The sequence below is a fragment of the Methyloprofundus sedimenti genome, assembly GCF_002072955.1.
Lineage (GTDB): Bacteria > Pseudomonadota > Gammaproteobacteria > Methylococcales > Methylomonadaceae > Methyloprofundus > Methyloprofundus sedimenti.
Genome location: NZ_LPUF01000002.1, coordinates 1 through 230686, shown reverse-complemented (window position 1 = coordinate 230686; position 230686 = coordinate 1). Strand labels below are relative to the sequence as shown.

At 40.9% G+C, this 230686-nt stretch carries 218 protein-coding genes, 3 tRNA genes and 6 pseudogenes (1 of these 227 cut by a window edge); 156 read left to right on the top strand and 71 right to left on the bottom strand.

The genetic code is table 11. The features are described from left to right. The 11 genes from aceF to AU255_RS13945 all read left to right on the top strand — a co-directional run. A protein-coding gene (gene aceF, locus AU255_RS13995) for a dihydrolipoyllysine-residue acetyltransferase (RefSeq protein WP_233144696.1) crosses the window boundary here: on the top strand, positions 1–1016 show its 3' portion. It extends 280 nt beyond the left edge of the window; only the last 1016 of its 1296 coding nucleotides appear in the window; its start codon lies beyond the left edge, outside the window; the stop codon is at positions 1014–1016. A gap of 12 nt (positions 1017–1028) precedes the next feature. Then, positions 1029–2450, top strand: coding sequence for a dihydrolipoyl dehydrogenase (lpdA, locus tag AU255_RS13990; protein WP_080523554.1), 1422 nt, complete (start codon positions 1029–1031; stop codon positions 2448–2450). Between the two features lie 153 nt (positions 2451–2603). Continuing rightward, on the top strand, positions 2604–3596 hold the full coding sequence (gene mltB / locus AU255_RS13985) for a lytic murein transglycosylase B (RefSeq protein WP_080523553.1): 993 nt from the start codon (positions 2604–2606) through the stop codon (positions 3594–3596). Further along, complete coding sequence (locus tag AU255_RS13980; protein ID WP_080523552.1) at positions 3589–4374, top strand: septal ring lytic transglycosylase RlpA family protein; 786 nt, start codon at positions 3589–3591, stop codon at positions 4372–4374. Before mltB ends, AU255_RS13980 begins: the two co-directional genes overlap by 8 nt. A 92-nt stretch (positions 4375–4466) precedes the next feature. Further along, positions 4467–5639, top strand: coding sequence for a D-alanyl-D-alanine carboxypeptidase family protein (locus AU255_RS13975; protein WP_080523551.1), 1173 nt, complete (start codon positions 4467–4469; stop codon positions 5637–5639). A 4-nt stretch (positions 5640–5643) separates the two neighbouring features. Beyond that, on the top strand, positions 5644–6756 hold the full coding sequence (locus AU255_RS13970) for a DUF493 family protein (protein ID WP_080523550.1): 1113 nt from the start codon (positions 5644–5646) through the stop codon (positions 6754–6756). Between the two features lie 406 nt (positions 6757–7162). Next, positions 7163–7768, top strand: a complete 606-nt coding sequence (gene lipB, locus AU255_RS13965) for a lipoyl(octanoyl) transferase LipB (RefSeq protein WP_080523549.1) — start codon at positions 7163–7165, stop codon at positions 7766–7768. Between the two features lie 150 nt (positions 7769–7918). Next, positions 7919–8671: a glycerophosphodiester phosphodiesterase gene (locus AU255_RS13960; protein WP_080523548.1), complete on the top strand. Its 753-nt coding sequence runs from the start codon at positions 7919–7921 to the stop codon at positions 8669–8671. Next, entirely contained in the window at positions 8671–10239 is a 1569-nt protein-coding gene (locus AU255_RS13955) for a glycerol-3-phosphate dehydrogenase/oxidase (protein WP_080523547.1), read from the top strand. The genes AU255_RS13960 and AU255_RS13955 overlap by 1 nt, the downstream gene beginning before the upstream one ends. Continuing rightward, complete coding sequence (locus tag AU255_RS13950) at positions 10224–11621, top strand: FGGY family carbohydrate kinase (protein WP_080523546.1); 1398 nt, start codon at positions 10224–10226, stop codon at positions 11619–11621. Before AU255_RS13955 ends, AU255_RS13950 begins: the two co-directional genes overlap by 16 nt. Positions 11622–11680: 59 nt before the next feature. Beyond that, positions 11681–11899 (top strand): AAA-type ATPase lid domain-containing protein, encoded by a 219-nt coding sequence (locus AU255_RS13945; RefSeq protein WP_456299072.1) that lies wholly within the window; start codon positions 11681–11683, stop codon positions 11897–11899. On the opposite strand, the gene AU255_RS13940 is transcribed toward AU255_RS13945, so the two are convergent. Then, positions 11889–12932, bottom strand: coding sequence for an IS701 family transposase (locus tag AU255_RS13940; protein WP_080523234.1), 1044 nt, complete (start codon positions 12930–12932; stop codon positions 11889–11891). The genes AU255_RS13945 and AU255_RS13940 overlap by 11 nt on opposite strands. Positions 12933–12994: 62 nt before the next feature. Between AU255_RS13940 and AU255_RS20130 the strand changes: the two genes are divergently transcribed. From AU255_RS20130 to AU255_RS13920, 4 genes are all read left to right on the top strand, one after another. Further along, complete coding sequence (locus AU255_RS20130) at positions 12995–13156, top strand: hypothetical protein (RefSeq protein ID WP_158083131.1); 162 nt, start codon at positions 12995–12997, stop codon at positions 13154–13156. Positions 13157–13544: 388 nt separating this feature from the next. Beyond that, on the top strand, positions 13545–14795 hold the full coding sequence (locus AU255_RS13930) for an ISL3 family transposase (protein ID WP_080522378.1): 1251 nt from the start codon (positions 13545–13547) through the stop codon (positions 14793–14795). Positions 14796–15887: 1092 nt separating this feature from the next. After that, on the top strand, positions 15888–16622 hold the full coding sequence (locus AU255_RS13925) for a transposase family protein (protein ID WP_080523543.1): 735 nt from the start codon (positions 15888–15890) through the stop codon (positions 16620–16622). Beyond that, positions 16547–17140 (top strand): transposase, encoded by a 594-nt coding sequence (locus AU255_RS13920; protein WP_198942652.1) that lies wholly within the window; start codon positions 16547–16549, stop codon positions 17138–17140. The genes AU255_RS13925 and AU255_RS13920 overlap by 76 nt, the downstream gene beginning before the upstream one ends. 15 nt (positions 17141–17155) lie before the next feature. Here the strand turns inward: AU255_RS13920 and AU255_RS13915 are convergent, their stop codons facing one another. Next, positions 17156–18139 carry a P-loop domain-containing protein gene (locus AU255_RS13915; protein ID WP_080523541.1) on the bottom strand — a complete coding sequence of 328 codons (984 nt, stop codon included), beginning with the start codon at positions 18137–18139 and terminating at the stop codon, positions 17156–17158. A 374-nt stretch (positions 18140–18513) separates the two neighbouring features. Between AU255_RS13915 and AU255_RS13910 the strand changes: the two genes are divergently transcribed. From AU255_RS13910 to AU255_RS13900, 3 genes are all read left to right on the top strand, one after another. Beyond that, positions 18514–20169: an FAD-binding oxidoreductase gene (locus tag AU255_RS13910; protein WP_080523540.1), complete on the top strand. Its 1656-nt coding sequence runs from the start codon at positions 18514–18516 to the stop codon at positions 20167–20169. 22 nt (positions 20170–20191) lie between these two features. Next, entirely contained in the window at positions 20192–21217 is a 1026-nt protein-coding gene (locus tag AU255_RS13905) for a pyridoxamine 5'-phosphate oxidase family protein (RefSeq protein WP_080523539.1), read from the top strand. Between the two features lie 100 nt (positions 21218–21317). Further along, the gene (locus AU255_RS13900) at positions 21318–21620 is read left to right on the top strand and encodes a hypothetical protein (protein WP_143735973.1); all 303 of its coding nucleotides are present in this window, start codon (positions 21318–21320) and stop codon (positions 21618–21620) included. Between the two features lie 240 nt (positions 21621–21860). Here AU255_RS13900 and AU255_RS13895 read toward each other — a convergent pair whose 3' ends face one another. Continuing rightward, positions 21861–22478, bottom strand: a complete 618-nt coding sequence (locus tag AU255_RS13895; protein ID WP_080523537.1) for a glutathione S-transferase family protein — start codon at positions 22476–22478, stop codon at positions 21861–21863. Positions 22479–22593: 115 nt separating this feature from the next. On the opposite strand from AU255_RS13895, the gene AU255_RS13890 reads away from it, so the two are divergent. Together AU255_RS13890 and AU255_RS21130 are read left to right on the top strand one after the other, a co-directional pair. Further along, a complete protein-coding gene (locus tag AU255_RS13890) occupies positions 22594–23202 on the top strand; it encodes a TetR/AcrR family transcriptional regulator (RefSeq protein WP_080523536.1) in 609 nt (202 codons plus the stop codon). A 10-nt stretch (positions 23203–23212) separates the two neighbouring features. Then, positions 23213–25033: a sigma 54-interacting transcriptional regulator gene (locus AU255_RS21130; RefSeq protein ID WP_080523535.1), complete on the top strand. Its 1821-nt coding sequence runs from the start codon at positions 23213–23215 to the stop codon at positions 25031–25033. Between the two features lie 128 nt (positions 25034–25161). Here the strand turns inward: AU255_RS21130 and AU255_RS13880 are convergent, their stop codons facing one another. Beyond that, on the bottom strand, positions 25162–25554 hold the full coding sequence (locus AU255_RS13880) for an anthrone oxygenase family protein (protein WP_080523534.1): 393 nt from the start codon (positions 25552–25554) through the stop codon (positions 25162–25164). 90 nt (positions 25555–25644) lie between these two features. Further along, positions 25645–26358 (bottom strand): NAD(P)-dependent oxidoreductase, encoded by a 714-nt coding sequence (locus AU255_RS13875; protein WP_080523533.1) that lies wholly within the window; start codon positions 26356–26358, stop codon positions 25645–25647. Between the two features lie 70 nt (positions 26359–26428). Here AU255_RS13875 and AU255_RS13870 point away from each other — a divergent pair, with 70 nt between their 5' ends. From AU255_RS13870 to AU255_RS13840, 8 genes are all read left to right on the top strand, one after another. Further along, positions 26429–27028 (top strand): TetR/AcrR family transcriptional regulator, encoded by a 600-nt coding sequence (locus AU255_RS13870; protein WP_080523532.1) that lies wholly within the window; start codon positions 26429–26431, stop codon positions 27026–27028. 179 nt (positions 27029–27207) lie between these two features. Next, positions 27208–28239 (top strand): transposase, encoded by a 1032-nt coding sequence (locus tag AU255_RS20445; RefSeq protein WP_198942535.1) that lies wholly within the window; start codon positions 27208–27210, stop codon positions 28237–28239. A gap of 34 nt (positions 28240–28273) precedes the next feature. Continuing rightward, a complete protein-coding gene (locus AU255_RS20440; protein WP_198942642.1) occupies positions 28274–28729 on the top strand; it encodes an IS66 family transposase in 456 nt (151 codons plus the stop codon). Between the two features lie 178 nt (positions 28730–28907). Further along, positions 28908–29192: a hypothetical protein gene (locus tag AU255_RS13860; protein ID WP_080523531.1), complete on the top strand. Its 285-nt coding sequence runs from the start codon at positions 28908–28910 to the stop codon at positions 29190–29192. Continuing rightward, positions 29189–29626, top strand: a complete 438-nt coding sequence (locus tag AU255_RS13855; RefSeq protein WP_080523530.1) for a nuclear transport factor 2 family protein — start codon at positions 29189–29191, stop codon at positions 29624–29626. Before AU255_RS13860 ends, AU255_RS13855 begins: the two co-directional genes overlap by 4 nt. Further along, positions 29623–29883: a glutaredoxin family protein gene (locus AU255_RS13850; protein ID WP_080523529.1), complete on the top strand. Its 261-nt coding sequence runs from the start codon at positions 29623–29625 to the stop codon at positions 29881–29883. The genes AU255_RS13855 and AU255_RS13850 overlap by 4 nt, the downstream gene beginning before the upstream one ends. A gap of 32 nt (positions 29884–29915) precedes the next feature. Continuing rightward, the gene (locus tag AU255_RS13845; protein WP_080523528.1) at positions 29916–30539 is read left to right on the top strand and encodes a glutathione S-transferase family protein; all 624 of its coding nucleotides are present in this window, start codon (positions 29916–29918) and stop codon (positions 30537–30539) included. A 103-nt stretch (positions 30540–30642) separates the two neighbouring features. Next, on the top strand, positions 30643–32718 hold the full coding sequence (locus tag AU255_RS13840; RefSeq protein ID WP_080523527.1) for an FAD-binding oxidoreductase: 2076 nt from the start codon (positions 30643–30645) through the stop codon (positions 32716–32718). Positions 32719–32822: 104 nt separating this feature from the next. Here AU255_RS13840 and AU255_RS13835 read toward each other — a convergent pair whose 3' ends face one another. Next, positions 32823–33731, bottom strand: a complete 909-nt coding sequence (locus AU255_RS13835; protein WP_080523526.1) for a LysR family transcriptional regulator — start codon at positions 33729–33731, stop codon at positions 32823–32825. 125 nt (positions 33732–33856) lie between these two features. Between AU255_RS13835 and AU255_RS13830 the strand changes: the two genes are divergently transcribed. From AU255_RS13830 to AU255_RS13820, 3 genes are read left to right on the top strand one after another with little or no spacing between them, the layout of a single operon-like run. Next, positions 33857–34252 (top strand): DoxX family protein, encoded by a 396-nt coding sequence (locus AU255_RS13830; protein WP_080523525.1) that lies wholly within the window; start codon positions 33857–33859, stop codon positions 34250–34252. Between the two features lie 38 nt (positions 34253–34290). Next, positions 34291–34818, top strand: a complete 528-nt coding sequence (locus AU255_RS13825; RefSeq protein ID WP_080523524.1) for an NADPH-dependent FMN reductase — start codon at positions 34291–34293, stop codon at positions 34816–34818. A 45-nt stretch (positions 34819–34863) separates the two neighbouring features. Further along, a complete protein-coding gene (locus AU255_RS13820) occupies positions 34864–35709 on the top strand; it encodes a pirin family protein (RefSeq protein ID WP_080523523.1) in 846 nt (281 codons plus the stop codon). A 178-nt stretch (positions 35710–35887) separates the two neighbouring features. Here AU255_RS13820 and AU255_RS13815 read toward each other — a convergent pair whose 3' ends face one another. The 8 genes from AU255_RS13815 to dsbD form a co-directional block, all read right to left on the bottom strand. Beyond that, a complete protein-coding gene (locus AU255_RS13815; protein WP_080523522.1) occupies positions 35888–37084 on the bottom strand; it encodes a class I SAM-dependent rRNA methyltransferase in 1197 nt (398 codons plus the stop codon). Positions 37085–37223: 139 nt separating this feature from the next. After that, positions 37224–37973 (bottom strand): DUF3426 domain-containing protein, encoded by a 750-nt coding sequence (locus AU255_RS13810; protein WP_080523521.1) that lies wholly within the window; start codon positions 37971–37973, stop codon positions 37224–37226. 4 nt (positions 37974–37977) lie between these two features. Then, positions 37978–38856, bottom strand: coding sequence for a 50S ribosomal protein L11 methyltransferase (prmA, locus tag AU255_RS13805; RefSeq protein ID WP_080523520.1), 879 nt, complete (start codon positions 38854–38856; stop codon positions 37978–37980). A gap of 208 nt (positions 38857–39064) precedes the next feature. After that, positions 39065–40408 carry an acetyl-CoA carboxylase biotin carboxylase subunit gene (gene accC, locus AU255_RS13800; RefSeq protein WP_080523519.1) on the bottom strand — a complete coding sequence of 448 codons (1344 nt, stop codon included), beginning with the start codon at positions 40406–40408 and terminating at the stop codon, positions 39065–39067. Between the two features lie 16 nt (positions 40409–40424). Beyond that, a complete protein-coding gene (gene accB, locus AU255_RS13795) occupies positions 40425–40865 on the bottom strand; it encodes an acetyl-CoA carboxylase biotin carboxyl carrier protein (RefSeq protein WP_080523518.1) in 441 nt (146 codons plus the stop codon). Between the two features lie 3 nt (positions 40866–40868). Further along, a complete protein-coding gene (gene aroQ, locus AU255_RS13790; RefSeq protein ID WP_080523517.1) occupies positions 40869–41315 on the bottom strand; it encodes a type II 3-dehydroquinate dehydratase in 447 nt (148 codons plus the stop codon). Positions 41316–41457: 142 nt separating this feature from the next. Then, the gene (locus tag AU255_RS13785; protein WP_080523516.1) at positions 41458–41985 is read right to left on the bottom strand and encodes a TlpA family protein disulfide reductase; all 528 of its coding nucleotides are present in this window, start codon (positions 41983–41985) and stop codon (positions 41458–41460) included. Positions 41986–41996: 11 nt separating this feature from the next. Further along, entirely contained in the window at positions 41997–44234 is a 2238-nt protein-coding gene (gene dsbD, locus AU255_RS13780; RefSeq protein WP_080523515.1) for a protein-disulfide reductase DsbD, read from the bottom strand. 478 nt (positions 44235–44712) lie between these two features. On the opposite strand from dsbD, the gene AU255_RS13775 reads away from it, so the two are divergent. From AU255_RS13775 to AU255_RS13770, 3 genes are all read left to right on the top strand, one after another. Beyond that, on the top strand, positions 44713–45153 hold the full coding sequence (locus tag AU255_RS13775; RefSeq protein ID WP_080523514.1) for an FxsA family protein: 441 nt from the start codon (positions 44713–44715) through the stop codon (positions 45151–45153). A gap of 219 nt (positions 45154–45372) precedes the next feature. Continuing rightward, complete coding sequence (locus tag AU255_RS20435) at positions 45373–45510, top strand: hypothetical protein (RefSeq protein ID WP_198942641.1); 138 nt, start codon at positions 45373–45375, stop codon at positions 45508–45510. Positions 45511–45571: 61 nt separating this feature from the next. Beyond that, complete coding sequence (locus AU255_RS13770) at positions 45572–45937, top strand: DUF4870 family protein (protein ID WP_080523513.1); 366 nt, start codon at positions 45572–45574, stop codon at positions 45935–45937. A 221-nt stretch (positions 45938–46158) separates the two neighbouring features. Here AU255_RS13770 and AU255_RS13765 read toward each other — a convergent pair whose 3' ends face one another. Next, a complete protein-coding gene (locus tag AU255_RS13765) occupies positions 46159–47022 on the bottom strand; it encodes a hypothetical protein (protein ID WP_080523512.1) in 864 nt (287 codons plus the stop codon). Between the two features lie 289 nt (positions 47023–47311). After that, positions 47312–47434, bottom strand: a pseudogene (locus AU255_RS21555) (IS701 family transposase); the annotation flags it as partial. Positions 47435–47515: 81 nt separating this feature from the next. On the opposite strand from AU255_RS21555, the gene AU255_RS13760 reads away from it, so the two are divergent. Beyond that, the gene (locus AU255_RS13760) at positions 47516–48487 is read left to right on the top strand and encodes an IS1595 family transposase (protein ID WP_080522024.1); all 972 of its coding nucleotides are present in this window, start codon (positions 47516–47518) and stop codon (positions 48485–48487) included. Here AU255_RS13760 and AU255_RS13755 read toward each other — a convergent pair. Beyond that, positions 48484–49419: pseudogene (locus AU255_RS13755) on the bottom strand (IS701 family transposase); the annotation flags it as partial. The gene AU255_RS13760 and the pseudogene AU255_RS13755 overlap by 4 nt on opposite strands. A gap of 467 nt (positions 49420–49886) precedes the next feature. On the opposite strand from AU255_RS13755, the gene AU255_RS13750 reads away from it, so the two are divergent. The 14 genes from AU255_RS13750 (at position 49887) to AU255_RS20850 (ending at position 58967) form a co-directional block, all read left to right on the top strand. Continuing rightward, positions 49887–50474: a helix-turn-helix transcriptional regulator gene (locus AU255_RS13750; protein WP_158083128.1), complete on the top strand. Its 588-nt coding sequence runs from the start codon at positions 49887–49889 to the stop codon at positions 50472–50474. A 135-nt stretch (positions 50475–50609) separates the two neighbouring features. Continuing rightward, a complete protein-coding gene (locus tag AU255_RS13745; RefSeq protein WP_456299071.1) occupies positions 50610–50906 on the top strand; it encodes a WYL domain-containing protein in 297 nt (98 codons plus the stop codon). Positions 50907–50960: 54 nt separating this feature from the next. Beyond that, a complete protein-coding gene (locus tag AU255_RS13740) occupies positions 50961–51164 on the top strand; it encodes a hypothetical protein (RefSeq protein WP_080523508.1) in 204 nt (67 codons plus the stop codon). After that, positions 51165–51485, top strand: coding sequence for a hypothetical protein (locus AU255_RS13735; protein WP_080523507.1), 321 nt, complete (start codon positions 51165–51167; stop codon positions 51483–51485). 416 nt (positions 51486–51901) lie between these two features. Next, on the top strand, positions 51902–52444 hold the full coding sequence (cas6e, locus tag AU255_RS13730) for a type I-E CRISPR-associated protein Cas6/Cse3/CasE (protein WP_080523506.1): 543 nt from the start codon (positions 51902–51904) through the stop codon (positions 52442–52444). 11 nt (positions 52445–52455) lie between these two features. After that, positions 52456–52623 carry a hypothetical protein gene (locus tag AU255_RS20865; protein WP_233144680.1) on the top strand — a complete coding sequence of 56 codons (168 nt, stop codon included), beginning with the start codon at positions 52456–52458 and terminating at the stop codon, positions 52621–52623. A gap of 41 nt (positions 52624–52664) precedes the next feature. Then, entirely contained in the window at positions 52665–52874 is a 210-nt protein-coding gene (locus AU255_RS20430; RefSeq protein WP_198942640.1) for a hypothetical protein, read from the top strand. 21 nt (positions 52875–52895) lie between these two features. After that, positions 52896–53924 (top strand): type I-E CRISPR-associated protein Cas7/Cse4/CasC, encoded by a 1029-nt coding sequence (gene cas7e / locus AU255_RS13720; RefSeq protein ID WP_080523505.1) that lies wholly within the window; start codon positions 52896–52898, stop codon positions 53922–53924. A 9-nt stretch (positions 53925–53933) separates the two neighbouring features. Next, positions 53934–54557: a type I-E CRISPR-associated protein Cas5/CasD gene (gene cas5e / locus AU255_RS13715; protein WP_080523504.1), complete on the top strand. Its 624-nt coding sequence runs from the start codon at positions 53934–53936 to the stop codon at positions 54555–54557. Further along, complete coding sequence (locus AU255_RS13710; RefSeq protein ID WP_080523503.1) at positions 54554–56044, top strand: type I-E CRISPR-associated protein Cse1/CasA; 1491 nt, start codon at positions 54554–54556, stop codon at positions 56042–56044. The genes cas5e and AU255_RS13710 overlap by 4 nt, the downstream gene beginning before the upstream one ends. Before the next feature lie 351 nt (positions 56045–56395). After that, positions 56396–57976 carry an IS66 family transposase gene (locus AU255_RS13705; protein WP_080523700.1) on the top strand — a complete coding sequence of 527 codons (1581 nt, stop codon included), beginning with the start codon at positions 56396–56398 and terminating at the stop codon, positions 57974–57976. A 362-nt stretch (positions 57977–58338) separates the two neighbouring features. Next, on the top strand, positions 58339–58524 hold the full coding sequence (locus AU255_RS20860; protein WP_233144679.1) for a CRISPR-associated endonuclease Cas1: 186 nt from the start codon (positions 58339–58341) through the stop codon (positions 58522–58524). Positions 58525–58536: 12 nt separating this feature from the next. Then, a complete protein-coding gene (locus AU255_RS20855; RefSeq protein ID WP_233144678.1) occupies positions 58537–58809 on the top strand; it encodes a CRISPR-associated endonuclease Cas1 in 273 nt (90 codons plus the stop codon). Then, on the top strand, positions 58806–58967 hold the full coding sequence (locus tag AU255_RS20850; RefSeq protein ID WP_233144677.1) for a hypothetical protein: 162 nt from the start codon (positions 58806–58808) through the stop codon (positions 58965–58967). The genes AU255_RS20855 and AU255_RS20850 overlap by 4 nt, the downstream gene beginning before the upstream one ends. 264 nt (positions 58968–59231) lie before the next feature. Here AU255_RS20850 and AU255_RS13695 read toward each other — a convergent pair whose 3' ends face one another. Further along, a complete protein-coding gene (locus tag AU255_RS13695) occupies positions 59232–59996 on the bottom strand; it encodes a UDP-2,3-diacylglucosamine diphosphatase (RefSeq protein ID WP_080523699.1) in 765 nt (254 codons plus the stop codon). Positions 59997–60021: 25 nt separating this feature from the next. Continuing rightward, complete coding sequence (locus AU255_RS13690; RefSeq protein ID WP_080523502.1) at positions 60022–60720, bottom strand: TVP38/TMEM64 family protein; 699 nt, start codon at positions 60718–60720, stop codon at positions 60022–60024. Between the two features lie 559 nt (positions 60721–61279). On the opposite strand from AU255_RS13690, the gene tgt reads away from it, so the two are divergent. From tgt to AU255_RS13560, 25 genes are all read left to right on the top strand, one after another. Beyond that, complete coding sequence (gene tgt, locus AU255_RS13685) at positions 61280–62389, top strand: tRNA guanosine(34) transglycosylase Tgt (protein WP_080523501.1); 1110 nt, start codon at positions 61280–61282, stop codon at positions 62387–62389. Positions 62390–62677: 288 nt separating this feature from the next. Beyond that, complete coding sequence (yajC, locus tag AU255_RS13680) at positions 62678–63028, top strand: preprotein translocase subunit YajC (protein ID WP_080523500.1); 351 nt, start codon at positions 62678–62680, stop codon at positions 63026–63028. A gap of 135 nt (positions 63029–63163) precedes the next feature. After that, positions 63164–65017, top strand: coding sequence for a protein translocase subunit SecD (secD, locus tag AU255_RS13675; protein WP_080523499.1), 1854 nt, complete (start codon positions 63164–63166; stop codon positions 65015–65017). A 14-nt stretch (positions 65018–65031) separates the two neighbouring features. After that, positions 65032–65955 (top strand): protein translocase subunit SecF, encoded by a 924-nt coding sequence (gene secF, locus AU255_RS13670; protein WP_080523498.1) that lies wholly within the window; start codon positions 65032–65034, stop codon positions 65953–65955. A gap of 260 nt (positions 65956–66215) precedes the next feature. Next, positions 66216–66647, top strand: a complete 432-nt coding sequence (gene ndk / locus AU255_RS13665) for a nucleoside-diphosphate kinase (RefSeq protein WP_080523497.1) — start codon at positions 66216–66218, stop codon at positions 66645–66647. Continuing rightward, the gene (rlmN, locus tag AU255_RS13660; RefSeq protein WP_080523496.1) at positions 66619–67734 is read left to right on the top strand and encodes a 23S rRNA (adenine(2503)-C(2))-methyltransferase RlmN; all 1116 of its coding nucleotides are present in this window, start codon (positions 66619–66621) and stop codon (positions 67732–67734) included. Before ndk ends, rlmN begins: the two co-directional genes overlap by 29 nt. Further along, positions 67724–68503, top strand: a complete 780-nt coding sequence (pilW, locus tag AU255_RS13655; protein WP_080523495.1) for a type IV pilus biogenesis/stability protein PilW — start codon at positions 67724–67726, stop codon at positions 68501–68503. The genes rlmN and pilW overlap by 11 nt, the downstream gene beginning before the upstream one ends. An 18-nt stretch (positions 68504–68521) precedes the next feature. After that, positions 68522–69787, top strand: a complete 1266-nt coding sequence (hisS, locus tag AU255_RS13650; RefSeq protein ID WP_080523494.1) for a histidine--tRNA ligase — start codon at positions 68522–68524, stop codon at positions 69785–69787. Positions 69788–69817: 30 nt separating this feature from the next. Further along, positions 69818–70465, top strand: coding sequence for a YfgM family protein (locus AU255_RS13645; RefSeq protein ID WP_080523493.1), 648 nt, complete (start codon positions 69818–69820; stop codon positions 70463–70465). Positions 70466–70530: 65 nt separating this feature from the next. After that, positions 70531–71712 carry an outer membrane protein assembly factor BamB gene (gene bamB, locus AU255_RS13640; RefSeq protein ID WP_080523492.1) on the top strand — a complete coding sequence of 394 codons (1182 nt, stop codon included), beginning with the start codon at positions 70531–70533 and terminating at the stop codon, positions 71710–71712. Positions 71713–71825: 113 nt separating this feature from the next. Continuing rightward, a complete protein-coding gene (gene der / locus AU255_RS13635; protein ID WP_080523491.1) occupies positions 71826–73256 on the top strand; it encodes a ribosome biogenesis GTPase Der in 1431 nt (476 codons plus the stop codon). 68 nt (positions 73257–73324) lie between these two features. Then, the gene (gene tpx, locus AU255_RS13630; protein ID WP_080523490.1) at positions 73325–73840 is read left to right on the top strand and encodes a thiol peroxidase; all 516 of its coding nucleotides are present in this window, start codon (positions 73325–73327) and stop codon (positions 73838–73840) included. Between the two features lie 20 nt (positions 73841–73860). After that, the gene (gene tsaB / locus AU255_RS13625; RefSeq protein WP_080523489.1) at positions 73861–74583 is read left to right on the top strand and encodes a tRNA (adenosine(37)-N6)-threonylcarbamoyltransferase complex dimerization subunit type 1 TsaB; all 723 of its coding nucleotides are present in this window, start codon (positions 73861–73863) and stop codon (positions 74581–74583) included. Positions 74584–74643: 60 nt separating this feature from the next. After that, positions 74644–75267, top strand: coding sequence for an L-threonylcarbamoyladenylate synthase (locus AU255_RS13620; RefSeq protein WP_080523488.1), 624 nt, complete (start codon positions 74644–74646; stop codon positions 75265–75267). Position 75268: 1 nt separating this feature from the next. After that, positions 75269–75919, top strand: a complete 651-nt coding sequence (locus AU255_RS13615) for a site-2 protease family protein (protein ID WP_080523487.1) — start codon at positions 75269–75271, stop codon at positions 75917–75919. Between the two features lie 7 nt (positions 75920–75926). Further along, positions 75927–76730, top strand: a complete 804-nt coding sequence (locus AU255_RS13610; RefSeq protein ID WP_233144675.1) for a segregation and condensation protein A — start codon at positions 75927–75929, stop codon at positions 76728–76730. 19 nt (positions 76731–76749) lie between these two features. Beyond that, positions 76750–77553, top strand: a complete 804-nt coding sequence (gene scpB / locus AU255_RS21220) for an SMC-Scp complex subunit ScpB (RefSeq protein WP_332889060.1) — start codon at positions 76750–76752, stop codon at positions 77551–77553. Further along, entirely contained in the window at positions 77553–77861 is a 309-nt protein-coding gene (locus AU255_RS13595) for a DUF3301 domain-containing protein (protein WP_080523483.1), read from the top strand. Before scpB ends, AU255_RS13595 begins: the two co-directional genes overlap by 1 nt. A gap of 148 nt (positions 77862–78009) precedes the next feature. Continuing rightward, complete coding sequence (locus AU255_RS13590) at positions 78010–79632, top strand: NAD(P)/FAD-dependent oxidoreductase (protein ID WP_080523482.1); 1623 nt, start codon at positions 78010–78012, stop codon at positions 79630–79632. Between the two features lie 195 nt (positions 79633–79827). Further along, positions 79828–80256, top strand: a complete 429-nt coding sequence (gene rplM, locus AU255_RS13585; protein ID WP_080523481.1) for a 50S ribosomal protein L13 — start codon at positions 79828–79830, stop codon at positions 80254–80256. A 20-nt stretch (positions 80257–80276) separates the two neighbouring features. After that, positions 80277–80669 carry a 30S ribosomal protein S9 gene (rpsI, locus tag AU255_RS13580; RefSeq protein ID WP_080523480.1) on the top strand — a complete coding sequence of 131 codons (393 nt, stop codon included), beginning with the start codon at positions 80277–80279 and terminating at the stop codon, positions 80667–80669. A gap of 225 nt (positions 80670–80894) precedes the next feature. Beyond that, complete coding sequence (gene dnaB / locus AU255_RS13575) at positions 80895–82289, top strand: replicative DNA helicase (protein ID WP_080523479.1); 1395 nt, start codon at positions 80895–80897, stop codon at positions 82287–82289. After that, positions 82286–83371: an alanine racemase gene (gene alr / locus AU255_RS13570; RefSeq protein ID WP_332889059.1), complete on the top strand. Its 1086-nt coding sequence runs from the start codon at positions 82286–82288 to the stop codon at positions 83369–83371. The genes dnaB and alr overlap by 4 nt, the downstream gene beginning before the upstream one ends. Before the next feature lie 260 nt (positions 83372–83631). Continuing rightward, a complete protein-coding gene (locus AU255_RS13565) occupies positions 83632–84702 on the top strand; it encodes a DMT family transporter (protein WP_080523478.1) in 1071 nt (356 codons plus the stop codon). Positions 84703–85040: 338 nt separating this feature from the next. Beyond that, positions 85041–86516, top strand: coding sequence for a M48 family metalloprotease (locus tag AU255_RS13560; protein WP_080523477.1), 1476 nt, complete (start codon positions 85041–85043; stop codon positions 86514–86516). Positions 86517–86558: 42 nt separating this feature from the next. Here AU255_RS13560 and AU255_RS13555 read toward each other — a convergent pair whose 3' ends face one another. The 4 genes from AU255_RS13555 to AU255_RS13540 all read right to left on the bottom strand — a co-directional run bounded on the left by AU255_RS13555 (position 86559) and on the right by AU255_RS13540 (position 91123). After that, positions 86559–87212: a hypothetical protein gene (locus tag AU255_RS13555; protein WP_080523476.1), complete on the bottom strand. Its 654-nt coding sequence runs from the start codon at positions 87210–87212 to the stop codon at positions 86559–86561. Between the two features lie 99 nt (positions 87213–87311). After that, positions 87312–88544: a glycolate oxidase subunit GlcF gene (gene glcF / locus AU255_RS13550; RefSeq protein WP_080523475.1), complete on the bottom strand. Its 1233-nt coding sequence runs from the start codon at positions 88542–88544 to the stop codon at positions 87312–87314. A 27-nt stretch (positions 88545–88571) separates the two neighbouring features. Beyond that, entirely contained in the window at positions 88572–89645 is a 1074-nt protein-coding gene (gene glcE, locus AU255_RS13545) for a glycolate oxidase subunit GlcE (protein ID WP_080523474.1), read from the bottom strand. Then, positions 89645–91123, bottom strand: a complete 1479-nt coding sequence (locus AU255_RS13540) for an FAD-linked oxidase C-terminal domain-containing protein (RefSeq protein ID WP_080523473.1) — start codon at positions 91121–91123, stop codon at positions 89645–89647. The genes glcE and AU255_RS13540 overlap by 1 nt, the downstream gene beginning before the upstream one ends. Positions 91124–91545: 422 nt before the next feature. Between AU255_RS13540 and AU255_RS13535 the strand changes: the two genes are divergently transcribed. After that, complete coding sequence (locus tag AU255_RS13535) at positions 91546–91749, top strand: cold-shock protein (RefSeq protein WP_080523472.1); 204 nt, start codon at positions 91546–91548, stop codon at positions 91747–91749. A gap of 104 nt (positions 91750–91853) precedes the next feature. After that, a complete protein-coding gene (locus AU255_RS13530; protein WP_080523471.1) occupies positions 91854–92114 on the top strand; it encodes an RNA recognition motif domain-containing protein in 261 nt (86 codons plus the stop codon). A 186-nt stretch (positions 92115–92300) separates the two neighbouring features. On the opposite strand, the gene AU255_RS13525 is transcribed toward AU255_RS13530, so the two are convergent. Continuing rightward, the gene (locus tag AU255_RS13525) at positions 92301–93065 is read right to left on the bottom strand and encodes an inositol monophosphatase family protein (RefSeq protein ID WP_080523470.1); all 765 of its coding nucleotides are present in this window, start codon (positions 93063–93065) and stop codon (positions 92301–92303) included. 377 nt (positions 93066–93442) lie between these two features. Between AU255_RS13525 and gap the strand changes: the two genes are divergently transcribed. The 3 genes from gap to AU255_RS13510 all read left to right on the top strand — a co-directional run bounded on the left by gap (position 93443) and on the right by AU255_RS13510 (position 96727). Beyond that, entirely contained in the window at positions 93443–94456 is a 1014-nt protein-coding gene (gap, locus tag AU255_RS13520; RefSeq protein ID WP_080523469.1) for a type I glyceraldehyde-3-phosphate dehydrogenase, read from the top strand. A 174-nt stretch (positions 94457–94630) separates the two neighbouring features. Further along, the gene (gene pyk, locus AU255_RS13515) at positions 94631–96079 is read left to right on the top strand and encodes a pyruvate kinase (RefSeq protein WP_198942639.1); all 1449 of its coding nucleotides are present in this window, start codon (positions 94631–94633) and stop codon (positions 96077–96079) included. 201 nt (positions 96080–96280) lie between these two features. Further along, complete coding sequence (locus AU255_RS13510; protein WP_080523468.1) at positions 96281–96727, top strand: hypothetical protein; 447 nt, start codon at positions 96281–96283, stop codon at positions 96725–96727. A gap of 119 nt (positions 96728–96846) precedes the next feature. Here the strand turns inward: AU255_RS13510 and AU255_RS13505 are convergent, their stop codons facing one another. Then, complete coding sequence (locus tag AU255_RS13505) at positions 96847–97842, bottom strand: IS30 family transposase (RefSeq protein ID WP_143735847.1); 996 nt, start codon at positions 97840–97842, stop codon at positions 96847–96849. A 164-nt stretch (positions 97843–98006) separates the two neighbouring features. Then, positions 98007–99053 (bottom strand): response regulator, encoded by a 1047-nt coding sequence (locus AU255_RS13500; RefSeq protein ID WP_080523467.1) that lies wholly within the window; start codon positions 99051–99053, stop codon positions 98007–98009. A 258-nt stretch (positions 99054–99311) separates the two neighbouring features. On the opposite strand from AU255_RS13500, the gene AU255_RS13495 reads away from it, so the two are divergent. The 4 genes from AU255_RS13495 to AU255_RS13480 all read left to right on the top strand — a co-directional run bounded on the left by AU255_RS13495 (position 99312) and on the right by AU255_RS13480 (position 102087). Beyond that, positions 99312–99704 (top strand): retropepsin-like aspartic protease family protein, encoded by a 393-nt coding sequence (locus AU255_RS13495; protein WP_080523466.1) that lies wholly within the window; start codon positions 99312–99314, stop codon positions 99702–99704. A 172-nt stretch (positions 99705–99876) separates the two neighbouring features. Continuing rightward, positions 99877–100212 (top strand): hypothetical protein, encoded by a 336-nt coding sequence (locus AU255_RS13490; RefSeq protein ID WP_080523465.1) that lies wholly within the window; start codon positions 99877–99879, stop codon positions 100210–100212. An 86-nt stretch (positions 100213–100298) separates the two neighbouring features. Then, positions 100299–100904, top strand: a complete 606-nt coding sequence (locus tag AU255_RS13485; protein ID WP_143735971.1) for a type II secretion system F family protein — start codon at positions 100299–100301, stop codon at positions 100902–100904. Between the two features lie 118 nt (positions 100905–101022). Further along, positions 101023–102087 (top strand): calcium/sodium antiporter, encoded by a 1065-nt coding sequence (locus AU255_RS13480; RefSeq protein WP_080523463.1) that lies wholly within the window; start codon positions 101023–101025, stop codon positions 102085–102087. A gap of 259 nt (positions 102088–102346) precedes the next feature. On the opposite strand, the gene AU255_RS13475 is transcribed toward AU255_RS13480, so the two are convergent. Both AU255_RS13475 and AU255_RS13470 read right to left on the bottom strand, forming a co-directional pair. Then, positions 102347–103267, bottom strand: coding sequence for an ABC transporter ATP-binding protein (locus tag AU255_RS13475; protein ID WP_080523462.1), 921 nt, complete (start codon positions 103265–103267; stop codon positions 102347–102349). Next, a complete protein-coding gene (locus AU255_RS13470; protein ID WP_080523461.1) occupies positions 103264–104085 on the bottom strand; it encodes an ABC transporter permease subunit in 822 nt (273 codons plus the stop codon). Before AU255_RS13470 ends, AU255_RS13475 begins: the two co-directional genes overlap by 4 nt. A gap of 392 nt (positions 104086–104477) precedes the next feature. Between AU255_RS13470 and AU255_RS13465 the strand changes: the two genes are divergently transcribed. The 4 genes from AU255_RS13465 (at position 104478) to AU255_RS13450 (ending at position 110116) form a co-directional block, all read left to right on the top strand. Further along, on the top strand, positions 104478–106226 hold the full coding sequence (locus tag AU255_RS13465) for a carbamoyltransferase family protein (protein WP_080523460.1): 1749 nt from the start codon (positions 104478–104480) through the stop codon (positions 106224–106226). After that, the gene (locus AU255_RS13460) at positions 106219–108381 is read left to right on the top strand and encodes an iron-containing redox enzyme family protein (RefSeq protein WP_080523459.1); all 2163 of its coding nucleotides are present in this window, start codon (positions 106219–106221) and stop codon (positions 108379–108381) included. Before AU255_RS13465 ends, AU255_RS13460 begins: the two co-directional genes overlap by 8 nt. A gap of 106 nt (positions 108382–108487) precedes the next feature. Continuing rightward, the gene (locus AU255_RS13455) at positions 108488–109534 is read left to right on the top strand and encodes a fatty acid desaturase (RefSeq protein WP_080523458.1); all 1047 of its coding nucleotides are present in this window, start codon (positions 108488–108490) and stop codon (positions 109532–109534) included. Positions 109535–109543: 9 nt separating this feature from the next. Beyond that, a complete protein-coding gene (locus AU255_RS13450; RefSeq protein WP_080523457.1) occupies positions 109544–110116 on the top strand; it encodes a CDP-alcohol phosphatidyltransferase family protein in 573 nt (190 codons plus the stop codon). A 77-nt stretch (positions 110117–110193) separates the two neighbouring features. Here the strand turns inward: AU255_RS13450 and AU255_RS13445 are convergent, their stop codons facing one another. Then, complete coding sequence (locus tag AU255_RS13445; protein ID WP_143735970.1) at positions 110194–110769, bottom strand: hypothetical protein; 576 nt, start codon at positions 110767–110769, stop codon at positions 110194–110196. Positions 110770–110979: 210 nt separating this feature from the next. Here AU255_RS13445 and dapC point away from each other — a divergent pair, with 210 nt between their 5' ends. The 9 genes from dapC to AU255_RS13400 all read left to right on the top strand — a co-directional run bounded on the left by dapC (position 110980) and on the right by AU255_RS13400 (position 119635). Continuing rightward, entirely contained in the window at positions 110980–112170 is a 1191-nt protein-coding gene (gene dapC, locus AU255_RS13440; protein WP_080523455.1) for a succinyldiaminopimelate transaminase, read from the top strand. 7 nt (positions 112171–112177) lie between these two features. Continuing rightward, positions 112178–112996: a 2,3,4,5-tetrahydropyridine-2,6-dicarboxylate N-succinyltransferase gene (dapD, locus tag AU255_RS13435; RefSeq protein WP_080523454.1), complete on the top strand. Its 819-nt coding sequence runs from the start codon at positions 112178–112180 to the stop codon at positions 112994–112996. Between the two features lie 156 nt (positions 112997–113152). Continuing rightward, positions 113153–113395 carry a hypothetical protein gene (locus AU255_RS13430; RefSeq protein ID WP_080523453.1) on the top strand — a complete coding sequence of 81 codons (243 nt, stop codon included), beginning with the start codon at positions 113153–113155 and terminating at the stop codon, positions 113393–113395. Between the two features lie 19 nt (positions 113396–113414). After that, positions 113415–114830 (top strand): diguanylate cyclase, encoded by a 1416-nt coding sequence (locus AU255_RS13425; protein ID WP_080523452.1) that lies wholly within the window; start codon positions 113415–113417, stop codon positions 114828–114830. 12 nt (positions 114831–114842) lie between these two features. Then, on the top strand, positions 114843–115184 hold the full coding sequence (locus tag AU255_RS13420) for an ArsC family reductase (protein WP_080523451.1): 342 nt from the start codon (positions 114843–114845) through the stop codon (positions 115182–115184). Then, the gene (gene dapE, locus AU255_RS13415) at positions 115181–116314 is read left to right on the top strand and encodes a succinyl-diaminopimelate desuccinylase (protein ID WP_080523450.1); all 1134 of its coding nucleotides are present in this window, start codon (positions 115181–115183) and stop codon (positions 116312–116314) included. Before AU255_RS13420 ends, dapE begins: the two co-directional genes overlap by 4 nt. Before the next feature lie 118 nt (positions 116315–116432). Beyond that, positions 116433–117935: a DUF481 domain-containing protein gene (locus AU255_RS13410; protein ID WP_080523449.1), complete on the top strand. Its 1503-nt coding sequence runs from the start codon at positions 116433–116435 to the stop codon at positions 117933–117935. A 97-nt stretch (positions 117936–118032) separates the two neighbouring features. Then, positions 118033–119028: an IS30 family transposase gene (locus AU255_RS13405; RefSeq protein WP_143735847.1), complete on the top strand. Its 996-nt coding sequence runs from the start codon at positions 118033–118035 to the stop codon at positions 119026–119028. A 46-nt stretch (positions 119029–119074) separates the two neighbouring features. Continuing rightward, complete coding sequence (locus AU255_RS13400) at positions 119075–119635, top strand: hypothetical protein (RefSeq protein ID WP_080523448.1); 561 nt, start codon at positions 119075–119077, stop codon at positions 119633–119635. A gap of 63 nt (positions 119636–119698) precedes the next feature. Here the strand turns inward: AU255_RS13400 and AU255_RS13395 are convergent, their stop codons facing one another. From AU255_RS13395 to moaA, 3 genes are read right to left on the bottom strand one after another with little or no spacing between them, the layout of a single operon-like run. After that, positions 119699–120535: an AlbA family DNA-binding domain-containing protein gene (locus AU255_RS13395; protein WP_080523447.1), complete on the bottom strand. Its 837-nt coding sequence runs from the start codon at positions 120533–120535 to the stop codon at positions 119699–119701. Continuing rightward, positions 120532–120912, bottom strand: coding sequence for a rhodanese-like domain-containing protein (locus tag AU255_RS13390; protein WP_158083127.1), 381 nt, complete (start codon positions 120910–120912; stop codon positions 120532–120534). The genes AU255_RS13395 and AU255_RS13390 overlap by 4 nt, the downstream gene beginning before the upstream one ends. Continuing rightward, positions 120839–121921 (bottom strand): GTP 3',8-cyclase MoaA, encoded by a 1083-nt coding sequence (moaA, locus tag AU255_RS13385; protein WP_080523445.1) that lies wholly within the window; start codon positions 121919–121921, stop codon positions 120839–120841. Before moaA ends, AU255_RS13390 begins: the two co-directional genes overlap by 74 nt. Before the next feature lie 85 nt (positions 121922–122006). Between moaA and AU255_RS13380 the strand changes: the two genes are divergently transcribed. The 12 genes and pseudogenes from AU255_RS13380 to AU255_RS13325 all read left to right on the top strand — a co-directional run bounded on the left by AU255_RS13380 (position 122007) and on the right by AU255_RS13325 (position 134273). Then, entirely contained in the window at positions 122007–122969 is a 963-nt protein-coding gene (locus tag AU255_RS13380; protein ID WP_080523444.1) for an ABC transporter substrate-binding protein, read from the top strand. 593 nt (positions 122970–123562) lie between these two features. Beyond that, positions 123563–125014: an OprO/OprP family phosphate-selective porin gene (locus AU255_RS13375; RefSeq protein ID WP_158083126.1), complete on the top strand. Its 1452-nt coding sequence runs from the start codon at positions 123563–123565 to the stop codon at positions 125012–125014. Between the two features lie 601 nt (positions 125015–125615). Next, a complete protein-coding gene (recA, locus tag AU255_RS13370; protein WP_080523442.1) occupies positions 125616–126653 on the top strand; it encodes a recombinase RecA in 1038 nt (345 codons plus the stop codon). 19 nt (positions 126654–126672) lie between these two features. Further along, positions 126673–127134, top strand: coding sequence for a regulatory protein RecX (locus tag AU255_RS13365; protein ID WP_080523441.1), 462 nt, complete (start codon positions 126673–126675; stop codon positions 127132–127134). 163 nt (positions 127135–127297) lie between these two features. After that, a complete protein-coding gene (alaS, locus tag AU255_RS13360; RefSeq protein WP_080523440.1) occupies positions 127298–129913 on the top strand; it encodes an alanine--tRNA ligase in 2616 nt (871 codons plus the stop codon). A 2-nt stretch (positions 129914–129915) separates the two neighbouring features. Further along, positions 129916–131151 (top strand): aspartate kinase, encoded by a 1236-nt coding sequence (locus tag AU255_RS13355; RefSeq protein ID WP_080523439.1) that lies wholly within the window; start codon positions 129916–129918, stop codon positions 131149–131151. A 121-nt stretch (positions 131152–131272) separates the two neighbouring features. Next, a pseudogene (gene csrA, locus AU255_RS13350) lies at positions 131273–131440 on the top strand (carbon storage regulator CsrA); the annotation flags it as partial. Positions 131441–131544: 104 nt separating this feature from the next. Then, a tRNA-Ser gene (locus AU255_RS13345) sits at positions 131545–131636 on the top strand. A 77-nt stretch (positions 131637–131713) separates the two neighbouring features. Next, positions 131714–131790 (top strand) — tRNA-Arg (locus tag AU255_RS13340). A gap of 18 nt (positions 131791–131808) precedes the next feature. Continuing rightward, a tRNA-Asn gene (locus AU255_RS13335) sits at positions 131809–131884 on the top strand. A 264-nt stretch (positions 131885–132148) separates the two neighbouring features. Then, positions 132149–133960, top strand: a complete 1812-nt coding sequence (locus AU255_RS13330; RefSeq protein ID WP_080523438.1) for a class I SAM-dependent DNA methyltransferase — start codon at positions 132149–132151, stop codon at positions 133958–133960. Beyond that, positions 133950–134273, top strand: coding sequence for a hypothetical protein (locus tag AU255_RS13325; protein ID WP_143735969.1), 324 nt, complete (start codon positions 133950–133952; stop codon positions 134271–134273). The genes AU255_RS13330 and AU255_RS13325 overlap by 11 nt, the downstream gene beginning before the upstream one ends. On the opposite strand, the gene AU255_RS13320 is transcribed toward AU255_RS13325, so the two are convergent. Next, positions 134262–135257, bottom strand: coding sequence for an IS30 family transposase (locus tag AU255_RS13320; RefSeq protein WP_143735968.1), 996 nt, complete (start codon positions 135255–135257; stop codon positions 134262–134264). The two genes, AU255_RS13325 and AU255_RS13320, sit on opposite strands and share 12 nt — an antisense overlap. A 177-nt stretch (positions 135258–135434) precedes the next feature. On the opposite strand from AU255_RS13320, the gene AU255_RS13315 reads away from it, so the two are divergent. From AU255_RS13315 to AU255_RS20125, 4 genes are all read left to right on the top strand, one after another. Beyond that, positions 135435–136418, top strand: a complete 984-nt coding sequence (locus tag AU255_RS13315) for a restriction endonuclease subunit S (protein WP_332889057.1) — start codon at positions 135435–135437, stop codon at positions 136416–136418. 989 nt (positions 136419–137407) lie between these two features. After that, positions 137408–137938 carry an REP-associated tyrosine transposase gene (locus AU255_RS13310; protein ID WP_080523435.1) on the top strand — a complete coding sequence of 177 codons (531 nt, stop codon included), beginning with the start codon at positions 137408–137410 and terminating at the stop codon, positions 137936–137938. Positions 137939–138111: 173 nt separating this feature from the next. Further along, positions 138112–141258, top strand: a complete 3147-nt coding sequence (locus tag AU255_RS13305) for a type I restriction endonuclease subunit R (RefSeq protein ID WP_080523434.1) — start codon at positions 138112–138114, stop codon at positions 141256–141258. Positions 141259–141424: 166 nt separating this feature from the next. Then, positions 141425–141568: a hypothetical protein gene (locus AU255_RS20125; RefSeq protein WP_158083125.1), complete on the top strand. Its 144-nt coding sequence runs from the start codon at positions 141425–141427 to the stop codon at positions 141566–141568. A 44-nt stretch (positions 141569–141612) separates the two neighbouring features. Here the strand turns inward: AU255_RS20125 and AU255_RS13300 are convergent, their stop codons facing one another. The 5 genes and pseudogenes from AU255_RS13300 to AU255_RS13280 form a co-directional block, all read right to left on the bottom strand. Continuing rightward, positions 141613–143352 (bottom strand): glycosyltransferase family 2 protein, encoded by a 1740-nt coding sequence (locus AU255_RS13300; protein WP_080523433.1) that lies wholly within the window; start codon positions 143350–143352, stop codon positions 141613–141615. Next, positions 143352–145142, bottom strand: coding sequence for a glycosyltransferase family 4 protein (locus AU255_RS13295; protein ID WP_080523432.1), 1791 nt, complete (start codon positions 145140–145142; stop codon positions 143352–143354). The genes AU255_RS13300 and AU255_RS13295 overlap by 1 nt, the downstream gene beginning before the upstream one ends. A gap of 492 nt (positions 145143–145634) precedes the next feature. Then, complete coding sequence (locus AU255_RS13290) at positions 145635–147338, bottom strand: glycosyltransferase family 2 protein (protein WP_080523431.1); 1704 nt, start codon at positions 147336–147338, stop codon at positions 145635–145637. Continuing rightward, positions 147331–148812, bottom strand: coding sequence for a glycosyltransferase family 2 protein (locus tag AU255_RS13285; RefSeq protein ID WP_158083124.1), 1482 nt, complete (start codon positions 148810–148812; stop codon positions 147331–147333). The genes AU255_RS13290 and AU255_RS13285 overlap by 8 nt, the downstream gene beginning before the upstream one ends. 231 nt (positions 148813–149043) lie before the next feature. Then, positions 149044–149208 (bottom strand): annotated as a pseudogene (locus AU255_RS13280) (IS3 family transposase); the annotation flags it as partial. A 331-nt stretch (positions 149209–149539) separates the two neighbouring features. On the opposite strand from AU255_RS13280, the gene AU255_RS13275 reads away from it, so the two are divergent. The 16 genes and pseudogenes from AU255_RS13275 to AU255_RS13195 all read left to right on the top strand — a co-directional run bounded on the left by AU255_RS13275 (position 149540) and on the right by AU255_RS13195 (position 163066). Next, positions 149540–150586, top strand: a complete 1047-nt coding sequence (locus AU255_RS13275; RefSeq protein ID WP_080523429.1) for a methyltransferase domain-containing protein — start codon at positions 149540–149542, stop codon at positions 150584–150586. 5 nt (positions 150587–150591) lie between these two features. Beyond that, the gene (locus AU255_RS13270; protein WP_080523428.1) at positions 150592–151269 is read left to right on the top strand and encodes a TIGR04283 family arsenosugar biosynthesis glycosyltransferase; all 678 of its coding nucleotides are present in this window, start codon (positions 150592–150594) and stop codon (positions 151267–151269) included. Continuing rightward, a complete protein-coding gene (locus AU255_RS13265; protein ID WP_080523427.1) occupies positions 151269–151952 on the top strand; it encodes a TIGR04282 family arsenosugar biosynthesis glycosyltransferase in 684 nt (227 codons plus the stop codon). The genes AU255_RS13270 and AU255_RS13265 overlap by 1 nt, the downstream gene beginning before the upstream one ends. 20 nt (positions 151953–151972) lie before the next feature. Next, a complete protein-coding gene (gene arsS, locus AU255_RS13260) occupies positions 151973–152929 on the top strand; it encodes an arsenosugar biosynthesis radical SAM (seleno)protein ArsS (RefSeq protein WP_080523426.1) in 957 nt (318 codons plus the stop codon). 289 nt (positions 152930–153218) lie between these two features. Beyond that, a complete protein-coding gene (locus tag AU255_RS13255; RefSeq protein ID WP_080523425.1) occupies positions 153219–153632 on the top strand; it encodes a MerR family transcriptional regulator in 414 nt (137 codons plus the stop codon). 231 nt (positions 153633–153863) lie between these two features. Continuing rightward, a pseudogene (locus AU255_RS21440) lies at positions 153864–154555 on the top strand (mercuric transporter MerT family protein). A gap of 14 nt (positions 154556–154569) precedes the next feature. Beyond that, entirely contained in the window at positions 154570–155028 is a 459-nt protein-coding gene (locus AU255_RS13240; RefSeq protein WP_143735967.1) for a putative iron-sulfur cluster-binding metallochaperone, read from the top strand. 760 nt (positions 155029–155788) lie between these two features. Further along, positions 155789–156043 carry a Tn7-like element transposition protein TnsE gene (locus AU255_RS13235; RefSeq protein ID WP_080523424.1) on the top strand — a complete coding sequence of 85 codons (255 nt, stop codon included), beginning with the start codon at positions 155789–155791 and terminating at the stop codon, positions 156041–156043. Positions 156044–156400: 357 nt separating this feature from the next. Beyond that, positions 156401–157528, top strand: coding sequence for an FAD-dependent oxidoreductase (locus tag AU255_RS13230; RefSeq protein ID WP_080523423.1), 1128 nt, complete (start codon positions 156401–156403; stop codon positions 157526–157528). Next, positions 157521–158504 carry a glycosyltransferase family protein gene (locus AU255_RS13225; RefSeq protein WP_080523422.1) on the top strand — a complete coding sequence of 328 codons (984 nt, stop codon included), beginning with the start codon at positions 157521–157523 and terminating at the stop codon, positions 158502–158504. The genes AU255_RS13230 and AU255_RS13225 overlap by 8 nt, the downstream gene beginning before the upstream one ends. A gap of 12 nt (positions 158505–158516) precedes the next feature. Next, positions 158517–159308, top strand: a complete 792-nt coding sequence (locus tag AU255_RS13220) for a glycosyltransferase family 2 protein (protein ID WP_080523421.1) — start codon at positions 158517–158519, stop codon at positions 159306–159308. Continuing rightward, a complete protein-coding gene (locus AU255_RS13215) occupies positions 159298–160608 on the top strand; it encodes a hypothetical protein (RefSeq protein ID WP_080523420.1) in 1311 nt (436 codons plus the stop codon). Before AU255_RS13220 ends, AU255_RS13215 begins: the two co-directional genes overlap by 11 nt. 5 nt (positions 160609–160613) lie before the next feature. Beyond that, positions 160614–160982: an EamA family transporter gene (locus AU255_RS13210; RefSeq protein WP_233144672.1), complete on the top strand. Its 369-nt coding sequence runs from the start codon at positions 160614–160616 to the stop codon at positions 160980–160982. Between the two features lie 8 nt (positions 160983–160990). Next, on the top strand, positions 160991–161767 hold the full coding sequence (locus AU255_RS13205) for an NAD-dependent epimerase/dehydratase family protein (RefSeq protein WP_080523418.1): 777 nt from the start codon (positions 160991–160993) through the stop codon (positions 161765–161767). Further along, positions 161767–162567: a sugar phosphate isomerase/epimerase family protein gene (locus tag AU255_RS13200; RefSeq protein WP_080523417.1), complete on the top strand. Its 801-nt coding sequence runs from the start codon at positions 161767–161769 to the stop codon at positions 162565–162567. Before AU255_RS13205 ends, AU255_RS13200 begins: the two co-directional genes overlap by 1 nt. Further along, on the top strand, positions 162560–163066 hold the full coding sequence (locus tag AU255_RS13195) for an ElyC/SanA/YdcF family protein (RefSeq protein ID WP_080523416.1): 507 nt from the start codon (positions 162560–162562) through the stop codon (positions 163064–163066). The genes AU255_RS13200 and AU255_RS13195 overlap by 8 nt, the downstream gene beginning before the upstream one ends. A 219-nt stretch (positions 163067–163285) precedes the next feature. Here the strand turns inward: AU255_RS13195 and AU255_RS13190 are convergent, their stop codons facing one another. The 3 genes from AU255_RS13190 to pstC are packed head-to-tail and all read right to left on the bottom strand — an operon-like array spanning position 163286 to position 165637. After that, positions 163286–164170, bottom strand: a complete 885-nt coding sequence (locus AU255_RS13190; protein ID WP_080523415.1) for a phosphate ABC transporter ATP-binding protein — start codon at positions 164168–164170, stop codon at positions 163286–163288. Continuing rightward, positions 164167–165003, bottom strand: a complete 837-nt coding sequence (pstA, locus tag AU255_RS13185) for a phosphate ABC transporter permease PstA (RefSeq protein ID WP_080523414.1) — start codon at positions 165001–165003, stop codon at positions 164167–164169. Before pstA ends, AU255_RS13190 begins: the two co-directional genes overlap by 4 nt. Continuing rightward, positions 164996–165637 carry a phosphate ABC transporter permease subunit PstC gene (gene pstC / locus AU255_RS13180; protein ID WP_269844814.1) on the bottom strand — a complete coding sequence of 214 codons (642 nt, stop codon included), beginning with the start codon at positions 165635–165637 and terminating at the stop codon, positions 164996–164998. Before pstC ends, pstA begins: the two co-directional genes overlap by 8 nt. 75 nt (positions 165638–165712) lie before the next feature. Here pstC and AU255_RS13175 point away from each other — a divergent pair, with 75 nt between their 5' ends. Together AU255_RS13175 and AU255_RS13170 are read left to right on the top strand one after the other, a co-directional pair. Continuing rightward, the gene (locus tag AU255_RS13175) at positions 165713–166084 is read left to right on the top strand and encodes a helix-turn-helix domain-containing protein (protein ID WP_158083035.1); all 372 of its coding nucleotides are present in this window, start codon (positions 165713–165715) and stop codon (positions 166082–166084) included. Then, a complete protein-coding gene (locus AU255_RS13170) occupies positions 166047–166664 on the top strand; it encodes an IS630 family transposase (protein ID WP_332889063.1) in 618 nt (205 codons plus the stop codon). The genes AU255_RS13175 and AU255_RS13170 overlap by 38 nt, the downstream gene beginning before the upstream one ends. A 209-nt stretch (positions 166665–166873) precedes the next feature. On the opposite strand, the gene AU255_RS13165 is transcribed toward AU255_RS13170, so the two are convergent. Continuing rightward, positions 166874–167716 carry a phosphate ABC transporter substrate-binding protein gene (locus AU255_RS13165; RefSeq protein WP_233144670.1) on the bottom strand — a complete coding sequence of 281 codons (843 nt, stop codon included), beginning with the start codon at positions 167714–167716 and terminating at the stop codon, positions 166874–166876. Positions 167717–168764: 1048 nt separating this feature from the next. On the opposite strand from AU255_RS13165, the gene AU255_RS13155 reads away from it, so the two are divergent. The 3 genes from AU255_RS13155 (at position 168765) to AU255_RS20425 (ending at position 171133) form a co-directional block, all read left to right on the top strand. Further along, entirely contained in the window at positions 168765–169682 is a 918-nt protein-coding gene (locus AU255_RS13155; protein WP_080523410.1) for a malate dehydrogenase, read from the top strand. Between the two features lie 499 nt (positions 169683–170181). Further along, positions 170182–170640, top strand: a complete 459-nt coding sequence (locus AU255_RS13150; protein ID WP_080523409.1) for a hypothetical protein — start codon at positions 170182–170184, stop codon at positions 170638–170640. A 127-nt stretch (positions 170641–170767) separates the two neighbouring features. Continuing rightward, positions 170768–171133: a Thivi_2564 family membrane protein gene (locus AU255_RS20425; protein ID WP_198942637.1), complete on the top strand. Its 366-nt coding sequence runs from the start codon at positions 170768–170770 to the stop codon at positions 171131–171133. A 12-nt stretch (positions 171134–171145) separates the two neighbouring features. Here the strand turns inward: AU255_RS20425 and AU255_RS13140 are convergent, their stop codons facing one another. Continuing rightward, on the bottom strand, positions 171146–172045 hold the full coding sequence (locus AU255_RS13140; protein ID WP_080523408.1) for a MerR family transcriptional regulator: 900 nt from the start codon (positions 172043–172045) through the stop codon (positions 171146–171148). Positions 172046–172176: 131 nt separating this feature from the next. On the opposite strand from AU255_RS13140, the gene AU255_RS13135 reads away from it, so the two are divergent. From AU255_RS13135 to AU255_RS13100, 8 genes are all read left to right on the top strand, one after another. After that, positions 172177–173607, top strand: a complete 1431-nt coding sequence (locus tag AU255_RS13135) for a sigma-70 family RNA polymerase sigma factor (RefSeq protein WP_080523407.1) — start codon at positions 172177–172179, stop codon at positions 173605–173607. A 408-nt stretch (positions 173608–174015) separates the two neighbouring features. Continuing rightward, the gene (gene hflC / locus AU255_RS13130) at positions 174016–174474 is read left to right on the top strand and encodes a protease modulator HflC (protein ID WP_332889055.1); all 459 of its coding nucleotides are present in this window, start codon (positions 174016–174018) and stop codon (positions 174472–174474) included. A 10-nt stretch (positions 174475–174484) separates the two neighbouring features. After that, positions 174485–176368, top strand: a complete 1884-nt coding sequence (gene ftsH, locus AU255_RS13125; RefSeq protein WP_080523406.1) for an ATP-dependent zinc metalloprotease FtsH — start codon at positions 174485–174487, stop codon at positions 176366–176368. Between the two features lie 115 nt (positions 176369–176483). Continuing rightward, entirely contained in the window at positions 176484–176894 is a 411-nt protein-coding gene (locus AU255_RS13120) for a hypothetical protein (RefSeq protein WP_143735966.1), read from the top strand. A 44-nt stretch (positions 176895–176938) separates the two neighbouring features. Next, a complete protein-coding gene (locus AU255_RS13115) occupies positions 176939–177859 on the top strand; it encodes a hypothetical protein (RefSeq protein ID WP_233144669.1) in 921 nt (306 codons plus the stop codon). 49 nt (positions 177860–177908) lie between these two features. Continuing rightward, positions 177909–178439: a lipocalin family protein gene (locus AU255_RS13110; RefSeq protein ID WP_080523404.1), complete on the top strand. Its 531-nt coding sequence runs from the start codon at positions 177909–177911 to the stop codon at positions 178437–178439. Further along, positions 178436–178924 (top strand): SRPBCC family protein, encoded by a 489-nt coding sequence (locus AU255_RS13105; RefSeq protein WP_080523403.1) that lies wholly within the window; start codon positions 178436–178438, stop codon positions 178922–178924. Before AU255_RS13110 ends, AU255_RS13105 begins: the two co-directional genes overlap by 4 nt. 23 nt (positions 178925–178947) lie before the next feature. Next, positions 178948–179406 carry a DUF1499 domain-containing protein gene (locus AU255_RS13100; protein WP_080523402.1) on the top strand — a complete coding sequence of 153 codons (459 nt, stop codon included), beginning with the start codon at positions 178948–178950 and terminating at the stop codon, positions 179404–179406. Positions 179407–179992: 586 nt separating this feature from the next. On the opposite strand, the gene AU255_RS13095 is transcribed toward AU255_RS13100, so the two are convergent. Continuing rightward, complete coding sequence (locus AU255_RS13095) at positions 179993–180871, bottom strand: phosphate-starvation-inducible PsiE family protein (protein WP_080523401.1); 879 nt, start codon at positions 180869–180871, stop codon at positions 179993–179995. A 227-nt stretch (positions 180872–181098) separates the two neighbouring features. Between AU255_RS13095 and AU255_RS13090 the strand changes: the two genes are divergently transcribed. Continuing rightward, positions 181099–181785: a response regulator transcription factor gene (locus tag AU255_RS13090; RefSeq protein ID WP_080523400.1), complete on the top strand. Its 687-nt coding sequence runs from the start codon at positions 181099–181101 to the stop codon at positions 181783–181785. Positions 181786–181849: 64 nt separating this feature from the next. Here AU255_RS13090 and AU255_RS13085 read toward each other — a convergent pair whose 3' ends face one another. From AU255_RS13085 to glgB, 4 genes are all read right to left on the bottom strand, one after another. Continuing rightward, positions 181850–182650, bottom strand: a complete 801-nt coding sequence (locus AU255_RS13085; RefSeq protein ID WP_143735965.1) for an NAD(P)H-binding protein — start codon at positions 182648–182650, stop codon at positions 181850–181852. Between the two features lie 17 nt (positions 182651–182667). Next, positions 182668–182877 (bottom strand): hypothetical protein, encoded by a 210-nt coding sequence (locus AU255_RS19835; RefSeq protein WP_143735964.1) that lies wholly within the window; start codon positions 182875–182877, stop codon positions 182668–182670. 722 nt (positions 182878–183599) lie between these two features. Further along, on the bottom strand, positions 183600–185033 hold the full coding sequence (gene glgA / locus AU255_RS13075) for a glycogen synthase GlgA (protein WP_080523398.1): 1434 nt from the start codon (positions 185031–185033) through the stop codon (positions 183600–183602). Positions 185034–185035: 2 nt separating this feature from the next. Next, positions 185036–187213: a 1,4-alpha-glucan branching protein GlgB gene (gene glgB / locus AU255_RS13070; RefSeq protein WP_080523397.1), complete on the bottom strand. Its 2178-nt coding sequence runs from the start codon at positions 187211–187213 to the stop codon at positions 185036–185038. 95 nt (positions 187214–187308) lie between these two features. Here glgB and glgC point away from each other — a divergent pair, with 95 nt between their 5' ends. The 5 genes from glgC to ruvB all read left to right on the top strand — a co-directional run bounded on the left by glgC (position 187309) and on the right by ruvB (position 193774). Then, positions 187309–188589 (top strand): glucose-1-phosphate adenylyltransferase, encoded by a 1281-nt coding sequence (gene glgC / locus AU255_RS13065; protein ID WP_080523396.1) that lies wholly within the window; start codon positions 187309–187311, stop codon positions 188587–188589. Then, on the top strand, positions 188579–190267 hold the full coding sequence (locus AU255_RS13060) for a glycoside hydrolase family 57 protein (RefSeq protein ID WP_080523395.1): 1689 nt from the start codon (positions 188579–188581) through the stop codon (positions 190265–190267). The genes glgC and AU255_RS13060 overlap by 11 nt, the downstream gene beginning before the upstream one ends. Before the next feature lie 5 nt (positions 190268–190272). Continuing rightward, entirely contained in the window at positions 190273–191757 is a 1485-nt protein-coding gene (malQ, locus tag AU255_RS13055; protein ID WP_080523394.1) for a 4-alpha-glucanotransferase, read from the top strand. An 81-nt stretch (positions 191758–191838) separates the two neighbouring features. Continuing rightward, on the top strand, positions 191839–192729 hold the full coding sequence (gene cysM, locus AU255_RS13050; RefSeq protein WP_080523393.1) for a cysteine synthase CysM: 891 nt from the start codon (positions 191839–191841) through the stop codon (positions 192727–192729). Between the two features lie 7 nt (positions 192730–192736). After that, on the top strand, positions 192737–193774 hold the full coding sequence (ruvB, locus tag AU255_RS13045; protein ID WP_198942649.1) for a Holliday junction branch migration DNA helicase RuvB: 1038 nt from the start codon (positions 192737–192739) through the stop codon (positions 193772–193774). Positions 193775–194048: 274 nt separating this feature from the next. Here the strand turns inward: ruvB and AU255_RS13040 are convergent, their stop codons facing one another. The 7 genes from AU255_RS13040 to AU255_RS13010 all read right to left on the bottom strand — a co-directional run bounded on the left by AU255_RS13040 (position 194049) and on the right by AU255_RS13010 (position 201139). Then, positions 194049–194462, bottom strand: coding sequence for a single-stranded DNA-binding protein (locus AU255_RS13040; protein WP_080523391.1), 414 nt, complete (start codon positions 194460–194462; stop codon positions 194049–194051). A 161-nt stretch (positions 194463–194623) separates the two neighbouring features. After that, positions 194624–195718 carry a threonine synthase gene (gene thrC / locus AU255_RS13035; RefSeq protein ID WP_080523690.1) on the bottom strand — a complete coding sequence of 365 codons (1095 nt, stop codon included), beginning with the start codon at positions 195716–195718 and terminating at the stop codon, positions 194624–194626. A gap of 5 nt (positions 195719–195723) precedes the next feature. Next, positions 195724–197034 carry a homoserine dehydrogenase gene (locus tag AU255_RS13030; RefSeq protein ID WP_080523390.1) on the bottom strand — a complete coding sequence of 437 codons (1311 nt, stop codon included), beginning with the start codon at positions 197032–197034 and terminating at the stop codon, positions 195724–195726. Positions 197035–197156: 122 nt separating this feature from the next. Continuing rightward, positions 197157–198341, bottom strand: a complete 1185-nt coding sequence (alaC, locus tag AU255_RS13025) for an alanine transaminase (RefSeq protein ID WP_080523389.1) — start codon at positions 198339–198341, stop codon at positions 197157–197159. Positions 198342–198565: 224 nt separating this feature from the next. Further along, positions 198566–199975 (bottom strand): PhoH family protein, encoded by a 1410-nt coding sequence (locus tag AU255_RS13020; protein ID WP_080523388.1) that lies wholly within the window; start codon positions 199973–199975, stop codon positions 198566–198568. Between the two features lie 3 nt (positions 199976–199978). Then, positions 199979–200452, bottom strand: coding sequence for a peroxiredoxin (locus AU255_RS13015; RefSeq protein ID WP_080523387.1), 474 nt, complete (start codon positions 200450–200452; stop codon positions 199979–199981). 249 nt (positions 200453–200701) lie between these two features. Further along, positions 200702–201139 carry a YcgN family cysteine cluster protein gene (locus tag AU255_RS13010; RefSeq protein WP_198942648.1) on the bottom strand — a complete coding sequence of 146 codons (438 nt, stop codon included), beginning with the start codon at positions 201137–201139 and terminating at the stop codon, positions 200702–200704. Between the two features lie 749 nt (positions 201140–201888). On the opposite strand from AU255_RS13010, the gene leuB reads away from it, so the two are divergent. Further along, entirely contained in the window at positions 201889–202998 is a 1110-nt protein-coding gene (gene leuB, locus AU255_RS13005) for a 3-isopropylmalate dehydrogenase (RefSeq protein WP_080523385.1), read from the top strand. A gap of 112 nt (positions 202999–203110) precedes the next feature. On the opposite strand, the gene AU255_RS13000 is transcribed toward leuB, so the two are convergent. The 15 genes and pseudogenes from AU255_RS13000 to AU255_RS12930 form a co-directional block, all read right to left on the bottom strand. Next, on the bottom strand, positions 203111–204661 hold the full coding sequence (locus tag AU255_RS13000) for an alpha-isopropylmalate synthase regulatory domain-containing protein (protein ID WP_080523384.1): 1551 nt from the start codon (positions 204659–204661) through the stop codon (positions 203111–203113). A 435-nt stretch (positions 204662–205096) separates the two neighbouring features. After that, a complete protein-coding gene (gene leuD / locus AU255_RS12995; RefSeq protein ID WP_080523383.1) occupies positions 205097–205708 on the bottom strand; it encodes a 3-isopropylmalate dehydratase small subunit in 612 nt (203 codons plus the stop codon). 19 nt (positions 205709–205727) lie between these two features. Next, positions 205728–207125 (bottom strand): 3-isopropylmalate dehydratase large subunit, encoded by a 1398-nt coding sequence (gene leuC, locus AU255_RS12990; protein WP_080523382.1) that lies wholly within the window; start codon positions 207123–207125, stop codon positions 205728–205730. Positions 207126–207504: 379 nt separating this feature from the next. Further along, a complete protein-coding gene (locus tag AU255_RS12985; RefSeq protein ID WP_080523381.1) occupies positions 207505–208593 on the bottom strand; it encodes an esterase/lipase family protein in 1089 nt (362 codons plus the stop codon). A gap of 313 nt (positions 208594–208906) precedes the next feature. After that, positions 208907–209260 carry a YkgJ family cysteine cluster protein gene (locus AU255_RS12980; RefSeq protein WP_080523380.1) on the bottom strand — a complete coding sequence of 118 codons (354 nt, stop codon included), beginning with the start codon at positions 209258–209260 and terminating at the stop codon, positions 208907–208909. A gap of 267 nt (positions 209261–209527) precedes the next feature. After that, positions 209528–210670: a cytochrome P450 gene (locus AU255_RS12975; RefSeq protein WP_080523379.1), complete on the bottom strand. Its 1143-nt coding sequence runs from the start codon at positions 210668–210670 to the stop codon at positions 209528–209530. 374 nt (positions 210671–211044) lie between these two features. Continuing rightward, a pseudogene (locus AU255_RS20845) lies at positions 211045–211347 on the bottom strand (ISNCY family transposase); the annotation flags it as partial. A 9-nt stretch (positions 211348–211356) separates the two neighbouring features. Beyond that, complete coding sequence (locus AU255_RS12965) at positions 211357–211983, bottom strand: HNH endonuclease (RefSeq protein WP_080523378.1); 627 nt, start codon at positions 211981–211983, stop codon at positions 211357–211359. Positions 211984–212038: 55 nt separating this feature from the next. After that, positions 212039–212635 (bottom strand): hypothetical protein, encoded by a 597-nt coding sequence (locus tag AU255_RS12960; RefSeq protein WP_080523377.1) that lies wholly within the window; start codon positions 212633–212635, stop codon positions 212039–212041. A gap of 551 nt (positions 212636–213186) precedes the next feature. Then, complete coding sequence (locus AU255_RS12955) at positions 213187–214158, bottom strand: IS1595 family transposase (protein ID WP_080522391.1); 972 nt, start codon at positions 214156–214158, stop codon at positions 213187–213189. Between the two features lie 278 nt (positions 214159–214436). Further along, entirely contained in the window at positions 214437–214781 is a 345-nt protein-coding gene (locus tag AU255_RS12950) for a hypothetical protein (protein ID WP_198942636.1), read from the bottom strand. A gap of 53 nt (positions 214782–214834) precedes the next feature. Then, the gene (locus AU255_RS12945; protein WP_080523376.1) at positions 214835–215569 is read right to left on the bottom strand and encodes an ABC transporter ATP-binding protein; all 735 of its coding nucleotides are present in this window, start codon (positions 215567–215569) and stop codon (positions 214835–214837) included. Next, the gene (locus AU255_RS12940) at positions 215566–216318 is read right to left on the bottom strand and encodes an ABC transporter permease (protein WP_080523375.1); all 753 of its coding nucleotides are present in this window, start codon (positions 216316–216318) and stop codon (positions 215566–215568) included. The genes AU255_RS12945 and AU255_RS12940 overlap by 4 nt, the downstream gene beginning before the upstream one ends. 2 nt (positions 216319–216320) lie before the next feature. Then, positions 216321–217034, bottom strand: a complete 714-nt coding sequence (gene murU / locus AU255_RS12935) for an N-acetylmuramate alpha-1-phosphate uridylyltransferase MurU (RefSeq protein WP_080523374.1) — start codon at positions 217032–217034, stop codon at positions 216321–216323. Beyond that, positions 217031–218038, bottom strand: coding sequence for an aminoglycoside phosphotransferase family protein (locus tag AU255_RS12930; RefSeq protein ID WP_080523373.1), 1008 nt, complete (start codon positions 218036–218038; stop codon positions 217031–217033). Before AU255_RS12930 ends, murU begins: the two co-directional genes overlap by 4 nt. Before the next feature lie 116 nt (positions 218039–218154). Between AU255_RS12930 and AU255_RS12925 the strand changes: the two genes are divergently transcribed. The 4 genes from AU255_RS12925 to rnd all read left to right on the top strand — a co-directional run bounded on the left by AU255_RS12925 (position 218155) and on the right by rnd (position 223685). Continuing rightward, the gene (locus tag AU255_RS12925) at positions 218155–220560 is read left to right on the top strand and encodes an LPS-assembly protein LptD (protein WP_158083123.1); all 2406 of its coding nucleotides are present in this window, start codon (positions 218155–218157) and stop codon (positions 220558–220560) included. A gap of 1 nt (position 220561) precedes the next feature. Beyond that, positions 220562–221863, top strand: coding sequence for a peptidylprolyl isomerase (locus AU255_RS12920; RefSeq protein WP_332889054.1), 1302 nt, complete (start codon positions 220562–220564; stop codon positions 221861–221863). Continuing rightward, on the top strand, positions 221856–222440 hold the full coding sequence (locus AU255_RS12915; protein WP_080523371.1) for a DbpA RNA binding domain-containing protein: 585 nt from the start codon (positions 221856–221858) through the stop codon (positions 222438–222440). Before AU255_RS12920 ends, AU255_RS12915 begins: the two co-directional genes overlap by 8 nt. 90 nt (positions 222441–222530) lie before the next feature. Beyond that, on the top strand, positions 222531–223685 hold the full coding sequence (gene rnd / locus AU255_RS12910) for a ribonuclease D (protein WP_080523688.1): 1155 nt from the start codon (positions 222531–222533) through the stop codon (positions 223683–223685). Between the two features lie 39 nt (positions 223686–223724). On the opposite strand, the gene AU255_RS12905 is transcribed toward rnd, so the two are convergent. After that, complete coding sequence (locus AU255_RS12905; protein WP_143735961.1) at positions 223725–224324, bottom strand: SRPBCC family protein; 600 nt, start codon at positions 224322–224324, stop codon at positions 223725–223727. A gap of 141 nt (positions 224325–224465) precedes the next feature. Between AU255_RS12905 and AU255_RS12900 the strand changes: the two genes are divergently transcribed. The 4 genes from AU255_RS12900 to AU255_RS12880 all read left to right on the top strand — a co-directional run. Then, positions 224466–224780, top strand: coding sequence for a cupin domain-containing protein (locus AU255_RS12900; protein WP_080523369.1), 315 nt, complete (start codon positions 224466–224468; stop codon positions 224778–224780). Between the two features lie 245 nt (positions 224781–225025). Next, entirely contained in the window at positions 225026–226339 is a 1314-nt protein-coding gene (gene rimO, locus AU255_RS12890) for a 30S ribosomal protein S12 methylthiotransferase RimO (protein WP_080523367.1), read from the top strand. Positions 226340–226698: 359 nt separating this feature from the next. After that, positions 226699–228996 carry a Tex family protein gene (locus AU255_RS12885; protein ID WP_080523366.1) on the top strand — a complete coding sequence of 766 codons (2298 nt, stop codon included), beginning with the start codon at positions 226699–226701 and terminating at the stop codon, positions 228994–228996. Positions 228997–229964: 968 nt separating this feature from the next. After that, the coding region (locus AU255_RS12880) for a reverse transcriptase domain-containing protein (RefSeq protein ID WP_269844809.1) at positions 229965–230686 on the top strand (722 nt) is incomplete at its 3' end.

Here is a 230686-nt window from a genome sequence, read left to right as displayed (position 1 = left end):
CTGCCCCTGAGCAAATTAACCAGGCACCAAAGCCAACAGCTTCGGTGACGCAAAACAAGGTTGTTTCTAGTCCCGCTCCAGGCACTATAAGTGCGTCAGTAGACAGACCCTCAGGAAAATCGGCTCATGCAACTCCTGGAGTACGCTTATTTGCACGTGAATTAGGTGTGGATATCCGCCAGATTACTCAAGGCACTGGACGCAAAGGGCGTATCTTAAAAGAAGACGTTAAAAGTTTTATTAAACAAGTGATGACCTCTGGTGTACCCGTTCAGGGTGGGGCTGGTATTCCGCCAATTCCGGCAGTAGATTTCAGTCAGTTTGGTGAAATTGAAGAACAACAACTGAGTAAAATTCAACGCTTGACTGGGCAAAACATGAGTCGTGTGTGGTTGAATTTACCGCTAGTGACTTATCATGATGACGCCGATATTACCGAAATGGAGGCATTCCGCAAAGCGTTGAATGCAGATAAAAGCACTGAAATTAAAGTTACGGGTTTAATATTTATTGTTAAAGCTTTGGTTGCCGCAATGCAACACTACCCTAAAATCAATAGCTCTTTATCGCCTGACGGTCAGTCCTTATTTCTGAAAAAATATTTTAATGTTGGTATTGCAGTAGATACACCTAATGGACTGGTGGTGCCTGTGCTAAAAGATGTTGATAAAAAAGGCATTGCAGAATTAACTCGGGAATTATCCGAACTCAGTGAAAAAGCCCGTAATGGTAAATTGCTCCCCGCTGATATGAGAGGCGGTAGTATAACTATTTCCAGTTTAGGGGGGATTGGTGGAAAGTCGTTTACGCCGATCGTCAATGCCCCTGAAGTTGCTATATTAGGGGTTACTCGTTCAGCCATGCAGCCTGTATGGAATGGAACTGAATTTGTACCCAGGTTGATGTTGCCGCTGGACCTGACTTATGATCATCGGGTTATTGATGGTGCAGAAGGGGCGCGGTTTATGTCTACATTAATTAAATACTTAGGCGATATTCGCCGCTTGTTACTATAGGGAGATAAGAATATGTCAGATATTATACATGCGGAAGTCCTTGTTTTGGGCGGAGGACCTGGCGGTTATACAGCGGCTTTTCGCGCGGCTGATTTAGGTAAGCAAGTTGTTTTAGTGGAGAAATACCCTGTTTTGGGTGGCGTCTGTTTAAATGTTGGCTGTATTCCATCCAAGGCTTTATTGCATGTTGCGCAAATTGTTCATGAAGCTGAACATTTTGAGCAACATGGACTGACTTTCAGCAAACCTGAATTTGATTTAGACAAAATCAGAAGCTGGAAAGAAGGCATTACTAGCACTTTAAATGGTGGTTTAGCGCGTTTAGCCAAGCAGCGTAAAGTGACTGTGGTTCAAGGTTTAGGGAAATTCACTTCAGCCAATGCATTGGAAGTAACAAGTGATGCAGGTGCTCAGCAAATCACTTTTGATAATGCCATTATTGCTGCGGGTTCTACGGCAACAAAGATACCACCTTTTCCAAATGATGATCCACGTTTAATGGATTCAACCGATGCCTTAAATATTGCTGATGTACCGAAGAAATTGTTAGTGGTTGGCGGTGGTATTATTGGGCTGGAAATGGCGACGGTTTATCATGCTATGGGTTCTGAAATCAGTGTGGTGGAATTGATGGATCAGATTATTCCTGGTTGTGATAAAGATTTAGTCACACCCTTGCATAGACATATTAAAAAGCAATACAAAAATATCTGGTTAAAAACAAAAGTAGAAAGCATAGTCGCGCAAGATGATGGTTTATTAGTGACTTTTGGTGGTGATAAAGCACCTGAGCCGGAATTATTTGATAAAGTATTAGTGGCTGTTGGGCGTAAACCGAATGGTGCGCTAATTGATGCAGATAAAGCAGGTGTTCATGTTAATGAGTGGGGGTTTATTCCGGTCGATAAACAACAGAAAACCAATGTGCCGCATATCTATGCGATTGGCGATATCGTCGGTCAACCGATGTTAGCGCATAAAGCTGTTTACGAAGGTAAAATTGCCGCAGAAGTGACCGCAGGGCATAAATCCGCTTTTGATGCGTTAACAATTCCTTCTGTTGCTTATACTGATCCTGAAGTTGCATGGATGGGATTAACTGAAAATCAGGCAAAAGAGCAGGGCATAGCCTATGATAAAGGCGCTTTCCCTTGGGCAGCTAGTGGCCGATCTTTAAGTTTAAGCCGCAATGAAGGTTTGACTAAAATACTGTGTGATCCTGAGACGGGTCGTATCCTGGGTGCTGGTATGGTTGGACCTAATGCCGGGGAACTGGTTGCCGAAGCGGTATTGGCGTTAGAAATGGGCGCTGATGCAGAGGATGTGGGCTTAAGCATACATGCGCATCCTACACTCTCTGAAACCTTTGCATTCGCAGCTGAAATGATCACCGGAACGATTACAGATTTGTATGTCAAAAAAGATAAAAAATAATTTGGTACTGAATGACACCTATTGATACAGGCCTTTTATTGTAGCAAAGTTGTTTGCCCGTGAATGTGAGCTCACATTCACGGCTAAAGAGCGCTCCTGCATTGAAACTTCAGGCATCCTTTCCATCTTCTTACCCCTTATAAAGCCCTCTTTATGCAAAAGTTATTGCCGGTTACACTGTTTTTTTTATCACTGTTCACAAGCCCCTTTGTACAGGCTGAAATTAAAGATCAGGCTGCAGTTGATAAATTTATTAACAAAATGGTTGAACAGCATCAATTTGATCGCGTTGAATTAGTGACATTATTTCAGTCTGTAGAAATAAAGCCCAAGATTATTGCAGCGATGACTCGCCCTGCCGAAGGGATGCCGTGGTATAAATATCGTAAAATTTTTATGCGTGACTCACGTATTCAGGGCGGAGTTGAATTCTGGCAGGCTAACAAGGACAGCTTAACCATTATGCAACAGCGTTATGGTATTCCTGAAGAAATTATTGTTGCAATTATCGGTGTCGAAACTTTGTACGGAGAACGTACAGGAGGACATAGGGTTATTGATGCCTTAGCGACCTTAGGCTTTGATTATCCAAAGCGTAGTACTTTTTTTCTAAGTGAGTTAGAACAATTTTTATTGTTATGTCGTGAAGAGCATATGAATCCTTTAGAACCGGTTGGTTCTTATGCAGGTGCGATGGGAATGCCACAATTTATGCCGAGCAGTTATCGTAATTTTGCAGCTGACTTTGAAGGTGATGCGAAACGTGATATATGGCATAATCCGGCTGATGCCATTGCCAGTGTGGCGAATTATTTTGCCCGGCATCACTGGAAAGCAGGTAACGATATTGCGTTTCCCGTTACTGCGACAGGTGATCAGTATCAGCAGGCACTGACCAGGGGTTTAAAACCTGATATAAATGCTGCACAACTAAAAGCTTTGCAGGTTCACTTGCCTGAACAAATAAACGATGATGAATTGCTTAAGTTATTAAGTTTTGAGCAAGAAAATGGGCAAGACTTATGGGTAGGATTAGAAAATTTTTATGTTATTACTCGTTATAATCATAGTCCTTTGTATGCATTGGCTGTATTTCAATTAAGCCAGGCGATAAAACAGCAATACGTTATCGCAACTAATGAATAAAGTTTTTTTAATTTTATTGGCTGCATGGCTGAGCGCTTGCTCTGTCCCCCAAAAGTCTAACCCCCTTGTTATTGATGGTCGTCCTGAAGATATTTCCATGGACGTCTCTGCTATCCCAGATGCTATTCCACGCTATGAACCCTGGTCGGCTTCGGTCAACCCTGAATCTTATGTTGTTTTGGGTGAAACCTATCATGTGCAGCCAAGCAATAAAGGCTATAGACAGCAAGGAATAGCCTCCTGGTACGGCACTAAATTTCACCAGAAAAACACGGCAACCGGGGAAGTTTATGACATGTGGGCAATGACTGCTGCGCATAAAACATTGCCCATTCCAAGTTATGTACAAGTAACAAACCTGGATAACCAGCGTAGTGTGATTGTTCGGCTTAATGATCGAGGCCCTTTTCATGACCACAGAATTATTGATTTATCTTTTGCGGCAGCAGCTAAATTAGGGCTGGCGAAGGCCGGCACTGGCTTTGTCGATGTGGTCGCCATTCAGCCCGGAGATAATAAAGTCGATATTGATGCGGCATTAGCAAAAAAGATATATTATCAGATTGGCGCTTTTGCAACGCAGGAAAATGCGGTTTTATTACAAGAACAAATAACTGCAGCAGCTTTGTCAAAAAGTAGAATTATGCCGAGTGAAACACTAGAAAGTAAACTTTTTAAAGTGCAGATTGGCCCTATATCTTCTGTGACAGAGGCGGATGATATCAGTGCAAAATTAACAGAAATAGGCATTAAGAATGGCCATTATATTTCTGAATAAAATATAAACCTAATACGTGATGACGAGTCTCTAAGAGACCGCTTGTTATCACATGTTATAATTTTTTAACTTACAATTCAGATTCTTTGTTTATGTTCCCAAAAATACAGTATGACTTTGTGCAAAAACTACAGTTGTTTTTGTTTATTTTCCTATTATTTCCCTTTACGTATAGTCATGCGGAAAGTGAAATAAAAACCCCTGCACCACCCACTTTGGAAGCAAGTAGTTATTTCTTGCAGGATTTTGATAGTGGACGAATTTTAGCTGAAAAAAATGCTGATGAAGTAATGCCACCTGCAAGCCTGACTAAAATCATGACGGTGTATATTGCTTTTCGAGAATTAAAAAATAATCGTTTGCATCTTGATGACCTGGTTACTATCAGTGAAAAAGCCTGGCGCACACCTGGCTCCAAAATGTTTATTGAAGTTAATAAACAAGTCAAAGTAGAAGATTTATTAAAAGGCATTATCATTCAATCGGGTAATGATGCCAGTGTTGCCATGGCCGAACATATTGCGGGTGACGAACATACCTTTGCTGAATTAATGAACCAGCAAGCGCAACGTTTGGGCATGCAGAATACCCATTTCATGAACTCTACAGGTTTGCCGGTTCCCAATGAACATTACACAACAGCACGAGATTTAGCAACATTAACGCGAGCTGTTATTAAGGAATTTCCAGACTATTATCGCTGGGATTCTGAAAAGGAATTTACTTATAACAAAATTACCCAGAAAAATCGCAATACTTTATTATGGCGTGATGAGTCTGTTGATGGCGTAAAAACCGGGCATACCCAAGAAGCAGGTTATTGTTTGATTGCTTCAGCAAAACGAGAAGAAATGCGCTTAATTTCTGTCGTTTTAGGTACAAAAAGTACACGTGCTCGTGCCAATGAAAGTCAGGCTTTGTTAAATTATGGCTTCCGCTTTTTTGAAACCCATAAATTATATGATGCGAATACTGAGCTAACTACAGCCAGGATCTGGAAAGGAGCGAATGATACAGTAAGTTTAGGAGTGCCTGACGATTTATACGTGACCATCTCCAGGCGTCATTATAAAGAAATGAAAGCAGTCACCAGTGTCGATGTAAAAATTATGGCACCTGTTCAACAAGGTGAACAGCTTGGCGTGGTTAACGTTACTTTACTCGATAAAACCGTTAAATCTATGCCACTGGTTGCCTTAAATGCAGTAGAAAAGGGCAGTTTTTTACAGCGCACCTATGACTCAGCCTTACTGTTAATTAAATAAGGCCATGCAAGATAAAATAGTCTATTTAAATGGCGAATATTTACCCTTGTCAGAAGCAAAGGTCTCTGTATTAGACCGGGGTTTTTTATTTGGTGATGGAATATATGAAGTGATTCCTGCTTATTTAGGCAAGCTATTTTGTCTGGAAGCGCATTTACAGCGGTTAAACAATAGTTTAAATGAAATACGTCTTGCTGTGCCTTTGAATGCCGAGCAATGGCTGGAGATATTAGAACCGTTATTAGTCGAGGGTGATGCGCAATATATTTATTTGCAGATAACGCGTGGTGTTGCAGATAAAAGAGATCATGCCTTTCCTGAGCGTTGTGAGCCAACTATTTTTGCCATGTGTTCCGCTATTGCGCCTTTTGCCCGGGAAGAGGGCGTGAAGGCAATTACTCTGGATGATATGCGCTGGCAGTTATGCAATATAAAAGCAACGACGCTATTGGCAAATATATTATTACGCCAGCAAGCGGTAGACCAATCCTGTGCCGAAGCGATACTGATAAAAGACGGCTATGCAACAGAAGGTGCGGCGAGTAATGTTTTTGTAGTCATTGATGATGTGCTGATTACGCCAGCAAATAGCAATGAAATATTGTCAGGGATTACCCGCGATGTCATTATTGATTTAGCTAATGCAAATGGGATAAGTGTGCGTGAAGATGTTATTTCAGAAGCAGACTTGCACAGGGCGAGTGAAATCTGGTTGACGAGTTCTACGCGAGAAATCTTACCGGTTATCACTTTGGACAACAAGCAGGTGGGTGATGGGCAAGTGGGCCCCATGTGGCAGCTTATGCAGAAATTATTTCAAGAGTATAAACAAGCCATCTCGACTGAAACAAAAGCCGAGCATGACTCGCCCTTTGAATTTCCTTGCCTGTTTCCGATAAAAGCTATGGGAAAAAATATCCCCGATCTGGATGCAATTGTAGTCGCAATTGTCCGCCGTCATGTTGATGATTTAAGTGAAAATGCTGTCAAAACACGACCCAGTAAAGGCGGTAATTTTGTCTCCATTACCGTGGAAGTCAAAGCACAAAGCAAGGCACAGCTGGATGCTATTTATATGGATCTGACTGCTTGCCCTGATATTTTAATGTCGCTATAAAACTGGCTTGGGTTAATATCTGCATGCTGCAAAAAAATCTATATCGAAGAAGATATAGACCTGGGTGAGTCAGGTATGAAAATCGAATTATACCGCCAGGATACAAAAAAACCTTTATTGGACCCATGCCGCAGTCAGCCCGGCACAGATTTAACAGAACAAATGGCTGCTTATCTGTAAACTTTCTTGAGCACCGATAATATCTCAGGGAGAAATTTAGATGGTAAATCGTCTGGTTGTGTTGTTGCTAATAGTAAACAATAGAATGGAGCAGGGGGAGGGTGTAATGGTACAGGCATTTTTACAGCAACTCTTATAAAGCTAAAGTTTGATTTGCCGCTGCGGCAAAGTAATTTAGTGACATAAGCGAGTGAGCTGGATAATTTTATACAAAAAGTAGCTGATTATGAGTATTAAATTACACCATAAAGGACAACAGGATTATCAAAGCTGCTGGCAGGAAATGCAGGATTATACTTTGGCAAGGGATGAAAACAGTGCCGATGAAATCTGGATAGTCGAACATCCTCCGGTTTTTACTCAGGGATTAAACGGTAAACCAGAGCATTTATTACTAGCTTCGGATATCCCCGTGGTCAATAGCGATAGAGGCGGACAAATTACCTATCATGCACCAGGCCAATTAGTCGTTTACACCCTGATAGATATTAAACGCAGAGGATTAGGTGTACGCGACCTGGTAACTATTATTGAACAGGCGATGATATCAGCGCTGGCACAATATGGTTTAAAGGCAGTCGCAAAAGCTGAAGCCCCGGGCGTTTATATACAGGACAAGAAAATCGGTTCAGTAGGTTTGCGCATTAAAAAGGGCTGCAGTTACCATGGATTGAGCTTAAATAATAATATGGATTTAAGTCCTTTTAGCCATATTAATCCCTGTGGTTATAAAGGCTTGCAGGTTACTCAACTAGCCGATCTCGGGGTAAATATCAGAACCAATGAACTGGCGATACCGGTGGTAAATTCCATTATCAATGCACTTGCTTAGTTGATACCCTTTTTCCATGCGTAAACACATTGAATAACTGAAACTATCAGTTTCTAAGTTGCAAGGAAAGCAATCAATATAGGCAGAAAGCCTATCCTCAACTCTTTTATGTTAATATCAGCGCTTATACAAGAATAAGTGGATACCTGCATGATTCCCGACTCCTCAACCCCTTGCTATATCTATGCGCATCGTGGCGCTAGATCTGAAGCAGCAGATAATACCCGGCAAGCATTCGAAAAGGCCCTGGTATACCCAATTGATGGCATAGAGGCCGATGTGCAGTTAACAAAAGATGAAGTGTGTGTACTCTGGCATGACCGGTTTCTTGATAAACTCGGTTATTCCGGGAAACGAATCGATGATTTTACGTTTGCAGAACTAAAACAGTTCAATTTTGCAACTTATTGTGACGGTGCCGAACCGGAAGGCGTTTTGAGCTTACAGGATTTTGTTGATCAATATAGACGGCACTGTAAATTACAGATTGAAATAAAAAATCGCGACTGGGAAGATATGCGAAGGCATCAGATTAAAGTGCAGCAATGCCTGGAAATTTTAGGCTCAACCAGAAATCTGGATGTGTTTATCTCCTCATTCAACCTGAACTCCCTGCAATATGCCCATCAGCTAGGGACCCAGATAGCGCTGGTTTATGCAGTCAATGAAAGTGACGATATTGCATATATTAAAACCACTTTTAGCGACAACAAATTTCTTGCTGGAATTTGCCAGCCTATCGCTACTCTGAATGAAGACTTGGTCAACTTTCTGCGTGGTCACAATAAATTGATTGTGACCTATACTTGCAATACCCGACTCGAAATTCAAAAAGCGTTAGATCTGGAGGTAGATATCTTGATTACCGATGACCCTGTAACAGCATTACAAATGAGAGGCTAATGCAAAGGCCGAACGCGCCATCTGAAAATCAGCAGTTTGATTTGCTGGTATGTGGCGGCGGTATTTATGGTGCCTGGACTGCCTATGATGCAGCACTGAGAGGACTTAAAGTCATATTGGTTGAGGAGAATGACTGGGCTAGCGGTACATCGTCTGCTTCGAGTAAGCTAATACATGGCGGTTTACGTTATCTGGAAACGCTGGATTTTGCGGTGGTTAAAAAATCGCTACAGGAACGACAACGGCTTATTGATGCAGCCCCTTATCGCGTCTGGCCACTGCGTTTTGGTGTGCCGGTTAATCAGCATAGTCGAATTGGCTCCTGGCGTTTGCAAGTGGGGCTCACTATTTATGATCTTCTAGCGGGGATATTTCACTCCCAGCAAAAACACCGTCGTTTCAGTGCCGGTCAATTTCTAAAGCGATTCCCTGGTCTGGATGAAACCGGCCTCAAATGTGGATACACTTATCTGGATGCTCAAACTGATGATGCCCGTCTGGTACTGGAAATTATTGATGGAGCCATGTCTGCAGGAGCAATATGCTTAAATTACTGTCAGGCGAGTGAGTTATTAGAACACAATGGCGTTATTAATGGCGCTGTTTTAAACGATGAGATAAGTGGGCAAAACACTACGATCAGAACATCCGCGGTCGTTAAAACGACCGGGCAATGGATATTTCCAGAAAAGCATTGGTGCCGATTGTCTAAAGGAGTGCATTTAGTTTTACCGAAAATTCTGGATAATGAAGCATTGCTTTTAACTGCCAGAAGTGATGGCAGAGTTTTTTTTATCATACCCTGGTATGGCTTGACCTTGCTGGGTACTACCGATACGGATTTTAATGCTGATATCAACAATGTCACTGTTGAGCAGGAAGATATAGATTATTTATTAAGCGAAGTAAATATTGCGTTAAAGACACAATGGACAGAGCAAGATATCCAGGGGCGTTTTGCAGGTCTGAGAGTTTTGCAACAAAGTACTAAAAATTCACCGTCTGAAGTTACCCGGGAGTGGGAATTAAAAACCGATCGTAACGCTTTGTTTTATTCCATTGGTGGAAAGATAACCTCAGCACGCGCAGATGCATCACAAATCGTCGATGCAGTTTGCCGACATCTGGGAAATAATAGTCGCTGTAAAACGGCTAATATTTCTTTGCCCTGGATGCCTGAAGGGAATTACCCGCAGTGGTTAGAACAAATGACTGATAAAGCGATGCAGTCAGGCATTGATAGCGAAAGTGCTATTTGCTTAGTACGCAGACATGGCAAGCATGTTGCTGAAATATTACAAACTATAGAGCGTGATCAACAATGGGCCCGACGCATTACTGCAACAGTGCCGCTGATAGTCGCTGATTTAATGTTTTGCCTTGAGCATGAAATGGTCTTTCATCTGGAAGATTTATTGCGCAGGCGAATGCCCTTATTGATTTTATATCGCATGACCCATGCTGAACTAAAGCAGTTTGCCGGTTATTGTGCAGAAGCATTGCATTGGGAATCGGACAGGGTGGAAGAAGAAGTTCAGCTGTGTGCAGACAAATGGCTGCAACAGTAAATACTATCGTTCTTGATCTTGGCACGACAGCCATAAAAGCCGCAACTGTCACTGATAATCATCAACTGGGAAATATTTTTTCACTGCCCGCTCCGCCTATAGCTATTGATCAGGGCCTGTATACCAGCGATGCAATGGCTTACCTGGCAACTGTAGAACAGTTACTGGAAAAGTGCCTGCAATTCTCCAGGACTCAGCCAGATCTAGGCCTGTGTTATCAGCGTTCATCTTTTCTGTTTTGGGATAGCCACACAGGACTTCCCGTAACGCCACTGATTTCATGGCAGGATAACCGCGGAGCAGCCAGTTGCAAAGACTTACAGACACATAATTCGCAGATTAGAGCGCTAACAGGATTACCTTTAACAGGCTATTATTTGGCACCGAAAGCAAGAACCATGCTGCAACAGCAGCCTGAATTATTACGTGGACTGGTCAATAAGCAGTTACGCATGGGTACTCTAGACAGCTTTTTAATCTGGCACTGGACGACAGGAAAATACTATTTGACTGATGCTTCGATGGCTGCCAGAACCTTGCTAATGGATATTAATACCGGGCTTTGGTCAAAGACATTAAGTGAAATTTTTACTATTCCATTACAGGTATTAGCTGAGATTTATCCTTCTAATGGTTTTAATTTGCCGTTAAATAATGGCGCTGTTTTACGCGCGAGTGTTGCAGATCAGTCTGCTGCACTGCTGGCCAGCATCAGAAATGATGGATCTGAAGTATTAGTCAATCTTGGCACCGGTGGTTTTGTAATCCGCTATCAACCTGAATATTCGCATACAGATAGCAGCAATTATCTTAATACCCTGGTTTATCAGGATAGTGATAAAGAGCTATATATGGCTGTAGAAGGTACGCTTAACTCTATTACAGTAGCACTTAGTTCTTACCCTTATGCAGATTGCAAAATAGCAGACCTGGCTGAAATTACAGATATATATTGCCTCGCTGAGCCGAGTGGCATAGGCGCACCGTTTTTTCGTGCAGATATAGGTCTGGAATTTTCCCAGGCTACCGATCAATTAACCCGGCAGCAGATTGCAGCTTTGTTACTGGAAGCTATTATTTTTCGGATAACGTTAATTTTAGAAGACTACCAGCGACAGGCTGAAATTAGCCGCGTCTATTTGTCAGGCGGCCTATCTGTTTCACCCTGTATACAGCAAGGTATTGCCTTGTGTAGCCCGGCACCTATTTTTAAACTATTGCAACAACATTCCGGATTGATCGGTGTGCTTATTCTGACTGACAATCTGGTTCCTGCCTGTGGCAGACAATCAGCACCGGTTTTAATGGCTGATAAACATTGTCCATTGATTGAAAAATATCAACGCTGGAAACACTGGTTTAGCAAAAGATTAAATGACTGATAAGGCGATGCCTTTTTTGCTTGGAAGTCTGCATCAAATAGTTCAGGCAAGTTAGTCATATTCCGCAAGCGGTCATGGATAATTTACTCAGTTATAGCAGGCCGGGCAATGTGCGTGAGCTGGAAAATGTCATTGAGCGGGCGGTGATTTTATCACCTGAACCGGTCTTACAAATCCCCGCATTACAAAGCCCTGAGCAACCTGGTTTAGACACGGAGCAGAGTTTATTATCACTAGCGGGCATGGAAAAAGCGCATATTATAGAAGTTACGCATTGACGACAGGTTGAAATTCTGGGTTTAAATGGCTTATATTTGGCATAAACGTCTCAATAAATGAAGCCATGATATCTTTGAATAAATTTCTTTGCACGCTATAGCAATTACTAATGACCTCTGCGAAGCTCAATTTTTGTAATTGAACAAACCCACAAATTGCAGCAAAAAGGTGATTTTTAATGGCTCCTTTGCTGCGAACCTGAAATCGCTCAATGTTACATACTTGCTTAATTGCACGATGATATTGCTCAATTTGCCAATGCCGATCATGTTGTTCGGTAAAATCCCTACTGCCAAAGGACTTGGTTTGCTCGTCATTAGGTAGTGCACTTATATAATGGCGAAGTTGGTCTTTCAACTTTGTCCGAAATAATTTCACGTACCCAAAATTTTTGAGCCAAACGACCAAGCCTTCCTCTGGAACTTCTAGTTGCTTAACTTGAACCCATGTTCCTTCTTCAACAGAAACCAAGCGGTTACTTTCCAGCGCAAAGAGCAATCCTATCTGATGATTTCTAATCCGTTTAAGATTTTTTACGCAACTGTACCAACTATCTCCTGTTACAAAGCCTGGCTCAAGCCCCCAAGATAATACCTCTGCAAGCATATCCAGAAAGTAGTCATTTTTTGTTTTCCCTTCGGCTTTATCTACCACTCGAAAATTGACAGGTTGGTGTTTTCCTTGAGTATCCGTGTAGTACAAAGTAACAAGGTTAATCCCTTTGACCGCTCGGTGATGCTTGCCTGACCAAAAATGACTGACAAAAGCCATGTACTGACTATGAGGCTTATCCAGTACGCTATCGTCAACACTTAAGGTTCCGCCCTTTAAATTCAAAGTAGGACTGGCTTCGTTATATAAATCGCGCCCGGTATACGATTCACGATTCAGAAATCGGTTGACGCTATCATGTGAAATTGACATAACTTCTCCTAGCCGGCAACAGCTAGCCTGTTTAGGCTCACTTAACAAAAATCCTATGTACATCGGTAAAGTACAACGAGCAGTTGATGGGCGGGTTATTTCTCTTATCAAGGTCTAGATTTATAGTGGATTCGGCATTTTTCTGTATTATAGTTTAACATTGACTGTCAATGCGTAACTTCTATATTATAAAAGTACTGGAAAGCGTGCAATGGCAAATTTCAGGTGAAAATGCCGCCGCTACGATTTTAGAAATGCACCCTAATACCTTGCGTTCGCGCATGAATAAACTGGGGATTAGACGGGCTATAACGGCTTTTAAGCTTACGTGATAAACGCATCACCAAAGAGGGCGTTATCATTATTAAGGCTCAAAAATACCGCCCTCAGGAAAAAAACAGAGAAGATGTGTTTGAACGCCTGAGGGAAATGAATAAGCAAGTCACCGTTGTGCAAAAAGCAAGGCGACCAACTAAGCCAACGAGAGGCTCTCAGAAAAGACGCATGGATGACAAGACTAAACGGAGCAAAACAAAAGTCTTCGCGGTAAGGTGTTCGATTAATGTTGATAGATTGATAGCAAACAATGAAGAAAACAGATAAAAAAGTGGCTCTTCCCGACTTCGCGGGGTAGTCACTATATGTAGTATATTGCTATTTGATTATTTAGGTGCAGGCTGGGTATGATAGCCATCTTTTTAGACGGCAAACTTTAAATAAATGAACCCGATATTGTTACAAATTCCTTTGGATTTACCCGATGTGCAAATAGAGGCATTTGATACTGAGTCTAAAAAAGGAATTATTATTAAAGTCCAAAGTACATGCAAAGGCACAACTTGTCGGCAATGCCATCAGCCTATCGATAAGTTTTATGGCTATGGCAAAGAAATTACGTTACGCCATTTACCGATCTTTGAACAGTCCGTCTGGATTAAGATCAAACCGAAGCGTTACCAATGCCCTTATTGTGATCAAGGCCCGACAACCACTCAGCGCTGTAGTTGGTATGATCAAAAAAGCCCACATACTAAAGCCTATGAACAGTGGATATTGCGCGACCTAATCAATAGCACAATAACCGACATCAGTATCAAACGTGGCATTAATGAAGCGGCTGTTGAAGGCATTATTAATCGTTATATTCGTCAAGAAGTGGATTGGGAGACAATAAAAAGCCTGCCATTACTTGGACTTGATGAGATTGCGTTAAAAAAAGGACATAAAGATTTTGTTGTTATCATTTCAGGGATCAATGAAGGCGGAGAAAAATGCATTTTGGCCGTATTGCCAAATCGCAAAAAGGAAACAGTAAAAATATTTCTACAAAGCATTCCCGTGGAAATTAAAAGAACAATACAACGTGCCTGCGTTGATATGTATGACGGCTACAGTAATGCAGTGTATGAGGAACTTCATGGCGTTGAGGTTGTGGTTGATCGATTCCATGTGACCAAAAGCTATCGAGCCTGTGCAGACAACGCAAGAATAAAAGAGATGAAAACACTGAAAAAGACGCTTTCTAGTGAGGATTATGCCCAACTGAAAGGCGTGATGTGGTTATTCCGAAAATCACTCTGGGACTTGAATGAAGAGCAACAAATTAAATTAATACAACTCTTTAATTATGCGCCAGAGCTTAAGCAAATTTATATTTATCGGGAAGCATTGACGGGTATTTTTAACCGACCTTTAAGTAAAAGTCAGGCAGAAGCTGAGCTAAATTCATGGGTCGAGCAGGTTAGAAATCTGAAGTTGGACTGTTTCAACTCATTTATAGTGACCTTACAAAACTGGCAGCATGAAATCACTAATTATTTTCTTCGCCGTGAAACCAGTGGTTTTGTAGAAGGACTGAATAACAAAATTAAGGTGATCAAAAGACGTTGCTATGGCATTTATGATATAGGGCGTTTATTTCAGCATATTTGGCTTGATGTCGAAGGCCGACGTTTATTCGGATATGCTTAACACTATATGTTGTGGTCACCCCGCGAAGTCGGGAAGAGCCGTAATCTTCTATTTGTTCATCGGTAAAATAAATCACAGGGCCTGGTTTTTCAGCGTCTTCGTTCCATGCCCACGCAGATGTTTTCTTACCTTTCTTTTGGAAATTAACTCGATGCATATTGTTCGAACTAACATCCCGTTTACTTTTCTTTCTCGGAGGAAATGATGACATTACTTTTCCCTAATTACTATAATAATTTAGGTTATAAAATTAGCACAAAACAAAGAGTTATGCAAAACAATGCATCTAATCGGAATAACTGAGGTCAGAGTAAAATTAAATTCTTGTATTGAAGTCAAATGTGAATTAGGCTGGTTAATTTAATGTTATTCCGTCTAAATAATAATTCATCGGCAGGCAGCTATGGGTCGGTAACAGCCTGTTAATAATTGGGGGAAGCAACTGATTCTTGGACTTTCCCCTCTTTACCTAAATTCGAAAGTTCAGTAACGGAAATCGCTGAAATCTTCGAGATTTAAAAATCTTTACCAAAAAAGCAATGTTACGTTTAGGCAAGCCAATGCCACTATTATCTAACGATTTTATTTGGTGACATATAAACCTATCAAGTTCATATCCAATGGCTTAGCAGAGGCGTCAGGAAGCGCCTCTTTTATTTTTGAAATTGATGCGCTTCGTACCTTAGCATCCTAAGGATCTGACTTTTCAGTATCAAAGGAAACATGCCGTTTAATATCTTTAAATCTAATATTTATTTGTTCCAGTTCACTTTTAATTAAAGCAACAATAAACTGATCTTTGTTATGTTGACGCGCTTGCTTTAGGTCAACCTTCGTATCAAAAACACACAGAACCGATAAACTATCTGGGAACTGATTGTAATTAACCCTGTGCGTGAGCCATTGAAATCCTTGGACTTCAACTTTTGCAGCTTCACAGGCTTTGGTTAATGCCTGGCAAATTTGTTTATCTACTTTTTTGGCTCTTCCCGACTTCGCGGGGTAGTCACTATATGTAGTATATTGCTATTTGATTATTTAGGTGCAGGCTGGGTATGATAGCCATCTTTTTAGACGGCAAACTTTAAATAAATGAACCCGATATTGTTACAAATTCCTTTGGATTTACCCGATGTGCAAATAGAGGCATTTGATACTGAGTCTAAAAAAGGAATTATTATTAAAGTCCAAAGTACATGCAAAGGCACAACTTGTCGGCAATGCCATCAGCCTATCGATAAGTTTTATGGCTATGGCAAAGAAATTACGTTACGCCATTTACCGATCTTTGAACAGTCCGTCTGGATTAAGATCAAACCGAAGCGTTACCAATGCCCTTATTGTGATCAAGGCCCGACAACCACTCAGCGCTGTAGTTGGTATGATCAAAAAAGCCCACATACTAAAGCCTATGAACAGTGGATATTGCGCGACCTAATCAATAGCACAATAACCGACATCAGTATCAAACGTGGCATTAATGAAGCGGCTGTTGAAGGCATTATTAATCGTTATATTCGTCAAGAAGTGGATTGGGAGACAATAAAAAGCCTGCGATTACTTGGACTTGATGAGATTGCGTTAAAAAAAGGACATAAAGATTTTGTTGTTATCATTTCAGGGATCAATGAAGGCGGAGAAAAATGCATTTTGGCCGTATTGCCAAATCGCAAAAAGGAAACAGTAAAAAAATATTTCTACAAAGCATTCCCGTGGAAATTAAAAGAACAATACAACGTGCCTGCGTTGATATGTATGACGGCTACAGTAATGCAGTGTATGAGGAACTTCATGGCGTTGAGGTTGTGGTTGATCGATTCCATGTGACCAAAAGCTATCGAGCCTGTGCAGACAACGCAAGAATAAAAGAGATGAAAACACTGAAAAAGACGCTTTCTAGTGAGGATTATGCCCAACTGAAAGGCGTGATGTGGTTATTCCGAAAATCACTCTGGGACTTGAATGAAGAGCAACAAATTAAATTAATACAGCTCTTTAATTATGCGCCAGAGCTTAAGCAAATTTATATTTATCGGGAAGCATTGACGGGTATTTTTAACCGACCTTTAAGTAAAAGTCAGGCAGAAGCTGAGCTAAATTCATGGGTCGAGCAGGTTAGAAATCTGAAGTTGGACTGTTTCAACTCATTTATAGTGACCTTACAAAACTGGCAGCATGAAATCACTAATTATTTTCTTCGCCGTGAAACCAGTGGTTTTGTAGAGGGACTGAATAACAAAATTAAGGTGATCAAAAGACGTTGCTATGGCATTTATGATATAGGGCGTTTATTTCAGCATATTTGGCTTGATGTCGAAGGCCGACGTTTATTCGGATATGCTTAACACTATATGTTGTGGTCACCCCGCGAAATCGGGAAGAGCCAAACAATAAACTGGATGACAGTCGCTAGTACGGTCAATAAGAAGATTTTTATTAAACAGACTGTCCAAAATAGTATCGGTATTCCGGTTACCCGTTAGGGCCATTGCCATCGACCCTGTAAAACAAGTAAAAACCGCTGTTTTAGTCAGAAACTGCAAGGTGGTATCATCCATCTCTTCTAAAATTTCCGACATCAAAAAATTGAAAATATCCTGTTGTTCCAGTAAAGCAGGCAACTCTTCCGATATTTTGGTTTGTTTGTTTTGCTCTGAGAGCAAGACGAGCGCAGCAGCCCAACCAGCTGCTTTCAATTGTAAAAGTGAGGCGATTTGTACGTCGATGCCGGGGTTTAGCCAATTGATAAAAGCAGTACTTTCGCTCTCGGTAAAACGCAGGGAATCACTACCCACATCCAGTAAATCCTTATTCAAAGATAAGCGGCTGAATAAGCTCTTGGGCCGATTACGACTCAGACAAATGATCTGCAATCCTTCCGGTAGCTCATGCAAAGCAATCTGCAACACCTGAAAAAAATCCGGCTCGTTTTCAATTTCCTGACAATTATCAAAAACAAGGGCGGTTTCTTTATCCAGAACGCTAAATAATTGACGAAAAAACACGCCGGCAAAGGCTTTGATATCATTTGCATATTCAGCAGTAAACTCCGGTAATTTAAACCTTTTTTCCGGGTAGTTACGCTGTGCGGACAAAGACAGGAAATAAAACAGGTCGGCACTGGCGTTATTGCCGTTATCCATGCGATACCATAAAAACCTGGCTTTTTGTTGTTGTAGCCAACTGCCTACCAGAACGGTTTTGCCGGACCCTGCTGGACCGTTTACCCAGACCAAGGGCTGATGTGTGTTTTCTGTCAGCAAGTCAAACAGCCGTTGCCGTTTAAATACAGAAGGATAAAGCGGTGGTATGATTTTGCCTGGGAAACGTACTTTAGGCATCATTCTTGTTCACTCTATGTTTTTTTTGCAATCGGTAACCTATTTGTAATCTTACCTCTGTTATGCTCGTTTCAGAAGGCTTAAGTGGTAAAAGGTTAAATAAGATGGGCGATTACTACAGACCGAACTGAAAGCACGTGCCAACAGCTTGTGGGCTCTTAACGTTTCCTGATTATCCACAAGCTTCAGTTATCTTTAAGAAATGCGTATAAATTTAATGTAGAGGAATAGGTGCCATGTATATCCCTTATTCCCTTGGCTCCATAGCGGCCTACAAAGAATGTTAGCTATAGGTTGAAGGTTATAGTAATCAAGTAATGTTTTGTATCCCACATTAGGTTGGTCGGCCAATGTCAGTCGGTTAAAAGGAGGGAATAATGATAAAAAGACATTCTAATTCGCCATCATCAGGTAGCACGTTCAGCCGTTTGTTTGATAGTGCACAAACAAGCCCAAATGCCAGCGAAAAAAAAGTTTTTTTCAAACATCTTAATGAAGCATCGCATACCACCCGCGCATCATCAGGCATAAGCAGGCTCTTTATGGAGTCGGACATTTGCACTCAAACGCCCGGTAAAATGCTGGTCTTTGATCGTCAAAAAAAAATCCACACGGTAGCACTAAAACCAGACACAGAACTCATTTTAGGCCGCCATGCTCTGGCCGATGTGCTATTGGACAGCTATCATGTCAGTGACTTTCATGCCAAAGTAATTTGTGCCGAAGACCGTATTTATATAGAGGACTTAGGCAGTAAAAAAGGGACGATTTTGCAGGGACAACGTTTACCGGCTCATAAAGCCACTGAACTAGCGCATAGTTTAGTGGCAATGGTTGCGGGGTTTGAGCTTAGATTTGAATTTAATTCCTCCCCGAAACTCACCTCGGTTCGTACCTTAACACCATCCGAAAGACAGGATGAGCCTGTCGCAGATATCTATGCAGCACAATTGCTTAAAAATCACGAGCAGATTAAACCCTGGCCAGCTACTATCAGCGAACTAACTGTTGTCGGTATCATCGATGAAAATCATGACACCAAAACTCTGCGTCTTGCCTCTGCCAAGCCAGTACTATTCCATTTTCAGCCGGGTCAGTTTATCAATCTTACCCTAACGATTAACGGTAATTTGGTAAAGCGCAGCTACAGTATCGCGTCCAGTCCTTCCCAGCCTCATGTCATGGAAATGACTGTTAAACGCGTTCCCGACGGATTGGTTTCGAACTGGCTCATTGATCAAGTAAAAACAGGTGATATCTTAAATGTTAAAGGTCCGTACGGAAAATTCAGTTGTTTTAATTACCCAGCACCGAAAATCCTGTTGCTTGCGGCCGGCAGCGGTATAGTGCCAATTATGTCAATACTGCGTTGGATAACGGATATCGGCATTGATATTGACATAAAATTGTTACTGTCTTTCAGAACACCAGCTGACATTATTTACCGCAAAGAATTGGAATTAATTGCTGCACACTACCCCAATGTCGTAATCAGAATTACGATAACCTCCGACACCATCACACGTAAGCAATGGCCGGGCGATTTTGGCCGTATTAAGAAGACATTACTCAGCAATTTTGTACCTGATGTTATCGAACGAGAAGTGTTTCTATGCGGCCCTGATGCTTTTATGGAAAAAGTCAAAAAAATGCTGGCTCGTCTAAAACTGCCCAAAAACCGACTACATTGTGAAAGTTTTTCCACTATTTCACCGGCAATTTACGAGATTAAGCGCGCAGACGCTGCTTTTTTACTACAAAACCGCAGTGGACAATATCAGGTAACGTTTATCAAATCCGGTCTGGAAGCGGTTACCGATGGCGCAGAAAGCTTGTTAGAGCTTGCGTCCATTTATAGCATACAGATAGATAATGAATGTCTGAACGGTAGCTGCGGCGAATGTATGGTCAAGTGCCTTTTAGGTAGTATTACCGAACTTGAGCAGTCTGAAATTTCCGAACACGATAAACAGGCAGGCTGGGTCTATAGTTGCTGTGCTTATCCCAAATCCAATGTTGTCCTTGATATTTAATTAGCTTGTAAGGGAGCGCGCTATGTTTTCGTTATTCAAATCCAAGAAAAAAACACAACCCACATCGGCTCGTGTGACCATATTACCGGGTTCGGAAGGTGAACATCAGCTGCAAAAACAGTTTTCCACGCGCGAGCGGGCACTTAAATTTTACGATCGGCAGGTGTTGGATTATCTGTCACCGGTGATGCGAGAGTTTATTGGACGACAGGAAAATATGTTTATCGCAACAGCTGATAAACACGGTGAATGTGATTGCTCCGCTCGCTTTGGCAATCCAGGCTTTGTTCGCGTATTGAATAACAATTATCTGATTTACCCGGAATACCGCGGTAATGGCGTTATGGCCAGTATGGGTAATATCCTTGAAAACCCACGCATCGGCATGATTTTTGTGGATTTTTTTGAAAGCACTGTTGGCTTGCACGTTAACGGTAAAGCCAGAATTATTGAACATGAAAAATTACTGGATTACGGCTCCGAGCTGCCTCGCGACGTAATTGATGAAATACACATCGAAGGCAAACGGCGTCCCGAGCGCTGGATAATGGTTGAAGTGGAAGAAGCGTACATTCATTGTTCAAAACGTATTCCACTCATGAAAAAACTGGATAAAAAAATCGACTGGGGTACGGATAGCGCCATTGCCAAGCGCAGTGATTTTTTTGATCTGGAAAATATCTCCTTATATGACCGAATCGGTGGCGATGCCGCGATAGATGTAGTGCTGGACAAATTCTATCGAAAAATTCTGATGAATGACCGCATCAAACATTTTTTTGATGATATCAATATAACTGTGCAACTGGGTGAGCAAAAGAATTTTCTGAAAATGGTATTTGGCGGCTTTCCTGAAGGACAATATTCGACAGCAGAGTTATGGGCTTCATATCAGCGCCTCGTCGCTAACGGATTAAATGACAAGCACTTTGACTGCGTAATGACGCACCTTAAAGATACCTTACAAGAACTGGAAGTTCCAGAAAACGAAATTCAAACCATGATGAAAATGCTGGAAACAACGCGCGATGACTTTTTAAAGCGTTAATATCCAAAGTTTTCTAATTAACGAAGACCCATAACCGCAGTTATATAGAGTGTAATGGTCAAGTTTTTTTGGTAAGTATTCTTTTGCTCAGATCCTTAGGTTGCGTTACGTTAGTTTTAATGAGTGTCGAATTCATCGACCTGGAAAAAATAATGAAAAAACTAATTTTTCAACTCAGCCTATATTGATGCTGGTTGGCTGTGCGCAGCAAAACGCCTTTAACACGCCTTTACTTAACGATTCTTCTGATTTGGATTGCGTCCAGCAAAAAATGGTGGCACCTCCTTATAAACCTGATAAGGCGTTTGTTGCTTCAAGCTGGAATGGCGGCGCTAGTGGTTGTGCCACACTCGAAATCTCGGGAATGGAAGCGCTCCTGATCGAAGGAATCATAAGTGTGTAGGTAAAGTAAACCTGTCCGTATTTGACCGAGCGCCACAACCGTTCGAGGAAGACATTATCCCGCCAAGCGTCTCGTACGGCCATTCTTAAACTGGCAACCTGCAGCATCGACAAAAGACTTGGCGGTGAATGGGCTGTCTTGGTCGATAAATCCTATAAACTTAGGTAATTCATGGTCTTTTCCATACGAAACTTCCACTTCTAAGTCGCGTTATATAGTTGTGCGGGTTTACTGTATGGCTTAGCTATTGCACGGAACTGCGATACCGCGCTGCACAGCAGGTCTTTGTTTAAGTTGCTGTAGCCAGCGTGTTAAATGAACATATTCAGTTAATGTTTTTTCTTGGGAGATAACGGCGGGTAGGGCAGTAATATCAGCAATGCTGTAACTTGATCCTGCTAAAAATTCCTGTTCAGCAAGTTGCTGATCAAAAAAATAGTATAGCTCATGAATACGTTGACTTAGTTGTTTTGCTGCTTGGGGTTGTCGAGAATGGATAAGTCGCTGCAAATAAAAGGCACTGAATAGCGTTGAGCCTAAATCAATAGCATGAAAATTCATCCATTCATACACCCTGGCTCTTTCCTGTAGGGACTTTGGCAACAAGAGCTGCGTTTTTTCCGCTAAATAGTGCAGGATCGCAGTGGATTGAGTGAGCACGAATGCATTGCCTGATTCTGTATCGTGGTCCACCAGTACTGGAATTCTAGCGCTGGGGTTCAGGCTTAAAAAACTGTCTTTTCGCTGTTCGCCTTTGCTCAAATCAATTTGGTGCACGGTATAAGCCAGGCCGATTTCTTCCAGCATAATCGAAACACGTTGACCATTAAAGGTGCTCGCAGTGTATAGATCTATCATAACTATTATCCTCGTTATTGAAAATTACAAACCAACCAGTCTGTTTTTGAAAAACAATAGCACAGACCAACTAGTCTGTCTATAATGGTGCTATAGAAATTTACGGAAAAACATTATGAACACAGAACGCAAGCCGGAAAATGCGCGTGTAAAAATTATCAATGCGGCTTTTCAGGAAATGCACAAGCATGGCTATCAAGGCATGCGTGTTGATCAGGTATTAAAGGAAGCCGGTTTAAAAAAAGGCGCTATGTATCATTATTTCCCTAGTAAAAAAGAACTCGCTTATGCGGTGCTGGAAGAATACATAATGAAAAAGGGGGCAAAATTATGGATAGAGCCGTTAGCTCATTTTTCTGATCCGTTAAAAGGATTACATACCTTATTTATCGAGGGTGAAAACGCGTGGGATGATAAATTATTTACTCTGGGCTGCCCACTCAATAATCTGGCGCAAGAAATGTCGCCGATAGACGAGGGCTTTAGAGAACGCATTGTTAAAATTTTTCAATTTTGGAAAGAAGCCATATCGGAAGCTTTAAAAAAGGGTCAAAAAGCAGGAATTGTTGATAAGTCTATTAATACCGATGACAGTGCATTGTTTATTTTGATGAGCATAGAAGGCGCATGGGGATTGACTAAAAGCCATCAAAATAAAGAAGTGTATTACAGTTGTGGTCGGGAGCTGGAGCGTTACTTGAATACCTTAAAGGTTAAACTATAGAGTATTGTTTATGAGTGATACTACACAAATTTTACGGCGTTACGAACTGATTTTAACCTCGGCAGGTGAGGGTATCTACGGTTTAGATGTAGAAGGCCGGGCAACATTTGTTAACCCGGCTGCGCTGGCAATGACCGGTTGGGTAAAAGAAGAGGTATTGGGCGAGTTGATTCATGTACAGCATCATCATAGCCGAGCCAATGGTGAGCATTATCCAAGGCATGAATGCCCGATTTATGCCGCTTTACAAGACGGTGAAGTGCACCATATTACTGACGAAGTATTCTGGCATAAAGACGGCACCTGTTTTCCCGTGCATTACACCAGTACCCCGATTTGGGAGCATGGAGAAATTATCGGTGCAGTGGTGGTTTTTCAGGATGTCAGTGGTATTAAACAAGCGGAAGCAGAGCTGGCCTTATTACAGCGTCGCAGTGCTCTGGTACTGGCTGCCGCTGGAGAAGGGATTTGTGGTTTTGATTGTCAAGGCAATGTGACGTTTAGTAACCCTGTCGCTACGAAAATGTTAGCCTGGCCACTAAAGTCTGGGCAAGCACAAACTATTCATGACCTTTTTGGACGTGATCAACCTAATTCCGAAGAATACTGTCCTATCCATAATATTATGGCAGGTAAGGCTTTGTTTAAAGCCAGTGATAAAGTATTCTGGCGCGCGGATGGTACTCATTTTCCTGCTGACTTTATTTGTACGCCTATTATTGATGATGGCGTAGTGCAAGGAATCGTCATGGTATTCAGCGATATTAGCCAGCGTAAACTTAATGAACAAAAGCTGAATCAGGCCTTAATTGAAATCAAACAGTTAAAAAATCGCTTACAGGCTGAGAATACCTATCTGCAAGAGCAAATAAATTACAATCATCAATTTACCGATATACTCGGTCAAAGTGACAGCCTGAAAACAGCATTACATCAGGTAGAACAAGTTGCACCCACTGAAACAACGGTTTTAATTCTAGGGGAAACGGGGACGGGAAAAGAATTATTTGCACGGGCTTTACATGATCTGAGTCACAGAAATCAGCGTCCTTTAGTTAAAGTCAATTGTGCGGCACTCCCTGCAAATTTGATAGAAAGTGAATTATTTGGCCATGAAAAAGGCAGTTTTACAGGCGCAACGGCAAGGCGAACAGGACGTTTTGAACTGGCGCATGAAGGCACGATCTTTTTAGATGAAATCGGTGAAATTCCGTTAGAGCTTCAGGCAAAATTATTACGAGTCTTGCAAGAAGGGGAAATCGAACGTTTAGGCGATTCTAAAACACTTAAGATTAATGTGCGCGTGATTGCAGCGACGCACAGAGATTTAAAGAAAATGGTGGCTGAAGGCACGTTTCGTGAAGATCTTTATTATCGACTAAGCGTATTTCCGTTAAGCATTCCCGCTTTACGTGAGCGTAAAAAGGATATTAGCTTATTAGCACACGCCTTTGTAACGAAATACGCACAAAAAATGAGCAAGCAAGTTAATCATATTCCGCAAACGGTTATGGATAATTTACTCAGCTATAGCTGGCCGGGCAATGTGCGTGAGCTGGAAAATGTCATTGAGCGGGCGGTGATTTTATCACCTGAACCGTTTTTACAAATCCACGAATTACAAAGCCCTGAGCAATCTGGTTTAGACACAGAGCAGACTTTATTATCGCTAGCGAATATGGAAAAAGCACATATTATTAAAGTGCTGGAAAGCGTGCAATGGAAAATTTCAGGTGAAAATGCCGCTGCTGCGATCTTAGAAATGCACCCTAATACCTTGCGTTCGCGTATGAATAAATTGGGGATTAGGCGGGCGACAACGGCTTTTTAAATAATTTAGGATGTGCTAAGGCACGAGGAGAAGCGCATCAGTTCTGTTTAAGCGACGCGCTTCCATCCTATGTGTCGTATATGAGTAATTCTGGTCATAATAATAAAGTGCGTACCTGAATATCGGATTCAGTTTGCATAGCTTGCGCTAATAATCAAAATGCAAGCAATCAAACACGCGACAGTACGAACGTGGTTCCAGTGTGTCGAGCGAACAAGATACATGCGCCATTCATTAGTCGCACTATCAGCATCTGGATCGATTTGCGCGAGGGCATTGTTGAGAGGTACGTTGGCAGCAGCAGTCACACCAAAACAACCTGCTAGATACACAATACCGCCCATAAGGTAAAAAACCGAATCCGGCTCTGACCATTGCCAAACAGCATAAACACCAAGCCCCAATGAAGCCAGTGGAATTCCGAAGAATAAAAATGAGAACGACCAGCAAAATAGGTCAATGTTAATACGTTGCATCGCTTTAATACCTTCAGCGGGCGCAATATTGCCGAGTGCCGTCATAACGAATGATGAGAACGCAAAAATACCCCTGCCATAACAGCTGCGGCAAAGGCGATACTAAATCTTATTAAATCTAGCATCAAACACCTCCTAACCAGAGATAGCAACAGACTGTCCAATGTAACCAGATTCTTCACGGGCGGCAAGCGCAAGAAATTTGGCAACAGACTTGCGCGCGACTTTCATCAACCGCGTCTGACCTTTTGCTGACAGAAAAGGAAATACGCCTGAATCTTCGTCAGTTAAATGCACCGGCTGGGCTATAGTCCAGTCAAGACCGCTGTTACGCACCTCTTTTTCCTGTGCCTCAGTATCATCAATTTGCGGTTTAAGTATCAGGTCGAAAAATAATTGATCGACAAAGCCAAGCAAACCACGTGTCTCACCTACGCCAAATGAACTTTGTACAATAAGCCGCTGCACGCCATGTTTCCGCATTGCGGTGATGACATTGCGCGTCCCCATTGAGCGAACATCGTTAGTAGTGCGGGCGCTGCCAAAAAATCGTACGCGCAACGGGTTTTCATTGATACCCAAGGTGACGATAATAACCTGTTGCCCTTGTATAGCTCGATCAAGTTCAACGGAATCGGTGACATTGCCATTAATGGTAACCAGTAGGCCTGAGGTATCTACGAGTTGATTTGCACTGCGCGAATAGGCAGTTACACGATGACCTTCGCTCAAAAGTTTTTCCACGGTCGCACGCCCAGAGCCACCCGTCGCTCCAACCACAAGTATATTAAGTGATTTATGACTATTACTACCTTGCTGATATTCGTTGATGTTTACTTGAGTTTTCATAACTATGCCCTCTATTAGGTTTACACGGTGTCAATTGACACTGTGTAAACAATAAGATAAGCTTTACACTATGTCAAGTAAAAATTTAGAAACAAGATTACGAATTCTGGAAGTCACATTACAGATGCTCGAAGAAAATCGCGGGCAGGGTGTGCGTATGGCAGATATAGCCAAGTGTGCCAATGTCTCTCGTCAAGCTATTTATCTGCATTTTGCATCGCGTGCTGAGCTTTTAAACGCAACGACGAAATTTCTGGATGAAAGATTGGATCTGGATCGTCGCCTTGCCCCATCCCGTGCTGCAAGCTCGGGTCAGGATCGCCTGGCGCTTTACGTGGAATTTTGGGGGAACTACATCCCTGAAATCTATGGCGTCGCCAAAGCCTTGCTCCTGGTGTTGGACTCAGATGACGCTGCGGCAGCGGCATGGCAAGAGCGCATGGCAGCCATGCGGCATGGTTGCCGAGCAGCTATTGATATGTTGCATTCTGAGCACAGGCTTGCTTCAGAATGGACACCAGAGAGTGCCACGGATGTTCTATGTACGATGCTCTCAGTAGCGAACTGGGAGAATTTCACCTCAGTATGCGGTTGGTCAAATCAGCAATATGTTGAAAGGATGAAAGCGATTGCAGAAAGAAGTCTGTTGAAGAATGAAAGCGCACCTTAACAGGCTTGTAATACATTAGCAGGTTTAAGCGTATAGCTAATTTTCTAGGTTACTAAATATCGTTACATAACGATATTTAGTAATAAATACTATAAGAACAAAGTCATGTTTTTTCTGATATTTTGAAACTTCTCATTATCCACGGGAAAATATTAAAAAGTTGCTTTACAATATATTCTATGAACTCGCCTAAACCTGAATTACCAGAGATAAACAAAGAAGATCGCACACCGCTAGTCGATGTGTTATTGGAAATGCTTGCCTGGCAACAAAAGCAGATTGATGAGTTAGCACAAGAGATACTCAAGCTTAAAGGCGAAACCACAAAGCCTAAAATCAAACCGAGTACAATGGATAAGGAGGGTGCCCCAGGAAGTGATGACTCCTCATCAAAAAGGAAAAAAGGCCCAAGGCGCAGTAAAAAAGGCAACCTCAAAATAGATGAAACCCAAATTATTCAGCCGGATGAAATCCCGGAGGGTTCACGCTTTAAAGGGTATCAGGATCGTGTTATTCAGGATATTACCTTTCAAACTCATAACATTCGTTATCGTTTAGCAGAATATATAACGCCAGAGGGTCTTACGATTTTAGGTCAGCTTCCTGAAGACATTCAGGGAGGTAGTTTTGGTAAAAGCCTTATTGCCTTTATTCTCTATCAATACCATCACCAACATGTCACACAGCCATTACTACTGGAACAAATTCGTGATTTAGGCGTCGATATTTCGAGCGGTAAGCTCAGTTATATACTAACAGAAGATCTGGACGATTTTCATGCCGAAAAAGATGAATTACTGAAGACGGGATTATCCGTTTCTAAATATATTCATACAGATGATACTGGCGCACGGCATAAAGGGCAAAATGGCTATTGCACACATATTGGCAATGATTTTTTTGCCTGGTTCAGTAGTACAGAAAGTAAAAGCAGAATCAATTTTTTAAACTGTCTATCACAAGGCAAAACAACGCTTTATACATTGAACACAGGTGCCATTGAATACATGGCACAAAATAAGCTGTCTGTTGTAATATTGGCGACACTGGAAAATATCAGTGTCTGCATTAACACGGCACCTGACGGGTGCGAATGGCTGGATCAGCAAGGCATCGTTAAACCTCGGCACAGAAAAATAGTCACGGAAGGTGCTTTGATGGGAGGGCTGCTAGACCAAGGCATTTCCTCTGACTTTTTCAATTATCAGTGATGATGCAGGGCAGTTTAACGTCTTTGATCATGCCTTGTGCTGGATCCATGCCGAACGAGTAATTAATCGCCTGATTCCTTTAAATGACAGCCATACCAAGGCAGTAGATGACGCACGCGACCAGCTTTGGTCGATTTACCATGACCTGAAAGCTTATAAACTTAATCCTGTTACCGAACAGGCGAGCAGTATCAGGCAGCGCTTTCAAATCCTATGCAGTACCAAAACCTGTTACGAAACGCTTAACCAGGCCCTCGGGCGAATGGGGAAAAATCAACATGAACTCCTCCGTGTACTCGACAAACCCTACCTCCCACTTCATAACAATTTAAGCGAACGGGATATAAGGGATTACGTCAAGAAACGAAAAATCAGCGGGAGTACACGAAGTGATGCAGGGCGGAAAGCCCGTGATACTTTTGCCAGTCTCAAGAAGACCTGCCGAAAGCACGGCATGTCATTTTGGGGTTATTTAAAAGTCGCTTACTGAAGTTAGAAGGGATTCCTCCGTTATCGGAAGTCATTCGTGCGGCCGCTGCCAGTGGATAATGAGAAGTTACGATATTTTTTTGTATCTATATGATTTAAAAGTCATTAAGATATTTTACCCATTTTGGCACAGATCCTGCCATAGTTAGGTTGTTACTTAACCTACCAGGATTAATATTATGTCAGAGTTTACGACACACACCTTAGCAACGTCTCCTCAAGACTTACGATTTTTCTTGCGTAATGCTGAGCAAAAATTAGGCTGTATTTCTAAGCTATTTGCTGTCAGGGCAGTGTTTCCCACCATATTAGAAGCTTATCAATACCTAAGCGTATTCATTGAACAGTTCAGCTTCACCACAAGCGAAAAACAATTTGTGCTGCTAAGTATTAGTCGGCAGCATCATTGTAAATTGGCAGCACACGGTACTCTAGCTAAAAGGCAAAAAGAGGTATTAGTATGAATGCAGAATCTGAAATCCGAGTGCCAGTGCCGCCTTTTACCTTAGCCACTGCCACTGAAAAAGTACAACTGGCTGAAAATGGCTGGAACAGTAAAGATCCGGAAAAAGTCGCCAGTGCTTATACGTTAGATTCTGAGTGGCGAAATCGCGCGGAAATATTTTCCGGACGCGACAAAATCATCGAATTTTTAACGCGTAAATGGCAGAAAGAACTGGATTATAAATTAAAAAAACAACTGTGGTGTTTTACTGATAACCGTATTGCGGTCACTTTTCGCTACGAATGGCATGACGATTCAGGGCAGTGGTATCGGTCTTACGGTAATGAACTATGGGAGTTCGCTGCAGACGGTTTAATGCAACGGCGTATTGCCAGTATTAATGACCAGCCGATCAAGGTATCTGAACGTGAATTTAAAGGAGATAAACAATGAGTACTGTCACCGTATTGACCAGTGCAACCTGTAGCTATTGTGTTGCCGCTAAAAGTTTATTGCTCAAACATCGTGTTGATTATCAGGAAGTTGATTTAGTCAAAGGGGGAGAGCAAGCACAAACATTATTAGCACAAAGTGGTCAAAGAACCGTGCCGCAAATATTTATTGATGAAAAACCTATAGGAGGTTTTACCGAATTGGTACAGCTATTGAACAATAAAGAATTTGATATAAATCAATTACCCATACTTTAATTTTACATTTAACCCTTATTACAGGAACTATCATGTCTACTATAAAATTATACCGCCATCCTTTATCTGGCCATTGTCATCGCGTTGAACTTTTACTCTCGATTTTAGGATTAGATGCCGAGTTAATCGATGTTGATTTAATGCAAGGTGCGCAGAAACAAGTGGAGTTTTTAAAGAAAAATGCGTTTGGTCAAGTGCCTGTTTTAGAAGATGGCAATGTGACGCTTGCCGACTCTAATGCTATTTTGGTGTATCTCGCTAGTCAGTATGATCAAGAGCATAGCTGGCTACCTATTGAACCGGCTAAAGCGGCAGAAGTGCAGCGCTTTTTATCGGTTGCAGCTGGCCCTGTGGCTAATGGTCCGGCAACAGCACGTTTGATTAATTTATTTGGTGCTCAATTGGATCATCTAAAAGCCATTGAAACGGCTAATAATCTGTTTGATGTCTTAGATGCTCATTTAGCGAAGCAGGATTGGCTGGTAGGGGATGTGCCAACCATCGCCGATTTAGCCAATTATGCCTATATTGCCCATGCACCTGAAGGGGATGTATCGCTGAAAGATTACCCTAATATTAAATTATGGCTAAAACGTATTGAACATTATCCTGGGTTTGTTCCTATGCAAGCCTCTAAAGTGGGTTTAGCGGCATAATACAACTTCTTACTCTGGTGCAGACTGAGGTACGGAGCATTGCTTTTGACAGATGCTCCGTACCTCAGCAGATCCTATATGACTTCGTAAAAGGAGGATGATCATGACTGTTCATGTTGCAAATGAAACTGTATCACCTTTTCATCAAGGTGAGCAGCAGGTGCAACAACGCCTGGGTGTGCGTGATAAAATGGAGCGTTTTGGTCGACAAGTGATTCGTAATTATATGCCTGAGCAACACCGGGATTTCTATGCTCAATTACCGTTTATTTTTGTCGCTCATGCCGATCACGAAGGCTGGCCGTGGGCGTCTGTTTTGTTTAATCAGGCAGGGTTTATTCGAGCAATAGATGATAAGCATTTACAGCTTAATGCCATGCCTGTCGCAGGTGATTCATTAAATGATGCGCTGACTATTGGTGATCGATGGGGCTTGTTAGGAATAGAGTTAAGCACACGGCGCAGGAATCGTTTGGCAGCTCATATTAATAAAGTATCAAATGAAGGTATAGAATTAAGCATAGATCAGGCCTTTGGGAATTGTCCGCAATACATTCAGCAGCGAGAGCTTTATTTAGTTGATCCCGCATTGATGCCAGATGAAGAGCTTATTCAATTAACAGCATTTGATCAGCAAGCACTGGAGCTTATCGGTACGAGTGACACCTTTTTTGTTGCCAGTTATGTCGCAAATGGCAGTGGTGCTGTCAGTGAAGGTGCAGATGTCTCACATCGCGGCGGTAAACCCGGATTTATTCGTATTGATGATGATAAAACCTTAACGGTCCCTGATTATACGGGCAATTTTCATTTTAACACCTTGGGTAATTTTGTCGAAAATCCGCGCGCAGGCCTGTTATTTATCGATTTTAGCAAGGGTCATATATTAACCTTAACAGGTAAGGTTGAAATTTTGTGGAACTCTCCTGATACAGCGTTTTTTGCAGGGGCTGAAAGGCTATGGACGTTTACCCTGGATCATGGGCGCTGGCTGAAAAATGGTTTGCCACTACGCTGGGACTTGCAAGATTACTCTCCTAACACCCGTTTAACGGGAAGTTGGTCTGAGGCGGCAGCGGCTAAACAATCAGAGCGTTTAAAAAATACCTGGCAGCCTTATCAAGTGGTTGATATTGTGCAGGAAAGTAGCTTGATTAGCTCTTTTTATTTGCAAGCTCCGGAAGATCAAAAACCGAGTTTTGAAGCGGGACAGTTTTTAACATTGAAAGCTCATATTGAGGGCAAGGCGCACATTAGAACTTACACTGTTTCCAGCGCACCCAAAGATGATTTTCTGCGTATCAGTATTAAACAAGAGTTAGCTCAAACTGATCAGCCGGCTGGGGTATTTTCAAACTTTATGCATGAGCAAATCAAGCGGGGGGATATGCTTCAGGTAAAGCCGCCAACCGGTGCTTTTAAGTTTGCCATTCCACCAGAAAGAAGCGTTTTATTAATTTCAGCGGGCGTAGGCATTACGCCGATGATTGCGATGGCAAGACATGCTTTACAAGAGGGTTTCAGAACACGATCCATGCCAAATATACTGATGCTTTGCTGTGTGCGTAATAATGAGCAGCGTGCTTTTTATACTGAATTAAAGGCAATTGCAGAACAGTCTTCGGGGCATATTCGTGTTGTTTGGATTTTAAGTCAGCCTGAAGAGCATTTAAGCCCAGGGGCTGACTATGATTATAAAGGGCGACTTTCCAAACACTTATTACAAGGCGTGTTGGTAGATAATGATTGCGATGCCTATCTATGTGGGCCGAATGATTTTATGCAAAGCCAATACAATAGCTTGCGTGAATTGGGTGTAGAAAATAAACATATTTTTGCCGAAGCCTTTGGACCTGCTGCATTATTACGTGATGAAGGCATAGTAACCACTGTACCTGTAGAGGAAGAAGCGCTTATTCATTTCACTGAATCCAGGTTAGAGCAGGCATGGTCAAAAGGCGATGGCACTTTATTGGAATTTGCCGAAGCCCATGGATTAACCCCTGAATATGGGTGCCGTAGCGGTCAGTGTGGTTTGTGTAAAGTAACATTAAGTAAAGGGCAGGTAGGTTATCAGCAGGAGGTCACGGTCGATTTAGCCGCAGATGAAATCTTGTTGTGCTGTGCTATGCCTGCCGCAGGCACAACAGAGCCCGTTCAATTAGATATTCAATTATAAGGAGCTTTGAGATTATGGAAAGTAAGCAACAATTAGGGGCAACATCTCAAATCGATTATTCGATAATGATTTAGCTAAATTGGGCAATAATCCTTACTATAAAATCAGAGATTTTCATCCCAATAGGGATTTTCACCAAAGCGCACCACTAAAAAATCAATCAACATGCGGGTTCTTTGCGATAAATAGCGTGTTTGCGGGTAAACTACATAAGCATTGAGTAGTGGCGTAGTGTATTGCGATAAGATCGGTAGCAGTTCACCTTTAGCAATGGCCTGCCATAAGATAAATGTCGGAATCATAACAATGCCATGGCCTGCAATTGCCATATCCTTTAAAAATTCTCCGTTATTAGCAATGATTTTGGCTTTAACATTAATTGAGTACTGTTTGTCTTGCGTGTCTTTCAGTTGCCAGGTGGAAGAGCTGGATAAACTATAATAAAGCAGGGCATGTTGCTTTAGATCATCGGCAGTTTTTGGTGTGTTGTGTTTTTTTAAATAAGCGGGGCTCGCGCAGATCAGGGTTTTGATGGGGGATATTTTTCTGGCTATCAAACTTGAATCCTTTAAGTCTGCAATGCGCACCGCTAAATCTATGCCTTCTTCGATTAAATTTATGTGCTGATCTGAAAAATTGATATTAATGCTAAGTTTTGGATGAAGTTTTATAAAATCATCAATTGCGGGCGCTAAATGCGCTAGTCCAAATGATAAAGGCACCGCTAAATTTATTGTACCTTCCAGGGCTGAATTAGACTCGTTCGTTAAGACATTAAGTTCAGCAACATCATCAATTATTTTTCTGGATCGCTGATAAAATCCCTTGCCGGCTTCAGTTAGGCTGGATATGCGCGTGGTTCGATTTATTAAGCGTACCCCCAGGCGAGATTCCAGATCGACCAGTCTACGACTAACCGCTGATTTAGCTATGCCGAGTTGTTCGGCGGCTTTGCTAATGCTGCCTGCATCGACCACTCGGATAAAAACCTGCATATCTTCGAATTGTCCCACTGATAGTTCTCCTAATGTGAATAATGATTTGCAATTATTGGTATTTATTCTTTTTAAGTCAACACGTAAACTTGATTCAGCTTTTCAGGAATGACTTAACCATAATCTACGTTAGGAGAAATAAAATGAATTCTTTACAGGTATTTTCAGCACCTTTAGGCCGTACTTTATTGACACTTATTTTCTTTATCTCAGGACTCAATAAGGTCTTTTCTTATGCCGGTACGCAAAGCTATATGGAAGCATTTAATGTCTCAGGCAGTTTATTGCCTTTAGTTATTGTTATTGAGGTGTTAGCAGGTTTAGCTGTCATTGTTGGCTATAAAACTAGATTAGCAGCATTTATATTAGCGGCTTTTTGTCTTGTCTCAGCGTTTATCTTTCATGCTAATTTTGCCGATCAAATGCAATCGATACTGTTTATGAAAAATCTCGGTTTAGCCGGTGGATTGTTGCTGTTAGTGAGCAATGGAGCGGGCGCTTATGCTTTGGATAATAGACTTAAAAGTGAATCAATGTAAAAGTAGAAGTTTAATAAATTAATCATTAAGGAAATTATATGAAAATCTTAGCCTTTGCCGCCAGTAATAGTAAACAGTCCCTTAACAAGGAATTAGCCCGATATGCTGCGGGATTACTGGATGATGCTTCTGTTGAAGTATTGGATTTAAATGACTATGAACTGCCATTATTCAGTGTTGATAGAGAAGCACAAATCGGCCAACCTGAGCCTGCCAAAGCATTTTTAGCAAAAATTGCTGAGAGTGATGCATTGATTATTTCATTTGCTGAGCATAACGGTACTTACTCTGCTGCTTATAAAAATTTATTTGACTGGTGTTCGCGTATCAATAAAAAAGTATATCAACAAAAGGATATGATTTTATTAGCAACTTCGCCGGGTCCTGGCGGTGCGGCTCGCGTATTAGAAATAGCAAAAACGTCAGCACCGCATTTTGATGGTGTCGTTAAAGCGAGTCTATCCATGCCAAATTTTCATGACAATTTTGATGTGGAATCAGGGCGCATAAAAAACAATGAAATTAAAGAGCAGTTAATTCATGCAGTGCAAGCTTTGCTAGCCTAAGCGCCGAGTACAAAGCTTGTTTAAGACTATTCAAAGGTGATTATCATGAGTACTAATATTCGAGAATTACAAACCTTAACGTCAGGTATCGCTACCAGCGATGGTGATGGTGTAAAAATGACGCGCATTATCGGCTCGCCAGAGCTGAATATGCTGGATCCTTTTTTATTATTTGATGCCTTTGAATCGGAGCAGGCGAATGATTATATTGGCGGGTTTCCTGATCACCCACATCGTGGCTTTGAAACTGTCACCTATTTATTAGCAGGGCGGATGCGCCATAAAGACAGCGCAGGCCATGAAGGGGTGATCGAAACAGGAGGGGTGCAATGGATGACTGCAGGCAAGGGCATTATTCATTCTGAAATGCCGGAACAAGAAGATGGGTTATTGCAGGGTTTTCAACTATGGATCAATCTACCGGCTAAACAAAAAATGCAAGCCCCTGCTTATCAAGAATTTACTGCTGCTCAAATTGCCGTAGAGCGATTAGCCAATGGCACTGAAATACGTGTGATTGCAGGCACTACAAATCAGGGCACTACAGGACCAGTGATTAATCATTGGGTTAACCCTCTTTATATGGATGTAACTTTACCTGAAAATCAGCTATTTGAGCAAACCGTCAACAGAGAAGATAATGTTTTTATTTATATTATTGATGGTGAATTAACGGTAGGTGAATCCATGCGTGCAATCAGCCGTCGAAAAATGGGTGTGTTACGGGAAGGTGAGCAGGTAAGAGCTAAAGCAAATAAAACCACGCGATTTCTATTATTGGCCGCACAGCCATTAAATGAACCGGTAGCACGCGGTGGCCCGTTTGTGATGAATACCAAAGCTGAAGTATTACAAGCCTTTGATGATTTTAAAAACAATACTTTTTTGTGAGTTTACAAGAGCAAATCAATTGAAAGCAAGTGGCAAGAATTGGATATTAGGCAGAATAAACCCAGGTGGGTTTCTACGTGCAGATTAAAGTGCCCCGGATTTCGTGCTCAACTGCGGTTTCCAGGATTATTTGATTATCAAGAAAAAGGCGACTCAGCACAAGTCGCCTTTTTTGTGTTTACAGGCTTTCAGAAACCGTGCAAAAAAAGGTTTTTAAATATTCTGTTTCAGGTATTGCGGGGTGAACCGGGTGATCAGGTGATTGGCCTCCGGTTGCGACAAAGCTTAGATTTCTATCAATATGGCGGGATGAAGAACGCAAAATCTCGTGTAAATTAGCTTTGCTCAAATGGTAAGAGCAAGAAGCAGAGACTAAAATACCGTCTTTTTCCAAAACTTGCAGGGCTAGGTGGTTGAGCCTGCGATACGCTTCATAACCTGATTTAAAATCCTTCTTACGTTTGATTAAAGCAGGCGGGTCCAATATAACAATATCAAAACGCTTTTTGTCCAGCCTAGCCTGTTTTAGATAGTCAAAGACATCACTTTGAATAAACTGCATAGTGTCGCTCACTTGATTTAAGTGTGCATTTTGTTCTGCTAAAGCGATTGCGCTGGCTGACGCATCGACACATGTTACCTGCCGCGCATGGTTTAATGCAGCAGGTATTCCCCAGCCTCCGGCATAGGAAAATAAATCCAGGACAGTCCTGTCTTTAGCTAATTTGGCTAATTCAGCACGGCTGCTACGGTGATCATAAAACCAGCCGGTTTTCTGGCCTTCTAAAATATCAATTTTGAACTGAGCGTTATTTTCTTCAATAATTAACTGCTCGGGTAATTTTCCGTAAGCACAGATGGATTCGGTTGATAAGCCTTCTAATTCTCTTTGCGGGTTGTCATTTTTAAGCAAAATGGCACTTGGTTTTAGTAATTCTACTAAAACGTCTAAAAGAGGTTCTTTTTGACGTTCTATGCCTGCAGTTGTTATTTGTACCGATAAAACATCAGCAAAGCGATCGATAACCAGGCCGGGCAAGCCATCACTTTCGCCAAAAATAAGCCGGTAATATGGCTTGCTATAAAAGCGTTCGCGTAAAGCCAGAGCTCGGGCGATACGAGTTGTAAACATTTTTGAACCTAACTTCGCCGCTGGTTTTCTGGATAATAATCGGGCGCAAACAAGCGTGCCTGGATTTATATAGGCGCTACCCATGATCTGACCATCACTGGCGACAACTTGAACTGTGTCGCCAGGGTTAAATTGATTCAAAGGGCTGCGTTCGGTGTCAACTTCATTACTGAACACCCACAGGTGCCCTTTGCGTAAGCGTTTATCTTCGTTTTTCTTGAGAAATAGTTCTGGGTGAGCCATAGGGGTGTTTTTTATGCAATAAGGATATTAATAAAATATTATAACCAACTAAACAATGCAGGTTGGAATTAGTTTCAGAAGTGCGGTGGGCTTTAGCCTTATACATAACGACTAAAATGCAGGACAAAGGTTACGGCCTTTATTTTAATTCTATACTATAGCCGCCAATTTCCTGATCAGGTACGGTAATAAAGAAATCAATATTAGCATTCGCTGAGCTTTCAATGATCTCTGGCGTATTTTCATTGCTTAAATATTCCTCGGGGGTGAATATTCTTCGTGCGAATAGGCCGCCGTGTAAGTTATGCAAAGAGACTAGGATATCTGGCAAACGCTGAGCAAAATCAGCATGGTTAATAAAGCTAATTTGTACCTGGTAGTTACCGGGACTAACGAGTTTTAATTTACTACCTATGGTGCTAAATTCGGCCAAATTACGATAAACAGGCAGGGGGTAATTGAGTTTTGTGCTAAAAATATTTATCCAGGGCCTTATTTGTGGGTTTTGACTCAGAGAGTAGCCTTTAAAGTAATAAACTTGAAAAGCTAATAAAAAAAGTCCCAAAATAACCCCGGCTAGCCATCGTTGCGAATGATACGCAGGCTTTTTTTGTTGCCAGGAATATGTCTCAATAACGGGATCGTCTATCGCTTCAGGTTCTTCAATGGCTTGTGAACGAGCTTTAATTAATGTTGAAATTTCTGGTATTTGTACTTCCGATACGAGCGCTTCCTGCTTTTGAGATTGAGACGCTTGGCTGTTGAGTATTGTACGTGCATTAAATTGTAGTTTACATGCGCTACAAGTAACGTTGTTGCGTTTTTTTTTAAGCTGTTTAAGGCTAATTTGTTGAGAATGGTTACAATTTGGGCAAAGAATGTTGTACATCAGTTTATATTTTTAAGCCATCCAGGCGGCACCAATCATCCTGGATAGTAGCGGTATTCATATTGAATTTCTCCTGATAGCAAGTGCTAACAGAATCAGCCTGTTCTTTGAGTATGCCAGATAAAACCAGCTGTCCTTGAGTTTGCACTAAACTACCAATATTCTCAGATAGTTCAATTAGTGGCTTAGCTAGAATATTTGCTAATACTAAATCAGCTTCAAAATGAGTGAATTCTTCGGGTAAGTAAGTTTTTATTTTTGATGCGACCTGATTTTTCTGTGCATTATCCTGTGTCGCAGTAAGCGCCTGTGGATCTATATCAATTGCGTGTGCTTCTTTAGCGCCGAGTAATACAGCAGCAACTGCAAGAATGCCAGAACCACAACCAAAATCGATGACCGTTTTTCCTGTAACATCGTGATTTGCCAGCCACTCTAAACAGAGTGCAGTTGTTGGATGAGTGCCCGAGCCAAAGGCGAGACCTGGGTCCAGTATCAAACTTACAGTGCCAGGCTTAGACTGCTCCTGGCCTGAAGGGTATATCCATAGGCGTTCGCCAAATTGTATAGGCTGGAAGTGCTCCATCCATGCGCGTTCCCAGATTTGATCTTGCAAGATTTCTGCATACCAGTCGTGCATGATATTTTCTGGAAACTGCTGGAAAAGCAGAGTCTTGATAATTTCAGGAGACGCATCAAGTTCAAATAGAGCGATGGTTTGTGTTTGCTCCCAAATCTTGGTTTCGCCTATACCAGGTTCATAAACAGGTTTGGCTGCGGCGCTCATAAATGTCACTGAAACAGCGCCTAGTTCGCTAAGAAAATTGGAAATATCAGCAGCTGAGGTGTCGTTGCTCACCACGGAAATTTGATGCCAGGCCATAATAAAAGGATTGGGGTTAGATGGGAGGTGGGTTTTAACCTATACGGTGCGTTGATTAGTGTAGGCTAAAAACTGATCTGTTGATTCAAATTAATTGCTGAGCTTAGTGCAGTGTTGAGTTAGGTTTTTATTGCTGCGCAAAAAAGCCTAACCCAACCTGCCTGCCGAAATAGTTCAAAAAGCAAACTAAGATCCGCACTATATCGTGTTAACTCATACCTAGTTTCTTTTCTAAATAATGGATATTCTGACTGCCAAGCGCAAAAGCACTGTCCGCCATGATGTCTATTTGCAAGGGAATATTGGTTTTAATGCCATCTATGACCATTTCACTTAACGCTGTTTTCATGCGTGCAATAGCGCTGTTTCTATCTTCTCCATGCGCAATCAATTTACCTATCATCGAATCATAAAACGGGGGTACTTTATAGCCGTTATAGATATGAGTCTCACAGCGAATTCCCGGGCCGCCCGGCATATGGAAAACATCAATGGTACCCGGGCAAGGCATAAAGGTTGCCGGGTCTTCAGCATTTAAGCGGCACTCAATCGCATGACCTCGTATAACGACATCATCCTGAGTATAAGAAAGGGGCTCTCCGGCAGCAATGCGTATTTGCTCTTTGACTATATCAATACCCGTAACCATTTCTGTTACAGGGTGCTCAACCTGTATACGGGTATTCATTTCAATAAAGAAAAACTCACCTTTTTCGTATAAAAATTCAAAGGTTCCCGCACCTAAATAGCCCATATCCACACAGGCTTGCGCACAGCGTTCGCCAATAAACTTTCGTTGTTCCTCGGTAATACCAGGTGCTGGCGCTTCTTCAACTACTTTTTGATGGCGACGTTGCATAGAGCAATCGCGCTCACCTAAATGGATTGCATTGCCATGTGCATCAGAAAGAACCTGAATTTCAATATGACGCGGGTCTTCAAGGAATTTTTCCATGTAGACCGTGGCATTGCCAAAAAATTGACCGGCTTCTGATTTGGTTAAGGCGATTGAGCTGATTAATGCACCTTCGGTATGCACTGTACGCATACCACGGCCACCACCACCGCCAGCTGCTTTAATGATAATCGGATAGCCAATTTCCTGTGCCATCTTCAAATTGGTTGCATTATCATCACCTAATGGTTCGCCATTGCCTGGTACGCAGGGGATTCCAGACGCGATCATCGCTTTTTTTGCCTGGATTTTATCGCCCATGATACGAATGGTTTCCGCTTCAGGGCCGACAAAGATAAAACCGCTTTGTTTGACTTTTTCAGAAAATTCAGCACTTTCTGCTAAAAATCCATAACCGGGGTGAATCGCTTCTGCATCTGTTACTTCTGCTGCGCTAATAATGGCAGGGATATTCAGATAACTATCTATAGAGGCAGCGGGGCCAATACAAATAGCTTCATCAGCCAGGCGAACATGTTTTAAATCACGATCCGGACTGGAATAAACAGCCACGGTTTTAATATCTAACTCGCGACAGGCGCGTAAAATACGCAGAGCAATTTCACCACGATTAGCAATAACAAGTTTATCGAACATATTTTTTTCCTCGTTATTATTCTATGATGAATAGTGCTTGATCATATTCGACCGCTTGTGCATCTTCGATTAATATTTGCTTGATAACGCCACTCTTATCCGACTCAATTTGGTTAAGAATTTTCATTGCTTCAATAATGCAAAGTGTATCGCCTGCTTTAACGGACTTGCCTAATTCTACAAAAGGTGCCGAGCCTGGAGACGCTGAACGATAGAATGTACCTACCATGGGTGATTTAACGACATGACCTGAGGGTTCAACCGTTGCAGATTCAGCTATCGCCGGAGCTGCTGCAGCAGCTACTGAAGCAGGTGGGGCAGTTGCATATGCAACAGGTGCGGAACGTGATGAGTAACGATTAATACGCACAGACTCTTCGCCTTCCGTAATTTCAATTTCAGCGATGTCAGATTCTTCAATAATTTCGATCAGTTTTTTAATTTTTCTAATATCCACGATTTATTTTCTCTCGAGTAGTATCTGATGGGCAGCCTGTAAGGCTAGTTCGTATCCAGTTGCACCAAGTCCACAAATAACGCCCTCTGCAATATCAGAGAAATAGGAGTGTTTGCGAAACGACTCGCGCGCGTGAACATTGGACAGATGGACTTCTATAAAAGGAATTTTTGTTGCTAATAAAGCATCGCGAATTGCGACGCTGGTATGGGTAAATGCAGCAGGATTAATTATAATAAAATCAACTTGCTCAGCAAAAGCCTGGTGAATAAGTTCAACAATCTCGTGTTCTGCATTGTTTTGATAAAAATTTAAACTATGGCCAGATTGAGTAGCGAGTGTTTCAGTACTTTTTTGAATGTCAGCCAGAGTTTTATTGCCATAATGACCTGGCTCCCGAACACCAAGCAAGTTGAGATTAGGGCCATTAAGAATTGTGATTTTTGCCATTCTGTTACGCTGTGTTTTTATTATTTTACGTAAGAAAGTGTTAATTTTCCCTAATTTGAATGGTTTTGTCCAGATATATGTTTTTTAGCAACAGTTCGCGACAAAACTCGCTGTTTTTTTACTACTTAACTGTGTAATGAGGTTACTGGTTCGCACTTAATAATGGCTCAATCAGCTCTCGTAAGCGTTGCTTGGATAGCTCGCCAGGGTGATGAAAAATAACTTGTTTCTGCTGGTTTACTATAGCGGTAAAGGGAATGGCGTTTACAGTATTACCTAGTTTTTGAGATAGCCCCCCCCCGTCTGACTCGGCAATCAGGACAGGATAATTTATATCAGTAAAGCTTAAGTAGTCTTCAACTAAACCGGGTTCATCAATTGCTATGCCAATAAATTGAACATTCTGGCTCGAATATTCTGCTTGTAGCTGAATAAGTTCAGGAATTTCTTTCAGGCAAGGAGGACACCAGGTAGCCCAGAAATTAATAATTAAAATTTTTCCATGCCACTCTGAAATAGAGTGAATAGTGCCAGCAAGATCGGGCAGGGAAAACTCAGCCAATGCAAAAGCTTGCTGAGTCTGGGAAGGTTTCTGGCTAGTATGCCAGGCAAACAATGAGCTAACCAGCAAGAGGACAAAAAATATTAAAGCAATAAATTGTTTAGGCATGTGTATGAGTATTATTTAAGCTGTGACAAATTTTGCAAAAAGCTTTCCGCCTTTTGATAACCAATCACTCGCGCATCGAATTGTTCTTGCTGATTAAGATTGAAAAACAAAATTGCGGGGGGGCCGATTAAATTAAAGGCTTTCAATAAAGCTTTATCCTGTTCGTTATTTTCAGTTACATCAGCCTGCAAGATAACAAAACCAGACAGTGCCTGCTTGACTTCAGGTTTGCTTAAAGTATAGGCTTCCATCTCTTTACAGCTAATACACCAGTCAGCATAAAAATCCAGCATCACCCATTTTCCCTGAGCGCTTGCGGCCTGCAACTCCTGGTTTAATTCTGCTAAAGAATTTATTCTTTTAAACGCTAACGGCGCTTCCTGTTGTTGACCAGACGAACTTGATGAGAGGCCCTTTAACGGTTGCAAAGGATTACTACTGCCTGCACTTAAGCCGATTAAAATCAGTAAACCATAAGCAAATAAAATAACACCTAACCCCTTCCATAGCTTATGCCATCCGCTATCTACTTCCTGTAAAGGATCTAATACACGCAGGTAAATAGCTGGAATAATGCACAGCATTGCCCACAATAACATGATGATTTCAGATGCTATTACACGCTCTAACATCCACACGGCGACAGCCAGCATAATAACCCCAAATACTGATTTACTGGTATTAAGCCAGTGTCCCGCCTTGGGTAATAAGCTACCCGCCGAAGTACCAATAATCAGTAGTGGAATACCCATGCCGAAGCCCATAACAAATAAAGCAGAGCCGCCCAGAATGAGATCTCCTGTCTGACCAATATACATCAGTGCGGCTGCCAGCGGTGCAGCCACACAAGGGCCGACAATCAGCGAAGAAAAGACACCCATTAAAGCCGCACCGATAAAAGATCCATCACGGTGCTTGTTACTGGCATTGTGCAAACGAGATTGTAAGGATTTTGGCAGTTCCAGATGATAAAAATCAAACATCGACAAGGATAAAATGATAAAAATACCACTGAACAGATAAATCACCCAGGGTGCCTGAAAAGTAGCCTGGAGATTACTGCCAAATAAAGCCGCAAGCACCCCAAAAACAGTATAGGTAATTGCTGAAGCAAGGACAAAACTAAAAGACAGGAAAAAAGCCTTGCGGTTAGTAATATCCTTGCCTTGGCCGACAATAATTCCCGATAAAATGGGAATCATCGGAAACACACAGGGAGTAAAGGCTAATAATAAACCAAAGCCTAAAAAGCTTAATAAGGTCAGGAAGAAAGAATCCTGTTGTAAAGATTCAACGATAAGGTCTTGCTCAGAAGCGGGTTTATTATTAACTGTACCAGAAGGCATAGAGATTGCCGCAGTTGAAACAGCAGGTAAGAGTAAATTAACTGTCTGCTCCATCGGCGGATAACAAACCCCGCGCTCCGCACAGCCTTGAAACTTGGCAATAAGCGTTATTTCGTGTGCGTCGGGATTGCTGCGGGCAAGGGACACATTAACACTTAAAGTATCATGCAAAATTTCTACATTACCAAAAGCTTCATCATATTTAGCTTTTCCGTGAGGAATCTCATAACTTAGTATCTGCGTATCAGTGGCTCCTGATAACTGTAGTGCAAATTTTTCCCGATACAGATAGTAGCCATCAGCTATGCGCCATTGTAGATTTAATGTTTGACCATCTTTGACTGTGGCTAAAAATTGAAAAGCTTCATCAGCAGGCAATAATTTATCAGAAAATAGCTGAAGGCCTAGATTCAGCCCCTTACTTAACTGATCTAAGGGATTAAATGAACCGCTACCCTGTGGTGTATCTATAGCAGGCAAATGAACATCTATAATGGTACTTTGCGGTGGATAACAAAGCCCCAAATCTGAACAGCCCTGGTGTTTGATTAATACAGAAAACGGTACAGCAGTAGCAGGGCGTTTTAGTGTTAAAAGACTTTCTATAGAATGGCGATAAATTTCCATATCACCAAAATTTGGATCTTTTTTCATTTCACCGGCTGGTAAATCAGCTTGCTCAATAATTATCGAATTGGTTTTTGAGGCAAAGGAAATTTTCTTGCGATACAAATAATATCCATCGGCAATTAACCAGGAAATCTTTACGTTGCCGTCCTCTGTTGCTGTAGCGGAGACTTTAAACGCTTGATCAGGCGGCAATAACTGATCTGGATCAATGGCATAGGCCCAGTGGCTAACAAGAATAAAAAAGCAGGCAAAAGTAAATTTCAAATAGTGCATTATGTTATCTAGAGAATGAGTCAGGCAATCCGTTTACGCCAGGAAAAAACAAAGATTTTTGGTCTATCATTGTGGCTGGTGCTCTGAAAAAAACGTTCGGTATCTGTCTGTTGCAGGCAAGAGAGCATAAAGTAAAGTGTATATGTGCTTGCTGTTTTTTGCCTAAGATAAACCGAGATTTAAATAGTCATGATATTACCACAGGACGATAGTATATTTTCAATGATTTGTAGCGCAAACCTCTGCTTTTTGAAAGTCAGACCAGATATTTTAGATAAATTGATGTGATACTGAAATAGCACAAAAAAACAAATTTACCGGGGAAAGGTTACTAATATTAAAGGTGACAAATACAGCTGGCTGAATACAATGGCAGACTGATTATTTGATTTTTTTTAAAAAGTCCTTATTGTAGAGAGTCTAAGACAAAAATTAATAAAGTCAGTTCTATTAACCGGATAAACAAAGAGGTCACATAATGAACCCCATCCAACTCGTCTTTTTAGCCTTTTTAATTGTCCCCTTTATAGAGATTTATCTGTTATTACAAATTGGAGGCATAGTTGGCGTATTTCCTACTATTATCCTGGTTGTGAGTACTGCAATAATCGGCGCAGGCCTGTTAAGACATCAAGGCATAGCAACCTGGCAGCGTTTTCAGGAAAACATACAACGCGGAGAAGTTCCTGCTTATGAAATGGTTGAAGGTCCTATTTTGCTGGTAGGAGGCGCATTATTATTAACACCGGGTTTTTTTACCGATGTTATTGGTTTTGCTTGCTTGATTCCTTCCGTGCGCAGAAGAATTGCGCAATACATCATTGAAAAACGTTTAATACAGGCGGGTGTAGTTCCGGGGCAACAAAAATCCAAAGCAGAACCAGGCGTAATAGAAGGGGAATTTAAGCGAGACGACTAAAGCGAATGCTGGATTGCCTGTAGAGCGACTTCAATCTGCCTGATAGAGTATTTAGTTTAGCTAAAGAGTAATGAAAAGCTGGGTATTAGCGTATATATGGAGTTATTCCGCAGGTCAATTACCCAGGCATATAACAAAGAAAGAGATCCAAACCAGAGGGAAGGTGATGAGCAAGGCTACTGAGCGAGGTAAAGGGTTAAAAACTGCGTTAAACAAGAAATGAAACGTCATTTAATAACAACTATTTTACTGGTTATTTCCTTGGTATTTTATGCTTTGGGTTATTCTGGTGCGGGTTGGCTTACTTTTTTAGCAGGCGCAGTATTTGAGCTTTGGTTTTGGATACGGTTTTTATAAAAAATTAACTGAATTTTTTCGGCTAGTCTAATTAATTGACAACTCAAAAGGTAGGTGTTTGATGAATAATTTAGCAACTGAACAAAAAGATCCTGATCAATTACGGGAATTAAAAAGATTAACGACTACGGTTTATTTATGTCAGGCACTCAGCTTGATATTTGCAGCTTTGCCTTTATTGGTGGGTGTAGCAATTAATTTTTATAAGCGGAATGAAGTGCAGGGCACATGGCTCGAATCTCACTTCAACTGGCAAATAAAAACCTGTTGGGTAGCTATAGCAGGGATTGCAGTATCAGGGCTTACTTTTGCAATGGGAATAGGCATTTTTACCTTGTTTATGACTATCTTCTGGATGGTTTACAGGATCACTATCGGCTGGAATGCATTGACTGCAAGCAAGCCTATTAATAACAAGATAAATTGACTCTATTTTTAGTTTTTAATAATTAGGATCAGGTACTTAATTAAATAGCACCTTTCTTATGTAAGGGAAGATGGGCATTTAATTTGTATTGACCTCAGTTAATGTAATGGCAGTTAATGGTATTATCATTACTCACTGACCTATTCCTCGTTGTTATTTCTATCGTGGCGGATAAAATTCCAACAGAATACGTCAGCCTAACTTTTTGTCAAACGCCAGATCTAATCATATCTCGAAGAGCAGACTGGTTCGACTATGCACGCACCATTGGTTTCCTTGATACCGAATTGCTGACAACCGTTAGCATTCTCTATGAGCTGTGGAAACGACGTTTCACGTACCATACGATCCAGCTTCTGCTCGAATCCGCACTTAATGGCAATTTTCTCTAGTGGCCCATCGAATAGGTCATTAAATACGAGGCAGGGAGCTTCTGGTGCGCAATCGCTTTGTGCATCGCCCTTTTGAGTAATAGATAACCCATAACTCGAAAGAGGAATGTTTGTGGTTCCGTTCGAATTAGTGAGATTATTTACGCAAGTAACAATAGTATCCTGGTCTTCATCTCGGTCTGCAGGCGTCCCGATCATACACTGATATTCCCAATCGGTCAGGATCATGCCCTTGTCAATGCCAAGACTTCGGGCGATTTTATTGGCCCGATCCAGCCCCAATGGTTCGTTAAGCTGGCTAAGACGTCTTGCTATACCCGGAGCCAATCGCTCCCATTTAGAGTTCGCCTGACAAGCTGTCGGATAGGAACAACTTTTGCTTCGAGGGAAAGGCTTATCGCCGAAGAAGCGTGCAAATGCGGCATAGGAGCACCCTTGTGGGTTTTTCTCAAGGCAGTCGGAAAACACTAAAGGAATGGGCGTCCTGTATGCTGGCATGTTAGCTGCCAAGTTAGGATTCGAGATGTACAGGAGTGAGAAATTTACTAAATAAATGCCCGGGGTTACGGCAACTCCGTATGGTCCAACCGGTGGTAAGTCCCGACTATTCTGGTCTGCGCCAACTAAGCTCGGAAATGCGCTGAAAATTACTAAGACAGCAAATACGCAAAATGATACGGGTCGTTTTTTCATCTTTTTCCCTTTATTTCTATTATTTTGATATTGTTATAGAGTATATAAATCAGATGGTCAAGAAATACGGGAAGCATTTTACGAGTAATAACTGTAATAACTGGGGGCAGGGTAAACTTAAAAAATCAATCTGGCTGGTCGAGTAGACGGAGTCTCTCGATAAGCTTGCCTATGATTCGATAATGCTTTTATTGTACACTTCGCTGCAAGCGGCTACTGTGTGATTTTTAACGATTGCTGACACTCATCAGCCTCGATTCGAGTCTATGTTGAGTTACGTTTTTAGAAGTTACGCATTGACGACAGGTTGAAATTCTGGGTTTAAATGGCTTATATTTGGCATAAACGTCTCAATAAATGAAGCCATGATATCTTTGAATAAATTTCTTTGCACGCTATAGCAATTACTAAGGCTATGTCACCGTAAAGTATGGAATTTCATATAACAAGAGCGTATAAGTAAATAAAGCCCATGTAAATTAAGGAGATAGTTATGAAAGCCCCAGAGTTTTTAGAGTTCATTTCCGAAATAAATCAACTTGACCACCATCAACGCACTGTTCTAACGAAAGCACTGGATCAACTAGAGGACGAACCTAAGGTTTTTGATTTAATTGAAACAATATTTGATAGCAAAGGTAAATGCCCTCATTGCTCCCATACCGAAAGCCACAGGCATGGTATAAAAGATGGCCTTCAGCGCTACCGCTGTAAAGCCTGCAAAAAGACATTTAATGCTTTGACAGGAACGCCTCTTGCTCATCTACGCCTCAAGTCAAAGTGGCTTGATTACTTAGGAGCTATCGCAGAATCATTGACTGTCCGGCAGGCAGCTAAAGAAATTAATGTGCATCGAACTACAACCTTTCGATGGCGGCACCGTTTTTTAAGCTGGATTCAGCAGGATCGTCCCAGTGCTCTTCATGGCATTACAGAAGCTGATGAAACCTACTTACTTGAGTCACATAAAGGAGAACGCCATCTCAATCGTCAACCAAGGAAACGAGGGGGCTGTGCGACTAAGCGAGGGATTTCTGATGAGCAAATGTGCATTTTAATTGCTCGTGATCGCTCAAAACAAACCGTAGATTTTGTGACAGGTAATGGCCCAATAAGCAAAATTGTTCTTGATACGCATTTAAAGCCAATACTAGACCAGGATGCCCTCCTTGTGAGTGATGGCAATCCAACTTATGGTGCATTTTGTAAAGCTGAAAAAGTATCTCATGAAATCGTTAACATGAGTCAAGGGCAGCGGGTGACTAAAGGGGCCTATCATATACAAAATGTCAATGCATACCACCACCGTTTTAAATCATGGCTAGACCGCTTTCATGGTGTAGCCACCAAGTATTTACCTAATTATTTGGCTTGGTGCAGAATTATGGATCGGAACCACAATCTAACCCCTGAGCAATTGTTACATTCTGCTCTGGGTGATTTTCAATACTTAACGGTGACATAGCCATTACTAATGACCTCTGCGAAGCTCAATTTTTGTAATTGAACAAACCCACAAATTGCAGCAAAAAGGTGATTTTTAATGGCTCCTTTGCTGCGAACCTGAAATTGCTCAATGTTACATACTTGCTTAATTGCACGATGATATTGCTCAATTTGCCAATGTCGATCATGTTGTTCGGTAAAATCCCTACTGCCAAAGGACTTGGTTTGCTCGTCATTAGGTAGTGCACTTATATAATGGCGAAGTTGGTCTTTCAACTTTGTCCGAAATAATTTCACGTACCCAAAATTTTTGAGCCAAACGACCAAGCCTTCCTCTGGAACTTCTAGTTGCTTAACTTGAACCCATGTTCCTTCTTCAACAGAAACCAAGCGGTTACTTTCCAGCGCAAAGAGCAATCCTATCTGATGATTTCTAATCCGTTTAAGATTTTTTACGCAACTGTACCAACTATCTCCTGTTACAAAGCCTGGCTCAAGCCCCCAAGATAATACCTCTGCAAGCATATCCAGAAAGTAGTCATTTTTTGTTTTCCCTTCGGCTTTATCTACCACTCGAAAATTGACAGGTTGGTGTTTTCCTTGAGTATCCGTGTAGTACAAAGTAACAAGGTTAATCCCTTTGACCGCTCGGTGATGCTTGCCTGACCAAAAATGACTGACAAAAGCCATGTACTGACTATGAGGCTTATCCAGTACGCTATCGTCAACACTTAAGGTTCCGCCCTTTAAATTCAAAGTAGGACTGGCTTCGTTATATAAATCGCGCCCGGTATACGATTCACGATTCAGAAATCGGTTGACGCTATCATGTGAAATTGACATAACTTCTCCTAGCCGGCAACAGCTAGCCTGTTTAGGCTCACTTAACAAAAATCCTATGTACATCGGTAAAGTACAACGAGCAGTTGATGGGCGGGTTATTTCTCTTATCAAGGTCTAGATTTATAGTGGATTCGGCATTTTTCTGTATTATAGTTTAACATTGACTGTCAATGCGTAACTTCTAGTTTTTATTGCTTTGCAACAAAAATCTACCTGATTACCCACAACTCTCAGCTATATTCGTCATTCCTGCATGCTTTTAGCAGGATTCTCGTGGGGAAAGCAAAGATTCCCGATAAAAGACTTCGGGAATGACGAGACTATTAACATACTGATATTTAAAGATCTTTTAATATGACTGTGAGTTGTACGTAATCAGGAAAATCTAATCCGACCTACAATGTAATACATTTATTATAAATACAATACTCTGTTAACTTAATGGTAGTGGTGCAGAGCATGGGAACGAGAAAAAGTAGTTCTAATGTAGCGCATGAGAAAACATCGACTCACTATAAAATCCGCAACCGTCACCGCGCGAAGTAAAGATAAACAAATCGTTAGATTTTGTTACAGTGTTAAAAAAACATAATTTATTTAAGGAAAACAATGGATCGTTTGACAGAATATATCGTTTACATAGAATATTTAGTAACCACCGTACTCCAGTCTCAGTTAAACAAATCATGGCGCATCTGGAATGTTCTAAATCCAGCGCTGACAGAGACATACAAGTATTACGAGATTACCTTAATGCTCCCGTTGAGTATAACCGCGAAGCGAACGGCTATTTTTATAACCAGCAAACAGCTGTGAAATCCTATGAGTTACCTGGTTTATGGTTTAGTTCAGAAGAATTACATGGGCTGTTGATTTGTCAGCAAATACTGCAAAATATCAGCCCTGGAATTTTCAGTGATCTGATTGAAAGTTTGCATCAACGGATTAATAAGATGCTCAGTCGGGAAAATAGCCCGCAACCCGATATCTCCGAAAAAATACAGGTCACGACTGTCGGCAGGCGCTTACAGGATGACAGATATTTTAAAAAGATAACCAGCGCTCTATTCAGTAATAAACAAATACGCATCCAATATCGATCCAGAAAGCAAGGCCGGGAAAACAGCGAACGGATACTCTCAGGACAAAAACTCATATATTAACGAGATATCAGGTATTTTGTCGCACACTGCCATTTTCGCAATGATCTGCGAATATTTTTTGTATATAATATCCACTCAGTAACGATACTAGATAAAACAGCCTTAACAATTTCCCAAAATTTTTTGCAGGACTTTTTGCATTCCTCATACGGCATATTTACCGGAAAAGCTGAACATACAGCACTACTGGAGTTTAGCAAAGCCCGTGCAAATTGGGTAGTTGATGAACTTTGGCATGCTGAGCAACAAGGTGAATGGCTGAGTAACGACAACTATCAACTGAGTTTTCCCTTTAGTGACAGCCGGGAGTTAATCATGAATATTCTCAAACATGGCGCAGAAGTCATGGTGATAGCACTGGAGTTTTTAAAAGCAGCGGTTAAGGAAGAAATCAATAAAATGCAAAAAAATTATCACTGCCTCACCGAATGAGGTAGTGGCTGTGGATAATATAATTGAATCAAGATTCATTGCAAGGAGTGATAAATGACAGAGCCTTTATATTACCGATACTGGAGCAAGGGAAAAGTTGATAATGAGGGAGGTGGCGTATATTTGGTTACAAAAGTCGGCAGTACTTTAAATCAAATTTCTTATCAAACTAAATTAAGCAAACAGCAATCTAAATCTGCTGTATTATTTTGTATACGTAAAGGAAGATTATTGTTTGCAACACAAGTGATAGAGTAATTGCTGGATATAGACATCTTTGATGTTCTGGTGTGTCAAATCGCATTGATTGAATTTTTAATGCAACGCATGGGGCGTTTATGGCGGCATGATCGGACAGATGAAAACGCTAAACTATTTCTACGTGCGAATGTGATTAAAGCGCCGTTATTTATTACCTTATGCCCTGATTTACTCCAAGTAGAGGCGAATTTTTCAACCGCTTATGCTGGTAACGGTTATATGCATAAAAATATTCAGGTTTTATACCGAACAAAAAATATTTACAGGCGCATCCACAACTTGTTTTTCCAGATTGTTATCGAGATGCAAATAGTCTGATTCATTATGACAAATCCTATATCAAGGAACTTACAATACTGACGTAAATTGTTGAAAAATTTAATAATGAACAGGAGGGCGGCAATTATTCAGCAAAAATGATCAGCAACCGAGATTCACGACTACTGAATGATGTTGACCCACGTTCAGCCTTACTAACCAGAGAAGGTGAGCAACCTCTGGCCGTTGTAGTGTCTAAATCCAAAGAAGATTTATGACATGAAAGAGAATATGCCGAACAACAAGACAGAGAGAAAAATACCGTGTCTTTATCTGGAAAGCTGGCAAAATGAAAAATGATGATTATTTTTGCCCAAATGCGGTTATTGGTTCAGATATTTTTTACTGTGAAGTAGGCATATTTGATGAGCGGTTACAAAAAAATGTAACAACGATTGAATAAAGGAGTTGAATGAATGTATATCTCACAGGTGGTTTTAAAATCCACTGACAGTTATGAGCAGCATCAAGCGATTTGGAGTTTATTTCCCAATACACCTGAACGAAAACGTGATCATTTGTATCGAATTGAAAGCCAAAACAAGGAGAAAATTGTCGCTCTGTTGCAATCATCCACTGAACCTAAAAGTAGTGACAAGGTAGAAGTTCTAAAAAGTAAAGTCTTTCAGTTGAATTTGGTAAATGGTGATTATTGTAGATTTAAACTTGTCGCACATCCTACCAAACGATTAAGTAAAGCTAGAAATGTGATTGAAATTCAAGATCAGGCAGAACAAATTCAGTGGTTGCAGCGTAAATTAACGGGGGCAAATGTTACAGTGACCTCAATGGACTCTGCATTAGTGGATAGCCGAAAAATTTATAAATCCCGCTTTGTAACCTTTGAAGGCATATTACAAATAACCGATGCCGATAAAATTCATAATGCGGTTGTGATGGGGGTAGGTCGTAAAAAACATGCAGGCGCTGGATTATTATCGCTTGCCAGAACACAATAAAAGGAAAAATAATGTATCAAAGAATTTATGAAGCCTACTGTCGGTTGGGAAAAGGGGATCAAGCTGAATTAAATCGCTGTAATTTGAAAAACATAGCCAATGCCCCCGCTTATTTTCGTGTGCTAAAAATGACGGTTTACCCGATAACCAACAAACGTTGTGTATATTGTTTTTGCTAGTGGATGTAGATATAGCCAATGATGAAGAATAACCGCGTTCAGTGGCTAAGGCATTGATTTATGCAGGTGTTAAAGAAAAGCATATTAAACAGATTAGTCGTAGTGGCGAAAGTGGTATCGAATACCTTAAGCGTCAATTGATATGCAGTAAACAGCTTAATTCAGACAGCATTGGCAAACTTGCACAATACTGGAGCGATAAGTCCAGACGCAATTTATTAAAAGATTTCATTTTATCCCAACAAGATTAATTCATTTCAAGAAATAGGCGCATGACTACATTTATTAATATCCATACACTGATTTCTCACCCCTCTTCAATGATGAACCGTGATGATTACGGGTTACAAAAAACCGCTATTTTTGGTGGCAGAACCCGTAGCCGTATTTCTAGCCAATGTTTAAAAAGAGCGATAAGACAAAGTTACATCTATCGCAAGGTGGTTGACGAAGTTTCAATTCGTACTAATAAATTCGATGAACTATTTGCATTATGTATAAAAGAATTACCTGATGCTGATGCAAAATTAATTGAAGACGTGTTGTTAAATCTTGGCTCTAAAGTTAAAAAAGAAAAAAATAAGGAAACGGGTGAAACCAGGCGTGAATTTGATGCAGTTCAGCCTTATGCGCTCGGCGCGATTAAGGAAGCTATTAATATGGTGTTGGCTGGGACTGAGCTGAAAGCATTAAAAAGTATCCCCCAATTACCCACTATTGACGTTGCCTTATCGGGTCGAATGGATGCGAGTTGTCCAGCGCGTAATGTAGAAGCCGCTATGAGTGTTGCTCACAGTTTGACCACTCACAGTGTTGATATTGAAGTGGACTGGTTTACCGCTTGTGATGATTTAGCAGAGCAAGGTTCAGGACATATTGGTACAACAGAATTTAGCTCTGGTGTGTTTTACCGTTATGCTTCTATTAATCTGGATTTGCTTGCAGAAAACACTCAAAAATCCAAACAAGAATTAAATGACATCATTAATACCGTTGTGCGCTGTTTTGCACAAGTTTCACCTTCTGCTAAGCAAAAAACATTTGCTGCCCATAATCATGCGGATTTTGTCATGGTTACTAAGTCTGATCAGCCTTTATCCTTAGCAAATGCCTTTAGACGTGCGATTAAAAATAACAGTGATGTCATGGAAGAGTCAATTAACAGTCTAATTTCTCATTATGAAAAATTAGTTTTAGGCTATGAACTAGAATCCAAAGCAATCGCCTTTGATATGACTGATTCAGCCAAAAGTGAACAGATCTATTTGGTCAGCAAGCTTAGCGACATCAACTTTAATTAAGGTCAAGTTATGAAAACCTTAATTCTAAGAACAGAAGGTCTGTCAGCCTATGGCTTGCAAACCTTTGATGTGCATAGGAGAGTTAATCACTTTCCGACACGATCAGCAGTACTCGGTTTGTTAGGCGCTGCTATAGGGATTACTCGCGATCAGCATGAGCAATTGTATCGTTTATCTAACCAGCTAAAGGTTGCTGTGCAAGTGCATAATACCGGGCAAAAAATAGTGGATTATCACACGGTACAGAATTTTCGCAGTCCAATGGGGAAAATCCAAAAAGGCACGAAACCCACTTATAGGGAATACTGGTGTGATAGTGAACATTCCTTTGCGATAACTGCGGATGACGAAACCATTAAGTTATTACAAACAAAAATTAAATCACCTGTCTTTACTCTATTTCAAGGTCGTAAATCTTGTCCTTTAACACGTCCATTATTTGAAACGATTATAAACAATGATAATCCTGCCAATGCATTAAAAGCATTGGCAAAAAAAGGTCATATTTTTAGTGATGTTTCTGGTGAAAACCAAATTGCAACGCTTCAAGTACGCGATTTAATCACCAGCATACCCAGAAAAAATGCCATGCGTATGGTTTATGTTTGTGCCAGCAGTAGATATGATAAATGAACTTGTTAACCGATGATTTTATTTCCACCACTATAGGGAAAATTTCTTTAAAGACGCTTTTAACTTCTGATACAGATTATCAACTGCAATATGCTTTTGATGAAATTCAGTTGGCAATTTTGCAGTTATTAGGCTCATTAAGCACAGTTGTAATAAAGCCGGCTTTAAATGAATTAAAAAGCTATTTGAAGCATGGTTTAACGGCAGAGCAATATGATCTCGCATTATGCAACGTTGATTTACATTGGTTTGATGAAAAGTGTTTTATGCGTTCAACTATGCCAAACGAAAGTAAGATATATTCTGCTCCCATTACAAAACTTGTCTCAGGCATTGAATGTGGAGGGTCTGAGGATGCATCAGGTTTGTTTTCAGAAGTGTCTCAGGCAAATATAGTCTGTCCAGATTGTATTCATGTATTAAATTATAATTTACATATGAATATTAAGGGAGAGTGTTTTTCAAAATTTGGAGCAACTGGAATTCGAGGTGGCGGTTCATTGTCAACGCTGATTTCAGGAGAAAATTTAAAAACGACTGTATTATCCAATACGGTTGCAATAGATTTTTTCGAATCATTAAGAGCAATAACTGAACCAAATAATAAGTTAATGTGGCAGGATCCTATGCTAGGGGATATTTATTATGCCCACCAAATAGGCCTGGAACGTGGCTTATTTGCGTTGGCATATCATATTGATTTTTCCGAAATAGATGAAAATTGTATTTGTGATGTTTGTGGCCATCAATCGAATAAATCAATAAATGAATTTCGTTATTTAAGATATACGGGAAGTTATGGCTCAAAAAAAGAGGGGCGTGATGGAGGAGCGCAATGGTGGCCACACCCTTTTACGCCAACTACGCAAAATGATAAAGGAGTATTTCCTGTCTGTGCGAGGGATCAAAATTGGCAAAGTTGGCAAGACTTTTCCTCTTATGTTTTAGGCAGGAAAACAGAATCAAGCGTAACAACACCTGCGTTTATTGTAAGTCAGTTTCGAAAGCTTGCTCCTAGAAAAAAAGTTAATTTATTAATTGGTGGAAATATAGCTTCAAAAGGTTCAATAAAAGGTCGTATTTATGATTTATATTCAATGCCTGAGCATTGGGATAAAGACAAGTTAGAACGCATAGAAAAAGTAATTGACACTGGGCTAGAAATAAAAGATCGCCTATCTCGAGCACTCAATAAAATATTTGCTAAAAAAGCGGTAGGATACAATACAAACTTTATAGTAGGTATAAAAAATACTGCAATGCAGCAATATATATCTAATGCCCAGCAAATCGTACAGCAGCTTTTATTAGACATAGATCGTAAAGAAGCCCGAATTTTACGAAAAGAAGCGTTAGATCAGCTACAAGCAGAAGCAAAAAATATTTATCAAGCGTTAATGCATAAATACCAGAGTGATTTGCCGTTATTTAAGGCGTTGGTGAAAGGTGAAAAAATATTACTAGAAATGAGTAAATTAAAAACTTGATAGTATTGTGTGGCATAGTATAAGAGAAAAAATGTGCCCTGAAGAAATAAAAAATGAAATCAGCTAGTTAGAACTATCTGAAAAGCTATTACTTGTTGAAGATATTTGCGACTCGATAGCGATTAGTCATGCTGACATTACCAATGTCTATTGCAATTTGTTAGTGTGTTATAGTCGTCCGACAAACAGTCAGACAAGAGGTGCAAAATGAGAATCACAGCACGAATAGATGATAGTTACGAACAGAAACTTCAGGCTATTCAGCAAGCAACTCACTTGAATACAACGGATATTATGAAACTTCTCATTATCCACGGGAAAATATTAAAAAGTTGCTTTACAATATATTCTATGAACTCGCCTAAACCTGAATTACCAGAGATAAACAAAGAAGATCGCACACCGCTAGTCGATGTGTTATTGGAAATGCTTGCCTGGCAACAAAAGCAGATTGATGAGTTAGCACAAGAGATACTCAAGCTTAAAGGCGAAACCACAAAGCCTAAAATCAAACCGAGTACAATGGATAAGGAGGGTGCCCCAGGAAGTGATGACTCCTCATCAAAAAGGAAAAAAGGCCCAAGGCGCAGTAAAAAAGGCAACCTCAAAATAGATGAAACCCAAATTATTCAGCCGGATGAAATCCCAGAGGGTTCACGCTTTAAAGGGTATCAGGATCGTGTTATTCAGGATATTACCTTTCAAACTCATAACATTCGTTATCGTTTAGCAGAATATATAACGCCAGAGGGTCTTACGATTTTAGGTCAGCTTCCCGAAGACATTCAGGGAGGTAGTTTTGGTAAAAGCCTTATTGCCTTTATTCTCTATCAATACCATCACCAACATGTCACACAGCCATTACTACTGGAACAAATTCGTGATTTAGGCGTCGATATTTCGAGCGGTAAGCTCAGTTATATACTAACAGAAGATCTGGACGATTTTCATGCCGAAAAAGATGAATTACTGAAGACGGGATTATCCGTTTCTAAATATATTCATACAGATGATACTGGCGCACGGCATAAAGGGCAAAATGGCTATTGCACACATATTGGCAATGATTTTTTTGCCTGGTTCAGTAGTACAGAAAGTAAAAGCAGAATCAATTTTTTAAACTGTCTATCACAAGGCAAAACAACGCTTTATACATTGAACACAGGTGCCATTGAATACATGGCACAAAATAAGCTGTCTGTTGTAATCTTGGCGACACTGGAAAATATCAGTGTCTGCATTAACACGGCACCTGACTGGTGCGAATGGCTGGATCAGCAAGGCATCGTTAAACCTCGGCACAGAAAAATAGTCACGGAAGGTGCTTTGATGGGAGGGCTGCTAGACCAAGGCATTTCCTCTGACTTTTCAATTATCAGTGATGATGCGGGGCAGTTTAACGTCTTTGATCATGCCTTGTGCTGGATCCATGCCGAACGAGTGATTAATCGCCTGATTCCTTTAAATGACAGCCATACCAAGGCAGTCGATGACGCACGCGACCAGCTTTGGTCGATTTACCATGACCTGAAAGCTTATAAACTTAATCCTGTTACCGAACAGGCGAGCAGTATCAGGCAGCGCTTTCAAGTCCTATGCAGTACCAAAACCGGTTACGAAACGCTTAACCAGGCTCTCGGGCGAATGGGGAAAAATCAACATGAACTCCTCCGTGTACTCGACAAACCCTACCTCCCACTTCATAACAATTTAAGCGAACGGGATATAAGGGATTACGTCAAGAAACGAAAAATCAGCGGGAGTACACGAAGTGATGCAGGGCGGAAAGCCCGTGATACTTTTGCCAGTCTCAAGAAGACCTGCCGAAAGCACGGCATGTCATTTTGGGGTTATTTAAAAAGTCGCTTACTGAAGTTAGAAGGGATTCCTCCGTTATCGGAAGTCATTCGTGCGGCCGCTGCCAGTGGATAATGAGAAGTTACGATATTATCAAGTAAGCGATTGATTTTATTTATGATAAAACGGAAAAAACAAGGTTAACCGGCAGGGGGGAAACCAAAAATTACTTCAAATGCTGGCTGGAACAGCAGAGAGCCCTGAAGATTTATCGGTAAACTATAAGGAGTATTTATATCAAGGGTTGAAAGAAAAACATGGTATTGACTGGAACAAGCTTTTGGTACGCATTTTTTAATGCAAAAGATAAATATTTACTACAGGCCGTTCATGTTATGCAAAATTTAGATGAGGGGCTGGCGTTCGAGTATATGCTTTGGGTCAACCGGGCGAGGCGTGTTCTGATCGTTTACTGTATCAGGCCAAGTTGGCCTTGGATGAATACACATTTAAAAGTTGTGCGTAAAATGTATGAAATACGTATTGGAGAAAAGCCGCCCGAAAGACGTAGTATCGAACAATTGCACGGCATTGAAGGCTCAAGAGTCAAGAAAGCTTATCAAATATTGACTAAACAATCTAGTGTAACCTGGAGCGGCAGTAACTATGACCGTAACAATTAGGGCAGTGCCGATATGCCAAATCAGTGCATCAGCTCAGCAACGACCTGTTTGTATGGTATTAGCGAAGCCGCAATATTGGCAGCAGTTTATGCGCCTGCTATTGGTTTTATTTATACAGGTAAACCGCTCTCTTTTGTCTATGATATTGCCGATCTGTTTAAATTTGATGATATTATTCCGCATGCTTTTAAACTTACCGCTAAAAATTATCGTGATCCAGAGCGAGAAGTGCGCTTAATGTGTCGCGATATTTTCCGGCAATCGAAAATTCTTAAAAAATCATGACCACCATAGAAGACGTGTTAGCTACTGGGGAATTGGAAACTCCGACGGCGGCCGAAGAAGGCATTTCTCCAGCCATACCTATCCTGAGAGTATTGACGATATGGGTCAGTGTAGTTGATAATGCGTCACTGCGCCTAAGCAGTTGCATTGCTGTTTGAGTATTCCCTACATCGGTGGGGATGAACCGTAGATCAATAACATTTTAATAAACGACAGTAAGTGTTCCCTACACCGGTGGGGATGAACCGTAGACCAATAATATTTTAATAAACGACAGTAAGTGTTCCCCACACCCGTGGGGATGAACCGCGTGCCGTATTACGTAGCACGAAACACGTAACGTGTTCCCCACACCCGCGAGGATAAAACACATTCTTAGTTGCCTATTGCATGCAATAAAAAGTTCTAAGCTATTATTAGTCTTAGTCTATAACATCTTCGTGATTCACTTCCGTCCAGTGTATGAGCTCCAAGCGTCCGTCGAAGTGTTCGACGATAGCGGTACAGCTTTCTACGAAGTCACCGGTATTGATATATAAAAATTGATCAATTTCCTTCATTTCAGCATGATGGATATGTCCGCAAATCACACCATCTACATTCTCTTTTTTTAAGGTATGGACGATGTTTTCTTCATAATCTGAGATGAACTGGACGGCATTTTTAACTTTATACTTAATATAGGCGGCCAGAGAGAAATGTGAGTTAACACCAAAATATCGCCTGACTGCTTTTATTACGCGGTTTAACTCTACAAGAATATCGTAGCCATCGCTGCCTAACTTTGCGATCCATTGATGGTGTTGTGCTATGGTGTCGTATTCATCACCGTGGACTATCAGAAAACGTTTGTTACCAGCTGTGGTATGAATATCAGAATTTTTTACTATGATGTCGCCAAAGATATAGCTGTCATAGTCTCTGACATTTTCATCATGATTGCCGGGAATGTAAATGATATGTGTCCCGCGTCGTGCCTTACGCAGGATTTTCTGGATCACGGTATTATGTTCTCTTGGCCAGTACATTTTCTTGGATAGTGCCCAAAAATCGATAATGTCGCCGACTAAATATAATTTTTCACTGTCATTATATTTTAAGAAGTCCAGTAATACATCCGCCTGGCATTGCGTAGAGCCTATATGTAAATCTGAAATCCAGATGGTGCGGTAGGAATTATTTTTCATTTCATTAACAATAAATTGATGATGTTTAGAAATCACTGCGGGTGATGATATTAAATTTTTTGTTTAAAACGGGGAATAAGACTATCAGGGCAACTAATAAAAAGGCAATAAATGTCGCTGGACTCAGTAGTTGTGAAACCGAGTTAATTTCTTCCAGTTTACTTCCGGCATTGGTATAAACCAGTGATGCAGGTGTGACGCCAAGTGCTGTACTGAAAAAATATGTTTTGAATGAAATTCGGGACATACCTGCCAGTATGTTAATTAAGGCATAGGGGATCAGCATGATTAATCTTAGAGTCAACAGGTAATAGAAGCCATTTGTTTCTAGTTCGTCTTCTATGATTTTCAGTCGCTCATAGTAGCTTTTTTCGAAAGTTTCCTTAAAAGCATATCTGCTCAGTCCAAATCCTGCCAGACAGGCCATAATCGTGGCAACTATATTAAATAAGGCACCCAGGTAAAAGCCGAAAAAAAAGCCACCTAATAGCTTCACCATCGCTGCCAGGGGGACGGGTGAGTTTATGAAAATGATGCAGGCTATAAAAAACAGCAGTACTGAAAAGTAGTAATGTTGATCAATAAACTGGCTAATCATCATTTTATTGGCGTTGATATGGTCAACAGACAGGTAGTCGACAGACCAGATCGCTAGCATTATAAAAATCAAAAAGGTAATAAGTGCATACTTAATATATCTGCTTTGTGATAGTTTTTGAGGCATTTATTTTCTATTCATAAGGTTAAAACCTTCGCCTTTAGGCGAACAGATTTATCTCTCATAGTCATTGTGAGAAGGAGAGGCTTTTGTAGGATGGGCAAAGGGCTTTTTCGTGCCCATCTTTTGCGGTATTAGTGATAGGCACGGAATAAAGCCCCTTTGCCCATGCTACGGTTGCTTAAGTTTAAGTAGTTAGCTTGCAAAGAAAGTGTGAACATAGACAACAGGGCTATTTCCCCTGTACCACGATTTTCAGTCGTCAAATTCTCTAAGCCACCCGTCTTTTATCGGATGGTTGTTTATCAGATTTAAATTCTGACGGCTAATTAATAGCATTTGATTGTGAATATTGTGTGAAAAATATTAAAATAAGTCGAAAATATTGGCGCATTTCATATTTAGGACATATCCAGAGGGCTTAAGTGAACAGCATTGCCCGTCCAGATTGATAGTACTTCAGTGGGGCATTCTGGTCTGTAGCATACTAAGGTACGCGCTACAAACGTCTAATCCTTAACTCTCAATTCTGAGAACTCAATTCAATTACTATAATTATTTACCCATGCAATTTGATTTACTAAACAACGATGGTCAAGCGCGTCGAGGGCGCTTGACTTTTGACCGAGGCGTGGTCGAGACGCCTATTTTTATGCCAGTTGGTACCTATGGTTCGGTTAAGTCTCTGACCCCGCATGAGCTCACTGATATTGGTGCGCAAATTATACTGGGCAATACCTTTCATTTAATGCTGCGACCCACCACCGATGTTATTAAGGCGCATGGGGATTTGCATGATTTTATGAACTGGCAGGGGCCTATTCTTACAGACTCAGGTGGGTTTCAGGTGTTTAGTCTGGGTGAGTTGCGCAAAATAACTGAAGCAGGCGTTACCTTTAAGTCGCCTATTGATGGAAGCAAGATTTTTATGGGGCCTGAAGAATCAATGCAAGTTCAGCGTGAGTTAGGCTCGGATATTGTCATGATTTTTGATGAATGTACGCCCTATCCCGCGACTGTACAGGAAGCAGCTGATTCAATGCGTTTATCTTTACGTTGGGCCGAGCGCAGTAAAAAGGCGCATGCTGATAATCCGTCTGCATTATTCGGTATCGTTCAGGGGGGCATGTACGAGCATTTGCGCCATGAGTCTATCGCGGGTCTGGTTGATATTGGTTTTGATGGTTATGCGATTGGCGGGCTTTCTGTGGGGGAGCCCAAAGATGAAATGATGGCTACTCTGGATGTCGTGCATCCCCAATTGCCTGTAGATAAACCAAGATATTTAATGGGCGTTGGTACGCCTGAGGATTTAATCGAAGCGGTCAGGCGGGGTATTGATATGTTTGATTGTGTGATGCCTACACGCAATGCACGTAACGGTCACATTTTTACGACGACGGGTGTGATTAAAATTCGTAATAGCCAATATCAATTTGATACCAGGCCTTTAGATGAAAACTGTGCCTGTTACACCTGCCAGAATTTCTCACGTTCATATCTGCGGCATTTAGATAAATGTCACGAGATATTGGGTGCGCGATTAAATACCATTCATAATCTGTATTATTATTTAAACTTAATGCAGGAAGTGCGCGAAGCCATAGAAAATAAAGTATTTACACAATATGTAAGTTTATTTTATACACAACGGGGCAAGGTTGTTCCCGAATAGCTATGGGGATCGTTAGATATTTTGGGTCCTAAATTTTTCAGGAAGAGAGGGGCGGGCGCTGATTTTTTTGCGATATAACTTCGTGCGTCACCATTGCGAAGGCAATATTGAGTTCATTTTTTGTCAGTAGCAAGGTGCAAAAACGCATGCGTAGCCGGCCACGAGACAGTTTCTGCAACGCAGACTCTTATCAAAAGCCGGTCGATAGCAATCCATAATGGTCGCTGTGCGAAGTATATGTCATAATAAAGGGCTTTTTTACTAAATAATTGATGACACGGGGAAGACATGAGTTTTTTAATTTCTGATGCTGTTGCTGAAGCAGCTCCGGCAGTAGCACAACAACCTGGTTGGGAAGGGATGATGTTTCCCATAGGTATTTTAGTGTTTTTTTATTTTTTATTTTTAAGACCTCAGCACAAGCGTACCAAAGAACATAAAAAAATGCTTGAGCAGATGCAGCCTGGTGCGGAAGTAGTAACTGGTGGCGGGGTATTGGGCAAGGTTGTCAGTCTGGATGAAAATTTTGTACAAGTTGAAATCGCGACTGATGTCGTTATACAAGTACAGCGTCATCAGATTGGTAGCTTAATGCCTAAAGGAACTTATAAAGTTCAGATGAAAAAAGCTAAATCTTAAGCCGCTGAAAGCGTTTAGGAGCAAACATATTCAGATGGGCACATGGCAAGAGTTAGCTGTTTTTAACTCCTGAGTGTGCTCATTCTTCGTTGGCGCAGACAGCGCTAAACATTGATTTATCTTGTTGGACTTATCATGCAAAACCATTTCCCTTTATGGAAAAACCTACTGATTCTCGCCGTTCTGGTCTTGGGGATAGTGTATTCATTACCCAATCTTTATGGTGATGATCCATCCGTACAAATATCAGTGAGCGATGCCACTGACATAACAGAATTACAGCTGACCCAAATCGAAGGCACACTGATTGATGCCGATATCACTGCAAAAGCGGTGGAAGTAGAAGGCAGTAAAGTGTTAGCACGCTTTAATAATACTAATGACCAGATGCGTGCTGCAGATTTGTGGCGTAATAGCCTTGGTAACCGTTATATTGTAGCTTTGAATTTGGCACCGGCAACACCTGAATGGTTACGTGCATTAGGTGCCAAACCTATGTATTTGGGACTGGACTTGCGTGGTGGGGTGCATTTTCTTTTGGAAGTCGATATGGGCGCTGCAATAAAACAAGCTGAGGAACGTTATAATAATGATGTTCGTCTGGCGTTGCGTACGGCTAAAATTCGCTATAAATCGGTAACTTTCGACAATGGCGCGATTAAAGTTGTATTGCGTGATGAGCACGACAAACTAGCCGCCATCGCGATGGTGGATGATGAATTTCGTAAATTGAATTTGAAAGTAGACGAAACTCAGTCAGTGATTTATTTAAGTATTTCAGAGCAGGAAATAAAAGAAATCAAGAAATTTGCCCTGGCGCAAAATATTACAACCTTACGTAATCGTGTTAATGAGCTAGGTGTTTCCGAGCCTGTGATTCAGCAGCAAGGTGATAACCGCATTGTTGTGCAACTACCTGGTGTTCAGGATACGGCGCAAGCGAAAGAAATTCTTGGTACAACAGCAACGCTGGAATATCGCAAGGTGGATACTGAACATGATGTGCAAAGAGCAGTAAACGGGCGCATACCAGCAGGCTCCAGCCTTTACTATGAGCGCGATAGCAAGGCACCTGTGTTATTAAAGCGACGGGTGATTATTACTGGAGATGAGATTGTTGATGCTTCATCAGGTCTGGATCAAAATGGTTCTCCATCTGTTAATATTACCTTAAACGGTATCGGCGCCAAGAAAATGGGTAAATTCACTAAGGATAATATAGGCCAGCCTATGGCTGTCGTCTTTATTGAACAGAAAAGTACGACGATCATGGTGAATGGCAAAAAAGTACGACGCAAAGAAAAAATTGAAGAAGTTATCAGTGTTGCAACGGTTCGCGATGCCTTTAGCAAGCGTTTTCAAACGACCGGTTTAGATAGCCCTCAAGAAGCGCGTAAGCTTTCTTTATTGCTAAGGGCAGGTGCATTGGCTGCTCCTGTGGATATCGTTGAAGAGCGTACTGTAGGTCCAAGCCTGGGACAGGATAATATTAATAAAGGTATGTTGTCTGTGCTGGTGGGTTTTGTATTGGTGCTAGTTTTTATGGCGGTTTATTATAAAATTTTTGGTCTTATTGCTAATCTGGCCTTGACCTTTAATCTGGTGGTTATTGTTGCAGTGCTATCCATGTTACAGGCCACGTTAACTTTGCCGGGTATTGCCGGGATTGTTTTGACCGTAGGTATGGCGGTTGATGCGAATGTGTTAATTTTTGAACGTATTAAAGAAGAGCTGCGCAATAGGAACTCTCCTCAAACGAGTATTTATCTTGGATACGAAAAGGCCTTTGCAACGATTTTTGATGCTAATATCACCACTTTATTAGTGGCTCTGGTGTTATTTGGTTTTGGTACCGGCTCGATTAAAGGTTTTGCAATTACTCTGGCTATAGGGATTTTAACTTCCATGTTTACTGCTATTTTAGGCTCTCGTATGATGATTAACTGGATATACGGTTCTCGTCAACGTATTGATAAGCTATCTATTTAGGAAGGAGAAATACTATGAATAAACAAATTGATTTTTTAGGTAAACGTCGTTTTGCCGCTATTTTTTCCGGTTTATTATTGATAGCGTCCATTGTTTCTTTAGCTAGTCAAGGTTTAAAGCTAGGTATTGATTTCACTGGCGGCACCTTGGTAGAAATCGGCTATAAACACTCAGTCGATCTGAAGAATATGCGCGCGAGTCTCGAAACAGCCGGTTTTGATGATGCAACTGTGCAACACTTTGGTTCGACACAAGAGATTTTGATTCGCCTAAAACCGAGGGAAGGCTTAAGTAGTGCCCAGCTTAGTACTGAAGTTGCTGCTGCGGCAAGTAAAGCAATGGCGGAGACGGGTGATATACGCAGAGTTGAGTTTGTCGGTCCTCAAGTCGGTGAAGAATTGACTGAAGATGGCGGTTTAGCTTTGTTGTACTCCATGTTTGGTATCTTGATTTATGTTGCCTGGCGCTTTGAATATAAATTTGCTTTAGGTTCTGTCGCAGCATTAGTTCATGATGTCTTGATTACTCTGGGTTTTTTCTCAATATTACAGCTGGAATTTGATTTAACTGTTTTAGCAGCTGTTCTGGCGGTGATTGGTTACTCGCTAAACGATACCATCGTTGTTTATGATCGTATTCGTGAGAATTTTATAATGCTGCGTACAGGTACAGCAGAAGACATTATGAATGCCTCGTTGAATCAGACTTTAAGTCGTACCATTATGACCTCTTTTACAACACTTTTAGTGTTAATTGCATTGGCATTATTAGGTGGTGAAATTATTCATAATTTTGCGATTGCTTTAACTGTTGGTGTGGTCATAGGAACTTATTCCTCTATTTTTGTCGCAAGTCCTTTAGTGCTGGCATTAGGTGTCAGTAAAGAAGATTTGATGCAGCCTGAGATTGAAGGCGACGATATAGACGCCATGCCATAGAGAGGGCAATAGCGTATGTATTGAGTTTTGAAGACGTGAGAATACACAGCTAAGGAATGAGTATTTATTAACTTCGACATTTGATAAGGAGTGCAATAGCTATTGCTGTGTATGACGAAAAAAGCTAAAGCTTTTTCACTCCTGTTCAAGTTATTAACGTCTTATTCCTAAGATCTTTAACAAAAAACAATTTCGATAAGATTCCTAAAAGAAATCTTGCACTATTTTTAATTTATTATTTAACCTGGAGTTTGAAACAAATGGCAGTAGAACGTACTTTTTCTATCGTAAAACCTGATGCAGTAGCCGCTAACAATATCGGTGAAATTTATAGTCGTTTTGAAAACAATGGTCTACGCATTGTTGCAGCAAAAATGATGCAATTAACTAAAGAAAAAGCAGAAGGCTTTTATGCTGAGCATAGCGAGCGTGGTTTTTTCAATGATTTAATCTCTTTCATGACATCTGGTCCAGTAATGGTTCAGGTTTTGGAAGGCGAAGGCGCAGTTATGAAAAACCGTGATTTAATGGGTGCAACTAATCCTAAAGACGCGGCTCCAGGTACAATCCGCGCTGATTTCGCAACTAGCATTGATGAAAATGCAGCGCATGGTTCAGATTCAGCTGAATCTGCAGCACGTGAAATTGCTTATTTCTTTTCAGATGCAGAAATTTGTGACCGTATCCGTTAATAAAGAAAAAATAAATCTACTCAATTTTGACAGAAAGGGCTTACAGGCCTTTTTTGCCGAAATTGGCGAGAAGCCGTTTCGCGCCACCCAGTTGATAAAATGGATTTATCAGGAAAGGGAGTATGATTTTGATCAAATGACTAATTTAAGTAAGTCCTTGCGGGCTTATTTAAAAGAGCATTGTTGTATCATTGCGCCAGATATTATTTTTGAACAAGTCGCCAGTGACGGTACCCGTAAATGGGTTGTGGAAATGGGCGGTGGCAATAAAGTTGAAGCGGTTTATATTCCTGAAGAAAATCGTGCAACACTGTGTGTATCATCACAAGTAGGCTGTGTGTTAGCCTGTACTTTTTGTTCTACTGCGCAACAGGGTTTTAATCGTAACCTGAGTACTGCTGAAATCATTGGTCAACTAATGGCTGCGAATGAACGCGTTGGAGAGCAGGGGCGAGTCACCAACGTTGTAATGATGGGTATGGGCGAGCCTTTATTGAATTTTGACAGTGTTGTGTCTGCGATGAATTTAATGACTGAGGACTTTGCCTTCGGTTTGTCTAAGCGTCGAGTGACCCTCAGCACTTCGGGTGTGGTTCCGGCAATGTACCGTTTAACTGAAGTCTGCGATGTTAGTATGGCCGTCTCATTACATGCACCGACTGATGCAGTACGTGATATTTTAGTGCCGATTAACCAGAAATACCCTTTAAAAGAATTGATGGCAGCATGTCAAAAATACATAGCAACATCGCCTAGAGGTTTTATTACCTTTGAATATGTCATGTTAGATGGCGTGAACGATTCGCTGGCTGATGCGCGGGCACTGGTGAAGCTACTGAAAAACGTACCTTCAAAAATGAATTTAATCCCCTTTAATCCATTCCCGAATACTAAATACACATGTTCTTCAAAAGAGGTTATTGATCGTTTTAGAGATGTATTGTATAAAGCCGGGATTGTGACCACTGTGCGCAAGACGCGCGGTGAAGATATTGATGCTGCCTGCGGGCAGTTAGTCGGTAAAGTTAATGATAAAAGTCGTAGGGCTGAGAGATTGATACGCTTGGAGGCTCAGCATGCAAAATAAACAAGTCTGGCTACTAGTGCTGATGGGATTGATAACAGCATGTTCTTCAACTGATGAAAAGGAAAAAGTGGCCTATGTTGAACAAGAGCCTGTTCTTCTGGATCGCTCGACTAAAGATCGTGCTAAAACATTAACCGAGCTGGGTTTGGCGTATTATCAATTAGAGAAATATCAGTATGCACAGGACAATCTGGAGCGTTCGCTAAAGCTGGATAATACTAATGCGACGACCTATCAGATTTTCGCCTTAATTAAACAGCGTAGTAAGGACCCCGAGAAAGCACAGTATTATTTTGATAAGGCATTAAAGCTGGCACCTGATGATTTCGATATACTCACTGCCTATGCTGTTTTTCTATATGAACAAGGTCGTCATGATGAAGCTCTGCCTTTGTTAAACCGGATCGTCAATGCACCGTTCTATAAGAAAAAATGGGTCGCCTATAGCTATCTGGGATTATATGATTTACAGAATGGTCAGCAAAGACAGGCTGAGATAAAGTTTTATAAAGCGTTACTGGCTGATCCGGAGTATTCTCTGGCTTTATTTGAGATGGCTAAAATTCGCTATGCAAAAGGTGACATGATGTCTGCCAGAGCCTATATTGAACGCTACTTTAGTGTAGCGGGAAATACTTTGGATGGCTTAGAGGTGGGTATTAAAATAGAAACGGCATTACAGACATATGATCTGGTTGAGCAGTATCAACTGGAATTAAAGCGCAGCTTCCCTTATTCAGATGCGGCAGCAAACATAAGAAGCTTTTAATCGGATAAAGATTTATTTATGGTAAAGAATATTCAGGCAATTCGTGGTATGCACGATGTGCTCCCTGAGCAGACTGTCCGCTGGCAGTTTGTTGAGCGGCATGTAAGAGATGTTTTAGGTACCTACGGTTACCAAGAAATACGCTTGCCTATCGTCGAAAAAACAGAATTATTCAAACGTTCGATTGGTGAGGTAACCGATATAGTCGAAAAGGAAATGTATACTTTCGATGATAGAAATGGCGATTCGTTAACCTTGAGGCCTGAAGGCACAGCAGGCTGTTTACGGGCTTGTCTGGAACATGGCTTATTACATAATCAGGTGCATAGACTCTGGTATTATGGCCAGATGTTTCGTTATGAGCGTCCGCAGAAAGGACGTTATCGTCAATTTATACAGTTAGGTGTCGAGACCTACGGTATGGCCGATGCGGATATAGATGCTGAATTAATCTTACTCAGCCATCGACTATGGCAGCGACTAGGTATCAGTGATACGGTAGAGTTGCAATTAAATTCGCTGGGTACTATTGCCGAGAGAGCTGTATATCGTGAGCAGCTGGTCGAATATTTTAGTGCCAACGCTGAGCAACTGGATGAAGATAGTCAGCGTCGTTTGCTGAGTAATCCGCTACGTATTCTGGATACCAAAAATCCTGATATGCAGGCATTGGTTGAAGCTGCACCGAAACTGATGGAGTTTTTAGGTGCGGAGAGCAAAGCGCATTTTAGCAAACTCACAGATACCCTCGATGCGCTGGGAATTGCCTTTACGCTGAATAAGCGTCTGGTAAGAGGCCTGGATTATTATAGTAAAACTGTGTTTGAATGGGTCACTACTGAGCTAGGAGCCCAGGGTACTGTGTGCGCTGGTGGTCGTTATGATGGTCTGATTGAACAACTCGGTGGCAAGCCAAGCCATGCGGTTGGTTTTGCTATGGGCATGGAACGTATCCTGGCTTTATTAGAAAATCGGGATGATCTGAATAATATCCAGACTGTCGATGCGTATATGATCTTAGTCGGTGAAGCAGCACAGCATGCGGGTATTGTGTTGGCAGAAAAGATAAGAGATGATGTGCCGGGTTTGAGATTACAAATGCATTGCGGTGCAGGCAGCTTTAAAAGTCAGTTTAAAAAAGCAGATAAAAGTGGCGCGCATTACGCATTAATTCTTGCGGAAGATGAAATCTCGAATGAGACTATCGGTATTAAATTCTTGCGCACTGATGAAGAGCAGCGTTCGGCTACTTATGCGGAGCTTATTGAGTTATTAACCGCCTAAAATTTATATTAACGATTAAAAGGTAAAAAAGTGGAAATTTACGATACTGAAGAAGAGCAAGTTGCAGCTTTAAAAGATTGGTGGAAAGGCAATGGAACATCGGTTATAAGCGGAATAGTCATGGCTATTATTGCTGTTGGTGGCTGGAGTTTGTGGCATAGTTATCAACAGGATAAAATGAACCGGGCTTCATCATTATATGAGCAAATAATAAAAGCTGAAGAAGCGGGCCAAGTTGAGTCTGTTGATGAAATTGCCGATAAATTGAATACCAACTACAATTCGACTGCTTATGCTGCCTATGCCCTTTTATTCGCAGCAAAAGAAAAAGTTGAACAACAGGATTTAGTTGCTGCGAAAGAGCAATTGCAATTAGCGGTTGCTACCAGCAATGACACTGAAATAACACACGTCGCGCGTACCCGTTTGATTAGGGTGCTATTGGCTCTACAGGAATATGAGCAAGGCCTGGGGCTTATTGCCGATGTTGACCAGTCTTCTCTGGGCGGCTTTGGAGCTATTTATGATGAACTAAAGGGTGACTTATATGTCGCCATGGGACGTGTTGGAGAGGCGCGAACTGCTTATCAGGCTGCTTTGTCAGCAGGGCAAAGTTCACCATTACTACAATTTAAACTGGATGATTTAACAAGCTCTGATAGTGCAGATGCGCTGTAGAAGATATATTGAACCAGAGTGTCATATATGACACTCTGGCCTAATAAGCAAACACTGATTTCTAAATGCGAAGAATTTTAGCTTTATTATTTATTTTAGGTTTGACGGGTTGTGCAACTTTGACCAATATGACCGATAGTGTGGGTGACTTATTCAAAGATTCGGATAATTCAGAGCCGCCGGCAGAGCTGACGGAGTATCAGCCAGAAGTAAAACTTGAGGTCTTATGGGATAAATCTGATGGCAACGGTACCGATGACCTGGCACTTAATCTGGTGCCAGCAGTTGCTGATGGACGGGTCATTATTGCTGATCACGATGGCTTGATTCAAGCCAGAAGCTTGCTGGATGGTGAATTGTTCTGGGAAGTTGAAACAGACTTGCCTATTTCATCAGGTCCGGTTATTGATGGTGATTTACTCTTTGTAGGTACCAGTAAAGCAGATGTTCTGGCATTAAACACCAATACAGGCGAGGCTGTCTGGAAGCATCAAGTTTCAAGTGTCGTCCTGGCATTACCAGTTATGGTCGGCAATAATCTGATTGTTCGTTCTGCTGATGGCTTTGATGTCGCGCTGAATAGAGAGGATGGTACGCAAGTCTGGGTTGTTGAGCATAGTATTCCTGCCTTAACGGTTAGAGGTGACGGTGCGCCAGTAGCCGTTGGAAATATGGTGATCATCGGTTACGCTAATGGTAAATTGATTGCCCTTAATTCAACCGATGGTGCACATATATGGGAAGCCAGTGTTGCTGTTCCTCATGGCCGTTCTGAAATAGACCGTCTTTCCGATCTTAATGGAACGCCAGTTTTAAGAGATGACATTATTTTTGTCAGCAGTTATCAAAGTGGTGTTAATGCTGTTATGCCTATAGATGGCGAGGTCTTATGGCGCAATGAAACTATCTCTGCTTATCAAGGTTTAAGTGCTGACTATAGTTATTTATATTTATGCGATGCAAACAGTGATGTGTGGCAATTAGATCAACGTAATGGCGCTTCTTACTGGAAGCAAACTGACTTACATCAACGACGCTTATCAATGCCTGCAGTTTATGGTGATTATGTGGTCGTCGGTGATTTTGAGGGTTATTTACACTGGCTGTCCAAAACGGATGGTCGCTTGCTGGGCCGCATAAAAATTACTGATGAGCCTATTGTTGCCCAGCCTGTTGTGGTTGAAGATACGCTTTATGTTTATGCCTCTGATGGGACTTTAGCTGCAGTTAAAGTATTATTGTTTTAAGCTATAAGCTGGTTATTTCAACTTACGAATCTCACATCATATAACTGCAGGCTATTTAAGCCTGCCTTGAATCGGGCTTGCATAGAGTTCGGTGCTTTCAATACGGAATCTGAATGACATTACCCGTTATCGCTTTAGTTGGTCGACCTAATGTAGGGAAATCGACCTTATTTAATTATTTAACCCGTACGCGTGATGCCTTGGTTGCTGATTACCCTGGATTAACACGCGATAGAAAATATGGGCGTGTAAAACGCGGAGAAACCCCCTATTTATTGGTGGACACTGGGGGGATAACTGATGATGTAGATGGTATTGATTCAGTAGCCAGAAGGCAGGTGCAGCTTGCTCTGGAAGAAGCTGATGTGGTCTTGTTTTTAGTGGATGCGCGTGAAGGCATGAACAGTGCTGATGAAGCTATTTCCACAATGCTGAGAAAACTGGATAAACCGGTTATTCTGGTAACCAATAAAATTGATGGTATCAATGCAGAAATTGCGACGGCAGATTTTCACCGTTTAGCTATGGGTAATCCAGTTGCTATTGCTGCGGCAAATGGGCGCGGGGTCAATGAATTATTGCAAAGAGTCAGTGCTGAATTACCTGAAGCAACAGAGGAAACAGATGCTGAGTTACATGATCAGGGTGTTGCCATTGCAGTTGTGGGTCGGCCTAACGTAGGTAAATCAACTTTAGTTAATCGCTTACTCGGTGAAGAGCGAGTAGTTGTTTTTGATGAACCAGGTTCTACACGAGACAGTGTTTATATCCCTTTTGAGCGGAATGGGAAAAAGTATACACTGATTGATACTGCAGGTATGCGTCGCCGGGCTAAGGTTACTTTGGTGGTGGAGAAATTCAGTATCATTAAAGCATTGCAGTCAGTAGAAAAAGCCAATGTAGTAATTTATTTAATTGATGCCAGTGAAGGTATTACCGATCAGGATGCTCATTTACTTGGTATGGTGCTGGATGCCGGTCGTGCACTTATTATCGGTTTTAATAAATGGGACGGCCTGGATTTTGATCAACGCGCCCTGATCAAGCGTCAAACTGAAGTTAAATTGCCCTTTTTAGATTTTGCTGAAAAGCATCCTATCTCTGCCTTGCATGGAAGTGGTGTCGGTACTTTATTCGATGTAGTACATAAGTTATATGATGCTGCCATGGTGGATATGTCCACTTCGATATTAACGCAGATCTTAAAAGATGCTGTTGCCGGGCATCAACCTCCGATGGTCAATGGGCGTAGAATTAAATTAAAACATGCGCATCAGGGTGGGCGAAATCCACCTATTGTGGTCGTGCATGGTAATCAGACAGATTTAATTTCGGCAGCATACGAACGTTATTTAATAAATTATTTTCGGACTAAACTGAAACTGGAAGGAACGCCGATACGGATAGTTTTTAAATCCCCTAAAAACCCTTTTAAAGAAGTCAAAAATAAATTAAGTGACCGACAATTACATAAGAAAAAACGCTTAATGGAGCACCATAAACAGAAAAAAATATCCTTAAAAAAGAAAAATAGAGGTGCATAGAGTGGATTGAAATCCATTCAATTTTCCAGGTAGAAATAGACGCTGAAAACAAATTACGAGGTAAAAATATGGCTAAATTAACATTTAAACCAGGCAATGATGAAATCGTCATAAATACCAGTGGAGAACTACCTGCAGTAGGCTCTAAAGCACCTGATTTTAAGCTGGTTGATGGAAGGCTTAATGATGTTTCTCTGGCAACTTATGCGGGTAAACGGAAAATCCTGAATATTGTTCCAAGCCTGGATACACCGGTGTGTGCAGCATCAGCAAGAGCTTTTAATGAAAAAGCTGAACGGGTAGATAATACAGTAATGTTGATGGTTTCTGCTGATTTGCCTTTTGCTCAAGCGCGTTTTTGTGAATCTGAAGGTTTAAAACAAGTATTTCCTGTGTCTACTTTTCGCTCTGGTTTTGCGGATGATTATGGTGTACGTCTGGTCGATAGTATGTTGGCAGGATTAACGGCACGAGCGGTGGTGATTATTGATGAAAATGATCGCGTTATCTATACCGAATTAGTCACAGAAGTTACTCATGAGCCAGATTATGACGCGGCTTTAGATGCATTGAAAGATTTATAATTGCTGTTGATATTACAGTCATGAAAATTTTAGCGGTTGATACGGCAACTGAAGCTTGTTCGGTTGCGCTTTATATAGACGGGGAGATCAGAGAGTATTTTGAAATAGCACCGCGAAAGCATGCACAGCTGTTATTACCGATGATCGATGGTTTAATGGCTGAAGCGGAATTAAAACCACAGCAGCTAGATGCGATTGCTTTTGGTTGTGGCCCCGGTTCTTTTACCGGTCTTAGAATTGCAACAGGGGTTATGCAGGGGATTGCCTATGGTGCTGATTTACCGGTAGTGCCGGTATCGACCCTGGCTGCGATCAGTCAGGCATGTCTGCAGAAAACAGAGTACGATACCCTGTTTACGGCTGTTGATGCGCGTATGGGTGAAATATACTGGGCGGTTTATCAGCGCGATGCAGAGGGTGTTGCCCGGCTTACAGGCAAAGAAAGAGTTCAGCCAGCCACGGATGTAGAAGCTTTGCAACTAACAGGCTATGGCATAGGCTCTGGCTGGCTAAATTATCAGCAACAATTAGCAGCCCTTCTAGGTGAACAATTGATTGCCTATGATGCTGATTATTTGCCTCATGCTGCAGAGATTGCCTTTCTGGGTGCCATTGGTGTGCAACGCCGGCAAACAGTTCCCGTTGAACAAGCTATGCCCGTGTATTTGCGAGATAAAGTGGCAAAAACAACCGCAGAAAGAGATGCGCTAAAGATAGCGCATGTTTTGCAGAGCGAGCGTTAGTTCGTTCTACCCTGTACATCAACGTTAAATAGTCTATAAATAGAATTCTGGTAAGAGAGTATGGCTCATTTTATTGAAATACATCCTGTTAACCCGCAATCACGCCTGATTTATCAAGTAGTAGAGATTGTACGTAAAGGCGGGGTAATTGTTTATCCAACTGATTCAGGGTATGCATTAGGCTGCCTTATAGGTGAAAAAAAGCCTTTAGATACCATAAAAAGGATTAGGCATCTAGATGATAAACATAACTTTTCTTTGGTTTGTAAAGACCTGGCTCAATGTTCAGGTTTTGCCAAGCTTAGTAATGATGCGCATCGCTTAATCAAAGCGCTTACTCCCGGACCATTTACTTTTATAGTCGATGCGACCAAAGATGTGCCTAGACGCATGCTGCATGCAAAACGCAAGACCATCGGTATTCGTATTCCGGATAATAATATTGCCTTGGCTATTGTTGAAGAACTTGGCAAACCTTTGCTTAGTTCATCCTTGATTCTGCCAGGCGAAGAATATGCACTGAGTGATCCTTATGAAATTAGAGAAAGACTGGAAAATGAGCTCGATTTAATTATTGATGCAGGGATTGTCAAGAGTGAAAATAGCACGATCATTTCCTGTGCCGGTGATCAGGTTGAAATTGTGCGCCAGGGTATAGGTGAAGCGCCTATGTTGGAGGATTAAGATGGATGAATTAACATTAATACAAAAAGTTGTTGTCTGGGTAGTGCCGGTTATTTTTGCTATTACCGTTCATGAGGTCGCCCATGGTTGGGTGGCTAAATATTATGGAGACAATACTGCATGGATGCTGGGGCGTTTAACTTTAAATCCGCTTAAACACATAGATCCTGTTGGAACAATACTCGTGCCTTGTTTAATGCTGGCGTTTACTGGTTTTGTGTTTGGTTGGGCCAAACCGGTACCCGTGAATGTAAGGAATTTACGCAACCCCAAACATGATATGGCTGTCGTGGCATTAGCAGGCCCTGTTGCTAATCTATTAATGGCTATAGGCTGGAGTTTATTTATAAGGGTAGCGCTGTTAATAAATATAACTGAGTATTCTGTGCCAATGATTTACGTGGGTATAGCTGGAATTATGATTAATCTGGTTTTGGGTTTGCTAAATTTATTGCCTATTCCACCTTTAGACGGTAGCCGTATTCTGTCCTGGGCTTTGCCGGGACGCTGGAGTTATTATTACAATCAGTTTGAGCAGTATGGTTTCTACTTATTGGTATTGTTGTTAATGACTAATAGTCTGGGCATTATTTTAGGTTATCCATTAAACCTTGCTAAGAACCTGTTTTTTACTTTAGCGGGTTTACAATAAGTTGACTGTGGATGCCAGCTTGCATGTCGGGGCGGCAATTGCTATTGTTTCTGGCCAGCCATATCTGGAATTACCTGAAGATTTATATATACCACCTGATGCGTTAAGGGTCTTTTTAGAAACTTTTGAAGGGCCTTTAGATTTGTTGCTGTACTTGATCAGAAAGCAAAATCTGGATATTCTTAATATACCGATTGCGCAGATCACCAGGCAGTATATGACTTATATTGATGTGATGAGCGATTTGCAACTGGAATTGGCCGCAGAATATTTGCTGATGGCTGCTTTGCTTGCAGAGATAAAATCACGTATGCTATTACCCAGGCAGGCGAATCCTGAAGAAGATGAAGAGGATCCGCGGGCAGTTTTGGTACGTAGACTACAAGAATACGAGCGTATTAAAAAAGCAGCAGAAGATTTAGAGGAAATTCCACGCATGGAGCGGGATATTTTTATCGCAACTGTGGATACCTCAACAGTCAATGTCCATAAATGCCAGCCCGAAGTGCAATTACAGGATATAGTACTTGCCTTGCAAGGCGTATTGCAGCGAGTTGAGCAATTAAGTCATCATATAATTACTAAAGAGCCCTTATCAGTCCGTGAAAGAATGGCCCACATTATGGGAAGACTCGAAGACACGAGTTGCTTCCTTTTTACACGACTCTTTACCCGGCAAGAAGGTAAAGCAGGAGTTGTTGTCACGTTTCTTGCCATTCTTGAACTCAGCAAAGGAGGGCTTATCGAAATTCTCCAGGCAGAGCCCTTCGGCGAGTTACGGGTCCGACTTAAACCAGCAACTACCCCCTGACATAATCGAACAACCCGTATTGTTTGAGCCGGATGAGCCAGTAGACTTCCAGCCAGAGCCAGAGCCAGAGCCAGAGCCAGAACTCGAAACTGAACCTGAGCCCGAGCCCGAGCCCGAGCCCGACATACCCGTTCCTGTCATAGAAACTCCGCGTAAAAGTAAAAAACAGGCAGTGAAAGTAGAAGTACAAGAACAAGAAGCAGTCGTTGCTGACAAGATGGGAATTACAGAACAGAGTCAGCAGTTAAATGCAGTGGCGCCTGAACCTGTGGATGCTAATAAAAAAATTAAGCGTATTATCGAAGCCTTATTATTTGCCGCAGAGCAGCCTATGTCGGTGGCCCAATTGCATGCTGTTTTTCCAGAATTAGAAGCCCCTGAAAAACAACAAATTCAAGATGCAATCGATTCCTTATGTTATGACTATCGGCAACAGGCAGTTGGTCTGCATCAGGTTGCCAGTGGCTATCGTTTTCAGGTGAAAACGGATATGGCACCTTGGGTGGCGCGCTTGTTTGCTGAAAAGCCACCAAAATATTCCAGAGCATTATTGGAAACCATCGCTATTATCGCCTATCAGCAACCGGTAACGCGTGGTGATATAGAAGAAATTCGCGGTGTAAGTGTCAGTTCCCATATGATCAGGACTTTATTAGAAAGAGAGTGGGTTAAAGTTCTGGCGCACAAGGAGGTCCCAGGGCGGCCGGCTTTGTATGGTACAACCAAACAGTTTTTAGATTACTTTAATCTACAATCATTAGATGCAATGCCGCCGTTAGAAGAGTTACAGGCATTAGCGCTGGAAGGTGAGTTAGAAATATAATGTGGCCCGATATATTGATGATACTGCTGTTTACGGCAGGGTTTTTGTACTGGCAAAGTAGCCAGAAGGTCAAAGAGTTTGCTCTGGCAGCAACGCAACGTCATTGCCATGAGATGGAATTGCAAATGCTTGATGGTTATGTCGCTTTTAATGCTTTTTCCTTAAAACGGGATGGCAGAGGGAAAGTACATATAGCTCGTGGTTATCAATTTGAATTTTCCTCTACCGGCGCTGAACGCTATAACGGACAAATACAAATGTTGGGCAGGCGGGTAGAATCAATTCAGTTAGAGCCGTATCGTATTTAACTATATTTCCCCACGATCATGACAGTGACAAGTATAAATATGCCGCGTATGCAAAGTCTAATGCACGTGTGTTAGTTTTGGTAGACCCTGCAGACCTTCTTAATTTGATTTTTTGATTCTTTCAAACCCTGGTTTTCACAAATAAAGCATGTTACGTATAAGCAATATCAAACTCCCCCTAGATCATACGGATTCCGATTTACGCATGGCTATTGTCAGCAAATTAGCCATTAAAAACAGTGAATTGCTGGAATATCGTATATATAAACGTAGCTATGATGCTCGCCAAAAGAAAAACATATTTTTTATCTATACTCTGGATGTAGATACCAGCAAAAATTCACAGCTATTAGAACAGTTTGCGGATGATGCACAAATTAAAGTCAGACCTGATGATAGCTACCGGTTTGTCACCCAGGCACCTGAAGTATTAATTGAGAGACCTATAGTAATTGGTATGGGGCCTTGTGGTTTGTTTGCCGGGTTGATATTGGCTCAAATGGGTTTTAAGCCGATTATTCTTGAACGTGGCAAAGAGGTGCGCGAACGTACCGTTGATACTTTTGGCCTATGGCGTAAACGAAAACTGAATACTGAATCCAACGTGCAATTTGGCGAAGGGGGCGCAGGGACATTTTCTGATGGCAAGCTGTATACACAAATAAAAGATCCACAGCATCACGGGCGTAAAGTGTTGGAGGAATTTGTTGCTGCAGGTGCACCGGAAGAAATTTTATATCTGAGTAAGCCGCATATCGGAACCTTTAAGCTGGTTACCATGGTTGAGAAAATGCGCCATACCATTGAATCTTTGGGTGGAGAAATTCTTTTTGAACAACGGGTTGATGATGTATTAATTGAAAATCAGCGCGTGCAGGGCGTCATCCTGGCAAGTGGTGAAACTTTGCTCAGCCAGCATATAGTTTTCGCCATCGGGCATAGTGCGCGTGATACTTTTAAAATGTTATTTGCAAAAGGGGTGTATGTCGAAGCGAAACCTTTTTCCATAGGTTTTAGAATAGAACACCCGCAATCCTTAATTGATCAATGCCGCTTTGGCGATTACGCTGGCAATGAATTGCTGGGTGCTGCAGACTATAAACTGGTACATCACTGCAAGAATGGTCGTTCAGTGTATAGTTTCTGTATGTGTCCCGGAGGTACTGTTGTTGCCGCTACTTCAGCTGAAGGGCATCTTGTGACTAATGGCATGAGTCAATACTCGCGCAATGAACGTAATGCAAACAGTGCGATTGTTGTTGGAATTGACCCGGAGAACGATTATCCTGGCTACCCTCTGGCAGGTCTGGATTTGCAAGACCGGTTAGAAAAACAGGCTTTTGTCTTGGGCGGGGAAAGCTATGACGCGCCCGCGCAATTAGTGGGAGATTTTCTTGGCAATAAGCCAAGTCATGAATTAGGCAGTGTTGAGCCTTCTTATAAGCCGGGCGTCAAACTGGGTGATTTAAGCAATAGTTTACCTGATTATGCGATTGCTGCTATTCGCGAAGCGATTCCCGCATTTGATAAAAAAATCCGCGGATTTGCCATGCATGATGCCGTTTTAACAGCCTTGGAAACGCGCACTTCATCACCGATACGCTTAAAAAGAGACCGGGAGTCACTGCAAAGCATTAATACTCGGGGGCTTTATCCGGCGGGGGAAGGAGCAGGGTATGCCGGTGGTATTTTATCTGCCGCCGTTGATGGTATTAAAATTGCCGAAGCACTTGCACTGGATATGGTAAGTAATCAGGTAAGTAAATCGTAATTCAAGACGTATAAAAAATACTAACCTTGAAAGGCGCGAAAATCAGAAATATTTACCAGATAGGATTTTTTTTGTTTTCCTGAATTTGCCATCACACTCTGTACTTTTATTTTTATTTATGTATAGACTTGAAAGAAAAATTTAAATTTAATATAATGAGCGGCTAACTTAAAATCTTACAAAAAGATAACGAATATGAAAACATTTAGCGCAAAACCAGCTGAAGTGAAGCGCGATTGGTATTTGATCGATGCAGAGGGTAAGACGCTTGGACGTCTGGCTACCGAAGTTGCACGACGCCTTCGCGGTAAGCATAAGCCAGAATATACACCTCATGTAGATACCGGTGATTATATTATCGTCATTAATGCTGAAAAAATTGGCGTGACAGGTAATAAAGAAAAAGACAAAATGTACCACCGCCATTCAGGTTACATTGGTAACTTGAAAAGTGTGAGTTTAGGTAAATTAAGAAAAACTTTTCCGGATCGCATTATCAATACTGCAGTTCAGGGAATGTTGCCAAAGAACCCACTGGGTCGTGCAATGTTCAAAAAATTAAAAGTGTATGCGGGCCCTGAACATGGTCATCAAGCTCAACAACCCAAAGTTTTAGAACTTTAGGCAACTAACAGGTTAATATCATGGCAGAAGCTCAATATTATGGAACAGGACGACGCAAAACTGCAATTGCACGTGTTTATGCGAAATCAGGTTCTGGACAAATTACAGTTAACGATAAAGCAATTGACGTTTATTTTGGTCGTAAAACCGATGAAATGGTTGCTCGTTCACCGTTAGAATTATTAGAATTAGCTGATAAATTTGATATCAATGTTACGGTTAAAGGCAGTGGTCCTTCAGGACAGGCTGGTGCTATCCGTCACGGTATCACGCGTGCTTTAATGGTGTACGATGAAACATTGCGTGCAGAGTTAAGAAAAGCGGGTTTTGTTACTCGTGATTCACGTAAAGTGGAACGTAAGAAAGTCGGTTTACACAAAGCGAGAAAGCGTCCTCAGTACTCAAAACGTTAATCGTTTTTCGATATGCTGTGTTTCATGGACTTGTCCTGATAAATACAGTAAAAATCGATCAACAAAAAAGGGTTGTAATTATTTGATTACAGCCCTTTTTTTATGGGTCATTATTAATATATTTCGAATACATGCTAGCGCGAAGTATAATTTATTTTTTTAGTCTCAAGTGTTAATCACAACAAGTAGACTAAAGTGAAATCCTCTTAATATTATAACAAGCGTATGGCTGATAAAGAATTTAGAAGTCGCGACAGAGCGGTAGACTCTTTAAAAGTACCGCCACATTCTATTCAGGCAGAGCAATCCGTATTGGGTGGCTTGATGCTGGATAATGAACGTTGGGATACGGTTGCTGATAAAGTAAATGAAGTTGATTTTTATCGTAAAGATCATCGGGTTATTTTTCATGCTATTCAGGATTTAGCTGAAAAACAGGTTCCTTTCGACATCGTTACGATATCTGAAGCGCTAGGTAAATTGAATGAGCTGGAAAATGCCGGCGGTTTAGCATATTTAAGTGTATTAGCTAAAGATACTCCCAGTGCGGCAAATATTATTGCCTATGCCAATATCGTCCGTGATCGTTCGGTGTTGAGGCAGTTGATTCATGTGGGTACAGATATATCTGAATCCGCTTTTAACCCGGAAGGCCAGACAACCAGCGACTTGCTGGAAGGTGCTGAAAAAAGCGTTTTTGAAATTGCTGAACAGCGTCAAAAAGGGCAGTCTGGATTTGTTTCGATAAAGGATTTGCTGGGTACTGCAGTTGAAAAAATCGAATTACTCTTTGAACAAGAAGGCAATATTACCGGAGCCAGTACTGGTTTTACCGACCTGGACGAGATGACTTCAGGTTTACAGGCGGGTGATTTGATTATCGTTGCCGGGCGACCTTCGATGGGTAAAACAACAATCGCAATGAATATGGCAGAAAATGTTGCAGTAGGTAGTGGCTTGCCTGTTGCAGTATATAGTATGGAAATGCCAGGTGATTCATTAGCGATGCGAATGATGTCATCGCTAGGTCGTATTGATCAGCATAAAGTAAGAACGGGTAAACTAGATGATGATGAATGGCCGCGACTCACCTCAGCTATAAATTTACTCGCTGAAACCAAGTTGTTTATTGACGATACTCCCGCACTGACACCGAATGAAGTGCGTTCCAGAGCCAGACGCTTAACACGTGATCATGGGCAATTGGGCTTAATCGTATTGGACTATTTGCAATTAATGCAGTCTCCCTCTAGTGGTGAAAGTCGGGTTGCACAAATCTCTGATATTTCGCGGGGTTTAAAAACCCTGGCCAAGGAAATGAATGTGCCCGTGGTTGCCTTATCTCAGTTAAATCGTAACCTTGAGCAACGGCCTAATAAGCGCCCGGTAATGTCAGATTTACGCGAATCAGGAAGTATTGAGCAGGATGCTGACGTCATCATGTTTGTTTACCGTGATGAAGTATATAACGAAGATAGTCCGGATAAAGGTATGGCCGAATTAATTATCGGTAAACAAAGAAATGGCCCGATTGGTACTGTGCGTTTAACCTTTTTGGGTAAGTACACTCGTTTTGAGAACTATGCACATGACCCTTATGCAGATGGAGATTATGAGTGATTCCTGCAGCCGCGCATATTGAGCTAAATATAACGGCTTTACGCCATAACGCTTGTAGAGCAAGAGAATTTGCCCCCGAAGCGAAATTAATGGCGGTGATTAAGGCAAATGCCTATGGACATGGATTGGTACTAGTGGCTAATTCTCTGGCCGAATTTGTTGATGCATATGCAGTGGCGCGCATTGATGAAGCGGTTCGATTGCGGGCAGCGAATGTGCAGCGAAGAATATTAGTTTTACAAGGTTTCTCCAGCCTTGATGAACTTAAACTAATGCAGCGCTATCAACTGGAATCGGTCATTTACACAGAGCAGCAAGTCGATATATTAGAGGCTGCAAATTTACCAGGTACGCTGACTATCTGGTTAAAAATCGAAACTGGAATGAACCGACTGGGATTTCGGCCTGAGCGGTTTGTTGCTGTTCTGCAGCGCCTACAGCAATGCAGTAGTGTGCATGCTGAAATCAGCTTTATGACGCACTTTGCTAATGCGGATGATCTTCAGGATAATAAAACCACTCAGCAGTTACAGCTGTTTAACGAAACGACGAAAAATTATTCCGGTGCAAAAAGCAGTGCCAATTCAGCAGCGATTATTGCCTGGCCAGCGACGCGTCAGGATTGGGTAAGACCGGGTCTGATGTTATACGGTGCTTCCCCTATGTTACAGCAAACAGCGCAACATCAAGGATTAGTGCCGGTGATGAGCCTGTATGCGCGGATTATTGCGATTAAACAGCTTAAAAAGGGTGCAACAGTGGGTTACGGTGGAACCTGGCAAGCCGCTAAAAACACATTACTTGCTGTAGTATCCATAGGATATGGCGATGGTTATCCGCGTCATGCAAAACAAGGAACACCGGTATTAATAAATAATCAGCGCATGCCTCTGGTTGGTCGTGTGTCTATGGATATGATTACCGTGGATATAACTGAGCATGCAGGTATAAAGTCAGGTGATCAGGTATTGTTATGGGGTGACGGTTTGCCAGTTGAAGAGGTTGCCGCATGTGCAGATACTATTCCCTATACCTTGCTGTGCGGCATTACCCAGCGCGTGCAAATAGTGATAAAGGAGTAAAAAAGATATATCGGTTTCCTTGTTAAATTAGTACTTTCAAATTTCAGTTATGTTCGCCCTCACATTAAATGAGAATGAGCCTACTTTATTTGTAAACAGCTTGCAAACATACGCCAGGAACTAAATGAAGTGCAAATATAAATAGACTGATATGTGGTTTGATAAATGTATCTTACATTTTTTTAAAAGAAACTGGAAAATCTTACGCACTTGTAGACAATTTTTGAGCTATAGAACGGGCATACTGGTAAAATTTCCAGATGATAAATCTTAATTTTATAAATCGAAAACAAAAACTTAGCCTAACAGGTATTTTAGCCGCGCTTTGCTCTGCATTCTTGTTTGGGATAGGTATGCCACTCTCTAAACTTTTGTTAAATGAAGTGAGTCCATGGATGTTAGCCGGGTTACTTTATTTGGGGTCAGGTGTTGGCTTAAGTGTATATCGATTGTTAAGTCACGCTCCCAAAGTTAAGATGCCTCGCAATGATTTAGTATGGTTTTTGAGTGCTATTTTGAGCGGTGGAATTATTGCGCCGGTACTTTTAATGCTGGGATTATTAGCAACTTCAGCCTCTGGCGCATCTCTACTTCTAAATTCCGAAAGCGTTTTCACAACATTACTCGCATGGTTTGTTTTTAAAGAAAATTTTGATCGCAGAATTGCTCTGGGCATTATTTTTATTATCGCAGGAGCGACTCTTTTGAGTTGGCCAAATGAAATTCGCTTTTCTGAAGTCTGGCCAGCATTAGCCATTATTTGTGCCTGCTTTATGTGGGCCATTGATAATAATTTAACTCGCAAAGTATCTTTATACGATGCGACCTGGATTGCTGCTGTAAAAGGCTTGATTTCAGGCGTTGTGAATATCACTATTGCTATCATTCTAGGTGCAAAGCTTCCCCCTTTGCTGAACCTTTCGGGAGCACTTGTTTTAGGTTTTGTCGCTTACGGTGTAAGCCTGATGCTATTTGTTATTGGTTTACGTCATCTCGGAGCTGCTCGTACGGGGGCTTATTTTTCCATCGCTCCATTTATAGGCGCATTATTGGCTCTCATTATGGGCGAACCGTTAACGCTAACTTTATTTATTTCTGGTGCATTAATGGCGGTTGGTATCTGGCTCCATATTACCGAGTATCATGCACATTTTCATATCCATGAAGCGATAGAACATAACCATGAACATCGTCATGATGAGCATCACTTACATGATCATGATATTGCTATCGAACCCGGCATAAAACATCGACATTTGCATAAGCATGCTCAAATCTCTCATGCACATGCTCATTTTCCAGATGCACATCACCTACATAAGCATAATTAACTATGGTAATGACAAATATAAAGTAATTTATAAGTGAGATTTTAACTAAGATTTCAAAAAGAAGAGATGACTAAAGCCAAGCTGTAAACTAATGAGGTTAAACTGAAACATATAGTCAGTGTGAGGATATAGACAAATATTTTAACTTTTATCAGTGCCAGAACTCGCTAACACCACCCTTATACTGAAAGCGTCAGTTGGTTTATACGTAAATGTATAGTTGAGCCATTATCAGAACAAATCCGCGCAATTCATAAAATTGAAGCAGATAATGTCTGATACAACATAAAAAGGCAGAGCAATTACTTTCCATTAAACAATAGGCCCTGAAAATAGAAATGCAACAGATAACCCGAACACTGAAGTTTTTCATAATCATTTTTTCCACTATTTTGGTCTATGGCTGTGCAGTTAATCCAGTGACTGGTAATCGTGAAATAGTTTTCATGTCGCTCGAGGACGAAAAGCAACTTGGAGCAGAAAATGCAAAACAAGTGGCTGAGCAAATGGGTTTATTTGAAGATCCTGAATTAGTAAGTTACATACAGTCAATTGGTGATCGCCTGGCACAAAATTCGCCATATCAGGATATTACTTATCAATTTCAGATCGTGGATCTGGAAGAGCCCAATGCTTTCGCCTTGCCGGGAGGCTATGTGTATATAAGTCGTGGCCTGCTGGTGTTGATTAATTCAGAAGATGAACTGGCGGGCGTTATCGGGCATGAGATAGGCCATGTTGCTGCACGTCATTCCGTACAACGCTTAACCCGAGCCGCGCCAATAGGATTGGTAACTGGCATTACTTCAGCGGCAGTAAGGATGGTCAGCCCGTTGCTTGCTAAAACGGTGTCTGGCACAGGGTCACTACTCAATTCTGCAATTCTTGCTCCCTATAGCCGAGAACAGGAAAACGATGCGGATGCTATAGGGCAGTTACTCGTAGTTGAGTCGGGATGGCAGCCGGATGGTATCTCCCATTTTCTAAAAACACTGGAGCGTGAAACTGTCAGGGAAGGGAAGGAAGAGAAAGAGTTTTCTTTTTTTGCTACGCACCCATTTATACCTGAGCGCGTTAAAGCCACGGAATTAAGGGCAGTTGAGTTAAATACCAGAAAAACAACAGGTTCGGAAACTACTTTATTAGCAAAAGATCATAAGGCCTTGCTGGATAAACTCAATGGCTTAATCGTCGGGCCTGATGTTGCACAAGGTATATTTGTCGAGCAGATGTTCCTGCACCCCATCATAAATATTGGTCTTACTTTCCCGGCTGACTGGGAAACCACAAATCAGTCTCAATATATCGCAGGAGTATCAAAGCAACAAGATGCATTTTTATTATTACAACTACAGGGCGAAGGAAATGATCCAGTAAAAGCAGCCTACGATTTTCTTAACGAGGCGAAACTGGGTAATCAGACTGTTCATAAGCTAACAATCGGTGGCTTTCCAGCCTGTCAGACTGATGTTAATAGTTATAAACAAGAATCAACAGTTACCTGGATTGCCTTTGAAAATCAGATTTTTCGTTTAACCTCAGTGAATAAAAATCCAGCTGCCAACTATCGCCCTGCCATTACTCAATCCATCTTTTCTTTTCATCAGCTAACTGCAAAAGAAAAGGCTGAAATGCACCAGAAAAGATTGCGTATTATTCCAGCCCAATCAGGCGAGAGTTTACCTGCATTACTAAAAAGAGCGGGTAGTGACTGGGATGAAGAAAGCTGCGCAATAGCTAATAATCTACAATCCGGAGTTTCCCTTAACAAAGGGCAGCTTATTAAAGTGGTAATTTCTGAACCATTTGAATAGTGCTCGCCTTATGAACAAACGCTTGCACGGAATTATATAAAACTAAGATTTATCTTGCTGCCTGGGCTTGTTGATTCCTGGAAGATTTGTTTGATCCGTTAATAAACGCTGTTCGTTTATAAGTGTTTGTTTATTGCGCGTTAATCGCTCTTGTCTGGCGCGTAGAATATACCCAGTTAAGCCGCTTCCTGAGGCGACTAAAAACATTACGCCTACGGTAACTAATTGGCTGAAAATTAAAATACCACCAGCACAGGCAGCCGTAGCAACAGCGGCTCCGACCTTAAAATTTGCTTTGGCATGGGCTTTTCGGGTTTCTTTTTCAATTTTCTGATAGCTTTGTGCAATGATATTGCTTTTTTCTCGCTCCGTTTCCAGCAGTATTCTTTCGCGTTCACGAGCATGCATATCCTGCATTTGAGATTTTTCTTTGATTGCACTGGCTTTTTCTTCTCCGGCTTCCTTTAAAAAATTCTCCCGATCCTGTGCGTGTTTTTCGCGCAATGCTGTTTGTTGGTCATGGTAAATATTGCGCGCAATGGATGAAAACCAGAAGGCGGATAAAATGGCGCAAATAAAAGCAATCATGGTCATCACGATAAGCAGTTGAAAATCATTTGACCAATTAAGTGACATGATTACCAATCCGCTGGTGACCAGTTGGATTAAAATAATACCGGGTAGAAATTTGAACATAATGTATGTTTAGTCTTTAATTTTCTTACATGATACATTTTTGATAAATCTGGAAAAATCAGTTGGCGATTATACTTCGCGCTCAACTGATTTTTCAGCTTAAGTAAAACTTTCATCGACAAGCTCTATCCAGTGTTTAACTGGAATACTGGACTGGCTTTGTAAGTGTAACTGACAGCCTATATTAGCCGTGATTATCAGTTCGGGCTGATAATTTTGCAGAGTAGCAAGTTTGTTATCTAATAGTTGTTGCGCCAGGTCAGTTTGTAAAATGGAATAAGTACCTGCAGAGCCACAGCATAAGTGCGCGTCGTCAACCTGACAAAGTTTAAAACCACAGCGAGTGAGAATGGATTCGACGACACCACCGAGTTTCTGCCCGTGTTGCAAGGAACACGGGCTTTGGAAAGCAATATTATGAATTGATGGTTTAATGCGGGCTAAGGGTAAGTCTTCTGCTACTAGAATTTCGCTGATATCTTTAGCTAATTCGCTGACCCTTTTTGCTTTGTCTGCATATTGACTATCATGCTTTAAAAGGTAAGCATATTCTTTGATCATGGCGCCACAGCCGCTGGCAGTGATCACAATAGCAGTAATTCCTTGCTCAATATAGGGCCACCAGGCATCAATATTACTGCGCATAAAATTCAGGGCTTCCTGCTCAGCGGTTAAATGCTGACTTACAGCACCGCAGCAACCTGCCTGCCTGGGCGATATTAGGTCTATGCCAAGTTTATGCAAAATATTCGCTGCGGCGCTATTGGTATTCGGTGTCGCTATTGATTGTATGCAACCCTGTAATATCAGCATTTTTCGGGTTTGAAGCGGCTGTTGTGAATGATAATCAATTTTTATTCTGCTAGTTTGCTTGGCAGGTATTTGTTGTTTTAATGATTCAGGCAGTAAAGGCTTAAGTAATTGTAATGTGCTTAATAAAACGGCAAAACGCTGCGGGTAGGGCAGTAATTTTCTAAGTGTAAAGCGTTTTATTTGCTCCGTTACTGAGCGAGTGACTTTATCATCAATTAGTTGACGGCCTATGTCTACTAAATGACCATATTGTACGCCAGACGGGCAGGTAGTTTCGCAGGCGCGGCAACTTAGGCAGCGGTCCAGGTGCAATTGTGTTTTGCGGCTAGTCGCATGGCCTTCAAGGACTTGTTTTATTAAATAGATGCGTCCTCTCGGGCTATCCCGTTCATCACCTAATAATTGATAAGTTGGGCAAGTCGCGTTACAGAATCCACAATGCACACAGGAGCGTATAATATTATCTGCTTCCTGGCCTAGTGCTGAATTTAAAAGAAATTCTGTCGTTTTGGTTTGCATAAAATAGTCAGGCTACAGTAAGTTTTTTCAAAAATCAGGGTACATGCGACCAATATTGAAAATACCATAAGGGTCAAAAGCATGTTTCAAACGCAGGTGCAATTTTAATAAGGGCGCGGGTAAGGGCTGAAAGATTTCATTATGCGAACCAGTGCTACGAAACAGTATACAGTGCCCATTTATTAAATGACTATCCGAACGGATTGTTGCTGGTGCTGCATTGCTTTTTAACCAGCGTAACGCGCCGCCCCATTCGTATAAGGTGTTTTCTTGTGGAAAAAGAACAGCGGTGTTTGATGCTACTGAGAGTCGCCATAAGGCTTGTTCACTTTGGAAGAAAGAATGCGTTTGGTCTGTTATTGATTGCCAGAAAATTTGCGCATTGTTTAACTGATTTCCTCCTATGGTTTTTCCCGCCTTATCAATGGCTTTTTCTGTGCCGGACAGTCGAATATAGAGTTTATCCTGATAAAAACAGCTGGCACTAATAGGTAAAGGCAAACGTGACCATTGGTGAAGTTTGGTTGAAGCTTCATCAAGAGAAATAGTTTGCATGAATGTGATCTCAGCTTCTGGCATAGGCGCTACTTTTATGGATGCATCCATGATCACGCCTAATGTGCCTAGCGCTCCTGTCATTAGGCGGGAAACATCATAACCGGCAACATTTTTCATTACCTGGCCCCCGAAAGATAAGAGTTCAGCTTTGCCGTTAAGGATTGTGCAGCCTAATACATAATCCCGGGCAGCACCATTATAGGCGCGACGCGGACCTGAAAAATTACCTGCCAGCGTTCCTCCTAAAGTTGTTTTTTCATTATAGGCAGGGGGCTCAAACGCCAGCATTTGCTTATTTTCTGCCAGTGCCTGCTGGATTACCTTTAAGGGTGTTCCTGAGCGTGCTTTAATCACCAGTTCAGTGGGTTCGTAACTGATAATGCCCTGGTGTTCTGCGATGCTTAATATATTACTAGCTGTGACTCTACGACCATAAAAGTCTTTTGAACCACCTGTCCGGATAGTTAAAGTGTTACCCGTAGCGATAGCTTGCAGAACTTCGTTCTGTAGCTGTTTGCTAAAGTCGTTTTGAGTATTGTGCATTAAAAACGTTCCAGCTCGGGATGAGGAAGCTTGCCATGATGTACATGCATAGCTCCAAATTCGGCGCAGCGGTGTAAAGCTGGCACTGCTTTGCCCGGATTTAATAAAGCTTTAGGATCAAATGCTGCTTTTACTGCATGAAATTGAGTGAGTTCATTTGTTTTGAATTGCACACACATTTGATCTAATTTTTCCATACCTACTCCGTGTTCGCCTGTTATCGTGCCACCAACCTTAATACATAATTCGAGGATTTTAGCGCCAAATTCTTCAGCACGTGTCAGTTCTCCCGGGATATTGGCATCATAAAGGATTAACGGGTGTAAATTACCGTCGCCTGCATGAAAAACATTGGCAATAGCGAGGCCATATTGTTGCGACATATCCGCCATAGCTTGCAATACTGTGGCTAGACTTTTTCGAGGAATGGTGCCGTCCATGCAGTAATAATCGGGTGAGAGACGACCTATTGCCGGGAAGGCCGCTTTACGACCTTTCCAGAAAATGAGGCCTTGTTGCGCATCTTGTGCAATGCGTACTTCAGTGGCGCCGCTATTATTTAAAAGCTCACATACTGCATTAGTATGTGTGGTAACTTCTATTTCACTGCCGTCTAATTCGCATAATAAAATAGCTGCAGCCTCTGTGGGGTAACCCGCGTGGACAAAATCTTCTGCGGCTTGAAGAGCCAGTTTATCCATCATTTCCAGGCCGGCTGGAATAATACCTGCTGAAATAATATTGGCTACTGCGGTGCCTGCTTTGCTTATATCATTAAATGCAGCTAATAATGTTTGTACGCATTCTGGTTTGGGTAAAAGTTTTACTGTTACTTCGACAATAATGCCCAGCATGCCTTCAGAGCCTGTCATTAGAGCAAGCAAATCATAACCAGCACAGTCCAGTCCGTCCCCACCAATAGTGATTAGCTCACCTTCAATACTGACCATTTTTATTTGCTGAATATTATGTACAGTTAAACCATATTTCAAACAGTGCACACCGCCTGAATTTTCAGCTACATTACCGCCGATAGTGCATGCGATTTGTGACGATGGGTCAGGCGCATAAAATAAGCCAAGGTGTTCTACGGCTTGTGAAATCGCAAGATTACGAACGCCAGGCTGAACGCAAGCAGTACGTAATTTTTCATTAATGGAGATAATGTTTTTTAGTTTGGCAAGAGAAAGTAAAAGTCCATGCTCACAAGGTAATGCACCGCCAGATAATCCTGTACCCGCGCCTCGAGCTACAACGGGCAAATTTATTTTATTGCATAGACGTATTATGTTTTGCACTTGTTTTGATGAATCAGGTAAGGCAACTATTAAAGGTACTTGCCGATAAACCGACAGGGCATCACACTCGTAAGGTCTGAGATCTTCTTGCTGATACAAAATAGAATCAGCAGGAAGAATTTGCAGCAATAGTTTGCGTAATTGATGATGATTTACGCTTTTAGTTGAATTCTGACTCATGGGTTTGGAATAAATTGAGGGTAGAATGCATTTTAATCTAATCTAATGGCGGTGAGGTAAAATAAGGTTTGATTGTACTTATAATAGGCATTGCTTCAATATAGTTTTTTAGCGGCTTATTTTTCTCGGTTGTTGTGTCGATATGATATTACATCGCTTGTTGTAGCTAGGTTTCAGCTCCTGATTACATACGTTAGCAGTGTACTATAGTTGCGCAATTGAGCTTAAGCTAGGTATATATATCACTGAATTATCAAATATTTCTGGTAAAGTACTTTGAATTCTCATATAGTATACCAAGCTACAGATTTTGTAATTGGCAGTAATGGTTGTTCCCTCCGTGTTACCCCCTTCTGGATTCCCCGTTTCACTAGCTGTACGCAACTCCCTATTTGTTTAATTTATTTCAGGTGTAAAGTTACATGGCTACAGGTACTATAAAGTGGTTCAACGAGGCTAAAGGTTTTGGTTTTATTTCTCAGGATGATGGCGGCGCTGATGTATTCGTACATTTTAGTGCAATCCAGGGTACTGGGTTCAAAACACTAAATGAAGGTCAAGCGGTTTCTTATGAAGTAGAAGACGGTCCTAAAGGTCCTCAAGCTACGAGTGTTACAGCTGCCTAAGGTAAGACGCCTTAGATACGCAGAACCCCGCTCCGGCGGGGTTCTTTTTTTGTGGTTTAATATATTAATCCCCCCTCTATAAATACTCCCAAAGGGAAACAGAATTGAAAAAACTATTTATTGGAAATTTGTCCGCCAGCACAAGTGAATCAGAGCTTGAGGCTTTGTTTTCTGAATTTGGAACTGTGCGCTCGCTGAAGCTAGTCACGGATGTTTTTTCTGGTCAGTGTAAAGGTTTTGGCTTTATCGAAATGGAAGGCCATGAGGCTCGTGCAGCAATATCCGGCTTAGATGGCAAGGATTTTAACGGTAAACCCTTAAAGGTTGGTTTCGAGACGGCTAAAGCAGGACGTCGAGGGCGCTAACTTCGTTAAAGTACTAATTAGCCCCGGACATTATTCAACGTCTACTATCATTAAATGTAAGTCGGGAACCACGGATTAAGTAATGGTTATTTTTATTTGCATAGAAGTGCCAGACACCATGGGTTTGAATGGGGCATAATTAACAATGCCCAGGCTTACCAAATTACGATGCTTGTTACCGCAGACCTACATTAACTGTAAAAGCTCTTCTAAGATTGTCCCGTTACTGGCTAAAATTTGTTTAGGAAATACTCCCTTGTTTCCTTTGAAATCCGTTACTGTGCCACCAGCTTCCAGCACGATCAGCGCACCTGCGGCAACATCATATAAGTTTAATTCCTGTTCCCAGAAGGCATCAACTTGACCATCAGCGACCAGGCATAAGTCCATTGCGGCGGAACCAAAACGTCGTTGCCCCGTGGTTTTTTGAGCAATTCTGCAAAAGCGCTCCAGATTATTTTCTTCCAGATAAGAGCGTAAACAGGCAAAACCTGTGGCAATCATCGAATTACCTAAATCGGTTTCATTAGAAACATTGATTTTCTTGCTATTTTTAAACGCACCCTGGCCTTTTTTTGCGCAGTAATAATCGTTTAATGCAGGCGCGTATACGGCACCAAAAATTAGCTCATTATCAATTTCTAATGCGACACTGATCGACCAGAAGTACTGTCCTTTGGCAAAAGAGTGCGTGCCATCGATAGGGTCAACAATCCAGCGTTGAGCCTGGTTTTCGCTTTGTCCGCTTTCTTCACCCCAAAAGCCATATTCCGGATATTTCTGAGCGAGCGACTGTTTTAAAAATTTTTCTACTGCAACATCAGCGGCGGTGACAAAATCGCGCGGATTTTTTTGTGTGATTTGTAAATTCTGTAAGTCATTAAATTGGTTTAGGGCAATTTCGCCAGCCTTGCGGATGATAATTTCAAGTGTGTTCAGTGATACAGGCATGGGTAGTGGCACTCGTGTAGTTGTAATGGATGTTGTGTAACAATAATATTGTAACAATTTGTCTGGACGAGAGTTAGGTTTTAGTTTGTACGCCAGAGCTTTGCTAGTTTAATAAGCAGTGTGTCAAAAAACTTTAGTTAAGCGTCAATAAAACCAAAATTCATATTTGATAAATAATATGTGTTCGGCTGCTTGTTGCGATTTTGAGCTGCAATGCAGGAAAGAAGGTGGCTAATTCTGAATTATTCATTTTTATTCTATATTAGGTTTTAAATTCCATAGACGAACCCGTTGAAAATTTGGTATAGTTTGAAGGATTTCTGCACTTACAATTAAGCTGTGGATACATTTTACATTTATCTCAAGGAGAACAATCAATGGCAATTAAAATTGCAATTAATGGTTATGGTCGTATTGGTCGTAATATTGTGCGTGCAGTGTATGAAACAAACCGTACAGGTGAGTTTGAAGTTGTTGCTATTAATGATTTGGGTAATGCAGAAACGAATGCGCATTTGACGCAATATGATACTGTGCATGGAAAATTTCCTTTTGAAGTCAGTGTAGAAGGTGAATATATTGTTATAAATGGCGATAAAATTCGAGTATTAGCAGAAAGAGATCCAGCAAAACTTCCATGGGCCGAGCTAGGTGTTGATGTAGTACATGAATGTACTGGTTTTTTTGCCACTAAAGAAAAAGCGTCAGCTCATCTTGCGGCGGGAGCTAAAAAAGTCATTATTTCAGCACCGGGTGGCAATGATGTTGATGCAACAATTGTTTATGGTGTGAACCATGATGTTTTAAAAGCATCTGATACGGTTATTTCTAATGCTTCCTGCACTACAAACTGTCTTGCTCCGTTAGTAAAGCCACTGATAGATGGTATCGGAATTGAAAGCGGGTTAATGACTACAATCCATTCATATACTAACGATCAAGTGTTAACGGATGTGTATCATCCGGATTTACGTCGTGCGCGTTCAGCGACTCAATCAATGATTCCTACAAAAACAGGTGCAGCGGCAGCGGTTGGCCTAGTCTTGCCTGAAATGGCAGGGAAATTAGATGGTTTCGCAATGCGTGTACCCACTATCAATGTTTCAGTGGTCGATTTAACTTTTGTTGCTTCAAGAGCTACAACTAAAAAAGAAATTGATCAGTTATTGGTAGCGGCCTCGGCTGGCCCATTGAAAGGTGTGTTGAATATTAATACTAAGCCTCTAGTATCAATGGACTTTAATCATGATCCAGCATCATCTACTTATGAAGCAAGTTTGACTAAAGTGGTTAATGGTACATTAGTTAAAGTGCTTGCCTGGTATGATAACGAATGGGGCTTTTCAAACCGTATGTTAGATACGACTCATGCCTTAATGAACGCAAAATAAACACCTTATTTGCTTGTGCCGGATGCAGGGCGGACTTTAGTTCGCCCTGTCTCTCCGCGACTACCGCTAGTTTAGAGTGATAAACCCCGCTTTATAGACATTGAAATTATTCAACTATTTCAGTGGTTGAATTACTACATTGTATAGTTAACTTAATAACCCCCACCCCCATATATGTCTGAAATTAGAAGAACGAAAATTGTAGCAACCCTTGGACCTGCGACTGATGCTCCAGGCGTTTTAGAACAACTGTTTTATGCCGGGATTGATGTAGTACGTCTAAATTTCTCGCACGGTAGTGCTCAAGATCATATAGATAGAGCAAATACAGTTCGTGCCTTATCAAAAAAGACAGGTCGTAGAGTCGGTATTCTGGCAGACTTGCAAGGGCCAAAAATCCGTATCGCGCGTTTTGCCGACAAGAAAGTATGGCTAGATGAAGGACAAGACTTCGCTTTAGATATTAATCTGGATGAAAATGCGGGCGATAATACTCAGGTCGGTATTACTTACGAGGCATTAGTAAATGAAGTAAAAGAAGGTAGCCGTTTACTGCTGGATGATGGCCGAGTAGTGTTAGATGTTGTTAATGTGGTGGATGGACGTATTCACTGTACCGTTATCGTCGGCGGGGATTTATCCAATAATAAAGGGATTAATCTTTTAGGTGGAGGTTTATCAGCCGCTGCGCTAACGGATAAAGATAAAGAAGACATTATTACTATTGGCAAGATTAAGGCGGACTTTGTGGCTGTCTCTTTTCCTCGATGTGCAGATGATTTGCATCTGGCACGTAAATTACTTGCAGATGTTGATTGTTATGCAGGTATTGTGGCTAAAGTTGAACGGGCTGAAGCGATGGAGGCTATGGATGAAATTATTCTTGCTTCTGATGTCATTATGGTTGCGCGTGGCGATTTAGGTGTGGAAATTGGGGATGCTAATTTACCTGCTGCACAAAAGCGTCTAATTAAGCGTTCACGACAACTAGACCGCGCGGTGATTACTGCAACACAAATGATGGAATCAATGATCGACAATCCGATTCCAACCCGTGCCGAAGTTTTTGATGTCGCAAATGCCGTATTAGATGGTACTGATGCGATTATGCTCTCAGCGGAAACGGCAGCCGGCAAGTATCCAGTAAAAACTGTTGAAGCGATGGTGCGTATTTGTATGCAAACAGATCAGCAGCATGGTGCCAGCGTGTCTAAACATCGGGTTAATCAGCGTTTTAATCGTGTAGACGAGGCGATCGCTATGGCGGCAATGTATTTGGCTAATCATACAGATATACAAGGATTGGTGGCGCTGACTGAGTCAGGTTCAACGCCTTTGTGGATGTCTCGCATCAAGTCAGGTTTGCCTATTTTTGCATTTAGTGGTCATGAAGAGACTTTAGGCAAGGTTACTTTATATCGTGGTGTTATACCTATTTATTATGAATTAAAAGATCAAGATCATGTGCAACTGAACAGGGAAATTATTGAACTGTTAAAGAAATTTAATTATGCCGAAACAGGAGATACCTTTATTATTACTAAGGGTGATTTAACTGGGCAACAAGGTGGCACAAATGCGCTTAAAGTAGTCACTGTCGGTGAAGGGTTAATTCCTGCATAAACATCGTCTTATCTGTTCCGGGTTTAATTCCGAAGCAATATAATCTAGCCGGATAAGGTACAGATTTCATGTTGAATATTTGAATTACTGCTGGGTAAGTGTTAGAAATAATAAATAACCTGAAATATTATAAGTTATTAATATTTAAAATTTATTTTTCCTCATTTATGTTATTATATTAACCATGCGTAAGATTTAATTATGCATCAACATTATAATAATCATTTACATAAGGTGAAATCTAATATGGATTTATTGAAAAAATTAGTACTGGCTTTTTTTGTTAGCTTTGCAATGCTTGCAGCGGCTCCTTCTGCAATGGCAAAACCTGCAGGTAAGGTAGAAAATCAGACTCAGGCTGAAGTTGAGCAGTCACTTACAGACACTGTTGATGCAGCAGAAGCGGCATTAGCAGCTATGAAAGATGGTACTGATGAAGAGACTGTTATGCAGTTACTTAAGAAAACTAAGCAAACTGCTAAAACAATTGAAAGTTCTGTCGTGTTAGCTGATCGTGATAGAGCGCTTGGAAAAGTTGCTAAAGCTCGTGGAGCCTATAAAAAAGGTCAACATGAAAAAGCTGAAGAATTGATGGAACAAGCAGTTGAACGTTTCAAAAAAGTTAAAGCAAAATATCATAATTTCTAAAGTATTTATTGCTTATGCTAGTTTGATCTAAGTTAGCAAGTCAATACAGGGCTCGTTGTTTGTAAAGCAACGGGCCTTTTTTATATCTGAAAATGACTAAATTCTGAAAGATCGCGAATTCAAGCAATTAATGCAACACCCTGTGATTTATTTATATCAACCCCCGTTATTTGGCAAAATACTTCCCATGGAGTTCTGTAATTTAACCCTTTTCTTGGACGATGATTAAGTGCTGTAATTGCACTATCAACCTCATCTTGAGTTACCTTATCCAAAGGTTCTTTTTTAGGGAAGTATTGCCTTAATAAGCCATTGTGGTTTTCATTTAAACCTCGTTGCCACGAATGATACGGTTTGGCAAAATAAGTGCCGCAGTCGAGTGTTTTTGCAATGGCTTCATGCCCACAAAACTCACGTCCATTATCAAAGGTAATCGTGTGAACCCAACGTTTAAAAGGCTCAAGAGCATTGATAATCGCCTCTTTCGTTAATTCAGATTCTTTACGCTCAATTGAGATGGCGAAGTTGAGCTTTGAGACCCGTTCAGTCAGCGTCACCAATACGCCTTTATGTCCTTTACCGATAACAGTATCTGCTTCCCAATCACCTAAACGCGTTTTATCATCAACCACTTGTGGTCGCTCATCAATATCAACACGGCTGGGTATCGTTCCGCGATAATCATTTTTTCCATATCGCTTACGATAAGGTTTGGCTTGATGCCTCAAATAAGTATACAAATCGCCACCGGCTGCTTTGTTAGCTAAAATATAACGGTAAATAGTCTCATGACTGACGGAGTCCTTACCTTGTTGTTTTAAGCGTCCTGAAATACAGTCAGGGCTCCATTTCTCTTTGATTAAAGGCGTTATTATCTGTTGTAACTCAGCCGTCATCTTGATGTTTTTGGGCTTATCAATATGGCGTTGTTTAGCTATTCTCTCAGCTTGCTTGTAACGATAACCACACTGACCTGTATTACGCGTAATTTCACGTCCAATAGTCGATTTATGACGCCCCAATGTGATGGCTATTTGATTCTTAGAAACGCCTTGTTTTAGTTGCGTATAAATGTAAAATCTTTCCTCTTGGGTTAGATGGTTAAACGTGTTCATTGAGCACCTCTTTTTAGTTTCAGGTTTTAGTCGACGGAAACTATACCATCTAACCCTTTAAAGAGGTGTTGCAGTTATTATATGAATTCGGGGATTATATAGACCAATCTCAGCTTGTATTTAAGTTGCAAATATTAGTGGAAAGATTTAATGATCTAACTCAGTTACTCTAAGTACTCAACAGTAATCTCGGCGTATTGATCTTTTATTTCCATAATTTGTGGCATGATGCTTAAAAATTTATCCACCAGTTCGGGGTCGAAATCTGAGCCCGCACCTTTCTTTAGCAGATTGATTGCATCCTCTACCAGCCATGCATGCTTATAGGGTCTGACCGTCGTAAGAGCATCAAAAGTATCAGCAATTGCAACGATACGTGCGTGTATTGAAATTTCTTCTCCTTTTAATCCATTTGGGTACCCGGAGCCATCCCATTTTTCATGATGAGTAAGGGCAATGTCACGTGCCAAATTGAGTAATACGGAGCTATCGCTGCCTAATATTTCAGCACCCATTTGCGGATGCGTTTTCATAATCTCCCACTCAGCAGCATCTAGTTTTCCCGGTTTTAAAAGGATTCTATCGGGAATGCCAATTTTTCCTATATCGTGCATAGGCGCTGCATTAAGTAATAGCTCAGCTTCTTCAGCTGACATGCCGTGGGCAAGTCCCAGTAATTTTGCATAGTGGCTCATACGGATGACATGCATACCCGTTTCGTTATCTTTGTACTCAGCAGCACGACCCAAATGTTGAATAATTTGTAAGCGGGTTTTTTCCAGTTCTTTAGTTCGTTCTTTAACCATTTCATCTAATAAGCGCTTTTCATCGTAAAGCGAAAGCTGTGTACGGACGCGACGCAGCACTAGTGGAGGGCTAACGGGTTTAGTAATATAATCCACAGCACCAATATCAAACCCCAGGCTTTCATCGGCTGTCTCGCCTTTTGCAGTTACAAAAATAACCGGTATTTTTGCCGTCACGAAATTTGCTTTAAGGCGTTTACATACTTCATAGCCGTCCATTTCCGGCATCATGATATCCAAAAGAATCAGGTCGGGAGCAGGTTCAGACTGGGCTATTTTGAGTGCTTTTTCACCGTTAGAAGCAACCTTTATTTTATATTCCTGTTTAAGAATGCCATTAAGGACATCGATGTTCTCAGGGGTATCATCTACAATTAAAAGGGTAGCTACTCTGTTCTCGTTCATTCTTTGTCACCGTTAATAAAGGAAATGTATAGGTATGCGGACATTGTCAGGAATTTATCAAGTCAGTATTGCCGTAGAGTTTTCAATATTCGTTCGGCAACCAAGTTAATTATAGATGACCCTCTAAGATGAATCTATGTCATTATATCAAGCAGGTAATAGCCATTTTTGTCAGCTCGCAAATTGAAGCTTTAAATTCAGCACAATGTGAAGAATACGCAAGCGCCATTCCATGACTACATTAAATCAGCATACACAATGAAACACCCTATTTTATTAGTTGCCTTATCCTTTGTTGCGCTTTATTTGTTAGCGGATAATCTATTGAGCAGGCAGTCTCCTAGCTATGCGCTTGAGCATCCGAATGATTTTATACAACAATTGTTGTATAAAAATCCAGTTGAGATTACCGAAAAAGGTATTACTATTTCCGCCGATAGAAGAGGGCATTACTCTGGGGCTGGAATGATAAATAATTATCCAATGGAATTCATGATTGATACCGGGGCAACTTCAGTTGCCGTGCCTGGAAAATTAGCGCAACAAGCCGGGCTAAAATTTGGTATGCCGGTCATCAGTCAAACAGCCGCTGGTAACGTAAAGTCCCATCAGACCATTATCCCGTCACTGCAAATAGGAACGATTACTTGATACAATACACATGCTGTTATTCTGGATACGTTGGATCAGGTTTTAATTGGCATGACTGTGTTGAAACGATTCAAAGTGATTCAATTTGACGGAAAAATGACTATTGAGGCGAGTGAATAAATGAGGTGTTGCTAGCAGGAAATTCAGAGAATTATCAAGATCAAGGTAACGCATGTCAAAAGTTAAGCATAAACAAACACCAGATATTACTCAGCTGGCTGATTTATATCTTCATTTAGCCAGAATGGAAGAAGCCGGTATTTCTAATGTGCTGGCATTTAAAATATTAATCGAAACGGGAAGCAAGCTAAGTGCAAAATGCTACCAAGCAATCACATACCTGAAATCGGGTCGATCTATTGCAGAGTCAGGTTATCAAGTAGGCATCTTTAATCAGCTAGACAGAGCATTAATCACAGTTGGAGAGATCAGCGGGGTAAACTCGCTGATATTTACCAGCAGCTCGCGAGGTATTATGGAGATAAAGCCAGGCATATTAGAAAGGTAAAATCACAGTTATTTTTACCTTTGAGTATTTTATTTTTAGCATTGCTAATTCATCCGGTTCCCGCTCTATTTACCGGTAGTATTACTATGATAGATTACATCTTTAGCAGTTTCGGAGTATTCGTTTTTATATTGATATTATTGTATATAGTCTGGCAACTTCCTTTCTGGTTGACGGAAGGAGCTTTACGTTTTATCGGTCTACGGGGGAGCATTTTCAAATTACAATTAACATTACCGCTGCTGGCCCACTGGCTGATACGCAGACAAATCAAAGAATTTCTGTTAATATTGGGATTGATGCTGGATGCAGGTGTGCCAATGCTGGAGGCACTGCCGAAAGCAGCCAACACTGTGAAGAATGCACTTTTGGCGCAGCGGATTAGAACAGCGGGTTTTTCGATTCAGGAAGGCTGTAGTTTAACTGGGGTCTTGATGCAAATTAAGGAATTCAAATCAAGCACTTTGCAAATAATTGCGATCGGTGAGCAAAGCGGAACATTAGCTACTAGCTTATTGCATTTTGCGAGGCTAGAAGCGGAAGCGATTAGCATACAGGAAGAAATGCTCGCTGAATGGATTCCTCGCTTAATTTATATGGCAATTGCAGTCTGGATGGCATATTCAATCATTGCCGCCTATCGCGCTTATTTTTCTGGAATTGAGCAGACTCTAACTAACCTGGGTGCTTAATAATTATAGAAATCAAGCTGGCTGACATTAATGTCATTGCCTGTCAGTATGAGTTCCCGCTAACTGTTGATGTTCTTGGTTCTTGAGCCAAACCTCCTCATTTCTTATATGCGTATTTATGGATAATCTTACTCTCGTTTTATTTGTGCTCGGTTTAGTCTTTTTGGTGGGTGGCGCTGAAGCGTTAGTACGTGGCTCTTCTAGATTAGCTGCTACTTTTGGTGTTTCACCGCTGGTCGTCGGCTTAACCGTGGTGGCATTCGGTACCAGTGCGCCAGAATTAGCTGTCAGTGTTCGCTCTGCGTTGATAGGCCAGGCTGGTGCAAATATTGCAATAGGAAATGTTGTTGGCAGTAATATTGCCAATGTGTTGTTAATTTTAGGCATTGCTGCATTGGTTGCGCCTTTGGTTGTATCGCAACGATTGATACGGCGTGATGCACCCTTTATGATAGGTGTATCTATATTGCTTTATATTTTTGCACTGGATGGCAGTATTAATCGTGTAGAAGGTCTAACCTTATTTATAATGGTGCTGACTTATACGGGGCATGTAATACGTAGCAGCAGGAGAGAGAATGCAGTGATTCAGGCAGAATATGCAGCCGAATTTAGACAAACTAAAAATACGCTGTTTAAAGATATAATACTCATTGTGTTGGGCCTGGTTTTACTGGTTTTAGGCTCTCAATGGCTGGTTGATAGCGCAGTATCAATTGCGCACGCTTTAGCTGTTAGTGATTTAGTCATTGGCCTTACAGTTGTCGCAGTAGGTACTTCCTTGCCCGAATTGGCCACCTCTATCGTCGCCAGTTTTCGAGGCGAAACGGATATTGCTGTAGGCAATGTCGTAGGCAGTAATCTTTTTAATATTCTATGCGTTATCGGTTTAAGCGCATTAGTGGCTCCTGACGGTGTTCTAGTCGCAACTGAAGCGTTGGCTTTTGACATACCCGCTATGATTGCAGTTGCTATGCTGTGTTTACCCGTGTTTTTTACGGGCTACTTGATTTCACGCTGGGAAGGCCTGGTATTTCTCGGGTATTATTTGGTTTACATGCTTTGGTTGGTGTTAAATTCAGCTTACCGTGAATATCTGGCTACGGGACTACATGCTATTATCCCGCTGACGATATTAACCTTGGTCGTTTTAAGCTTACGACAGTTGAGAATAAAACACTAATGGAAAACAAGAGATCAGGCACAGCTTGATTATGTTCTTCCCGCTTTGGTGAATGTCAGTATTGAATTGATGAATCCGGTAAATCCCCTCGACTGGAGCTTGTAAGCGAGTATGCTGCCATTTAATTAATGCTAGTTCCTCATGCGTGTATTCAAATCTGCTTTTTCTTGAAGCACAATAGAAGCGACCAGTACCAACTTTTATCAAGATCAAATATATCGAACTAATGCCAAAGAGTATAGTCCGCTTTTCCGGGTGCTTATGACTCTGTAAAGAACAGCTTTTCTTCCAGAGTTTTGCCCTGACTAAGCTGACGGTATTGCCAGTTATTATCACTAATACACATAAGAATTTTTAGATCCATCTTGGGTTCTATTGCGGTTTTATATTCAATAATAAATTCATTTTTTTGCGAATTAGAAATCTGCACAATGCCCGCTATTTGTTTGAACTTTGCCATTACATCGGCGGCAGGACAGGACAGCATTTGCAAGGTAATAAACCGGGTAGGGCTATCGTTTTCTGTTGTATTTAACTGCATTGTGCTCATGATACCCTTGTCCAGCAGTAATACTTGCTGACATAAACGGCCAAGTTCAGCAAGATCATGCGAGCTGATAATAAAGGTTGTGGAGGGCGATAAATCGGCTATTATAGTGCGGATTTTTCGAGTATTAACCGGGTCCAGGCCAGCTGTGGGTTCATCCAGAAGTATTAACTCCGGCTTACCAATTAAGGCCTGAGCAATCGTTGCGCGCTTTGCCATGCCATGACTGAGAGCATTAGGCTTTTCCTTTAAAACATCCTTAAGTGCTACTGCTTCGAGAACTCTGCTTGCTTCGCGTCTGGCTTGTTGTTTGTTTAAACCTTGCAAACGCGCATAAAATGCGAGTTGTTCACCAATCGAGAATGCCGGGTCTAGCTGTGCATCCTGAGGCAAAGCTGAGACTCTACCACTCAGCGCTGATGCGCCAGGTTGGTGATTAAATAATGTCACACTGCCCGAAGTAATTGGCAAAAAACCACAAAGAATACTGAGTAGGGTGCTTTTACCCGCACCGTTTGGACCGACTAAGCCAATCGGCTCAGCTGAATCACAAACAAAGCTGATATTGCTGAGTGCTGTTTTGCCCGAATAGTTATAGCTAAGATTATGGCATTCTATAATAGGAGAGTTCATAAGCTTTGTCTTTGCATGACCCAGCGACCTAGAGTCAATAACGCTATGGTTTGGAGTAAGGGAATATAAGCCAGTTGCAAAGCCTGCCATTCTGTCAGTTGTGACAGTGCAGACATTTGATAACCGGGAATCATAAATTTCAAATTATACAAAGCAGGCAGGTACGAGGATAAAACAGTTATGATTCCTGCAAGAAAACTCCAGATTAAAATCGCCCATACTGTTGCCTGCCGAGCCGATTGAACTGTGGCAGACAGTAGGGCCATCATGGCTGTGAAGGGTAGTAAAGCTATTAATAAGTTAATGAATATTGCCATAGCATTGTTGAAGGCGACAGGTAACATGGTAGCGTCTCGAAATGTAATAAGAGCTACAGTGCTTAATAAACTCGTGCATATTAATATAGCCTGAATCAGCATAATACCTGAAAAGCGGCCAAAAAACAGACTGTCTCTACTTACGCGCAAGCAAAGAAAACGCAAAGTTCCACGTCCCCTGTCTGAGCAAGTCTGGTCTGCAGAACTCATGACCGTGAGTAAAGGAAAAAGAATCAGAGAAAAGTGCCAGTACACGCCAAGTTCAGGTATTTTCCAATCCAGTAATGATCCAAAGCCAATAAACTGAAAAAAACTGCTGCTTTCAGGTGTATTCTGTTGCTGACCAAGAAAATCGGAAGCAAAGCGAATAGGATATAGCAAAATAAAATACCAGATAACCGCAAAAGTCATCAGGTATAGGAAGCCTTTGCGGGTAGTAAATAGCCTTTTTATCTCAAACTGGGAGATGAGTATAAGATACTTAAAGAAACCGGGGTTCATGATCTTTCCTGTTTATTGATCGAGTGATGCTGTAAGTTATGTTGAATAATTAATGCTATATCTATTTTGCTTATGACTTAATCTATACTTCGTACGGCCACTAGATAACCGCATCCGTGGCCGCACGAAGTATAAATAAGCAGGTCTGTGCTCCAAGTTCACCCGTGTCAGATAATCTGCAGGTTAATGCACCACTTAACAGACTGCCTGGTATAGTGACCGGGTATGAAATTATTAATATGCTTGTAATTGTAGTCCTATTATGAATGTTTTTTTTAATTCTGCAAAATTTGCTCAAAATGAAGGTGGGTGATTTTTTCGGCTATGAACTTAGCTACTTGAATATGATATTATCAGTGTCAGCAGTATGTTTTATACTTTCGGGATAAGCAGTGAAAAAATACTATATCGGCCTATCAATTACCTATCATGATCCCGCTTTGGCTATTATTGATGAGCAGGGTAAAGTACTGTTTGCTGAAGCAACGGAGCGCTATTTACAGAATAAGCGTGCTTTAAATTGTCCGGCTGATCCTTTACTGCGTGTGCAGGAGTTGCTGCAGCAATACTGTCCAGGTCCGGGTGAGTTTGTGATTGCCAGCAATTGGCGCAAAAAACGCCCTTTATATGAGAATATTATTGCTGCACTTGGGTGTTTAACGGCTCCTGGTTTAAACAAAAAAGGCATAAAAAAACTGCGTTCCCCACTTAAAAATTATCAACTGCACCATATGATTGCCAGTCAGCGTAATCATATTGACAGTGGCGGGATTAATCTAGCGCGGATTATTGCCGAATATTATCCTGACTGCACAATATCCTTTGTTGATTATCATCACCACTTAACCCATGCCGCGACTGCTTGTTACAGCAGTCCGTTTTCTGACTCCGCCTGTGCAGTGATCGATTCTTTTGGTGAAAATGGCTCTATGGGCTTTTATCATTTCAAAGATCAACGCTTAAACTGCCTGTATGAAACCCGAGGCACAGGTAGTATTGGCTTTTATTATATGAAAGTCACTGAGCTATGCGGTTTTGACTGGCTTAAAGGAGAAGAATGGAAGGTCATGGGCCTGGCTCCTTATGGACAGCTCAATCAGGCGCTTTATGAGCTGTTAAAAAACACTATTACTGTCAAGGGCTTTGATTGCCTGCATCAATCCAATAGCCTGTTTACCAGCATCGCGGCGCTGGAAAAATTCAAACGACATGATCAGGATCCTATAGAACAAGCTGCAGATCTGGCGTTTACAGGGCAATATTTTTTTGCTGAATTGATGACTAAGTTATTGCAGCATCTACAGCATGAGACCGGCAGTCAAAACCTTGCATTAGGCGGAGGCTGTGCTTTAAATTCAGCTTTTAATGGACAGATAAAAGAGCGCACTGATTTTAACCGGGTTTTTATTCCCTCTGCACCGGCCGATGATGGCACTGCATTAGGAGCTGCATGGCTTGCATTACATTGTCAACACCCCGGTTTAGCGCTTGCTGATGCGGCTATTAAATCTGCTTATTTAGGTTCGGCAATTCCTGATAACGCGGTGAAAAACTTAATTCAATACAATCGTGCTCTAAATATCCAGTATTTACCGGATAGTATTTGTGAAGCTACAGCTGACTTACTGGCACAGGGTCAACTGATTGGGTGGGTACAGGGTAGGGCAGAGTTTGGTCCGCGTGCCCTGGGTAATCGTTCCATTCTGGCAGACCCAAGATTTGCAGCGACCAAGGATAATATCAATCAAAAAGTGAAATTTCGGGAAAGTTTTCGACCCTTCGCGCCGTCGGTATTGCATGAACATGCCGAAGAGTTTTTTGAGCATTATCATGAATCCCCGTATATGGATAAAACTCTGCGTATTCGAGAAAACATGCAGGAACACATAGCGGCCGTCTGTCATGTTGATGGTACCGGGCGTTTGCAGACCGTCAAACAAGATTGGAATCCGCGTTTTTATCAATTGATTAACTGCTTTTATCAGCAAACTCAGATCCCCATGCTATTAAATACCAGTTTTAATGTCATGGGCAAACCGCTGATTCATTCTTTGGACGATGCACTCGCGGTTTTTTTGAGCACCGGTCTTGATGCGCTGGTGGTTAATGATTATTTAATTTGCAAACCGCGTCATGAATAAGTTTGACCATGCTTATGATCCTGCTTTAGGTTTATTATTTACCCGGCAATTAGAGGGTAGACATAGCCAGTTTGACGATGCACGGGAATTATTTTATCAACTGAATCAGTCCGGGAATAATCAACATGTCATGTCTGATGCCTATGATTTTCTTGCCTGGCATCTAAATCAGGTCAGTCTTGCTTATGCGCCTTTCGAAATCGATGAATATGGCAAAGAATCGCTTGCTACTTTAATTGCTCCAGAAATATCCCCGTTACCCGAAGCGCTACAGACCCAGGATGATTTTTACCTACTAATAAATCAGCTGGCAGCCATACACTTGACTCAACCTGACTGGTTACAAAATATCGCTCAGATTTCCTGTAGTCAATCCGCAACGACGGTGCAATTGATGGCAGTTTATTTGCAGCTAGCCGAGGCAGGGCAGAACGGGGGAAATTTTCATCAATTATACCGTGCACTGCTTCTGAGTAGTGGTTATAAATCTCCCATTCTGCACAGTTATGAGTATTGCCAGCAAGCCGGTTTGATGTTGGAGATATTTGATTTTGCCAGTATTCAGCTTGCTATGGCACGATTTCCCAGAGTGTTATTTGCTGAAATTCTTGGCTTTACGCTGGCTTATTGTCAGATGCCTGCATTACTTGAGATTTGCTTTCCAGAGCAGTCATTGCTGGTGCCTTTTGTTACGCTACGTAAGCGACAAATACAGCAACAGTTATTTCCTTTACAAGCGTGCATATCAAGCTATCTGGATTTATTTCCCGAGCAACAGCAACAATTATGGCAACGCATACAAAGCGGGTTTTGGCTTTATCATCAGCAAATGAAGATCTGCAAGGATCGTCTGCAACACGTTTTACAAACGCCCCTATCAACAAACCAGGCAGTTACCCGGCTATTGCAACAAAAAGCATCAGCCGCGATGGGTCATCATCAGAATATTTGTGTGCAAGGAAAGAAGCTGGATATGTGGTTTGCTGAACTGCCAGCAAATAGCCACGAATTTCTGCAGGCATTAATGCAATCAGGCTATATTAATAAACAAAAACCACTCGATAGCCCATTACTGAAATTGTTTAATTTTAACGGACCTATGTTTGGTGTTCTGGATCAGTTCGAACTGGATATTCTAAAAAACTGGTTGAATAGTGAGCCAAATAAAGGTTCCATGAATATAGTTGAGGAACCGAAAAAATCATTTGCAAGTTACTATAAACCAACATTGCTGATCAAGCAGACGCAAAAAAAATATGCAAAACTAAGCAATAGAAAGCTGTATTATTACCTGCTCAATGCGGATTTATTTCCAGATGTATTGCCCATTGCCCGAACCAAAGCGCGTAACTTGTTGCGTGCGTGTACCTGGCTTAATTCATTGCCCTTTAAGCATTACACGCATCAACAGTTCGATAGCTATATAGAGACTATTTATCAACGCGAAATGAGTGCTTATCAGCCATTGCAAGGCCAACCAACAGTTTCCAGAGAGGCTTATATCTGGGGGCTGGAACAGATAGCACCTATGATTTTGATTGACGGTTGCTGGTTGCAAAACAGCCAGGCTTTGCAAGCCATAAATCCTGAGATTTGTGATATTTTGTTTAAAATTTATTGTGATGAGATTGGTAATGGTCGATTGCAACAAAATCACCCGCATATCTTTGAGCAACTACTAGAGAGTCTATCGATTCAGCTTCCCACGGTATATAGCAAGGCATTCATTAAGCATCCGGGCTTTATCAATAGTGCCTTTGATTTGCCAGTTTATATGTTGTCACTGTCTCACTTTAGCGTAGAATTTTTACCTGAATTATTAGGCTTGAATATGGCTATAGAATTAAGTGGTCTAGGCAGGAGTTATATGAGCCTGGTAGATGACTGGAATTATTGGGGTATCGATCCGGGCATTGCAAATATTCATATCTCTATTGATAATGCTGCTTCGGGACATACTTTTTTGGCAAAAAAAGCCATTCAGCTTCATATGGATGATATTTTTAATAATACCGCTGACCGTGCATTGCTCGACCGGCACTGGCGGCGAATCTATAGTGGTTATGCTTCATTACGCTTTGTCGGGACTCGTTTCAAACTGAATTTGCCAATCGGGTATTTAGTCAATAAATTCAGGGCAAAACATAGGCGATAGCAAATATCCTGATAAGATAAATATACAACCGCATCTGTGGCCGCGCGAAGTATAACAACGTTTCATAATAATAAATACAATACAACGTTAATAATTGAGGTCGGCAATGTTTGACCATTTGAAATATCTAAGCAGCTTTTTTCTACCCGGCTGTGTACTCTGGTTTTTATACACCGGTCCCCATGATGCCCTTGACGCGCTAATCTGGACTACCCCACTGTGGTCATTGATAGTACTTGACTGGCTTGGTCCTAAAGTTAATTTAAATAAAAAAAAGCAGTTTGTTTCTACAGGGTTTTATGACGCTATTTTATATATTCTGGCTGTCCTGCAATTCCTGATTATCGGTTTATTGCTTAATTATGCCAGTCAATTGCAATGGGGTTCTGCTGCAGACATTATCACCTCTAGCGTCAATTTGATTGTGTTAAGAATCCTGGTGGGCACAACATCGGGCAGTTCTGCGCTTATTGTTGCACATGAATTAATACATCGAAGCCAAAGACACAAACAGATATTAGGAAGAATGCTGTTATATACTGTCTGTTATGAGCACTTTGTGATAGCCCATCTGCAGGGGCATCATTTGAGCGTGGCTACTCCGCAAGATATTGCGACAGCTAAGCGAGACGAAGATTTTAAAACATACTGGAAAAGAGTAACGGTCGGTCACTTTAAATATGCCTGGAATTTTGAGCTTAAACGCCTGGGTTTAGAACATGCTCCGGTATATCATTATCGAATGTTAGCCAATTCGGTATTACATGGACTGATAGTTGAAATCATGCTATTGCTATGGATTTTAATGATTTTTGGCTGGGCTGCGGCGTTTATTTTTTTATATCAGGCGCTTGCCGGAGTGCGTTTACTGGAAACTATTAATTATTATCAACATTGGGGACTTGAACAGGGACGAGCAGATAAAACACTGGCCTGGGTCAATCAATCCAGTTTATCTGAATATGCTCTGGTTGGATTGGCGAACCATATTGGCCATCACCAGCAGGCATTAAGTTCATTTCATGAAATTCCTTATTCCGATCAGGGTCCCAAAATGCCCTATGGTTATTTTGTGACTAATCTCTGGGTTAAGTTAAATAATCAGTCGTATCGGCGTGTATCGGCAAACATTCTAAAAGATTACCTGAAATAGCTCAAAAACATGAAGTTAACACACAGCTCCCTATTCTTGACATTGCCAAACCTGCTTACCAGTGTCCGGTTTATTACTGCACCCCTTATGTTATACCTGGCATGGAATGGTTATGGTTTGCCTTTTATGGCGGTGCTGGCTTTTGCATTTCTGACTGATGTACTAGACGGTCTGGCTGCACGCCTTACCGGACAAGTAACTCAGTTTGGTGCCCGGCTGGATACCTGGGCTGATTTAGCGACCTATTTGACTATAGGTTTTGGCACCTGGTGGCTATGGCCGGAAATTGTCCACCGTGAGGATCATTATTTGTATGCAATTATCGCCTGTTACCTGATTCCTGCAGTATCGGGAATGATTAAATTCGGTTCCTATCCAAGCTATCATACCTGGGGAGTGAAGATAGCCGCTGTTTCTCTCGGCTCATCATTATATCCGTTGTTTCTCGCTGATATAGCCTGGCCACTAAGATTTGCAGTGTTTATTTATGTTCTGGCCGCCATTGAAGAAGTGGCGATTACTCTATGTTTGGATAAATTACAGTCCAATGTCGGTACTATCTGGCATGTATTAAAAAAATAAACCTGAGAAGTAGGCTTTAGCTACCGATATCACAAGGCCTTTATAAATAATGTCCTGATGCAGTTCAGGCTAATTTTTTAATGTTTCTTAGCTGCACCGGCCTGTAATTGTTTAAGCAACACATAAGCTAATACCAATACAAACCCAAACCCGATTAACACTAGTATTTTTATAATAGGAAAGCCAACTAAAAACACAAAGCGCTGACTGTTGTTAATACTCGGTTCTAATTCATCAGATTGTAATGAAACCTGCATAGCATACAGCCCCATATTAGGAATTGTATGTTTAATAGTTAACGAGTTATCAGCTTGACTTAGTGTTTGCTTAAAGGAATTGTCAAAGTCAAATAAAATATCCCAGACTGATGCAGCCGCTAATAGCTTTAAGTTTAATTTCTTTTGCTTAAGCTGGCTGTCGGGAAGGGCATCGAAAGTAAAAATAACCTCACCGGTGGCAGGAAACAGATGGCAAAAATGTTTACCTCCGCCTATTTTGGATTCTGCTTGAAATCCGCCCAGGCGCAATTTCATCCCGGCCAGATGTACAAAACAATTATCTCCATGGTCAACACCTGCATGTGCTAATAGCATGGGAGTGTAAGTCAGATTGATACAGAAAAGGGTAATGAGGAGAATAAAGCGATTAGTCATTGGGATGTTGGGGGATATAAAAGGTTTTTGACTTAAGTCTGAAAATAGATAATAGAGCAGGGGAAGCCTCCAGCAGACATCTCTATTGTTGCTTAAACTGAAAAGCTAAACGCATATTTTACTGTTTTTTGGGCAGTGTATCGGGTATTTTTTAAAAAGACCATCTGCCCATGATATAATAATGGGTTATTTGACACTTAAGCATCTTGAATGAACCCGCATTTATCGCAATTACATCCCTATCCTTTTGAGAAGTTAGCGCAATTAAAGCAGGGCATTATACCGCCTGCAGATAAAGCGCATATTGCCTTGTCTATTGGTGAACCAAAACATGCGACGCCCGAAGTGATTACCAGTGCTCTATTGGAAAATATGGCGGCATTAGGCAGCTATCCTACGACTAAAGGCCTGGCAGAATTAAGAGTAGCAATTAGTGACTGGATAATCAGGCGCTTTCAAGTGCAAGCTGATCCCGAAACACAGGTGTTACCCGTAAATGGTACCCGTGAAGCTTTGTTTGCGTTTGCTCAATGTGTGGTTGATGGGCAGCAAAATGCATTAGTGCTGATGCCTAATCCTTTTTATCAGATCTATGAAGGCGCGGCTTTATTGGCAGGGGCGGAACCTTATTATTTGCCTACTCTGGAAGATAATCAGTATTTACCTGATTTTGATAGTGTTTCCGAACAGACCTGGCAAGCCTGTCAATTGCTGTATATTTGCTCACCGGGCAACCCTACGGGGATGGTAATTGATCAGGCGACCCATGAAAAACTGATTAACCTGGCGATTAAATATGATTTTGTTATTGCCTCTGATGAGTGCTATAGCGAAATTTATGCAGATGAACACAATCCTCCGCAAGGTTTATTGCAATCAGCTGATGCAATGGGGCATAGCAGTTATAAAAACTGTGTGATTTTTCACAGCTTGTCCAAGCGCTCAAATGCTCCTGGTTTAAGATCTGGTTTTGTTGCTGGCGATGCCGATATTTTGAGCAAGTTTTTTAAGTATCGTACTTATCATGGTTGCGCCATGCCTGTGCCGACTCAGTATGCCAGTATCGCTGGCTGGCAGGATGAGCTGCATGTGCTGGAGAACAGACAGTTTTATCGTGACAAGTTTAAGGCGGTAACTGAAATCTTGTCTGCAGTTTGCCACGTTAAACAACCGCCTGCCAGTTTTTATCTGTGGCTGAAAACAGAGGTCGACGATACTGATTTTGCACAACAATTATTTGCTCAGCAAAATGTAACCGTTTTACCGGGTAGTTATTTATCGCGTGATGTAAATGGGGTTAACCCGGGAAAGAATCACGTACGCATGGCTTTGGTTGCTCCCGTACCTGAATGCGTAGAAGCAGCACATCGAATTAAAAATTTTATTAACTCTTTAAAATAGACAAATGATGAACCAATTAGAAAAAATCATAAATCAGGCTTTTGACAATCGCGCCGACATTTCTCCAACTAGCGTTTCGGATGAAGTGCGTAATGCGGTTAAAGATTCAATTAATTTACTCGATTCAGGTAAGGCTCGCGTTGCTGATAAATGCAGTGGCGAATGGGTGGTTAATCAGTGGTTAAAGAAAGCAGTATTACTGTCTTTCAGAATTAATGAAAATCGGGTAATGGATGGTGGAGCAACACGTTACTACGATAAAGTGGAAACTAAATTTGCATCATATACACCTGAAGATTTTGCTGCAGCAGGTGTGCGTGTAGTACCCAATGCCGTGGCACGTCATGGTTCTTATGTGGCACCGGGCGCAATATTAATGCCTTCGTATGTTAATATCGGAGCTTATGTGGATAGCGGCACGATGGTTGATACCTGGGTAACGGTGGGTTCTTGTGCGCAAATTGGTAAAAACGTTCATTTATCTGGTGGTGTGGGTATTGGTGGTGTTTTAGAGCCATTACAGGCAGGACCAACTATTATTGAAGATAACTGTTTTATTGGCGCGCGCTCTGAAATCGTAGAAGGCGTTGTGGTTGAAGAAGGCTCAGTTATTTCTATGGGCGTCTATATAGGTCAAAGTACTAAAATCTTTAACCGTATGACTGGTGAAATCAGCTACGGTCGTATTCCAGCTGGATCAGTAGTAGTTTCTGGTAACTTGCCATCCAAAGATGGTAGTCATAGCTTGTACTGTGCAGTTATTATTAAACAGGTAGATGAAAAAACACGTAGCAAGACAGGTATTAACGAATTACTGCGTGATTAAACAAAATAATTGTGGATTAGCTAAAGTTTTTTTAACGCAGTACTGGCTATAATGATATTTGATATAAATATAGTTTATGTCGGGTATCATTATACAGTATTAACTGCGCTTTACTTGACAGGCTTACCCAACCAACGCCGACCTTAGGATGCTCCGATGTCAGACACACTTTCTAGCAATGCTATTATCTATGCGATTCTCTCCATAAACAGTGAGGTTGCTTTACAAAAAGAATACCTGGACTCCCCTGATGTACTGCCGGATGAACGGGAAAATGAAGAAGGAATCCTGGACGATCTGGAACAGGCCTTTATGGAATTTGTTGATTTTTATAAGTCTTGTCGAAAACAAGATAACACACTACCAGAGCTGGATGAGTTATTGAATAATCCATTGTAATTATATTCAGATTTTTTCTATGCGATGTTTTACTCAAAGCATACTGATTCTAATATTAATCTCGATAGGTTTATTATCGTTATCGGTTTTTGCTGTAGAATATTTTAGACCAGAAAATAACTCTGAAACACTACAGTTAACAGTTGAAGAACAGCAATATTTACAACTAAAGCAGCATATCACTATGTGTGTTGACCCAGACTGGATGCCTTATGAAAAGGTTGACGAAGGCCGGCATATAGGGATAGTTGCTGATTTTATGCGGTTGTTTGCCAACAAACTGAACATACATATTGAAATACTACCTAATCGTCACTGGCTGGAGGAACTAACGCAGGGTAAACCGCGACAGTGCGATATTTTTTCTTTAGTAATGCCAACACCAGAGCGTAAGCAATTTCTTGACTTTACTCAGGCTTACTTTAGTTTTCCTTTGGTGGTTGCCGTGAACTACCAGGAATATTTTATCGGTGGTATAAATGATGTACTGGACAAAAAACTGGGCATTCAAAAAGACTATGACTATGCTGAATTGCTTCGTTTACAATATCCCGATATTTATCTGGAAAAAGTTGAAAGTTTAGATGAAGGCCTGGAAAAAGTCAGTCGCAATCAGCTGTATGGCATGATTGCTTCATTACCTGAGGTTAGCTATGCATTTCAAGAGCAATATATCGGTGAATTAAAAATTGCCGGAAAATTGACACAAAAGTTGAATCTGACTATGGGCGCACGTAATGATGAGCCTTTATTAGTCGAAATTTTTAATAAGGCCATTGCTCAGCTAAGTGAACATGAGCAACGCGAGATTATCAATGACTGGATTTCGATAAAATACGTATCAGAAACTGATTATGAGCTATTGATTAAAGTGGCAAGTGTCATGCTTCTGCTTTTTGTGATTTTTATGTATCGTTACGCACTGATCAGAAGGCATAATTATCGCTTAAGGCATTTGTCGGTCACCGATAAATTAACCAATATTAATAACCGTATGAAGCTGGATCAGGAGATTGGTGATGCTCTGAGTCTGGCTCAACGTTACCAACATCATTTTAGTATCATTATTATAGATATTGATCATTTCAAGAATATTAATGATAAATATGGGCATCTTGTTGGTGACTATGCTTTAAAAGCACTGGCGCAATTGTTAAGTAATAATATTCGTGACGTTGATACCTTAGGTCGTTGGGGCGGAGAAGAATTTTTAATTATATGCCCTGGGCAAACGCTTAAAGGTGGACGATTGATGGCTGAAAAATTGCGAACTATTATTGACCAATACCCGTTTGAATATTTTGCTCACTTAAGTTGCAGCTTCGGTGTTGCTGCTTATGCAAAAGATCAAAATGTAGATATATTACTTACAAGAGCTGATAACGCACTTTATAGAGCAAAAGATCTGGGACGAAACAAGGTTTGTACAAACTAATTGTTGATGACGATGACTACTTTATACGGCATAAAAAATTGCGATAGCGTCAGAAAAGCGCGTTTGTGGTTAGAGAAAAATAACATAGCATACCAATTTCACGACTTTCGAGAGGATGGTTTAAGTGCGCAGCAGCTCGCTTTTTTTATTCAAAAAGCTGGATGGGAAAACCTGTTAAACAGGCGCAGTACCAGTTGGCGGCAAATATCTGAGCAGCAAAAGTCTGATTTAAATGCGATCAAAGCTGCGAGTTTGATGCTAGAAAATCTCACCTTAATCAAGCGGCCAGTATTAGATACTGGCGAGCAATTATTAATTGGTTTTAATGCCGAAAATTACCAGACATTATTATGAGTGATACTCTCGTTTTACTTGAAGAGCTTATTAGCTGTGAATCGGTAACGCCTGAAGATGCGGGTTGCCAGGATCTATTAACAAAACGTCTGGAAAAAATTGGCTTTATAGCTGAGCAATTGGACTTTGACGACACTAAAAATCTATGGCTAAAACGTGGTCGTAATAAACCACTGTTTGTTTTTCTGGGTCATACTGACGTGGTACCTACAGGGCCATTGGAAAAATGGGATTCACCGCCTTTTGTACCCACCATTCGACAGCATCGTTTATACGGTCGCGGCACGGCAGACATGAAAGGAGGCATCGCCTGTTTTGTGACTGCTGTTGAACGTTTTATTGCCAGGTATCCAGATCATCAAGGTGCAATCGCGATGATGATTACCAGCGACGAAGAAGGCCCGGCTACCAATGGGGTTGTCAAGGTTGTTGAGGTATTGGAACAGCGCAATGAAAAAATAGATTGGTGTCTGGTCGGTGAGCCTTCTAGTGATCAACATATTGGCGATGTGATTCGTGTCGGCAGGCGGGGTTCCTTATGCGCCAGAGTAATAGTTAAAGGTATGCAAGGGCATGTCGCCTATCCTGCAATAGCTAATAACCCTATTCATGGTTTTGCCCCTGCGCTGCACGCACTTACTGAAGAAGTCTGGGATCAGGGGAATCAATTTTTTCCACCCACTAGTTTGCAAGTCTCCAATATCAATAGCGGTACAGGTGCAGAAAATATTATTCCCGGAGAGCTTGAACTGCAATTTAATTTACGTTTTTGTACTGAATTAGATGAGGCTACGATCAAGCAGCGTGTACTGGAGATATTTGACCGTTTTGATTTTGACTATGAAATTAACTGGCGTTTGTCAGGTAACCCATTCTTAACCTCAGGCGGCGCATTAATTGAAGCGGCTCATGCAGCGATTAAAAAAGTGACAGGAATCGATACGCTGGATGACACGGGGGGCGGTACGTCTGATGGGCGTTTTATTGCTCCGACTGGAGCAGAGGTGATTGAGCTAGGACATTTGAATGAAAGCATTCATAAAATTAATGAAAATGTTCCGCTAGCAGATTTGCAGCCTTTATCAGATATATATGAACAGCTATTAGTAGAGCTACTGATAAAAAAATAAATCAGGGTAAAGTACAGATGTTGTTTGTTATTGAATGTGTTGAGAGCACATTGAAGCACAACAATGCTATTGCTCACGTCTCAATCTACTGAGCGAAAAATTACTTTTTCTTATTTGCATGAATTACAATCGGCTTGTTCTATGCCTATGTTCCTTATTAGTTTCTACTGCTGCTTATACCCAGTCGATAAAATTTAGTAATGGCGATAGTCTTGATGTTGACATTACTTACCAGACAGATACCACTGTTAGCTTTTCTCATCCGGTATTGGGTGAGCAAACAATTGATAAAATTTACATTAGTAACTTATCAGACATAAATCTGAACAATGTTACCAAGCTACCGGAAGGCGAAGAAGGAAAAGCCATTATTGCTGCTAAACTGGCCAGAGAAGCAATTCCCTTGGCTAAACTTGAAGTGGATTTGGCTAATAAACGATTGCTTGCTGTAAGAGAAAGCCTCAGGCTTGCTGATGAAGCACAAGTTACTAACGCGGAGCAGCTTGAAATAGATGCAAGAGTTAAGCTCGCTATGGCTGAACAAAACCTTATCGCTGCTGTTGATACTGCTAATGCAGCTGATAAAAAGGTCATAGTTGCCAGAAATATCAGGCTCGCTAATGCAAAAGTGAAAGAGGCTGTTGGTGACGCCAAACTCGCTAAACAGAAAGTTAAAGTCGCGAAAGCTGAAGTCAAGGTTTCTAAAAAAGAAATCAAAATTGCTGAACAAGCATTAATGACGACAGCAATAGAGGATATTATGCTTGCCGAAGAAAAAATTGTTGTGGCGCAAACTCAGGCTGAAGTTGCAGAGGAGCAAGTCGAATTAGCGGAAGAGCAGGTGCAGGAAGCAGAGGAAAAAGTGGTCGAAGCTGCAAATAATGTTAAATTGGCTAAAGGTGAAAAGGTTAATGATGGGTTTATGGGAACGGGCTGGTTTAAGGATTGGGATAGCAGCATAGAGATTGGCTTGAGGGGAGCTTCAGGATCATCAGTTAATACCAATTTTCGTGCCGCATTTAATACCCGTTATGAAGATAAAAGCCATCGCTGGGATTTCAAGAGCTTTTATTTGCTTGATTCGGAAGATAATATTGTCGGTGAGAATAAAGTCAATGCCGTCCTGACTAAAGACTGGTTTTTTCCAGATAATAAATGGTTTGCTTTTGCATCGTCAACCTATGACTGGGATGAATTTAAAGACTGGAAAAGTAGATTTCAAATATCAGTGGGTCCTGGGTATCAATTTATTAAAACCAAAACATGGGAGTTTTCAGGTCGTTTAGGGGGGACCGGTATTGTTGAATTTGATAAAAGGATCACAGATACCCGTAATTCTCTTGGTTATACAGAAAAAGACATTCTGGGTTTTGAGGCATTGCTTGGGATTAATTTAGTCTGGCATGTCACCGCCAAGCAACAATTTATATTTTCTAATTATTTTTACCCTGGCCTGACTGATGCGGGACAATATAGAAATTTGACAAATATTGACTGGAAGCATGATATAGATTGGTTTGAAGGTTTGGCAATTAAGTTCAATATACGTAATGAGTATGATACTACGGAGTCGATTCCAAACGATTTCAATTATAACTTTGGAATACTTTGGGGATTCTAAAGATACCCGAATTCATATAATAACTGCAACACCTCTTTAAAGGGTTAGATGGTATAGTTTCCGTCGACTAAAACCTGAAACTAAAAAGAGGTGCTCAATGAACACGTTTAACCATCTAACCCAAGAGGAAAGATTTTACATTTATACGCAACTAAAACAAGGCGTTTCTAAGAATCAAATAGCCATCACATTGGGGCGTCATAAATCGACTATTGGACGTGAAATTACGCGTAATACAGGTCAGTGTGGTTATCGTTACAAGCAAGCTGAGAGAATAGCTAAACAACGCCATATTGATAAGCCCAAAAACATCAAGATGACGGCTGAGTTACAACAGATAATAACGCCTTTAATCAAAGAGAAATGGAGCCCTGACTGTATTTCAGGACGCTTAAAACAACAAGGTAAGGACTCCGTCAGTCATGAGACTATTTACCGTTATATTTTAGCTAACAAAGCAGCCGGTGGCGATTTGTATACTTATTTGAGGCATCAAGCCAAACCTTATCGTAAGCGATATGGAAAAAATGATTATCGCGGAACGATACCCAGCCGTGTTGATATTGATGAGCGACCACAAGTGGTTGATGATAAAACGCGTTTAGGTGATTGGGAAGCAGATACTGTTATCGGTAAAGGACATAAAGGCGTATTGGTGACGCTGACTGAACGGGTCTCAAAGCTCAACTTCGCCATCTCAATTGAGCGTAAAGAATCTGAATTAACGAAAGAGGCGATTATCAATGCTCTTGAGCCTTTTAAACGTTGGGTTCACACGATTACCTTTGATAATGGACGTGAGTTTTGTGGGCATGAAGCCATTGCAAAAACACTTGACTGCGGCACTTATTTTGCCAAACCGTATCATTCGTGGCAACGAGGTTTAAATGAAAACCACAATGGCTTATTAAGGCAATACTTCCCTAAAAAAGAACCTTTGGATAAGGTAACTCAAGATGAGGTTGATAGTGCCATTACAGCACTTAATCATCGTCCAAGAAAAGGGTTAAATTACAGAACTCCATGGGAAGTATTTTGCCAAATAACGGGGGTTGATATAAATAAATCACAGGGTGTTGCATTAATTGCTTGAATTCGCGATATGTTACTTTATAGTTATCGATTTACAGGAGACATTGATGATAGATAAAAAAAGAAATACGAGGCAACGGTTTTTAATAATCAGTTTATTGGTTTTAAGTACTAGTGCATGTTCCATTTTTAGCCCGGCAGAACCGGAAATAAGTGATGCCGAAGCATGCCTCAGGTTAAACGAATTGATTACTGATCATGCTGATAATTTTAAACAGTTTAAGAGGGGCCTTAAAAATACGGGGCTGCGTAACAGCATGCAAATATGGGACGCGGAACGCGTGTTTCCTTTAGCAAAAAACTGTCAAGTATGGGAATGGAGTTCAGGTTTAACTAATTATTTTTGTGCCTGGGATGAATCAAATCAACAAGAAGCGCAGGCTAGTTACATCAAAGGAGTTGATTTAGTCAACCAGTGTCTGGGTGAGCAATGGAATAGTAAGTTTTCGCGCACTAAAAGTGGTGGAGGCGATGCATTGTTCTATCAAACAGGTGGGAAAACCGTTATTTCAATTCGCTATTTTAAGGAAGCACTTACTATATTAGAAAATTGGCAAACCACTTTATATGTAGGTGCTGAAAGTAATTTAAAAGCAAAAATTCAATAACAGGGGCGTGTACTGTATAGCGGGTTTTAGTTCGCTATACACTGTACAAATATGGGTGCCCTTTTATCGTTTCCAGCGATGCGCAATAAACTCAACAGCTTCCTGTATGTTCAAATCACGTGTTCCACCACCGGTGCGTAAATAAAATTTTGGTGTATTACCTTGATTTAGAAAAACCGGACGCGGTGAAGCTAAAACAATCAAGCGGCAAACATGTTTGCCGTTTACAACATGAAACAGCACCTTAACATACTGGCATAGATCGGCACCTAGCTGGGTTGAGATGGCAGTAATAATCGCCTGTTCGAAACCATCCTGATCCTGGCGTTTTAAGGATTTATAATCTTTTTCCAGACCAATGATTTGACCGCTATCAGATACTCCGATTAATAATGTTCCTCCAATAGAGCTATTTAAATAGCCGGCAAGTGTTTTTAGTACAACGGTTTCCAGCGCGCGATTGACTCTATTCTGTTCTAAGTCCCAACGTAATGAAGATTTAAACTCGACTGACGGGCCTTCTCCTTGCATGATCAGAGTATGTAAATTAACTGATAATTCACTACTTAAACGGCCTATTCTTTGCAGGCGCCAATGCAGCAACTCATAAATAAAGGCGATAATTAGACCAAATACGGCTCCTACCTGTCCAAGAAATACTGTCTTTGCTGGTGTTCCGCCCATTAAAGAGGTTTTAAGCTGGTTATAGACATAAACGAGTGCGGTCGTTATTTGAACCTGTATGTCTTCACTGGTCCCTTCGCTTTCATAAAAGAAAATAAAATCATAGACAGGATAAAAGATTAATACACCCGTTAATGCACCGATCAGTGCTGCAAAAAAATAGAGTTTAAAGCGCTGTTCCCAAAGTGCTATAATCAATAAAAAAAATCGTTTCATTGTGTTTCCATCGGTAAGCCAGCTTTGCGCCAGCTAGTCATATGACCTTGTACATAACGGATCTTTTTAAAGCCTGCGAGTGTGTAAGCCAGTTTAGCAATACCAGCACGCGGCCCGTGTTCGCAATATAAAATTACTTGCTCTTGTTTTTCCTTGTTGTCTAAAGCATCGCTCGTGAAAGATTGCCAGAAAGGAACGTGTTGTGCGTGAGGAATATGTCCGGCATTAAATTCCCGGTTGGAACGAACATCAATAATAATGGGGACTTGTTCAGATTGTAGTAATGTTAATAACTCGGATTGTTTAATATGTGTTTCGCTGGATGTGCTGCAGGCCAGTATTAAAAGGCTTAATAGACATAAAAAAAGGACTCTCAATTTTATCCCCCGTGCTATTCATATGACGCATAATAATAGGTTGTTCGTTCAAGTTAAACTCATGTTTTTCGGGTTTTATGTCCATAGCATCAATCATTAGTTGCTTTATATAATCCGTATCATTAGGGTGTGATCTTAAGGCTGTTTTTAAATCAATTGAATGTTCATTGCCCAGACATAGTAATAAGCGACCTTCAGCAGTTAACCGTACACGGTTACAGGTGCTGCAGAAATTATGGCTATGCGGAGAAATAAAGCCCACTTTCGTTGCAGTGCCCTGAATCCGGTAATAATCAGAGGGACCTGCAGTGGTTTCGTCTATTTTTTCCAAAGTAAACTTTGCGGCTAAATCAGTACGTATCTGATCGCTAGAATAATAAGCCTCGGCACGATTATGTGATGCTATAAAGCCCAAAGGCATTTCTTCAATAAAGCTGATATCTATTCCTGAATCCAGGGCAAACTGAACTAAATCAATGACTTCATGATGATTACGATTTTTTAAAATAACAGCATTAATCTTGATGCGCTTAAAGCCGGTATTAATTGCTGTATGTATCCCTTTCAGCACAATATTCAGATCACCAGTACGGGTCAATTCTTTAAACTTTTTAGCATCCAGAGTATCCAGGCTAATATTTAAACGCGAGACGTGAGCCTGTTTAAGTTGGCTGGCGCTCGCTGCAAGTTGAGAGCCATTGGTGGTCATCACTAATTCGTCGAGCAAAGGCAGGTCACCAATTTTTTGTAAAAGCTCCAGGGCATTGCGCCGTATGAGGGGCTCGCCACCGGTGATTCTGATTTTTCTGACTCCGAGTTCGGTAAAGCATTTAGCCAAGAAAAAAATTTCTTCCAGACTCAGAATTTGTGCCCGAGGCAGGAAAGTCATTTCTTCAGACATGCAGTATACGCACCGAAAATCACAGCGATCGGTAATAGAAATACGAACATAGTCAACGCTTCTGCCGAAACGATCAACTAATTGTTTTGCTTGTTTGGGGTGGCGCATTACTTGATTTTGTATAGATGGGACTATAATAGAGAGTTAATTTTATCAGTTTCAGGCCTACTGTTCTAAACAATCTTTCATAATCATGATCAACTATAAAAAATTACTTTTAATCTTTACGTTACTCAGTAGTCAGTTTAGTTTTGCCAGTGAGAAAACCCTGGTTCGTTTAGGTGCGCTTGCCTTTGGTACCGTTAATTGGGAATTAACGGCAATGCAGCAGGCAGGGATAATGGAGACTGAACATTATCGATTGCAAGTGATAAAAATGGCAAACCCGCAAGCAGCGAAAATAGCCTTGCAGTCAGGAGCTGTAGATATGATTGTTACTGACTGGATCTGGGTGTCACGTATGCGCGCTTTAGGTAAGGATTATAGCTTTTATCCTTATTCAAATACTTCGGGGGCATTAGTTGTTGCTGAAAATAGTTCCATAAAGCAATTACAGGATTTAAAAAACAAGAAGCTGGCAGTGGCTGGCGGAGAGCTGGATAAAAACAGTTTACTGTTACAGGTCCTGATGCAGCAAAAGGGGCAGATGGATATTTTTACAAGTATAGAGAAGGTTTATGGTGCACCCCCTTTATTAAATCAGCAAATGCAGGATAAGCGCGTGGATGCTTTATTGACTTATTGGCATTATGCTGCCCAAATGCAAGGAGAGGGCTATCGAGTATTAATGACCGGCGCGGATATTTTGCACGGCTTAGGTATACAGGTCAGTGTACCGAGTATCGGTTATGTGTTTGATCGTACGTGGGCGCGCAGCAACAAAGCTGCCGTTCAGGCTTTTTTAGAAAACACCAGACAGATCAAAAATACTTTATGTATAGATGATTTTGCCTGGCAAAACATAGAGCCTTTAACGCAAGCTAAAACAGCGCAAGTCTGTAAGCTATTACGTCAGCAATATTGCGCCGGGCGAGTAACCAGCTGGGGTGCTAAAGAACAGCAAGCTGCTGGCGTTATTTTTCAGTATTTAAAAGAGGTTAGTCAGCAACGTTTGACGGGTAAGTCAGATAAGATTCAGGCGGGGACTTTCTGGTAGTAAATTAGCATGCTGGATTATATTAAAGCATTCAGCAGGAAAGCTATTTCAAGCCCGTCATATTCGATAAGTCAGGCTATTCCATGAGCTTTCAATGGTTTTTCATAATGTTAGCACTTTTAAAGCACATACTTAAATTTGATAAGTTGTTTGTATAGGTGCTGCATAGATTTTCTTGATTACGTACACGGCTCAGCGATCATGAACAAAGCCTTAATATCAGTTATTTATAAAAAATTCGACTTCGTTATTCCCTTAGTCTTTTATCGGGAATCTATTGCTTAGGCCTATAGATTCCTGCTAACAACATGCAGGAATGGCGAACGTGCTTGAATATGGCTGAGGGGTATGGGCCATCAGGTAAATTTTTGTGAACATGCTGACAAAAATGATAAAGGGTGAGATTAGTTTCTGGCTGAATTTTCTGTCATTTTTGTTGTATTTTATCCACATCTCATTTTGTTCGTTGTTTTTCCTGTCTATCTTTGTTGTATTTTAGCTACGATTTTTTATTTGTCATCATTCTGTCATATAACTTTTTTATTATGGCGTATGTTTTTTATTCTTGCTTCAAGATATTTAGGAAAATAATGATGATCACAAAGAACAAAGGGAAAGTATTAGCTTTAGCTATCTCTGCTGCCCTGGGAAGCGTTAGCGTTCAAGCCGCAGATAGCGTATTACTGGATACACTTTTACAAAACGGATCAATTACTCCGGCTCAGTATGAGAATCTGACACGACAAAAAGCTGCTGGAAGTAGTGCTGCTGAAGGGCAGAGCTTAAATGAAGTGTTGTTGAAAAATGGTGTTATTAATCAGACTCAGTATGATAAATTAACTCAGCAGGCTGTTGCTGAAGTTAAGCCTGAAGCAACTAAAAAAAGTGGTGATGATGTTATAGTCAAGCTGGATCAGAAAGGGTTTCGTGTAGAAACAGCAGATAAAGCATTTAAATTTAAATTGGGTGGGCGTATCCAGTTAGATACGAATTTTAGTGCTAACGGTCGTGATTTTGATCCTGCGCCTACCGAAGGTTTCGAAGTTCGACGCGCCCGTCTTTATGCATCCGGTACTGTGTGGACAGATTTTGACTACAAAGCACAATTTGATTTTGCTGGGAATAAAGTCAGCATAAAAGATTTATTTGTAAAGTATAGGGGCTTAGACTGGTTTGATGTTACAGTCGGTAATCAAAAGCAAGCCATAAGTCTGGAGCTGCAAGAAAGTTCTAATGATATTGTATTCACTGAGCGTTCATTGGTGAGTTCATTGTCTTCGCAGTTTGATCGTGCGCTGGGTGTGAGATTTTCATCTAAAGCTAAAAATTGGTCTGCACAGTTGGGTGCATATGGCGCACCTATTGCTAAAGCAGGTGATGGCGGCTGGGGAATTTCTTCCAGAGCAACGTATGCACCGATTATGACCAGTACACACGTTCTGCATGTAGGGGGATCCGTCGGTTATCGTGGTAACACTTCTGCTGGTACTCATACCAATCAATACAGGTATGAATCTACAAATATGTCGAATGTATATTTCACTAATACCGGTAGTATAGATAATGTCAGTGGTTCAACTTTATTAGACATTGAAGCTGCTTATATGTATGGGCCATTCTCTTTGCAAGCGGAATATGCGCATAACTGGTCGGCGCGTGAAAATGGTTTGAGTGGTGTGGACTTCGGTGCTTATTATGTACAAGGCGCCTGGACACTAACAGGTGAATCGCGAAGATATAATGGATCAAATGGTAAATTTGGCCGTTTACATCCAGAAAATCCAGTTAGTTGGGACAGAGGTACATGGGGAGCTTGGGAATTAGCCTATCGAATTGATGGCAACGATCTTAACTCTGGCAATATAGTTGGTGGAGAAGAAACAGCCATGACATTGGCATTGAACTGGTATTTAAATACCAATATTCGAATAATGGCTGATTACCGTTATGCATTTGATATTCAGGATTCAGCAGTGCTACGTAATGGTGTTAATGCCGAAACGGGTATCCAACAGTTCACTGTGCGTACCCAGTTGACGTTCTAATTTGAATTAAGACATTCCAGATTTTAAATCTTAAAAGCCAGCTTTATGCTGGCTTTTTCTGTTCAATAAGAAATGATTATCTGGCGACAGGCTGTCTAAAGTTTACCTCTATATTGATACGGTTAGGGCCTGCCAAATACAGGGAAATTGGCGATGCAGGCGGACTAAAGCAAATGCTCTATGCGCCAGTCATTTAATCTGTTTTACGGCATGTGAATAATTATTTTTTCTGATTAGAATATTATTTGAGTCTATTGTTTTTCTTAAACCTAGAAACCGCAGTTGAGCACGAATTTTGTGGAAAATCTGAGTGTGAAAGACAAGGCACTGCTCGCAGGAAATGGCCGTAGCCCTTGGCAAGAGCTGTAACGCGGTATTTCGTGCCCAGATTTATCCACAAAACCGTGAAGCGGAGTAGAGTCACCCAACAGGTGACAAGCATTTACGATCATTATATTTTATATTACGTCACTTATAATGTTTTATAGCGGTTAACTGCGGTTTCTAGGTTAAATAAAAGGTAATAACTAATTTTGTTATGCGCTTGAATCAGGCTATGGGATAATGCAGAGTTTTAATATTTGGTTAGGGCTTTAAAATAATGGATGAGAATAAGCAAAAAGCATTAAGCGCCGCCTTAATGCAAATTGAAAAGCAGTTTGGAAAAGGTGCGGTCATGCGTATGGGCGATGATGCCGCGTCACGTGATATACAAGCAGTTTCTACCGGTTCTCTTTCATTAGATATTGCTTTGGGTTGCGGTGGTTTGCCGCGTGGTCGGGTGATTGAAATATACGGCCCGGAGTCATCAGGTAAAACTACGATGACTTTATCAACCATTGCGCAAGTGCAAAAATTAGGTGGTACCGCAGCATTTATAGATGCAGAACATGCTCTGGATCCAGGGTATGCAGAAAAAATTGGCGTCAATGTTGATGATTTATTGGTTTCACAACCAGATACCGGGGAACAGGCTCTGGAAATTGTTGATATGCTGGTGCGCTCAAATGCAGTGGATATTGTCGTTGTGGACTCGGTGGCGGCTTTAACGCCAAAAGCAGAGATTGAAGGCGATATGGGCGATTCCCATATGGGGCTGCAGGCACGATTGATGTCACAAGCTTTACGTAAATTGACTGCTAATATAAAACGATCCAATACGATGGTGATTTTTATTAATCAGATTCGCATGAAAATCGGCGTGATGTTTGGTAGCCCAGAAACCACAACGGGTGGTAATGCCTTAAAATTTTATGCTTCCGTGCGTTTGGATATACGTCGCATTGGCGCGATTAAAAAAGGCGATGAGATCATTGGCAATGAAACGCGTGTTAAAGTCGTTAAAAATAAAGTTGCTCCCCCTTTCAAACAGGCAGAATTTGAAATTCTCTATGGTGAAGGTGTTTCATTTTTAGGTGAGCTGATTGATTTAGGGGTGAAATATGGCTTTATTAATAAAGCCGGCTCCTGGTACAGTTATGGTAATGATAAAATTGGTCAGGGCAAGGATAATGTGCGTGCCTATCTAAAAGAAAATCCGCAGATTGCTGAAGAAATTGAGGCAAGTATCCGGGCTGAAGTGTTTGGTGTAAAAAATAGCGCACCAATTGAGTCTGATGATGCCGATGGCTTAGTTTAGTCTTCATCCGTGAGCTTGTATGCTTGAATTGCCAGAAAACTATAAAGCAATTAAAGAAGCATGTTTGCAATATTTGATTAGACGCGAACATAGCCAGCAAGAGTTACTGCAAAAAGTATCGGCAAAAGGGTTTATCAAACAAGATATTATCTATGTCATTGCTGAATTAATCGAACAAGGCCTGCAAAGTGATGCGCGTTTTGCAGAAAGCTATGCAAGAAGCAGAGTACATAAAGGCTTTGGGCCGTTACGAATTCAAGCTGAATTGCAGCAACGGGGCGTCAGTGATTGTCAGTTTAATAGCGCGGTTGAAGATATTGCAGGAAGCTGGCAAGCTCTATTGGAACAAGTGTATAGTAAAAAATATGGCAATGAAGCAGCGTTGGATATCAAGGAAAAATTAAAACGTAGTCGTTTTTTACAACAGCGCGGTTTTCCAAATGATATGGTGCATCAGTTATTTAAGCAACGATCACTGTAGCCATGTAGGTCGGGTTATATTTTTGATTGGAAGCATTAAAAATCGTAACCCGGTAATGCTAGAGCTATGCTTTAATAATAGCTAACAGCCCCGGCCAACAAAATATATGTTCCTAATTGTCTAGGAGCAAGTAATTAGAAAACGTTATATAACCCATTAAATTATGAAAAATCTGACTGGTGCAGAGTTACGTACTGCCTTTTTACAATTCTTTGCCAAACAAGGGCACTCAATTCAGCCCTCTAGTTCTTTATTGCCAGGTAATGATCCTACCTTATTATTTACTAATGCAGGTATGGTGCAATTTAAAGATGTATTTTTAGGTAGAGAAAAGCGTAGCTATGTTCGGGCAACAACCAGTCAACGCTGTGTGCGCGCAGGTGGTAAGCATAATGACCTGGAAAATGTAGGCTACACAGCAAGGCATCACACCTTCTTTGAAATGCTGGGTAATTTCAGTTTTGGAGATTATTTCAAACAGGAAGCCATTTATTTTGCCTGGGATTTTCTTACTAAAGAACTGGAGATTCCTGCAGATAAATTATGGGTCACCGTTTTTGATGAAGATTCAGAAGCAGAAAAAATCTGGCTGGAAGATGTCAAAATCGATCCAGGCCGTTTTTCGCGCATAGGCGCTAAAGATAACTTCTGGTCGATGGGAGATATAGGGCCATGCGGACCCTGTACAGAAATTTTCTATGATCACGGCGATGATATTGCCGGTGGACCGCCTGGAACCCCGGAGGAAGATGGCGATCGATATATAGAAATCTGGAACCTGGTGTTTATGCAATATGACCGTGATGCAGAAGGGTTATTAACGCCATTGCCTAAGCCATCAGTCGATACTGGCATGGGCCTCGAGCGTATTGCTGCGGTACTGCAGGGTGTACACAATAATTATGAAATTGATTTATTTCAAAAATTACTGACTACCGGTGCCGAGCTCGCAGGTATACAGGATTTAACAGAAAGCTCGTTAAGAGTGATTGCCGACCATATTCGCTCCTGTGCATTTCTGGTTGTAGATGGTGTATTGCCATCAAATGAAGGGCGCGGGTATGTCTTAAGACGTATTATACGACGCGCAATTCGGCATGGTTACCGCTTAGGGATACGTGAAGTTTTCTTTTATCAATTAGTTGCACCTTTAGTGGCTGAAATGGGTGAGGCTTATCCAGAACTTGCTGCTGCCCAGGGACAGGTCGAACGCGTATTAAAAGTTGAAGAAGAACGCTTTGCTGAAACCCTGGAACAAGGCATGAAAATTCTTGAGGCCTGTGTAGAGAAAATGACCGGCAAAGTGATTCCAGGTAATGTCGTTTTCCAGCTGTATGATACATATGGTTTCCCGGTTGATTTAACCGCTGACTATGCCCGTGAGAATAATCTAGCGGTCGATCATGCGGGCTTTGATATAGCCATGGGCGCGCAGAGAGATAGAGCGCGAGCGGCTAAGAATTTTGGTGCTGATTACAATCAAACCATAAAACTAGATGCTGAAACCGAGTTTACAGGCTATCAAAAGCTAAATGATCAGGCACAAATTATTGGTCTGTTCCAGCAAAGTCAAGCCGTAGACGTTCTTCCACAGGGCGCTGAGGGCGTTGTTGTTTTGGATAGTACACCGTTTTATGCTGAGTCTGGCGGGCAGGTAGGTGATTTAGGTCGTATCGAAGCTGACGGGGCGATTTTTGAAGTCACAAATACGCAAAAACAAGGCGGCAGTTTATTTTTACATTACGGTAAAGTGATCGCGGGTGAATTAAAAAATAATGCCACTTGTAATGCAATGGTTGAGCCGTTAACCAGGCAGTCAATCGCTCTCAATCATTCAGCGACACATTTATTGCATGCTGCCTTACGGCAGGTATTAGGCGAACATGTGACGCAAAAAGGTTCATTAGTGAATGCCGAGCGATTGCGTTTCGATTTCTCTCATTTTGAACCGATGACTGCAAATGAAATAAAAATCATTGAGCGCATGGTTAATCAGCAAATTCGCCATAATGCGGATGTTACAGAGGACGTGATGTCTAAAGATGATGCCTTAAACGCAGGGGCGATGGCACTGTTTGGTGAAAAATATGGCGATGAAGTCCGGGTATTGAAAATAGGCGAGTTTTCTACTGAGTTATGTGGTGGGATACACGTGCGTCGCGCGGGAGATATCGGACTCTTTAAAATTATTAGTGAAACAGGTGTTGCTTCAGGTGTTAGGCGAATAGAGGCGATTACCGGTGAAGCAGCGATTAAATGGCTGGAAGGTCGGGAAAAAACTATTGCCGAGATTGCGCATGTGGTTAAAGCAGTCCCGGAAACTGCCGCTGAGAAAGTACAGCAATTAATGGATAAAAGTAAATTGCTAGAAAAAGAACTAGAGCGATTGCAAGCTAAATTAGCCAGTTCAGCAGGTGGAGAATTAGCTAATCAGGCGGTTGAAATTGACGGTATCAAAGTGTTGGCAATTAAATTGGAAGATGTTGAGCCCAAGGCAATGGGAGATGTATTGGATCAATTGAAAAATAAATTAGGCAGTGCCGCGATCGTTTTAGCAACTGTAAGCAATGATAAAGTCAATTTAATCGCGGGTGTTTCAAAAGATCAAGTATCACGGTTGAAAGCAGGCGATCTGGTAAACTCTGTAGCAACTCAGGTGGGTGGTAAAGGAGGCGGTCGTCCTGATATGGCCAGGGCAGGAGGGACGGAACCTGGAAAACTGGATGCAGCATTAAAGCAAGTGCCTGAGTGGGTGCGTGCACAATTAGGTAATAAATAAAAATGGCTGTTTATGTATTTAAATTCGGCGGTACATCTGTCGGATCGGTAGAGCGAATTAAAGCGGTAGCAGAAAAAGTAAAAGCAGCACACGACAAAGGCGATCAGCTGGTTGTTGTGTTGTCAGCGATGAGCGGTGAAACTAATCGTTTAACGGACTTGGCAATGCAAGTGCAGCAAGCACCGGTTTCAAGAGAAATGGATGTTTTACTGTCGACCGGAGAACAAGTCACTGTTGCTTTGTTAAGTATGGCGCTGCAAGAATTAGGCTGTCCAGCGCGTTCTTATACGGGTAGTCAGGTGCGTATTGAAACGGATAGTACACATACCAAAGCGCGCATAACACACATAGATGATGCAAAAATAAAAGCGGATCTAAATGCGGGGAAAGTAGTGGTGGTCGCCGGCTTTCAGGGAGTTGACGAGCATGGCAATATTACCACCCTGGGAAGGGGAGGTTCGGATACTACAGCGGTCGCATTAGCGGCAGCTTTAAAGGCAGATGAATGTCACATTTACACCGATGTCGATGGTGTTTATACCACCGATCCTCGAGTAGAGCCTAATGCACGACGTTTAGACAAAATCACCTTTGAAGAAATGCTGGAAATGTCCAGTTTAGGATCAAAAGTACTGCAAATTAGATCAGTAGAATTTGCCGGTAAATACAATGTTGCATTACGCGTTTTATCATCATTTTCAGAAGGGCGTGGCACGCTCATTACTTACGAGGAGTCAGAGGTGGAGCAAGCGTTAATTTCAGGTATAGCATTTAATAAAGATGAAGCAAAGTTAACGATTACAGGTGTGCCTGATATTCCTGGTGCAGCATCAAAGATACTAGGGCCGATTGCCGATGCAAATATCGAAATTGATATGATTATCCAGAATGTTGCCGATGATGCGACGACGGATTTTACCTTTACGGTGCATAGGAACGATTTTGATAAGGCGAAAGACATATTAACCTGTACATGCAGGGAGTTGGGAGCAGGAGCGGTGACAACAGATAATCGCATTGTTAAAGTTTCAATTGTTGGCGTTGGTATGCGTTCACATGCAGGCATCGCAAGTAAGATGTTCAAAGCGCTAGCTGATGAGGCGATAAACATCAAAATGATTGCTACCTCAGAAATAAAAATCTCGGTTGTAGTCGATGAAAAATACCTGGAGTTAGCGGTAAGAGCACTACATGCGGCATTTGAATTAGACAAAGATCCAAAAGTAACGCAAAGTTAATTTTTTATTAGATAAAAAAACATAATCAGCTATTTATTTTTTTAAAATCACTGTTATAATACACAGCTCAGTCCAGTTCTGCCGCATGACAGGGCTTTTATTACAAACAGGGAGACGATAGATGCTTATATTAACGCGTCGTGTAGGAGAGACTTTAATGATCGGTGACGAGGTTACTGTCACGGTTTTGGGAGTCAAAGGTAATCAAGTTCGTATCGGAATTAATGCACCTAAAGATGTGTCGGTGCACAGAGAAGAAATATACGAAAGAATTAAAAACGAACAATCAGGTGGAGCAGCAAGTCCTGTTTCTAGTACTACTAGCACTAGCCCTGAGGTTGAGTCTGGACCTGCTGGTCTTATGGGATCAGACGACTAAAAAGAATTAAAACTGGAGAGGTGGCCGAGTGGCCGAAGGCGCTCCCCTGCTAAGGGAGTATGGGCTTTATCTCCCATCGAGGGTTCGAATCCCTCCCTCTTCGCCATACAAAAAGTTGATGAAATAGTTAAATATTAGTTGACATGGAGTAAAATTAAAAGGATAATTGAAAAGATAAATAAGGCGCCCGTAGCTCAGCTGGATAGAGTACTCGGCTACGAACCGAGCGGTCGGGAGTTCGAATCTCTCCGGGCGCGCCATTTATTTAAAAAGTTTAATCCCCTGTAGCTCAGTTGGTAGAGCGGGTGACTGTTAATCACTAGGTCGGCGGTTCGAGCCCGTCCGGGGGAGCCAAGTAAAATAAGGGCTGTAGTTAATTCTACGGCCCTTTTTTTTGCCTAAAATTTACCCTCTGGTCTTATTTTGGGGAGAGGGGCATCTAGCTTAATCCACCTCAACGCGTTCTAAACCGTATTGTCTAAAGATATTTATCTAAACAAATCCACCATTATTAGCTACTGTACCCATCATGAACAGTAGGCTATCTATTGCTGTTAGTCCTATTGTAAAATAGTATTGATAAGCACTGACACTATACATCTAAACGGAATATAACAGATGGATCAAACCGAACAGCAATTTTTAACCGAACTCGAAAAGAAACTCTGGACTAGCGCCAACAAATTACTCCCGTCACTCGATGCCTCGCAATACAAACACGTTGCCTTAGGTTTAGTTTTCCTCAAATATGTATCTGATTCGTTTGAACTACGCCGTAAAGAACTCACTGCCCAATTCAATGACCCTGAACATGAGTATTTCCTTGATCCTGAAGAGTTTGATGGTGGTGCTACGGGCGAAGATTATCAAGCCGAAATTAATACCGAATTAGAACAACGCGACTATTACACCGAAGCCAATGTGTTTTGGGTGCCGATGCAGTCTCGCTGGGGCTTCCTGCAAAACCAAAACAAAGTCGTTATCAATGGCGTTATTTGGCTAAACAAACAAGGTGAAGCATTAACACAAGCGCCTAATGATGAAGCCGAAAAACGCCTATGCAACCGCATCAGCTCAGTCGGTCAACTAATCGACAACGCCTTGGAGGTTATCGAACAAGACAACCCTAAACTCAAAGGCGTACTCAATAAACGCTACACCCAGTTACAAATCGACCAGGCCAAATTAGGCGAATTGATTGATTTAATCGCCACCATTCCCTTTGTCCATGCCACCCTAAGCAGTAAAGATATTCTGGGTCATGTGTATGAATACTTCCTCGGTCAATTTGCTTTGGCCGAAGGTAAAAAAGGTGGACAGTTTTACACGCCTAAATCCATTGTTAGCTTGATTGTACAAATGCTGGAGCCGTTTAAAGGCCGTGTTTACGATCCTGCGATGGGCAGTGGTGGTTTCTTCGTGCAATCGGAAAACTTTATTCGTGAGCATCAAGGCCGCATTGGTGATGTGTCGATTTACGGGCAAGAATACAACCACACCACCTGGCAACTCGCCGCCATGAATATGGTGATTCGCGGTATTGATTTTAACTTTGGTAAACAACCTGCCAGCAGCTACACCAATGATCAACACCCTGATTTGCGTGCTGATTTTGTGATGGCAAATCCGCCATTCAATATGAAAGAGTGGGACACCGGCGTCGATGATAACGATCCGCGCTGGGTTTATGGCAAGCCGCCTTCTGGCAACGCCAACTTTGCCTGGTTGCAACATATGCTCTGGCACTTAGCGCCTAATGGTAGTTTAGGTTTGTTACTCGCTAACGGCTCGATGAGTTCTAATACCAGTGGTGAAGGCGATATACGCAAAGCCCTGATTGATAATGATCTAGTGGAATGTATGGTGGCTTTACCCGGTCAACTGTTCACCAATACTCAAATTCCTGCTTGTATCTGGTTTTTAACCAAGAACAAAAAAGCCAGAACTGCTGCCAGTGGCAGACAACTGCGTGATCGGTGTGGCGACATATTATTTATTGATGCGCGTAAGTTAGGCTATATGAAAGACCGTGTGTTACGTGACTTTACCCCGGATGATTTAAACAAAGTCACCGAAACGTTTCACAACTGGCAAACAGACGAAACCGTAGGGTGGGTTAGCGACAGCGTAACCCAACAATCAGAGCTTGATGCTGACACCGATGTTGGGTTACGCGATAAAGCCGCTAACCCAACCTACCAAAATATCCCCGGCTTTTGTAAATCGGCTACACTCGCTGAAATCGAAAAGCATGATTATGTACTGACGCCGGGTCGTTATGTGGGCGTAGTCGATGAAATTGATGATGGTGAGCCGTTTGCTGACAAAATGGTACGGCTTACTGCGCAGTTAAAAGACCAGTTTGAACAAAGTGATCGGTTAGAAGCTGAGATTAAAAGGAACTTGGGGGGGCTGGGTTATGATGTCTGAGATTCTTTTTAATAGGGAACATGATTTATCAGGCTTGGTATCATTCGTTAGCGAAAAAATTGAAGCTGGCAAGGTTACGCTTGATACATATATTTCTACTGACAATATGTTGGTGGATAGAGGCGGGGTTGAGCCTGCCACAAAATTGCCTTCGGCTTCGAGGTTTAACTATTTCAAAGTTAACGATACATTATTCTCAAATATTAGAACTTATTTTAGAAAGGTTTGGTTGGCAGATTTTGAAGGAGGAGCATCTCCTGATGTTCTGATTTTTAGGACAAAAAATTCAGAAGTCGCGAATTCAAGCAATTAATGCAACACCCTGTGATTTATTTATATCAACCCCCGTTATTTGGCAAAATACTTCCCATGGAGTTCTGTAATTTAACCCTTTTCTTGGACGATGATTAAGTGCTGTAATTGCACTATCAACCTCATCTTGAGTTACCTTATCCAAAGGTTCTTTTTTAGGGAAGTATTGCCTTAATAAGCCATTGTGGTTTTCATTTAAACCTCGTTGCCACGAATGATACGGTTTGGCAAAATAAGTGCCGCAGTCGAGTGTTTTTGCAATGGCTTCATGCCCACAAAACTCACGTCCATTATCAAAGGTAATCGTGTGAACCCAACGTTTAAAAGGCTCAAGAGCATTGATAATCGCCTCTTTCGTTAATTCAGATTCTTTACGCTCAATTGAGATGGCGAAGTTGAGCCTTGAGACCCGTTCAGTCAGCGTCACCAATACGCCTTTATGTCCTTTACCGATAACAGTATCTGCTTCCCAATCACCTAAACGCGTTTTATCATCAACCACTTGTGGTCGCTCATCAATATCAACACGGCTGGGTATCGTTCCGCGATAATCATTTTTTCCATATCGCTTACGATAAGGTTTGGCTTGATGCCTCAAATAAGTATACAAATCGCCACCGGCTGCTTTGTTAGCTAAAATATAACGGTAAATAGTCTCATGACTGACGGAGTCCTTACCTTGTTGTTTTAAGCGTCCTGAAATACAGTCAGGACTCCATTTCTCTTTGATTAAAGGCGTTATTATCTGTTGTAACTCAGCCGTCATCTTGATGTTTTTGGGCTTATCAATATGGCGTTGTTTAGCTATTCTCTCAGCTTGCTTGTAACGATAACCACACTGACCTGTATTACGCGTAATTTCACGTCCAATAGTCGATTTATGACGCCCCAATGTGATGGCTATTTGATTCTTAGAAACGCCTTGTTTTAGTTGCGTATAAATGTAAAATCTTTCCTCTTGGGTTAGATGGTTAAACGTGTTCATTGAGCACCTCTTTTTAGTTTCAGGTTTTAGTCGACGGAAACTATACCATCTAACCCTTTAAAGAGGTGTTGCAGTTATTATATGAATTCGGGAGTATTAGATCCTAACTACTTATACTTTCTCCTGAGCAATGAGGACTTTATAAACTATTCAGTCCTTACAGCTAAGGGAGCTAAAATGCCTCGTGGTGATAAGGCTGCGATCATGCAATATAAGTTCTTTCTTCCTGAAATCAGCCAGCAAAGAAAAATAGGCAGCGATTTATTAACAATAAACAAAAAAATCGAACTCAACCGCCAAACCAACCAAACCCTCGAACAGATAGCCCAAGCCATCTTTAAAAGCTGGTTTGTTGATTTTGAACCCGTAAAAGCCAAAATCGCCGCCAAGCAAGCAGGCGCAACAGCCGAACAAATCGAACGGGCTGCAATGTGTGCTATCAGCGGCAAAACCTTAGACCAGCTTGAACAGCTAGATCCCGACACCCTACAACAACTCAAAACCACCGCCGCCTTATTTCCCGATGCCTTGGTTGATTCTGAGTTGGGTGAGATTCCGGAGGGGTGGTCGTTTATCCCTCTTTACGAAACCGCTAAATATGTCAATGGTTCTGCATTTAAAGCGAGTGATTTCTCAAGTGATGAAGAAGGTTTACCCATTATAAAAATAGCTGAATTAAAACAAGGAATATCAGCTGGAACTAAATTTACTAAATCAGTTAGACCTGATAAATATTTTATTAGAAATGATGATGTTTTATACTCATGGTCAGGTAGTCCCGAGACATCTCTTGATATTTTTAAATGGTTTGGGGGGGATGGCTGGTTAAACCAGCATATCTTCAAATTAAATTTCTCATCCAAAGAACAGAAATATTTCACCTATTATCTTTTGAAACACATGAAGCCCGTGTTAGTAGCTACAGCGAAACAAAAACAAACAACCGGATTAGGCCATGTCACTATTGCCGATATGAAGAGAATGAAAGTTCCTTTTCCTTCGGTAAATTTATTGAGTAATTTTTGTCAGGTGGTTTCATCCTTATATCTAAAAGGATCAGAACTTGTGAAAGAAAATCATACCCTGACTAACATAAGAGGCTCCTTACTGCCCAAGCTCCTTTCTGGAGAGTTCATTATTGGTTCTGAGCAGACCAATTAATGACTGATAAGCGGCAAAGAAATATTTGATCGTTCCCACGCTCCCGCGTGGGAATGCAGTGTCAGACGCTCCAGCGTCCCGATAGTGCAGTGGGCAAGTTAAACGGGAGGCCGTCGTTACTCCGTTCTAAAGAAGGTGAGTTATGCACGGTCTACCGAGGGTTAGGTGAGACGCTGGAGCGTCCAGAGCGGTATTCCCACGCAGAGCGTGGGAACGATGAACGATGAACGATGAACGATGAACGATGAATGATGAATGATGAATGATGAATGATGAATGATGAATGATGAAACAGGTGGTCGTCGTTACTCGGAACTAAAGGGCGTGTGTTTTATGAGTGGTCTGCTAAGCTTTATTTGATCGTTCCCACGCTCCCGCGTGGGAATGCAGTGTCAGACGCTCCAGCGTCCCGATAGTGCAGTGGGCAAGTTAAACGGGAGGCCGCCTTACTCGGTTCTAAAGAGGATGTATTATGCACGGTCAGCCGAGGGTGAGATGAGACGCTGGAGCGTCCAGAGCGGCATTCCCACGCAGAGCGTGGGAACGATGAACGATGAACGATGAAACAGGTGGTCGTCGTTACTCGGAACTAAAGGACGTGTGTTTTATGAGTGGTCTGCTAAGCTTTATTTGATCGTTCCCACGCTCCCGCGTGGGAATGCAGTGTCAGACGCTCCAGCGTCCCGATAGTGCAGTGGGCAAGTTAAACGGGAGACCGTCGTTACTCCGTTCTAAAGAAGGTGAGTTATGCACGGTCTACCGAGGGTGAGATGAGACGCTGGAGCGTCCAGAGCGGCATTCCCACGCAGAGCGTGGGAACGATGAACGATGAACGATGAATGATGAAACAGGTGGTCGTCGTTACTCGGAACTAAAGGACGTGTGTTTTATGAGTGGTCTGCTAAGCTTTATTTGATCGTTCCCACGCTCCCGCGTGGGAATGCAGTGTCAGACGCTCCAGCGTCACGTAAGCTAAGAGAGTAATAAAAATGGGACGTAGCCGTTACACCATCACCGAGCCAGATCAAGCACATTTTATGACCTGTACGGTGATGGAGTGGCTACCCGTTTTTACCCGCACGGAAACGGTACAGATCATTTTGGACTGCTGGCAATATCAACGTGAGCATCAAGGCTTAAAGTTGTACGGTTATGTGATTTTAGAGAATCATTTACATTTTGTTGCACAAGCACCCCAGTTAGATAAATGCATCAGTAGTTTTAAGTCTTTTACTGCAAGGCAGTTGATCGATTATTTAAAAGCCCGGCATGCTGAATCACTTTTAGCGCGATTACGTTTTTCCAAGTGTGCGCATAAAGTAGATCGAGAGTATCAGTTTTGGCAGGAGGGAGTTCATGCCGAGATGGTTTTTAGTGAGGCGATCATGAGAGAGAAGTTGGACTATATTCATCAGAACCCAATTAAGCGTGGTTATGTAGAGAAGGCTGAGCATTGGCGCTATTCGAGTGCAGGACATTATGCAGGCGGTGCGAGTTTGATTGATATTGATGCTTGGTAGTTGACGCTGCAGCGTCCAGGGCTGCATTCCCACGCGGAGCGTGGGAGCGATGGTTTTTTTATAGGTGTTTCTTAATAGGCTAACCTTGATGTTATTAGATGTCGCGGTGAATGATTTATGCGCGGTGAATTTATCAATTATTGCTTTATTACCAATGGACGTGGATTTACTACATGATTACTGAAGACCAGCTTGAACAACTTTGCCTGGATTGGTTTCAATCTATTGGATATAACTATGTGAGTGGTTATGATATTGCGCCTGATGGTGTGAATCCTGAGCGTAGCGATTATCGGCAAATTGTGTTGCATGATCGTTTGTTAAGCCGATTAACCGTTATCAATCCCCATATTCCAGCCGATGTTTTAGATCAAGTGGCACGGCAAGTCGCTAAGCCAGAAACGCCGATCTTGATTAAAAGTAATAAGGTCTTTCATCAATTTCTGTTAGAAGGCGTGAAGGTTGATTTCAAGTTAGCCGGTGAGGATAAAACCGACTATGTGCAGTTGATAGATTTTGCTCATGTCGAGAACAATCAGTTTTTAGTGGTCAATCAATTTACCATTACCGGTACTAAAGGCAATCGTCGCCCTGATGTGATTGTCTTTATTAACGGTTTGCCATTGGCGGTGATTGAACTTAAAAACCCAGCAGACAGTAACGCAGACATTTGGTCAGCCTATCAACAGTTACAAACCTATAAAGACCAAATAGCAGACTTATTTGTTTTTAATGAAGCTTTGGTCGTTAGTGATGGTTTAAATGCACGTGTTGGCTCATTAACGGCAAATAAAGAGCGGTTTCTACCGTGGCGTACTTTAGCCAATGAAGATGATAAGCCGTTATTTGAATATCACTTAGAAACTTTGGTGAAGGGATTTTTTAAGCCTGAATTACTATTGGATTATCTGCATCACTTTGTGTTGTTCGAGCAAGATGGCGACAATACGATTAAGAAGATTGCCGGTTATCATCAATTTCATGCGGTACGCGAGGCGGTCAAGGCGACGGTGATTGCTGCTCAGCAACAAAGTGCAATTGCTGAATCTCGTGCTGATTATGCCGGTAAGGTGGTGCCGGGTTCTGGTAAGGCGGGCGTCGTGTGGCATACCCAAGGATCGGGCAAATCGATTTCGATGGTGTGTTACGCTGGTAAATTGTTGGCACAACCGGAAATGAATAATCCAACGATTGTGGTGGTGACAGATCGTAATGATTTAGATGGGCAGTTATTCAATACCTTTAGCATGGCCAGTGATGCTTTAAAGCAAACACCCGTACAAGCACAAGATCGTGATGATCTGCGTGAGATTTTGGCATCAAGGCAATCAGGCGGGATTATCTTTACTACAGTTCAAAAGTTTGCTTTGATTGCTGATGAACTGAGTCATCCTGTCTTAAGTGAGCGGCACAATATTGTGGTGATTAGTGACGAAGCCCATCGCAGTCATTATGGAGATAGGGCGAAATTTAATAGCAAAACAGGTAAATACACTTTCGGGTATTCCAAGCACTTACGTGATGCTTTGCCTAAAGCGTCTTTTATTGGTTTTACCGGAACACCTATATCCGCTGAGGACAAGGATACCCGTGCGGTATTTGGTGATTATGTCTCTATCTATGATATTCAAGATGCCGTGGATGATGGGGCAACCGTGCCAATCTACTATGAATCACGTTTAGCCAAGTTGGATATTAATCAGGCTGAAATTGAAGCCTTGAACGATGATGTCGATGAGGTCATCGAAGACGAAGAAGAGTTGGCTTCGCGTGAGCAGACCAAATCACAATGGGCAACTTTAGAGAAGTTGGTCGGCAGTGCACCGAGAATGGAGCAAGTCGCCAAAGATTTAGTCCATCACTTTGTCAGTCGAACTGAAGCGATGCCCGGTAAAGGCATGATTGTCTGTATGAGTCGTGAAATTTGCGTGGATATGTATGACGCTATTATTGCCCTAAAACCAGAATGGCATGACACAGACACAGCAAAAGGTGCAATTAAGATTGTGATGACCGGTTCAGCAGCCGATAAATCCAAGCTACAGCCGCATATTCACAATAAAGAAACTAAAAAGCTGTTCGAGAAGCGCTTTAAAGATCCAAATGATCCACTGGGATTAGTGATTGTACGTGATATGTGGCTCACTGGTTTTGACGCGCCTAGCTGTCATACCATGTACATAGACAAGCCAATGAAAGGCCATAACTTGATGCAGGCTATTGCTCGGGTTAATCGGGTGTTTAAAGACAAGCCAGGCGGTTTGGTTGTTGATTACATCGGTATTGCCAATGAGTTAAAGCAGGCACTTAGAATCTATACGGATTCTAAAGGGAAGGGTACGCCGACGCTAGATACCCGTGAAGCGTATGCCATATTGCTGGAGAAAATGGATGTCGTTCATGGCATGTTGCATGGCTTTGATTATAGCGAATACGCAACTAAAGCCCTGCGCTTATTGCCGGGTGCAATGAATCATATTCTTGGATTAAAAGATGGCAAAAAACGCTTTTTAGACGTCATGGCTGCTATTAGTAAGGCTTATACCTTATGCGGCACCATTGATGACGCCGAACCCTTAAAAAAGGAAATAGCTTTTTTATCAGCTGTTAAAGCGGCCATTAGTAAATTTACCAGCATAGATAAGCGTCGTACTGATGAAGAAAAAAATACCGCGTTAAAACAAATCATCGATAACGCGATTGTCGCGGATGGTGTGGCTGATATATTTGCACTGGTTGGTTTAGATAAGCCGAATATAGGGCTATTGTCGCCAGAGTTTATGGACGATGTAAAAAACCTGCCACAAAAAAACTTAGCCGCAGAGTTACTGGAAAAGCTGTTGCGTGATGAAATTAAAGCACGCATGAAAACTGATGTGGTGTCCGAGAAGAAGTACTCCGATCGCATCATGGAAACCCTGCGTAAATATCATAACCGTGCCATAGAAACAGCCCAGGTCATCGAAGAACTGATCAAGATGGCAAAGGAAATGGAAGCAGATGCAAAACAGGCTGACTCATTAGGGCTAAGTGCGGATGAGATCGCTTTTTATCGCGCCTTAATTCAGAATGAATCAGCCGTGCGTGAACTGGGTGATGATAATCTACGTGAACTGGCTAAACAGGTGACGGCGCAACTAAGAAAATCAACGACAGTCGATTGGCAGGTGAGAGATAGTGTCAGGGCTAAATTGAGAAATTTGGTGCGTCGAGCGCTGCGTAAATGGAAATACCCGCCTGATAAAGCAGATGAGGCAATTGAATTATGTATGAAGCAAGCTGAAGCGTTGTCTGAAAGCTGGTCTGCGATGCCTGGGTAGCGCCTTATTTCGTATGTTATACAATGGTGTCATTATTAGCTGATAGAAATAGCATTATGAAAAATACTATCAGCGGCGTTCAGGATAAAGTAAGAGCCACTTTATATCTGACACCAGAAAATAAGCAGGGGCTAGACCGTATCCCTAAAGGGCAAAAACGGCTTTAATGAATAGAGCGATTGCTAATGCGCTTAAAGAGCTGGAGCAAAAAGAGAATAATCAGAAATTTTTAGATATGATTGCTCATATTGAGCCTGTAAAAGCGGATCTATCGTCTGAGGCTATGGTTCAGCTGCTTAGGGAAGGGTGAGCAATGAGCGTCTGATCAAGTGAGTCATGATACCTAACGTTGTTTTAGACTCCTGTAACAATCGAGCTATTCATTTGGTTATGATACAGAGGATCGTGGTTATTAAAAAATGCAGGGTAATGGCTTTGTAATAACGCTTTATCATGATCAGACAGGGTTAATTGGTAGAATTTTTCCTGAGTATATTCAATTGCAATACCTCCATCAGCACAGATTCTTAGCTGCCTGGATTGTAGTTCCAGACACAGTGCAATTGACCAGCCGGAAAAGTCCTGATAGTCGCGTAATTTTTCAACCAGCGATTGAATTTCTTCAGTTTTACATAAACTAATTAATGGAGAAGTTAGAGTAACATTTCTGGGCAACGCTCCATACGCGCCAATACCATCCATGTTTTTATCCCACCCTCTCAAAGGGTAACGAAGGTTTCCTTGTTGATAAGCTAAACCACAGTGGTCAACTTGGCCGGTACTATTAATGATTTTCGCTGTACATACTGCAACCCCTGCAGGGATTAACTGAGTAGCCATGCGGGATAACGGCTCGTTGCCAATAAATTTTGCCGCACAATCAAGAAATAAAATATAGGGAGCCTCGCATTCGTTGATGAGTGAATACAATTTATTACCCATAGCTTGGTTGAACGTCAGTGAAGCTTGCGAAGCAATAGTAATCGCTTTTTGCGCAGCTAATTTGCTTAAATCTGGATGCTCTGTGTTTATATGAATAACATCAATTTCAGGCTTTCTATCAAACTGTCTGTTTATTTGATAACTCCCTAACCACGAGTGTTTTGGATAACAAGCTTGTCCAACCTCCCCACGCCTTTCTAACGCTGCATTTAATGCACGTATAGCAGCATCAAAGGCATAACTTTTATTTTCGGGGTTTAAAGAAACAGAATTTTCTGATTGTCGCCATGAATATAAGACTCTTGGAATGTGTCTGATTTTATTACTTAGCTCAGATAATCGTAAATAGAGGTCGTAATCTTGTGAGCCTTCAAAACCTAAACGAAAACCGCCTGCTTGCTGCATTAATGTTCGACGAATAACAGATAAATGCAAAATATAATTGTAGGTCAATAATAATTCAGGAGACCAGGCTGGTTTTGCGTGATGACAGCAACGTAAGCCGTGACTATCAATTTGATCATTATCAGAATAAACCCAGTCAGTATCGGGGTACTGGTTGAGTAGTTTGACTACCTCGTATAAAGCTTCTGGCGCAAGATAATCATCATGATCCAGAAGTGCAACATAGTCTCCGTCAGTTAATAAAAAGGCTTCCTGACAGGATGCTGTGATACCTCGGTTTTCTTCACGGCAGACTAATTTAACTTTATCAGGAAACGTCTGCTTGAAATCCACAAGTATTTTCCTGATTTCTGCAATGCCACTGCCGTCTTCCACAATACATAACTGCCAATGAGGATAGAGTTGTCTTGCAACGGAATCTAAACACGCCTGTAACTGGTCTGAGTCAACTTTATAAACAGCAAGCTGAATACTCATTAACGGCTTATATTGCCAATGTTTTACTGATCGCTGACGCTGGCGTTTTTCTATACAGGTTAAAAAACTGTGTTGTAACAAATAAGCGGGGTAAGCAGATTCTGCGCTTCTGTAACGATGTATTTCATGTTCACAATCACAAAACATCAGATAATTTAACCACCTTGGGCTATCAGATGTTTGTGTTTGTTTATTATAAAGTCGTTGCCAGTAACATTGTTTTAACAATGGGTCGCTAAATCGCAAAAAAACTTTTCGGAGAAAATTCATTATTGTGCGAGCAGTGTTTGGTAAAGCGCTAATAGTTCAGCATATGTTTTTTCATGATGATGATGTTCTCGAATGTAAGCTCTCATTTTTATGCCCGCCTGCTGTCTTTTTTCTGGATCAATAAGATAAGGCCAGATGGCATCAGCAAATTTTTCAGCAAGAGGTTGAGTATTTTCTACTAAAAACTCAGTCGCCATTAATTCATTTTGAGCCGCAACATCGGTAAAAAATATAGGCGTTTGCATTGCCATCGCTTCGTAGCTGACTAAAGCAATCCCCTCATTTTCAGAAGGCATCATCAACACATCGCAGTCCTGGTAAACAGGGCGTGCATCCTGCACCTGGGAGTGTAATAAAATCATAGTGCCAGCTGCTTTTTTTATTGCGCACTTAATTTCGGCTTCCAGTATTCCACTGCCTGTCATTAAAAAAACCAGGGGAACTGTTTGACTTGATTCCTGCCATTTTTTTTGAATTAATTGCGCAGCTTTAATAAATTCAAGCGGCTGTTTCTGCTGACTAAATCGACCAATAAAACCAACTAAACAAGCATTATCAGGAATATGTAACGACTTTCTTATCAGTCCATTTTCTACAATCGAAGGATTAAAATAATCACTATCAACATTAAGATAAGTAACTGAAATTTTGTCGTCAGTAACCCGCCAACGCTGAGTAAGAAAATTTTTCAAATATTGGCTAATCACATGATGATGATTAATAAATGACTCAAAACACTGTGCAGATGATTCAACATAGCCGCCTTCATGAGGAGGCAGTTCAATAATATGTAATGAATCCAGAACTTTTAACGTCGGATGAAATCGACGGATATGATAAAGCGCATCATAAGCTTGCGCTGCATGATGAATATGCATTAAGCGAATCTGGCGGCTACGAATTAAATATTCATAAAATATTGCCATCAATTTAGGCGTTAAAAAACTCGGTAAATGAAAAACCGCCTCTACATGATCAGCAATCTCAGAACTCCATGCATTAAACGAAAGATTATCTGTTGTAACGTAAACTGCATATTGGTCTTTTGGCAATGCTTTAATTAAATCAATAGCAAATTTTTCCACCCCTCCAAGCTCCAGCCAATGAGTAGCAATTAATACAGGAATTCTATTTTGAACAGGAACTATCTTAGTATTTAAATCCAGTTCGGGTCTTTTAAAATAGGGCTCCCAGGATTTTTTATAAGCAAGACTATTGCTTATTTCATTTTTAATATTTAAAGAGAATGATAGCAATTCCTTCAAAGCATTAATCTTTTGCATTAAAAACAATTTTTGTTCTAATGACAGTTTATTTTTTATTTTGCGTATAAATGAAATAGCCTGTTCAACATTATTTTGTGCTGTCACCAGTGCATGAGAAAAGCACAATATTGTATGGATATTTTGTTTCAATAAATCAATATCTTTAGAACGGCTGAGACAAATATATCCCTGTTCAAACACAGTATTCAATGTCTCAGTTTTAAGGTTAATGACCGAGAGTGGATGACTACTTTCAATTGAAGTTAATAAAGGCCAAACCACTTGATTACATTTTGGATTAGACAAAAGCACCCAGGTCATTTCTTCCAACAGCGTGTTTGCACGCAATGGCGCATCAGAACACAGATTATGAAAACTCAAATAATTGGAATCAGTCTTATCCGTATGACTTAACAGCATGGTTTGCTCGGTCAAGAATTTTTGCCAGTTAGCAGGTAATAAAGTTTGCTGGGCTTCAGTTAAAATACAATAAATAAGAGGTTCAGCGGGTTCTTGGGTGAGCATATTGTTGGAGTTTATTGAACTAATTAATCTTATTAATCTAGTTTATACTGATTCATTTACTGATAGCCATCAAAAAGATGGGATATTTTAAAAAAGTAAATTTTACCTATAATCAACCCTAAATCATGCATCAATCCTTTTATTTATCAAGACTTGACCATCTAAGGTTTTACACGGCGAGCCTGTTCGTTTTTCATCACTTTAGCGGAGGTATTCAAAGACCTAACACTATTAACCTAGAAACCGCAGTTGACCGCTATAAAAAACTATAAGTAACTGAATATAAAATATAATGATCGTAAATGCTTGTCACCTGTTGGGTGACTATACTCCGCTTCACGGTTTTGTGGATAAATCTGAGCACGAAATACTGCGTTACAGCTCTTGCCAAGGGATACGGCTATTGCTTGCAAGCTGTGTCTTGCATACTCATATTTTCCACAAAATCCGTACTCAACTGCAGTTTCCAGGATTATGGGCAATAGCTAGGCGTTAATATGAAAAAATATTCCTTAATAATTTAAACGATAATGTATCGTAAGCGTTAAATACACCGAAGCGTTTTAAATGCAGTTCTGAGGGACTTATAAAACTGATAGATTCATCATATATAGAAAAATTGGGATTATAAAAAGGATCTTCTTGATTAAGCTTGTTTCTCCACTGCGTCCAAAGATGAATAAAATCATCTTCTAGCCATAGCTCATCTCGTTGTGGACAAGGTTGAGAAAAACTTGCTTGTGCAAGAACAGCAACCTTATGATTTAGCTTGTAGCTATGCCCTAGCTGCAAGGCAAGGTGTACATCAAAGCCATTACTTTTATATTGAGTATCAAATAAACCTGCCTCCATAAACAACTCTTTTTTAACAGCTAATAACTGCCAGGGGACTGCGGAAACCTCATGGTTAATTCCCATCCAGCCGCCATAACCCAAATCATCTGCATTACAAGAGTAATGCCAGCGTCCAGCACAACCTTTGGTACCTAAAGTTAATCCACAGCTATGCAATTTCCCATCGCTGTATGTAAGCTTTCCAGTTACTAAACCAGTATTTTTACGGATACAGTGCCCTAATAATTCATCAATACACAAGGGCTCTGGTTGTAAATGACCATTAGCAAAAATAAGTAGATCACCCTGTGCTTTTCTGGCTAATTGATTAAGACGAACAGGAATGGTTTTACTGATATCTGCACAAATTAAAATTTCATCATCTTGATGTTGCTGCCAATTAAGTTTGCTTTCTTTTATCTGTTTTTCTTCATCAACCAGAAGGAGAATAGATGTTTTAGGTCGCTGTTTAATTGGGTAGCTTAAATTATGATTGCCGGCAAACACAGTAGGTTTAATAATCGCGTCCAATTGCTGTCTTTGTATATAAGCTTGTACTGCAGCCCGTCCTTTGCTATGGGCTTCTGGCTTGGCTTCTGCACCTGATGCTAAAGAACCACTATGTATGCGCATGTGATACAGCACGTCAGGTATATGCTCGATTTTTGAAGTGACCTCAATCGCTCTTAATAACAAATCGTAATCTTGTGAACCATCGTACTGTCTGTTAAGTCCGCCAATCTGCATAAAAAGCTTACGGCGCATAACAACTGGGTGATGAATATAATTAGTGCAGAGAAATTTTTCCAGTGAAAACTGAGGCTTAAATCCAGGATGCAGACGTTGATAATTCTCATCAAAACGATCTTCATCAGAGTATATTATGTCTGCTTCTGGTTTAGCTTGTAATCGTTGGGCAAATGCTGATAACGCATAAGGATCTAATAGATCATCATGATCTAAAAAAACCAGAAAGTCTCCTTGCGCAAGATCCGCAGCACGGTTAGTAGTTGTTGAAATACCAGATGGCTGGGCTTGTAGGCTAATGCTAATCCTGTCATCAAGTAGCTGATTTTTTTTTAATAAATCCAGGGTTTCTTGCCTGGAGCCATCATCCGCTAAAATTAGCTCCCAATTTTCAAAAAACTGTGCCCGAACCGAATTTATACAGTCTTGTAACCAATGCTCAAGTGGGTTATGGACAGGAACAACAATGGAAAATAATAAACTGGAATGACTACGCAAAAGGTACTTTTCTGGTGCTTGTTGTTCGCGTGTTTCACACCATTCACGATAACCGCCGGCAAGTTCCCCTGTACCTAATTTAGGCGCGGCAACCGGAGGAATATAATGGTCAGTCATTATTCTTTAATCTGGCAAAAGGCTGACCAATTTCCGGGTCTATACCAATGTATTTAAGCAATGCTTCTGCTTCCGCAGGTGGTTTTCCTGCTGGGAATGGTTTTCGAAAATGATTAATGGTTAGCAGGGCCATAAATAGTCCAACCGGCAATGAAAGTAGGTGTGCAACTACAGCAAGATAAGGACGATTAGCAGCCATAAATAATTCATCGTTATGAAATATCGTTGCATATTTACCGCACATTGCGGTGGCTCTTCTAGCTTCCATATTGGCATCAGTAACGACTAGGTCATACTTTTTATTCAATAATGTAGGGAGTATTTTTAAAGGACTAATAAAGCCAATTTTTCTGGCATAAACTTGATTGTAATTTGGATTCGCCTGATGATGCTCTACTCTACTTTCATCACATAAAATATCAATTGATGCTGAACATTTTAATTTTTTTAATAACTCAATGATAGCGGGTTCAAAATCTTCAATACTAATATCAATCAAAATATTTTTTATATTTTGATTTTCAAAAAAGGATGACTTTACTTTTGTTCTGTCTTTTGCAAAAGTTATCCAGGAATCCCAATTACCAAATTTTCCTTTCCAGGCATCTTTAAATGCATCCAGTAAGCTTTGTTTAATTTCATAATCACCAATAAGACCGCTATAAAAAATACGTCGATGCAATCGCATTAAGGCCGTAAAAAGTGATTTTATCTGTCCGCTTTTTCTGTGGTTTGAAATCAAGCGTAATCCATTACGTTGAAAAAAATATAATCGCATAGGAGCAAATGGTTTTGCCCAGGGAAAGTCATGAAATGCTTTTGCAGTTGTAACACATGCCCCTTTTTTAGCAAACCGGTGACGCAGTCGCAGACAAAGATCAACATCATCACTAAAAATAAAATAAGACCAGTCCATCACTCCCATTTCCCTTAAAGCATCTGCTCTTACCATTAAACAACAGGCACTTGCATATCCAATATCTATTACGGCAGGTAACTCAGGGTTTACATGAAAACGATACCAGGCTTCAACTGGATGGGGCAGATTAAAATCGACATCTCCTCCCGCCTCTTGCAATGTATCAGGTTGTGAGGTGATATATATCGCGGGCGCAGCAAAAATGTAGTCTGGATTGGCATCTAAAAAGTCAGTTAACTGAGCGATACAATCTGCTTCAGGGAAAGCATCATCATCAATAAAAACAAGATATTCACAACCGCTGGACAACGCTGCCAATGCCGCACAATTAAAACCGCCGCATCCACCTAAATTACTGGAACTGGCTAATAAAGAAACTGTAGGAAATTGATTCCTGATAGCCTCAGCAGCACCATCAACACCATTATTTTCTGTAACAAAGGTTGGTATTTTTTGCTGTTCTAATGTCGCGATAAGATTCAATACTGGCTCACGATGGTTGTACGTTACGATTGCAGCAGCGACTTTAGGCACATTAAACACGGTTGGTGACATAAGCAAGGTTATTTCTATTAATGATGAAAGAGAGTATTTTATCGAATTGTGAGTTTTTTTTTTGAAAGTTTGCAACCATCTGAGCCTTTTAGAATAAGTAACTGAATATAAGTAAGAGCAACACATTGAAAGATAAGAACCAATAGGTTCAGTATCGATTGAAAATTAAAAGTACAATACTTGCTTTTGCATCGACAGTAACTGAAATGGTTAAGTTTTTATAGAAGGATTTTAAGCCGCTTTTTTCATTTCATTTGTGCTTTGGTTTGGAGTTTTGTAATCAATTGCAGAATGTAGTCTTTTATAGTTATAAAATCTAATATAGCTCTCTACTGTGCTGACAACAGATTGGTAATTAATAAAGCTTAGGTCATTATTCGTTACATTTTTTAGAGATAACAGTAACTGCAGACATAGCCTATCTTTTGATGCGCTTTGTTACCACCTGGTTATCACATGTTATGTAGTAAACATGAATTATATTTTTTGCGATATCCAGACCAATTACGCTATATTATTCATCTTAGATACTTTTTTTCTACTCGCTTAATTTGCTGCATTTTAGGGTAAGGATGAAGTGAGAGGGAGCAAATGATCATTACAAAACAAATTAATTTTCACTTGTTTGTAAGGAATTCTTTATCTTTACGACTTAACTATTAATTTTTCATAAAAAACGCGCTTTCAAAAGGATTTCGGTCGCGTCACTATTTATTCCGGAGTTTACATGAACGACACAGCAATCAGTGAATCAGTACAAAACTATTATGGACAGGTCTTGCAATCCAGTCAGGACTTGAAAACCAGCGCTTGCTGTACATTAGACTCTGTCCCTGTACACTTACGCCCTTTATTATCTGACTTGCACCCTGAAGTCGTTGCCCGTTATTACGGTTGCGGAACGCCTTTACCACCTGCTTTAGAAGGCGCTACGGTCCTGGATCTTGGTTGTGGCACGGGACGGGACTGTTATTTATTGTCACGTTTAGTCGGTGAGTCAGGTCATGTAATTGGTATTGATATGACTGAAGAGCAACTGGCAATTGCAAAAGAGCATTGTGACTGGCATGCGGAGCGCTATGGTTATGCGAGGTCTAATGTTGAATTTAAGCAAGGCTATATGGAAGATTTAGCAACAGCCGGTATTGCTGATAATTCGATTGATCTTGTGGTTTCAAACTGTGTAATTAACTTGTCACCCGATAAGAAGCAAGTATTATCAGAAATTTTTCGGGTATTAAAACCAGGTGGAGAGATTTACTTTTCTGATGTCTATGCCGATCGGCGTATACCAGAGGCACTTAAAATAGAACCGGTCTTATTAGGCGAATGTTTAGGCGGGGCATTGTATTGGGAAGATTTTCGCCGCGTGATGCAAGAGCTGGGGTGCCCGGATGTACGTGTGGTTAAAGAAAGTCCTATTGCACTGGAAGACCCGGAGGTAGAAGCCAAAATTGGAATGGTCAAGTTTCGTTCGGTCACCATTCGAGCTTTTAAAATGGCACTGGAAGATCGCTGTGAAGATTTTGGCCAGTTAGCTATATATAAAGGTACTATCCCTGATTATCTGCATGCTTTTGATTTGGATGATCACCATCACTTTGAAAAGGGTAAGCCTTTGCGCGTGTGCGGCAACAGCTATGATATGTTGGCATTAAGCCGTTATGCCGAACATTTTGATTTTTTTGGTGATAAATCGATTCATTTTGGTTTATTTGATTGTGCCCCACCGAATACCGCTTTATCGCTAGAATCCGGTTCTGCGTGTTGCTAATAACGATGAGCGCTTTTAGCAAACTCAGTATTGTTATTCCGGTAGGCCCTGGTGACAATACCTGGCAAAATCTTTTAACAGCATTAATGCTATTGGGCTTGGATATTGAAATTATTTTATCGGCTTGCCAGGCTCAGCCGGAAAATTTTGATTTGCCTGATAATGTGCTTTGGCTACAGACTGCACAAGGACGAGCCAGACAACTCAATGCGGGAGCAGCAAAGGCTTCCAGATCAGTAATCTGGTTTTTGCATGCTGATACACGTTTTACTGCAGGAGTTATTGAGGCAATGCAGAGCTATATAGAAAAAGATGAGCTAAGTATGGGGTATTTCAATTTGAAATTTGCTGATGATGGTCCTGAGCAAACACGCTTAAATGCCTGGGCTGCTAATATCCGTTCCCGTTATTTTGGTCTGCCCTTCGGCGATCAAGGATTTGTTATTAGCAAGGCCATTTTTGAACAATTGACTGGTTTTGATGAAACCGTCTCAATCGGTGAGGATCTGGACTTTGTTGTACGCGTGAAGGCGAGAGGGATTACTCTGCAAGAACTCCCCGCTGCATTACTTACCAGCGCCAGGCGATATCAACAACATGGCTGGCTTGCAACCACCATTCGACATGTTTTCTTAACCTGGTGCTTAACACGACAGGCAAAACGTCGTCTGGTATATTCCTGATGAGTGGCGCTATCGCTGTATTCGTTAAAACGCCCGGATTGTCGCCGGTAAAAACACGTTTGGCCGCTACCTTAGGCAAAGAAACTGCCGAAGCCTTTCATCTTGCTTCATCTCAATCAGTTACCTCGGTGGCTCAGTCACTAAGCCAGCAGGCCGATATAAAGAGTTATTATGCAGTGGCTGAAGAATCCGCCTTAAATCATAGCTATTGGGAAGATTTACCGTGCTTATGGCAAGGCGAGGGCGGCTTGGGTGAGCGTATGGCGCATATTTATCAAAGGCTATTAAACAAACATGATTTTGTCATACTGGTTGGTGCGGATATTCCCCAAATGACCACTGCAGAACTGCTTGACGCAGTGAGCTGGTTGCCCCATGAAAAACAAGCACGTTTAGTCTTTGGTCCCAGTGTTGATGGCGGGTTCTGGGTATTTGGCGGCAACTGTCCTGTACCGCAAAGTTTATGGACGGATGTCGTCTACAGCTCAGCCGATACTGGCGCTCATTTTTTCAATAAAATTGATCAACTCGGAGATGTTAAGACTTTAGCCGCTTTACGTGATGTTGATGAAGTCAGTGACTTACTCCCGTTACGCGATGCCTTGCTGAACTTACCAGATCCATTACCGGAACAATACGAACTTATCCGGTTTTTAGATGTCTTACCGGCATGCTTTTCCTGAATATTAAACGATAAATCAAGATGCGCGACGTTAAACCTTTACTACTCAAGAGTGATTTTCCACAAATTCGCCGTGGGCGCTTAAGTACCTTGCAAATGAATCTGGGTTACCTGTGTAATCTGAGTTGTACCCATTGCCATGTCAATGCAGGGCCTAACCGGACCGAGTTGATGACTCGCGAAACTATGAAAACGGCGTTACAGTTCGCCGATAAATATCAGCTCGAATATCTTGATTTAACCGGTGGCTCTCCAGAAATGAACCCCGAGTTTCGTTGGCTAGTGCAAGAGGCGAGAAAACAAGGTTTACATGTGATGGATCGGTGCAATCCGACCATTCTAGTCGAGCCTGGCTTTGAAGATACCGCTGAATTTCTGGCTGAACAGCGCGTTGAAGTCATTGCCTCGTTGCCCTGTTATATGGAAGACAATGTTGATGCCCAGCGTGGTAAAGGCGTCTTCACTGCATCGATCAAGGCCTTAAAAAAACTTAATGCCTTAGGTTACGGTCAGGCGAACAGTCATTTGACCCTAAATCTGGTTTTCAATCCACAAGGTATGTCTCTGCCAGCTCCTCAATTGCAACTGGAAGAGTCTTATCGCCATTTTCTAGGCGAGCATTTCGACCTGCATTTTAACCAGTTGTTTACCATTACTAATATGCCGATCCAGCGCTTTGGTGCGGTGTTGTTGGCAAAGGGTCAGTTCGATGACTATATGAACTTATTGAAACAGTCCTACCAGGCAGAAAACCTGGCACAGGTGATGTGTAAAAGTCTATTAAGCGTAGACTGGCAAGGCTATGTTTATGATTGTGATTTTAATCAAATGCTGGGTATGCCACTAACAGGTGAAACGACGCACTTAAGCCAGTTACTGGAACAAATGCCTGAAGCGATGTCTATTAGCGTTGCAGATCATTGTTATGGGTGTACGGCGGGGCAGGGCTCCAGTTGTACGGGGGTGTTAACGAACTAAGGAACGTGCATGAAATAGCTTAAACATGTTAAAAATCTGTAGGATGGGTAAAGCAATAGCGTGCCCATCAAGCTACCCCAGATAGACTGATGGCTGTACTATATAAAGATGGGCACGAAAAAAACCTTTGCCCATCCTACAAGTTGCTCATATTATTTCGTGCATGTTCCTAAGTTATTTTTATTTTGTCATTTTGAATCACTAGTTACCGTGAGTTATAAGTTTTCAGCAATTAAATGTCTGATTCCGAGTGTTAAAATAATAGTCAGCCACAGGAGCTATAAAACGCATGGGCATGACCATAGGTAAACTGGCAAAAAAAGCTGATGTCACAATAGAAACGATACGCTATTATCAGCGTATCGGCTTACTGCAAGAGCCAGCTAAACCAGAGCAGGGGTATCGGTCTTATCCAGAGGAAAATCTTATAAAAATACGCTTTATTAAGCGCGCGCAACACGCCGGTTTTTCACTCAAGGAAGTCGCAGAAATAATAGCTTTGAGTGATAACAAATGCGCAGATGTTAGACATATAGCGGAACAAAAAATAGCACATATTAATCAACAAATTGATGCCTTATTGAACTTGCGTAATAATTTGAAAGAGCTAATCAAAGGGTGCCAGACAGACAATTCAACAGGGCATTGCACTCTGATTGAAACACTAGCAAGCGATAAATTCGATCTAAAATCCAGCCAATAAGCCATTTTTTCTTGACTCTGTTCTATGGAACAGAGTTTAAGATGCTTTTGGATACTTTTTGCTTCGCACTGTTCGTTGACAGGGCGTAGTTAACCGGAGTTCGGCTTAATTCATAGGATGCTGCTGAGGTACGGAGCGCATCAAGCATAACGATGCATCTCCTGCGTCGGCACCTATCAATATATCAGTGAAGCAGCCGTAATTTATAACCTGGAAACAAGGCTGGATATGATGAAAAAACAACAACCCGAATCAGCTAAAAATCCTGTCTGGATGGGGCTGGCAGCTTTATTGACCGCAATTGGCGCATCTGTCTGCTGTGTTGTGCCTTTAGTCCTTTTATCATTAGGGATTGGCGGCGCATGGATAAGTTCTTTAACTTCTATGGAAGCGGTCAGGCCAGTTTTTGTTTTCTTAACCTTGCTGTTTATTGGCCTGGGATACCGGCAATTATATGGGCAGCCGGATCAGTGTGACGTGGGCAAAGTTTGTGCGTCCTCAGGCGTAAAGCATAAGCAACAATTATTATTTTGGCTGGGTTCAGCGCTGATATTGCTGTTGCTGGCCTTTCCCTGGTATGCCCCATTTTTTATGGAATAAGGAGAACAATAATGACGAGAAATACCATTTTGTTAACGCTAAGCTTATTAATAAGTCCTTTTTTAACATCGTTATTGTATGCCGAAGAGCCAACGCAAATCAGCCAGAAAACAGTGACACTTGAGGTGCAGAATATGACCTGTGCCATGTGTAAATATACTATTAAAAAAGCACTGACAAGTGTCGAAGGCGTGCACAAGGTTGAAGTTGATTTTGAGAATAAAATAGCCACAGTAAGCTTTAATGCGGACATCACCAAGATTGATGCATTGGTCAACGCGAGCACTAATGCGGGTTATCCCGCGACCGTTTCTCTTCAATAACAGAGGCTAAAAATATGTCTGATTGCTGTGCAAAAAAATCAGAAACTACCCACTCATATGCTTGCCCCGAGTGCCATCAGTTCGGTAAAAGTATCAGCTTAAAAACGCTATATCACAATGTCAGATTTCCAGAAAATCAGCAGATTTTAGCGGATAGTTATTTTTATTGCGCAAACAAGAGCTGTGCCGTTGCTTATTTTTCAATAAGCGGAAAAATTCTTGCTCAATATTTATTAAGCTCTGCTCAGGCTCAGGCTATTGAAGCAGATAAACTTTGTTATTGTTTTGATATTTCAGCGGCTCAATATCGTTCAGCACTAAAAGATAATATTGCTGAGCGAGTCAAAAACTTTGTCATAGAGCAAACTAAAACCGGCCTTTGCGCCTGCGAGATAAGAAATCCATCCGGGCAGTGTTGCCTGGCAAAGTTTAAGCAGATTGATAAAAAGGTAACTGGCAACGCAAGTGAGTAAATGCGCTTAAAATAATTTCTTAATACTTTGCGGAAGAGGTCGTTATCTCCGAAGTCTTTTAACCTGGAAACCGCAGTTGACCGCTATAAAACATTATAAGTGACTGAATGTAAAATATAATGATCATAAATGCTTGTCACCTGTTGGGTGACTCTACTCCTCCGCTTCATGGTTTTGTGGATAAATCTGCGCACGAAAGACTGCGTTACAGCTCTTGCCAAAAGGGCTACGGCCATTGCCTGCGCGCGGTGCCTTGTCTTCCACACTCAGCTTTTCCACAAAATCCGTGCTCAACTGAGGTTTTTAGGATAATGAAGAGGTACAATACGGACAATAGTTAATTTCGCTTAATTGATTGTGGGTATTGCCTGATAGCTCTTTTGCAGCTAGTATTTCTTGATGGACTGGCAGTTGCGTTGTCTGACCTAGCTAATGATGAAAATCTTGATTTCTAATAATTAGCCTTCCAATTTATTCTCATGTTATCCAGTAGCATAGTGCAAAAATATATATGCATGGTTATATAGAGCTGGAAATACCGTCTATAGATATTGAATATTTACCGGAGATAACAACTAAATGTATTTTTACAACAACAAAGGATGCAGTTAGAGGAAAGGCGAATGAGTAATCAGAATCTGGTAACAATGTAGAGCAGACCAGTTTAGCTGAAAACTCGGAATCTGGAAGGATACCTCTGGCGGAGATTAACCCGTTAAAGAATCAAGAAAATGAAAAAAATTGAGAAAGTAAATTTAGAATGCTTACTGATATTATCTCGGAATTGACTAAGCATCAGGAAGTTTTAGAGCTTACAACTCAGGTTTTACCCTTGCCAATAATTAAGAAACGTAAGCATGATCTAAACATAAACGGCACTTCACGGTACTACTTGCATGTGGAGATTATTTTGGGGAATATAAAGATAAAACATATATTAGCGATTGAGGCCTTTGATGAGGTGCTATCTATCAGTACAAAGGGTGTCGAGTTCAAAAATAATATAAATGATTAATAATCAAATTAACTGAGTAATTGGCGCAACAGTTAAAAAAAATCATTGGTGTGGGATAAAAAGAGGCATTAATCATCCTCAGGTTAAAGTTGATAGTGATGAGGTCATCAAAAAGTGGAATGAACGACTTTATGCGGTTATTAAAGTTTCTTGATGTACTGGTTTTGTATGGATCTTAGTTTATTTTGCTCAATAATAAAAAGACGATTGAGTAACTAATAATTCTTTGGCCTTATGTCTATTGGCGAATTAACCTATGAGTTAGCTAAAAATTGCGGTGTTTCCTGTGTTTTAGTGTAAGTCATTGGTCTTCAATTAAAGTCTAAATGTGCATTTATCAAATAAAATAGAAAAACTGTGATCTCAAAAAAAATATTAATCATAGGTGGTGGTTTTTTTGGAATGTATCTGTCTGAATATTTTGCGAGACAGGGGCATGAGGTAATGCTTTCTGAAAAAGAAGATAATTTCATGCAAAGGGCTTCGTATGTGAATCAAGCGCGAGTGCATAATGGATATCATTACCCTAGAAGCATGCTGACGGCTTTACGCTCAAGAGTTTCATTGCCAAAATTCTACGCAGAGTTCAGAGATTGCATTGATGATACGTTTGATAAATATTATTTAATTTCTAATATACAAAGTAAGATTTCTGCCAATCAATTTGAGAACTTTTGCCGTCGCATCGGTGCTGTGTGTGAACCAGCTCCACATAAAATAACATGTATAGTTGATCCACATTATGTGGAAGCGGTTTTTACGACTAAAGAGTTTGCATTTAATGCAGAAAAATTAATGCATACGATGTTAGATCGTATAGGAGATGCTGGCGTTCAATATCATCTGAATCAGAAGATACAGTCTGTAAGAGAGGTGAACGGTAAGTTACTTATACACGCCTACTCATTATCAGATGAAATTGAACTAGAGCCTATTGCGGTTGATGAGGTCTTTAACTGTACCTATTCAATGATCAATCAAGTTATTAATGATTCTGGCATAGATATGATTCCTTTAAAACATGAGTTAACAGAAATAGCATTAGTTAAAGTGCCTGATGTGCTAAAAAATGTAGGGATAACCGTTATGGATGGTCCTTTCTTTTCTGTTATGCCTTTTCCTGCGCGAGGTTTACACTCATTCAGTCATGTCCGTTATACTCCGCATTACGAATGGCATGATACAAATAGCGGGGGTTATAGAGATGCTCATCGGCATTATGACCTAATAACTAAAAAAAGTGCTTGGCCCTATATGATTCAAGATGCTCAGCGTTATATTCCATTATTATCAGAATGCAAATATGAAGACTCAATATGGGAAGTAAAAACTATTTTGCCTAGTAGCGAAACTAGCGATTCTCGGCCCATTTTATATAAACCTAATCATGGCTTAAATGGTTTTCATAATATTATGGGTGGCAAAATCGACAATGTATATGATGTGATAGAAGTAATTGAAAATACAGGGCTTATAAATGGATAATACAATTCAAAAAATAGAAACTTTTGTTTCGATAGTGTTGATATTCGATCATGTAAATAGTGATACTTTTGAAGTATATTTGAAACTATTACAGCAATATTTAGATCAACGCTATAGTGATTATGAGATTGTCATTATCGATCAAACTATAGCGCATGCCCCCACTCTGATTAAACCTAAGCTCTTAGAAACTATTTCATCAATACGCTGGATAAAACTGGCGTTTCCGGTTGAAATTGATGTGGCTTTATGTGCGGGCATTGAAAATGCCATTGGTGATTTTGTTATACTAATACGCCCTACTATTGATCCCATTGAGATTATTGGAGATATGGTGGATGACGCTTTAGAAGGTCATGATGTTATCATCGGTATTGCTAAATCCCCTCAAACCACCGGGTATAAATTAGCCAGACTATTAGGTAATAAGCTATTGTGTTCTATTGGGTATCAGATACCTAAGAATGCGACACCAGTTCGCTGTCTCAGTCGAAAAGCGATTAATACAATACTAAACACAAGGCAATTTAATCATCAGTTCTTTGCCAAGGTAGCTAAAACTGGATATCCCACAAAAAACTATCACTATACTTTGCTTAACCCAAATATGTTGAAAAAGAGGACGTTGATTTCAGGGGTTACCCAGGCATTAGAGGTGATGATATTTAACTCAACAAAACCTTTACGATGGATCAGCCTTCTCGGCATAACGGGGAGTTTATCTGCGTTTATTTTTGCCGTGTACAGTATTGCGATAAATTTCATTAAAGATGACGTGATTGAAGGCTGGACATCTATGGTTTTTTTCTCCTCTTTTTTATTTTTCATCCTATTTATTATTTTGGCTTTTTTAGGCGAATACTTAGCTCGCCTTTTAAATGAAAATAGTAATCAAAAAAGCTACTATATTTCTAGTGAAGAAACTAGCACCATAATGCTTGAAATAGATAGATTTAATGTTCAACATAGATCCTAAAGGTTTTAATAAATGAAGTATGAACAAGAAAAGTGGGATTTGCCAGCCTTTGAAAAACAAGAATTTTCACCTAAACAACACAAATACTGCGTGTGTATCTTTGTTATTAATGAAGGTGAAAAGTTTCACAAACAATTAAATAATATGAAATATCTTGCTGATGAGATTGATATTATCGTGGCTGATGGTGGTAGCAATGATGGTTCAATGGATCATGAGAAATTAAAAAGTTTTAATGTTAATACACTATTAGTTAAAAAAAGTGCTGGAAAATTAGGCACTCAAATGCGTATGGCTTATGCATGGGCATTAAAACGTGGATATGAAGGTGTTGTAGTTATCGATGGTAATGGGAAAGATAGCTTTGAAGATATTCCTGGTTTTATGAGTAAGTTAGATAAAGGGTATGATCATATTCAAGGATCACGATTTATTCCAGGAGGGCATCATGAGAACACCCCGCTTTCACGATTGATTGGGTTAAAGGTTCTACACGTACCTCTTATGTGCCTGGCATCAGGGTTTAAATATACGGACACGACTAATGGATTTAGGGCTTATAGTGCTAAACTTTTATCAGACCCTAAAATTTCGATTTTCAGAGGTGTATTTGATGGCTATGAGCTGCATTATTATTTGGCGGTTAAGGCCGCAAAGCAGGGATTTAAGTGTATTGAGATTCCTGTCACTAGAAAATACCCTGCTACGGGTAAAGTGCCTACGAAGATTAGCCCAATTCGAGGGAATTTACAGGTTATTGTGCGGTTGGTGAAGGTGGTTATAGGGAAGTATGATGAGAAATAAAATATTTTTTTTAATTAGTATAGTGATACTTTTTATTAGTTTTCAATTCAATTTTTTAAAATCGGTTCCTGCGGGGCATTTCTCTTCCTTTCAATATGATTCTGAATCTTTAGTGATAGGTCGGTTAGTAGAATCAAAAATAAATGGGGTTTTTAGTAATAATGGTCAATTAGGTTATGCTTCTGTAGATAATTTAAAGTACGGTGATCCGGATTTTTTCGGCGGTGGTAAAAAAGCTTTTTTAAATTCAAATATACCTTTTTCATACAATAAATATAACTCACAATTTGGTTTTCAAGGTGTATTATTTAGTGTATCTGATAAGATATTGAGTATATTCGATATTCCTGTCGAGTATCACTTGAAAATATTTCATGCAGCTACATCATTATTTTTAGTAATTATATTATCTAGTATCCTATATGTATTTTCCATTGAGTTTGGTTTGCTACCTGTTGCGATAGCTTTAGCAGGAATTGCTTGTTCAGACTGGCTTATTTTATTTGCTAGAAATCTTTATTGGGTTGCCGGTTTTTGGTTTTTTCCAATGTTAATTGTTTTGTGGGTGCATTATAAGGAAAAAATAAATAACACTTTTTCTTGGGACCTGACGGTAATAATGGTATTTACAGCAGTTTTTTTAAAGAGCTTAAGTGGGTATGAATATATTAGCACTATATTATTATCAATGATTGTACCTATAGTGTATTACGCATTAATAATGAAATGGTCATGGATGAGATATATTCAGAGAACACTAATTATAGGTGTGGCAGGTTTATGTGGTTTTATTTCGGCTTTTTGCATACATTTATGGCAATTGTTTTTAGGAACTAAGGATATAACGAAAGCTTTTGAATTGATTTATCAGCGAGTTACTATTAGAACTTTTACTGATCCTAGTAGCTTAGATACAAATTCAATAGATTTGGCCTCCGCAAAATCTGATGTTATAACTGTTTTACTGACGTATTTAAAAGGTTCGTCTTTATATGGACATTTTTCATTTTTATTTTTAATCTCAGTTATTGCCGTAGCAAGTTTAATAGGGATTATATGTTTAATAAAATGTGATTCATTACAGTTCGATAAACTAAAGTTTAAAGCTCTTTTAATTACTACATGGGTTTCAATATTAGCACCTATCTCTTGGTATGTATTAGCTAAAGGACATTCTTTTGTTCATGTGCATATGAACTATGTTTTATGGTATATACCATATATTATTTATGGTTTTATATTGGTCGGGTATGTAGTAAATATTACTATAAACAAATTAATTTCCTCGATGAATAAGTAATTATGTTGACTAATATATTAATAATTTTGTTAAGTCTTTTAATGTCCTCAACTGCTCATGTGGTTCTAAAAAAAGGCATGATGACTCATGCTTTAATCGCTGAAAAGCCTGATGGAATTATTGGTTTAATATGGACTGTAGGAACAAACCCGTGGGTGTTGGGAGGTATGTTTTTACATGTAAGTGCTTTAGTTGTTTGGCTGTGGGCATTAAGTAAGGTAGATATTAGCTTTGCATACCCTTTTTTAGCGTTAGGTTATGTACTTGTTAGTTCAATGGCATGGCTTTGGTTAGGCGAAGAGTTAACTCCCATGAGACTGCGTGGTATGGGAATAATAATTATTGGTGTTTTAGTGTTAGCAAAGGCTGGGTAAAGACAAATATGAGAACTGCATTAATAGGGCATACTGGTTTTGTTGGCAGTAATTTAAAACAACAATATGAATTTACAGATTTTTATAACTCAAAAAATTATAAAAAAATGTGTGGTCAAGAGTTTGATCTTGTCGTCTGCGCTGGCGTATCAGCCGTAAAATGGATGGCTAATAAGGAGCCAGAAACTGATCTCGCTAATATTAAAGCACTTGAGGAAGTACTTGCGAGTGTCAAGGCTAAGCAGATTATTCTTATTTCAACAATTGACGTGTACCCCGTAACACAGAGTAAAGACGAAGATTTTGATTGTACTAGTATAAAAAACCATGCTTATGGAACTCATCGATTAAAGTTTGAAGCCTTTTGTGATAACCATTTTAGCAATTGCATTATTGTTAGATTGCCTGGCTTGTTTGGTAATGGCTTAAAGAAGAATGTTATCTTTGACCTGCTTAATGATAATTGCCTGGAAATGATTAACGTTAAATCATCTTTTCAATTTTATTATTTAAAATATCTTTGGCAGGATATTAAAAAAGCCGTTAAGAATAATATTAAGGTGATCAACCTCTTTACAGAACCTGTACCGACTAATGATATAGTCACGAATTTTTTTCCATCTAAGGTTCTCGGACAAGAAGCTGTTCCAGAGGGTCACTATAATTTATATTCAAAATATGCACACCTATGGGGAAATACAGACAATTATGTCTACACTAAAACTGAAATGCTGCAACAGCTTGCAGAGTTTATTGAAGAATATAACACTCAACAGGACACATAATGAAACTTGCTATTTCAAATATTGCATGGGAACAACACGATGATCCTTATATTTTAGGGCTTTTAACAGCTAATGGCATTACAGGTATAGAGGTTGCTCCTACTAAGCTCTGGGCTAATTGGAGCGGTGCATCACATAAAGCAGCTAGCAAGTATCGAAAGGTTATGATGGCAAAAGGATTTGAGCTTCCTGCAATGCAGGCTATCCTTTTTGGTAAACCTGAATTGCAGCTTTTTGATAAATCTTCACATATCGCTTTTTTAGAGCATATAAAATTGGTCGCTGATTTAGCCGATGGTTTCGGTAGTAAGGTTTTAGTTTTTGGTGCACCAAAAAATAGAAAACGGGGACAAACTTCCTGCAGTGAAGCAGCGGATATTGCTGCCGAATTTTTTTATAAAGCGGGTGAAATATGTTTGCAGCATGATTGCTGCATTGGTTTGGAGCATAACCCGGTAGAGTATGGTTGTGATTTTGTAACTAATGTATTGGATGCTAAAGAATTAGTTGAAAAAGTTAATCATGAAGGATTTAAGCTTCATGTTGATTCTGCTGGACTGCATATGTGTGGTGGTGACATTGCAGAGTTGATAAAAACGGTAGAAGAGTTTGTTCATTATCACATTAGCGAGCCTATGTTAGAACCTATAATTAACGGAGAGGTGAATCAAAAAGAAGGAATTGATGCGCTTCGTGCTATTAATTACAAAAATTGGGTTTCCATAGAGATGAAACAGCCTTCCTCTGTGGCGTTGCTAGAAAAATCGCTTCAATATGTTAAAGATATAGTTCATGGATAATCACTTAACTATCTGCGCTATTTTAGGTGCAGGAAATGATGATGCGGGTAATATAGATAGTGATGCGATTCAGCGATGTGACTTGGCAGTTGAAATGCTTACCAGCAATAAACAGACACAATTGATTCTATGTGGTGGGTTTGGTGATCATTTTAATATTACAGATCAACAGCATTACAAGTACCTAAAAAAATATATTGAAAGTAAAAAGAGCAATTTTGAGGGGGCGATTTTAGGTTATGTCGATAGTTATAATACGATTGATGATATACAAGGAATTAACACGCTGCTTCAGCCTCTAATATCCAATAGTATAAAGCTAGTCATTATCACTAACGACTACCATGTACTTAGAGCTTCTATACTAGCCAAAAAAAATATTACATCAGAAAATGTAACTGTACAATTTCTATCCGTCAGTTCATTAAAAGACGTTACATTGCTCAGTAGTCGATTAGAGCATGAAATTAGACGGATAAAAGAGTATTTGAGTGAGTAGTAAGTCGGTTTGCTGAGAGTAGAGTAGTATTTTATTTCCTGTTTATCATGACAACATTATAGAGTCTAATCATTAAGCTTTTTAAATCCCTATTTAAATAAATTAACCCCCGGCCGTCTATAAAAAACGCTGGAATCACTTAAATTTGTATTATCCGAAATGTATCATAATAGTCACTGTATATCTGCAATGTGAAATCCAAGCTGAATCTGATAAGGACTAGCCGCGACTCCCATTCACATAAGCCGCCGTTAATTCGTGTGCTGGGGATTCAAAGATTTGCTGACACTGTCCGAACTCGATTAAACAGCCGGCACGCTCGCTGACCCAGAAAAATCCCGCGTAATTAGCAATCCGTTTAGCCTGAGCCAGATTATGGGTCACGATGATGATGGTATAACGCCCCTGTAAACGTTTAATTAAATCTTCTACCACGGCTGAAGACAGCGGGTCTAAGGCACTACAGGGCTCATCCATTAATAACACTTTTGGCTGTAAAGCCAGGGCTCTGGCAATACATAAACGCTGTTGCTGGCCGCCGGATAAAGCGAGTGCGGATGAATCCAGGCGGTCTTTTACTTCATCCCATAAACCGACATCTTGCAAAACCTGTTGCACAATCGCGTTTAATTCACCGCTTTTATTGGTTCCGTGTTCACGCAGGGGCAGCTCAATATTACGCCGGATAGATAAAGGGAAGGGCACGGGTTTTTGAAAAATCATACCGATATCGCGACGTAAATTTAATACATCTAAGCGTGGATCACGTAAATCGGAGTCATTAAAACGAATATCCCCTGTGACCTGACAGTCAGGAATCATATCGGTTAAGCGATTTAAGGTCGATAGAAAACTGGTTTTTCCGCAACCTGATGGCCCGATAAGCGCGGTAATACAACCTGCGTAAATATCCAGAGTAACATTTTTTAAGGCAGGTTTAGAGCCGTAGTTGAGTGATAAATTGTTAATACTAAATAAAGTTTTCGGTACACAGCAAGAAGGTCCGGTTTGTATAGGTCCTAAAGTATAGCTGTCCTGCACAGTTTTGTGTTTGGCCGGGTCTAGCGGCATTACTGATTCTGTTTCTATAAATATGGGCTTCATAAGCGGATAATTTTCCTGTGCATCCAGTGATTAGCCAAGCTAGTAGAAACACTGTTGATTATAAATAAAAGCGTGATTAACACTAATGCCGCTGCATTAGCGTTAGCATCACCGCCGGCGACATTCATGGACAGATCGTAAATATGTATCGATAATGCCCGCCCCGAATCCATTAATGAATCGGGCATGCGATCGACATAGCCACTGGTAAAGATCAGCGCGGCCGTTTCTGCCCCCGCTCTGCCTATACCTAACATTAAGCCAGCAACAAGGGCAGGGGTGGCTGCTGGCAAGAGTAAATGTAATAAGGCAGCGCTGCGCGTCATGCCCAAAGCCGTGGTCGATAGTCGATAATCATTAGGTAGCGCGCGTAAACCTTGAGTAGCTGTACTAATTAAAATCGGTAACACCATACAGGCCAGTGTTAAGCCACCCGATAAAATGGAAAACCCTAGGCCTAAATAAATGCAAAAGAATGCATTACCGAATAAGCCAAAAACGATAGAGGGAATGCCTGCCAGCACCTCTAAACTGCGTTCAACAAAAGCAGCAAAAACGCTTTTTTGTGGCATGAATTCAGTAAGCAGAATCGCAGTGCCTAAACCTAAGGGGGCGGAGGTTGCCATAGCAACCAGTAAAATCAACCCCGTTGACACGATGATCGAGCCGATTCCGCCGGAACGTCCTGTGTTTTGAGGTGCTTCGATAAGATATGACCACGAAAGGCCTGCCAGGCCCTGACGCATAATATCTATCAGTAAGCATAAAAATACCGCTGTTACCAGCAACGCGGATAGCCATATTAACAAAGTTGCTACGCTATCTTTAGACATATACTGAGCGCCTTTTCAATAGTTCAGCACTGCTGACTAAAAGTAAAACCATCAGCATTAAAGCCAAGCCTGAGACAAATAAAGCGGCACGATGATCGCCCATCGCATAAGACATTTCCAGGGCAATATTAGCAGTAAGTGTACGCACCGAATCAAATAGACTGTGCGGCAGTTGGACCACATTACCCGCTACCATTAAGACGGCCATGGTTTCACCGATCGCCCGTCCGGCGGCTAACATAATGCCCGACGTAATGTTTGAATGCGCAGCGGGCAAAATAACGCCTTTGATCATCGCCCAGCGAGATAAACCGAGTGCTGCCGCGCCTTGATGATACGCAATGGGAACAGCAAGGAGCGCTGCATCAACGCTTAAGGCAATAGTGGGCAAAATCATCAGCGCCAGTATTAACAGTGCCGTCAATAAACTCACGCCGGGGGGATGCAGTTGCGCGATTAAAGGCGCCAATGTGGTTAATCCCCAAAGCCCGTAAACGACAGAAGGAATACCTGCCAGTAATTCAATTAAACGTCGGTACCCTGTGGCGACGGCTGGTGGCGCATAATAGCGACTGAATAAAGCAGAGGCAATGCCAAGTGGTGTGGCTAGCAACAAGGCACCCAGCGTGGATATTACATTTCCCGTATTAATGAACTGAATTTTAATGTACTATAGCTTTCCCAGTTCTCCGTTATCAATCATATTTTTGTGCCAGCCCCTTACTCAGTCGATATTCGAAAAAAAGTGCTCAATGCTATTGAGATAGACAAACAAAGTAAACCTGATATAGCTAAACGTTTCGCTGTTTCTTATTCTTTTGTTTATACCTTATGGCAACATTACCAGGAAACTGGCATGATTGCAGCCAAAAAAGTAGGCGGGCATGTTGCACCAAAAGTAGATGAAGCGGGTGCTCTTGAGATAAAAGAATGGCTAATAAAAAAGCCTGATTTGACACTAAATGATCTTTGTGACCGATATGCTGAACACTTTGGTATTAGCATGGGGAAAAGTTCAATGGATAGAGCTCTTAAGCGTATGAATATTCGATATAAAAAAAAGTCCGTACGATCCAGCTAAATATTGTGACCGAACTAAAAAGCTAAAAATAGACTATTGCACTGAAATCGCCGATATATCGCTCGATAAGCTCATTTTTCTTGATGAAATGGGCGCAGGACTGAATCTCTCACCTCTTTATGGGCGAGCACCGTCAGATCAGCGTGTTTATGATGAAGCGCCGGTTGCTAAAGGGCAGCGTGTAAGTATGGTCGGGGCAATGACATCAGCCGGTATGAAAACCGCCTTAAATTTTGAAGGAACCATGACAGGACTTGTATTCCTCTACTTTTTGAAGCATTTTCTTTGCCCCTTACTCGCTGAAGGTGACTATGTTGTGATGGATAATGCCTCAGTTCATAAAGTAGATGAAATTAAGGATCTTATTCAAAAGACAGGAGCAAAGCTTATTTACCTACCGCCTTACTCACCTGACCTTAACCCGATTGAATTAGCATGGAATAAAATTAAACAGTACTTACGCAAACAAAGACCACGAACCGTTGAAGCGTTATATCAAGCTTATGCCGAAGGGTTGAAATGCATCAGTACAGATAATGCTCAAAGCTTTGTTAATCACTCAATGAAGTTCGCTATTTAAGTGGGATATGTAATAGCAAGGTTGCTGAAAGCATAGGCGTTATATTATATAAGTCCTGTGCTGGATGCCACGATGTATCGCTGATAAATCTTGTTATTGAGACATGCCTTAAAACCGGCCAGGATTCATGCAGCAAAAAGACGACAATCAACAGAACGATGGCCGCCGAAATCAGGGCACAAAGCCGTAGTATCAAGGCAAGCTGTTGATCAGTGCGCGACAGGAACAAAGTATTGTGCCTCGATAAGATCGTTTACTTGTGCCGAGCTGGCAAATTCAATAAACTCTTTTGCTATGCCCGTAGGTACTGCGCGTGTAATGAGGTTTAAAGGTCTCGATAAAGGAAAGCGACGGTTACGCACATTTTCAACGGAAGCGACGATACCATCAAGCGGCAGCAGTTTAATCGGGACATTATGCATTGCTTCATATTCCGCTGAACCGACCGAGACGTAGCCAATCGCATCAGGATTTCCGGCAACGCTTTTAATACCTTGTTGATTATCGCCAATCACCACATGCGGTTTCACTTGCGTGTTATTTAAAGCAAAATAATGCAAAAACAATTCCAGCGTCGAACGACCTTCAGCTTTGTTGACTACGGTAATCGGCGCATCGTTACCACCGACTTCCTGCCAGTTAGCAATTTTACCGGTGTAAATGTCGATAATTTGTTGTTTACTCAGCGATCTGACTGGATTAGTCTGATGAATAATCAGACTGATACCGTCTAAAGCCAGGGTAAAGTTCAGCAAATCTGTTTCATTCTCCTTGAGTGCGCGTGATGCCATACCAATATTGGCAAGCCCGGAACGCGCATCATTAACACCGCGCGATGAACCTCCGGTTTGCACATCAATCCGTACATCAGGATGTAAGGATTCAAAGCGTTTACCAATTTCAGCCGCTAGAGGAGCAACGGTGCTGGAGCCGGTTAAGACCAGTTTTTCGAGATCGGTTTTAGGAGATGTATCATTCTCTGATAGAGGCAAGAAAAGCCAGGCTACGCCGATGATGACCATTATTGCTGTGAATATGCCTGTTTTTTTCACTTTTTACTCTCTGTGTGATGATTAATCGGGTTATAAATCCTCGTCTTCCTGTGGAAAGCAAAGATAAGTCGTCATTAACGCGTCAACCTTACATCAATAATTAATTTTTGCTGATAGAAAATGATTAATTATCAGGCTTAAAATGGCTAAGAGCGGCTATTTAAATATGTAGCTAATATGATTTATATTCGTTTATCTGGATATAAATACAGATTATATTTTCTAGCGTTTTGGGCTTAGGCATTTTTATTGACGGATAGTCGATGGCAGCGTGTAAGATATATAGATCGGGTGAATAACTTATTATGGGTAATATCGAATGCCTGTCTCTTAACTATAAAAAACGATAAACTCGAACGAAGCGCATCATTTCGTTGTAAACCTTGCCGAATGTCAGCATAATCATTTGTTGTTTGAAAAAATTGACTCGTTTAGACTCTTTTAGCTATGTTAAAGACAGAAGACCTTTTCGTATTAATGCGGTGGTTATAATGCGGGATCATTTGCATTGTATTTGAACCTTACCCTTATGATGCGATTTTTCTATACGCTGGAACCTGCTTAAAGGACATTTCTCGTGTGCTATTGATAAAGGCGAGCGTGTTTCAAAAAGATGAAATAAACGACGCGAACGTGGACTATGGCAAAGCCGATTTTGGATGTATTTGATTGTTGATCAAGCTGATTTTAACAATTATGTAAATTATATTTATTAGAATCCATTGGAGCGCAGTCGGGTACGGCAAGTTTTCGATTGGCGTTATTCAAATTTTCATAAGTTTGTTGAATGGGGTATTTATTCAAATACCTGGGGCTATTCAGGGGAATTTAATGCGGGTGGTGTGACGAATAACTCGAAAGACGCACTTCGTTCCTCAGTTCATCCTGTGTAGCGCAACTTGTCTCGTTCACGTTCGATAAGAAAAACCAAGGAAAATACCAGTTACATCTCAAATTGATATAATTGCCAAGCCTCTTAAAGCCGAAAATCTAGCAGTGAAGAAGCGTTAAGCGTAAACTTTAAGCTAACTTTATTAGTGAGGTAACTATGAAATTAGCCATCATCGGAATGGGCAAAGTAGGGGCAACGATCGCTTTCAATATCGTCATGAAGGGGCTGTGTGATCAGTTGATGCTTGCCAATCGTAATATCGAAAAGGCAGAGGGAGATGCTATGGATTTACAGCATAGTTTGGCATTTTGCCAGCATTCTATGCAAATAACATCTGGCGCTATTGTTGATGTTGAAGACTCCGATATTGTGGTGATTAGCGCTTCTGTACCTACTTCAAAAAAGTTGAGTTCGCGTATGGCACTGGGTGCAGCTAATGTGGCTTTATTTAAAGAAATTATTCCTGGTATAGCAAGCAACAATCCCGATGCAGTGCTGTTAGTGGTATCTAACCCTGTTGATGCTTTGACTTACTTGACAACTAAATTATCAGGATTTCCTACCTCAAAAGTTATAGGGTTGGGGACTTTAATCGACTCAGCCAGATTTAGAGTTATGCTTTCGGAAAGTGAAAAAATACACCCTGATGATCTACGGGCGTATGTATTAGGCGAGCATGGCTCTAATCAGTTTCCTGTTTTCAGCCAAGCAGTTGTTGGCAGTGAATCTATTAATGACAATTTATTGCACCGCGAGCTATTTAATAAAGTTAAAGAGGCAGGGTTTACCGTCTATCACCATAAAGGCTATACAAACTTTGCTATTGCTAATGCCGCTTGTGAAGTGATTAGAACTGTTGCATATGATGAACATCGCACTATGCCGCTATGTACCTATTTTGATGAATGGCAGGGAGTTATGGATAATTGTTTTAGTATTCCGGTAGTGGTTGGCCGCAAAGGTATAATACGTCACTTACATCCGACATTAAACGCTATAGAACGGTACGATCTACAATCAAATGCACTCAGAATTAAGGATAATATTAGTCAACTTTGTGATATGGATTCGTAACGCGATAAGATGGGCTACATAGGATGTGCTGACGATAAGAAGCGCATCGTTCGCGTTGTAAACCTTGCCGAACGTCAGAGTAATTATTTGTTTATTAAATGGAGATTGACTCGCTTAGAGCCTCTTTTAGCTAGGTTAAAGACAGATGACCTTTTCGTATTAATGCAGTGATTATCATGCCGGATAATTTTCATTGTATTTGAACGTTACCCTCTGCTGATGCTGATTTTCCTACACGCTGGAGAACCTGCTTACAGGGCATTTTTCACGTGCCATTGATAAAGGCGGGCGTGTTTCAAAAAGTCGTGATAAACGACGGGAACGTAAATTATGGTAACGTCGATTTTGGGCGCATTTGATTGTTGGTCAGACTGATTTTAACAATCACGTAAATTTATATTCATTGGAATCCTGTGAAGCGCAACTTATCGCGTCCGGTTATTTGGGGCGTTATGAACATTAAGTCATACAAATATTTTACGTTTTTTTAGAGGATATAATGAATAATTCAAGTGCTTCATTAATAAGAAAAGTTTTTGCAAAAGTACTCACACTGATCTTTTTTGGATTGGCTGTAGTTATTGTCTTGTCGTTACTTTTACACATTGTGGAAGGTATACTCAATAAATCAAATATCACTGAGGTTTTTTTAAGTAGTATAAATACTGGCATTATTGCGTTAGCTGTCTTTGAGTTAGCCTTGATTATAAATAAAGAATATTCAGGCCCTATCGAAGACGATAAGAAGGATGCAGTCGCTAGCTTGCGGGAAACGCTCCCCAGGTTTATTGGAACTGTTTGCGTTGCTTTATCTCTAGAGGGGTTGATTATGGTCATTAAATACAGTCAATTGGATTTGGCCGGTAATTTATATTATCCCGTAGCAATCATTATCAGTACGGCTTTGCTGTTATCAGCATTAGGTCTTTTCGTATACTTAACAGATAAACGAAGTTAAGCAAACATAGCAATGTGCCCAATTGTGTTGTGCACTGCTGCAATCTTGAGCATGAGAGATGTAGTAGGTGATATGGTTAGTTATGGTTTTATATTTCAATCATATTTTTAATTTTAGGAGAAGTGCAATGAATTTAATTTCGTTAGTGGTCGTTCTCATCGTAGTCGGCATGCTGCTGTGGTTGGTCAACAACTATATACCGATGGAAGCCCGCATCAAGAATATCCTGAACAACGTCGTAATCATTGCTGTGGTGCTATGGCTACTGCGCGCATTCGGCGTCCTGGGCATGTTCCCGGGTCCACTGGTTTCGGTGGTGATTTCCCTAATCGTCGTCGGTTTGCTGATGTGGCTGGTCAACAGCTACATACCAATGGATGCACGCATCAAGCAGGTATTAAATATCCTGGTGATCATCGCAGTGGTTCTGTGGCTGTTAAGTGTATTCGGGGTTTTAAGCGGAATTCCGGTTTTTCGCATCGGTAATCCTTAGTCCTGCGTGTAACTAAGGAACGCGAATTACCCGGTTAATTCGGGCGTTGAAATCATTTAATGATGATGTGTATATATACCGCTCAGGTAATTGTTGCTGTTCAAATAGAAAGTCTGCACCTGACCCTCCAATCCACAATTGAATATTCCGCGGTAATTCATTAGCCAAACTGGTTAAATCCCCGATAACATTAGTCCAGGGCGGATAATTGACTATGCTCAAGGTAATAATTGCCGGTTGAATTTTTTCACTCGCTATTAATAGTTCCTGCCAGGGCAGGTCAGTGCCAATATAAAAACAGTTACAACGCTGACTGACTGCTAACAGGGAGCTTAATAAAATACCGAACTCGTGATTTTCACCACTCAAAGTGGCAAATATGATACGTGGCGTGTTATCTGAAAACGATAATTGCATGTTATTGATCATGCTTAGAATAATACGCTTTACACAGGCCGTAAACATGTGTTCTTGAGCAATACTTAGTTTGCCATCATGCCACAATTGCCCAACCCTTTGTAATGAGGGTAATAATACATCACACACATAGTTGAGAGGCTCCATGGCAATTAAAGCACGCTTTAATAATTCCTCGCAGCGTCCCATTTGATATTCAGTTAAGGCGGCCATAATGCCAGCAAATAGTGCTTCGTTATTGTTAGCTGGCAAGACTTCATTTTTTGCCAAAAGAGCTTGCAACTGAACTTTACTTTGTCCGCTAATCTTGCCAATGGTAAAGCCTTGGCGAGTGGCATTTGCAAGTAATATTAAACGCTCTACATCTTCTTGCGAGTAACGTCTTCTTCCCTGTCCATCTCGTTCGGGTATGACTGCAGCATAACGTCTTTCCCAAGCTCTTAATGTTTCCGTGTTAATGCCCGTCATTGTAGCTACAGTTTTGATTGTGTACATTAGTTTATGTTTTGTTTATGGTATTACTTTGACAAATATTGTACAAAGTAGTAAATTTATTGCCAACAGATTATTTTTTCAGAGCTAATTTTGTGTGTCTCTATCCAGAAATTCTAAAAAGGCAAACAACGATGATTCAAAATAATAATTATCAACGTCCTGATCCTGTCAATTACGTTACTTCTGAGCGAGATTGCTTTATCCCGGGGAGCTCATCTGCAATGATTTCAAAGCCAGTGAGTAAAACGGTTATTGGCTCGCGCAAAAAAAACTTGGCGAGTTTTTCTGTCAATAAAGATGACTCCAGTATAGCTATATCAGACAGTGGATTTAAATCACCAGCCGTGATGATTGAGAGCAGTGAAATCATTAACTTTAGCATACTGAGTTCTGATCAATTAACTCAGTATGCTCAGCAAATGGAGCAAGCACGCGCCAGGCTGAGTAAACAATTGATTTATTCAAAACTGAGTTTGCAGGCAATCGCCGAGGAATTTTTCTTTTCTCAAAATCAAGGTATTGAAATCTCTGAATTACTTAACCAAAATAAAAGCGATACTGGACAGGCTGTACAAGATGATAGTTTTGTACAGGATACTGCTAAACAAATTGAATGCAAGCTAATTAGTTGTTTTGATGAACTACTCTGTACTCAGGATGGCGAAGGCTCAGCTTTAATCATTGCGCAATGCCAGCAGCACTTATCTGAGATACATTTTTTACCTAATTTTTTACAGCAGGTGCTTTTATCTGTTGTTGATAGAGTTGATCAGTCTTTAGTCAGTAGTGAAATACAAAGTTGGTTATGTTGTATGAAGTCTTTGCTTCAAGAGATGCTTGCGGCAAGGCAGATGATGATTAATTCTAATCTCAACTTAGTCCTTTATCTGGCTAAACAGTATAAACATCAGGCCATTGCTTTTAACGATTTAATGCAAGATGGCAATATCGGCTTAATTAAAGCCGTCGATCGGTATGATGCACAACGCGATATTAGATTTTCCACATATGCGAGTTATTGGATTAAACAATCCATTTCCCGGTCTATCGTAAGACAGGAAAAGATAGTACGTTTGCCTTATAGCTTAGCGGCAAAAGCACCACTGGTACTAAAAACGATGCGCAATGTCTTAAGTGAAACCAGTCAATGGCCGAGTATTTATAAGCTAGCTGAGCTGTGTGAGATTCCTGAAGTAGAAGTTTTAGCGATTGTTAATAATTATCAGCCAATCACTTCTTTAAATCATAGTATTGATGACATTGAGGGAATGCCTGAATTAATGGGTACGCTAGAGCAGCACCACTATCCTCAGCCACTGAGTAGTTTGCTGACTGCCGATTTGCAAAACTCTATACGTGGCGCAATTGAAATATTAACGGCTAGAGAAGCAGATATTATCAATCGTCGCTTTGGTTTAGAAGATACGCCGGAAATGACCTTGCAGGATATTGCCGACCAATTAGGCTTAACTAGGGAGCGTGTGCGTCAGATACAAAATGGTGCACTTATAAAATTAAAAAAACAGTTTAGTAATGAGTTATGTTTCAAGGACTGGCAATGACGCTCTGGGCATGACAGCATAAATTTCAAGATTTTAAAGGATTGAGTGCTTTTTGGCGTAAAGGGTTGTTGGCTACAAATATATAGTCTGGGGCAAGCAAAGTAATGCCAATGCATCACAAAATAGAAACAAAGGTTCAGGTGTGCAAGTTAAAAATTCAAATAACACTAATAATGCCAATATCCGTAGCAGCAGGAGTAGCAGATCATGAATTCAAGACAGACTATGATAATCCCCATATGCTTAAGTGCCTTGATTTTGGCTGCCATGTCTATATTTTATATAGGTGAAAGTGATTAAATTTCAGTTAGGCGAAATCGTTAAGTTAGATTATCTTCTGGGCCTGCATTTTAAGCTGCCGTTGATTCATAATGTCAGCACCTTTGATGCGCGAAGTATAAACAACTGGTGTCAGAAGATCGTGGTGACTTACGTCAGGTATTAATGACTAAATTATCACCGATTGCTACAGAATATGGCATTGAGCAGATTGATATTCGTATTAAACGCATTGATTTACCCGATGAAGTCAGTAGCTCAGTGTATCGATGCATAGAAGCAGAACGACAACGTGTCGCGCGTGAATTTCGTTCTCAAGGTGGAGAAGAAGCGGAGCAAATTAGTGCACAGGCGGATAAAGAGAAGGATATTATTTTCGCCAATGCCTATCGGGATGCTGAAAAAATACGCGGACAAAGTGATGCGGAAGTGGTTCAAATTTATGCGAACAGCTATGGTAAAAATGAAGAGTTTTATGCTTTCTATCGTAGTTTAAGTGCTTATCAGGTTGCTTTTGAAAACACTGAAGATACTATGCTTTTAGAACCTAATTCAGACTTCTTTAAGTATTTTTCTAAACAACAATGAGGAGTAGATGATGATCTCTCGTATTATTAAATTGTTAGTCTCGATAACTATAGGCGTTGTTTTGTTTTCGGTTTTCTCCAGAATAACCATGCAAAACAATAATGTGAATTACGCCGTTTCCTATTCAGATTTTATTCATGATATACGCAACGGTGCTTTGTCCGAAGTAAATATTGATGGTGAAGAAATTAGCGGTTATAAGCGCAACGGTGAACGCTTTGTCACCTATAACCCGAATGACCCAAAGTTGATTGATGAACTGTTGGAATATGATGTCAAGATTAAAGTCGCAACACCTGAAAAAACATCAATGTTCATGCAAATTTTTATATCCTGGGCACCGATGCTGCTATTGATTGCGGTTTGGGTATATTTTTTCCGCAAGCAACGGGGCGGAGCAGTTGGTGGACAAATGGAGATGGGTAAAAGTCGAGCCAAATTATTAGAAGAAGACCATATTAAAATCGGCTTTGCTGATGTTGCAGGCGTAGAAGAAGCCAAAGAAGATGTCATGGAAATCGTTGATTTTCTGAAAGATCCTTCCCGATACGAATTTGTCGGCGGCAAGATTCCACATGGGGTGTTGTTGGTCGGCCCACCGGGAACAGGTAAAACCCTCTTGGCACGAGCCATTGCTGGTGAATCCGGTGTACCTTTTTTCTCAATTTCCGGTTCCGATTTTGTAGAAATGTTTGTTGGCGTGGGTGCTTCACGTGTGCGTGATATGTTTGAGCAAGCTAAAAAACGTGCTCCCTGTATTATTTTTATTGATGAGATCGATGCTGTCGGTCGTCAACGTGGCGGTGCTGGAACGGGCGGGGGAGGTAACGACGAGCGGGAACAAACATTAAACCAATTATTGGTGGAAATGGACGGTTTCAGTGGTAATGAAGGCATTATTGTTATAGCGGCAACCAACCGTTCCGATGTTCTGGACAAGGCGTTACTGCGCCCTGGACGTTTTGATCGTGAGATACATGTCGGCTTGCCTGATATCAAAGGACGTGAGCAAATACTCAAAGTCCATGCGCAAAAAATATCTCAGGCTGAAGATGTTAATATCAGGGATTTAGCTCGTGGCACACCAGGTTTCTCTGGCGCCGAACTGGCCAACTTGGTCAATGAAGGTGCTTTATTGGCAGCCCGGAATAATAAGCGTGTGGTGACTATGAATGACTTGGATAAAGCACGCGATAAATTATTAATGGGTGCCGAGAAACGTTCCATGGTCATGCGTAAAGAAGACCTGCTGAGGACTGCTTATCATGAAGCGGGACATGCCATTGTCGGCCGTCATGTACCTGAACATGACCCCGTATATAAAGTCAGTATTATGCCTCGCGGTGGTGCGTTGGGAATCACCATGTTTTTACCTGAGATTGATACCTACAGTGCCAGTAAAGATAAGTTAGACAGTCAGATCTCTGGGCTATTTGGTGGGCGTATTGCCGAAGCATTAATTTACGGTAAAAATAAAGTGACTACGGGAGCTTCCAATGATATAGAGCGTGCTACTCAACTAGCACGGAATATGGTGACAAAATGGGGTTTGTCTGAAAAATTAGGTCCGATGGATTATGCTGATAGTGAAGGCGGCTATATGGGTGCTCAGGCTAAACCGATGTCTGAGCAAATGGCACAAACCATTGATGACGAAGTGCGCAAGGTCATCGATAAAAACTATCAACGCGCTGAAGATATATTAAAAGACAATATTGATGTTTTGCACAATATGGCACAAGCATTAATGGATTGGGAGACCATCGATAAGTTTCAGATAAATGAATTGCTTGCGGGGAAAAAATTAGCGCCCCCCGTCCTTGAGCCAGAAATTAGCAATGACACTAAGGATGATTCTATCGAAACACCAGAAAATAAGGTTGTTATGGGCTAATTAGGCGGTCTAAAGACGCCACATAGTGCTATTTTTGCTTTTTTTAAAGATTCTCCTCCAACAGGGCCCTTCTGAAGCAACACTGTCAGAAGGGTTATTTTCACTGGATTTTATTATGAGTACTATCGCTCCTATTCGACTTAAAGCTATTAAAAATGCCCTCAAATACAGTGCTGAAGCTAATTATTATCTGGCTATTTTAATTAGTTTTATCGCTGCTGTTATGGCTATGTCTGGTCATGAGAGTTTTTTAAATACCGGGGATGATTTTAATAATCCATTGATTAATAATCTAAAAGTCATGTTGGCTTATATGGTTGTAGCGCAATTTTCGGTGTTTGGCTTTTGTTTTATAAAACGTAGCTATACCGAACTGGTTATTGTTGGTATATTTTTGCTATTAATACCGGGCGAATTGAAATTTTACGCACAGATAAATCATCTGGAAATTGATACTTCTTTTGATGTTTTTTTCTTATATACTGGACTATCGCATATATTTTATGGCTTATTATGGAAGCGCTGATTAAGCTTCATAGTTCGGTCTAATCAAAGACAAAAAGGTGAATTATGGCAAATCGATACCGTCGTTTCCGTGACATTTCTACCAGTGAACGTATTTTAGACACCTTGTTTCTCCTGACCATTGGTCTGGGTTATTTATTTGCCCTCAGTCATTTATATTTTTCCCATAGCGCTCGGGATGGGCAACCCGGACTATCAATTAATGATGTCATGATTGCTTATTATGGATCACACGATCATAGTCGTTTAGGGGCTGCAATTAATGGGCCTATGGAGCCAAATCTAAATTCTAAAGCTGACAAATTTGTCATTTTAAAGTGGTTACAAAATGGCAAAAGCAAAGATCAGTTTGAGCAGCTTGTCGCTCCGATATTAAATCGTGATTGTATAACATGCCATAGCTCAGATGAAAACCCTGGCATGCCCAATCTAACTACCTATGAAGGTGTGTTGGAAGTCGCTGATGCTAAAGGCGCATCTCTACCATCCTTAGTAAAAGTATCGCATATACACTTATTCGGTATTGCTTTTATCTTATTTTTTACCGGCAAAATCTTTATTCTGACGGATATCAATTCGACACTTAAACGAACGATTGTTGCGATACCTTTTATTGCCATGGTGATTGATATTTTATCCTGGTATGTCACAACTATAATTCCTGGCTTTGCTTATGTAGTGGTCATTTCAGGTGCTTTTTTGGGGCTATCAATGGGGACACAAATTTTGATCAGTTTGTATCAGATGTGGTTTTATCCATTTCACCCCTCTTTACAAATTCCAGTGGAAATACAGGAGCGTATTGCTTCTTGTCATGACTTATTGGAAGAGTTTGGTTATCAAATGTTTCCTGAAGAAAATGGCTGGTTAGTAAAAGAGTCCTTACGTACTTGGGTATTTTTACATGATGTAAATGAATTAGAAGAGTATGTAGAGGATGTGCGTAGCAGGCATCTGACCGATTAGTGGGTATTTGGTGTATATTTAATTTTTACTTTTTATCTTGTGGAGACCTATGAAAGCAATTTTTTTTAGCCTATTTTTTATCCTAACTGCTTGTACAGGCATACCTGAGGGTATTAAGCCTGTAGAGCAGTTTGATGTAAGCCGTTATCTTGGTAAATGGTATGAAATAGCCCGCCTGGATCATCGATTTGAACGAGGTTTAACAGCCATTAATGCTGAATATAGCTTGAGAGAAGACGGTGGACTTAAAGTGCTTAATAGTGGTTATAACATAAAAACCGGCGAGCGAGATCAAGCGGAAGGTAAAGCTTATTTTCTAGGTAAGCCTGATATAGGTAGCCTGAAGGTCTCGTTTTTTGGGCCGTTTTATGGCGGGTATCACATTATTGCGCTGGACAAACTGGACTACCAGTATGCCATGATCACGGGGCCTGATCTTGACTATTTGTGGATTCTTGCACGCACGCCAACATTGGATCAGGCTATTTTGCAGCGTTTAATTGCTCGCGCAAAAGGCTTAGGTTTTGCAGTGGATAAGTTGATTTTTACTGAACAGCCACAGACATCTACCAGGGAATGAAAATATATCAACTGCACTACCAGCAAGTCTTAAAGATGTCGCGCAATGAAGCTTGGCGATTTTTTAGCTCTCCGCAACATCTTAATACCATTACGCCAGACTTTTTTACGATTACACCGACCTCTACAGTACCCGAAGAAATTTACAGTGGCTTAATGATCGCCTATACGATGCAAGCGGTTTTTAGCTGGCCGATGGCTTGGCTTTCAGAAATCAGTCACTGCGCTAGCGGTCATTATTTTATCTATGAACAGCGTATCGGTCCGTTTAAATTCTGGAGTCATGAAGTGCGCTTAACTGAGCAGGAAAAAGGTATTATGCTTGAAGATATTGTATTTTATAGTATGCCTTTTGGCCTCTTTGGCAGTTTATGTCACAAACTGATGATTGCAGATAAATTAGCCGATATTTTTATTACTCGGCGGAATTATTTAGAGCAGCGCTGGGGTGTCTCTGAGCTAAACGTAGATTCAATGAATCAATAGAAAACAGACCTAAAATTCTCATTATGCCTAAATTTATCTTAAAAAAAGTAGTCCTTTTATCTGTTTTTAGCTTACCCGCTTTAGCGGATTCAGAAAAAAACTTAATCAATGGCAAACTCGCTATTTGCCCCGATAAACCCAATTGTATTAGTACTGAAAACAGTGATTTAGCCCCCATTTCGTTTGGCACACATAATCCAGAACAGGCATGGGCAATGTTACAAGCCTGCATTGTAGAGCAGGGAGGAAAAATAGAAGAAATTCGCGAAAATTATCTTTGGGCCAGTTTTCAAACATCTTTCTTCAAATTTACCGATGATGTTGAAGCAAGATTGGATAGAGAGAATCAGCTTATTCAATTGCGTTCTGCTTCTCGAAAAGGCTATTATGATTTCAACGCCAATAGAAATAGACTCAATCGCTTAATTAAAGCTTTTTCCATTAAACTTAATCCAGAACAATTAAAAAACACCTATGAATAATTACCCTAAAAAAGTTCGTGTTGGTATCAGCAGTTGCTTGTTAGGTCAAGACGTCCGTTAAGATGGCAGTTACAAAAAAACTAATTCCTATATCATTAAAACCCTGGGTGAATATTTTGAGTTAGTGCCTTTTTTTCTCGCAATCGCGAGTGGTATGGAAACTCCCAGACCGGCAGTACAATTAAGAGAAACTCAAGGTGTGCATTGTGTTTGCTGTGAAACATCATAACCTGGGTATCGGACTTTGTTAGCCAGCAAGATTAATGGTTAGGTAGTTTATCTTGCTATATTCTGAAATCAGACTCGCCGAGTTGGCGCATGGGCCAGGTGAAAGTGTATAAAATGATTATCTGAACCGCTTTGGCATCTGGATTTTTGCGAAAATTTTATACAATATGTTTCTGCTATACGGTGTTGGCGGCAGGCTTAATGCGGAGCTATTTGAGAAAGAAACTGGATAAAGTTGAACTGATTGAAATCTTAGAAAGCTATCGCCAGGGTTACTTGCCTTTAATCATGCCTGTCATTTTATAGAGCGCTTCATCCTGAAAAATTGGCCGCTTTAAATAATATTGAGTTGTTTTTGTCAACTATTGTCGTGATTTTCATGAATATGTTCGACCAACCAATAAGTAATGCCTAAGGCAAGCACCACGACACCACTAGCATAAATATATTGCGGTGATAAGTCGTGAAAATCAAAAATAATGACTTTTCGACACACAGCCATGAGTGCCGTTGCAACGACCAGTTTAACGGGAATAATATCGGTGCGTAGATATAAAGTAATATTGACGAATATTTCGATGGCAATCAACACCGCCATAAAAGCGCCAAATGTCTGTAAAATATCCCCAATACCAATATGAAATGCAGGTTCTATAAACATTTTTTCATATATGGTATACATGACATCCCAAACCCCGACAAAAATGACGAACACCATTAATATAGCCAGTACATTAACCATAGCAATAATAGATTTATGCAAAAATTCAATCAGTGGTTTAACATTTTCAATAGGTAAATCAACATGCTCTATTTTTGCGCGGCTTTTTTTTCGGTAATGCTGCATGAGCAGAGCCAAAATATTTTGTTCGTGGATAAAATAGTCGGATTGAATGTCATTTTCAAAGAAATTATTGAGTCCTTTTACATCCCGTAAATCTGCATCCGATATACTTTTAAAGCCCATACTCCAATTAGCGAACTTACGTTCAGAAATTTTCTTTTTTTCTAGTACAGTTACATTTGTATGACGTGGATCTTTTTTTATAACGTTAAAAAGGTTCTCAATATCTTGTTCCTGGCCTTCCAAAACCTGAATAAACGATTCACCGCAATACAAGAGCATTCCTGTGATACCTTCCTTGCTGTTCGAATTGCGGCATTCTTGCAATAAAGCTAATAGTTCATCGTCGTTCATTGGTTTGACTGCTGAACTAATATAAAGTAACCGGATCATGAGGATTTTTCTCCTTGCAAGATAAAAATAATGTATGACTATGATGCAGTCCACGGACTGTTATGCAGCTATGATGCTGTATTTATTATTCTGCCTGGATTATAGCATTGAACATACAGTAAATAGTTTTTTGCACTAAAGTACTTAATATCCAGCATATAATGAAGACTTCATAACCCTATACTCTATACTCTATTGTAGACACAGCAACCAAAATACAATTCTCTATGTATCATGCAAATATACTTTTAGTTGAAGACCATCAAGATCTTGCCGAAGCGGTTGGCGCGTATCTAGAAAGTAGCGGGTTTATTATGGATTATGCCTATGATGGACTCAGCGCTTTACATCTGGGAGCTACGCAAAGCTATGATGCTATCATTCTGGATATTATGTTACCCGGTATAAATGGCCTGGAGATTTGCGCACGATTACGTACAGAAGTAAGATTAGCAACCCCTATTTTAATGCTCACAGCACGAGATCAGCTGGATGATAAATTACAAGGTTTTCAACAGGGAGCTGATGATTATTTGGTCAAACCGTTTGATATGCCAGAGTTAGAGGCGCGACTTAATGCACTGATCCGCCGTCAACGGGGTGAACTAGATAAGGCAGTCTATAAAGTACATGATTTACAATTGGACACGCGAACCATGCAGGCAACGCGTCAAGGTCAGGCCATTCATTTATCACCCACAGGTTTAAGAATATTACGTATATTGATGCGCGAATCGCCTAATTTAGTTACCCGGGAGCAATTAGAAAAAGAACTTTGGGGGGATTTAACGCCTGACAGCGATACACTCAGAAGCCATGTGTATAAATTACGCAAAGCTATCGATAAACCCTTTACCGAAGGTTTATTAGAAACGCAGCCAGGTCTCGGCTTGCGCTTAGTGGCTCCGGAATAAATCAGCAAAATAAATAATCAATCTATTCCAGGCTGTTTTTATATTTAATCGTACATTAGCGTGACTAAAAACGGATACTCATAAGATCAGGGTGCATAAATTGATAATTTAATACTTGCTGCACTTTGGCATGACTGACAATTTTATAAGTCGTCTCGGTGGTATTGGCAAATTTAGGTGTGGGTAAATTAAGTAAATTTCTAGCATGCGTATAAAATTCACGCTTGCTTGGATGAGTCGCAGCGCAAGCATTAAAAACTTCACCCCATACATTTTGCTCAATAATGGCACTGATAATACCAATACAATCATCACGATGAATCAGATTTACCGGCGCTTCAGGCTGTGCGACGACTTTACCCGGACGAAAAAAATTTCCTGGATGACGACTGTAGCCCACTAAGCCGCTAAAACGGACGATCGTCGTTGTAAAATTAAGGTTACGGCTAAATAATTGCTCTATCTGCCATAAAGGACTCTCCTCAAGTTCAGCTCCTTCAGCTTCAGTGACGACTTTATTCAGGTTGTCATACACCGAAGTTGAACTAACAAACAAGACCTTTGTAATACTCGATTGTTCTATTTGCTTAATCAACTGAGTAAAGCTGGTAAGATTTTTACAGGTAATATTGATAATCAGGCAGTCGGCTTGCAAAAATTGCGTAATATCACTCAAGTTATCGATATCAACGATAAAAGCATTAGCTTTTACACACTTAAGTTTGTTTAAATGTTCAGTTGAACGTGTAGATGCATGGATTTGGTAGCCCTGAGTAAGAAAGTGTTCGGCCAGCGGCAAGCCTAGCCAGCCACTGCCTAAAATGCTTATAGTTTGGATCTGGTTGTTTCTATTTCTAATAGTCATTAATTGATTCCCAATTTTTACCAAAACACACTGATACTGGCTGTTTCATTGCACTCCATGATAAAACACTTCAACAAAGCATCAAAATAATCAACCAGTGGATCCAGTGACAAATTATGCAGATGTCCTTGACAATGCGCTCCAGTACGCCGGTTAGTACGCGAATAAGCCCCGTTGTATTTTGCAAGAAAACCTTTACATTTGAGGGCGTGATAGTTTTTCTCCACGATAGCGGCTTCGTCAAATAAAGATATTAACGTGGACTCAAAAAAAGCTGCGCAGCTTGGTCTTGCAACATACTTGATACGGATGTAGCGGGTGCTATACGTAAAAGGAACATAAGCGAGAATTGCCCCCCGCCATTAATGAATGAAGTATTTTATGCTTTTAAGAATGACAGACTTGATAAGAAATCATATGTTGAAACATTACTCATATTCACCGCTAATGATATGATAAATCAGCCTTTAGAAGTGTCCTGGTTTATTAGACGATTGCAGAAATTTATATCATTTATTTCAGTACATAATCGTTGCCGGATAGGGTGGCGTTCTGCTGATAATGCTTTTTCTCTACTTTCATTGCAATGAGTCAGGTGGTCATCATTCAAGGAGAGATTATTGATCGTGCTGATTATTCGTTATAGGGGCAAAAAAACGTAAAAATCTCAAAAAGTTTTTACAATTGCAGGTCATTTTTAAAATTTTACAGGCTTTTGAACCTTCCTTTTTATTGCCGGCAATCTATTTTGTAAAATACGAAGAATAGCTTTTTAGTGAGTTGTAGAATGCTGGTTTGCGGAGTCTTCCTTGTGCTATCTTACGTCTTAAGGGGGCACTCATGGAGGCGTTTGTAGCGCGTCGCGTTCAGGCTTTTACTTTTCTATCCAAGGCTAGCAAAAGATCTGCACCTCAATGGCATTAAGTTAAGCAGATCCTCTCTATCTTTTTTACAAAGTATTGTACAAATCTAGATACTGTTGTGCACTTTTTTGCCAGGAAAAATCTTTACGCATAGCATTTTTTTGTAACTGTTGCCAGATCCTTTTGTTTGCATAGAGTAATATCGCGCGCTTAATGGTTTCCAGCATAGCGCCAACAGAAGGCTCTACAAACATAAATCCAGTAGCTGTTTTATCTGCGATGGTATCCGGCATTGCATCCACAACTGTATCAGCCAAACCACCGGTTCTTCTTACAATAGGCAAGGTACCATAGCGTTGACTGTATAATTGATTGAGTCCGCAGGGCTCGAAACGAGATGGCATCAAGAACATATCTGAGCCGGCTTCTATTAAATGCGCCAGATCTTCATTATAGCCAATCGAGACTGAAATTTTATCAGGATATAAATAACTTAAATTTTTAAGTCGATGTTCAAAGCCTTTTTCTCCAGAACCTAATAAGACAAATTGTACCGGGTAACTAACCAGATCACCTAAACAGTCAATTACTAAATCAATGCCTTTTTGATCAACTAGTCTACTAATCAGGCCAATCAAAGGGATAGTTGGCTCTTCGGGAAGTGAGCAGTGCTTTTGTAATGCTAGCTTATTGCCTGCTTTTTTAGGCAGGCTGTCAATTGCATAGTTCTGAGCAATACGCGGATCCGTTTCCGGGTTCCATATATCTGTGTCAATGCCATTAATAATACCATTTAATTCATGGTGTCTATTATGTAACAGCCCTTCTAAGCCATAGCCATATTCTGCTGTTTGGATTTCTAGCGCATAGTTAGGGCTCACTGTTGTTATATGGTCAGCACAGGCAATTCCTCCTTTGATAAAGGAAAGTAAGCTATGAAACTCCAATGCGCCTGGATTCCATAGTTGTCCAGGTAAATTCAGGTCGAAATAGGCCGTTTTAGAAAACAAACCTTGATATGCCATATTATGTATCGTAAATACCGTTGAAGGGCGTTGCGGCTCTAGTGTTAATAATGCTGGAACCAAGCCGCTTTGCCAGTCATTGCAGTGTACGATGTCGGCTTTCCAATCTAGATGTGCACGGTTCTGAGAGACCTCAACTGCAACACGACAAAATAAGCAGAAACGTGCTGCACTATTCGCCCATGCATTACCAAATTCATCGGAATAAGGATTGCCAGGAATGTCAAAATATTCAGGGCAATCAACTAGCCATACGATGACATCACTATCAGGTAACCGGGTTTCTAAAATATTGACATCACGATTATTAATCCGCAGGGTGCAAAGATATGTTATCTCTTCTTCAAGTTTAAGTGCTTGATATTTAGGGATAATAATGCGTACTTCCTGGCCTAGTTCGGCTAAGGCTATAGGTAGGCTTCCCGCCACGTCAGCGAGCCCCCCCGTTTTAATGAGGGGATGTACTTCACTACTAACAAATAGTATCTTTTTCATAACTATAGTTTTAATACAATGCCGGCTAATGGAGGAATAGTAATATTAATAGAATATGGTTGATTCATCCATGGAGTCTCTTCGGTATGTACCTGGCCGTTACCTGCATTACTGCCGGCATAAAATTTTGAATCCGAATTAAAAATTTCTAAATATGTACCAGGTGCAGGTACGCCAATACGATAGTTTTCGCGTGGAACAGGCGTGAAATTCAAAACGTTGATTAAGGTTTCATTTTCTGTTTTACGTAAGTAACTGATAATTGACTGCTCTACATCATGACAATCAATCCACTCAAAGCCTCTATTATCAAAATCATGTTGAAAAAGAGCAGGGTGCTGAACATACATTTTATTTAAATCTTTGACCAGAGTGTGCATCCCTTTATGGAACGAGTAATCCATGACATACCAGTCGAGTGCCTGATTAAAATTCCATTCCGTACCTTGCGCAAATTCACAGCCCATAAACAGTAATTTTTTACCGGGGTAAGTGAACATAAAGGTGTAAAGTAAGCGCAAATTAGCAAACTTTTGCCATTCATCACCGGGCATTTTACTGAGCATGGAGCCTTTGCCGTGAACAACTTCATCATGAGAAAAAGGCAAGACGAAATTTTCAGTAAATGCATATAGCATGCCGAAAGTCAGTTGATCATGGTGATGACGACGGTGTACAGGGTCTTGTTGCATATATGACAGGATGTCATGCATCCAGCCCATATTCCATTTCATGGAAAAACCCAATCCGCCCGTCCAGGTTGGGCGCGTTACTTGAGGCCATGAAGTTGATTCTTCGGCAATAACCACTGTGCCTGGATGTTGTTCATGAGTGAGGGTATTTAGCTCACGTAAAAAATCGATCGCTTCCAGGTTTTCATTTCCGCCATACATATTAGGCAGCCAGTCATTTTCTTCACGCGAATAATCAAGATAGAGCATAGAGGCTACTGCATCTACACGTAAGCCATCTAAATGAAACTCTTCTATCCAGAAAAAGGCGCTAGATAACAGGAAGTTTTTCACTTCATTACGGCTGTAATTATAGATCAATGTTCCCCAGTCACGATGTTCACCTTTACGTGGGTCTTCATGCTCATACAAACAACTACCATCAAAACGTGCCAAAGCAAAATCATCTTTGGGAAAATGCGCAGGCACCCAGTCAAGCAGGACGCCGATATTATGTTGGTGGCAGTAATCAACAAAGTAACGAAATTCATCCGCATTGCCATGGCGACTTGTAGGCGCAAAATAACCGCTGGTCTGATATCCCCAAGAGGCATCAAGTGGGTGTTCGGTAATAGGTAATAGCTCGATATGAGTGAAGCCCATATCTTGTACGTATTTTACTAGTTGGTGTGCTAAATCAATATAATTCAGGAAGTTACCCTGGCTATCACGCTGCCATGAGCCTAAGTGCACTTCATAAATCGACATGGCTTCACTCAGCCAATCGTGCTTAATGCGTTTATCGATCCATTTCTTATCTTGCCAATCATATTGGCTTTCATTGACAACACGTGAGGCTGTTTGCGGGCGAAATTCAAACTGTTGGCCATAAGGATCGGTTTTGACACTAATCTGCTGTGTATCACGATTAAGAATTTCAAATTTATATAAGCAGCCTTCTGTTAATCCAGGGATAAATATTTCCCATATCCCACTGCCGCCTAATACACGCATTGGGTGACAGCGACCATCCCAGTTATTATATTCGCTAACAACACTCACGCGATCTGCATTGGGTGCCCATACGGTAAATAAAACACCGTCGATGCCTTCCACTGTATGTAAATGTGCACCTAATTTTTTATAGATATGCCAATGCCGGCCTTCGCCAAATAAATGCTGATCAAATTCGGGAAGTTCAGAACCAAAAGCATAGGGGTCGTATTGTTCGTAATAATGACCTGATTTGTCAGTGATCTCAAACTGGTAATATCTCTCCAGTGTTTTTGGTACATCACTAGTCTGAAAAAAATCTGTACCAGGGATACGTTGCATTGCGATTTTTTGGCCAACAATACTAACAGTATCAGCATTAGGTAAAAAAGCCGTTATCGTTGTTATAGTTTTGTTGGTATGTCGTCCTAGTACTGAAAAAGGGTCGTGATGTTTTGCTTCAATTATTTTTATTAAATCAGAATCAAGCGGAGTTTTTTTTGCTGGCTTGTTCATTTTATAATGCCTCTGGTGGTAGAATAAGTCTTGATTGAATAGTAACAAATAAAAGACCATAAAGTAATAGCCTATTTAAATTAACGAGGATGAGTATGTCAAATTCAGAAGAACGCCACCATGATCGTTTTGTAAGTCATTTAACTCGCAACAGCATTGCATTAATTCTAGCAGGTGGTCGCGGTTCACGTTTAAAAAACATGACCGATTGGCGCGCAAAGCCGGCAGTTCCTTTTGGTGGCAAATTTCGTATTATTGATTTTCCTCTGTCAAATTGTATCAATTCTGGTATACGTAAAATAGGTGTCTTAACGCAATATAAATCGGATTCTCTGATTCGACATCTGCAGCAAGGCTGGGGGTTTATGCGTGGTGAGTTTGGCGAATATGTCGATTTGATGCCTGCGCAACAACGTACTAGTGAAGATTCATGGTATTTAGGAACAGCGGATGCCATTTATCAGAATATTGATATTTTACGCAGCCGTAAACCTGAGCATATTATTATTCTTGCGGGTGATCACATTTATAAAATGGACTATGGCGCGATGTTAGCGGATCATGTGGAACAAAATGCTGACTTAACTATAGGTTGTCTGGAGGTGTCTTTAGAAGAGGCTAAAGATTTTGGTGTCATGGCTGTTGATGAAAAAAGGCGTGTTAAAGACTTTGTGGAAAAACCTGATAATCCACCGACGATGCCTAATAAAGCAGACAGAGCTTTAGCGTCGATGGGGATATATATTTTTAATACGGGCTTTTTATTTGAGCAATTACTAAAAGATGCGGATACCAAAGGGTCTACACATGATTTTGGACACGATATTATTCCAGCAGTGATTGATAAATATAATGTCAATGCTTATCCTTTTCTAGATTTACAAAGTGGAGAGCAAAGCTACTGGCGTGATGTAGGTACCATTGATGCATACTGGGCAGCTAATATGGAACTGATCGGGGTGAAACCTAATCTGAATTTATATGATCAGACCTGGCCTATCTGGACTCATCAGACACAAACGCCACCCGCCAAATTTGTTTTTGATGATGATGATAGAAGAGGGCAAGCAATTGATTCCATGGTTTCAGGCGGTTGTGTTATTTCAGGATCAGTTATTAAGCATTCACTGTTGTTTTCGCAAGTGCGTGTTAATTCATATAGCACCATTACTGATTCTTTACTGTTACCCGATGTTAATGTAGCAAGGCATTGTCGAATTACTAAAGCAATTATTGAAAAAGGTTGTCAGGTTCCTGAAGGGACTGTTATTGGTGAAGATCGAGCTGAAGATGAAAGGCGTTTTCATGTTAGCCCCGGTGGCGTTGTGTTGGTAACACCAGATATGCTGGGTCAAAGAAGACACTATGTCAGGTAAGAAAAAAATAAAACTGGTCTTATGCTGGCATATGCATCAGCCAGAGTATAGAGACAGGCATACAGGTGAGTTTCAATTGCCATGGACCTATCTACACGTTATAAAAGATTATGTGGATATGGTGGCACATCTTGAAGCGGAGCCTGATGCCAAAGCGGTAGTTAATTTCGCCCCAATTTTGCTGGAGCAAATAGAGGACTATGCGCAGCAGGTCAATTGTTATTTACATGAGAAAATAGAAGTAAATGATCCTTTGTTGGCAGCGTTAGTGATGCCTACGATTACAGTCGATGTCGAGGACAGAATACAGCTGATTAGTGATTGTATGCGTGCTAATCGTGAGCGACAAATTGATCGCTACCCGGCCTATAAAGAATTAGCTCAAATGGCAGAATGGGTACAGGCAAATGGTGATATAGCCAAATATATCAATTCACAATTTATTGCGGATATTTTAGTCTGGTATCATCTTGCCTGGATGGGGGAAACGGTAAAATTATCCGATGCCAGAGTGCAACGCTTAATAAGCAAAGCAAGTAATTTTACTTTACATGATCGCATTGAGATTATTGAAATAATTGGTGAGTTACTTTCAACCGTTATTTATCGTTATAACGCGTTGGCAAGAAAAGGTCGAATAGAGCTTTCAGTAACGCCTTATGCACACCCGATCGTGCCTTTAATGCTGGATATAAAATCGACACATGAAGCGATGCCAGACGCACCTTTACCAGATTTAGATATCTATCCCGGCGGTGAGGAAAGAGTTAAGTGGCATATTAATCAGGGTATTGCTACCTTCAAGCACTTTTTTGGAACAGCCCCTGAAGGTTGCTGGCCTTCCGAAGGCGCGGTAAGTCAAGCAACCTTGAAAATTCTTGGTGAAGCGGGCTTTGCATGGGCAGCAACGGGCGGTCAGGTTCTACATAATAGTCTGCATATTTCAGATACTGATAGTAAGCAAAATGTACATCATCCTTTTCAGGTCAGTGGTACCAATATTCCCTGTTTTTTCCGTGATGATGGCTTATCGGATTTAATTGGGTTTAAGTATTCCAAATGGCATGCCGATGATGCAGTTGGTAATATGATTCATCACCTGGAAAATATTGCACGGCATGAACCAAAGGGGAGTGTCGTCTCTATTATTATGGATGGTGAAAATGCATGGGAGTATTTTCCTGAAAATGGCTACCATTTTCTAAATGCCTTTTATAAACGTTTAGCTGAACATCCGGATATAGAATTGACCACTTTTTCAGAATGCCTGGCAGACAAAGTGGAGGTTAAGCCTTTATCAACATTAATGGCAGGTAGTTGGGTATATGGTACTTTCTCTACCTGGATTGGCGATACTGATAAAAACCGTGGCTGGGATATGCTCTGTGACGCAAAAAAATGCTTTGATAAGGTCGTAGCAACAAACCACTTATCCAAAGAGCAGCTAATAGAAGCTGAATTCCAGTTAGCAGTTTGTGAGGGCTCCGACTGGTTTTGGTGGTTCGGAGATTATAACCCTGACCAGGCTGTCAGTAGTTTTGAAAAACAATTTCGCTTGAATTTAACCAATTTATATCACTTATTAGATGAACAGCCCCCTGCCTATTTATCCTTGTCTTTTACACAAGGTTCCGGTGCTCCCGCAATGGGTGGTACTATGCGTAAAGGTACAAGTTAAATAATATGGACATTAATGAAGATAATTTATTAGCGCATCGACGTGCGGGTGTATTGTTACATATAACCTCGTTACCCAATGAGAATGGATCCGGAAATTTGGGCGTGGAAGCCTATAACTTTGTTGATTTTTTGCATAATGCAGGTCTTAAGGTATGGCAAACCTTACCCCTGGGAGTGCCACATGGTGACGGCTCTCCCTATCAGTGTTTGTCTGCTCATGCCGGTAATCCAGGGCTTATTTGTCTGGAAGAATTAAAACAGAAAGGCTGGTTACAAGAAGCAGGGCAATGCGATACTTGTGAGACGGGAGACGATGATTTTCTAAACTGCCTGTTGGCTAAAACTTATACGGGATTTGAAAATCTAGCGAGTGTTGAAGAAAAACAACAATACGTAAACTTCTGCACCAATAAGTCGAATTGGCTGGATGATTATGCTTTATTTGTAGCATTACGTAACGAGTTTTCCCAGCAATGCTGGAATCAATGGCCAGAGCCCTTAAAAGAAAGAAAGCCTGCTGCACTAAAAGAAGCACGGCGAAGAATGGTATCTGCAATTGAAATCATAAAGTTTGAGCAATTTCTTTTTTATCGTCAATGGATGGCCCTTAAGGAATATGCGAATAATAAAGATGTTTTATTATTTGGTGATATTCCTATTTTTGTGTCTTATGATAGTGCCGATGTCTGGGCAAACCGTGCAGTGTTTAAACTGGATAAAACGGGTCAAATGTCTGTTGTTGCAGGGGTGCCCCCTGATTATTTTTCTGTAACGGGACAGCGTTGGGGTAACCCCCATTACGACTGGAATTATTTAAAAAAATCCAGATTTGCCTGGTGGAATGACCGCCTGCGTAGCCAGTTAGAAATGTTCGATATATTACGTATTGATCATTTCAGAGGTTTTGAAGCAGCGTGGGAAATTCCAGCCAGCGAAGACACGGCTATTAATGGTGAATGGGTTAAAGCACCAGGGCATGAATTGCTGGCAGCCGTTAAAAAAGAATTTGGTAATATTCCATTAGTTGCCGAAGATTTAGGAATTATTACTGCAGAAGTTGATCAACTTAGAACTGATTTTAATCTTCCGGGAATGAAGATTTTACAGTTTGCCTTTGGTGATACAAATAGTAACCCCTACTTACCGCATAATTATGATCATAACTGTGTTGTTTATACTGGAACACATGATAATGATACGACATTAGGTTGGTATAACGCATTAAATGATCATGATAAACAGCGTATATACCGGTATTTAGGTCATCCTCAGGTCTCTATGCCTTATTTATTGATCGGTACTGCCTTTTCCTCGGTAGCAAATCTGGCGATTGTACCTATGCAGGATATTTTAGAATTAGCTAGCGAAGATCGCATGAATACACCGGGAACCATCGAAGGCAACTGGAAATGGCAGTTTTCCTGGGCACAATTAACGGAAGCTCAAGTGACTAGAATATCGGAGATAGTTAAGGTGTTTTCTCGTTAGAACTGGTAGAGCGGGCATTAATCCGCTCCATTTATATCGACCATAGCGAACTACTAAAGTCCGCTCTTTTCGCCTTTGCTTATGACTTATTCAACCATAGAAGCCTTTGTAGGCAACACACCGTTAGTTAAATTACAGCGCTTAATTCAGCCAGGTTCTAATACTGTTTTAGTTAAACTTGAAGGTAATAATCCTGCTGGTTCAGTGAAAGATCGTCCGGCAATAAGTATGATTCAGCATGCCGAAGCGCGTGGAGATATTAAGCCAGGTGATTATTTGATCGAAGCAACCAGTGGTAACACAGGCATTGCTTTGGCCATGGCAGCCGCAATTAAGGGTTATCATTTAACCTTGATTATGCCGGATAATATGAGTACGGAGCGCCGTGCTTCCATGAAAGCTTATGGTGCAGATATAATCCTGACCCCTGCAGAAGGCAGTATGGAAGCTGCGATAGATTTAGCCAGGAAAATGGAGGCAGAAGGAAAGGGGCGTATATTAGATCAATTTGCGAATCCTGATAACCCTCTGGCTCATTATGAAGGTACTGGTCCTGAAATATGGCGAGACACCCACGGACAAATAACACACTTTGTAAGTGCTATGGGCACGACAGGCACTATTATGGGGACATCGAAATTTTTAAAAGAACAAAACCCGGATATTCAAGTTGTCGGTGTGCAACCTGAAGATGGTGCAAAGATCCCTGGTATACGCCGTTGGCCACAAGAATACTTGCCTAAAATTTATCAAGCGTCTCGTGTTGATAAAATAATAAATATTGACCAGCATACGGCTGAACAAACTATGCGTGATTTAGCCGCTAAAGAAGGTATCTTTGCGGGTGTTTCCTCTGGTGGCGCGGTTGCCGCAGCGCTAAGGCTGGCACAGGAAGTTGAAAATGCGACCATAGTTGCCATAATCTGTGATCGTGGCGATAGATACTTATCAACAGGTGTCTACCCCGGCTAGATAAATGATTGAAACCGATCGTATTATCAGTGCTAGCGGACAAGTAGATGAGGAGCGTCAAGACCGTGCAATCAGACCGAAAACCCTAAATGATTATATCGGACAAGAAGCTTTATGTGAGCAGATGCAAGTGTTTATTCAGGCATCAGTGGCGCGTAAAGAAGCGCTGGATCATGTACTTATTTTTGGCCCGCCGGGACTGGGAAAAACCACACTGGCAAATATCATCGCCAATGAAATGAATGTTAATCTACGCCAGACATCAGGGCCTGTACTTGATAAAGCGGGTGACTTAGCCGCCTTATTAACCAATCTTGAAGCGCATGATGTTTTGTTTATTGATGAAATTCATCGCTTGAGCCCGGTAGTCGAAGAAATTCTGTATCCGGCTATGGAAGACTACCAAATCGATATAATGATCGGTGAAGGACCGGGAGCAAGATCAATTAAACTGGATTTACCGCCTTTTACTTTAGTCGGTGCAACCACAAGAGCTGGCCTTTTAACATCACCCTTACGTGACAGGTTCGGTATCATACAACGACTTGAGTTTTATACTGTCGATGAGTTGACGCATATCGTCACCCGTTCAGCCAAAGTTTTAGGAATACAAATTGACAAAAAAGGTGCTCATGAAATTGCTAAACGTTCGCGCGGTACTCCTCGTATTGCCAACCGTTTATTAAGACGGGTACGCGATTATACCGAAGTGAGAGGTGATGGTACTATTGATCAAGGTATTTCACAACAGGCTCTAAGCATGTTAAAAGTTGATCATTGTGGTTTCGATCAGTTGGACAGGCGTCTGTTAAAAACCATCATCGATAATTTTGATGGTGGCCCAGTTGGACTGGATACCCTGGCCGCAGCAATTAGTGAGGAACGTGGCACCATAGAAGATGTGCTAGAGCCTTATTTAATCCAACAGGGTTTTATCATGCGTACGCCGAGAGGTCGTGTAGTCACAGGAAAAACCTATCAACATTTTGGCTTAACCGCGCCTAAACCGAGTGTACTAAACAACGAAGATTTTTTCCCGGACTGAAAAATTATGTTTCAATGAGTATTAGTAGACAGTATTGCTTGTTTGCATTGCTCATATTCGCGCTCTAATGGTAATGTAAACCAGTTTTTAGAAATGCCCTCCTTTATTAAACCATTATATGTTTCGGGGTAGTCAAACAGGTTTGGCATCAGTGAGCGATTTGTAGATAACAAGAAAGTGATCAGTTAAAATTTTCCAGGCGTTGCTATGGTATTAACCAACGGGTCGCAGGAAATTCCTGAAAACAAGCTGTTGATTTATTTCCAGGTCTCTCCTAAAAGGGCACATCATCATAATCGTCATTTGCAGGATAACTTGATTGTATGGGTGCTGATTGTTTTGGCTGGTAATTTTGCTGCGCTGGTTGGGCTGCACTGCTTTTACCAACCAAGTCTATAATATTGGCATTCAACTCAAGGCTAGACCTGGTCGTGCCATCATTTGCCTGATATTCTCTTTGGGATAATTCACCTGAGACAAATACCTGTTGCCCTTTTTTAAGATAATTGTGCAGCTGGCCTTCTGCACGTCTTCCCCATAAAGCAACACGAACCCATATTGTTTGTTGTTTTTCGCCAAAGCCAATATTGTTTGCTACTGTGACATTTAGTACTGTCTGGCCATTAGGTGTTGTTCTGACTTCGGCATCTCTGCCTATTATTCCAGTGAAACTGAATACGTTACTCATATCGAAGGTGTTCCTTATTTTTTAAATCAAGTAAACACGTAGGCTGGGTTAGATTTTTTTTTGCGTAGCTTTAAAAAACGTAACCCGGCACTGTTTTCTGGGTTACGTTATCTGCGCTACGCTTGTTAATCTAACCTAGCCTACGGTTTTTTTGCATGCTATTACATATTATCCAGAATTGCTTTTTTTACGGCTTCCAGGGTTGCATCGATTGAAACAGGGTGTGTGTCAGAACACTGTGAAATAGCTGTTTCCGGATCTTTTAAGCCATTTCCTGTTAAGGTGCAGACTATGGTGCTGCCTTCAGGAATTTTACCTGTTTCTATATCCTTTAATGCGCCTGCTAATGAAGCAGCGGATGCAGGTTCACAGAAAATACCTTCGTGGCTTGCCAGCATTTTTTGAGCAGCCAGTATTTTTGCATCAGTAAAGCTATCAAACCAGCCGCCCGATTCTTTTTGCGCGTTCCAGGCAAAGTCCCATGATTGTGGATGACCTATGCGTATAGCGGTAGCAATAGTTTCAGGATTATCGATCATTTTACCCGCGATAAAAGGAGCTGCGCCTGCTGCTTGATAGCCGCACATGACAGGGCGTTTTGCACAGACAGCAGCGAGGCCATTTGTTTCAGTTGCGTATTCGCTGTAGCCTTTCCAGTAAGCGGTGATATTACCTGCATTGCCCACAGGTAGGCAATGGTAGTCCGGGGCTTTACCTAGCTCATCAACAATTTCAAAGGCAGCTGTTTTTTGACCATCAATTCTGAACGGGTTAATTGAGTTTACGATGGTGACAGGCGCGTGGTCAACTATTTCCTTAACCAGGCTCATGCCTTGATCAAAATTACCACGGATCTGGATGATTTGTGCACCATACATTAAAGTCTGCGCCAGTTTTCCTTGAGCAATTTTTCCTTCTGGAATTAAGACAAAGGCAGAAATACCCGCACGTACTGCATAAGCTGCTGCAGAAGCCGAGGTATTTCCTGTAGAAGCGCAAATAATTGCCTTGCTACCATCTTCAACCGCTTTAGTCACAGCCATAGTCATGCCACGGTCTTTAAATGAACCAGTGGGGTTTAAACCTTCGTACTTAACGTAAATATCAACATCTTTACCAATGAGTCTGGGAATATTTTGCAGTTGAATCAGTGGTGTATTACCCTCACCTAAACTAATAACGCGAGTTGAATTACTGACAGGAAGACGGTTTCTGTAACGTTCAATTAAACCTGTGTAATGTGTTTGTGTTGCCATAATCATTAACCTAATGTTTCAAGACGGATGCGTGTTACTTGTCCAGTAACAGACGATAAATTTTCGATTGCAGAAATGGCTGCATCCATTTCTTTTTCAATTGTTTTCTGGGTGAGCATAATGATAGATACTCTGGTTTCACCCTGTTTTGGTTCTTTTTGTATCAGCGCTTCGATGCTAATGTTTTGTTTAGCCAAAATACCCGTAATATCAGCTAGAGTGCCGGGTTTATCTTCAACGGTTAGACGTAGGTAGTAGGTTGTTTCTATTTCTGCAGGCGCCAGTATCGGTAAATTATTAATCTCGCTCTCTTGAAAACCAAGGTAAGGGACTCTGTTTTGAGCATCAAGAGCTAAAGCACGAACCACGTCGACTACGTCTGCAATAACAGCGGAGGCAGTAGCTTCAGAGCCAGCGCCAGCGCCATAATAAAGGGTAGGACCAACCGCATCGGCTTGCACTAAAATAGCATTCATCACTCCGTCAACATTGGCTATCAATCGCCGCTCGGGAATCAGGGTAGGGTGTACTCTAAGTTCTATGCCGTTTGCTGTTTTACGAGCAATACCTAAATGTTTGATACGGTAGCCTAATTCTCCCGCATACTCCACGTCGGCACGTGTGATTTTAGTAATTCCCTCGGTATATACATTTTCAAACTGCAGTGGAATGCCAAATGCAATCGAAGCCAGGATCATTAGTTTATGCCCGGCATCGATACCTTCGACATCAAAAGTTGGGTCAGCCTCTGCATAACCTAGTGCTTGTGCTTCTGTGAGTACATCAGCAAAGTCGCGTCCTTTATCACGCATTTCGGTCAGAATAAAATTGCCGGTGCCATTGATGATTCCTGCTAACCAGTTGACCTGGTTGCCGCTTAGTCCTTCGCGTATGGTTTTAATAATCGGGATACCCCCGGCAACAGCTGCTTCATAAGCAACCATGACATTAGCTTTGCTTGCAGCAGCAAAAATCTCGTTACCGTGTAGTGCAATCAGTGCTTTATTTGCGGTAACAATATGTTTGCCATTGGCAATCGCTTGTAAAACCAGCTCTTTAGCCAGATCGGTTCCACCCATCAACTCTAAGACGATTTCGATCTCAGGATCATTGATGATTTCATAAGGGTCGGTACTTAACGTGATGCCTTGTGTGTCGCAAATACGTTCTCGAGTAAGATCTCTCGCTGAAGCGTGGGTGATCATAATTTCTCTTCCAGCACGACGTGAGATTTCTTGTGCGTTGCGTTTTAAAACATTTACCGTACCGCCACCGACAGTACCTAAACCTAAAACACCAACTTTTACTGGCTTCAAATCAAACTCCTAGGCAGATATAACTAAATTTCTTGTGTGTAACCCAAGCATTTGCACAGGTTTTTTAAATCAGTTTGTATGGCAGGCGGACTTAATGCCCAGCCATACAATATGAATGGTTCCTAAATCAGGCCATCTTTTTTAAACATGGCACGAATTCCGCGCACAGCTTGACGGGTTCTGTGTTCATTTTCAATTAAACTAAAGCGTACATGATCATCACCAAAATGGCCAAAACCAATACCTGGTGATACTGCAACTTTGGCTTCATTGATTAATTTTTTGGAAAATTCAAGAGAGCCCATTTCTTTGTATGCATCAGGAATCTGTGCCCAGACAAACATGGTAGCTTTTGGCCTTTCTACTTTCCAGCCTATTGAGGTTAAGCCATCACAAAGTACATCACGGCGTTCTTTATACATGGCACAAATGTTGGCTACACAATCCTGCGGCCCCTCTAATGCGGCAATTGCAGCAATTTGAATGGGTGTAAACATGCCATAATCCAGATAGGATTTAATGCGTGCAAGAGCAGCAACTAACTCGGAGTTACCGCACATAAAACCGACACGCCAGCCAGGCATATTGTAACTTTTAGATAAAGAAAAGAACTCTACAGCGACTTCTTTTGCTCCTGGAATTTGCAAAATAGACGGTGCTTTATATCCGTCAAATACGATATCAGCATAAGCAATGTCATGTACTACCCATATCTTATGCTCTTTTGCGACTTCAATAATACGCTCAAAAAAATCCAGCTCAACACATTGTGATGTCGGATTTCCCGGGAAATTAAGAATGAGCATTTTGGGTTTTGGCCAGGATTCAGCAATCGCTTTATGCAATTCATCTACAAAATCTACACCGGGTACCATTTTTACGTGGCGCAAATCAGCACCGGCAATAACCACACCATAAGGATGAATCGGGTAAGCTGGATTGGGTACCATAACGGTATCTCCAGGACCCAAGGTAGCCAAAGCCAGATGTGCCAGTCCTTCTTTTGAGCCGATAGTAACAATCGCTTCAGTTTCTGGGTCTAAATCAACATCGAAACGCTTTTTATACCAATTGGCAATGGCTCGCCTCAGCCGGGGTATGCCACGGGAAACGGAATAACGATGCGTATCCTGACGCAATGTGGCCTCTACCATTTTATCGACTATATGTTTGGGAGTAGGCTGATCAGGATTCCCCATGCCAAAATCAATAATATCTTCGCCTTGTGCTCGTGCTTTTGCTTTCAAATCATTAACGATGTTAAAGACATAAGGTGGTAGACGGCTAATACGGTGAAATTCTTCCATTGGGGACTCTTAATTAAACGGCTTTTTAATGTTAAAGAAAAAAAGGGTTACTATTTAAATCAGCCTGCTAACTTACTGTTGTTAACAAGATATGTCAATTGAGAATACAACTTATTTTTTGTTTTTACGCTCGGACTTTGAGTATTTATCGAGAAAGTTGCGTAGTTGAATAGAATGGACTCAAGTTCGCTCTCACTGGATTACTAATTATTCTGTACGCAAGTTTATAATACATCAGATGCATAGTCTGCCAGACGTGAGCGTTCACCTCGTTTTAGAGTGATATGGGCACCGTGACTCCAGGACTTAAACTTGTCCACAACATAGGTCAATCCTGAGCTGGTGGCTGTTAAATAGGGGGTATCAATTTGTGATAAATTACCGATACAGATAATTTTGGTGCCGGGGCCTGCTCGGGTAATTAACGTTTTGATTTGTTTAGGTGTGAGATTTTGTGCCTCATCAATAATTAAATAGCGGTTTAAGAAAGTACGGCCGCGCATAAAATTGAGTGAACGAATTTTAATTTTATTCATTAAGATCGTTTTAGTAACATCTTTTTCCCAGTCACTATCTTCCTCTTGCTTACCCAGTAACTCCAGATTATCAATCAGCGCACCCATCCAGGGAGCCATTTTTTCTTCTTCAGTGCCGGGTAAAAAGCCGATGTCCTCACCTACAGGAACTGTTTCACGGGTCATAATGATTTCGTGATAGATCTTATCGTCCATGGTTTGTGTTAGCCCTGCAGCCAGAGCTAATAATGTTTTTCCTGTTCCAGCTATGCCAAGTAAAGTGACAAAATCAATATCTGGATCCATAAGTACATTAAAAGCAAAGTTTTGCTCTCTGTTTTTGGCAAATACACCCCAGACGGAACGATGTCCTTCGCGGTAATTAATCGCCAGTTCCAATGTTGCCTTATCATTTTCAACTGAACGCACAATGGCTTCAAAATCTGAATTATTTTCAATATACAGGTACTGGTTTGGATGCCAGTCAGTTACCAATGGGCCTTCAAGTTTGTAGTATGTCCGTCCTTGTTCTATCCATGATTGCATTTTGTTGCCATGCGTTTCCCAGAAATCATCGGGCAGGGCAGTTGCACCACTATAGAGTAGGTCTATATCATCCAGGGTCTGATCGGTATGGTAATCTTCTGCCTTTAATTCCAGAGCTGCAGCTTTGATGCGCATATTAATATCTTTCGAGACTAATATGATATGCGTATCAGGAAATTGATTTTGTAGAGTCAGAACAATACTTAAAATGGAATTATCTGCAAGACTACCGGGCATTGAATCAGGTAAAGCTGCAGTCATCTGTTGAGTTTGTAGATATAAGCGACCTTCCAGAGCATTCTCTTTTTGCCCCGAACTTTGCAATTGAGACAAAGCTAAGCCTTGCTTAATATCGTTCGGATTCGTACCTTTTAATAGATCATCAATAAAGCGACTGACCTGGCGTACATTGCGTGCGACTTCTGAGACGCCTCTTTTAGCATGGTCCAGCTCTTCCAGAACAATCATGGGAATAAAAATGTTATGTTCCTGAAAGTGAAATAAAGCAGCAGGATCATGCATTAAAACATTAGTATCTAGAACAAATAATTTTTTTGTCGCACTTATATTCATTAATTACTCTCCTAATTCAGCCAATTTTTGTAAAACTTCATCCATATGAACTTTCACTTTTACTTTGCGCCATTCGTGAATAAGCTTTCCCTCTGGATCGATTAAAAATGTACTTCGCTCTATGCCCCGAACCTGCTTACCATACATATTTTTCATTTTGATCACATCGAACAAGTTACATAACACTTCTTCTTTATCAGAGAGTAAGTCGAAAGGAAATCCCTGCTTAGATTTAAAGCCTTCATGCACGCGCACGCTATCACGAGAGACTCCAAGAATTACGGTATTGAATTGTGTAAACTGGTCGTAGTGATCACGAAAATTCTGTCCTTCAGTAATACAGCCAGGTGTATTGTCCTTTGGATAAAAATACAACAGCACATATTTGCCTTTATAGTCGGAAAGCTGAATGCTTTTATCTCCGGTGGACATTGCTGAAAAATCAGGTACTTTACTCTTTAAACTAACTGTAGGCATTAGGACTCCGGGTCAATTGTTGATAGTGGATAAGACTAACATAACAAGCTAAGGGCAGGAATGAAAAATTAGCGGTACTTTGAAAGAAGTTTTATATTTGCGTTAGTTTTAATGTTTAAGTTTGAGAATTGAATGCCCCGCTATAAGAATTTCAGGGAAGACTTTATAAAAAGGTAATGCAGGTAATTATTCTGAGCATAGGCTGACTATGCTGGAATTAGCCAGTCTACAACTCTCTAATGATATTGTTTAATCTAGCCATTCAATAATATGGTCTTCCAGATCATCGATTTGAGACTCTTTCATGGCAAAACTACTAATTGATACCCCAGCGTCTTTGACACTTTCCTGAGTGCCAGAGATTAAGGGATGCCAATTAGGTAGAGGCTTTCCATCACTAAGTAGGCGGTAGGCGCAGGTGGCGGGGAGCCAGGTATATTCAGCAAAGTCGTGTTGTTTTAAATCTATGCATTCAGGGACTAATGTAGTACGTTCTGAATAATGAGTACAACGGCAAGTATCCAGATCGATTAAATCACAAACAACACTGGTAAAAAATATTTCGCCACTATCTTCGTCCTCTAGTTTATTTAAGCAGCATTTAGCGCAGCCGTCGCATAAGGATTCCCACTCTGTAGTGGACATTTCCGAAAGTTTTTTTGTTTCCCAAAATTTCATATGTGCTATATCAATCTAAAAGTATTACTAAAAAAAATTTAAGCATTAGTAGTGCTGTAGAGCTTACAGAGATTACTTAAGTAAGCGGACTAAAGTGCGTCCTAGAGTATCAGCCGGTAGTTTGTCTGTAAATCTTGTTTAATAACTTAGGTGTAGAAAGCTAACTTGTCAGCATAAACTATCATAGCATGACTATTGATAGAGTCATCTGTTTGCCAGTTTAGGGTGATTTATCCTTTTATAATGCGCATTGCTTTTTCCTCCAGAACTGGGCAGTGTTGATAATGCAATGAATTTTTTTTGCATTGCATAGCATATTTAACGCAATGTTTTTAGCACAAAATCATGAGGTAGTTGCCGTTGATATTATTACCGAGAAAATTGATTTACTCCATGTGAAAAAGTCATCCAGCGCCGATTCTGAAATAGAAGAAGTTTGCAAAACAGATTGATTAATTTTAGCGCAACTCTGGATAAACAAAGTGCTTATGAGAATAATGAATTGTACTTATTAGTTGAATCTAAGAATGCAGGTATTACTGTCTGTCGCTAACTGTTTAGCTGATGAACTTAAGGGCGTTGAGACCAAGGTCTATACGCGAGATTTGTTTGGTAATGATTAACTCATTTTATGGGCATTATTTGCTCAAATTATTGTTGATAATTACCGCCATAGATAAGGTAGAATGGTCAGTTATTGACTAGATCTGTCATGGCTGGTCTATAGAATTTTTAAACGAATATTTTAAAGGTAAATAATGAAGAATTACAAAATCGCAATTTTGGCAGGTGATGGAATTGGTCCGGAAATCACACGGGAAGCAGTGAAGGTTTTAAAACTTATTGAAGAGCGTAACGATGTCAGCTTTGAATTAATGCCTGCGCTGTTTGGAGCCTGTGCCTATTTTGCAACTGGAGATGCTTTTCCGCAAGAAACCAAGGACATCTGTGATAGTGCCGATGCGATTCTTAAAGGCCCTATTGGTTTAAGTCATGAGGAATCAAAAAATATTCCTATTGATAAACAGCCTGAGCGCGGTGCATTATTGCCCATGCGTCGTCGTTACAATACTTATGCAAATTTTCGCCCTGTTTCCTTGCCGAAAGAATTGGCGCATTTTTCACCTTTAAAAGCAGAAATTATTGGCGAAGGGATCGACATCATTATTGTGCGTGAGCTAGTCGGTGGTTTATATTTTGGTGAAAAGGAGATGGGCGTAAATAAAGATGGCCTACGCTATGTAAAAGAAACTCTGGAATATGATGAAAATCAGATTCGTCAGATTCTGCATCAGGCATTCAAATTAGCCGGCCACAGGAAAAAAGTACTACATAATATTCATAAAAGTAATGTATTGAAATCCAGTGTATTGTGGAATGAAATTCTAGAAGAAGTGGCTGTAGAATATCCTGAAATCGAAGTCATTAATATTCTGGTTGATGCTGCAGCGACTTTATTATGTTTAAAACCAACACAGTTTGATGTGATGGTGATGGAAAATATGTTTGGCGATATTTTAAGTGATCAGGGCGGCGGTATTCTTGGTTCACTTGGTTTAATGCCTTCGGCTTGTATAGGCGATGATAAAGCTTATTATGAACCTTCGCATGGATCTGCACCTGATATAGCAGGAAAAAATATAGCCAACCCTTATTCCATGATTGGTTCGGTTGCCATGATGCTGGAAAACAGTTTTGATATGGCTGATGAGGCAAAAAATGTCTGGGCTGCAATGCAAGGTGTTTTTGCTGACGGTTTTTCTACTGCAGATCTATCCAAACCGGGCTCAGGTGTTAATATGATTAGCACAATAGAGTTTGGAGACAAGGTGGTAGAGAAATTATCAAAAATGCCTAAGGTTGGATAAACAATTTTAATACTGATGGTTTATATTTGAGTTTTGTAGGTTGGTTTAGCTTTTTTAACGTTGTATAGATAGATAGCGTATTCCAGCCTACGGCTTTAATAAAAACAGGCGGTTAAGATGGTTCCCCATTTTGCTTTTTCTCATGTAATTGAATATTAATTATTCTCAATGCCGCCAAAATAGCAGCAAAAACCTGATTGGAATGAACGCCGCGTGTTTTACGCTTATGATTATCACAATCCCATGTAATAACACACTCTGTGAGAGCACTAGTATGGCCGCCTTTGGGAATTCTTACTTCATAATCCAATAATTCAGGCAGGGTGTAATCATGCAGCTTCATCACTTTGTTGATCGCATCGATAAAAGCATCAAAACCACCGTTTCCGCAGCCTGAGGCAACATGCCGTTTACCGTTAACATCAACACGCAAGCTCACGGTTGATTCCAGTTCAAAACCACTGGTAATCGAACAATTAATAAGTTTGATATGCTGATAATTTTTACTTTCCAAAACATCGGCAATAATAAATGGCAAGTCTTCAGTGGTAATCGTTTGTTTAGAATCACCTAGCTTTACAATCCTGGCCAGGACTTTCTTCTGGTTTTCTTCAGACAGGTCTAGCTCCAGCAATTCCAGGTTCTTTTTTAGCGAGGCTTTGCCGCTCATTTTTCCTAGTGCATAGCTATGAATACGTGAAAAGCGTTCAGGTACTAATTTGCTTTTATACAAGCCGCCTTTCTGATCTCCATCGGCATGGATACCCGCTGTTTGTGTGAAAACGTCAGTGCCAATAATAGGCGCGTTGGCGGCAACGCGTTTACCGGAAAAGTTTTCTACTAAATGGCTGGTAGGCATTAAATGACTTTCATTAATAGATAGCTCCATGTCCATTTTGTCTCGCAATACGACACTTACCTGAGCGAGTGAGGCATTACCTGCTCTTTCTCCCAGACAATTTATAGTGCAGTGAATTGAGTTAATTCCTGCACGTACAGCTGCCATCGCGTTGGCAGTTGCCAGGCCATAATCATTATGCGGGTGAAAATCAAATTGCAACTCAGGGTATCTATTGCACATATCACTTAGGTTTTCAAAAACTTCTTCCGGAGACATGACACCCAAAGTGTCGGGTAACATAAAGTGATTGATGCCATTACGCTGCAAGCTGTCCATTAAAGCAAAAACATAATTCCGATTGTCGCGATAACCGTTTGACCAGTCTTCCAGGTAGACATTGACTGTTAAGCCTTTTGACAGAGCATAGTCAACTGTTTTAAGAATATCATCTACATGTTGCTGCAGTGTTTTGCCTAGCTGATCCCGGCAGTGTTTTTCACTGCCTTTAGTGAGCAGGTTAATAACACTCCCACCTGCCTCTAATATCCAGTCGACACTAAGGGTATGGTCAACAAACCCTAATACTTCGACACGGCCATCAAAGCCTTCTTTGCGTGCCCAGTCATTAATTTGTTTTACAGCATGCTTTTCACCCTCTGATACACGTGCAGAGGCGACTTCAATTCGATCTACTTGCAGTGCCTGCAAGAGTGCTTTGGCGATACTTAACTTTTCATCAGGAGCATAGGAAACCCCTTGTGTTTGCTCGCCATCACGTAAAGTTGTGTCCATTAACTGGATGTGTCTGGATTGCGTGGACATATTGTTTGCCTTGAAAATAAAAGGATGATGTAGCTTGGGTTAGCTTATCAAAGGTAGTGCAGATAAAGTAACCTGACATTTTAGGATAACAAATAATGTTCTTGTTCCCACGCTCTGTGTGAATGCGGTTTATGACATTTTGCGTTACGGGACGCCGAGCGTTTCGGTATGAGTTCCCGCGCAGAACACCACTGCCATTAAATTAAGAATTTATTATTTCATAATCAATGCATTACACAGTAGGTTGGGTTAGATTTTTTTGCCAAGCAATAAAAACGTAACCCAACAAGCTTCGTTTAGCATATATGTTGGGTTACGTTATCTACGCTTCGCTAGATAAGCTAACCCACTCTACAATGTAACGTACTGTTTATTATAACTTTACCCCTTAACTTAATGGCAGTGGCGTAGAGCATGGGAACTAGTGGTTGCGAATTAAACCCAAAGCCAGGGAAAGCTTTGTTTATGTTTAACTTCATACTGATCTATTAAATCAGTATGCTGTAACGTCATACCAATATCATCCAGCCCTTTGAGTAAATTCTCTTTACGCACAGGGTCTACATCAAATTTAAAGCCATTTCCTGCCGGTGTGGTGAGTTGTTGATTTTCCAGATCAACAATAAATTTAACCCCTTCATTGGCTGAAATTTCATCCATCAAACTGGCTAATTGCACTTTAGTCGCAATGATAGGCAGTATGCTGTTTTTAAAACAGTTGTTGTAAAATATATCCGCATAACTGGTAGAGATAATAGTGTTAAAGCCATAGTCAGCAATTGCCCAGGGCGCGTGCTCACGAGAAGATCCACATCCAAAGTTATCACCGGCAACAAGTATGTTAGCACCTTTAAAGACGGGTTTATTAAGTTCAAATTCGGCATTGTCACTGCCATCGTCATTAAAACGCCAATCGTGAAATAAGTGTTGTCCAAAGCCAGTACGTTCTACTCTTTTTAGAAATTGTTTTGGAATAATCTGGTCTGTATCGACATTGCTTCGGTTCATTAAAGCAGCAATACTTTCATGTTTTTTATAGGCTTGCATAATAGTTTCCCGTTATTCTTTAAAGGTTGCGAATATCAACAAAGTGACCCGCCGCCGCCGCAGCAGCTGCCATAGCTGGTGAGACCAGGTGCGTTCTTCCGCCTTTACCCTGGCGGCCTTCAAAGTTTCTATTTGAAGTGGATGCACTACGTTGTCCTACAGTAAGTTCGTCACCATTCATTGCCAGACACATAGAGCAACCGGGGTCTCTCCATTCCCAGCCTGCCTCAATGAAAATTTTATCCAGACCTTCCTCTTCCGCTTGTTTTTTAACATGATAAGAACCGGGTACGGCAATAGCTGTTACATTGGCCGCTACTTTTGTTCCTTTGGTCACTTCAGCTGCAATACGAAAATCTTCAATACGTCCGTTGGTGCATGAGCCAATAAAAATCAAGTCTACAGGAATATCAGTCATTTTCGTATGCGCTGTTAATCCCATATATTCCAGGGCATTAGCACATGCCTGTTGTTTGATACTATCATCAAAATCTTCAGGTGCGGGGACTCTGTTCGTGATGCCTGTTACTTGTTCAGGTGATGTACCCCAGGTAACCTGAGGTTCAATATCAGCTGCATTTAAGGTAACGACCATATCGAATTCAGCACCTTCGTCACTGGGCAGGGTTTTCCAGTAAGCTAATGCTTTATCCCAGTTATCGCCTGAAGGGGCAAATTCACGACCTTGCAAATAAGCATAAGTTTTTTCATCAGGCGCAACTAAACCTGCTCTGGCACCCGCTTCAATCGCCATATTACAAAGGGTCATACGGCCTTCCATAGACAGCTTGCGAATGGCGCTTCCCGCATATTCGATAACATGCCCATTGCCGCCGGCGGTACCAATTTTTCCGGTAATTGCCAGCGCTATATCTTTAGCTGATGCATATTTGGATAATTCGCCGTCAATTTGAATTAATAAGGTTTTTGATTTTTGTTGTGGCAATGTTTGGGTTGCCATCACATGTTCAACTTCAGATGTACCAATACCAAAAGCTAAGGCACCAAAAGCACCATGTGTTGCTGTATGACTATCACCGCAAACCACAACCATACCCGGATGGACAAAACCATGCTCCGGAACAACGATATGAATAACACCGTTATTTGGGTTTTTCATATCATAAAGATTTAAACCATTTTCCTCGCAGTTATCAGCCATCGTTTCTATCTGCTTTTTCGCAATGGGGTCGCTAATAGGCAAGTCTCTATCTTTAGTCGGCACGCAATGATCCATAGTTGCCAGAATGCTATGAGGATTACGCACTTTGCGTTTTGCAAGTCTTAATCCTTCAAATGCTTGCGGGCTTGTTACCTCATGCATCAAATGACGATCAACATATAATAGTGGGGCCTGACCAGCAATTTCAGCCACAAGATGGCTGTCCCAGATCTTTTCGTACATGGTTTTTTTCATGGCATCTTCCAAAACTTACATTCCGCTTTTTGAAACTGAATGTCCGTTGTATATAACGTATAAAAATAGTGTAACTGATTATTATTACTTAAATGATATAAGCATTGCAAATACTTTGAGGGCGAATTTTTAAAAACGTTCCTAATGGCTTCAGCAGTTCAATTTTCGATGCTATCCGAAGCGTGAAGGCTTTGTGTCGATTTTTTATTAAACCTGGAAACCGCAGTTGACCGCTATAAAACACTATAAGTGATTGAATAAAAAAATAATAATCGTAAATGCTTGCCAACTATACTCCACTTCACGGTTTTGTGGATAAAGCTGAGCACGAAATACTGGGCAAATCAAGCTGGCTGCTGCTCCCCCCCCCTTGATCCCGCTATACACCTCTTTGTCTATTTATCCAGTCTATAATAAATTTTATTGTTTCTGGATCTTTATATAACAGACTATGTTTTATGCCTGTACCCGCAACATCCTTTTCAAAAAACTCTATTGAATTACTGCCAACCGGCACTAGTGAGATAACTATCCGATGAAGCACTCCGGCAAATGGCAACATCCATGTGCCTTGGGAAATGCCTTGTAACAAAAGTGAAAACGGCATCGTCGCAATACCGCAAACCAGATAACTAAAATAAATATAGTAGTTTAATGATAAGAAAAACAACATATATGTTGCGAAAATATTATCAGGTTTCTCGCATGACGTGAGCCACGGCTCCCAGGGAACAGCAATAATTGGAAGTATCCCAGCAATAAGCAATAAAGATGTAATACTTATATAGACAATAATTATCCATTGCGCAGTAAGAAGTCGAGGAATATTTGAAATTGACTCCAATAATCCAAGCCAACCAAATGCCTCGTCGTCTGGAGTTGTCAAACACAACACAGGCGTATTTTTTAAAACAGGGAGTTCAAGTTGTTTTCGCAGAAAAGCTGTATGCTTTGGAACCCATGTATCTGTAAACCAAATAAATAGCGGGATAAACGGCAGATTGAGGATACCACCTGCAAACAAAGTCAGCCAATGCCAGTTACATGATATCCAAAGCCCGAAAAGAATAAATGTCGGCATAAGTAGAATAATGCCAAATAAATAATTGAGAAAAAATTTATTGTCACGACTAAGAACTGTGAAGAATGGTGTATTTAGACAAATTACCCCCTTAACTAGAGATTCATCTTCTTTAAGCGAAGCAAGAGCAATATTGCCACCGTGACTGTGAGCTATTATGAATTGATCCGCGTTGCGGTGCTCTTTTATGACTTCGGCTAGCTCTTGTGCTGCTTTCCTTCGTGTGGTAAATCGGTTCCATGAACTCCAATTAAAGCGAACTATTTTTACCCCTTCAATGCGTTCTAACGCATTGGATAGTGCCTCTTTTTCTTGTGCCCACGTTGCTTCTTTTGCCCAAGTACCATGGACTAATATAACTACGAGTGGCCTTGTTTCTTTAGTCATGAAATTCACCATGCTGTGGTCAGAAAATCAAGGGGTCAGACAGTAATACCGCTACCAGTCATTTTAATATTTAATAAATTAATCAGTTATGGATTTTGCGAAAAATGACACTATAGTAATAAACAGTAGCTTGCGAAGAAGGTTTATTAAAAATCACATCATAAACTTACTATACAAATGTTCAAGCCATTGTTTTTAAAGTGCCCCTGCTATCAGGAAACGTGACAACAATACGGACTTAATCATTATAATTCAAGAGCTTGATGTGCCACTGGTAGCGGTATTGCTGACTGACCCCTTGATCTCTGGGGACTCAAAGTAGAACTTGACGAGTTTGCGCATGGAAACTGTGTATTTTCTGTTCTATTTTTGGCGCAATAATTTCACTAGGGCCGCAAGCATTTGGGCATGGTAAGCTGGGTGTTGTCCCAAATAGTCGACAAATTAAAGGACGCTCTTCATATACCTCGCAGCCCTTATCCCCCAGATAAGGGCAACTCAATTCAGCCAGGGCTTCAGCGTGCTCCTTATCACTTTTGACAGGTAACCTAGCCACTTCATCAGAAGAAGCTGTGACAGGGCCACAGCAATCATGACACCCTGGTTTACATGCAAATGCTGGAATTTTCTCACGGAGAAATTGTATTTTTCGACTATTTTTGGTCATTTAAATCCCTTGTTTTGATTTGTATATTTTACAGTGTAATTTCCATCATTTTTTTGTACACTCATCGGCTACCATTTTAAGATGGGGCACTTAGGGGGGGGGCAGCAATTTTCAATTTGCGATTTTTCATATTTCCGGCATCGGAATGTCTAGCCCTCCCAGCATAAATTCCATTAATTTTTGCCAACTATCAAAAACCATGTGACGGGTGAGGGCTCTTAAATCATCAAAAAATGTTTTCCTGCTTGCTAGCCCCTTGATCCCGTACTAAGAAAGTACAACTGGAACCCTGTGAAATCCTCCGAGAGGAGCAATTTCTCGTTCTACTTTTTGGTTATGAGCTATTTCAATGTTTTGCACCGAGGTTAATAATGCCTGCAGCATAATGCGCAACTCCCAGGTTGCCAGCAAACGACCTGGGCAAGCGTGTTTACCGGCTCCGTAAACTATATTTTTAGGCCTATTCTTTTCTGGGGAAAATTCATTTTTGTTGAATACTGCCTCATCACGATTAGCAGAAGTCCAGTGCAATTTTACCTTGGCACCTTCTGGAATGTCTTGTCCGCCAATTTGTATGGGACAAGTGGTGACTCGTCGATTAGAAACAAAGGGATTATCAATGCGCAAAACTTCGTCGATGAATGCTTCAACTTCGCTATTTTCGGCTTTCTGCAACTGCTCAATGAGTTCTGGTTGTTGTGCAATTTGATGCACAATAACACCAACACATAACGCGATAGATCCGAGATCACCACCAGTCCAGTTACGCAAAATGGAAATTAACTCTGCTTCCGTTAGTTCTCGCCCGTATATTACGTCATGACAAAGCCGGGTGGTTATATCACTATTTTCTTGTACGTGACTTTCCCGTTTAGGTCGAATAATTGATCGAATTATTTCGTCGAATTGATTTGCAACAATTACCATTTCATCGTGAAATTTCGAACGGGTGGCTGCATGATTGTCGGCCATCCATTTTAACAAGCGCGGCTCTAATTTTGCGGGCCAACCTAACCATGCACATTGAGCGCGCACAGCAAAAACTGCTCCAATATCATTTACTGCATCCAAGACTTTTCCTTTCGGCAGCTCTTTCATTAGTTGGATTGCCACCTTTTGGAATTCGGGGATGTAAGGTTCTAACGCTTCTTCGCTTAAATACTGATCGATGATTTTTCGATAGTGAGTATGCGCTTCGCCATCCAATCCATTTGGAATTTGAAGATAATCAGAGACATTGTTAGAAAGGTTCTCATGATCCATAGCCGCAGCCACAACATCGGCATGTTTAAGTAACACCCATTCACCTGAGGTGTTCTTTACGATAGCGTGGTTTTGCCGTAATTCATCGGTATACTCGCGCAGATCTCGCCCATCAGGGGATATATCATCCGGAATGTGATCAGTCATGTACTCTCCTGTATTATCAAAAACACTCACTGACTTTTACCCAAAAAAATCAGCTTGTTAAAAAATTAGCGGTTCAAAGTAAAAGGGGGCGTAGCCCTTTTTAAGGGTTAAAGAAATTTAATAAATATAAACAAATGGTTATGTTTATATTACATAAAAAGGGTACTGACCCCTTTTTCTCGCTGGTTTACATGCAAATGTTGGAATTTTCTCACGGAGAAATTGTATTTTTCGACTATTTTTGGTCATTTAAATCCCTTGTTTTGGTTTGTATATTTTACGGTGTAATTTCCATCATTTTTTTGTACACTCATCGGCTACCATTTTAAGATGGGGCACTTAGGGGGGGGGAGCAATTCTCAATTTGCGATTTTTCATATTTCCGGCATCGGAATGTCTAGCCCTCCCAGCATAAATTCCATTAATTTTTGCCAACTATCAAAAACCATGTAACGGGTGAGGGCTCTTAAATCATCAAAAAATGTTTTCCTGCTTGCTAAGCTATTTCGTATTAGCGCGTAACATTGATCAAACCACTCAAGCACAGTATGAACTAAAAATGTAAGAATATTCAGGATTGCCAATAATGAGGATAGATATTTTTTGCCATGACCAAAGTTATGTTTAAAATTATAGCCTTTTGTTTTTAATGTCTTTAAGGGCTCTGACTCCTTTTTCTTGCTTTTTTATCCTCTTTTATCGGATTCGGCACGATATATATACCTATTGTGATAATCGAAAAATACTTGGTTGATATTATGATTGTTTAACTTCAGTATAGATTTATTTAATTCAATAGATCCATAATCTAGCATTACATGATGATTGGGACATGCAATGATAAGGTTGTTTTGGCTGTCAGGGCCGTTGTGTGGAGATCCTAAAGGCTTCAGATGATGGGCTTCACAATAGTATCCTGATGGCAATTCAATTCTAATCCCACAAAGCTGACAACGAAATGAATACAGCCGTTTCAACTCGGAAACAATTTTAGGGTCTCGAATAATTCTATGAACTGTCGTCGGAGTTCGATCTGGAATAGAGTATTCATCGGGTATATCTGAAGATTCCGGAATAGAAGCGCTGTTTAATAATGTATAGCCACCGTGCCCATCAAAATCTAAATATCCTTCATCTCGTAACTCTTGAAGCACTCTACTTAATGTTTGTGTTGGCGTTGCCCCAATGGAACCAACATCTCGTGTGATATTCTTAAGTTCTTCTTCAATAATCTTTGTGCGACTAAAAACATTCTGGTGATGACGCAACGACATTCTTGTTAATGCTTGAATAGCTGCTTCTTTCCAGGTCATCATGTTTCCTTTTTATGCCGAGCGGCGCTTTTGATGTTCGAGTGCATTTGCCTTGTTATGTGATGTTTGTATGATGTGCGTTAATGGCATCCACGAGCGATGCGATATATTTTTCTGACTCTGGAGCAAGCCTCTTATACACCTTTCCTAATTCTCTTAACTCTTCTCCTTCAACCCAGCCTTGATACTTTGCTGCCAACGGCCTTGAAACTTTTCCTTGATGTTTGATTGAGTTGTTAATCAGTCTTAGCTCATCAGCACCGCTAGCCCCATCTATTTGATCAATATCAAAAAAAAGCAAAGTCCCTTTAATGTAATCGAAGTCTGAAAGTTTCTTCTCGTTTAGCGATGGAAATGACCTCTTTAAGATTCGTTTTCTTGTTAATTCTATTTTCTTATATAGAGCGATAATGGCTAGCTCATCACCCAATGCAATTATTTCGCCAAGGAATGAGGCTTCATCCTCAAGAAAGGTAAGATATGATTGATGTTCAAATTCATCTTCTCTTTTTACTTGTTCTTCTTTGGCGTATTCTGCTCCAACTTCCTTTTCTCGGTCATTAGCATAAGCTAAGAGACCGTCACGAAACCGATCGATCACCTCACGATCAAAGCGGCGCTCCCAATTAAGCATTAGTGTTTTAAAATCCATGTCTATATTTCTCTTTTTTTACATAACCACTTAGCATTTATACGTTGTGGTGTGACTGGCATGATAGTCAGCTAGCTGGTGAAAGTCCAGCCTTTGCCCTGTGAGAAGCGAAAAAGTAGGCGAAAGCAAGGGTGTCCAAAGAAACTCCCGGTAGCTACCCAACAGGGAAACACGGTTATTGGGAGCCAATGCGGAATCTGAAGGAAGCTCTAGCCAAATTGATCACCTAAACGAAAGTAGTAAAAGGGGGCAGTAAAAGCGAGTAAAAGGGGTCGGAGCCCTTTTTAAGGGTTAAAGAAATTTAATCAATATAAACAAATGGTTATGTTTATATTACATAAAAAGGGTACTGACCCCTTTTATCCTGACCCCTTTTATCCTGACCCCTTTTATCATTTCTCGACCCCTTTTCTCTCTGACCCCTTTTCTCCTTTCGTGCTTCTTCTGTTCAAGAGTTTACGAAATGTATTAAAGCGAAAGATATTGAGGCTACCAATTTCAAAGTAGTCTTTGAGGCGGGTGAACTCTTAACTCAAAGTTATAAATGAAGGCTATGTCACCGTTAAGTATTGAAAATCACCCAGAGCAGAATGTAACAATTGCTCAGGGGTTAGATTGTGGTTCCGATCCATAATTCTGCACCAAGCCAAATAATTAGGTAAATACTTGGTGGCTACACCATGAAAGCGGTCTAGCCATGATTTAAAACGGTGGTGGTATGCATTGACATTTTGTATATGATAGGCCCCTTTAGTCACCCGCTGCCCTTGACTCATGTTAACGATTTCATGAGATACTTTTTCAGCTTTACAAAATGCACCATAAGTTGGATTGCCATCACTCACAAGGAGGGCATCCTGGTCTAGTATTGGCTTTAAATGCGTATCAAGAACAATTTTGCTTATTGGGCCATTACCTGTCACAAAATCTACGGTTTGTTTTGAGCGATCACGAGCAATTAAAATGCACATTTGCTCATCAGAAATCCCTCGCTTAGTCGCACAGCCCCCTCGTTTCCTTGGTTGACGATTGAGATGGCGTTCTCCTTTATGTGACTCAAGTAAGTAGGTTTCATCAGCTTCTGTAATGCCATGAAGAGCACTGGGACGATCCTGCTGAATCCAGCTTAAAAAACGGTGCCGCCATCGAAAGGTTGTATTTCGATGCACATTAATTTCTTTAGCTGCCTGCCGGACAGTCAATGATTCTGCGATAGCTCCTAAGTAATCAAGCCACTTTGACTTGAGGCGTAGATGAGCAAGAGGCGTTCCTGTCAAAGCATTAAATGTCTTTTTGCAGGCTTTACAGCGGTAGCGCTGAAGGCCATCTTTTATTCCATGCCTGTGGCTTTCGGTATGGGAGCAATGAGGGCATTTACCTTTGCTATCAAATATTGTTTCAATTAAATCAAAAACCTTAGGTTCGTCCTCTAGTTGATCCAGTGCTTTCGTTAGAACAGTGCGTTGATGGTGGTCAAGTTGATTTATTTCGGAAATGAACTCTAAAAACTCTGGGGCTTTCATAACTATCTCCTTAATTTACATGGGCTTTATTTACTTATACGCTCTTGTTATATGAAATTCCATACTTTACGGTGACATAGCCTAAATGAATGACCTGAGTTTAAGCAAAAATCGGAGGTGGATTGGTGCTGACTGATGATTTTACAGATGTTGAGAGTAAGATTTATATGCGAGATCTGTTTGCTAGTGACTAGACCTCTGGGAGCTCGTGGGAGATTTAGTCCCATCCTCCCAGATTAGCCTGATGTAACTCTGGTATAACTCAATAACAATATGAGTTAAGGATAAATCACTTTAGGTTCAAAGTTTGCTGCAGGATAATCAGGGTCATAGGCTGATTTTTCACCTTTGAATGTCGAAGTGCTGGTCGTTTTGATGGCATCCTTATCCTGATATAGAACTTTAGGCTCAAAGTTTGCTGCAGGATAGTCAGGGTCATTAACTGATTTTTCACCCATTGATAGGCTGGAGCGTGAAGCATTGATGGCTTCATCGCTCTGAAAAACAACCTTAGGCTTGAAGTTAGCAGCGGGGTAATTCGGATCGTCGCTATTAGCAGAACTAATGCCTGGAATTAGACTGAGTGTGGCTGTAAGGATGCTAATAATAAGAGATATTTTCATAAGGCCTCGTTCTCCGTGTAAGGATATTATAATTAATATTGAATACAGAAACGCTATAATAACTCAGCTATTTGCGGATAATCAATAAATAACTGTTGTCTAAATTGCTCAATTTTGATTTCCTGATGACGTTTATTTCTGGGAATAGTCACAGGAACTTCGCTGATCACAGACATTGGGCTGCTATTAAGAAAAATGAGTCGATCAGCCAGGGTGATGGCTTCGCGTAAATCATGGGTCACAAATAAAATTTTATGTGGACGTTTAGTCCATAAATCAATCAGTAACTCACGTACCTGACGAGCCGTGGGTGGATCAAGTGAAACAAAAGGTTCATCCATCAATAATAAGTCCGGAGCAGTGGCAAACGCTCGAATAATAGATACGCGGCGACTCATACCTAAAGACAAATGTTCCGGGTAGCTGTCTTTTTCATCTGCCAGACCCATGCTGGCGAGTAAGAAATCCAGAGTTTCGGGTTTAGCGGCGGATGCTAATTGAATGTTCTCGTATACAGTTCGCCAAGGCAGCAATCGCGGGTTTTGAAAAACATAAGCTACTTTTGGCTGGCTGTGTTCAGGTCGTAATTCGATGGAGCCGGAAAACTGTGTATCCAGTTTTGCCAGAATATTTAATAAAGTGGTTTTACCGCAACCGGACGGTCCAACCAGGCAAACAAATTCATTGTTAGCCAGGGTGATCTGGAGGTTTTTTATGACTTGTTTGGTCGTTTTGTCGCTAGAGTTTATATACGATTTATCGCTAATTTGAATAGCTACCTGATTCATCGGCGCCACCTTTGTGCCTTTTTATCCAGTGGCTTGAGTATTAATAGTTCAATAGCTTGAATCAGTGTTACAAAGGCTATCGTATAAGCCAGGATGCTCGCTACATCAAATAGCTGAAAAAATAAATGTAACTGGTAGCCCATGCCATCACTGCGCCCCAGCATTTCTACAACCAAAACGATTTTCCAGATTAATGACAGGCCTGAGCGTGTTGCTGCCATAACAAAAGGGTGTAATTGCGGCCAGATTACATGACGTAAGGTTTTAGCTTTGCCAAAGCGATAGCATCGCGCCATATCTAATAATTCGCTATCCAGGGCGCGAGCGCCTTCACGGATAGTAATAATTACATTAGGTAATTTGTTGATTACAACTGCAAGAATAGCAGCTGACTCGGTTAATCCAAACCAGACATAACAAAGAATAATAGAGACTAAAGCGGGAATATTCAGAAAAATTACCAGCCAGTTATCAAAGAAATAATCTAATTGTTTGTGTCTCCCTAATAGGATGCCGATAGCGCAACCTAGCAACATGGCTATACCGAAACTAACTAAGAGGCGATACAAAGTCTTACTTAAATGATGGGGTAATTGTCCGCTGGTTATTTCCTCTAATAGTACATGTGCGACCACAAAAGGCGTAGGCAGCGTAACGGTGTCTAAAAAAATGGCAAGACCCTGCCAAAGCAATAAAAACACACTGATGGAAAGTAGCGCTAATATAGATGGACGGGAAAAAAAGTCCATAGTTACCCGTTTGCTGGAATTATGTTGTGGTGAGTTTGTGTTCCCTGCAAATTATTTATTATTAACGTATTTAATTCTTCTAAACGCTTCGGTGTGCCAATATCCATCCAGAAGCCTTGATACAGTTCGCCGGTTACTCGTTTTACTTGCATGGCATTTTTTAATAAAGGGGCAAGAGGGGATTTTCCGTAACTGATATTAGAAAATAAATCCGGGTGATAAAGCCCTATGCCGCTATAGGTATATTTAGGAGCTCCTTCAGATGTCAGTATGGATTGAGCATTTAGCGCAAAATCACCTGTAAGATGGTGTTCAGGGTTATTGACCATAATTAAATGCGCCAGATCACACTCTTTGTTCACTAAGCTCTGAAAAGGAAAATCACAACTGATATCCCCATTAACCACCAGAAAAGGGGCGTTGCCCAGTAAGGGTAATGCTTGTTTGATGCCGCCAGCAGTTTCTAATCCAGTTGCACCTTCATCGGAATAAATAATGTTAGCGTGATAGAGTGAACCATCCCCTAAACAGCGTTTTATTTGTTCGCCTAAGTGAGCTACGTTAATGATAATATCAGTAATACCTGCTGTTACTAATGCCTCTACTGTATATTCGATAAGTGATTTTCCAGCTGCTTTTAATAAAGGCTTAGGGATATGGTCAGTCAGCGGGCGCATTCTTTCGCCACGCCCGGCGGCTAAAATGATCGCTTTCATAGGACGCGCTTGCTGATGGGTAATACGATATCCACTAAGAATGCATGAAAATCTTTTAATTCTGGATAACCCTGACTAATACTGATGACATAATTCAGAGTACGCGGAATATCACCCAGGTAAGCACTTTTATCATCCCTGATATTAAGTCGCGAAAAAATACCTATCGCTTTTAAGTGTCGTTGTATGCCCATTAAATCAAAATCACGCTTGAACTGATTAAAATCACATTCTACGAGATTAGCTTGTTTCAGTTGCTGGTAATAGGGTTGTAAACATTGCTCAATTTGCGCATCTGACCAGCTTATATAACAGTCTCTTAATAAGGAAACCGCATCATAAGTTATCGGGCCAATAACGGCATCCTGGAAATCTATAATCCCAGGGTTGTTATTATCGAGGTGCATTAGGTTACGTGAGTGGTAATCTCTATGCACGCAGACCTGAGTTTGCTGTAGTGCCGAGTCTATTAAAAAGGCATAGGTAGTCTGAATAAGGGCTTGCTGTGCATCGCTTAGCGTCAGTTTACATTGCTGATTTAAAAACCAGTCACTAAATAACAGTAGTTCAGTTTGCAATAATTCAGAGGTGTAGTGAGGTAAAGCACAACTGTGTATGTCTACATTTTTTTGTAGCGTGATCAGGCTGTCTAATGCAGCTTTATAGAGTATCTCTACTGTTGAATCATTTAGCTGGTCTAAAAGGCAAGAGGAGCCGAAATCTTCGAGTAGTAAAAAACCTTGTTGGTTATTTTGCTGAATAATATCGGGTACATTGACCTGAGCTTCTGAAAATAGCTGTGCGACTTTTATAAAAGGAGCGGTATCTTCCTTATCGGGGGGGGCATCCATGACTATATAATGTTGTTGTTGATGCAGTACGCGAAAATAGCGCCTAAAACTGGCATCGCTGGAAGCAGATTCAAATTGCGTTATATTCAGGTTTAGATCATTTGTTAACCATTGCAGAATGGCTTTTGCTCTATCATCGCTTGCCGTTATCATTCTTTTATAAAGAGGCTTGAAAAGTAAGGTAAAATGGACGGTCTTTATTTTATGATATTTTGCCTGACCGTGTGGGCTTAATTATATTTTTTATTTTCAGGTTTTTAGTATACATGTTGCTGCGTTTATTACTATTTTTTGTCAATATATCAATGATGGTATTAACGGTCGCTAAAGCGGGTGAACTAGATGCTGAATGTAATGCCAGTAGTACTGCACAACAATGCGCGCTTCAAGAGACAGAAAAACAGGCAGCTCAAGAAATAAACAACAGGTTTTGGTTTAATAAAACATATGATCTCGAGCGAGAGCAGGTTTTTTCCCGCCTGCAGGCACAGTTTGATCAAGACCCCTGGTCAGTCTGTAGTTTAAAATTGGGTCCTCAGTCAACATATTCCGTTGATAGGCAGTTGCGTGAAAAGACGGCAACGAATATTTTTTCCGGAGGCAGTGAAGTATTTGATGCAGAATTTATTAGCTTGACAGACAATATAAATTTGCAACGTGCCGATCAACGCCTAATGGCAAACCAGGCTGATTTTAATCAGGCTTCCGGCGTGCTCGATTTATATGGCGATATCATCTACAGTGATGGGGGTATGGCGCTACACAGTACCTCAGCGCAAATCAATATGGAGAATGACTCCTCTTTGTTACGCGATGTGTCTTTTATAATTCCATCCTCACCTATACGTGGAAGTGCGGATGTTGTCTATCGCGACAGCCCGACATTCAGCCGTTTTAAAGAAGTGACTTACACTGCTTGTGAGCCTGGCAATCAGGACTGGATGTTACATGCTTCCAGAATGAAGGTAAATGATGAAACGGGACGCGCAACGATAAAGCATGGCTGGATGGAGTTTAAAAGCGTTCCAGTTATGTATTTTCCTTATGGATCTTTTCCTATTGATGATAGAAGACTAACAGGCTTACTAACTCCTAGCGTAGGTATGTCCGGGCGTAGTGGTGTAGATATCAGGTTGCCATTTTACTGGAATATGGCGCCTAATTACGATTTGCTTTTAGCACCAAGATATATGACCGAGCGTGGCTTTATGATGGGGGCAGATTTTCGCTTTCTATGGCAAAGGTCACTTAGTGATATTAATTTTGAAATCATGCCGGAAGATCAGTTAACAAAGACTCTGCGTTGGGGTGGTAGTTTTCAAAATAGTACCAGGTTTACAGATAATCTGAGTATGAATATTAATGCCAATTATGTTTCCGATAATGCTTATTTTAATGATTTAGATGGTGCTTTGGGTTTAAACAATCGTAACCGTTACCTGGCAAGTAACGCCAATGTTGCTTATACATTGCCATGGATGTCGATGAGTGCAAGGGTTGATAATTATCAAAATATTGATCCAGGTGCAAGTAATGAAAATGTTCCTTATCGGCGTTTACCGCAGTTAAAACTGGATATGTTTAAAGCCTTCAATGATCATCTGCCTCTGGAAATGGGGCTGGATAGTGAGTATGTATATTTTCAGCGCCATTTTCCTGATGGTCAGCCACAGGGGCAGCGTTTTAATATTAAACCATCGGTTAGCTTTCCATTTGTTTCACAGTCGGGCTTTATTATCCCAAAGGTAGCACTGCAACATACACAATACTGGCTTGACAACCAGACAACAGGGGGGGCAAACAGTTTAGATAAAACCATACCTCTCGTATCTTTAGACAGCGGCTTATTTTTTGAAAAAGATTTTGATACGCTAACTCATACCATAGAGCCGCGTTTATACTATTTATATGTGCCGTTTGTCGATCAAAGTGAGATACCTAACTTTGATACTTCTCTATATAATTTTAGTTATGGTCAGTTATTTAGAGATAATCAGTTTAATGGTGTAGATAAAACACAGAATGCCAATCAATTATCAGCAGCTTTAACGACACGTCTGGTTGAGGATGGACGTGATCGTTTGAAATTTACTATCGGTGAAATATTTTACTTTGCAGATAGAAAGGTAAATTTAGTAGGCAATCAAGTGCATACTGGATTTTTGTCAAATTTGATTACTGAATTAAGTAGTGAGATAACCGATGAATTAAAATTTACCTCGGAAATGCAATGGAATTTTTCCGAGAATAGCGTTAATCGAGGCAATGCCGATTTACGTTACCGCGGTCTGGATAATAATATAATCTTAAATGTTGGTTATCGCTATCAGCAAGAACAGATTGAGTTTGGACAGTTTGCTCAGAACCAGGTGATTGCATCGGCTATCGTTCCTATTTATGATGGCTGGAGCGCTATCGGTCTGTATCGATATTCTATATTGGATCAGAAAAATTTAGAGTATTTTGCGGGCATTGAAAAAGATAGCTGCTGTTGGCGCTTAAGGATTATTTATCGGCAATTTCTTCTTAGTACGGCATCAGGGGGGTTCGAGGGAGCGGAACCACAAAATTCAATATTTTTTCAACTTGAATTAAAAGGTTTTACAAGTTTAGGTGAAAAGGTAGAAGACTTTTTACTGGATAATATTTCAGGATATAGAAAACCAATTTATTAAAATGATGAGAAAAATAACGACACAAATTATAGGATTACTATTGTTGGTAATAGCAAGTTTACCATTATCTGCCGCTGAATATCTGGATGGCATTGTCGCAGTTGTTGAAGATGATATCATTCTGGAAAGTGAGTTGGCTCAAGAGGTAGCTGCTGTTAATAGTAAATTAAAAGCTAATAATGTGCAGCTGCCACCAGACAATATTTTGTATAAACAAGTGCTGGAACGTTTAATAATAGGAGCCTTGCAAAGCCAGTTAGCAGAAAAGGCAGGCGTTAAAGTCACGGATGAAATGCTGGAAAGCTCTATGAGCGTAATTGCCGAGCAAAACGGCATGGATTTAAGCAGTTTTAAGCAGGAAATAATAGCGCAAGGGATGAGTTATGAGACATTCAAAGAGAGTGTGCGTAAAGAAATTATAATTAATCAATTGCGCAACCATGAAATCGGTAGCCGGGTAAAGGTTTCCGAGCAAGAGATTGATCACTATCTGGAAACTGAAATCAGTTCTGAAGATCTAAAAGTTAAATATTTATTAGGTCATATATTGATTGCAGTCCCGGAAGGTGCCTCGGCAACAACAATCCAGACCGAAGAAGCGGAAGCTCTGTCAGTCATTAAACAATTACGTAAAGGATCAGATTTTAAGCAAATGGCGGTCAGTGTTTCAGATGGCGCTAATGCATTACAAGGTGGCGAATTGGGGTGGCGAACTTTAAATCAGCTTCCTACGCTTTTTGTTGACGTGGTTAAGACTATGAATAAAGGTGATGTAGCTGGACCTATTCGTAGTCCCGGGGGATTTCATATTCTCAAATTGTTCGATAGTACTGGTATTGATTCACATATAATTACTGAAACCCGGGTGCGGCATATACTTATTAAAACCAATGAATTAGTGAATGATAAAGAAGCACAAAAACGCCTACAAGACATAGCAGGCCGTATTGCAGATGGCGATGATTTTGCAGCTTTAGCAAAAGCTAACTCTGACGATACCGGGTCTGCATTGAAAGGAGGGGAATTAGGCTGGGTTACACCTGGTTTATTGGTCCCGCCTTTTGAAAAAACGATGACTGAACTGGAAATTAATGAATTAAGTGAACCAGTGCAAACTCAGTTTGGCTGGCATTTGATTCAGGTTTTGGAACGCCGAAATAAAGACAATAAGGAGCAGCAAAAGCGCAACCAGGCACGTGATGATATTCGTAAACGAAAAATAGAAGAAGAAACAGAATTATGGTTAAGACGCTTGCGTGATGAAGCTTATGTGGATATCCGCTTAGAGGCGCTAAATGAATAATCACAGGAATGCCAGTGCTGAAATAGAAAAGCAGACAAGCCTGGAAAAACAATTAAGGAAAGTGATCGCTAAGGAGGATTTAACAGCAAATAAAGCACTTATTGAGGTGAGTGCTCGTCATTTGCAGTTAGATTATCTTGATTTAGCCGCAGCCTTGTTATTTATTAACTATCCTCAACCGAAGCTTAGTGAGCTTGTGAATAATAAGTTCACTGTGGAAAAACAAAAAGCGTATGAGTTATTACATGCGGAAATGGTTCGTTATCGAATTGAGGTGGGGCGTATTCATCAAGTTAACGTTAATCTTATTAAAGATATTCTGGTTGAAGAGGCGGGCGTTGAGCGTAAGAAAATTGGTTATGTAGATATTTTTGAGCATTATACTGTTTTGAGTCTGCCGCCCGGGATGCCTGTTGAAATATTACAAGCCTTTAAGGAAATGGAAATAAATCAAAAAGCTCTGGATATTAAACGCCTAAGTGGTTCGGGCAAGAAATTTCAGGCAGAAAAAAATTATCGGCGTGGCACACGCAGGCATTATCTTGCGGCGAATAAAGTGAAAGTCGGTCAATCTTAGTCTAGACCCGTAAAATCAAATACTTAGCCTTACTCAGTGTCTGGGTGTTTATTTTTTTGTCTACCCTATTCCTATAAAAAATTAAATAGCATGAATGAAATTCAGTTTGTTGATTCGGTAGCTTTGCTACAAGACCTTTGCGAGAAAATGAAACAAGAGTCGTGGCTTGCGATTGATACCGAGTTTCTACGCGAAAAAACGTATTATCCCAAATTTTGCCTGTTACAAATTGCCACATTGGAGTGGGTGGCTTGCATAGATCCTATAGCACTGGAAGGGCAGTTAGATGAACTGTTTACCATAATCAACGATCCTGCGATTATCAAAGTTTTACATTCTTGTCGGCAAGATGTGGAGATTTTTTATCAGCTTAGTGGTAAATTGCCAGTTCCCGTTTATGATACGCAATTAGTCGCACCCTTACTGGGTTTTCAGGAAAATACCGGTTACGCCATGCTGGTTTCCGGTTTTTTGAACATTAATCTCAGCAAAATCCATACGCGCACAGATTGGAGCCAGAGACCTCTATCGGATGAGCAAATACAATATGCAGCAGATGATGTTATTTATTTAGCTAAAATCTATCAGATGATGCAGCAGAAATTAGAGGTATTAGGTCGCGAAGATTGGTTAAAGGAAGACTTTGAGCAGCTAATGAATGAGGACTTATATGATATACCGCCCGAAAATGCGTGGTTAAAAATACGCGGGAAAAATAAATTGACCGGTAAGCAGTTAGCGATTGTACAAGTCCTGGCTGAATGGCGTGAGCAAATAGCCAAACAGGACGATAGACCGAAAAACTGGATTTTACGTGATGAACTTATTCTGGATATGGCAAAATTGCAGCCGGTTAATTTAAAGGCATTGTCTGAAATTCGGGGCATGAATGATGGTTTTGTCCGGCGCAGTGGCAAGCATGTATGTGAACTCATTGCTAAAGCGCAAGACTTGCCTGGCCTGAAATTAAAAAACAAGGTAAATAATAAAAAAACGCAGCAACAAGAAGCAGTGCTGGATATTTTAAGCGGAATTGTACGTATACGTGCCGATGAAAATTCGTTAAATCCGGTGATTTTGGCTACGCGTAAAGATCTGGAACAGTTATTACAAGATGATCAAGAGAGTCTCTTACTGCGTGGCTGGCGATATAGTATGGTAGGTAAAGAATTGCAGCAGCTGTTATTAGGTAAGCTTTCCTTATCTATTGATGAGCAAAGTCTGACTTTGTATGCTATTGAATAATGTTAAATTGGCTTAAGTTGTTGAATTTCAGTGTGTTGATTATTGCCTGGCAGAAAAATGGTTTTTTAAATTACTGAGGGTAACAAAGGCCGCATTGGTAATTCCCTGGTTTGCCAGAGTTGAAGGAATAGCACCGGCAGGGTCGCCATGCATTTGATAAGTAATATCAATACCAGAGCTGTCATTTAGTTTAAATTGCCAAAAACCATCAGAGTAGCGCATTTGAACGGTGTTTTCTTGCTCAGGTAATTGAGCCTGAATATGTTTAGGTAATTGCTTGCGTTGGATGTTTTTTAAGTGCAGTGTATAGATGTTATTTTTTTTGTCGAATTGTAGTTTTGACTGCATCACGGTATAGCGATTATTTAAAGGCCAGGGCAAACTACTGAGCTTGTATATATAGCCATCACTGAGATTAAGCATCTGGATACATTTATAACGCCATGCAGGACAGAAACTGGCATTGTTAATAAATGATAATAACTCTTCGATCCTTGTGTTTAACATCATTTTTCCTCTGAACTCTTTATAGTCAGAATAGCTAAGGTTACGAAGATAAACTTTTATATCATTCTCATCTTTAACTAATTGCCAGTTATGGCTATTCTCCTGAGCATTCACCTGGGCTAATGGACTCAAAAAAATAGATAACAAAAAAAGGCAAAGTTTTAAGTTGAGCATCGATCAAAATAGTTTAAAGCTTAATAGTTGTATAAGTATAATTTGGTTTATGTGTGTTTTGTTAGAATTAGTTTCCACCCCCCCCTCTGAGTATTTTAAGTGAAAAATATATTTGCTGATATTCCAGGCCAACTGCCTGAGGAATTATTTACGACTTTGTTGCAACATAAAAACTTAAAAATAGAAAGAATTGTTTCCAGAGGCCATGCTAATGCTGATGATCAATGGTATGACCAGGAACATGATGAATGGGTATTATTAGTGCAAGGCGAGGCAATTCTGGAATTAGCAGAGCAAAGACAGTTAATAAAACTACAAGCTGGAGATTATTTACTTATTCCGACAGGTTGTAAGCATAGAGTAGAGTGGACCAGGCCAGAGATAGACAATATTTGGCTGGCTATACACTTCTAAGTTAGCTATTTAGATGGGACAATATACCGCTTTAACTGTAGAAGACACACAAAAAAATGCGCAAAATAGAGACGTTATTTATAGCAAGTTACTTAGTGATGTGCAGCAAATAACTTGGTCCAGTTATTTTTTTCGAGCACGAAACGCTCGTATGCACTGTACTGGTAAGTTGCTTGTGTTGCTTAGGTTAACTCAAGATTTTATGCATATCTCTTAATATTAAATAGAACATCAAAAACAGAAAAATGAAAACACCCAAAATTGGATTTATAAGCCTGGGCTGCCCAAAAGCACTGGTAGATAGCGAGCGTATTTTGACAAAGTTACGTTCTGAAGGGTATGAAATTGCACCCAATTATAATGGTGCAGATATGGTAGTTGTTAACACCTGTGGTTTTATCGACTCAGCAGTAGAGGAATCACTCGACAGTATTGGAGAAGCCATTGCTCAAAATGGAAAAGTGATTGTAACCGGTTGTTTAGGTGCGCGGGCAGATGAAATTTTAGAACGTCATCCCCAGATTCTGGAAATTACGGGTGCTCATGCTTTAGAGGAAGTGGTCGCTGCAGTGCATAAACATTTACCGCCTATGCATGATCCCTATACAAGTTTAGTGCCGCCGCAAGGAATAAAGCTGACACCCAAACATTACGCTTATTTAAAAATAGCAGAAGGCTGCAATCATCGATGTACCTTTTGCATAATTCCTTCTATGCGTGGTGATTTAGTGAGTCGTCCGGTTAATGAAGTGTTGTTAGAAGCCAAGCGCTTAGCTGATGCCGGGGTTAAAGAGTTACTAGTTGTCTCTCAGGATACGAGTGCTTATGGACTGGATTTAAAATATCAGACTTATGACTGGCAGGGTAAAGAGGTCAGGACACGTTTCTACGATATGGCAGAAGCCTTGGGTGAATTAGGTATATGGGTACGTATGCATTATGTTTATCCTTACCCGCATGTAGATGAAGTTGTGCCTTTAATGGCGGCGGGCAAAATATTGCCCTATTTGGATATTCCTTTTCAGCATGCCAATACGCGTATTCTAAAATTAATGAAACGCCCAGCCGCAACAGAAAATAATCTGGCGCGGATCAAGGCATGGCGCGAAGTTTGTCCTGATATTATTCTGCGTAGTACCTTTATCATCGGCTTTCCAGGTGAAACTGAAGCCGAATTTCAAGAACTCCTGGATTTTCTGAGCGAGGCGCAGTTAGATCGTGTGGGTTGTTTTGCTTATTCTCCGGTTAAAGGTGCAGTAGCAAATGAATTACCGGATGCTGTCCCGGAAGAAATCAAACAGGAGCGATTAGCCCGGTTTATGGCGCATCAGGCTGAGATAAGTGCCGCAAGATTAAAGCTGCGTGTTGGTAGAATCGAACAGGTCATTATAGATGAGGTAGTAGAAGAAGGCGCTGTTGCCAGAAGTAAAGCAGATGCACCAGAAATTGATGGACAGGTATTTATAGATGGTGCGACACATTTAAAAGTCGGTGACCTGGTCAATGTAGAAATAGAAGAAGTGGATGATTACGATATGTGGGGGCGATTGCTTGATTGAGTGATGTAAGAGGCTTATTTGCTTGTTTTTTAATGAGCAAATAGCCGTGATACTCAAGCGTAGCAAAAGTCTACATTGCCTGAATCATTAGATCTGCTTTATCGGACGTGACGTCCTTTACTCAAAAAGAAATCAGACATTTACTGATTATTAATGACTGAATAATGCCATGAGTGCAGTCTTCAGCCTGCGTTAATGGCATACCTTTAAGTATATGTTTTTGAGTATTTAAAAAAATAAGTAAAATCTCTCTCCGTGAACTTTTTTGCATTTGTAAAATAACCCAGTTAGTAACAATCCAATTTTAAAAAATTGGTACAATGCACGACTTTTTAATCCATTACGAGAAACGCATATAAATGGACGTTATCCAGAAAATTGCCAGCGAATTAGCTGTTTCCCAAAAACAAGTCAGTGCAGCAGTAACACTTTTAGATGAAGGTGCGACTGTGCCATTTATTGCTCGTTACCGTAAAGAAGTCACAGGTGGGCTGGATGACATCCAGTTGCGCCTGTTAGATGAACGTCTGATTTACTTACGCGAACTGAACGCACGACGCAAAACAATTTTAGACAGCATCGATTCTCAAGGGAAACTCACTCCTGCTTTAGAGCAAGCCATTAAAGATGCCGACACCAAAACCCGTCTGGAAGATTTATATTTACCTTATAAACCCAAGCGTCGTACTAAAGCGCAGATAGCGCGTGAAGCCGGCCTCGAGCCTTTAGCCGATGCTGTTTTAGATGATAGAAACTGCATTCCCGAGCAAATCGCAGTCGCATATATCAATGCAGATAATGCTGTCCCTGATGTTGCTGCAGCCTTGGATGGTGCGCGTCAGATTATTATGGAACGCATCTCCGAAGATGCCGAGTTAGTAAGCACCTTACGTGAGCGTATCTGGCAAAAAGGTATTGTGCATTCAGTTGTTGCCAAGGATAAGGAAGCAGATGCAGCCAAATTTAAAGATTATTTTGACTTTCAGGAAGCGATCAATAAAATTCCTTCCCATCGTGCTTTAGCCCTCTTTCGTGGCCGAAATGAGAATTTACTCAACCTGACTTTATTGCCTGGTAAGGATGAAAAAGAAGAGCATCAACTTTGTGCACAAATCGTCGCACGGCATATTCAAGTCACCGATACCGGTAAAGTCGCTGATGCCTGGTTAGCCGAAACAGCACGCTTTGCCTGGAAAGTTAAACTTTTTACCCGTATTGATTTAGATTTGAAGCAACAATTACGAGAAACTGCAGAGCTTGAAGCCATACGCGTTTTTGCCAATAATCTGAAAGATTTATTGCTTGCTGCACCGGCCGGTCCAAAAGCCACATTAGGTTTAGATCCGGGCATCCGTACCGGGGTAAAAGTCGCAGTCGTAGATCCGACCGGAAAATTACTGGCTACCGAGACTATTTATCCTCACGCGCCCAGAAATCAATGGGATGCTTCGATAGTTACACTGGCTAAACTTATTGCACAACATCAGGTGCAACTGGTCAGTATCGGTAATGGCACAGGCTCAAGAGAAACCGATCAACTGGTTGCCGATTTAATGAAGCAGCACAAAAACCTAAACTTCAGCAAAATCACCGTTTCTGAAGCAGGTGCTTCGGTTTATTCAGCGTCTGAACTGGCATCAAAAGAATTTCCGGATATTGATGTTTCACTGCGTGGTGCTGTCTCTATTGCTCGCCGTCTGCAAGACCCGCTCGCAGAACTGGTTAAAATAGAACCCAAATCCATTGGTGTCGGACAATATCAACATGATGTTAATCAAATCCAGTTGGCGCGTGGACTTGAAGCTGTCGTCGAAGATTGCGTAAATGCTGTCGGAGTTGATGTTAATACCGCGTCTGCAGCCTTGCTGAAACAGGTGTCAGGTTTATCCAGTACTATCAGCCATAATATTGTCGCTTTTCGTGATGAGCAAGGCGCTTTCAAAAACCGCAAACAACTCAAAAAAGTCCCGCGTTTAGGTGAAAAAGCCTATGAACAGGCGGCAGGTTTTTTACGCATTATGAATGGTGATAATCCGCTTGATGCCTCGTCAGTACATCCAGAGGCCTATCCTGTCATTGAAGACATAGTGCAAAGAACAGGCACGCAAATACATGAATTACTGGGCAAAAGCGCTTTTCTACGGAATTTAAAAGCGGCGGATTACATCAATGAAAATTTCGGTTTACCTACCGTTACTGATATCCTGCAGGAGCTCGAAAAACCAGGCCGTGACCCTCGCCCTGAATTTAAAAGCGTGACTTTTAAAGCAGGCATAGAAAAAATTACCGACCTGAAAGAAGGTATGAGTTTAGACGGTGTGGTTACCAATGTTGCCAATTTTGGTGCCTTTGTTGATATCGGAGTGCATCAGGATGGTTTAGTGCATATCTCGCATTTAGCCGATGTATTTGTAAAAGATCCTCGCGAGGTCGTGAAAACAGGGGATATGGTCAAGGTTAAAGTAATGGAAGTTGATGTGGCGCGCAAGCGAATTGCTTTGTCGATGAAAAAAGAAGCAACAGCAGAAAGCAAAGGCGGGAAATCCGATAAGGCTGACACTCAAGCGAGAAAAATTCAGAAACCTAAACTAGCTGGCTCAGCTGCTCCAGCACAAGGGTCTATGGCGGATGCCTTTGCCAGGGCGTTGAAGAAATAGGCAGATGCAAGAGGATTGCAAATAACAAGCATTTTGTTTCAAAAATGCACGGCTAATAATAGCGCATCAAAGTCTTTAGCCTGGTTCAGAATAAAGCCAGACGTATCATTTTTCTATTTGACTCTGTTTGCGTTTAAATGTAGAAACCTTGGTTAATGCCGCTTTAAGAATATGCCGTAATCAGCATGAAACAAGGCTTTTCAATGAAACACAAATGTTTCAATAATTAACGGTGACAAAGCTTTCAGGGAAATGAACAAGTAATCGCAGTTATTTACGAGCCCAGAAAGCATAAGCCAGAGCCCCGCGGTGTGACTGGCATGATAGTCAGCTAGCTGGTGGAAATCCGGCCTTTGCCCTGTGAGAAGGGAAAAAGTAGGCGAAAGCAAGGGTGTCCAAAGAAACTCCCGGTAGCTACCCAACAGGGAAACACGGTTATTGGGAGCCAATGCGGAATCTGAAGGAAGCTCTAGCCAAATCGATCACCTAAACGAAAGTGAACCTTCGTAAGGCGGCAACAAGGGGATAAGGTGCCCGCGACCACCGAAGTCCAATATTCTCACCGTAACGTGTTGTTGTATTGAAGGTAGGTAGATCGAGAGATAGTTGACTATCTTACCCAGTGAAGAGCCGTCGGCTTTGGGTCGGAGTAACTGCGACTCCTTAAGCCCTAAGCGCTACAGTAATGTAGACGTTATGAACCGAGGGTTTTCAGATGAAGCCATAGTAATCGTAAAGTTTGGTGCCGATGAATTCATGGTGACATGAAGGAGGGTAAAACATCAAATCAGCAACAGGACGTTGGAGGTGAAGGGCGGAACACGTAAGCGGCCATGGCCGTTGATTATAAACTGATGGACTGAGATCAGCCTAACAGGAACAACCCTCTATTCGCGTCGTAAACAGTGAACGAATCGGTTGTGCGAGATTGAAGAAAGCCCATTGCAAAAGAAAGAAAAAAAAGTGAAATGAACGAACACGACCTATTAATAGAGGAACCCAGACTTTTCGACCAGTTATGCTCAACCTTATACTTGGGCGTCGCTTTTAAACAGGTAAAGAAAAACAAAGGTAAACCCGGCATAGACGGAATAACCATTGCAGACTTTGAAACTCGTTTAGACGAAGAGCTAAGTCAGTTGCAAGAGGAACTCGCAAACTGGACTTATCAACCCTCGCCAGTCCGTCGAGTAGAAATAGCCAAGCCGGGAGGCAAAGGTGTACGACTACTCGGCATACCGACGGTACGGGATCGAGTGGTACAAACAATATTAAAGCTACTGCTGGAACCGGTCTTTGATCCGCATTTTTCACCGCACAGCTATGGATTTCGCCCAGGGCGAAGCCAGCACGAAGCGGTACAAGCGGCACAACAGATAGTGAACAGTGGCAAGCCCTACGTGGTGGATATAGATCTATCCAAGTTTTTTGATAGAATCCATCACGACAGGCTGATAGCCCGAATGGGCGAGAAAATATCCGACAAACGGATACTTCGCCTAGTCGGAAACATGTTGCGTAGCGGCGTCATGATCAATGGCATCGTCAACCCCAGCAAGGAAGGCGCAATGCAAGGGGGCTCACTCAGTCCCTTGCTGAGCAATATCGTTCTGGATGAACTGGATCAGGAATTGGAAAAACGTGGACTGGAATTTTGCAGGTACGCGGACGACTGTAATATCTTCGTAAA

What these genes read in the sequence shown, in the direction of transcription:
- AU255_RS12965 (WP_080523378.1), bottom strand. Translation starts at nt 211,983, where the DNA reads ATGACCTGGAAAGAAGCAGCTATTCAAGCATTAACAAGAATGTCGTTG.
- accC (WP_080523519.1), bottom strand. Translation starts at nt 40,408, where the DNA reads ATGTTCGATAAACTTGTTATTGCTAATCGTGGTGAAATTGCTCTGCGT.
- AU255_RS13000 (WP_080523384.1), bottom strand. Translation starts at nt 204,661, where the DNA reads ATGTCCACGCAATCCAGACACATCCAGTTAATGGACACAACTTTACGT.
- AU255_RS13310 (WP_080523435.1), top strand. Translation starts at nt 137,408, where the DNA reads ATGGGACGTAGCCGTTACACCATCACCGAGCCAGATCAAGCACATTTT.
- AU255_RS13105 (WP_080523403.1), top strand. Translation starts at nt 178,436, where the DNA reads ATGAAAATATATCAACTGCACTACCAGCAAGTCTTAAAGATGTCGCGC.
- AU255_RS13355 (WP_080523439.1), top strand. Translation starts at nt 129,916, where the DNA reads ATGGCTGTTTATGTATTTAAATTCGGCGGTACATCTGTCGGATCGGTA.
- AU255_RS13565 (WP_080523478.1), top strand. Translation starts at nt 83,632, where the DNA reads ATGATAAATCTTAATTTTATAAATCGAAAACAAAAACTTAGCCTAACA.
- AU255_RS13485 (WP_143735971.1), top strand. Translation starts at nt 100,299, where the DNA reads ATGATAGATTACATCTTTAGCAGTTTCGGAGTATTCGTTTTTATATTG.
- AU255_RS13980 (WP_080523552.1), top strand. Translation starts at nt 3,589, where the DNA reads ATGAATAAAGTTTTTTTAATTTTATTGGCTGCATGGCTGAGCGCTTGC.
- leuB (WP_080523385.1), top strand. Translation starts at nt 201,889, where the DNA reads ATGAAGAATTACAAAATCGCAATTTTGGCAGGTGATGGAATTGGTCCG.
- rimO (WP_080523367.1), top strand. Translation starts at nt 225,026, where the DNA reads ATGAAAACACCCAAAATTGGATTTATAAGCCTGGGCTGCCCAAAAGCA.
- AU255_RS13540 (WP_080523473.1), bottom strand. Translation starts at nt 91,123, where the DNA reads ATGAGTCAGAATTCAACTAAAAGCGTAAATCATCATCAATTACGCAAA.
- glgA (WP_080523398.1), bottom strand. Translation starts at nt 185,033, where the DNA reads ATGAAAAAGATACTATTTGTTAGTAGTGAAGTACATCCCCTCATTAAA.
- AU255_RS20425 (WP_198942637.1), top strand. Translation starts at nt 170,768, where the DNA reads ATGAATTTAATTTCGTTAGTGGTCGTTCTCATCGTAGTCGGCATGCTG.
- arsS (WP_080523426.1), top strand. Translation starts at nt 151,973, where the DNA reads ATGCGCGACGTTAAACCTTTACTACTCAAGAGTGATTTTCCACAAATT.
- mltB (WP_080523553.1), top strand. Translation starts at nt 2,604, where the DNA reads ATGCAAAAGTTATTGCCGGTTACACTGTTTTTTTTATCACTGTTCACA.
- rnd (WP_080523688.1), top strand. Translation starts at nt 222,531, where the DNA reads ATGAATGAAATTCAGTTTGTTGATTCGGTAGCTTTGCTACAAGACCTT.
- AU255_RS13400 (WP_080523448.1), top strand. Translation starts at nt 119,075, where the DNA reads ATGATAGATAAAAAAAGAAATACGAGGCAACGGTTTTTAATAATCAGT.
- AU255_RS20860 (WP_233144679.1), top strand. Translation starts at nt 58,339, where the DNA reads ATGAATACACATTTAAAAGTTGTGCGTAAAATGTATGAAATACGTATT.
- AU255_RS13960 (WP_080523548.1), top strand. Translation starts at nt 7,919, where the DNA reads ATGATTCCCGACTCCTCAACCCCTTGCTATATCTATGCGCATCGTGGC.
- recA (WP_080523442.1), top strand. Translation starts at nt 125,616, where the DNA reads ATGGATGAGAATAAGCAAAAAGCATTAAGCGCCGCCTTAATGCAAATT.
- AU255_RS20130 (WP_158083131.1), top strand. Translation starts at nt 12,995, where the DNA reads ATGCGTAACTTCTATATTATAAAAGTACTGGAAAGCGTGCAATGGCAA.
- AU255_RS13115 (WP_233144669.1), top strand. Translation starts at nt 176,939, where the DNA reads ATGGCAAATCGATACCGTCGTTTCCGTGACATTTCTACCAGTGAACGT.
- AU255_RS13020 (WP_080523388.1), bottom strand. Translation starts at nt 199,975, where the DNA reads ATGAATATAAGTGCGACAAAAAAATTATTTGTTCTAGATACTAATGTT.
- AU255_RS13535 (WP_080523472.1), top strand. Translation starts at nt 91,546, where the DNA reads ATGGCTACAGGTACTATAAAGTGGTTCAACGAGGCTAAAGGTTTTGGT.
- AU255_RS13190 (WP_080523415.1), bottom strand. Translation starts at nt 164,170, where the DNA reads ATGAAGCCCATATTTATAGAAACAGAATCAGTAATGCCGCTAGACCCG.
- AU255_RS13930 (WP_080522378.1), top strand. Translation starts at nt 13,545, where the DNA reads ATGAACCCGATATTGTTACAAATTCCTTTGGATTTACCCGATGTGCAA.
- AU255_RS13845 (WP_080523528.1), top strand. Translation starts at nt 29,916, where the DNA reads ATGTCTACTATAAAATTATACCGCCATCCTTTATCTGGCCATTGTCAT.
- AU255_RS13970 (WP_080523550.1), top strand. Translation starts at nt 5,644, where the DNA reads ATGCAAGATAAAATAGTCTATTTAAATGGCGAATATTTACCCTTGTCA.
- AU255_RS13480 (WP_080523463.1), top strand. Translation starts at nt 101,023, where the DNA reads ATGGATAATCTTACTCTCGTTTTATTTGTGCTCGGTTTAGTCTTTTTG.
- glcE (WP_080523474.1), bottom strand. Translation starts at nt 89,645, where the DNA reads ATGCACAATACTCAAAACGACTTTAGCAAACAGCTACAGAACGAAGTT.
- AU255_RS13110 (WP_080523404.1), top strand. Translation starts at nt 177,909, where the DNA reads ATGAAAGCAATTTTTTTTAGCCTATTTTTTATCCTAACTGCTTGTACA.
- rplM (WP_080523481.1), top strand. Translation starts at nt 79,828, where the DNA reads ATGAAAACATTTAGCGCAAAACCAGCTGAAGTGAAGCGCGATTGGTAT.
- AU255_RS13595 (WP_080523483.1), top strand. Translation starts at nt 77,553, where the DNA reads ATGTGGCCCGATATATTGATGATACTGCTGTTTACGGCAGGGTTTTTG.
- AU255_RS13875 (WP_080523533.1), bottom strand. Translation starts at nt 26,358, where the DNA reads ATGAAAACTCAAGTAAACATCAACGAATATCAGCAAGGTAGTAATAGT.
- AU255_RS13140 (WP_080523408.1), bottom strand. Translation starts at nt 172,045, where the DNA reads ATGTACACAATCAAAACTGTAGCTACAATGACGGGCATTAACACGGAA.
- AU255_RS13450 (WP_080523457.1), top strand. Translation starts at nt 109,544, where the DNA reads ATGAAGTTAACACACAGCTCCCTATTCTTGACATTGCCAAACCTGCTT.
- AU255_RS20125 (WP_158083125.1), top strand. Translation starts at nt 141,425, where the DNA reads ATGAATAGAGCGATTGCTAATGCGCTTAAAGAGCTGGAGCAAAAAGAG.
- AU255_RS13095 (WP_080523401.1), bottom strand. Translation starts at nt 180,871, where the DNA reads ATGATCCGGTTACTTTATATTAGTTCAGCAGTCAAACCAATGAACGAC.
- alaC (WP_080523389.1), bottom strand. Translation starts at nt 198,341, where the DNA reads ATGGAAGAATTTCACCGTATTAGCCGTCTACCACCTTATGTCTTTAAC.
- dapC (WP_080523455.1), top strand. Translation starts at nt 110,980, where the DNA reads ATGAACCCGCATTTATCGCAATTACATCCCTATCCTTTTGAGAAGTTA.
- AU255_RS13470 (WP_080523461.1), bottom strand. Translation starts at nt 104,085, where the DNA reads ATGAACCCCGGTTTCTTTAAGTATCTTATACTCATCTCCCAGTTTGAG.
- yajC (WP_080523500.1), top strand. Translation starts at nt 62,678, where the DNA reads ATGAGTTTTTTAATTTCTGATGCTGTTGCTGAAGCAGCTCCGGCAGTA.
- AU255_RS13060 (WP_080523395.1), top strand. Translation starts at nt 188,579, where the DNA reads ATGTCAGGTAAGAAAAAAATAAAACTGGTCTTATGCTGGCATATGCAT.
- AU255_RS13265 (WP_080523427.1), top strand. Translation starts at nt 151,269, where the DNA reads ATGAGTGGCGCTATCGCTGTATTCGTTAAAACGCCCGGATTGTCGCCG.
- AU255_RS13475 (WP_080523462.1), bottom strand. Translation starts at nt 103,267, where the DNA reads ATGAACTCTCCTATTATAGAATGCCATAATCTTAGCTATAACTATTCG.
- AU255_RS13200 (WP_080523417.1), top strand. Translation starts at nt 161,767, where the DNA reads ATGAAACTTGCTATTTCAAATATTGCATGGGAACAACACGATGATCCT.
- AU255_RS13740 (WP_080523508.1), top strand. Translation starts at nt 50,961, where the DNA reads ATGACAGAGCCTTTATATTACCGATACTGGAGCAAGGGAAAAGTTGAT.
- AU255_RS13820 (WP_080523523.1), top strand. Translation starts at nt 34,864, where the DNA reads ATGAGTACTAATATTCGAGAATTACAAACCTTAACGTCAGGTATCGCT.
- dnaB (WP_080523479.1), top strand. Translation starts at nt 80,895, where the DNA reads ATGGCTGATAAAGAATTTAGAAGTCGCGACAGAGCGGTAGACTCTTTA.
- AU255_RS13765 (WP_080523512.1), bottom strand. Translation starts at nt 47,022, where the DNA reads ATGAAAAAACGACCCGTATCATTTTGCGTATTTGCTGTCTTAGTAATT.
- cas6e (WP_080523506.1), top strand. Translation starts at nt 51,902, where the DNA reads ATGTATATCTCACAGGTGGTTTTAAAATCCACTGACAGTTATGAGCAG.
- AU255_RS20865 (WP_233144680.1), top strand. Translation starts at nt 52,456, where the DNA reads ATGTATCAAAGAATTTATGAAGCCTACTGTCGGTTGGGAAAAGGGGAT.
- AU255_RS13445 (WP_143735970.1), bottom strand. Translation starts at nt 110,769, where the DNA reads ATGACTAATCGCTTTATTCTCCTCATTACCCTTTTCTGTATCAATCTG.
- AU255_RS13615 (WP_080523487.1), top strand. Translation starts at nt 75,269, where the DNA reads ATGGATGAATTAACATTAATACAAAAAGTTGTTGTCTGGGTAGTGCCG.
- cysM (WP_080523393.1), top strand. Translation starts at nt 191,839, where the DNA reads ATGACTTATTCAACCATAGAAGCCTTTGTAGGCAACACACCGTTAGTT.
- AU255_RS13290 (WP_080523431.1), bottom strand. Translation starts at nt 147,338, where the DNA reads ATGACTGACCATTATATTCCTCCGGTTGCCGCGCCTAAATTAGGTACA.
- dapD (WP_080523454.1), top strand. Translation starts at nt 112,178, where the DNA reads ATGAACCAATTAGAAAAAATCATAAATCAGGCTTTTGACAATCGCGCC.
- tsaB (WP_080523489.1), top strand. Translation starts at nt 73,861, where the DNA reads ATGAAAATTTTAGCGGTTGATACGGCAACTGAAGCTTGTTCGGTTGCG.
- secD (WP_080523499.1), top strand. Translation starts at nt 63,164, where the DNA reads ATGCAAAACCATTTCCCTTTATGGAAAAACCTACTGATTCTCGCCGTT.
- AU255_RS13295 (WP_080523432.1), bottom strand. Translation starts at nt 145,142, where the DNA reads ATGCTCACCCAAGAACCCGCTGAACCTCTTATTTATTGTATTTTAACT.
- glcF (WP_080523475.1), bottom strand. Translation starts at nt 88,544, where the DNA reads ATGCAAACCAAAACGACAGAATTTCTTTTAAATTCAGCACTAGGCCAG.
- AU255_RS13425 (WP_080523452.1), top strand. Translation starts at nt 113,415, where the DNA reads ATGCGATGTTTTACTCAAAGCATACTGATTCTAATATTAATCTCGATA.
- AU255_RS12945 (WP_080523376.1), bottom strand. Translation starts at nt 215,569, where the DNA reads ATGAATCAGGTAGCTATTCAAATTAGCGATAAATCGTATATAAACTCT.
- AU255_RS13830 (WP_080523525.1), top strand. Translation starts at nt 33,857, where the DNA reads ATGAATTCTTTACAGGTATTTTCAGCACCTTTAGGCCGTACTTTATTG.
- AU255_RS21130 (WP_080523535.1), top strand. Translation starts at nt 23,213, where the DNA reads ATGAGTGATACTACACAAATTTTACGGCGTTACGAACTGATTTTAACC.
- AU255_RS20855 (WP_233144678.1), top strand. Translation starts at nt 58,537, where the DNA reads ATGCCAAATCAGTGCATCAGCTCAGCAACGACCTGTTTGTATGGTATT.
- AU255_RS13430 (WP_080523453.1), top strand. Translation starts at nt 113,153, where the DNA reads ATGTCAGACACACTTTCTAGCAATGCTATTATCTATGCGATTCTCTCC.
- AU255_RS12950 (WP_198942636.1), bottom strand. Translation starts at nt 214,781, where the DNA reads ATGAAAATATCTCTTATTATTAGCATCCTTACAGCCACACTCAGTCTA.
- AU255_RS13195 (WP_080523416.1), top strand. Translation starts at nt 162,560, where the DNA reads ATGGATAATCACTTAACTATCTGCGCTATTTTAGGTGCAGGAAATGAT.
- AU255_RS13770 (WP_080523513.1), top strand. Translation starts at nt 45,572, where the DNA reads ATGAATAATTTAGCAACTGAACAAAAAGATCCTGATCAATTACGGGAA.
- glgC (WP_080523396.1), top strand. Translation starts at nt 187,309, where the DNA reads ATGTCAAATTCAGAAGAACGCCACCATGATCGTTTTGTAAGTCATTTA.
- AU255_RS13510 (WP_080523468.1), top strand. Translation starts at nt 96,281, where the DNA reads ATGCATCAACATTATAATAATCATTTACATAAGGTGAAATCTAATATG.
- AU255_RS13525 (WP_080523470.1), bottom strand. Translation starts at nt 93,065, where the DNA reads ATGCCTGTATCACTGAACACACTTGAAATTATCATCCGCAAGGCTGGC.
- AU255_RS13840 (WP_080523527.1), top strand. Translation starts at nt 30,643, where the DNA reads ATGACTGTTCATGTTGCAAATGAAACTGTATCACCTTTTCATCAAGGT.
- AU255_RS13225 (WP_080523422.1), top strand. Translation starts at nt 157,521, where the DNA reads ATGGATAATACAATTCAAAAAATAGAAACTTTTGTTTCGATAGTGTTG.
- bamB (WP_080523492.1), top strand. Translation starts at nt 70,531, where the DNA reads ATGCGAAGAATTTTAGCTTTATTATTTATTTTAGGTTTGACGGGTTGT.
- AU255_RS13220 (WP_080523421.1), top strand. Translation starts at nt 158,517, where the DNA reads ATGAAGTATGAACAAGAAAAGTGGGATTTGCCAGCCTTTGAAAAACAA.
- AU255_RS13915 (WP_080523541.1), bottom strand. Translation starts at nt 18,139, where the DNA reads ATGATGCCTAAAGTACGTTTCCCAGGCAAAATCATACCACCGCTTTAT.
- AU255_RS13495 (WP_080523466.1), top strand. Translation starts at nt 99,312, where the DNA reads ATGAAACACCCTATTTTATTAGTTGCCTTATCCTTTGTTGCGCTTTAT.
- murU (WP_080523374.1), bottom strand. Translation starts at nt 217,034, where the DNA reads ATGAAAGCGATCATTTTAGCCGCCGGGCGTGGCGAAAGAATGCGCCCG.
- alaS (WP_080523440.1), top strand. Translation starts at nt 127,298, where the DNA reads ATGAAAAATCTGACTGGTGCAGAGTTACGTACTGCCTTTTTACAATTC.
- AU255_RS13505 (WP_143735847.1), bottom strand. Translation starts at nt 97,842, where the DNA reads ATGAACACGTTTAACCATCTAACCCAAGAGGAAAGATTTTACATTTAT.
- AU255_RS13815 (WP_080523522.1), bottom strand. Translation starts at nt 37,084, where the DNA reads ATGGCTCACCCAGAACTATTTCTCAAGAAAAACGAAGATAAACGCTTA.
- AU255_RS12955 (WP_080522391.1), bottom strand. Translation starts at nt 214,158, where the DNA reads ATGAAAGCCCCAGAGTTTTTAGAGTTCATTTCCGAAATAAATCAACTT.
- AU255_RS13850 (WP_080523529.1), top strand. Translation starts at nt 29,623, where the DNA reads ATGAGTACTGTCACCGTATTGACCAGTGCAACCTGTAGCTATTGTGTT.
- AU255_RS13300 (WP_080523433.1), bottom strand. Translation starts at nt 143,352, where the DNA reads ATGAATTTTCTCCGAAAAGTTTTTTTGCGATTTAGCGACCCATTGTTA.
- AU255_RS13925 (WP_080523543.1), top strand. Translation starts at nt 15,888, where the DNA reads ATGAACCCGATATTGTTACAAATTCCTTTGGATTTACCCGATGTGCAA.
- rpsI (WP_080523480.1), top strand. Translation starts at nt 80,277, where the DNA reads ATGGCAGAAGCTCAATATTATGGAACAGGACGACGCAAAACTGCAATT.
- AU255_RS13870 (WP_080523532.1), top strand. Translation starts at nt 26,429, where the DNA reads ATGTCAAGTAAAAATTTAGAAACAAGATTACGAATTCTGGAAGTCACA.
- AU255_RS13710 (WP_080523503.1), top strand. Translation starts at nt 54,554, where the DNA reads ATGAACTTGTTAACCGATGATTTTATTTCCACCACTATAGGGAAAATT.
- AU255_RS20435 (WP_198942641.1), top strand. Translation starts at nt 45,373, where the DNA reads ATGAAACGTCATTTAATAACAACTATTTTACTGGTTATTTCCTTGGTA.
- AU255_RS12980 (WP_080523380.1), bottom strand. Translation starts at nt 209,260, where the DNA reads ATGACCAAAAATAGTCGAAAAATACAATTTCTCCGTGAGAAAATTCCA.
- ftsH (WP_080523406.1), top strand. Translation starts at nt 174,485, where the DNA reads ATGATCTCTCGTATTATTAAATTGTTAGTCTCGATAACTATAGGCGTT.
- AU255_RS13860 (WP_080523531.1), top strand. Translation starts at nt 28,908, where the DNA reads ATGTCAGAGTTTACGACACACACCTTAGCAACGTCTCCTCAAGACTTA.
- pyk (WP_198942639.1), top strand. Translation starts at nt 94,631, where the DNA reads ATGTCTGAAATTAGAAGAACGAAAATTGTAGCAACCCTTGGACCTGCG.
- leuD (WP_080523383.1), bottom strand. Translation starts at nt 205,708, where the DNA reads ATGCAAGCCTATAAAAAACATGAAAGTATTGCTGCTTTAATGAACCGA.
- dsbD (WP_080523515.1), bottom strand. Translation starts at nt 44,234, where the DNA reads ATGCACTATTTGAAATTTACTTTTGCCTGCTTTTTTATTCTTGTTAGC.
- AU255_RS13040 (WP_080523391.1), bottom strand. Translation starts at nt 194,462, where the DNA reads ATGAGTAACGTATTCAGTTTCACTGGAATAATAGGCAGAGATGCCGAA.
- AU255_RS13855 (WP_080523530.1), top strand. Translation starts at nt 29,189, where the DNA reads ATGAATGCAGAATCTGAAATCCGAGTGCCAGTGCCGCCTTTTACCTTA.
- AU255_RS13825 (WP_080523524.1), top strand. Translation starts at nt 34,291, where the DNA reads ATGAAAATCTTAGCCTTTGCCGCCAGTAATAGTAAACAGTCCCTTAAC.
- AU255_RS13255 (WP_080523425.1), top strand. Translation starts at nt 153,219, where the DNA reads ATGGGCATGACCATAGGTAAACTGGCAAAAAAAGCTGATGTCACAATA.
- AU255_RS13785 (WP_080523516.1), bottom strand. Translation starts at nt 41,985, where the DNA reads ATGCCTAAACAATTTATTGCTTTAATATTTTTTGTCCTCTTGCTGGTT.
- hisS (WP_080523494.1), top strand. Translation starts at nt 68,522, where the DNA reads ATGGTAAAGAATATTCAGGCAATTCGTGGTATGCACGATGTGCTCCCT.
- AU255_RS13490 (WP_080523465.1), top strand. Translation starts at nt 99,877, where the DNA reads ATGTCAAAAGTTAAGCATAAACAAACACCAGATATTACTCAGCTGGCT.
- der (WP_080523491.1), top strand. Translation starts at nt 71,826, where the DNA reads ATGACATTACCCGTTATCGCTTTAGTTGGTCGACCTAATGTAGGGAAA.
- AU255_RS13405 (WP_143735847.1), top strand. Translation starts at nt 118,033, where the DNA reads ATGAACACGTTTAACCATCTAACCCAAGAGGAAAGATTTTACATTTAT.
- AU255_RS13810 (WP_080523521.1), bottom strand. Translation starts at nt 37,973, where the DNA reads ATGTACAACATTCTTTGCCCAAATTGTAACCATTCTCAACAAATTAGC.
- AU255_RS13560 (WP_080523477.1), top strand. Translation starts at nt 85,041, where the DNA reads ATGCAACAGATAACCCGAACACTGAAGTTTTTCATAATCATTTTTTCC.
- AU255_RS13365 (WP_080523441.1), top strand. Translation starts at nt 126,673, where the DNA reads ATGCTTGAATTGCCAGAAAACTATAAAGCAATTAAAGAAGCATGTTTG.
- AU255_RS13330 (WP_080523438.1), top strand. Translation starts at nt 132,149, where the DNA reads ATGGATCAAACCGAACAGCAATTTTTAACCGAACTCGAAAAGAAACTC.
- AU255_RS13085 (WP_143735965.1), bottom strand. Translation starts at nt 182,650, where the DNA reads ATGACTATTAGAAATAGAAACAACCAGATCCAAACTATAAGCATTTTA.
- AU255_RS13410 (WP_080523449.1), top strand. Translation starts at nt 116,433, where the DNA reads ATGAATTACAATCGGCTTGTTCTATGCCTATGTTCCTTATTAGTTTCT.
- AU255_RS13320 (WP_143735968.1), bottom strand. Translation starts at nt 135,257, where the DNA reads ATGAACACGTTTAACCATCTAACCCAAGAGGAAAGATTTTACATTTAT.
- AU255_RS13975 (WP_080523551.1), top strand. Translation starts at nt 4,467, where the DNA reads ATGTTCCCAAAAATACAGTATGACTTTGTGCAAAAACTACAGTTGTTT.
- AU255_RS20445 (WP_198942535.1), top strand. Translation starts at nt 27,208, where the DNA reads ATGAACTCGCCTAAACCTGAATTACCAGAGATAAACAAAGAAGATCGC.
- AU255_RS12920 (WP_332889054.1), top strand. Translation starts at nt 220,562, where the DNA reads ATGATGAGAAAAATAACGACACAAATTATAGGATTACTATTGTTGGTA.
- lpdA (WP_080523554.1), top strand. Translation starts at nt 1,029, where the DNA reads ATGTCAGATATTATACATGCGGAAGTCCTTGTTTTGGGCGGAGGACCT.
- AU255_RS13285 (WP_158083124.1), bottom strand. Translation starts at nt 148,812, where the DNA reads ATGTCACCAACCGTGTTTAATGTGCCTAAAGTCGCTGCTGCAATCGTA.
- AU255_RS13950 (WP_080523546.1), top strand. Translation starts at nt 10,224, where the DNA reads ATGGCTGCAACAGTAAATACTATCGTTCTTGATCTTGGCACGACAGCC.
- AU255_RS12985 (WP_080523381.1), bottom strand. Translation starts at nt 208,593, where the DNA reads ATGACTAAAGAAACAAGGCCACTCGTAGTTATATTAGTCCATGGTACT.
- AU255_RS13090 (WP_080523400.1), top strand. Translation starts at nt 181,099, where the DNA reads ATGTATCATGCAAATATACTTTTAGTTGAAGACCATCAAGATCTTGCC.
- AU255_RS20850 (WP_233144677.1), top strand. Translation starts at nt 58,806, where the DNA reads ATGACCACCATAGAAGACGTGTTAGCTACTGGGGAATTGGAAACTCCG.
- tpx (WP_080523490.1), top strand. Translation starts at nt 73,325, where the DNA reads ATGGCTAAATTAACATTTAAACCAGGCAATGATGAAATCGTCATAAAT.
- AU255_RS13150 (WP_080523409.1), top strand. Translation starts at nt 170,182, where the DNA reads ATGAATAATTCAAGTGCTTCATTAATAAGAAAAGTTTTTGCAAAAGTA.
- AU255_RS13100 (WP_080523402.1), top strand. Translation starts at nt 178,948, where the DNA reads ATGCCTAAATTTATCTTAAAAAAAGTAGTCCTTTTATCTGTTTTTAGC.
- rlmN (WP_080523496.1), top strand. Translation starts at nt 66,619, where the DNA reads ATGCAGAAATTTGTGACCGTATCCGTTAATAAAGAAAAAATAAATCTA.
- AU255_RS12975 (WP_080523379.1), bottom strand. Translation starts at nt 210,670, where the DNA reads ATGACTGATCACATTCCGGATGATATATCCCCTGATGGGCGAGATCTG.
- AU255_RS12960 (WP_080523377.1), bottom strand. Translation starts at nt 212,635, where the DNA reads ATGGATTTTAAAACACTAATGCTTAATTGGGAGCGCCGCTTTGATCGT.
- secF (WP_080523498.1), top strand. Translation starts at nt 65,032, where the DNA reads ATGAATAAACAAATTGATTTTTTAGGTAAACGTCGTTTTGCCGCTATT.
- AU255_RS12885 (WP_080523366.1), top strand. Translation starts at nt 226,699, where the DNA reads ATGGACGTTATCCAGAAAATTGCCAGCGAATTAGCTGTTTCCCAAAAA.
- AU255_RS13325 (WP_143735969.1), top strand. Translation starts at nt 133,950, where the DNA reads ATGATGTCTGAGATTCTTTTTAATAGGGAACATGATTTATCAGGCTTG.
- pilW (WP_080523495.1), top strand. Translation starts at nt 67,724, where the DNA reads ATGCAAAATAAACAAGTCTGGCTACTAGTGCTGATGGGATTGATAACA.
- AU255_RS13015 (WP_080523387.1), bottom strand. Translation starts at nt 200,452, where the DNA reads ATGCCTACAGTTAGTTTAAAGAGTAAAGTACCTGATTTTTCAGCAATG.
- thrC (WP_080523690.1), bottom strand. Translation starts at nt 195,718, where the DNA reads ATGGCAACACAAACACATTACACAGGTTTAATTGAACGTTACAGAAAC.
- AU255_RS12915 (WP_080523371.1), top strand. Translation starts at nt 221,856, where the DNA reads ATGAATAATCACAGGAATGCCAGTGCTGAAATAGAAAAGCAGACAAGC.
- AU255_RS13135 (WP_080523407.1), top strand. Translation starts at nt 172,177, where the DNA reads ATGATTCAAAATAATAATTATCAACGTCCTGATCCTGTCAATTACGTT.
- tgt (WP_080523501.1), top strand. Translation starts at nt 61,280, where the DNA reads ATGCAATTTGATTTACTAAACAACGATGGTCAAGCGCGTCGAGGGCGC.
- AU255_RS13590 (WP_080523482.1), top strand. Translation starts at nt 78,010, where the DNA reads ATGTTACGTATAAGCAATATCAAACTCCCCCTAGATCATACGGATTCC.
- AU255_RS13620 (WP_080523488.1), top strand. Translation starts at nt 74,644, where the DNA reads ATGGCTCATTTTATTGAAATACATCCTGTTAACCCGCAATCACGCCTG.
- AU255_RS13120 (WP_143735966.1), top strand. Translation starts at nt 176,484, where the DNA reads ATGAGTACTATCGCTCCTATTCGACTTAAAGCTATTAAAAATGCCCTC.
- ndk (WP_080523497.1), top strand. Translation starts at nt 66,216, where the DNA reads ATGGCAGTAGAACGTACTTTTTCTATCGTAAAACCTGATGCAGTAGCC.
- prmA (WP_080523520.1), bottom strand. Translation starts at nt 38,856, where the DNA reads ATGGCCTGGCATCAAATTTCCGTGGTGAGCAACGACACCTCAGCTGCT.
- aroQ (WP_080523517.1), bottom strand. Translation starts at nt 41,315, where the DNA reads ATGGCAAAAATCACAATTCTTAATGGCCCTAATCTCAACTTGCTTGGT.
- AU255_RS13305 (WP_080523434.1), top strand. Translation starts at nt 138,112, where the DNA reads ATGATTACTGAAGACCAGCTTGAACAACTTTGCCTGGATTGGTTTCAA.
- AU255_RS13315 (WP_332889057.1), top strand. Translation starts at nt 135,435, where the DNA reads ATGCCTCGTGGTGATAAGGCTGCGATCATGCAATATAAGTTCTTTCTT.
- AU255_RS13215 (WP_080523420.1), top strand. Translation starts at nt 159,298, where the DNA reads ATGAGAAATAAAATATTTTTTTTAATTAGTATAGTGATACTTTTTATT.
- AU255_RS13155 (WP_080523410.1), top strand. Translation starts at nt 168,765, where the DNA reads ATGAAATTAGCCATCATCGGAATGGGCAAAGTAGGGGCAACGATCGCT.
- cas5e (WP_080523504.1), top strand. Translation starts at nt 53,934, where the DNA reads ATGAAAACCTTAATTCTAAGAACAGAAGGTCTGTCAGCCTATGGCTTG.
- leuC (WP_080523382.1), bottom strand. Translation starts at nt 207,125, where the DNA reads ATGAAAAAAACCATGTACGAAAAGATCTGGGACAGCCATCTTGTGGCT.
- AU255_RS13705 (WP_080523700.1), top strand. Translation starts at nt 56,396, where the DNA reads ATGAACTCGCCTAAACCTGAATTACCAGAGATAAACAAAGAAGATCGC.
- AU255_RS13275 (WP_080523429.1), top strand. Translation starts at nt 149,540, where the DNA reads ATGAACGACACAGCAATCAGTGAATCAGTACAAAACTATTATGGACAG.
- AU255_RS13890 (WP_080523536.1), top strand. Translation starts at nt 22,594, where the DNA reads ATGAACACAGAACGCAAGCCGGAAAATGCGCGTGTAAAAATTATCAAT.
- AU255_RS13895 (WP_080523537.1), bottom strand. Translation starts at nt 22,478, where the DNA reads ATGATAGATCTATACACTGCGAGCACCTTTAATGGTCAACGTGTTTCG.
- glgB (WP_080523397.1), bottom strand. Translation starts at nt 187,213, where the DNA reads ATGAACAAGCCAGCAAAAAAAACTCCGCTTGATTCTGATTTAATAAAA.
- cas7e (WP_080523505.1), top strand. Translation starts at nt 52,896, where the DNA reads ATGACTACATTTATTAATATCCATACACTGATTTCTCACCCCTCTTCA.
- AU255_RS12940 (WP_080523375.1), bottom strand. Translation starts at nt 216,318, where the DNA reads ATGGACTTTTTTTCCCGTCCATCTATATTAGCGCTACTTTCCATCAGT.
- AU255_RS13695 (WP_080523699.1), bottom strand. Translation starts at nt 59,996, where the DNA reads ATGAAAAATAATTCCTACCGCACCATCTGGATTTCAGATTTACATATA.
- AU255_RS13775 (WP_080523514.1), top strand. Translation starts at nt 44,713, where the DNA reads ATGAACCCCATCCAACTCGTCTTTTTAGCCTTTTTAATTGTCCCCTTT.
- pstA (WP_080523414.1), bottom strand. Translation starts at nt 165,003, where the DNA reads ATGTCTAAAGATAGCGTAGCAACTTTGTTAATATGGCTATCCGCGTTG.
- AU255_RS13500 (WP_080523467.1), bottom strand. Translation starts at nt 99,053, where the DNA reads ATGAACGAGAACAGAGTAGCTACCCTTTTAATTGTAGATGATACCCCT.
- AU255_RS13205 (WP_080523418.1), top strand. Translation starts at nt 160,991, where the DNA reads ATGAGAACTGCATTAATAGGGCATACTGGTTTTGTTGGCAGTAATTTA.
- AU255_RS13920 (WP_198942652.1), top strand. Translation starts at nt 16,547, where the DNA reads ATGTATGACGGCTACAGTAATGCAGTGTATGAGGAACTTCATGGCGTT.
- dapE (WP_080523450.1), top strand. Translation starts at nt 115,181, where the DNA reads ATGAGTGATACTCTCGTTTTACTTGAAGAGCTTATTAGCTGTGAATCG.
- AU255_RS13460 (WP_080523459.1), top strand. Translation starts at nt 106,219, where the DNA reads ATGAATAAGTTTGACCATGCTTATGATCCTGCTTTAGGTTTATTATTT.
- malQ (WP_080523394.1), top strand. Translation starts at nt 190,273, where the DNA reads ATGGACATTAATGAAGATAATTTATTAGCGCATCGACGTGCGGGTGTA.
- moaA (WP_080523445.1), bottom strand. Translation starts at nt 121,921, where the DNA reads ATGCGCCACCCCAAACAAGCAAAACAATTAGTTGATCGTTTCGGCAGA.
- AU255_RS13420 (WP_080523451.1), top strand. Translation starts at nt 114,843, where the DNA reads ATGACTACTTTATACGGCATAAAAAATTGCGATAGCGTCAGAAAAGCG.
- AU255_RS13910 (WP_080523540.1), top strand. Translation starts at nt 18,514, where the DNA reads ATGATAAAAAGACATTCTAATTCGCCATCATCAGGTAGCACGTTCAGC.
- AU255_RS13455 (WP_080523458.1), top strand. Translation starts at nt 108,488, where the DNA reads ATGTTTGACCATTTGAAATATCTAAGCAGCTTTTTTCTACCCGGCTGT.
- AU255_RS13380 (WP_080523444.1), top strand. Translation starts at nt 122,007, where the DNA reads ATGATCAACTATAAAAAATTACTTTTAATCTTTACGTTACTCAGTAGT.
- AU255_RS13880 (WP_080523534.1), bottom strand. Translation starts at nt 25,554, where the DNA reads ATGACGGCACTCGGCAATATTGCGCCCGCTGAAGGTATTAAAGCGATG.
- AU255_RS13760 (WP_080522024.1), top strand. Translation starts at nt 47,516, where the DNA reads ATGAAAGCCCCAGAGTTTTTAGAGTTCATTTCCGAAATAAATCAACTT.
- AU255_RS13240 (WP_143735967.1), top strand. Translation starts at nt 154,570, where the DNA reads ATGTCTGATTGCTGTGCAAAAAAATCAGAAACTACCCACTCATATGCT.
- AU255_RS13555 (WP_080523476.1), bottom strand. Translation starts at nt 87,212, where the DNA reads ATGTTCAAATTTCTACCCGGTATTATTTTAATCCAACTGGTCACCAGC.
- gap (WP_080523469.1), top strand. Translation starts at nt 93,443, where the DNA reads ATGGCAATTAAAATTGCAATTAATGGTTATGGTCGTATTGGTCGTAAT.
- lipB (WP_080523549.1), top strand. Translation starts at nt 7,163, where the DNA reads ATGAGTATTAAATTACACCATAAAGGACAACAGGATTATCAAAGCTGC.
- AU255_RS13395 (WP_080523447.1), bottom strand. Translation starts at nt 120,535, where the DNA reads ATGAAACGATTTTTTTTATTGATTATAGCACTTTGGGAACAGCGCTTT.
- AU255_RS13375 (WP_158083126.1), top strand. Translation starts at nt 123,563, where the DNA reads ATGATCACAAAGAACAAAGGGAAAGTATTAGCTTTAGCTATCTCTGCT.
- AU255_RS13955 (WP_080523547.1), top strand. Translation starts at nt 8,671, where the DNA reads ATGCAAAGGCCGAACGCGCCATCTGAAAATCAGCAGTTTGATTTGCTG.
- AU255_RS13690 (WP_080523502.1), bottom strand. Translation starts at nt 60,720, where the DNA reads ATGCCTCAAAAACTATCACAAAGCAGATATATTAAGTATGCACTTATT.
- AU255_RS13905 (WP_080523539.1), top strand. Translation starts at nt 20,192, where the DNA reads ATGTTTTCGTTATTCAAATCCAAGAAAAAAACACAACCCACATCGGCT.
- AU255_RS13235 (WP_080523424.1), top strand. Translation starts at nt 155,789, where the DNA reads ATGCTTACTGATATTATCTCGGAATTGACTAAGCATCAGGAAGTTTTA.
- AU255_RS13270 (WP_080523428.1), top strand. Translation starts at nt 150,592, where the DNA reads ATGAGCGCTTTTAGCAAACTCAGTATTGTTATTCCGGTAGGCCCTGGT.
- AU255_RS12930 (WP_080523373.1), bottom strand. Translation starts at nt 218,038, where the DNA reads ATGATAACGGCAAGCGATGATAGAGCAAAAGCCATTCTGCAATGGTTA.